This window comes from Mesonia oceanica, assembly GCF_902499555.1.
Classification (GTDB): domain Bacteria; phylum Bacteroidota; class Bacteroidia; order Flavobacteriales; family Flavobacteriaceae; genus Mesonia; species Mesonia oceanica.
Genome location: NZ_CABVMM010000006.1, coordinates 57,672 through 257,769, shown reverse-complemented (window position 1 = coordinate 257,769; position 200,098 = coordinate 57,672). Strand labels below are relative to the sequence as shown.

Here is a 200,098-nt window from a genome sequence, read left to right as displayed (position 1 = left end):
TACGGGATGGTTCTGCGGCACAAAATCATCATAACTAGGCGGAAGTAGGCTCAACTGAGACTGATGGTCGGTCTTCCAAACAGGTTTTGCTTTCATTCCATGAAATTAAAAAATATTCCAGAATAAATCCATGAAAAAAGGCTGCCTTTTTAGACGGCATCTTTTTATTTAAATATCATATTTGTTTTTATCCATTGCATACCGAAGCAATTCCCCTTTTCCGTGCAGGTTTAATTTTTTCATCATATTCTTTCGGTGGGTTTGTATGGTAGAATGACTACAGCCTCTAATTTCGGCTATTTCATAAGAATTTTTTCCTTCACCAATTAAATGAAGGATTTGCATCTCTGTATTCGTTAAGATATTTTTTTTATTCTTGGTTGAATTACCTTCCTCTAAAAATGAAATGTCTAAACTTTTATCAAAATAAGTTTCTCCCTTCATTACTATTTCGATAGCTTCTTTTACATCTACTAAACCTGAGTTTTTCAAAATATAGCCATTGGCACCAGCTTCCATCATTTGTTTGATAGATTCTTGCTCATCAAACATCGTAAAGGCAATTACTTTTAAGGTGGGATACATGCGTTTCATCATTTTGGTAACTACAATGCCATCAATTTTTGGCATTCTAATATCGGTAAGCACTACATCGGGTTGCCGCTTTTTGATGATATCAATTAGTCTTTGCCCATCATTGGCCTTTCCTATAATTTGAAAAGCCGGATCATTTTCAAATAAGAGGCTTAAACCGTCGATTAACGATTGATGATCTTCTGCAATAACAATGCTTGTCATAACGGTAAATTTATGATGATACTGCTTCCTATATTGGGTGAAGAGTCTATTTCTAAAGTTCCACCAAGGCTTTCTATTCTTTTTTCAATAGAGGCAATTCCTAAACCTTCAGAATTAGAAAATCCTTTTTTAAAACCTATACCATTATCCTCTACAATAATATTGAGAGTAGAATCGTGATTGGTAAGTGAAATATTCGCTTCCGTAGCATTAGCGTGCTTAATAATATTGGTAATTAATTCTTGAATAATCCTGAATATTCTTATTTCCAAAGAATTGTCCAATCTACTTTTCAGTCCAAAATGATCTACGTTGATCTCGAGTTTTTTTGAAGAAATATTATTGACGAATTTTTGAATGGCAGGGAGCAGTCCTTGACTGGCGACTACCCCATTACTTTTTTCGTGAGCCATATTTCTCACATTTTGGTAAGCATCATCAATGAGGTTTAAGCTATTGTTGATAGATTTTTCTAACACCGTTTCATTGTTCTTGTTTTGTTGAAGGTTTTGCATATTAAGTTTAATAGCTGCCAAAGTTCCTCCTAAGTTATCGTGTAGGTTTTCCGCTAAGCGTTGGCGTTCTTTTTCTTGTCCTTCAATTAAAATATCGATACTGCTAAGTTCTTGCTCTTTTAATTCTTTTTCAACTTCTTGAAGTTTAAGTTTTTCTTTTTGTTTGGCAAGCTCCTGCTTTCGTTTGGCATTTTTAGCAATTAAAACACTTATCCCTGTACCGATGATGATAGAAGCAATGACCACTATAATAAGAATAGTTTCTTTTTGTTCTTTTTTAGCAATATCACTTTTCAGCAATATATTTTCATTCTCTTTTTTTTCGGTTTCGTACTTGGTTTGGAGTTCGCTTATCGCAATATCTTGCAGAGCATATTCGATGCTATCTTTCATTTTAATGAAAACTTCTTTATACTCGAGGGCTTTTTTATAATCTCCTTTCCATTTATAATATTTTGACAGTTTTTCTGAAATGACTTCTTTATAAAATGCATTGAGTTTATTTGACGGAATAATTTCTGTTTTTTTTATATAAAATAGCGCTTTATCAATATCATTCTTCTTTTCGTAACTATTAGCAATGTTTACGTAAGTTGCAAGAAGTAAACGTGAGGAGTTTTCCTTTTTTTTGTAAAAATCTAGGACTCGTCGGTAGTACATTAATGCAGAATCTTGTTTTTTGTCATAACCAGCTAAAAGTAAAGCTAAATTATTTGTGGATTTTGCCCAAAGTAAACTGTCATTGGCAATCAAAGCATACTTGATTGCTTTTTCGAAATGTTTTCTGGATTTTTTATGATCAACATCAAAATAAACGATTCCATACTGTTTATGAGCTTGTGCAAGTTTGTTAGTATCTTTTTGTTGTTTAGCGTAATTGTAATAACGATCTAAGTATTTTTTAGCGGTTTCATCCTCCTTTTTTAATGTAGAATATACATAGATTTTCAAATTGCACTCTGCTATTTGCTCTTGATTTCCTATTTTTTCATATATAGCTAAGGCTTTAAATATTTCTTCGTACGCTTTGACAGATTGATCTTTAGAGTTGTAGAATTCTGAAAATGAAAGATGCATTTCGGCTTTTTTTTCTCCGAAAGCTAATTTGTTTAATTCTTTTTGATAATAGGATATGGAATCTTCTTTCTCAGTTTTTTGACAAAAAACTGAGAAAGAAGATAATAATAAGATGTATAGTATTAAGTATTTATTATGTAAGTATTCCTCCATGACCTTTTTTTTCCTTACTACTAAGATGTTTAAAAGCGATGTAGCTATATTTTCTGATTAATGCTGTAATGTCATTAATATCAGAAGCTGTCATTTCAGGAGAATTACATACCAATATTTGTAAACCTTCTGGGGGTAAACTATCTATTGCAAGCAGTACATCGTCAAATCCTATTTTATGGACTTTTTTAAAAGCTGCGATTTCTGAATATGTAGTAGATTTAGAGGAGGAGGAAGTATCAGAAACATGTACAAGTAAAGTATAACAATCTTTGGAAGATAAATTGTACGTAGAGACCACTTCAAATTGATCGTGAGGTAGTGGGATTTCTAATTGAATTGAGCTTTCGTCTTTAACAATATGACTTGGGCCTTCTAAAATCTGAAAATTACTGGTGTAGTTTTTCATGTTAATAAATTTGGGGTTATCAGAAGTTAACCTCTCTAGGATGGGTGATATCCCAGAGAGGTAATGTTTGATAAAATTAACATAAATTTTAGAAAAAGAACACGATCATTTATCTTTTTTTCAACCTAAAACTTTTTCCTCTTTGTGTTAATTGCATTGCATTTGCAGTAGGAATAAATTCTATTTGAAGGTTAACGGGAGTAAATTCAAAGTTTTTGTTGCTAGTGGCGGTTAAGGGGAAAGAGGGTTGCCCGGTTGCTTGCGCTTTTAAAACATCATCTTCTATGAAAATTTTAATATCTAATGGAAAATCTTCACTTTCATAAGTTCCTTCGTATTGCTTTAAGATGGCCAATTCTACTTGAATGGCTTTTTTGTAAACCGGTAATTCATATTCTTTTTCAAAATAAATATTTAAAGCACCTAGCATCACGTCATTTAATGAGATTGAACTTCCGTTGGAGTTAATACTTATCGCTAAATGCTCTTCAGGAAAATAACTTGCTACAGAGGAAAAACCATCAATACCACCAGTATGACCAAAAGAGTATTTTTCATAAAAAGGGAATTTAAACAAGCCCAATCCATAATGGTCTTCGATAGTTTTCATTTTTTTTAATGATTCTTCAGTTAAAATTTTGCCTTCAAAAAGAGCGGTGTAAAATGTATTTAAATCTGATGGGGTAGAAACAATTGCTCCTGCCCCAGTGGAATACTCATGTCGGTTTCAGTATCTTTAATCCAATCATTACCTAGCTTGTAAGAATAAGCTTCATTGTTTTTTACATTAATTTTTCCTTGGTATTTAGTGCGTTTTAAGTCTAAAGGTTGAATTATGTATTGTTGAAGTAATTCTGAAAATGACTTACCACTCGCATCTTCTGCAATCCAAGTTAAGATTACATAGTTGGTGTTGCTGTATTCTCCTTTTTCGTTTGGTTCAAATTCAGTACCATTCAATTTAATAATGCGGAGTAATTCTTCTTTAGATTTTTTCTTTTGCATCCAAGAAATGTAATCTTCATCATTCGTGAAATTAAAAAGACCGCTGTGATGATTCAGTAAATTCTTGATTGTAATTTGATCTGCATTGGGTAATTCAGGATAAAACTTAGAAAGTTTGGTATCTAACGAAAGCTTGCCTTCTTCTATAAGTTTTAAAATTAGTGTCGAAGTAAAGGATTTAGAAATAGAGCCGATCCGGTACATCGTGTTTGGATTGGCTTTCATTTCGCTTTCCACATCGGCATAACCAATAGCTCTGGTGTAAATTGGTTTTCCGTTTTCGTGAATCGCTAAACTAAACATGGCTTTGTCAGCCTCAGCGATTCTATCTAAAAGGGAATCTAATTTTTGACTGTTAAATTGTTGAGCCAATAATAAACTTGGCAATAGTGCAATAAAAAAGAACGTAATTTTTTTCATAATAGTTGTTTCGTTGAATTGATTGATGAATGCCAAACATATAAAATAATCAGCTACTATGCAATGCAAGGTAGTTAAATTACATACCGGTTCTAATTGCTTCAACGGGATCAAGACGGGAAGCAGAGATGGCTGGGATGATTCCAGAAATGAGTCCGATGAGTCCCGATACCGAAATTCCGATAATAATATTGGTAAACGAAAGTACAAATTGAAAATCGCCGGTAAACTGAGATGCAACTAGCGTAATTATCCAGACTAAGAAGATTCCCACAAGACCACCTATGATAGAGAGAATGACTGCTTCAAATAAAAATTGAAGTAAAATAAATTTATTTTTTGCTCCTAACGATTTCTGAATTCCGATGAGGTTGGTCCTTTCCTTGACGCTCACAAACATAATATTAGCAATCCCAAAACCCCCAACGAGTAGCGAAAAACCGCTAATAATAAGTCCGAAAAGGTTCATTTGTCCGGTAATGTTGTCTATAAAATCGGTAAAACCTTTTAATTGATTCACAAAAAACGTATTCACTTGGTCTGGTTTTAGACCGCGGTATAAACGTAAATTTTGTTCAACTTGTGCGATATAAGCGGCGTTGTCTACATCACTTTCTGGCTTTAAAATAATTTGTGGAAAGGTTTGTTTATTATTATCACCATAAATCCTGCGGGTCACATTGACCGGTATAAAAGCTGAACCATCTTTTGATGGACCAAACATACTGTTCCCTTCTTTTTCTAAAACGCCAATAACCGAAAATCTCCTTCCATATAAACGCACTTTTTTTCCTATAGCAGCTTCTGGCGTTCCGAAGAGATTTTCAGCAACCTCATTTCCTAACACGGTAACGGGAGCTCCACTATTTGATTCCGCTTCATTAAAAAATCTTCCTTCTTCCAGTTGTAAAGCTTCAATAAAATAATAATCGCTCGTTACCGCTCCAATTTCTACACCTTGTACCTGTTTTCCGCCATAAGTTATGGGTTCTGGTTTTACATTTAGCGTGTAGGTGGTAGCGACGGTGTTGGGCAAGGTTCGTTTAAGATGTTGGTATTCGTCATAACTTACATCGGGAAATTGTTCTCTCTTCCATTGCGGAATATCGCTAGGAGCAAAAGAAAACCGCATAATGATAATGGTACTCGTATCAAGCGAACTTAAACTTCCTTTAATTTCTTTTTCCAAAGAATCTACAGCGGCCAAAATGGCGATAATTGAGAAAATCCCAATCGTTACCCCTAGTAAAGATAAGAAGGTTCGCAACTTGTTGTTTCTTAATGCGTTTATCGCAAAAAACAAGCTTTCTTTAAGGATTCTCAGGTAAATTAACATAGGTGTTGGATCGTCAATTTGTAATGCCGTTTAAAGATAGGACGTTTTGTTGATTTTTTTGTTACAACTTTTACTGAAAAATGAGTATTTTGGCTAGCTTGTTTTGGCATAAAAATATTACTTTCGCAGTTTTAAACAACACAACAACATGAGCGATATTAAAACTGCAAAATCAGCATTAATTTCAGTATTTCATAAAGATGGTTTAGCGCCTATCGTAAAAAAGTTAGACGAGCTTGGCGTAACCATTTATTCTACCGGTGGAACCGAAACATTTATTAAGGATTTAGGGATAAACGTAGTTCCTGTAGAAGAGGTAACTTCGTATCCATCCATTTTAGGCGGAAGGGTAAAAACACTTCACCCAAAGGTTTTTGGTGGAATTTTAAATCGTCAGGATAATGAGAGTGATGTCGCAGAAATGGAACAATATGAAATTCCGCAGTTAGATATTGTGATTGTAGATTTATATCCGTTTGAAAAAACCGTAGCTTCCGGAGCCTCAGAACAAGATATAATAGAGAAAATAGATATTGGTGGTATTTCTTTAATTCGAGCTGCTGCAAAGAATTTTAAAGATGTTCTTTGTGTTTCTTCTATGACTGATTACGATGAATTTTTACAAGTAATTTCTGAGGGAGAAGGTAAAATAAGTTTAAAAGACAGAAAGCGTTTTGCTGCCAAAGCTTTTAATGTTTCTTCACACTACGATACGGCGATTTTTAATTACTTCAATGCAGAAAATGAAGAAGTAGTTTATAAAGCCAGCATCAACGAAGGAAAAAAATTACGTTACGGAGAAAACCCTCATCAAGAAGGTTATTTCTTTGGTGATTTTGATGCGATGTTCGATAAACTTCACGGAAAAGAACTTTCGTATAACAACCTGTTGGATGTAGATGCGGCTGTGAATTTAATGAACGAGTTTAAAGGAGAAGCACCTACATTTGCTATTCTAAAACATAATAACGCTTGTGGTTTAGCACAACGAGAAACACTTCATCAAGCTTATGTAGATGCTTTAGCGGGAGATCCCGTTTCTGCTTTTGGCGGAATTTTAATTAGCAATACGAACGTGGATGCGGCTACCGCAGAAGAAATTCATAAATTATTTTGTGAAGTTGTGATTGCTCCATCTTATGACGAAGCAGCGTTAGAAATTTTAAAAGGAAAGAAAAATAGAATTCTTTTAATTCAGAAAGAAACTGAGCAGCCTAATAAAACGGTAAGAACTTGCCTAAATGGGGTTTTAGTTCAAGATAAAGACGCAAAAACTGATGCCGTTGAAGATTTAAAAGAAGTAACTGAAGAAAAACCAACTTCAGCTCAGGTAGAAGATTTACTGTTTGCCTCTAAAATTTGTAAACACACTAAATCGAATACTATTGTTTTGGCCAAAGGAAAACAACTTTGTGCTAGCGGGGCAGGACAAACTTCTCGTGTAGATGCTTTACGCCACGCTATAGAAAAGGCAAATTCATTCAATTTTGAGTTAGAAGGAGCAGTGATGGCGAGTGATGCATTTTTCCCTTTCCCAGATTGTGTGGAAATTGCAGGCAATGCCGGAATTAAATCAGTGATTCAACCGGGAGGTTCTATAAAAGATGAATTAAGTATAGAATATTGCAATAAAAACAATATTTCTATGGTTATGACAGGAACACGTCATTTTAAGCATTAATTTTCATACTTTTACACTACACCTCACAAGCATAATAATTTATGGGATTTTTTGATTTTTTAACTGAAGAGATTGCGATAGATTTAGGTACTGCCAACACGTTAGTAATCCACAACGATAAAGTAGTAGTAGATAGTCCCTCTATTGTCGCAAGAGATAGAATTACAGGAAAAATTATTGCAGCCGGAAAAGAAGCGGCGATGATGCAAGGAAAAACCCATGAAAATATAAAAACCATACGACCACTCAAAGACGGAGTAATTGCAGACTTTGATGCTAGTGAGCAAATGCTTACCCGTTTTATAAAAGAAATACCGGCATTAAAAAAGAAAATTTTTACTCCGGCATTAAGAATGGTTATTTGTATTCCTTCAGGAATTACCGAAGTAGAAATGCGTGCGGTAAAAGAAAGTGCAGAACGTGTAAATGGGAAAGAAGTTTACCTAATTCACGAGCCGATGGCTGCAGCAATTGGTATTGGTGTAGATATTATGCAGCCTAAGGGGAATATGATTGTAGATATAGGAGGTGGTACTACCGAAATTGCCGTGATTGCTTTGGGTGGAATTGTTTGTGATAAATCGGTGAAAATTGCCGGAGACGTTTTTACCAACGATATTGTTTACTACATGCGTACACAGCATAACCTTTACGTAGGAGAGCGTACCGCAGAAAAAATAAAAATTCAAATAGGGGCAGCCACAGAAGACTTAGAAGTTCCACCGGAAGATATGAGTGTTCAAGGCCGGGATTTGTTGACAGGAAAGCCTAAGCAGGTAGAAATTTCTTACCGTGAAATTGCCAAAGCTTTGGATAAATCGATTCTTCGTATTGAAGATGCCGTGATGGAAACCCTTTCGCAAACTCCCCCAGAATTAGCTGCTGATATTTATAATACCGGAGTATATTTAGCAGGAGGTGGTTCAATGCTTCGTGGATTAGATAAGCGTCTCTCCCAAAAAACAGAATTACCGGTATATATCGCAGAAGACCCGTTAAGAGCTGTCGTTAGAGGAACAGGAATTACATTAAAGAATATTGGTAAGTTCAAAAGTGTACTTATTAAATAGAAGCAGGTTAGTTTATGCAGCAAATCTTCAACTTTCTTATACGGCATAAGAATACCCTATTATTTCTGCTATTACTTTTCTTGTCTGTTTTATTTACGGTTCAATCGCATTCATATCATAAAAGTAAATTTATTAATTCGGCTAATTTCCTTACCGGAGGCGTTTATAATTGGGTGAATGATATCGATGAATATTTCAATTTAAAAGAATACAATAACCGACTTGTAGAAGAAAATAAATATTTACGTTCCCGCCTAGGCGAATTAAATGCTGAAAGTTCAGATACCATTTATCAAGATACTTCCAGTTTTGATAATCCTTATAAGTTTATTTCAGCAAAAGTTATTCGGAATCAGTTTTCCAATATCGATAATTATATTTTAATTAATAAAGGAAAGAAAGATAGCGTTCATAATGATTTGGGAGTAATTACCAGTAGGGGCATCGTCGGGATTGTAGAGGAAAGCAGTAATAATTTTTCTCGGGTAATTTCTATCTTAAATACTAATTCTTCCATTTCAGTTCAGCTAAAAAATACCAACCATTTTGGAAGTTTAGTGTGGAACGGGAAAGATCCAAACATCGTTCAATTAGAAGAAGTTCCGCGCCTAGCTCCGGTTCATAAAGGAGATACCATTACTACCGATGGCCGTTCGTATATTTTTCCTAAGGGAATTCCTGTGGGAGTGGTTGATGATTTCGAACTCGATGTGAACCAAAGTTATTATAAAATAGATGTACGCTTATTTAATGATATGACTAATATTGGCTACGTCTATATTATCGATAACCAAAATTTGGAAGAATTAAAATCTTTAGAAAAAGAAGAAAATGAATAAGCTGGTGCTCTCAAATATTACTCGGTTTATTCTTTTGATCTTACTACAAGTAACCATCTTAAGTAATATTAATTTTTTAGGGTTTATTAATCCTTACCTATATGTACTTTTCATTTTACTCTTACCGCTAAATTTAGATCATTGGAAAGTTATAATCTATTCCTTTCTCATTGGTATTATTATTGATGTTTTTCAAGATAGCGGAGGTATAAATGCTGCAGCGAGTTTAGTGGCGGCTTATTTGAGGCCCAATGTACTTAAATTTGCGTTTGGAGTAAGTTACGAGTTTCAGACCATTAAGTTTTACCAAACGCCTTTTGCTCAACGGTTAACTTATATTCTGTTAATAGTTTTTATTCATCATTTCGTGCTTTTTTCATTCGCATACTTTAATTTTACCTATATCTTGGAAATTTTAGAGAACACGCTATTCTCCGGCATTTTTACTGTTCTGTTAGTGGTGATTTCAATGATTTTATTTAGAAAAAGACGTCGATGAGAAGGATACTGCCTTACATACTTATTTCACTTACCGGATTTATATTTTTAGGGCGATTATTTTACTTGCAAATTGTAGATGATTCACTTGCTGTTTTATCACAGAACAATGCGATTAAGGTAGAATACGATTACCCGCAGCGCGGCTATATTTTTGATAGAAATGGAGAGCTTCTGGTCTCCAATCAGCCTTCTTATGATGTGATGGCCATTCCGCGGGAAGTAGAACCTTTTGATACCTTAGAGCTTTCTACACTGTTAAATATTACTCCCAAGAGGTTAGGTGAAAAGTTAGATAAAGCAAAAATTTACTCACCTAGATTACCTTCTGTAATCGTCCCACAATTGACTAAAGAAGAATATGCTTACTTTCAGGAAAAACTAAGAAAGTATGAAGGTTTTTATATTCAGAAAAGGTCATCTAGGGATTATCAAATAGATTACGGAGCTAATTTTTTAGGTTATATTTCTGAAGCTAATAATGCCGAAATCAATGGTAATTCTTATTATCAAGCCGGAGACTTAATTGGTCGGCAAGGAGTAGAAAAACAATATGAAGATATTCTCCGTGGAACAAAAGGGGTGAAGTACATTCAGAAAGACCGTTTTAATCGAGAAATCGGTTCTTATAAAGACGGAATTTACGATACGTTACCCGTAAAAGGAAAAGATATTACGCTTACTATCGATGCCGAATTGCAGGCCTATGGAGAAAAACTCATGGAAAACAAACGCGGAGGTATTGTTGCGATCGAACCTAAAACCGGAGAAATTTTAACGTTGGTAAGTGCGCCGGGTTACGATCCTGATTTATTGGTGGGAAGAAAACGGAGCAAAAACTTTACTAGACTCTGGTATGATACTATTGCCAAACCTTTGTATGACCGTAGTTTACAAGCGATGTATCCTCCTGGATCGCCTTTTAAAACCATGACGGCTTTAATTGCACTTCAAGAAAATGTCATTAGCACCCAAGAACGTATCGAGTGTCATCACGGCTTTTCTTACGGTCGCGCTTCTAGAATGAAGTGCCACAGCCATGTTTCACCTTTAAGTATGTCGCCGGCAATTGCGCATTCATGTAACGCCTATTTTGGGAAAGTTTACCGACGGATTATTGAAAAGTATGATACTCCTCAAGCCGGAATGAACGCATGGCACGACCATTTAGCAAGTTTTGGATTAGGAAACTTTTTGGGAAATGACTTACCTGTTGGACAACCCGGAAGAATCCCCGATGCCGAATATTATAACAAATGGTATCCCGAAAATCGTTGGCAAGCCACCTATACTTTATCTAATGGGATCGGACAAGGTGAAGTCGCTACAACGCCAATTCAATTAGCAAATATGACGGCTGCCATCGCCAATAGAGGTTGGTATTATACACCACATATTCTAAAAGAAATTGATGATAATCCCATCAAAGATGAGAAATATACTACAAAAAATATAACTACCATTGATGCCAAAAACTTTGAGCCGATTATTGAAGGAATGTTTGGTGTTTACGAATATGGAACCGCTCAATTTCTACAAATACCCGGTGTTGAAATCTGCGGAAAAACAGGAACTGCTGAGAATTATACAAAAATTGATGGTGAACGCGTTCAACTCACAGACCATTCTATATTTGTAGCTTTTGCTCCTAAAGATGACCCTAAAATTGCTATTGCAGTTTTTGTAGAAAATGGTTATTGGGGTTCTCGTTATGGAGGGAGAATTGCCAGTTTAATGATTGAAAAATATTTAAAAGATGAAATTAGCCGAACCGATTTAGAATCTTGGGTAATGTCTCACAGCCTAGAAGATGAGTATGAAAAACCCTATAGTGGCGAACCTTTTAAAATCAATCAGTAAATGAATAAAAGCACTGGTTTCGATTGGATTACTATTTTACTGTTTTTATTGCTGGTCGCTTTTGGATGGGTAAATATTTATTCAGCCTCATTAAATGAAGGAGCTCAAGGTTTTTTCGATTTAAGTCAGACATACGGTCGGCAAGGTTTGTTTATTGGCTTGAGTGTAGTTCTTGTGATTTTTATTCTTTCTGTTGAAGCTAAGTTTTACGAACGTTTTTCGAGTATTATTTACCTAGCTTCATTACTTTCCCTTTTGGGACTGTTTGTTTTCGGAAAAACTATTTCCGGAGCAACCTCTTGGTATTCGTTTGGTAGTTTTAGTATTCAACCCTCAGAATTTGCTAAAGCCGCCACGGCTTTAGCCTTGGCAAAATATTTAAGTGATATTCAAACCAATATCAAATCCTTTAAACACCAACTCGGAGCATTTTTAATTATCATTTTACCGGCCTTAATTATAGTTCCACAGCCTGACCCGGGTAGTGCAATAGTATATGCCGCTTTCTTTTTTCCTTTATATCGAGAAGGCCTTTCAGTGGGGTATTTATTAGTCGGTTTATCCTTAATTTTGTTGTTCGTTTGTACCTTGCTTTTTGGGGCTGTTTGGGTGAGTTCTGGGGTTGTAGTATTGGCTTTAGCTATTTTGTTTTTTAATAGAAAAAAGAAGAAAAAACATATTGGGCGTTATGTGATGATCTCTTTAGTTTCGGTGGTATTTGCTTTTTCGGTGAATTATATTTTTCATAATGTTTTTGAACAACGCCACCGCGACCGTTTCAATATTGTTTTAGGTAAAGAAGTAGATAGTAAAGGTATAGGGTACAACACTAACCAAAGTGAAATAGCTATAGGTAGTGGAGGTTGGATCGGAAAAGGCTGGACGCAAGGAACCCAAACCAAAGGAAATTTTGTACCCGAACAACATACCGATTACATATTTAGTACCGTTGGTGAAGAGTGGGGTTTTGCAGGAAGTGCTGGGGTAGTCTTGTTATTTATAGCTTTATTAATGCGGTTGATTTTCTTAGCTGAACGTCAAAAATCTCAATTTAGTCGCGTTTATGGCTATAGCGTTGTAGGTATTTTATTTATTCACTTTTTAGTTAATATCGGGATGGTGATTGGTATTTTTCCAACCGTGGGAATTCCACTTCCTTTCTTTAGTTATGGAGGTTCCGGCCTTTGGGGATTCACCATTTTACTGTTTATTTTTGTCAAGCTAGACTCTAATAGAAAAGCCGCCTATTATTAATGGCTTTAACTTTTTTGTTGAATTTTTTCTGAAAGAAGTTCTTACCTTTAAGACTTCAGAAAAGCAACTATGAGTCACGTCGTTATTATCGGAAACGGAATTGCAGGCATTACTGCTGCTCGGCATATCCGTAAATTTTCTGATAAACAAATCACCGTTATTTCTGCAGAAACTGACTATTTTTTTTCTCGAACTGCTTTGATGTACGTTTATATGGGACATCTAAAGTTTGAGCACACGCAGCCTTATGAAAACAGGTTTTGGAAGAAAAATAGAATCGATTTAAAGCAAGCTTATATCGAGGAGGTTGACTTTAAAAATAAAAAGTTATTTTCAGCAGTAGGTGAAGAAATTGCTTACGATCAACTCATTTTAGCCACGGGTTCTGTGACTAATTTTAGAGGATGGAAAGGTCAAGAAATTGATGGAGTTCAAGGTCTGGTGAGCAAACAAGATTTAGAATTACTGGAAAAGAATTCAACCAACTTAACACATGCGGTGATTGTAGGCGGTGGTTTAATTGGTGTTGAGTTAGCCGAAATGCTCCACACCAGAAAAATAGAAGTTAGCATGCTAGTACGCGAACCTCATTTTTGGGGAAGTGTATTACCGAAAGAAGAAGGAAAATTAATTAGCAAGCATATTCAACAACACGGGATCAATTTATTGTTTGAAACTGAACTCGATGAAATCATCGCTGATGCCAACAATCAAGTAAAAGCTATTATCACAAAAAGCGGTCAGCAAATCGAGTGTCAATTGGTAGGGGTTGCTACCGGTGTAAAACCTAACATTTCATTTCTAAAAAACACAGAATTAGAAACCGATAAAGGGATTTTAGTCAATAGAAATCTCGAAACTAATATTTCTGATGTTTATGCCATTGGTGATTGTGCCCAACAGCGAGAAGCTATTGGAAATAGAAAACCGGTTGAAGCCGTTTGGTATACCGGAAGAATGATGGGCGAAGCGGTAGCACAAAGTATCTGTGGGAATCCTACGGCATACCATCCCGGGAATTGGTTCAATTCTGCTAAGTTTTTCGATATCGAGTACCAAACCTATGGTTGGGTATTTCCGAAACAGAAAGAAGGCTTTTCCGATTTTTACTGGGAAGATGAAAAAAATGAACGAGCACTTCATTTTCAATATAAAACCGATTCCAAAGAATTTGTAGGAGTTAATGCTTTCGGGATTCGTTTACGTCATGAAATTCTTGACGCTTGGTTAACCGAAAAATTATCCATAAAAGAAGTGATTCAGCAATTCTCAAAAGCCAATTTTGATAAAGAATTTTCGAAGAAATTTTCAAGACAACTGCAAAAAGCTTTTCAGCAATCACAATTACAAAATGCTTAATTTATGAGTAGAGTTCAATACAATATGGCTTTATCGGGGCAACCGCCACAAGAGTTAAGTGTTTGGCAAAAAGTGTTTGTGTTTATAGGAATGCTGGGACTTTTAGTATTGCTATTGGCTACATTCAATTACCAATTTCCGAATAAAACTTTATGGTTAAGCCTTTCCTTAGGGAGTATTTGTATAGGAGTAATTGGCTTTTCATGGTCGCTATATGGCGATAAACCTAGTGGAATTAAAAATGATGGCGTTTGGTTCAAACCCTTGACTTCTCGCGGACTTTGGGCTTGGCTTTTTGGTATTTTTATTACCCTTTTTTACGTCGTTCTTTATTTCTTTCCGCAGTATTTAGGACTAAATGCGGATGCAGAAAATACCGGACTAATCGTATTATTCGATCCGTTGAGTTATGCCTTAAGCGGAAACCCAGCCAGCCAGTGGTTTATGTACGGAACTTTATATACCCTTTCCATTTTAATTTTTGGAATCAAATTTATTTGGAAATACCGTCATAGTCAGTACGAAGTGATTCGAACCCTTTCGGTCATGTTTTTTCAAACCGCTTTCGCCTTTATTATCCCGGAATTGATGGCACGTTTGAACGGAGAAAGCTTGCAGCTTCCGTATTACGATTTAAAGAATATCTGGCCGCTTAATTATTATAATTTTGAACAGTATCGTATCGATGGATTTCTTAATTCAGGAACCATAGGTATGGCATTGCTCATTTTTGGTGTGATTTCCATTTTTGTGATTACGCCCATTCTTACTTATAAATATGGCAAACGTTGGTATTGCTCTTGGGTTTGCGGTTGCGGTGGTTTAGCGGAAACAGCCGGTGATCCTTTTCGGCAGTTAAGCGATAAACGACAAATTGCTTGGAAAGTGGAACGTTGGGTTGTGCATAGTGTGGTGGTTTTTGTCACTTTGATGACTACTGCCGTTATCTACTCCTACTTAGATTATGATGCTGCGAAATACTGGTTGAACAAAGATATATTTCTAGGCTTGGTAGCTTTGTTACTCACGCTTGTTTTTGCTTGGGCAATGCTTTTTAGAAGAGAAGAATTGCAAAAAGACGCTCAATACGGAGCGATAGGTTATTTCGTCATCATTATAGGTTTGCTCACTATTCACTTTTTCTGGGGAAGTCAATTATTTCTTTTTCAAGCAGAAACTTTGCGTACAACCTATGCATTTTTAATAGGTTCAGTGTTTAGTGGTGTTATTGGAGTTGGTTTTTATCCTATTTTTGGGAATCGGGTTTGGTGCCGTTTTGGTTGTCCGATGGCTGCTATTTTGGGCTTTCAGCAACGTTTATTTTCAAAATTTAGAATTACTACCAATGGCGGACAATGTATTTCCTGCGGAAATTGTTCTACCTATTGCGAAATGGGAATCGATGTTCGTGCCTATGCACAAAAAGGACAAAACATCGTGCGTTCTTCTTGCGTGGGCTGCGGAATTTGTGCTGAAGTTTGTCCGCGTGGCGTTTTAAAATTAGAAAACGATTCCCCTGAAGGAAGAATTAATCCGAAAGATGTACTTTTGGGCAACGATGTAGATTTGATGAACTACGTCAACCAAAAGTAATTCATGAAAAATCCCCGCATAAAAGTCATCATTCCTGCTTTTAACGAAGAAGATTCGATAGCCTTAGTCATTAAGGATATTCCTGAGGTAGTAGACGAAGTAATAGTGGTGAGCAATAATTCTACCGATAAAACCGAAGAAAATGCTCGCAAAGCCGGCGCTAAGGTGCTAACCGAAACTCGAAAAGGTTATGGTTATGCTTGTTTAAAAGGGATGGAGTATGTTGCCCATCAAGCTGAAAAACCGGATATAATTGTTTTTTTAGATGGGGATTATAGCGATTACCCGGAGCAACTCACAAAAATTATTCAACCTATCCTTCAGGAAGATATTGATTTTGTAATCGGAGCTAGAGTTGACCGACTTAGGGAAGAAGGTTCGATGACGTTTCCACAAATTTTTGGAAATTGGTTGGCCACTCGATTAATGCGTTTGTTTTTTGGAGCAAAGTCTACCGATTTGGGTCCGTTTCGAGCCATTAAATATGAAAAATTATTGGCGCTGAATATGGAAGATAAAACCTATGGTTGGACGGTAGAAATGCAATTAAAAGCCATTAAGCAAAAACTTTCGTATGTAGAAGTGCCCGTTAATTACAGAAATCGAATTGGAGTTTCTAAAGTTTCCGGTACGCTAAAAGGAGCCGTGATGGCCGGTGTTAAAATTTTAGGTTGGATTTTTAAATATAGTTTTAAATAATAATGATGGGGCTTTTGAAGTACTTAAGAAAAGTATCGTCACCCTGAACTTGATTCAGGGTCTCATCCACAATTTTTTGTTTTAAATGCTATATGAGGAGATTCCGGATAAAGCCCGCCTGCCGGACGGGCAGGTCCGGAATGACGAAAATAAAATATTAGAATAAAAAAAATCTCCTTTTAATACATTAAATAAAGAAAGCAAAAAGCTTTTATGATTATAAGTATTCTTACACTTTATACACTTGCATTACTAGTTGTGTTTCTTTATGCTATTGCGCAATTGCAGTTGGTTTTTAATTATCTCAAAGCGCAAAAAATAAAGGATACTGCCGAAAAGTTCAATTTTAAGAATGAAGAAGAAATTCCGTATGTGACGATTCAGCTTCCTTTGTATAATGAAAAATATGTAGTAGAGCGATTATTGAAAAATATTGTTCAACTCGATTATCCCAGAGAAAAGTTAGAGATACAGGTGTTGGACGATTCTACCGACGACTCTGTATTGCAAAGCCATCAATTAGTCGAACGATTTAAAGCTGAGGGGGTTGATATTCAACATATCATTAGAACACATCGAAAAGGTTTTAAAGCCGGTGCTTTAAAAGAAGGTTTACAGATTGCCAAAGGAGAATTTATCGCCATTTTTGATGCCGATTTTATGCCGAAAAAAGATTGGTTGCAGCAAACGATTCCTTATTTTAAAAATGAAAAAATAGGCGTAGTGCAAACCCGTTGGACGCATTTAAACCGGGATTATTCCTTAATCACAAAAGTACAGGCTTTTGCTTTAGACTTTCATTTTATTTTAGAACAGGTCGGGAGAAGCTTTGGTAAACATTTTATCAACTTTAATGGAACTGCCGGTGTCTGGCGGAAATCATGTATTCTCGATGCCGGAAATTGGCAAGGCGATACGCTTACTGAAGATTTAGATTTAAGTTACCGGGCGCAATTAAAAGGATGGCAATTTAAATATTTACAACACGTGGAAACGCCTGCGGAATTGCCCATGGTGATGAGTGCTGCGCGGTCCCAACAATTTCGATGGAATAAAGGCGCAGCAGAAAATTTTCAGAAAAATTATGGTCAATTGTTCCGAAGTAAAAAGCTTTCTTGGACGACTAAATTTCACGGTTTTTTTCATCTGCTGAATAGTTCTATGTTTTTTTTGGTCTTAATTATTGCGGTGTTAAGTGTTCCGTTGTTATACATCAAAAATCAGTTTCCAGAATATAACTTTTACTTTTATGTGATGGCATTTTTAGGAATAAGTACGTTAATTTTCTTTGTTGCTTACTTCATCACATTTTCTAAAATTCACGAGAAAGAAAAAATGAACTTCCTCAAATTTGTAAGGATGTTTTTTGCTTTCTTTTCTATAGCGATGGGATTATCGGTGCATAATACATGGGCCATTTTAGAAGGACATTTTGGTAAGAAATCTTCGTTTATAAGAACGCCAAAATTCAACATTACCCATTTAAACGATTCTTGGAGAGAGAATCAATACTTAAAAAAATCTTTCAGTTTCACGCAGTTGTTAGAATTAGGATTGTTTTTCTATTTTGCTTTTGCTATTTACAGTGCATTTAAAGTTAACGATTTTGGATTGTTGGTGTTTCATATCATGTTGTTCTTTGGTTTTGGGTTTGTCGCTTGGAAGTCATTTTTTCCTAACTTCCAGTTCCTGAAAAAGCGAAAGTAGGTTGCTGAAGAATAGTTTAAAATACCATAAATTTTCCGTTCTAATGATGTTGGCGGTTATCGCCATGTATTTCACTTTTGCTTATGATTTGGTGAGGAGTGATTTTATAAAGCTAATTAGTTTATACACCGCTTTATTTCTTCTCAGTTTTAAACTGATTCAGCTTCAAAAATTAAACTGGAAATTATTATTGGGATTAGGCATAGTGTGCCGATTGATTTTTCTGTTCGCAATTCCCAATTTGTCACAGGATTTTTACCGATTTATCTGGGACGGAAGATTAATTGCTCAAGGAATCAACCCTTATCTTTCGACGCCACAGCAATGGATGCAATCCGGAAATTTTGAAGTAATTGAACAATCCAGACAATTAGTAGAAGGAATGCAAGCTTTGAATGCAAGCCATTTTACCAATTATCCGCCGGTTTCACAGGGGGTATATGCCTTGGCAGGAATGTTATTTCCTAAAAGTATTTTGGGAAGTGTAATCGTGATGCGTTTGGTGTTAATTTTTGTAGATATCATTACCTTTATTTTTATATGTAAATTACTAAAACGCTTAGCGTTGCCTACTCACCAAGCCTTTTGGTATTTTTTAAATCCGTTGGTGATTATTGAACTTACCGGAAATTTACATTTTGAAGGTTTAATGGTCATGTTTCTCGTAATTTCTTTTTACTTCTTACTGAAGAAGAAATGGATTTGGGCAGCTGTTTTATTCGGGTTTTCTGTTTCGGTAAAGCTTTTGCCTTTGGTGTTGCTACCTTTATTTTTTCACTATTTTAGAAAACAAGAAAAACTCAATCTTTATAAACTAATTGGTTTCTATGGAGTTACATTTTTAACCGTTCTACTAACTTTCCTTCCTTTTCTTTCGGTAGAATTGATTCAGAATTTTGGAGATTCTGTGGCCTTATGGTTTACTAAGTTTGAATTCAATGCGAGTGTCTATTATCTAATTCGGTGGATTGGTTTTCAGACGATAGGTTGGAATGTAATCGGAATTGTCGGGAAGATTTTACCAATAGTGATTTTATTAGGAGTTTTAGTAGTGAGCTTTTTCAGGAAAAATAATTCAGAAAAAATACTTTTAATAAGTATGCTTTTTGCTTTTAGTATTTATTTTCTGCTTTCAACGACCGTTCACCCTTGGTATGTAGTTACACCGTTGGCCATTTCAATTTTTACACGCTATAAGTTTTTAGTAGTCTGGTCGTTTACTGTTATTTTTAGCTATAGTGCTTATGGGTTAACCAATTTCGATGAAAAGTTATGGCTAGTGGTTTTAGAGTATTTATTGGTAATTGGCTTTTTGATTTATGAATGGAAAAAAGAAAAATTGCGTTTTAGCTAATTACGATAAATCATTAATAATTTCTATAATTTGTTTTTCTAAAACAGGAATATCATTTACAGCTGTTTCCCAAATGGTATCTAGTTGAAGTCCAAAATATTCATGGGTCATGAAATTTCTCATAGCTTTCATTTCTTTCCAAACCACTTCAGGGTATTTTGTTTTTAAATTGTCTGAGATATGGCTTGAAGCTTCGCCTATAATTTCAAAATTTCGGATTAAAGCATCTTGTTCAATCCAATGACTTTCAAATCGTTCATAGTTGTTAAGAAGAGTTACCAACTTATTGATTTTTTCAATACAATCTTTGATATGAGTTAGCCTAAATAAATCTTTATCAATTCCCATAAATAATTTTTACCTCATTTAAAACATGAGATTTTAATTGAGGGTGAAGGTATTTTTCAGAAATAAGGTCAACTTTTCTATTTAATTTTTTTTGAAGATGTTCTTGAAGCTGAATTAATTTGAATAGTCCAATAGTCTCATTAAATTGATATAAAATATCGATATCACTCTCAGGAGATTCTTCATTTCGAGCTACAGAACCAAAAATTCCTATTTTAGAAGGCTTAAATGGTTTCATAGCTTCTACAATAATCTTTATTTGCTCTTTATTAATCATACTCAAAAATAATAAAATAAAGATATAATTGTGGCCTAATTATCCTTCGCTTTTACACCAATATAAATATTACGAATATAAATAATAGAACCTCCGGCGTGGGAAGCAAATAAAACCGGGTCTTCTCGCATCACTGCATAGTAAATAAGAATAGCGGAACCCACCAAGCTCATGACCCAAAAAGTAGTGGGTAAATTAGATTCATGTTCTTGTTCAGAATGATACCATTGGTAAAGAAACCTTCCTGTATAAATAATTTGACCAATCACACCAATCACCATTAGCCAGGTAGCAATACCTTCTTCGTTTTGCTGGGAAAAGAGCAACCCAAAATTAATATCTGCCCAAAAAATAGCATAGAACACAGCAAAAACGGGGAATCCAAGAATGAGTGCTTTAAATAAGAATGAGGTTGGTTTCCATTGATCTTGAAGTTGAAGATTACGAATAAACACGTAATAGATAATTACTTGTCCCAACATAATCGAAAAATCTTTTCGTAAGTAACCGTAAATAAAAAATAGAATAGCAGCAATTAAACTTAATTTCCAGAAAATAGTGGGGGTTTCAAGTTTTTTAGATTTCTCTGATTTAAACCACTGAATAATAATTCTGGAAGCAAAAATAAGTTGAGAAGTAAATCCTACCGCATAAATCATCCAATCACTCATAAACTAAAGTTTTCAGCAATAACGTAATTTGTCAATCAATTAAATAACTTTTAGTAAAAGCTTATTATTTATGAGGGCTAATTTTCCTTACTTCATATAGATCTTTTCTACGGTCTTTTAGGTTATGAACGCTACCAAAAGTATGTAATTCCCTGAGTAAATCGATATCTACGTCAGCGACGAGAATCATTTCTGCATTGGGTGTAGCTTCCGCTTTAATTCCGTTAGAAGGGAAAGCAAAATCACAAGGTGTAAATACAGCAGATTGCGCATATTGGATATCCATATTATGTACATTTGGTAAATTTCCCACGCTTCCTGCAATCGCTACATAGCATTCATTTTCTACCGCTCGGGCTTGTGCGCAAAGTTTTACACGGGAATACCCGTTTTGGGTATCGGTTAAAAACGGAACAAATAAAATGTCCATTCCTTCTTCCGCTAATAATCGGGATAGCTCTGGGAATTCAACATCATAGCAAATCAAAATTCCGATTTTACCACAATCGGTATCAAAAGTTTTGACAATATTCCCGGTTTGCATTCCCCAAACCTTAGCTTCATCTGGGGTTACGTGAATTTTTTCAAAACGTTCTACACTACCGTCACGTTTACAAAGATAACCTACATTATAAAGTTTGCCATCAATCATTTCCGGCATACTTCCCGAAATAATATTAATGTTATAAGAAACAGAAAGTTCAGAAAAACGTTCAATTATCGTATCGGTAAATCCAGCCAATTCTCGAATGGCTTCCGGTTCACTCATATGATTATAAGCTGCCATCAACGGAGCATTAAAAAACTCTGGGAACAAGGCGAAATCTGAGCGGTAACCGGCAACGGTATCAATAAAATATTCAGCTTGGTGCATTAAATCTTCTAAGCCTTCGTAAGTACGCATTTGCCATTGAATTAAACCTAAACGAACCACACTTTTATTGGCCGATGGTTTTTTGCTGGGTTTGGTATAATACACATTATCCCATTCCATTAAAACGGCATATTCCCCAGAATCGTCATCACCTTCTAAGTAGCCTTTTAGAATGCGGACTGGATGAAAGTCATTGGACAGCTGAAAATTCAGCACCGGGTCGTGAATTTCTTTGGAACGGACTTTTTCAATATACTGAAGCGGACTAATATCTTTGGAAAACTTATGATAATTAGGGATCCGACCGCCGAAAACAATTCCTTTTAAATTAAGGTTTTCACAAAGCTCTTTTCGGTAATCGTAAAGACGCCTACCTAAACGTAGGCCGCGATAATCGGGTTTAATGAAAACGTCAATTCCGTAAAGCGTATCGCCATCTTCGTCATGGATTTTAAAGGAAGTATCTCCTGCAATATCATCGTAGGTATGATTATCGTCAATTTCATTAAAATCAACAATTACAGAAAGCGCGCATCCGGCGATATCACCATTTACTTTAATCACAATTTGCCCTTCTGGGAAAAGCGAAATCAATTTCCCGATTTCATCTAATTTCCAATACGAATTGGGCATCGAGAGGTAAGCCGCTTCGGTAGCTTCTTTCAATTCTTCAAAATCCTCTAGTGTGAGGTATTTTAACTCTACATTTTCAATTTTTTCCATCTTCAATTATTTTGGGAGCTACCACAAGGGTCGGACTTTCGGCAGTCGCTTTTTTGTCTGTTAATACCTTTCGAGTGAAGTTTATCCTGAACGATAGTCGAAGAGTTCAAGGTGACATCATAAAAAGAGCTTCAACAAAGCCTTAATCCCTAGCGCGTTCTATATTAATAATATAAAAGCTTTTATTTAATAATAAGTGTTTATAAAAGCCTACTGGTTTTTCAACAAGCAGGCTTCAAGTTTTGATGAACTATTTTTCTTTCAATGAATTAGTTTAAAACAGTTCTTACATATCTAACAAATACGCAAAAATCAATGGCGCTACAATTGTAGCATCACTTTCAATAATAAATTTTGGCGTATCGATATCAAGTTTCCCCCAAGTAATTTTTTCATTAGGAACAGCTCCTGAATACGAACCATAACTCGTGGTAGAATCTGAAATCTGACAGAAATAACTCCAAAACGGAGTGTCTGTACGTTCCATATCCTGATATAACATTGGTACCACGCAAATTGGGAAATCTCCGGCTATACCACCACCAATTTGGAAGAAACCAATTCCGTTTTTAGAATTATCGGTATACCAATCGGCTAAGAATGTCATATATTCAATACCCGATTTCATCGTGCTGGCTTTTAATTCGCCTTTTAACACGTAGCTGGCAAAAATATTGCCCATCGTACTGTCTTCCCACCCGGGAACTACAATAGGTAAGTTTTTTTCTGCAGCGGCATACATCCAAGAATCTTTTAAATCGATCTCGTAATATTCTTCTAACACGCCACTTAATAACATTTTGTACATAAATTCGTGAGGAAAGTAACGCTCACCTTTTTCTTCGGCATCTTTCCAAATCTTGAAAATATGTTGTTGCAAACGTCTAAAGGCTTCTTCTTCCGGGATACAAGTATCGGTGACACGATTTAAGCCGTTTTCTAATAAATCCCATTCTTCTTTAGGGGTAAGGTCACGATAATTAGGAACGCGTTTGTAATGAGAATGCGCTACTAAATTCATAATATCTTCCTCTAAATTGGCTCCGGTACACGAAATGATATGTACTTTATCTTGGCGAATCATTTCTGCGAAAATTTTACCAAGTTCTGCCGTACTCATTGCACCTGCAAGCGAAACCAACATTTTTGCTCCGCCATTAAGTTGCTCTTCGTAAGCTTTTGCCGCATCTACTACCGACGCTGCATTAAAGTGTAAATAATATTTTTGTATAAATTCTGAAATTGCTCCTTTGCTCATTTTTTTATTTTTAAATGTCAATTCAATCCTTTGGCTAACGCTTAGAATAAATTTAAGTTCAGCATTTTTTTAAAGTCTGAATGTTAAACTTCCTGTTCTAGAATATGTTTGAACTGACAAAAATGGTTGATGTATTTTTAATCTGGTTTTAATGAAATGAATTTTTATTCATCATCATCTTCGCCATCATAATCTTCATATTTAAACTTATAGCTTAGCATTTTATAGTAAAGCTTAGCAGCAAGGAAATCTGAAGATTTTTCATTAGAATTAGGACATAGTTCAACAATGTCAAAACCTACCACGTTTTTCTTTTTAAAGATCATTCTTAAAAAATCTAAGGTTTCATACCAAAACAATCCACCTGGTTCTGGAGTTCCTGTAGAAGGAAGAATAGAAGGGTCGAACGCATCTAAATCGATGGTTAAAAAAACGTTTGGCGTCATTTGTCCGATGGCATCATCCATCCAATCTTCATATAAATCATGGGCAAAATAAACCTGATTTTCATCCATATAATCCAGTTCTTCCACATCCATCGAACGGATTCCTACTTGAATTAAGTTGGTGGTTTTACTAGCTTCATGAACGGCACAAGCATGATTACACGTAGAACCTTCATATTCTTTACGTAAATCGGCATGGGCATCAATTTGTACGACGGTTAAATCTTCAAAAGCTTCATTAAAAGCGCGAATAGTTCCGATAGAAATAGAGTGTTCCCCACCAAATAAGGTGACAAACTTTTCTTGCTGAATGTAGTTTTTAGTGGTTTTATAAACCGTATCTACCATTTTTTCAGGAGAAGAATTTTCAGTTACCGGCGGAGCTAGATATACGCCTTTTTTATACACCTCAGAACGGGTTTCAATGTCATAAAGCTCCATGTTTTCAGAAGCTTCTAAAAATGCCTGCGGACCTTTATCGGCGCCTTTTTGCCAAGTGCTCGTGCCATCATAAGGTACAGGGATTAATACTACTTTTGCTTCGTCTAAACGAGCATACTTGTCCGGGATTCCCGCGTAGTTTTTCTTAGTTGTCATGGTAACCTAAAATTTTAAGTAAGTCTTCACTTTTTTGTTGTTCACTAAATAATTTGGTGGAAATATTTCCATTTTCATCTTTATTGATCAAGATATGTTTGGGTGAGGGGATTAAACAGTGTTGTAATCCTCCAAAACCGCCGATAGTTTCTTGATAGGCTCCTGTATTGAAGAAACCGATATATAAAGGTTTTTCTTTTTTAAATTTTGGTAAATAAATAGCGTTCATGTTTTGTTCGCTATTGTAATAATCATCGCTATCACAAGTTAAACCGCCTAACAATACGCGCTCATATTCATCATTCCATCGGTTCACGGCCAGCATAATAAAACGCTTGTTAATGGCCCAAGTGTCTGGTAAAGTCGTAATGAAAGAGGAGTTAATCATATTCCATTTCTCACGGTCGTTTTGCTGTTTTTGGTACAATACTTCGTAAATCGCTCCACCGCTTTCCCCAACCGTAAAACTTCCAAATTCGGTAAAGATATGCGGTACGGGAACTTCTGCTTCTTGACAAGCTATATTAATTTGATTGATAATTTCATCTACCATATATTGGTAATCGTAATCAAATTGAAGCGAATTCTTAATCGGGAATCCTCCTCCTATATTCAAACTATCCAAGGTAGGACAAATGCGTTTTAGGCGAATATATACTTTTAAACATTTTAGCAATTCGTTCCAGTAATAAGCGGTGTCACGAATCCCTGTGTTGATGAAAAAGTGAAGCATTTTTAGTTCCACTTTGTCATTGTTTTTAATTTGTTCTTCGTAAAAAGGAACAATGTTTTTATAGCCAATTCCTAACCTAGAGGTATAAAACTCAAATTTAGGCTCTTCTTCTGATGCAATACGGATTCCTATTTTAAAATCATCTTCAATCTCTTCAGAAAGAAGGTCAATTTCTTCATAATTATCAATAATCGGAATACAATTTTTATGTCCGTTATTGATTAACCTTCCAATATTGGTAATGTATTGTTCACGTTTAAAACCATTGCAAATCACATAGGTGTCTTTATTGATTTTTCCTGATTTCTGAAGCTTCTCCACAATATTAATATCGAAAGCCGATGAAGTTTCAATATGAATATTGTTTTTTAAAGCTTCATCCAAAACATGTTGAAAATGGGAACTTTTAGTGCAATAGCAATAGTTGTAATTCCCATTATAATTATGTTTTTCAATAGCCTCAGCAAACCAATTTTTGGCTTTTTGTATATTCTCTGAAATTTTTGGGAGATAGGTGAACTTTAAAGGAGCACCATATTCTTTTATTAATTCCATGAGGTCAATTCCGTGAAATTGAAGCGAGTCTTCTTTTAAATCAAACTCTTCTTGTGGGAAATAATACGTTTGATCTATCAGATTGATGTATTTAGTATTCATTAATTTTGGTTGAAATAGATTCAGGTTTTGCTAAAATTACTTGAAATATATAAAAAGACGTGAAAATCAATCTTAAATTAAAGCAAAATTTGTTTTGAAGTAACCGGAATAAACGCCAGTTCTTGATAAAAAGAAGGTCTTAAAGCGGAAGCTAGCTTTAAAATTCGGGTATTTACCTGGTAAACTATTTTTGAAATTGACTTCCTCACGTTCAAAAATCCGAAACTATAAACAGTATTCAATATGTTCAGCTAAATGCGAAACAAATAAAATCTATTTTTTAATCTTGTGGAAGAGGTGAAATGTTAAAATTTTTCTTGTTCGTAAAATAATTTTAACATTCAAATACTTGTTAATTTTAAATAGCTACACTTATCTTTGTAAGAACAAGTTCATCTATAAATTGAAAATAAGTTATCAAGAAAGGCAGAGGGACTAGACCCAACGAAGCCTTAGCAACCCTTTTTCTATATCAAGTAGAAAAAGAAGGTGCTACATTCTACTGCAACAGCAGATAGATAACCAACTAAGAACTCTTTCCTTTTGTTCCTTTTTCTGATAGCTATTATATAAAATGCTATGAGTGAAATAAAGGAATTACTAACACAAAAAATATTAGTTCTCGATGGGGCGATGGGCACGATGTTGCAGCGCTACCAATTTTCTGAAGAAGATTTTCAGGGAGAACGTTTTAAAAATTGGCAGATTCCCGTAAAAGGGAATAATGATCTCTTATCGTTAACCCAGCCCAAAGCAATTGCAGAGATACATCAAAAGTATTTTGAAGCTGGGGCAGATATTGTAGAAACCAATACTTTCTCGAGTACCACCATTGCGATGGCCGATTATAAAATGGAACATCTGGTCGATGAACTCAATTATGAGTCGGCTAAGATAGCTAAAGAAGTAGCCCAAAAAATCACCGCACAGAATCCTGCAAAGCCTCGATTTGTCGCCGGGGCGATGGGACCTACCAATAAAACCGCCAGTATTTCGCCAGATGTAAATAACCCAGGTTTTAGGGCTATTTCTTTTGATGAATTACGCATCGCTTATAAGCAACAAGCATTAGCCTTACTCAAAGGTGGAGTTGATGTTTTGTTGGTTGAAACTGTTTTTGATACGCTCAATGCCAAAGCCGCACTTTTTGCTATTGAAGAAATCAAAGAAGAACAGCAAATCGAGATTCCCATCATGTTGAGTGGAACGATTACCGATGCTTCCGGAAGAACTTTATCGGGGCAAACGGCGGAAGCTTTTTTAATTTCTGTGTCACATATTCCTTTATTGAGCGTAGGGTTTAACTGTGCATTAGGCGCCAAACAGCTAACGCCACATTTAGAAATCTTGGCACATCGAACTTCTGTAGGCGTATCTGCTTATCCCAATGCCGGGTTGCCAAATGCTTTTGGAGAATACGATGAGTCGCCCGAAGAAATGGCCAGCCAGATTGAATTGTATCTTCAGAAAAACTTAGTAAATATTATTGGAGGTTGTTGTGGAACCACACCTGAGCATATCCATGCCATTGCTAGGGTGGCTGCCAAGTATTCTCCTCGAAAATTGGAAACTCCACGACTAATTTAAGGCAAAGCATGAACTTAACTACATCAACAGCATATAAAACTTATACAGAAATGAAGTCAAATTTTCGACCATTGAAACTTTCGGGCTTAGAACCTTTAGTGATTACTCCCGAAAGTAATTTTGTAAATGTTGGTGAACGCACCAATGTGGCAGGTTCTCGAAAGTTTTTACGTTTAATAAAAGAAGAAAAATTAGAGGAAGCTTTAGCTATAGCTCGTAATCAGGTTGAAGGAGGCGCGCAAATTATCGATATTAATATGGATGATGGTTTAGTCGATGGCAAAGAGGCGATGGTTAGGTTTTTAAACCTTATTGTTTCAGAACCTGATATTTCTCGAGTACCGATAATGATTGATAGCTCTAAATGGGAAATTATTGAAGCCGGATTGCAAGTGGTACAAGGCAAATGTGTGGTGAATTCTATTTCACTGAAAGAGGGCGAAGAAGAATTTTTAAACCACGCTAAAAAAATAAAACGCTACGGAGCCGCGGTAATCGTCATGGCTTTTGATGAAGTGGGGCAAGCCGATAATTATGAACGTCGTATTGAGATTGCTCAGCGATCTTACAATTTGTTAGTCCATAAAGTGAATTTTCCTCCGGAAGATATCATATTCGATTTAAACATTTTTCCGGTCGCCACAGGAATGGATGAACACCGAAAAAATGCCATTGACTTTATAGAAGCTACAAAGTGGGTTAAAGAAAACCTTCCTTATGTGAGTGTAAGCGGTGGGGTGAGTAATATCTCTTTTTCTTTCCGCGGAAATAATGCCGTTCGTGAAGCGATGCATTCGGTCTTTCTCTATCACGCTATTCAAGCCGGAATGAATATTGGCATTGTGAATCCAACCATGTTACAGGTGTATGATGATATACCCAAAGATTTATTGGCACACGTGGAAGACGTGATGCTCGACCGTAGGGAAGATGCTACCGAGCGTTTGCTGGAATTTGCAGAAACGGTGAAACACAATAAATCGGAAAAAAATAAAGTAGATTTATCATGGCGGGAAGAAGCCTTACAAGATAGAATTACACGGGCTTTGGTGAAAGGAATCGATACCTATATTGTAGAGGATGTAGAAGAAGCCCGGCAAAATTCCGAAAAGCCAATTCAAGTGATTGAAGGACATTTAATGACAGGAATGAATGTTGTTGGCGATTTCTTTGGAAGTGGGAAAATGTTTCTTCCGCAGGTCGTGAAATCTGCCAGAGTCATGAAGAAAGCAGTAGCTTACTTATTGCCATACATAGAAGAAGAAAAGTTGAAAAATCCTGCTTCCAAAGAAGAAAAAAGTGGGGCAGGTAAAATTTTAATGGCTACGGTAAAAGGTGATGTACACGATATAGGGAAGAACATAGTTAGCGTGGTGTTGGCTTGTAATAATTATGAAATTATTGATTTAGGAGTCATGGTTCCGCCTGAAAAAATTATTGCACAAGCCAAAGCGCAACAAGTAGATATTATTGGGCTAAGTGGTTTAATAACACCTTCGCTGGATGAGATGGTTTTTCTTGCTAAGGAAATGCAACGGCAAGATTTTGAAGTTCCATTGTTAATTGGTGGAGCTACTACTTCTAAGGCACATACGGCAGTAAAAATTGATGCAGAATATCAACATGCGGTGGTTCACGTAAACGATGCTTCTCGTGCGGTAACTTTAGTGGGGAATTTGCTGCAAAAGGAAACTGCTACTCAATATAAAACAGATTTAAAACTGAATTATGCTGAATTTAGAGAAAAATTTTTAAGCCGAACCAAAGAGAAAGAATACTTATCTATTGTTGAAGCAAGAAAAAATAAATTTCAGATAGATTGGAAGGAGGAAGATATTGTTCGACCGAATCAATTAGGAGTTCAGCTGATCGAAGATTTTGACTTAGAAAAACTGAAAACTTTTATCGATTGGACTCCCTTTTTTAGAAGTTGGGATTTACACGGGAAGTTTCCAGATATTTTGGAAGATGAGGTCGTTGGTCAACAAGCGACCAGTCTATTTGCTGATGCTAAAAAAATGCTTACCGAAATTATTCAGCAGAAACAATTAAAAGCCAAAGCCGTGTTTGGTTTATTTCCTGCCAATACCGTTGACGATGATGATATTTCAGTAAAAGATCCTGAAAATTCAGTAGAAATTATTCGGTTCAGAACGTTACGACAGCAACTCAAAAAATACAAAGGCAAACCCAATTTTGCATTGGCCGACTTTATAGCTTCACAGGACACTCAATTACAAGATTATATCGGTTGTTTTTGTGTGACCACCGGTTTTGGTACGCAAGAATTAGCCACAGCATTTGAAAAGAATTTAGACGATTATAATTCGATTATGATAAAAGCGCTTGCCGATCGTTTGGCAGAAGCTTTTGCTGAGTATTTACATTGGCAAGTCCGAACCAAAGATTGGGGATATGCTCGTGATGAGAATTTATCGAATGCTGAACTCATAAAAGAATCGTATAAAGGAATTCGACCCGCCCCGGGATATCCTGCTTGTCCTGATCATTTAGAAAAATTGAGTATTTGGAAGTTGTTGAAAGTGGAAGAAAATATTGGGGTGAAGCTTACTGAAAGTTTGGCCATGTGGCCGGCAGCAAGCGTGAGCGGTTATTATTTTGCACATCCTGAAGCACGCTATTTTGGATTAGGAAAAATAAAACCCGATCAGTTGGAAGATTTTGCCAATCGAACGGGAATTACCTATGAAAAAGCTGAAAAATGGTTAAGTCCTAATTTGGCTTAGAAAATATAAATAAAGACTAACGTCATACTGAACTTGTTTAACTACGTTGAATCTTCGATTTCAGCATCGCATCAAGATGAGATTTTCAAAGCGTTGATTAAAAGTAATTTAAAAAGTTTAGGGTGATAATTGTAAAAAAGTTAGAAAAATGAAAGTAGTAGATCATATTAAAAAAGCAAAAGGAAAGACTTTATTTTCTTTTGAAATTTTACCGCCTTTAAAAGGGCAGAATATTCAATCAATTTTTGATCATATCGATCCGTTAATGGAATTTCAACCTCCATTTATTGATGTAACCTATCATCGCGAAGAATATGTATATAAAGAACTTTCAGGAGGTTTGCTACAAAAGAAAGTAGTAAGAAAGCGTCCGGGAACAGTGGGGATTTGTGCGGCTATTCAAAACAAATATGAAGTAGATGCGGTTCCTCATATTTTGTGCGGCGGTTTCACCAAAGAAGATACCGAGAATTTTTTAATTGATCTCGATTTTTTGGGAATAGATAACGTCTTGGCTTTGCGTGGTGATGCAGTTAAAAACGAAACTTATTTTTCTGCTGAAAAAGAAGGGCACACCTTTGCAAAAGACTTGGTCAAACAGATTGTAGGTTTAAACAAAGGAGAATATTTAGATGAAGAATTGCTTAATAAGAGTAAGACCAATTTTTGTATTGGCGTTGCCGGATATCCGGAAAAACATATGGAAGCGCCAAGCTTAGATCAGGATGTATTGCGCTTAAAAGAAAAAGTAGCTGCTGGTGCTTGCTATATAGTTACACAAATGTTTTTTGATAATCAAAAGTATTTTGAGTTTGTAGATAAATGCAGAACAGCAGGAATTACGGTTCCTATTATTCCAGGATTAAAACCTTTGGCTACTAAACGACAACTTTCGATTTTGCCGCATCGTTTCCATGTAGATCTTCCTGATACCTTAACTTTAGAAGTGTTGAAATGTAAAACCAAAGATCAAGTCCGTCAAGTTGGAGTAGAGTGGTGTATCCAACAAAGTAGGGAATTGATTTCAGCAGGAGCTCCGGTACTACATTATTATTCTATGGGAAAAAGCAATAACATTCATAAAATAGCTAGCGAGTTGTTTTAATTATGCGGTGATTTTTACGGGTATAATAGATAAAACCATCCACCTAAATTTAAGTTAAAAAAAAATATACGTATCCGTTAACATGAATAAATCTTAATGAAATTATGAATGATATGTTTTTAAGAATATTTTATGTTAATTTATGATTTTCATGTATGAAATAGTTATATTGCTAGCAAACTATTGATAATGAAAAAACTTTACTTCTTTTTAAGCTTTTTATTGATTAGCTTTTTTGTTTCCGCTCAAAACGAACCTTTTATTACTACGTGGGAGGTTGAAGGTAATAACTTAAGTATAACCATTCCCACAGAAGGTGAAGGTTATAATTATACCGTAGATTTTGGTGATGGCACGGTTGTAAATAACCAGACAGGTGATGCTACCCATACTTATGATTCTGCAGGGGTTTATACAGTGAGTATTTATGGAGATTTTCCAAGGATACATTTTCCTAGTTCATTTTTAAGTAGTGAAAAATTAAAATTTGTAGAACAATGGGGAGATATAGAATGGACTTCAATGGAAAGAGCTTTTAAAGATTGTAAATATCTACAGATTAACGCTACTGATAGCCCTGATTTAACTCAAGTTACTAACTTGAGTAGTATGTTTGAACACTGTGAGAATTTAAATAGTAATATTAATGATTGGGATGTTTCAAATGTGACCAACTTTAATTCTATGTTTGAGCGTGCTTATAAATTTAATCAACCACTAGATAATTGGAATGTAAGTGATGCTGTTGCAATGGAGGAAATGTTTTTTGGCGCTCATAAATTTAATCAACCTCTAAACAGTTGGAATGTATCCAATGTAGAGAGTTTTAATTCTATGTTTGCGCATGCTTATAAATTTAATCAACCTCTGAATAATTGGGATATATCTAGTGTGACAAATTTGGATGATATGTTTCTGTTTGCCTATGAGTTTAATCAACCCCTAGACAATTGGGATGTATCTAATGTAATTTATATGTCGAGTATGTTCAATGGGGCAAGGAAATTTAATCAAGATATATCAAATTGGAACTTTAATAGTGAAATTTATGATTTTGGTTCTTTTCTTGGTGGGGCACTTATGTTTGATGTAAATAATTTTGAAGCTCTTTTACAAAGATTTATTGATTTAGATTTACAAAATTTTTCCCTATATGCGAATGGTGTATTTTATTGTGATGAAGTTGCTTATAATGTTTTGAACAATGATATGGGGTGGTACATAGAAGCAGAAACTATTACAAATTGTGGTAACTTTCCTGAAGCAGCATTTGTAACAAGGTGGAATATCGATATAGATGAAAATGATAATGTTACAATTAATTCATTAGGGGATGATTATAATTATAATATAGATTTTGGTGATGGTACTTCACAATCCGGTATTACAGGAGATATTACTCACACTTATACAGATAGTGGTTTCTATAGGATTATCATCACAGGTGAATTTCCAAGGTTTGAAATTTCAGATAGTAGGCTTATAGGTATAGATAACTGGGGAGCAATTGAGTGGCAATCTATGGAGAATGCTTTTTTGGGTAACGAAAGTAATATACTCATCTATGCTAACGATACGCCAGATTTAAGCCAAGTTACTAGTTTGAGTGGTATGTTTAAAGATTGCGAAAATTTCAATAGTAATATTAATGATTGGGATGTTTCTAATGTGAACAACTTTGATTATATGTTTAATGGTGCTAATTCATTTGATCAACCATTAAATAATTGGAATGTAAATAATGCTATTACAATGGAAGAAATGTTTTATGTAGCTTCTTCTTTTAATCAACCTTTAAGTGATTGGGATGTTAGTAATGTTTCTAATATGGATTCCATGTTTTATGTAGCTTCTTCTTTTAATCAATCCTTAAATGATTGGAATGTTAGTAATGTAGAAGACATGTCTCGTATGTTTAAAAGTGCTATGTCCTTTAATCAGCCTTTAGATCAATGGAATGTAAGTAATGTAGAAAATATGTCTAATATGTTTGATCGTGCTATGTCATTTAATCAACCTTTAAATGATTGGGATGTAAGTAATGTAACAAATATGAATTTTATGTTTATTGATGCTGTCTCCTTTAATCAGCCATTAAACAATTGGGATGTAAGTAGTGTTACTAGTATGAGAGAAATGTTTCGAGCAGGTCTTGATGGGAGTAACTTTAATCAGCCGTTGGAAGATTGGGATGTTAGTAATGTAATAGATATGAGTGGAATGTTTAATAGGGCTTTAGCTTTTAATCAGCCGTTGGAAGATTGGGATGTAAGTAACGTTACAGATATGAATTATATGTTTCGAGGTGCTATTTCCTTTAATCAACCTTTAAATCAATGGAATGTAAGTAACGTGCAAAATATGTTCAGTATGTTCAGTGGTGCTATTAGTTTCAATCAGCCATTAAATAATTGGGACGTTTCAAATGTAGTTGGTTTTAATAATGGTGATGGTTTTGGATCTATGTTTTATGAAGCTGAAAGCTTTAATCAATCATTGTATGAATGGGAATTTAATGTCTCAGATCTTTATGGTTTTTTAACAAGAACTAATCTAGATATTGTTAATTATGATTTGTTGCTTCAAAATTTAAGTAATTCAAATTTACAGAATGGTACTCTAGGGGCTGAAGATTTAAAATATTGTAATGAATCTGTACGTCAATATTTAATTGATGAAATGGGGTGGAACATTATTGGAGATATGTTTTCTGAAGAGTGTAACGCAATAACCGGTTATATCAAATATGATAGTGACGATAATGGTTGTGATGATAATGATTTTCCTTTTAATAATCAAATGATTTTTATTAGCAATGAAAATTATAATTTCATTACTTTTTCTAATGATGGGATATATAATATTGGTTTAGTAGATAATGAATTTGAAATATCATTAATTAATTTACCAGATTTTTTGGAAGCTTCACCGGAATCTAGTGAAATTATTTTCACAGAAGCTAATCAAACAATTCAACAAAACTTCTGCCTCACCGCAACACAAACCGTCGAAGATTTAAATATTACCTTATTGCCCGTTTCGCAAGCCCGTCCGGGTTTTGAAGGCGATTATCGATTAGTCATTGAAAATATGGGAACACAGACCGTTTCATTGGCAAACGTCAGTTTACTTTTTGATGATACCAAACAAAGTTTTGTGGTAGCAACTCCTGCTGAAAGTTCAAGTAGCACTAATGAATTGAATTTTGAGGTTAACGATTTATCTCCATTTAATCAGCAAGTATTTAATTTTACGATGCAGACCTTTCAACCGCCAACCGTAAATGGAGATGATATCTTAGCATTTACAGCCACGGTAACTCCTAATACCAACGACTATACCCCAGAAGATAATACGTTTGATTATGATCAAGTGGTAGTGAACTCTTACGACCCTAATGATAAGCAGATCTTGCAAGGAGATGAAGTTCATATCGATGATGCCGACCAATATTTAGATTATTTAATCCGTTTCCAAAATACCGGAACGGCAAGTGCCATTAATGTGCGTGTAGTAGATACGTTGCATCCCAACTTAGATTACAGTAGCATTAGACCTGTAAATGCAAGCGATGATTACCGGGTAGAAATTACGGATGGTAATCACGTAGAATTCATTTTTGAAGATATCAACCTTCCTGATGAAAACTCAGACGAACCGGGGAGTCACGGCTTTATCGCTTACAAAATCAAACCCAAAGAAAACGTAGCTGTTGGAGATTTTGTGACTGGTGATGCGCAAATCTATTTTGATTTTAATGAACCTATTATTACCAATATGGTTTCTACACAATTTGTTGAAGATTTAAGCGTAAATGAATATGATAAGAGTCGAACAATAAGCATTTATCCTAATCCTACTACTGGAATTTTAAATATTCAGAAAAACACAACTCTAGAATTGAATGAAATAAATATTTATAATCTTCAAGGGAAAAGGTTATTGAACTTTTCAGAAAATCTAGAAAAATTAACTATTGAAAATTTAAGCGCAGGAATCTATCTCCTTCAAATACAGACCAATCAAGGGGTAATTAATAAACAATTGATTAAAAATTAAATTGAAGATCTATAAACAACAATGCGAACCTAATTTAGGTTCGCATTGTTGTTTATAATTACTTTTTTAGAACTGTGAACTAAATTAAGAAAGAAATTTATTTATTCTACCTTTTGCTTCTGCGTTAAATCCCTAAACAAGTCTTCCAAATTTTTATGCTTTTGGTGAAGTTGAAGGATTTTAAGTCCGTTATCATGGGCAAAATCAAACACCACTGATCGCATATCTTTGGAAGTTTCAAAAGTGATTTCATACAAAAAACCAGCTGGGTTTTTTACCTCTTTAATTTGAGGTAAACGTTGTAAGGCGACCGTTTCTACACGATAATCAAATTCAACGACTACTGTTTGCTGATTATCTTCCGTGAGTTCTTTTAATTTTTTATCGGCTACAATTTCACCATTATTAATAATAATCACCCGATCGCAAACCGCTTCTACCTCTTGCATGATGTGCGTTGATAAGAAAATGGTTTTCTCTTTTCCTATTTTTTTGATGAGTTCTCGAATTTCTACTAACTGGTTCGGGTCTAACCCGGTGGTGGGTTCATCTAAAATGAGCACACTTGGGTTGTGCAATAAGGCATTGGCTAAACCTACACGCTGGCGATAACCTTTAGAAAGTTCGCCGATTTTTTTATTGGCTTCCGGAGTTAAACCAGTCAATTCGATTACCTTTTCAATCTCTTCTTTGAGCGTTTTGTAAACTTTTGCATTAAAAGCTAAATATTCACGTACATACATTTCTAAGTATAACGGGTTGTGTTCCGGTAAATACCCAATTTGCTGCTGAAGTTTTAACTTATCGGTAGTAATATCAAGACCATTAATTTTGGCAATTCCTTCTGAAGCCGGTAGATATCCGGTTAAAATTTTCATGGTCGTTGATTTTCCTGCACCATTTGGACCTAAAAAGCCTACAATCTCCCCGGTATTAATTTCAAAAGAAATTTCTTTTAGTGCTTGCTGCGTTCCGTAGAATTTAGAAATACCCTTTACTTCAATGCCCATAGTCATTTAATTTAATCTCAAAAATAAATAATTCTTAATGGGAAAAGTATTTTTCAGTTTAAAAGTTGAATTGTTTTCAATGAGAAAACATTTTCGATTCCGATCAGTGTGATAATTATAGTATTATGAAAAATCAGCTCTTAATGAGATTTGTTACCTTGAGCGGAGTAGAAAGGTGATTATATTTTAATTTTCAATAAAAACCTAAAAAACATTTTGTTTCTAAAAATTAAATTATAATTTAGTCTAATAGTTAAAAGCAAAATGAAAAACGTATTTACTTGGAACGCCTATTTTTATTTTTATTTCTTTATTAGAAATAGAATCGGGAGCCCTATGTAAATACTTCATCAATTATAAAAGTAATTCGTAAAATCCCGATAAATAGTTATCGGGATTTTTTTTTTGAATAAAAATGAAAAAAGAAGTGATTGCAATTCAAGGCATAGAAGGTTCTTTTCACCATCAGGTGGCACGGGAGTATTTCGGACAAGAAGTACAAGTATCGATGTGTGCTAGTTTTAAAGAATTGGCAGAACAAGTAGCGAATGATTTGGTAACAAAAGCCGTCATGGCTATCGAAAACTCTACCGCAGGAACTATTTTACCTAACTATGCTTATATAGATGAATATGGCTTAGAAGTGATAGGTGAACATTACATTCCTGTAAAAATGAATTTAATGGCCTTGCCCGGGGAAACCTTAGAAAGTATTACCGAAGTCTATTCTCATCCTATCGCGTTGTTGCAATGTAAAAATTTCTTTAAGCAATATCCGCAGATTAGATTAATAGAAGACAACGACACGGCAGAAGCTGCCAAGCGTATAGCCGAAAAAGGTTTGAAAAACACGGCGGCAATTGCAAGTACTACGGCAGCAGAAATTTTTAAGCTGAAGGTGTTAGCTAAAAATATTCATTCAGAACAGACCAACACCACACGCTTTTTAATCATTTCAGAAAAAAAAGAAAAGGTAGCACAAGCCGATAAAGCTTCTTTAAAATTAATTTTAAAACACGAACAGGGAAGTCTGCTGAAAGCTTTGCAAATCTTAGATCGTTACGAATTGGATATGACGAAAATTCAATCGCTTCCTATTGTTGATGAACCTTGGAAATATTCATTTTTTATCGATGTTATCTTTAAAGATATCACAAAGTTAAAAGAAGCGATAAAAGCTTTAGAAAAAGTTTCTGAAGCCCATAAAATTTTAGGAATCTACAAAAACAAAAACCATGAAGCCCGCCAATAGGTTAGCGTTTATTAAAGAGTACTACTTCAGTAAAAAGTTGCAAGAAATCAAAGAAATGCAACAACAAGGAGTAGACGTGATTAACTTAGGAATAGGAAGCCCAGATTTACCACCGCCTTACGATGCAGTGGCACAAATGCAATTGGCTGCCAAACAAGAAAAAGCGCATCAATACCAAAGCTATCGTGGCTTAGATGAATTGCGGGAAGCCTTTGCAGATTTCTACCAACGTAAATTTCAGGTAGAGGTAAATCTTCATACGGAGATTTTACCTTTAATGGGAAGTAAAGAAGGAGTCATGCAAATTTCCATGGCGTTTTTAAACGAAGGCGATGAGGTGTTGATTCCTAATCCGGGTTACCCTACCTATACCTCGGTAACCAAGTTGGTGGGAGCCAAGCCCGTTTTTTATGAGTTAAAAGAAGAACAAGGCTGGCAGCCTAATTTTTCTGACTTAGAAAAACAAGATTTAAGCAAAGTGAAAATCATGTGGCTCAATTATCCGCATATGCCAACGGGTGCAAAAGCTGGTCAGCACCTTTTTCACGATGCCATTGCATTTGCAAAAAAGCATGATATTTTGTTAGTAAATGACAATCCGTATAGTTTTATTTTAAACGATAATCCGGAAAGTTTATTAGCATATCCTGGATCTAAAGATGTTGGTGTAGAGTTAACATCAGTAAGTAAAACTTTTAATATGGCCGGTTGGCGTGTAGGTGCCGTTTTAGGAAATCAGGAAAACCTGCAACATATCTTAAAAGTAAAAAGCAATATGGATAGCGGGATGTTTTTGCCTATTCAATTGGGTGCCTCAGTAGCTTTAAAGGAAAATGAAGATTGGTTTAAAAATTTAGATTTTTTATACAAAAACCGAAGAATCAAAATTACGGAGTTGGCTGAAAAATTGGGTTGTCAATTAGAAAAACGCGATTTAGTCGGAATGTTTGTTTGGGCAAAAATTCCCAATAGGTATAAAACTTCAGAAGAATTTTCAGAACATATTTTACATAAGCACCATTTGTTCGCAGCACCGGGAACGGTTTTTGGCAGTGCTGGCGAAGGTTATATTCGATTTTCACTTTGTGTAGATGAGGCTACAATAGAAAAAGCCATTAAACGAGTAGAATCATGAAAGTAGCAGTAGTAGGAATAGGATTAATTGGTGGTTCGATGGCTTTAGATATAAAAGCTGTTTTTGAGAATGTTGAAATTATAGGGATAGATAAAAATGAAAAAAACGCTCAAAAAGCCAAAGATTTACAGCTGATTGATGCAATAGCTCAATTGGAAGATTTAAAACAAGCCGAAGTGGTTATTGTTTCGGTACCGGTAGATGTGAGTCTACAAGTGCTTGCTCAGGTGTTAGATCATGTGGGTGAAAATACCTTGGTCCTGGATACCGGTTCTACAAAAGAAAAGATATGTGAGTCTGTGAAGAATCATCCGAAACGAAGAAATTATTTAGCAGCACATCCCATTGCGGGAACGGAGTTTTCTGGACCCGAGGCGGCGATCCCAAATTTATACCGAAACAAAACCATGATTGTTTGCGAGGTAGAAAAAACAGCTTTTAAGTTGCAGGAAATTGCTTTCGAAATCTTTCAGCGTTTAGGAATGAGAATCCGTTATATGGATCCGCATTCGCACGACAAACACATTGCGTATGTATCTCATTTGTCGCATATCAGCTCTTTTATGTTAGGTAAAACCGTGTTGGAAAAAGAGAAAAATGAAAAAGATATTTTCGATTTGGCCGGTAGCGGATTTGCATCTACCGTGCGTTTGGCCAAAAGTTCGCCGGCGATGTGGGCGCCCATTTTTCAGCAGAATAAAGAAAACGTCTTGGAAACCTTGAAGGAATATATTCAGAATTTGAATGAATTTAAAAACCTGATGGAGCAAGATAATTTTGAACAAGTATATAAAGAAATGGCTAATACCAACCATATTAAAAATGTTTTAAACGGAATAAATTAACTAACGTGAGTTAGACGTAAAAAAACAATAGTTCTATTGAACTGGTCATTCCTGCAAGGTTTAACAAACCTTGTAGGTATTTTACAGCTAAAAATCATACCTGCGAGGTAGAAAAAAGACCTCGCAGGAGTTTTAAATATTAATAGATTGAAAAGCAACACTTAAATTTTATACTTATATGAATTCATGTAACTAGTGAAAATACATTGCGTTAGGGATAGAGGCATTGTTGAAGCTCTTTTTAATTTGTCACCTTGAGCCCTTCGACTATCGCTCAGGATAAACTTAACTCGAAAGGTTGAGACAAATTAAAAAAGCGACTGCCGAAAGCCCGACCCGATAGGGAAACGCCCAATATAACCACCCCTACTTAAAAAAGAGGGGAACAAAATGTTAAAAAATAAATTAGAACAAATAGAAAAAACGCTGTCTTAATTACAAAAAGTTTCTCTCCTTCAAAAGGGGAGATGCCGAAGGCAGAGGGGTAAAACACAGAAAACAAACACCTATGGAAAATAAAAAAGAATTAAGAACTTGGTTAGATCAGTTTAATTTAGATCACCCATTAGTGATTGCAGGGCCTTGTAGCGCTGAAACGGAAGAGCAAGTATTAAAAATTGCACATCAGTTAAAAGAAACAGACACGAGCGTATTGCGTGCGGGTATCTGGAAACCAAGAACGCGACCCGGAAATTTTGAGGGCGTTGGAGCTTTAGGGTTAAAGTGGTTGCAAAAAGCCAAAGAAGAAACTGGATTGTTAACCACGACAGAAGTGGCTAATCCAATTCATGTAGATTTAGCTTTGAAGCATGATGTTGATATTTTATGGATAGGCGCAAGAACTACGGTGTCTCCATTTAATATTCAGGAGATAGCAGAAGCGTTAAAGGGAACCGATAAAACGGTATTAATCAAAAATCCAGTGAATCCAGATTTATCCCTTTGGTTAGGTGCGGTAGAGCGTTTTTACAAGCAGGATGTGAAAAACTTGGGAGTAATTCACAGAGGCTTTTCTACTTACGAAAAATCAAAATACCGTAACAATCCGGAATGGCAAATTGCGATTGATTTACAAACGAAGTTTCCAGACTTGCCCTTAATTTTAGATCCATCACATATCGCTGGTAGAAGAGATATTATTACCGATTTATGTCAGACGGCATTGGATTTAAATTACGACGGAATTATGGTAGAAACGCATTATGATCCCGACCATGCGTGGAGTGATGCCCAACAGCAAATAACGCCAAAGGCATTAGACCAAATGACACGAGATTTAAAGATTAGAAAAGAAGTTTCACAGAGTCAGGATTTTCAGGAAAAGTTGGCTTCACTTCGTGCCAAAATTGATGTAATCGATAATCAGTTGTTAGACATTTTAGGAAAACGAATGAAAGTTGCTGATGATATTGGCGAAGTGAAAAAAGAAAAAAACGTGGCAATTTTACAATCAACACGATGGAATGAGATTTTGGGAAAAATGATTTTAGATGGGAAAGAGCATAATTTAAGTGAAGAGTTTATCTTAAAAATATTTAAAGCAATTCACCAAGAATCTATTAATCATCAAGAAAAAATCTTAAATGAATAATTTTTTTTGATTGTATTTATAAATGTTATAGGTTTGTTAAAATCAGATAATACTATCTGATTTTTTCATTTTTAACTTTATATCTAATGACAAAAAAATTACCTATTTTCCTGTTATTTATGATAATAGGATTATTTAAAACTCAAGCTCAAAACGCTACTCTTGGTAATGTAAGTATTACTCACGGAGCAGAAATTGAAGAAGACAAAGAAAAAATCGTAAAAATTGCTGCCGAATTAGATGGTATAATTTATACACTTGCTACCAAGGGTAAAAATTATTACATAAAAACATTTTCTTCCGGTAATATGGATCATCTTAAAACTACCGATATAGAACTACCTGAACACTTAAAAAAAGATATAGAGTTTGAAAGTATTGTAAATATTGGAGATAATATTTATGTGATTGGTAGTATGTATGATAATAAGGATGATGTTTATCATTTATTTGGATATGCTGTCGATAAACAAGGGAATATATCTAATGAACAAGTAAAACTTTTCAATACGCAAGTAACAAAAAAGCGTGAGCGTGGTTGCTTTTATTTTAAAAGCTCCCCCGATAAAGATATACTTTTAGTAATGCATGCTACTTTGTTTGAAAAAGAAGAACAAATACAATATGAAATAAAATTATTTGATAAGCAATTAAATGTTATAACAGAATATTTAGAGAAAGTTCCTTATGAAGATAAAAAGGAATTAGAGTTTGAAATTTCTGATTATGATGTGAATTTAAATGGAGATATTTTCTTAGCAATTAATGAAAGTTATAGAGACAAAAAGGCAAAGAAGCATATCGAAAATTTTCAATTGTATGCCTTTAAGAAAAATAATAATTATCAGAAGGAAGTGGTTAACATCAATTTTGAGGATAAAGAAGTTATCAATGGGCAAGTTTTCTCTACAGCAAATGGAAGCGTAAATATTGTCGGTTTTTACTCAAATGTCAGAAAAAATGGTAAAGCTTTAAAAAATCTTAGAGGAGTTTACTCTGTGGTTGTAAATTCTAAAAACAATGAAGTAGAGAATATAAGCTTTAATGATTTTGATTATGAAACAAAAGTGAAATTAATTGGGGAGCGAAGGGCTAAAAAGGATAAAGACATTAAACCCTTATATAGAACTCACTCTATTATTGAAAAAGAAGATGGAGGGGTTATTTTGCTTTCTGAATATCATACAGTAGTTGTAGGAGATAAAACTGGTTTTGGCCCGATGGCTGTTCATCCGGTAATATATACTCATAACGAAATTATTGTAACCTCTTTAAATCCAGATGGAAGTATTGCCTGGTCTAATGTGGTGCCTAAACAACAAACCGCAAGTTTTACAGTTTTATCAGTAGGTTTTTGGGGTGGTTATGGTAATGGTACATTCGCCGTTGGGGGAAGTATAACAATTCCTGTTGCTAATTTAGGTAAAGGCCCAGAATATTTAAGTGCAATACCTATTTATAGCGATCATAAGTTAACTGTATTATTTAACGATAATAAAAAAAATATTGGAGAAGTAGATATAGAGGAAATTAGATCTATGGGGAATTATAATAAAGCTATACCGTCTGCATTTGTTTTTAATGAAAATGGTGATGTTGAAAGAATAGACCAAGAAGACTTTCAGAAAAAGCAATTGGTATTAAGACCAGGAGTGTTTTTACGCAAAAATCCCAAAGAATATATTATTTATTCTTCAAGAAAATCTAAAGATAAATTGGGTAGAATGTATATTAAATAATAATAGCTTGAACTTTAATAAAAAAGACTGCCTAAAAAAGCAGTCTTTTTTTATGCTAAATAGGCAGGGATTGTTCATTTTTGTAATATGAAAGGAACCGTTTATAAATCAACTGGAAGCTGGTATACTGTTAAAGCGGAAGACGGACAGTTTTATCAGTGCCGTATCAAAGGTAAGTTCAGGATAAAAGGGATTAAAAATACCAATCCCGTAGCAGTAGGAGATCGTGTGCTGTTTGATTTAGACCATAATGTAGATGAGGTAGTAGGCGTTATTAAAGAGATTGAAGAACGAGAGAATTACATCATTAGAAAATCGGTGAACCTTTCTAAACAAACCCATATTATCGCGGCAAATATCGATATCGCTTTTTTAATTGTTACGCTCAATAATCCCCCTACATTTACCACCTTTATCGATCGTTTTTTAGTCACTGCTGAAGCATACGGGATTAAAGCCGTGTTGCTTTTCAATAAGGTAGATACCTATACGGAAGAAGAAAAAGACGAAATCAGGTATTTATTGGGAATGTATCGTGCTATTGGGTATGAAGCGATACCTATTTCAGCAAAAACAGGTAAAAATATAGAAAGGGTAAAAGAAATGATGCTAGGAAAAACCTCTTTGTTTTCCGGTCATAGTGGTGTAGGAAAAACCACTTTAATCAATCAATTGCAGCCTGGGCTAAGTTTAAAAACTTCAGAAATATCAGAACAACATTTACAAGGTCAACATACGACCACTTTTGCTGAAATGTTTGATCTTTCGTTTGATGCACAAATTATTGATACGCCTGGTATTAAAGGTTTTGGGATTGTAGAAATAGAGAAAGAAGAGCTAGGAGATTATTTTCCTGAATTTTTTAAGCTAAAAGAGCAATGTAAATTCAATAATTGCCTTCATTTAGAAGAACCTAAATGTGCGGTAAAGGAAGCTTTAGAGTTAGGGGAAATCGCTATGTCCAGATATAAGTCTTATTTGCAGATTATTGAAGGGGAAGACGAAAATTACCGAGTAGATATTTATAAAGAATAAAATGTATGAGAGTTGTATTGCAGCGCGTAAGTGAAGCAAGCGTAACCATAGAAAACAATGTAAAATCTTCCATAAAAAGTGGACTTTTATTATTGGTAGGAATTGAAGATGAAGACCATCAAGAAGAGATCGAGTGGCTTTGTCGAAAAATCATCAATATGCGAATTTTTAGCGATGAAGATGATAAGATGAATTTATCCTTAAAAGATATCGATGGAGAAGCACTAATTATAAGTCAGTTTACCCTTCACGCCAGTACCAAAAAGGGCAATCGTCCTAGTTTTATTAAAGCTGCAAAACCCGATGTAGCCATTCCGCTATATAAAGCATTTATCAAGGAATTTGAAAAACAATTAGACAAAAAAGTAGGAACCGGAGAATTTGGTGCCGATATGAAAGTATCTCTTTTAAATGATGGTCCGGTAACTATTATTATAGATTCTAAAGAAAAATATTAGCAGATTCTTTTAAAATTTATATTTTTAACGTCTCGTTAAGAAAATGCTTATATGAAAAAAATAGTATTGATGTCCATCTTTTGGATATCTACTCTGGCTATCTATGCTCAAAAAAATATAATACCTATTGATGCCAGTGAGTTTAGAAATTCTAATGCTGTAATTAGAAATTATACCACAGAAATTGAGTTAAATGGAAATTCTTCAATGACTGTAAAGCAGTATAGTTTGATAACCGTTTTAAATTCAAAGGGAGATGACTTTGCATTTTGTTATGCTTATTATGATGATGATATTAGCTTAAAGAATGTAGAAGTACTAATTTATAATGCTAGTGGTGACTTAATAAAAAAGATAAAAGAAAAAGATTTTACAGATAGAAGTGCTGTAAGCGGTTCAACATTGTATTCAGATTCCAGAGCCAAGTATTTAGATTATAAACCAACAGGCTACCCTTATTCAATAGCCTTTACTAAAGAATATAAAACAGATAATACTGCATTTGTACCTAGCCATAGTTTTATACAAGATTATGATACGTATGTTCAAAGTTCTAGTTATCAATTGCTTTTTGATAAGAATGAAACAAAGCTAACGATAAAAGAGAAGAATTTTGAAAACTTTGAAGTGAAGAAAGAAGAAAATCCTTCAGGAGTTATTTACAGTATTACAGATGTTAAACCAATTCCAAGAGAAGATTTTCATTTACCATTAAGTGGAGTTGTTCCTCAAGTATTGGTGATGCCTCAAAATTTCAATCTTTCAGGTTATAAAGCACAGAATGTAACTAATTGGCAAGAATTAGGGAAATGGTTTAGTAATAAGGTACTAGCTGACCGAACAGAGTTACCTTCTTCAACTATTGAGAAAGTAAAACAGTTAACAAACGGAGTAGAAGATCCTTTAGAAAAAGCTAAAATTATTTATGATTATGTTCAAAATAACACGAGGTATATTAGTGTGCAAGTAGGTATTGGAGGTTATCAACCCATAGTAGCCAGCGAAGTTGATGAGATGAAGTATGGAGATTGTAAAGGACTTTCTAATTATACAAAAGCTTTGTTAGAAGCAGTTGGAGTAGAAGCCTATTATACGCACGTAGAATCTGGAAAAACAAAAATAGATTTTGAAGACGATTTTGCAAGTTTAGCACAAGGTAATCATGCCATTTTAGCGATTCCCTATCAAGATAGCTATCAATGGATAGATTGTACTAGCCAAACAATTCCATTTGGTTTTTTAGGTGATTTTACAGACGACAGGAAAGTTTTGGTCATAAAACCCGAGGGCGGAGAAATTATTAAAACCCCTGCTTATTTAAATGAAGATAATTATCAATTTACCCAAGCTTTAGTAAAATTTGCTAATACCGGTGAAGTAAATGTTGAAGGAAAAATAATTACTAAAGGCATTCAATATGACGATAGACAATATTTAGAGCATTATTCTCCAGATGATCTTAAGAAAAGGGATTTCGAATATTGGTCTTCCATAGATAATCTTCAAGTGAAAGAGCATAAAATGAAGAATGATAAAGCAGAAGTCCAATTTACAGAGACCTTTCAGTTGAAGGGGAATAATTTCGGAACCCCTTCAGGAGAGAGGCTATTCATTCCTATTAATCCAATTAGTGCTATTACTTACATACCAAAACGCTATAGAAATAGAAAAACGGCTTTTCAAATAGCTAGAGGCTATTGGGATGAAGATGAAATAGAAATTTTAATTCCAAAAGGATATAGTGTTGAAGCAAAACCTGATAATGTTGAAATAAATACAGAATTTGGAGCTTATAAAATGTCTATAGAAATAAAAGACCATAAAATTATTTACAAAAAAGATATTTTGATAAAAGAAGGTACCTATCCAAAAGAAAAATATTCTGAATATCGGGATTTTAGAGAGAATATAGCCAAATCAGAAGAAAAGAAAATTTCATTAATAGCGAAAGAATAAAACTATGAAGAGAAAAATATTATTCACTATTTTATTTATAAATACCTATTTAAGTTTCAATTTATACAGTCAAGATTATAAGCTTAGAGAAGTCTCTAAAGCTGAATTGCAAAAAAGCTATAGTGCTATAGATAGTACCGCCGGTGCAGAAATCCTATATTATGATAAAGAAGTGTATTATGATGTAAGTTATAATTCTGTAGTATTGGTTACTGAAATAAGAAAAAGGATAAAATTTTATAACAACCGTCCAGAAGATTTAAAATATGCCACCGAAAAAATATATCTATATATAGATGGAGATCGTGAAAGCGTCTCTAAAATAAAAGCATATACGTATAATTTAGTAGCGGGTGAAATAGAGGAAACAAAACTTGATAAAGGTCAGATTTTTGAAAAAGAACTTTCTAAAAGATATAAAAAAGTAAGTTTTACAATGCCCAAAGTAAAAAAGGGTTCAGTAGTAGATATTTATTATAAAGAACGATCTCCCTATTTTTTTAGAATAGACGAATTTAATTTTCAATTTGATATCCCTGCAAAAAAGATTACAGCGAAAATATTTACACCAGATGGTTTTGTCTTCAATAGAATTCCCAAAGGATATATATATCCAAAATTTGAAATGGAAACTAAAATAGATCAGCGAATGGGAATGAAAGCAAATATCTATAAATATGATATAGAAAATGTACCTCCTTTAAAAGATGAAAAGTACGTAGATAATATAGAGAATTATAGAGGAGGTGTTTTATTTGAATTAATGTCAACAAAAAATAGTTATGGTATTATGAAGCACTATTCTAAAAGTTGGGAGGATGTAGCGAGAACCATAGCTTTTAGTAATGACTATGAGAATGAAATTAAAAGAACAAATATTTTTGAAGACGATATAGACGCTTTAATAGCAAGTGCAGAAGAAGAACAATCTTTAGAATTAGCAAAAGATATATTTAATCACGCTAAGAAAAATCTAAAATGGAATGATGAAAAGTCTAAGTACTTTGATAAAGGTATTAGAAAAGCTTATAAAGAAAAATCTGGTAATTCAGCAGACATTAATCTTTCCTTAGTGGCAATGTTACGCTACGCTGGTTTTGATGCCAGTCCAGTTGTAATAAGTACACGAGATAATCTAAAACCTTTTTTTCCTACCGTAGATCGATTAAACTATGTAATAGGGCGCGTTGCCATTGATGGGGAAGAATATTTTTTAGATGCTACCGATAAATACAGTGAATTCAATGTTCTACCAATTAGGGATTATAATTGGAATGGAGTCATGGTAGATACACCTAATGAATTATGGAAACTAATCAATCTAAAAAAACCTGATGCCAGTAAATTAATAAACGTTGTAACTGCCACTATTACTGAAGATGGAAAAATAAATGGGAAAGTAAGAACCAAAAAAAGTAATCACTACTCTTATTTATTTAAAAAGAAATATTTTTCGCAATCTGAGGAAGATTACCTTAGAGATAAAGAAACTTCTTTAGATAACATCTTGATAAATGAATATGAAACTGAAAATCTTGAAGAAGAAGGGGCTGTTTCAGAAATATTCTCTTATGAATATGAAAAAGCAACAGAAAAAGTAGGAGATAAAATATTTTTAAAACCACTTATGTTTTTTATGGAGGACGAAAATCCATTTAAATTAGAAGAACGTAAATTTCCGGTAGATTTTGTATATCCCTTTACAGATAAATACATTATTAACTTTAAAATCCCTGAAAATTATGAGGTCACTTCAATTCCTGAATCTATAAAGTTAACCTTTGGTGAAAACTCAGGATTGTATCAATATATTATTTCTAATAACGGAAAGTTCATTAGATTAGCAGTAGATTTAGAAATGCATGATAGTATGATTATGCCTAATAACTATTTATTTCTAAAACAATTTTTTAATGAAATACTTAAAAAAGACAACGAACAAATTGTGCTAACTAAAGTAAAGTAAATGAACATTCAAGACGCTCAAAAAGCCGTAGATGATTGGATAAAAGAACACGGTGTACGCTATTTTAACGAACTTACCAATATGGCACAACTCACCGAAGAAGTAGGGGAAGTGGCCAGAATAATTGCACGTCGTTATGGTGAGCAAAGTGAAAAAGAAAGCGATAAGCAAAAAGATTTAGGCGAAGAATTAGCAGACGTAATATTTGTAGTACTTTGCTTAGCCAATCAAACCGGAATTGATCTGCAAGATGCGTTCGATAAAAAACTCGATTTAAAAACCAAGCGTGATCATGACCGGCATCACCAAAATGAAAAACTAAAGTAATGAGTTTTAAAGAAGTCATTTCCGTAAAAGGTTTTTGGAAGTCTGTATTCTATTTAGCGATAGCTTTTATAGTGATTTATAATTTAATTAATATAGGTTTTAGCTATGGCTTTAATTTTGATGCTTTTGCAGAAGAAAAGTTCGCTGGAACTGGGCTTGTAAGGTTTATAGTAGCTAATCTTATAAGTGGATTTATTTATGGATTTATTGTAGTTTTTCTACAATTTCGTGGCAAACTAAAACGAGAACAAAAGGAAAAATGAATATTCGATTATCCGCTAAATCAAAAAATATTGCCGGAAAATGGCAGGTGACCGGTTCTAAAAGTGAAACCAATCGCTTGTTGATTTTACAGGCTTTATTTCCGCAGATAGAAATTGAAAATAGTTCCAATAGTGACGATTCACAAGTATTGCAAAAAGCTTTGTCTTCTCAAGAAGGATTAATCGATATTCATCATGCCGGAACAGCGATGCGTTTTTTAACCGCTTACTTTTCAGTTCAAGAAGGTCAAAACACCATTTTAACCGGGAGTAAACGCATGCAAGAACGTCCCATCAAACTATTAGTAGATGCGTTGAGAAATTTGGGTGCAGAAATTAAATATCAACAGGAAGAAGGCTATCCTCCCTTAGAAATTACCGGAAAAAAACTTATCAAAGACAAGGTGCGTTTAGCTGCTAACGTGAGTAGTCAGTACATTTCTGCCCTCATGCTAATTGCACCGTCTTTAGAAAAAGGACTGGAAATTCAGCTTCAAGGAAAAATTACTTCCACCCCCTATATTTTAATGACACTTTCTTTGCTAAAAGAGTTAGGGATTAATGCTTCGTTGGAAGAAAATATCATCAAAATAGCACCTTTTCAGCTTCAACAGCAAAAGAAATTTGTAGTCGAATCAGATTGGAGTTCAGCTTCTTATTTTTATAGTTTAGTAGCGTTAAGTGATTCAGCAAAAATTGAAATTAGTAGTTATAAAAAAGAAAGTCTTCAAGGCGATTCATCGTTGGTGAAATTGTATGAAAGTTTAGGCGTAAAAACCACTTTTTTAGAAAATTCCATTCAGTTAGAAAAAGATAATTCGGTAGAATTACCAAAAATATATCGCGCCGATTTAACTTCATCTCCAGATTTAGCACAAACGATTGTAGTTAGCTGTTTAGGCTTGGGGATTGGTTGTGAACTCATCGGTTTACATACCTTAAAAATAAAAGAAACCGATCGGTTAGTCGCCCTTTACGATGAACTTACTAAATTTGGTGCTCATGTTGATATTACTAATGATAGCTTAAAACTGTATCCATGTGTTAGGCTTACAGAAAATGTATTAGTGGCTACCTATAACGATCACCGGATGGCGATGGCTTTTGCCCCTTTAGCCTTAAAAACCAACCTTCAAATAGAAGATGCAGGAGTGGTTTCAAAATCTTTTCCAGATTTTTGGGAAGCGATAGAAAATTTTCAAATTCAAGTAGAAAAAGTGTAGTAGGTGAGGGCTAAGCTTCACTCCTAAAAATCAATTTTTTAAATAATTGCTCATTTACTTGACAACCCCTATGTTGAGGTTGTATATTTGCCGTTCTAAAAATTTTAGTATGGGAATGAAATTATCTCAGTTCGATTTCGAACTGCCAAAAGAGCTTTTAGCCGAATATCCTTCAGAAGATCGTGATGAAGCGCGTTTAATGGTTGTTAACCGCAAAGAAGATACGATTGAACATAAAACATTTAAAGACCTTATTGACTATTTCGATGCAGAAGATGTGATGGTATTAAACAATACCAAAGTATTTCCTGCACGTCTTTATGGAAATAAAGAAAAAACCGGTGCCCGCATCGAGGTTTTCTTGTTACGGGAGTTAAACCCGGAAACCCGTCTTTGGGATGTATTGGTAGATCCTGCTAGAAAAATACGAATTGGAAATAAACTTTATTTTGGTGAAGACGAAAGTTTAGTGGCCGAAGTGATCGATAACACTACCTCTCGAGGGAGAACCTTGCGTTTTCTTTACGATGGTTCTTACGAAGAATTTAGAAATAAATTAAATGAATTAGGCGAAACTCCGCTTCCAAAATATATTAAGAGAGAAGTAGAGCCGGAAGATGCCGATCGCTACCAAACCATTTACGCTAAAAAAGAAGGAGCTGTGGCAGCACCAACTGCAGGACTTCACTTTTCTAAACATTTATTGAAACGTTTAGAAATAAAAGGAGTGGATTTTGCAGAAGTAACTTTGCATGTAGGTTTAGGGACCTTTAACCCTGTAGAAGTAGAAGATCTTTCTAAACATAAAATGGATAGTGAAGAAGCTGAAATAGCGTTAGAATCTACCGAAACTATTAATAAAGCAATCACTGATAGACGTAGAATATGTGCGGTGGGTACAACAGTGATGAGAGCTTTGGAAAGTTCAGTTTCTTCTAATGGCAATTTAAATGAATTTAGAGGGTGGACTAACAAGTTTATTTTCCCTCCTTACGATTTTAGTATAGCTAATTGTATGATTACTAATTTTCATACGCCAAAATCTACTTTGTTAATGATGGTTTCTGCTTTTGCAGGTCACGATTTAATGAAGCGTGCTTATGACGAAGCGATCAAAGAAAAATATAAGTTTTACTCTTATGGTGATGCCATGCTTATTATTTAAGTATTGTTTCTAAAATAAATTCAAGGCTACGCAAATTTGTGTAGCCTTTTTTGTAAATAAAGTTTTTGGGCGTTTCCCTACGGGTCGGACTTTCAGCAGTCGCTTTTTTATTTTGTGAAACCTTTCGACTTAAGTTTATCCTGAGCGATAGTCGAAAGGCTCAAGGTAACAAAATAAAAAGAGCTCCAACAAAGCTTCAATCCCTAACGCATCTATCATTAGAATAAAAGAATTCAACTCAGTTTAGTTTTATACCTTTGCATTGTGAAAGAAAAGAAAAAAGACATACGCGCATTAAGTAAAGAGCAACTCCGGGAGTTTTTTGTTTCCGTTGGCGAAAAATCCTTTCGGGGTACACAAGTTTACGAATGGTTGTGGAGCAAAGGAGCTCATAGTTTTGAAGATATGACCAATATCTCCAAACAAACCCGTCAAATGTTGGATGAAAACTTTGTGATTAATCATATTGAAGTTGACAAAATGCAACGCAGTAACGACGGCACCATAAAAAATGCAGTAAAATTACACGATGGTTTTACAGTAGAGTCTGTTTTAATACCTACTTTTTCTAGAACTACAGCTTGCGTTTCTTCGCAAGTAGGTTGCAGTTTAGACTGTAAGTTTTGTGCTACCGCAAAACTTAAGCGGATGCGTAACCTAAATCCTGATGAAATTTATGATCAGGTAGTTGCTATCGATAATGAAAGTAGGCTCTACAATAATATGCCGCTGTCTAATATCGTTTTTATGGGCATGGGAGAGCCTCTGATGAACTATAAAAATGTATTGAAGTCTATAGAGATGATTACTTCACCCGAAGGCTTAGGGATGTCGCCTAAGCGTATTACAGTTTCTACTTCAGGAGTTCCTAAAATGATTAAAAAACTGGCTGATGATGAAGTGAAATTTAATTTAGCAGTTTCCTTGCATTCTGCTATCGATGAAGTACGTACGCAAATTATGCCTTTTAATGCGACTTTTCCGCTGAAGGATTTAAGAGAATCACTAGAATATTGGTTTGCTAAAACCAAAAAAAGAGTGACCTACGAATATTTAATTTGGGATGGCATTAATGATACCCAAAAAGATATTCAAGCATTAGTGAATTTTTGTAAAGTAATTCCTTGTAAAGTCAATATCATTGAATATAATCCTATCGATGATGGGGATTTCCAACAGGCTGGGAGTCATGTGACCGATGCCTATCAACATGCGTTAGAGAAAAACGGAATTACCGCTACCGTAAGAAGATCCCGTGGGAGGGATATTGATGCCGCCTGTGGACAGCTAGCCAATAAGTCTCAAGATGATTAAAGATCATCATTCTAACCTGAGTTCGATATAAATAAGTTTAAAATTTTGGTTTTTAGATAATTAACCATTTAAAACTCCTGCGAGGTCTTTTTTCGACCTCGTAGGTATGATTTTTTAATTGTAAAAAACCTTGCAGAAATGCGCCGTTCAATAGAACTACTGATTTTTCTTACATCGAAGTCAGGTTTCTAGGCCTGAACCCGGAATCTTACTAATTAAAACAAAAAAGCCGATTCATTTTACGTGAATCGGCTTTAGTGTACTTCTTACATATTTTAACCGACCATTCGAGTGAAAATCTGTTAAGGTTGCGTATTGAGAATAGGGATTAAAGCAAAAAAAACTGAGTTCGATCTAAGGAAATTTCGGAGACTGAGTGAAATCTTTGCAAAAAATTCTGTATAGAAGTTTCCATTTTGGTAGCATTTCAATACAAATTTTCCTTGAAAATTCACTTATTCACTCAATGATTCTAAATGCCTGCCTGCCGGCAGGCAGGCCCATAAAAAACTTTTATATCGAACTTAGATTAAAATCAAGTTCTGGATACAAAATTTTGCTTCGTTGCACTTCACAAAATCACTCGAACAGACTAATTTTTATTTCTTAATTTGGTATATGGTTTATTTATTATACGGATAGAATAGATAGAAAACAAAAAAAGCCGATTCAAACGAATCGGCTTTCTAATTTATGATAGAAATCTAAACTTATTTCTTTACAAACTTAAAAGTTTTAGTTTTTCCTTCCACTTGAACTTGTGCTAAATAAACACCAGCTTGTAAGTTAGAAATTTCAATAGTAGCATTGGTGTTATTTACCTCTTGTGAAGCAACTTGACTACCTAAGATGCTATATAGCGTAACTTTGTTAAGTTGCTGTTCAGCGTTAATGTTTAACAACCCATTACTTACATAGTGCGTTAGACTTTCATTTTTAAAATCATCAACACTCATTTCACCTTCTGTAGTAAAAGACCAAGTAGAAGATCCAGTCGCAGGTATAAGTATTGATACTCCTTCATATTGGTTAACAGATTCTATTTTCCAGTAGTATGTTGTTGAGTACTCCATACCTGTAATAGTAACTTGTGTATTTTGAGTTGTTCCAAGTACATTAAGATTATCAGGACTATTTCCTAAATAAACTCTATAACCAGAAGCCCCTGTGCTAGGTGCTTCCCAAGAAAATTCAACACCAGTTGTTGGATTATTTTGAGAATCAGTTGTTTCAATTACCTCTACATTCACTGCATTATCAGCTGGTGTTGGAGTAGTTGCAACTCCTGGACTTTCAGGAGCTAACTCTTCAGTTACCTCAAAATCAAATCCAGTACCTTCCCATTGATCATCCCAAATAATGTAATAAGTAACACCTGCTTCTGCAAAAAATTCAGTTGTAGAAGTTAAATTATTTGCTGGGTCATTTTCACCAACATAGTTTACATCATCATTAGCTGCATAGCAAGTTAGTTCAGTATCACAAGTACCTGTGAAAATTGATAATCTTGTGTCTGCACCTGAATTGGTTTCTAAATCTGAACTAATTGTAACAATCATATTTTCATTTCCAGTGGTATAGACGAACCATTCAGCATTTTCCGCTATAATTGGATCACCAGTATTTGGATTGGTATAACAAGTAGAAGTCGCTGCTTCTCCATTGATAGCATCTACAGTATAAGTGTTACCAGCAGTAACTTCAACAGCATCAGTACAGCTGTCTTGTGCATTCATCGTGAAAGCAGCAAATAAAGCCGCAATTCCTAACGTAATTTTTTTCATAAAAAGGGTTTATTAAAGGGTTTAAAATTTTTTTTGATGCTGTAAATTTAAAAAGAAAACTAGTATTACCAAGTCTTTTAACAGTTTTTCTGGTGACAATATCGAATCGAAAACATAAAAAAGCCTAATAACTAATTTATTAGGCTTTTTTGTGTTAATAATTTAAAGTTATTATTTTTTAAAGAATTTAAAAGTTTTGGTTTGACCTTTAATTTCTACTTGCGCTAAGTATATACCAGAATTTAATGTATCTAATAATATGCTTTCTTTCGAATAAGATAATTTTTTACTGATTATTTTTTGCCCTAGTAGATTAAAAATTTCTAATTTATCCATAGGTGCTTGTGCACTTAGATATAAAATATTGTTTGAATTAAAAGAATAATTAAAATTCAATAAATGATTATCATTTATTGAAAGGGTTTGCGCTGTAACTTTAAAATCATCTGTTTGTAAAACAAATATATCACTACTTATATAATGAAGGGCTATATATATTTGTTGTCCATCATATTCTGATAAATCGTAAGAGTATTGAGTATAATCGTCTGCAGGAACAGAAACTACTCCTGATAAATCTACAGTAAAGTCAGATTCTTCTGTACCGCTCGTAGAAAGTAATAATTCAAACTTTTCTAGCCCGTATTGATCCGTTAATGATTTAGCCCAGAATGATATTTCAGATCCAGTTGCTCCTGATAAATCAATTTGTGGAGTTATAAAATAATCATCATTTGTGTCAGTACCAGTTTCAGTATCAGGTATACCCGACATAAAGTATAATCCTTTATTTCCTGTTCTAGTTTGCCAAACACTTTCAGTGCTTGAAGGCTCTGTTTGAGAGGCATTAAAAATTATTCCTGTTCCAACATAACCTGAATTTGTAAAGCTATAGGTTGATGACCCATAAGTAGCAAGACCATCGTTATCAATTTGCGTCCAGCCACCAATGTTTTCAATAGCAAAGTCATCATAATTTTCAAAACTGTCTTCCCAAACAGTTTGCTGTGCATTCATTGTAGAAGCAGCAAATAAAGCTGCTACTATTCTTAATGTAATTTTTCTCATAAATTATTATTTAATGATTAATATTTAGTTAAATGAAATTAACTATTTTCAAATAATTATCAAAATTTTTAGGATTAATAATTTTAAGTTCTTGAGTTTTTACAAAATTAATTATAAAAAAATTTTAATTAATTTTAAGTTAAATTATTGTAAATTATGTAAAGTTATATACTATTTTATTTAAGTTTATAATATAATTTTAATTAAAAATAATAATTATGAAAAAAATTACTCTTCTTTTCAGTGTGTTGTTGATGGGGCTTTATGGGATAGCCCAAAACAATCAATCTAATGGGCCTGTTTCCACCTCTATTTCTAGTCCTCCTTCTACTACGGGGGAAGCTTTTCGCTTTCGTCCCGGGATTGTGACGCAATTAGATCAAGGTGGTTTTGGTTTTACTGCTAATGATCGTTGGTGGTCGTTAGGCCGTTTAAATACCGGCTCTCAAACCGTGTTTGGTTTACGCTTGCAAAACGGTGATAAAGCCTTTACCTTAGGCTATAACGATGTAAGTAACAACAACCCTCGTATTCAATGGATAAGAAATGGATCAAGTAATTTAGAGTTCCGTGTTGCGAATAGTTTTACCTCTACTGATTCTAATGTTATGGTTACCATGAAAAGTGATGGATCTACGGTTTTTAATAATACCCCTATTTCTTCAAGTTCTTTATTCCCTACTATTTTAAGTCCAGAAAAAGTTCTTGTTGAAAATGGTTCATCTAGTTCTGCTGGTGGTAGAACTTCAGGTTTGAGAGTTAATACTTATGGACAGTTATCAAATTCTAATTTCAGACGACGTATTTATTATGGTGGTAATTTTCAGGCTCAAGCAGGAGGCTTAAGTCAGGTAGGGTCGACTGCTAATTTTACAGGTGTTTTAGGAAGAGCTACTGGTGGAGGTGCTACGGCTATTGGTGTAAGTGGGTTTGCCGAAAATTCAACCACTAGTTACTCTATTTATGGACAATCCTCAGGCACAAGTGCCTCTAACGATTACGCTGGTTTTTTTGAAGGGGATGTAGAAGTTACCGGTAATTTATTTTACGGTTCTGACCGCAAATTAAAAGAAAATATAGAATCGGAAGAGGATTATGAAGTCTTGGAGAGCATGAGAAAGTTAAATCCTGTACGTTATACCTTTAAAGAAAATAAAAATGTGACGCTTCCTTCCGGTTTACAACATGGGTTATTAGCACAAGAACTGGAAGAAGTTTTCCCAGAATTGGTGAGAGACATTAAAAAACCAGTTTTTGATAAAGAAGGGAATATTACCGGAGAGTATGAATTTAAATCGGTACGTTACCAAGATTTAATCCCGTTGCTGGTACAATCGGTTAAAGAACTTTCTGAAGAAGTAGAGTTTTTAAAAGGAGAGTTAAACCAAAAAGGGCAAACCCTAGTGTTTAACGAAACCAGCAGTTTAAGTACCGAAGATAAAGCCTTGCTGATGAAAGAATCTTACTATTTAGCACAAAACTACCCTAATCCTTTTGAGGGAAGATCGGTGATCGAATATCGTTTACCCGAAGGCGCAAAATCAGCTTCTATTATGATTTTTGATATGACCGGGAATTTCTTAAAGGAATATCAATTAAGGGAACAAGAAGGTAAAATTGAAATCACTGCCGATGAATTTGGAGCAGGAATGTACCTATATAGTTTAGTAAGTGGTAATCAAGAAATCATCAGTAAAAAGATGATTGTAAAATAAGTTAAGTTTTTTGATAATTCTTGAAGCCTGTAGTGTCATTTTGTACTACAGGTTTTTTTATGGAATTTTAATTTTTGCAAAAAGTAAGAAGCTCCTTCCCTGGTAAGGGAAGGTGACTTATGTAGCAAAGTGAAATAAGTCGGAAGGGTGGAGACTGAGTGAAATCTTTGCAAAAGATTTTGTATCGAAGTTTCCATTTTGGTAGCATTTCGGTATGAATTTTCCTTGAAAATTCATACCATGATCCAAAATGACTGCCTGCCGGCAGGCAGGCCAGTAAAGAAAATATATCGAGAATAGACTTGAAGAAACATTAAGTTCTCGCTATAATTCTGCTTCGTTCCACTTCACAAAATCACCCGAACTGAAGAATCATTCATTTATAAGCGCAATTTCAGTTTTCAATTTTAATAATATACCACTCGAAATACTATATTTGCAACCTAAGTGAAACCCATAGCGCAAATAAAAGCCCCTATTAATTTCGAAATGGAACTTTTTGAAAAAAAGTTCCGGCTTTCGATGTCTTCCAAAGTAGCCTTACTTAATAGGATTACCCATTATGTAGTGAACCGCAAAGGAAAACAAATGCGGCCTATGTTTGTGTTTTTGGTTTCTAAAATGGTTTCCGGAGGAGAAGTGAACGATCGTACGTATCGTGGTGCTTCGGTGATCGAATTAATTCATACCGCGACGCTGGTTCATGACGATGTAGTAGACGATTCTAATCGTCGGCGTGGTTTTTTCTCGATTAATGCCCTGTGGAAAAATAAGATTGCTGTACTTGTAGGCGATTACCTACTTTCTAAAGGACTTTTGCTTTCCATCGATAATAATGATTTTGATTTGCTGAAAATCATTTCCGTAGCGGTACGTGAAATGAGTGAAGGCGAATTGCTTCAAATAGAAAAAGCCCGGAAACTGGATATTACCGAAGAAATCTATTACGATATTATCCGTCAAAAAACCGCTACCTTAATTGCCGCATGTTGTAGTTTAGGGGCAGCTTCCGTAAAACCGGACTCAAAACATGTGGAACGCATGCGAAAGTTTGGAGAGTTAATAGGAATGGCCTTTCAGATAAAAGATGATTTATTTGATTATGGCGAAGAAAAAATAGGAAAACCTACGGGAATAGACATTAAGGAACAGAAAATGACCCTTCCTTTAATTTATACACTTAATCATGCTTCCGAAAAAGACCGAAGATGGCTGATTAATTCGGTGAAAAATCACAATAAAGATAGCAAACGGGTAAAAGAAGTGATTCAGTTTGTGAAAAATAGTGGTGGACTGGAATATGCGGTAGCAAAAATGAAGGAGTTTCAACAAGAAGCTTTTCATAAATTAAAATCTTATCCCGATTCTCCCTACAAACAATCTTTAGAATTAATGATGAATTACGTGATCGACCGTAAAAAATAAGTTTTGTCTGTTCGAGCTTGCATAGCCGGTAGGCAGGCAGAGTCGAGAACTTGTTTTAGAAAATGTTTTTTTAATCTTCCAATTCATTTCAAGCTAACTTTTATTATTTCAGAATTTCTTTCTGCTAATATTTTCTAAACGTGTTCATCATAAATTGTATCGTCACCCTGAACCCGACCGTTCGGCAGGCGGGCTTGATTTAGGGGCGCATCTTCAAGATTTTGTTTTCTATGTAGTAAGATAATTGCGGGTGTGGTCCAGAATAAAAAAAATATAATGATCCCTATGATGAATATTTTTTGGTTTTATAAATATCTGTTTATCAGTATTTAGTGAGATTATTTCAAAAAAATATTTTCTTCAGGCAACCATTTTTAGTTTACCTTCGTCTATGTAAATAGAAGCTCTAAACAAAACGGGTGAAAGTAATTCAATTACATAACAACGAAAAAAGACTTATTAAGAAAGCGCTTAAAAAAGATAGGAAGGCGCAGCAAAGTCTTTATGAAACCTATTCACCTAAAATGTTGAGTGTTTGTAGGATGTACGTAAAAGATCTTCATTTTGCAGAAGATGTGATGCTGAAAGGATTTTTTAAAGTTTTTAATAACCTTTCTAATTTTCGAAGTGAAGGGAGTTTTGAAGGCTGGATAAGAAAAATTATGGTCAGGGAAGCAATCGATTTTTTAAGGGTTCAGAAACAAATGAACTTTTCTGAAGAAATAGAAAAAGAAATAAATGCTTCTAGCTCGAATACTTTTCAGTCTAACGAAGAAGTAGATTTTCTTCAGCAAAAAATAGATGAATTGCCCGAAGGTTATAAAGCAGTTTTTATGCTTTACGCAGTAGAAGGTTATAAGCATCAGGAAATTGCAAAAATGTTGAATATTTCTGAAGGCACTTCTAAATCGCAACTTTCAAAAGCTAGAAAGTTGTTACAGGAAAAAGTGAAACCTACTTTAAAAAATGGTTATGCAGGAGAATAATTTTGATAAAAAAATAAGAGAACAATTAGAGCGAAGAGAAATCAATCCCTCTTTAAATTCTTGGGATAAATTGAATGCTCAATTGGATGACAAAGAAACCAAATCTACCAAAAAATACTGGTGGCTTGGGATTGCCGCAAGTTTTTTAGCCGGTATCTTATTAACCTCCTTGGTGTTTAATGATTCATATGTAAAAGTAACACCAAAAGTGGTTAACGGTAATTCTTCAGAAGAAATAAAGAAGGTAGAGCAACATGATTCAAGAGGATCAAATACCATTATGAAAGATGAAAAAATGGAAGTCGAGTCTACTCAATTAACAGAAACTAAAGTTCAGCTTAAAGATAATTCCAGTGCAACCCAAGAGGAAAAAGAAAAGGAAAACTTGATCGCTGAAAATGTAAAAGCTTCTCCAGTAAAAATTACTGAAAAGAAAGAAAACGAGTTCCAAATTAAAAAAGAAGTATTGGTTTCTGAAGAACTTCAGCTAACAGAAGACATAGAAAAAACAGTTCCATTGGAAGTAGAAGATAGGCAATTGGCAACTTTAGAAACTCAAGCCCTTGATGCCGAAGTAGAACAATTACTTGAAAGAGCACAAGAAAAAGCCAAACTAAGGAATTTTGAAAATCCTTACAATCTCGTCAATGCTGAAGATTTACTGGAGCATATTGAGGTAGAAGATAAACAAAGCTTTAAAGAAAAGGTCTGGTTGGCGCTCGAAAATGGCTTCCATCAGGTGAAATCTACTGTTATCGAATAAATCAATCAATTTAAATAATCATTCATCAATCCACAACGTTTCTTCCCTTCCGATAGGGAAGGGTAGGAGCGAAGTGCTTAACATTAAAAAATTATGAAAACAATTATCATTAGTGTAAGTTTATTTTTAGTGACAGTCATGGGCTATCAACTTCAAGCTCAGGTTATTCAAATAACGTCAAAAAATAATATTGAATTAAAAATTGAAGAACTTCAAAAACAAAAAAATAAGATTGAAAAATTAGAGAAAGACAAACTCCGGGAAGAAGTTGAAGCTATTAACGAACGTTTAGAAGATAATGAAATTACGGCCACAGAAGCAGCAGTTTTAAAAAGGGAAGCAGCTGAAAAGCGAGCCCTTAATATTCAAAATCAAATGAATATTATTGATGAAAACATCGCACTATTACAACGAAATGCCAAAGATGTGGAAGGTGAAGATGGAGAAGAAACACAAGAAATAGACGAGTATTATACTTCTTTAGAGTTTTTAAGGTATGATAAGAAAAATGATGTGAGAAAAGATTATGATTCTATACCCGATAGAACTCGTAGTGAAGTTTTAGTTGCTTTTGGACTGAATCACTCGTTAATAGATGATGTTTCCTTAAGTGATTCGCCTTATGAATTGGGAGGTAGCCGTTTTTTTGAAATAGGATATGGTTGGCAAACGATATTGAATAAAGCGGGTTCTATTAGATTTAATTATGGTTTCAGTGTGCAAATGAATGGAATAAAAGCCAAAGACAATAGGTATTTTGTAGAAGATGAAGATCAAACCATTTTAGAAGAGTATCCCTATCAATTAGATAAAGCTAAACTAAATGTTTATAACCTTGTTTTACCTGTTCATTTTGAATTTGGAAAAGCTACGACGCAATACAATTCAGAATCGGCTTATTATAATCTAGATCATTTTAAAGTTGGTTTAGGAGCTTATGCAGGTTTAAATTTAGGAGCGAAGCAAAAATTAAAGTATGAAGAGAACGGAGAAAATAAAAAAGAGAAAATAAAAGAAGATTACAATGTAGAAAAGTTTATCTACGGACTTAGTGGATATATTGGTTACGGCGATTGGATGCTATATGCAAAATACGATTTAAACACTTTGTTTAAAGACAATCCAGTAGAGCAACATAATGTTTCATTGGGAGTTAGAGTTTCTCTGTAAAATTGTTCCTTTTAATGAGTTTATTTTAAATGTTGAAAAGGATATGAGCTAATTCATATCCTTTTTTATTTTAGTACTTTTGCAAATTGAAACTTTCCAAGAATTTAAGCTGAAATGATAAAAAAATCGACCATAGATCAAGTATTCGATGCCGCTCGTGTAGAAGAGGTTATTGGCGATTTTGTACAGTTAAAAAAATCAGGTACCAATTATAAAGGTTTAAGTCCGTTTACCGATGAACGTACCCCAAGTTTTATGGTTTCGCCCGTAAAACAAATCTGGAAGGACTTTAGTAGTGGTAAAGGCGGAAATGCGGTCGCATTTTTAATGGAACACGAACACTTTAATTATCCCGAAGCCATTAAATACCTGGCTAAAAAATATGGGATAGAAATTGAAGAAACCGAGCAAACTGATGAGCAAAAACAACAAGCCGATGAGCGTGAAAGTATGTTTCTGGTTTCAGAATTCGCAAATGAATTTTTTCACAAAAAACTTTTAAAAACTGAACAAGGAAAAGCCATAGGTTTAAGTTACTTTAAGGAGCGTGGCTTTAGCATGGAAACCATCGAGAAATTCGATTTGGGATATTCCCCAGACGTTTGGGATGCTTTTACCGAAGAGGCTTTAAAAAAAGGATATCAATTAGAGTTTTTAGAAAAAACCGGACTTACCATCGTTAAAGGTGACAAAGCAGCGGGTTCAGCAACCAAAAAATTTGACCGATTCAAAGGACGGGTGATGTTTCCTATTCATTCCATGTCGGGACGAACGCTTGGTTTTGGAGGCCGAATTCTGAATAATGACAAAAAAGCTGCGAAATATTTAAATTCTCCGGAAAGTGATATTTACCATAAAAGTAAAGTGCTTTACGGGATTTATTATGCTAAACAAAGTATTGCCAAAGAAGATAATTGTTATTTGGTAGAAGGTTATACCGATGTTATTCAAATGCATCAAGCGGGAATTGAAAATGTGGTGGCTTCTTCTGGTACGGCCTTAACTCCAGAACAAATTCGACTTATCAATCGACTCACCAAAAATATTACCGTACTTTTTGATGGAGATGCCGCCGGGCTTCGCGCTTCCTTACGAGGGGTAGATTTAATTTTGGAACAGGGCATGAACGTGAAAGTTTGTGCTTTCCCAGAAGGGGAAGATCCCGATAGTTTTGCCAAAGCAAATACCCAAGAAGATATCCAGGAGTTTCTTCAGCAAAATTCAAAAGATTTTATCAGCTTTAAAGCTTCCCTTTTGGTCAATCAAGCGCAAGGCGACCCAATTAAAAAAGCAGAAGTTATTCGGGATATGGTCAATAGTATTTCCAAGATACCGGACCGCATTCAGCAGGAAATTTACCTGAAAGAATGTACCCGCATCATGGATGTTTCAGAAGAAGTGTTGTACAGTTCCTTGGCGCAGTTAATGTCTAAAAAAGACCGGGAAAATTCCAGAGGTTCAGCTCCGCAACAAAAAACCATGCAAGCGGTGAAAAATGAACAAAAACCGGTGCCAAAAGTCAATCAAAAGTATGAAATTGAGCGCTATATTATTAGTTTGTTAATTCACTTTGGGAATGAAAAAGCCGGCTTTGAAGAATTTTACTTGGAAGAAAATGAAGAATCAGAACTAATTTTAAAATCGGAAACCAAAGAAAGAAAAGTCTATGAGAAGATTTATTTAGATCTTCAGGAAGATGAAATTTCTTTTACTGATACAGAATTTAAATACCTGTATAATGAATTAATCAATGAGCTGCTCAATAAAGATTCGTTGGAGGTGGATAAATTCATGAATAAGTTAGAAAAAGATATTGTGCCAAAGTTTGTCGATATCTTAATTGAATACGAAAAATACTCCCTTTCCCGTTGGTCTACACAAGATATTTTTGTGGCTAACTTAGATCAATTAAAACCAGAACAAGTAGATGATGCTATTTTACGATTGCGCCATTTGTTGATTTATGAAAAGATTGAAGAATTGTTGGGGGTAACCAAAGAAAATATAGGAGAACACCACCGTGAAATCATCGAAGAAATCATGCAATACAAAGATCTCTACAGAAGCATTGGCGATAAAATTAGAGCAGTACTTACGATTCGCTAGAAAATTTTTGCGTTGCGTCATTCCGGACCTGCCAGCCGGCGAGGCAGGCTTGACACAGAATCCCATACAGCTTTACAACTTATAATTTTAAAATAAATGCATTTTTGTTACACAGAGCGGAGTCGAAGTGTTAGAAACAGCATCAATTACTTCTTTAAATTTAGTGGAATCTCACAAACCGGTATCGGTTTCATTTTATGCTGATTCGCTTTATTGAAGCTTTTGTAAATATTAAAAACTTCTGCTTTTCTACCGGAAAAATTATCTGCTGTTTTTCCTAACTCGTCCATATGCATCGCCCATTCCAATTCTGGGTAAGAAGCCCCAATTTGGTCTTCATCCGTACGGTCGTCACCCCAAAGTCCATCGGTAGGCTGTGCGTCTAGAATTTCTTGATTTATCCCTAAATGTTCAGCAATTTCGTAAACTTCCGTTTTTAATAAATCAGCAATCGGACTCAAATCAACCCCGCCATCACCATATTTTGTATAAAAACCAACCCCGAAATCCTCTACTTTATTTCCGGTTCCTGCTACTAATAATTTTTCTAAAGCGGCAAAATAATAAAGCGAAGTCATTCGTAACCGCGCACGGGTATTTGCCAAAGACATAAACCTATCTTCTTCTTTTTCAACGCTGGGTAAGGAGTCGACTAAACTGTCAAAAACAGGAGTGAGGTTCACCTGTTGCAGTTCAATATTTTCGTAGTTTTTCTGTAGCCATTCAATATGTCTCACAGCACGATTTACTTGGTTTTCTGCTTGATGAATAGGCATTTCTAAACACATTACCCGCAAGCCTGTCTCTGTACAAAGCGTAGAAGTAACCGCAGAATCAATTCCGCCACTAACCCCAATCACAAAGCCATTCATGTTGCTTTGGGTTGCATAATCTTTTAGCCATTTTACAATGTGGTGGGTTACTTTTTGGGTTTGCATGGGTAAATGTTTTAAGTTTATAAATTACCTTTGCAACAAAAATAAGCTTTTCAGGATAATTATAAACTTTTAAGGGCGTTAAAGACATCATAAGAACAAATCGAAACCTATGCTTAAAAATTTTCTCTTTTTACTTTTTTCCATCATTGTTTTAACGAGTTGTGAAGATGAAAATAAAGTAGAACAAGAAATCTCAAAAATTCCTGTTGAAGTGAAAGTAGATCGTTTTGATCAGGTTTTTGCGGAAGCTTCTCCTGAAGATTTACCCACACTAAAGGAAAACTATCCATTGTTATTTCCTAAATCTTATCCTGATTCTATTTGGTTGAATATGATGAAAGATACCATTCAGCAAGAAATGGATCGGGAAGTAGCTAAAGCCTTTCTTGGTTTGGAGGAAGAGACTCAGGATATAGAACATTTATTTCAGCATTTAAAATATTATTTTCCTAACAAGTTTGAAACTCCAGAAGTTATTACGGTTACTTCAGAAGTAGATTATAAAAATAAAGTCATTGCTGCCGATAGTGTTCTCCTAATTTCATTAGATACTTATTTGGGAAAAGAGCATAAATTTTATGTAGGGCTTCAGCAATATTTGAAAAAGAATTTTAGGAAAGAGCAGCTAGTTCCGGATATTGCTTTTGCATATGGAGAGCAATACATTCCGCAGCCCAAATCAAGAACCTTGCTAGCTTCCATGATTTACTACGGAAAGATTTTATACTTTAAAGATAAATTGATTCCAGGATATAGCGATGCTGAAAAAATAGGCTATACAGCAGATGAGATGGAATGGGCAAGAACCAATGAAGAGCAGATTTGGCGATATTTTATAGAACATGAAATCTTGTTTGATACCGATGCTAACTTACAAAAGCGTTTTATTAATTTAGCACCGTTCACGAAGTTTAGATTGCAATTAGATAGTGAAAGTCCACCGCAATTGGGGCAATATATAGGATGGCAAATTGTAAGACAGTTTGCTGATAAACATCCTGATTTATCTTTGCAAGAAGTTTTGCAAAAAGACGACGAACAAATTTTTAAACAATCAAATTATAAACCGAGAAAACCCGAATAATGGCTAATAAAAAATCTGAGATAAAAATACAGGTAGAAGTAGATGAAAATAATGTGCCGGAAAATTTAAATTGGAGTGCGCAAGACGGTGGTGTTAATAATGAAGAAGCAAAAGCCATGTTATTATCGCTTTGGGATAGCAAAAATCAAGAAACGTTACGTATCGATTTGTGGACCAAAGATATGCCGTTAGATGAAATGAAGGTGTTTTTTCATCAAACCCTAGTGGCGATGAGCAATACGTTTTATCGCGCTACCGAAGATGAAAAAATGATGGAAACTATGAAAGATTTCTGTGATTACTTCGCAGATAAATTAGAGTTGAAAAAGGAAGATTGATTGTAGATTTCTCTCGTGAAGTCACCCTGAACTAGTTTCAGGGTCTCATCATCCTTAAATGGGGGAAATTAAAGTTTACTATTAACCTCTTCAATATAACCTAAAAGCTCTTCCCTTCCCACTTCTTTAGCAGATGAGGTAATAAAATGTGGAGGTAAAGCCTCCCAAGTTTCTAGTAACTTGTCTAAATATTGTTGAACGTTTCTTTCAATAGCGTTCGGTTTCAGTTTATCGGCTTTTGTAAATATAATTGAAAACGGGATCATATTTTCACCCAACCACTGCATAAATTCTAAATCTATTTTTTGCGGTTCGTGCCGAACGTCGATAAGCACGAAAGCAGAAATCAATTGCTTTCGGTGTTTAAAATAATCGGTAATAAACTTCTGAAAAGTCTTTTTTTCTTTTTTACTTACTCGGGCATAACCATACCCCGGTAAATCTACCAAATGCCATTCTTCATTAATTAAAAAATGATTGATGAGCTGGGTCTTTCCTGGTCTTCCCGAAGTTTTTGCCAAGCTTTTTCGCTTTGTAAGCATGTTGATAAGCGAAGATTTTCCAACATTACTTCTGCCTATAAAAGCATATTCCGGTAAGTGACTGTCCGGGCATTTTTTTGCGTCACTATTACTAACTATAAAATTGGCAGATTTGATGATCATCAGCTTAAAGTTCTTTTTCTTTTAGCCATTCGTGGAGTAACTTGTTAAACTCATCAGGATGTTCCATCATCGCTGCATGTCCACATTTATCAATCCAATATAAATCAGAATTAGGTAAAAGTTTATTGAAATCTTCCGCCACTTCAGGAGGAGTTACATTATCTTGTTTTCCCCAAATAATGCAGGTCGGGGTTTGCATTTTTGGTAAATCTTTCGCCATATTGTGCCTGATTGCACTTTTAGCAATAGCTAAGGTTTTTACCAATTTATTCCGGTTATTAACCGTAGCGTAAACATCATCTACAATTTCTTTCGTAGCTACTGCAGGATCATAAAAAACATTTTCTGCTTTTTGTTTGATGTAATCGTAATCGCCACGCTTAGGGTAGCTTTCCCCCATCGCACTTTCGTAAAGACCGGAACTTCCGGTAATTACCAATCCTTTCATTTTCTTAGGGTAGAGTTTGGTGGTGAGCAAGGCAATATGGCCTCCTAAAGAGTTGCCCAGTAAAATTACTTCTTTGTAATTTTTAAACTCTATAAACTCTCCTATGTATTTAGCAAAATTAGAAACACTGGTTTTTAATAAAGGCATGGTATATAGTGGCAATTCTGGGATTACCACTTTGTATCCATTTTCAGGAAAAAAGTTAGCAACACCATCAAAATTACTTAAACCTCCCATTAAACCATGCAGGATAATTATTGGAGTACCTTCTCCTTTTTCTACATAACTAAATTTTCCTTCAGATTTAATTTCTTCTTTCATCAATAAGAATTGCGTTTAGCAAAAGCAAATATATAGATTATTGTTTAAGTATGAGTCATTAATCTTTATTTGAGTTTCAACTTCATTTTAGTTAGGTGATTTTCAGTTTATTCAGTAGCTGATCTTTGGTAAATTCCCCACTTTTTGTAAAAGCTTAATTATCAGTAGTAATAAGGCTTTGGGCTTTGTAGGGATGAATGGAAGCCTAAAACTTATTAACAATGTGGTAAATTGTGGTAAAAAGTGGTAAAAATTTCAATATATTTGAACTAAGAATTCTTGAGGTGGTAAATTTAATAGGATCATACGAATGTAAAATCGATGCGAAAGGTCGATTAATGGTGCCTTCAAAACTCAAATCGCAACTTCTGCCTATGTTAGAAGAGGGTTTTGTGTTGAAGCGTGCTGTTTTTCAGCCATGTATCGAAATGTATCCGATGAGTGAGTGGAATGCTTTAATGCAGAAAGTGAACTCGCTTAACCGCTTTAAAAAGAAAAACAACGACTTTATCAGAAGGTTTACCGCTGGAGTAAAAATGGTAGAAGTTGATGCTAATGGAAGGCTTTTGGTGCCGAAAGATCTACTCAATTTTGCCGGACTTCAAAAAGAGATAGTGCTTTCTTCTGCAATCAATATTGTAGAAATATGGGATAAAACAAAATACGAAGCAGCTATTGAAGATGCAACCGATGATTTTGCAGATTTAGCTGAAGAAGTAATGGGAGATAGCGATGACGAACTTGGAATATCATAACCCGGTCTTATTAAAAGAAACAGTTGATGGCTTAAATATTAAGCCTGATGGCGTTTATGTGGATGTCACCTTTGGCGGTGGCGGTCATTCCCGTGAAATTTTGAGCCGGTTGGGAGAAAGTGGGAAATTGTTGGCTTTTGATCAGGATCCTGATGCCAAGCAAAACGTAATTGATGATAAGCGCTTTACGCTTATTCCTGAAAACTTCCGTTACCTAAAGCAATTTCTAAGGTTTTACGGTTGCAAAAAAGTAGATGGGGTTTTAGGGGATTTTGGAGTTTCTTCCCATCAATTTGATGTTGCTGAACGTGGTTTTTCCACAAGATTTGATTCTAGGTTAGATATGCGGATGAATCAGCGGGATAAAATCAGTGCTTATGAAGTGGTTAATGAATATGCCGAAGCCGATTTGCGCTCGGTTTTTTGTCAATATGGGGAATTGAAAAATGCGCCTAAACTGGCAAGGTTAATTGTTCAGGAACGTGCTGAAAATCCTATTGAAACCGGAGATCATTTAAAAGAATTATTGACCCCGTTTCTTTTTAAAGGAAAGGAGTTTAAAATTTTAGCGCAGATCTATCAAGCGATTCGAATTGAAGTAAATCAAGAAATTCAGGTGCTGAAAGAATTTTTGCAGCAAACCGAGGAAGTCTTGGAGCCCGGTGGGCGAATCAGTTTAATTTCTTACCATTCACTAGAAGATCGTTTGGTGAAAAGATATATAAGAAATGGGCTTTTTGAAGGCGAACCTGAAAAAGATGTTTTTGGCAGAGTAGAGGTTCCGTTTAAAAAAGTTGGAAAATTAATTACTCCTTCAAAAAAAGAAATTGAAGAGAATAATAGAGCGAGAAGTGCAAAATTAAGAATAGGAGAACGTATTTAAGATGAAAGGAAGAATCTACGATTTTCTTAAAGGAAAATTTTTAATAAGTGACGATGCGCTTAAAAATTGGAGCTTCATTTTGTTTTGTACCGCTTTGGCCATCGTGATGATTGCCTGTTCGCACAGTGCTGAACGAAAAGTGCATGAGATTGCAAGATTGAATAAGGAGGTAAGGGAGTTGCGAAGTGAACATGTAGACCTTGAAAAAAGTTTGATGCAATTAAAAATGGAATCGACCATTTTGAAGAAAGTAGAAGGTTTAGGCTTGGGGACCTCTAAAAACCCACCACAAAAAATTGTAGTTGTAAACAGTAAAAAGAAATAATTTTTGACAACCGAGAAGAACATATTATACAGACTTTATGCGATTGCCGGAGCAACCTTTTTGTTTGCTTTCGTTATTGCGTTTAAGTTGGTGAATATTCAGGTTGCCGAAGGAGAAAAATACAAAGAGCTTTCAGAGAAAAGAGTTTTTAAAAATTTCACCATTCCAGCTAATCGCGGAAATTTATACGATACCAATGGAAGTCTGTTGGCAACTTCAGTTCCTGAATACGATATCCGTTTGGATGCTTTAACCGTTTCTCAAGAAAATTTCGACAAAAACTTAAAGCCTTTGGCAACTGAACTTTCTAAAATGTTTGGGAAGCCGGAATCGTATTACATCAATACCATCAGAAGAGCACGGGCTAATAAAAACCGATATTTTTTAATTGCGCGTGGAGTTAGCTATACGCAATATGTAAAAATTAAAAACTTCCCTATGTTCCGTTTAGGAGCTTACAAAGGTGGGTTTATTGCAGAACAGCGGACCGTTCGCGAAAGACCACTTGGTAAAATAGGTGAACGTACGGTAGGTCATGGTCAAGCCGGATTGGAAGGAGCTTATAATGAATACCTTCAAGGGAAAGACGGACATCGATTAAAGCAAAAAATTGCACAAGGGCAATGGAAACCCATCAATGACGCCAATGAAAAAGAACCTCAAGATGGTTTAGATGTCGTTTCTACCATTGATATTAATATTCAAGATATCGCTCATCATGCCTTGCTTTCTCAATTAGAACGTTTTCAAGCCGATCACGGAACTGTAGTGGTAATGGAAACCAAAACCGGGGAGATTAAAGCCATGGCTAATTTAGGCCGCACCGACGAAGGGAAATATTACGAAAAAAGAAATTATGCCGTTTGGGAATCCCATGAGCCTGGAAGTACTTTCAAGCTAATGGCGATGGTCGCCGCTTTAGAAGATAAAGTGGTTGATACGACCGACTTGGTCGATACGGAAGACGGAACAGTGAAATATTACGACCGTATTGTTCGTGATTCTCATAGAGGTGGATTTGGTGAAATTTCTGTCGCTCGCGCTTTTGAAGTTTCTTCAAACACAGCCTTTTCAAAATTTATTTATCAAGGCTATAAAGACAATCCGGAAGCTTTTGTAGATCGCTTGGATTATATGGGATTGAATAAAAAAATAGGCTTAGCCATAAAAGGAGAAGGAACACCTAAAATTCCACATCCCGATGATAGCAATTGGTACGGAACCACGTTGCCATGGATGTCATTTGGCTATGGAGTAGCCATCACGCCTTTACAAACCTTGGCATTTTACAATGCCATTGCTAATGACGGGTTGATGATTAAACCACGTTTAATTAAAGAAGTACGAAACCGAGATCGGATTATTCATGACTATAACGAGCCTGTGGTGCAAAATTCAGTTTGTTCCAAAGAAACAGCGGCCAAAGTAAGGGAAATGATGAAAAACACGGTAAAGCGTGGAACAGCTACTAATATTTATACAGAAAATTTTTCTATGGCGGGTAAAACAGGAACATGTTTAACCGGTTATGGTAGTGGGAAAAGCGGTTCAGAATACATCGCTTCTTTTGCAGGATATTTTCCGGCAGATAATCCTAAATATTCGTGTATAGTAGTGATTAGCCGGCCTGATCGAAGCATCGGTTACTACGGGAATATTGTAGCCGCTCCGGTTTTTAAAACCATTGCCAGAAAAATTTATACCGATACTCCAAAAGTAGATGAAGTAAAAGATTTGGAAAACACCAACCCTGAAGTTGATCAGGATTTTGAAAAATATTTTGCCGTCGCTCAAAAGTATAAAACCATAATGCCTGATGTAAAAGGATTACCGGCAATGGATGCTGTGGCTTTATTGGAAAACTTAGGCCTGCACGTAGAATTAAACGGCGCTGGGAAAATAAAAAAACAAAGCATTCAGAAAGGACAAAAAATTAAACAAAATCAAACCATCTTAATTTCTTCCATTTGATACAGTTAAAAGACATACTCTACAAAGTGGCTATTGAAACAGTGATAGGAGGGACTTCCGTAGCTGTAGGAGAACTTCATTTCGATTCCCGAAAGGTAACTTTGAATGATGTTTTTATTGCTATTCGCGGAGCAGTTTCAGATGGTCATGAATATATTCAGCAAGCTGAAAAGCAAGGAGCTTTGGTAATTGTTTGTGAAGAATTGCCAGAAAATAAAATAGGCGGCATCACTTACGTAAAAGTAAAAGATACCAAAATGGCGCTGGCTTTAATGGCTAGTAATTACTACGGGAATCCTTCAGGAAACTTAAAATTGGTCGGTGTCACCGGAACCAACGGAAAGACCACCGTTAGCACTTTATTGCATCAATTATTTAGTAAAGCCGGTTACCAAGTTGGGTTAATTTCAACCGTGGTTATTAAAGTTGGCGAAAAAGATTACGAAACAAAACTTACCACACCCGATTCGATTACCATCAATAAATATTTGGCTGAAATGAGTGAGGCCGGAGTGGAATTTTGTTTTATGGAAGTAAGTTCTCACGGAATCGATCAGCATCGCACTAGCGGATTAACGTTCACCGGAGGAATATTCACCAATCTCTCACACGATCATTTAGATTACCACAAGACCTTTGCCGAATACAGAGATGTGAAAAAACGCTTTTTTGATGAACTGCCGAAAAGTGCATTCGCTTTGACCAATGCCGATGATAAAAACGGAGCGATCATGCTTCAAAATACCAAAGCGAAAAAATATACTTATGGTTTAAAAACCATGGCCGATTATAAAGCCCAGATTCTTGAGAATAGTTTTGGCGGTTTATTGCTGAAATTAAATGGAAATGAAATTTGGAGCAAACTCGTAGGGAACTTTAATGCCTATAATTTGGCGGCCATCTATGGAACTGCAGATTTATTGGGACTTAATGAATTGGAAAACCTGCAGTTGATTAGTAGCCTAACTGCTGTAAGCGGAAGGTTTCAATACTATATTTCTGATGGCAAAATAACGGCTATTGTTGATTATGCGCATACACCAGATGCTTTAAAAAATGTTCTGGAAACCATCAATTCCATTAGAACTAAAAACGAAGATTTGATTACCGTTGTTGGGTGTGGCGGAGATCGTGATACTACCAAGCGTCCTAAAATGGGAAAAATCGCTTCAGAGTTAAGTACCAAAGTGGTGTTTACCAGTGATAACCCAAGAACTGAAGATCCCGATAAAATTATAGAGGATGTTGAGGCTGGGGTAGAACCACAAAATGTAAAAAAGGTAATTGCCGTAACCAATCGTAAGCAAGCTATTAAAACTGCTTGTGTAATGGCGAAAGCTAGTGATATTGTTTTGATTGCCGGAAAAGGACATGAAACTTATCAGGAAATCAATGGAGTAAGATCAGATTTTGATGACATGAAAATCGTCAAAGAATTTTTAATTCAATTAGAAAAGTAATCGTAAAAAGTAAGTAATGCTGTACTATTTATTTCAGTTTTTAGAAGAACAATACGAGATGCCGGGAGCACAGATATTCCAGTTTATCTCGTTTCGTGCGGCCTTGGCGATTATTTTTTCGTTACTCATTTCTACGATTTTCGGGAAAAGGATTATCAATTATTTACAAAGAAAACAAGTAGGTGAAAGCGTTCGTGATTTGGGACTTCAAGGACAATCAGAAAAAGCCGGAACCCCGACTATGGGAGGGGTCATTATTATTTTGGCTACGTTAATTCCAGTGTTGCTTTTCGCGAAACTCGATAATGTATATGTCTGGTTGCTCATCGTTACCACTATTTGGATGGGAATTATAGGTTTTATTGACGATTATATTAAAACCTTTAAAAAAAATAAAGAAGGTTTAGAAGGCAAATTTAAAATTATTGGTCAAGTTGGACTTGGCCTTATCGTGGGAGCAACCATGTATTTTCATCCTGATATCACGGTGAAAGAGCAAGTGCGGACAGATGTGGTGAAAGAAGAAATTACCGATGCAAAGCCTAACAATTTTGAAAGTGAAAAGAAATCAACTAAGACAACTATTCCTTTTGTAAAGAATAATGAATTTGATTATTCCAGTTTAATTACTTGGATTGATGCTGATTATGCGAAATACGCGTGGATAATTTTCATTCCGATTGTGATTTTTATCGTTGCAGCAGTATCTAACGGAGCGAATTTAACCGATGGAATCGATGGTCTTGCCGCAGGTTCTTCCGCGATTGTTGTCCTCACCTTAGGGCTTTTTGCTTGGGTTTCGGGAAACATTGTTTTTTCCGATTATCTCAATGTGATGAATATTCCAAATTCAGGGGAAATGACGGTGTATATCGCTGCTTTTGCCGGAGCCTTGGTAGGTTTTTTATGGTATAACACGTTCCCGGCGCAAGTATTTATGGGGGATACCGGAAGTTTAACCATTGGCGGAATCATTGCCGTTTTGGCTATTGCCACTAGAAAAGAGTTGTTGATTCCTATTCTCTGCGGAATTTTCTTAATCGAAAATTTATCGGTAGTGCTACAGGTAAGTTGGTTTAAATACACGCGAAAAAAGTTTGGCGAAGGAAGAAGGATTTTCTTGATGTCGCCTTTGCATCATCACTATCAAAAGAAAGGTCAGCACGAAAGTAAGATTGTTGTGCGGTTTTGGATTGTTGGGATTTTTCTTGCGGTACTCACCATCATCACCTTAAAACTAAGGTAAAATGAAAAGGTTAGTAGTGCTTGGAGGTGGAGAAAGTGGTATAGGAACCGCTTTACTGGGAAAAGCAAAAGGCTATGAAGTCTTTGTTTCAGACAAAGGAATAATAGTTGAAAAATATAAAGAAGTTCTTGTAAATAACGAAATAGATTGGGAAGATGAAAAGCATACAGAAGCTTTAATTCTTAATGCTGATCTGGTAATGAAAAGCCCTGGGATTCCTGAGAAAGTTGAAATGGTGCAAAAACTATTTCAAAAAGGAATTCCGGTCATTTCTGAAATCGAATTTGCTTCCGCATTTACCCAAGCTAATATTATTGGTATTACGGGAAGTAATGGAAAGACCACCACTGCAACATGGACAGATTATGTGCTGAAAAATGGAGGTTTAAATGTAGCTCTAGCAGGTAATATTGGAGACAGTTTCGCAAAAGCTGTGTGGAAAGATAAAGTAGAGCATTATGTGTTAGAGCTGAGTAGTTTTCAGTTAGATGGTATTGAGAAGTTTAGACCGCATATTGCTGTGTTAACCAATATCACACCCGATCATTTAGATCGATATGAGTATAAATATGAAAACTATATCGCTTCTAAATTCAGTATAACCAAGAACCAAACCGAGGAGGATTATTTCATTTATGATGCCGATAATCCTACCATCGCAGAGTGGATAGAAAAAATTGAAATAAAAGCAAAAAAGCTACCGCTAACTTTTCAGAAAAAAGTAAAAGAAGGCGCGTACGCAGATGAACAAAATATTATAGTAAGAATAGAAGATAACGAGTTTATTATGGCAAGAGAAGATCTAGCGTTGAAAGGTGAGCATAACACGAAAAATGCCATGGCAGCATCAACTGTAGCACAATTATTAAGAATTAGAAAGCAAACCATTCGTGAAAGTATGGGAAGTTTTCAAGGCGTTGAGCATCGTTTAGAAAAAGTATTGAAAATTAATAATGTTCAATACATTAACGATTCAAAAGCGACCAATATCAATGCAACTTATTACGCCTTAGAAAGTGTTCCTTCAGAAACCATTTGGATTGTTGGCGGTGTTGATAAAGGAAACAAATATGAAGAATTACTTTCATTGGTAAATGAAAAAGTAAAAGCCATTATTTGTTTAGGTGTTGATAATGCCAGAATCAAAGAAGTATTTAGCAATTGTGTGGAAAATCTAGTGGAAACGCAATCGATGAAGGAAGCAGTGCAATTAGCTTATCATTTAGGGAAGTCTGGCGATACAGTCTTGCTTTCCCCAGCTTGTGCGAGTTTTGATTTATTTCAGAATTATGAAGACCGCGGAAGACAATTTAAAGATAACGTAAGAAACCTATAAGTAATTAGTGGCAGGAAACGATAACATATCATCAAAAAATGTTTTTTCCTATTTAAAAGGAGATAAAGCCATTTGGGCCGCAGCTGCCCTTTTGGCCATATTTTCGTTTATTCCGGTATACAGTGCGAGTAGTAATTTAGCCTATTTGTATGGAGATGGAGGTACTTTTAAATACCTAATTACCCATTTTGTACATCTGTTTTTAGGATTCGTGATCATTTATGCAATTCATCGAATTCCCTATCATTATTTTAAAGGCTTATCTATTTTAATGATTCCGGTAATCGTTGGCTTGCTCATTTATACCTTGGCACAGGGAACCACCATTGGAGGAGCAAATGCCAGCCGATGGATTACTATTCCCATCATTAACAAGACGTTCCAAACTTCAACCTTGGCATCTGTCATCTTAATGATTTATGTAGCTCGCTATCTATCGAAGATACACGAGAAAAAAGTTACGTTTAAAGAAACAATTTTACCACTTTGGGTGCCGGTAGCTGTAATTTTAATGCTAATTTTGCCGGCCAATTTTTCGACAACGGCCATTATGTTTTTAATGGTGATGACGCTGGTTTTTCTGGGAGGTTATCCGTTAAAATACATCGGGATCATTTTAGGTTCTGGCGCATTGGTTTTATTGCTGTTTGTATTATCGGCAAAAGCTTTTCCCGGAGTTTTCCCAAATAGGGTAGATACGTGGATAAGTCGGGTGGAGAATTTTACGAATGATGAAGATACGGAAGCCGATTATCAAATTGAAAAAGCAAAAATAGCAATAGCAAGAGGTGGTTTGGCAGGAGCAGGGATAGGAAAAAGTATTCAGCGTAATTTTTTGCCACAATCTTCTTCCGATTTCATTTATGCCATTATTGTTGAAGAAATGGGATTGTTGGGAGCTTTTGGCGTGATGCTGGCTTACCTGTTTATCTTATTCAGGTTAGTCGTAATTTCCACGAAAGCACCCACTATTTTTGGGAAATTGGTTGTGGTGGCTGTGGGATTGCCAATTATTTTTCAGGCATTGATTAATATGGCAGTAGCTGTTGAATTATTTCCGGTAACCGGGCAAACGCTTCCGCTAATTAGTAGTGGGGGATCATCGATTTGGATGACGTGTTTAGCCTTGGGAATAGTGCAAAGTGTAGCAGCGAAACGGGAAGAAATTAAAAAACAAGAAGAAGAATTAAACTCGATAGAAGACGATAACGATAATCCGTTAGAAATTTTGAGTGAAGCGATATGAGCAAATTAAAATTCATACTCTCTGGAGGCGGAACCGGTGGTCACATTTACCCGGCGGTTGCTATTGCCGATGAGCTGAAGCGTCGTCACCCCGATGCTGAATTTTTATTTGTCGGCGCTCAAGACCGGATGGAAATGCAAAAAGTGCCTAAAGCCGGTTACCAGATTGAAGGTTTATGGATTAGCGGAATTCAACGAAAGTTAACGCTGCAAAACTTAGCTTTCCCTTTTAAATTGTTAAGTAGTTTGCGTAAATCGAGAACGATTATTAAAAAGTTTCAGCCTGATGTAGTGATTGGTACCGGTGGTTTTGCTAGCGGACCTTTACTCAAAGTGGCGAATCAAAAAAATATCCCAACCGTTTTACAAGAGCAAAATTCCTTCGCAGGAATTACCAATAAATGGTTAGCGAATGAAGCCGATAAAATTTGTGTAGCCTATGCGGGAATGGAGAAATTTTTCCCCAAAGAAAAAATAAGATTCACCGGAAATCCCGTAAGGCAAGATCTTATTGAGATTCAACATAAAGAAAACGAAGCGCAAGCTTATTTTAAACTCATACCCAATAAAAAAAAGGTTTTAGTGATTGGTGGTAGTTTGGGGGCTAAGCGTATTAACGAATTAATAGAAGCCAACTTAAGCTATTTTGAAGCCAATAACTTACAAGTGATTTGGCAAACCGGGAAGTTATACTTCGAAAAATACAAGAAATACCAATCGGCCAGCGTGCAAGTTCATGAATTTTTAGACCGAATGGATTTAGCCTATAGTGCAGCAGATTATATCATATCAAGAGCAGGAGCAGGCTCGGTAAGTGAGTTGTGTATGGTGGCGAAACCGGTGTTGTTTATTCCATCACCAAACGTAGCAGAAGATCATCAAACCAAAAATGCGATGAGTTTGGTAAAAGAAGAGGCTGCTTTAATGTTGAAGGAAACGGACTTGGAAGAAAAATTTCAACAAGAATTTTTAGCATTGATAAGTTCAGAAGCGCTTCAGCAAAAATTAGGAGCAAATATTTTAAAGTTGGCCAAACCAAATGCCACGAAGGATATTGCAGATGAAATTGAAAAATTAATTAAAAAAAAGTAAAAGCGTAACCGTGAATGGTCACATGGAGCGGAGTCGAAATGTTGTTTCAGGGTTACCTCAAGATTATAAAATTTAATGAGCTTGTTTAAAAACATACAAAATATCTATTTTATTGGCGTTGGCGGCATTGGTATGAGCGCCTTGGCTCGATATTTTGTACAGCAAGACAAGCAGGTAGGTGGGTATGATCGTACACCAAGTAAACTCACAAAAAAGTTAGAAGAAGAGGGAGTTCAAATTACATTTAGTGATAGTGTAAAAGAACTTTCAGCTTCATTTACCGATAAAGAAAACACTTTGGTGGTTTACACTCCGGCTGTTTCAGCGGAAAATCAATTATTTCAATATTTCAAGGACAGCGGTTTTGAAGTTAAGAAAAGAGCAGAGGTTCTTGGGATGATTACAAAAGATTTTCCCACACTCGCAGTAGCTGGCACTCACGGTAAAACTACCACTACTGCTATCTTAGCACATATTTTGAAGCAATCTGGAGTTAAGCTCACCGCTTTTTTAGGTGGAATTAGTGAAAATTACCACACCAATTTTATTAGCGATGGTCACGAAGCTGTTGTGGTGGAAGCCGATGAATTTGACCGTTCTTTTTTGCATTTACATCCTAGCATTGCAGCTATAACTTCTATGGATGCCGACCATTTAGATATTTATGGAGAAGCGGAAGAATTAAGAAAAACCTTTTTAAGTTTTGCAGAAAAGGTAAGTGACAAGTCTAATTTTTTCTTTAAAAAAGGATTAGCCTTAGAAGGAAATTCAATAGCCATTGAAGAGCAAGCCGATTATCAGGTAGAAAATGTAAAAGTAGAAAATGGCTCCTATTTTTTTGATTTTGTGAGTCCGAAAGAGATGGTTAAGCAAATCGAATTTAGTTTACCGGGCAAGCATAATTTAATGAATGCGGCCATGGCACTTGCTATGGGAGTAAAATTTGGGGTGAAAGGAGAAAAATTAGGAAAAGCTCTAGCGAGTTTTAAAGGCGTGGAACGAAGGTTTACTTATCATTTAAAAACCGAGGAAAAAGTTCTCATCGAAGATTACGCACATCATCCCGAAGAGATTTTGGCAGTTCATCAAGCCGTGCGGGAAATGCATGCCGGTAAAAAAGTCTTGGCAGTGTTTCAGCCTCATTTATTCAGCAGAACCAAAGATTTTGCCGATGAATTTGGGGAAAGCCTTTCGAAGTTTGATGAAGTCATTTTGATGGAGATTTATCCCGCTCGTGAAAAACCGATGGAAGGGGTGAATTCTGAAATGCTTTTGAGTAAAGTTTCAAATGATAAAAAACAACTCGTAGCAAGGGAAAATTTAAGTGAAAAAATAACGGCATCTTCAGCTGAAGTTATTGTGATGATGGGCGCCGGAGATATAGGAAATGAAGTAGAAACCATTAAAGTTGCGTTAAACCGTGAAAGTTAATTGGAATTACATAAAAGCTTTTGCATTATTGGCCTTGGTCATCTTTTTGTATAGTTTTTCTTCCCGAAGGAATGCTGTACGAAAAGTGGAAGAGGTGAAGATCCAATTTACCAATGGAGAAAACCTCTATGTTACTGAAAATGCAGTTAATAAGTTGTTGATAGTAAATACAGACACTACTGCCAACCAATCAAAAGAAATCATAGATTTGAATAAGTTAGAGTCGGTTCTAGACACTCATGAGATGATAAAAAATGCCGATGTGTATTTAACTGTAGATAAAAAACTAATAGCAACGATTACGCAACGTAAACCTTTGGCTCGCGTTTATGGAAAAGAATCTTTTTACATAGATGCATCTGGTAAAAAAATGCCTTTGTCAAAAGTTTACTCAGCAAGAGTTCCTTTGGTGACCGGCGTTAACGATAAAGATCTTCCTCAAGTTTATCCATTAATCCATAAAATTGAAAACGATAAATTTTTAAAAGAGCACATTACTACCATTACTAAAGATAAAGCCGGCAATTATATGCTGGGTTTACGCGTTTTAGATTTTGAAGTACTGTTGGGAGATACCAATAAATTAGAGAATAAGTTTAAGAATTTTAAAGCCTTTTATAAAAAGGCCATGAAAGATAAAAAACTGGATGTTTACAAAACCGTAAGCCTTCAGTTTGATAATCAGGTTGTTTGTACCACAAAGTGACATTGTTTGACTATGAAAGATAAAGATATTGCAGTAGGACTTGATATTGGAACTACCAAAATTGTAGCCATGGTTGGCCGTAATAACGAATACGGTAAAATGGAAATTCTCGGCATAGGAAAATCTAAAAGTTTAGGTGTTCATCGAGGGGTAGTCAATAATATCACGCAAACCATTCAATCTATTCAGCAGGCGGTGCAAGAAGCGGAAGCCAACTCAGGAATGGATATAACTGAAGTAGTTGTAGGTATTGCCGGACAACACATTAGAAGTTTACAACATAGCGATTACATTACCAGAGCAAATTCAGACGAAGTGATATCAGAAAAAGATATCGATATGCTTTGCAATCAGGTGCATAAGCTGGTGATGCTTCCGGGAGAAGAAATCATTCACGTACTTCCGCAAGAATACAAAGTAGATGGTCAAGCAGAAATCACGGAGCCTATCGGAATGTATGGAGGACGTTTAGAAGCTAATTTTCATGTAGTAGTTGGTCAAATTTCATCTATTAGAAATATTGGACGTTGTGTGAAAAGTGCAGGCTTAGATCTTTCTGGTGTTACTTTAGAACCTTTAGCTTCGGCCAATGCAGTCTTAAGTCAAGAAGAGAAAGAAGCAGGTGTTGCATTGATTGATATAGGAGGGGGAACTACTGATTTAGCCATTTTTAAAGATGGAATTATTAGGCATACCGCCGTGATTCCTTTTGGTGGAAATGTAATTACAGAAGATATCAAGGAAGGCTGCTCTATTATTGAAAAGCAGGCTGAATTATTAAAAGTGAAATTTGGTTCCGCTTGGCCCGGAGAAAATAAAGATAATGAGATTGTCTCCATTCCGGGATTACGAGGAAGGGAACCCAAAGAAATTACCCTAAAAAACCTTTCTAAAATCATTCACTTTAGAGTGGTTGAAATCATTGAACAGGTTTTCTTGGAAATAAAAAATTACGGTCACGAAGAGCAAAAGAAAAAACTAATTGCCGGGATTGTTATTACCGGTGGAGGCGCTCAATTAAAGCACCTCAAGCAATTGGTAGAATACATTACAGGAATGGATACCCGTATTGGTTATCCTAATGAGCATCTAGCAGGTGATAGCGACCCAGAGACTACAAGTCCTATGTATGCCACTGCCGTTGGATTGGTGTTGAACAGTTTAGAGAAAAATCAAAAAAGAGCTGAAGAAGTATTAATTGAAGAAGAGGAAGAAGTGCCAACTCGGGAGCAAGCTTTAACAGAAGAACCTTTAGGGGCGCCACAACAAGAAGTTAATCAAGAATTAACTGAAGATGAACAAGAAGAAGAAATTGAACAAGAACAAACAAAAAAGCCAAAAAGGCATCGAAAAAACATCTTTGAAAAGTGGTTTGATGATTTCAAAGATTTTTTAGATAACGCAGAATAAAAAAATTGCATAAAAAGAAAAATACTTAATACTGAAAATTTTAGAATTATGAGCAGCACAGAATTCGACATTTCTTTTGATTTACCTAAAAATCAATCTAACGTCATTAAAGTGATTGGCGTTGGTGGAGGTGGATCTAACGCTATCAATCATATGTTTCAACAAGGCATCAACGGAGTAGATTTCGTGGTTTGTAACACCGATGCACAAGCCTTGGAAAATAGTACGGTGCCTATTAAAATCCAGTTAGGAGTTAATCTAACCGAAGGATTAGGAGCAGGTGCCAACCCTGAAATCGGGGAAAAAGCTGCTTTAGAAAGTTTTGACGATTTAAAAAACATGCTCGATAGAAATACCAAAATGGTATTTATTACTGCCGGAATGGGAGGGGGTACTGGTACCGGGGCAGCCCCAATTATCGCCAAGCAAGCTAAAGATATGGGTATTTTAACCGTGGGAATTGTTACTATTCCTTTTCAGTTTGAAGGAAAAACCCGTAACGATCAAGCTCAACTTGGCGTAGAAAAACTAAGAAGCAATGTAGATTCGCTAATCGTTATTAATAATAACAAATTACGGGAAGTTTACGGTAATTTAGGATTTAAAGCAGGTTTCTCTAAAGCTGATGAAGTGCTGGCAACAGCTTCCAGGGGGATTGCAGAAGTAATCACCCATCACTACACGCAAAACATTGACTTGCGTGATGCTAAAACAGTGTTAAGTAACAGTGGAACCGCTATCATGGGATCTGCTATAGCATCCGGAAGTAACCGTGCGCAAGAGGCAATTATGAAAGCCTTGGATTCTCCATTATTAAATGATAATAAAATTAGTGGAGCACAAAATGTATTATTGCTCATTGTTTCTGGTTCAGAGGAAATTACCATTGATGAAATTGGGGAGATCAACGATCATATTCAAGGCGAAGCCGGACATAGTGCGAATATCATTATGGGGGTTGGTGACGATGAGAATTTAGAAGAATCTATCTCCGTTACTATTATTGCTACGGGTTTTAACGTAGATCAGCAGGATGTGATCACCAATACAGAAACAAAAAAAATCATCCATACCTTGGAAGATGAGCAAAAAGCGGAACATGATTTGTCTCCTAAAAAAAGTTCTGCTTCATCATTTAATCTTCCGGAAGAAAAAAGTCAACCATCAGGTTCAGCTAAAATTGTTCATAGTTTAGAAGAGGAAACAGAAGAACCTGCTCCTCAAAAAAACGAGCCTAAAAATGAAGTTGATTTGAAAGGTTCTTCAGAAGAAAAGAATATTAAAGAAAATGATCACGAAGTAAACTTTACCGAAGAAGAATTTGTGATTGTAGAAGCAGAAGAAGAGAAATATGAGACTCCAATTTTTGAAGAAACGCAAGTAGAAGAGGAAGAAGAGCAAACGATGTTTACTTTTGATTTCCCTTTACAAGAAAAGCAAGAAGAAAAAGCGCCTGTAACAGAAAATAAAGAACAGAAAGAAGAAGATAAAGTTTATTTCAGTTTAGATGCAGAGGAAGAAGAGGAAGATCATGTAAAAGCTTCCAGTGAAATTGAGGTAATTTCTTCAGAGAAAAATTCAAAAGGAGAAAAAAGATATTCCTTAGAAGATTATATGGAATTGGAAGAGCGAATGGAAAGTGCAAAGCCACAACCAAAGCCTTCTCCTAAACCTCAAGTTCAGCAAAATAGTCAAGCTCAGCAGGAAAGTTTTAAAATTGAAAAGAAAGAAGTGAAAAAGGAAGCGCCTCAACAAGCTGAAATTTCAGAAGAAGCAGACCCTTTTGATAATCCAATTTCTGAAGATTTGATTGCACGTGCTGCAGAGCGTAGAGCCCGAATGAAAAATTTCAACTATAAATTTAGAAATAACAATAATATAGATGAAATCGAAAAACAGCCGGCCTACAAGAGAGCAGGGATAGATATTAATGGTAATCAATCACCTACCAGCGATAAAATTTCCAGAACGAGTTTAGGTACAGATAGTAATGATGAAATTACACTACGCAAAAACAATTCGTTTCTTCATGACAATGTAGATTAAACGAATAAATAAGGCAGATAAAACCCGAAGTTTTACCTATTAAATTTCGGGTTTTTTTAAATTAGATTAGTATCTTCGCAGCTGTAAAATTTTCTACTTATGAGTTTAGAAAAAGATGTAATGACGCAGATGAAAGTCGCTATGAAAGCTAAAGATAGCGAAACTTTAGAAGCGCTCAGAGCTGTTAAAGGAGCTATTATTTTAGCTAAAACAGATAACGGTCAACAAGAAATAACAGAAGAGCAGGAGGTTAAACTTGTGCAGAAGTTAGTGAAGCAACGTAAAGATAGTGCTCAACTTTACCGAGAGCAAAACCGTGAAGATTTGGCAGAGCCGGAAGAAAAGCAAGCTGAAGTAATATCTCAGTTTTTGCCGGAACAATTAAGCGAAGCCGAAATTGAAGCAAAAGTAGAAGATATTATTGCACAAACCGGTGCAGAAGGCATGAAAGATATGGGTAAAGTGATGGGGATTGCCTCTCAACAACTTGCAGGTAAAGCAGATGGAAAAACAATTTCTATTATTGTAAAGAAAAAACTAGCATAAAATAAGGTTTTCAGTCCTTACTTAAACTGGAATGGCCCCGTGGCGCAACTGAATAGCGCATCAGACCTGCCTGCCGGCAGGCAGGTTTCGGTAGGACAAGTTATAAGTTCATAAATAAATGTATTATGTTTATGTTTTGCGTAGTTTAAAAGATGGCCGTCTTTATAAAGGGCTGACTCAAAATGTAGAAAAAAGATTAAAACAGCATAACCAAGGGGAGAATAGATCGACAAAAGGGTTTACACCTTGGGAATTAGTATTAACTAAAAGTTTTGATTCTCGAGAAAAAGCTAGAGATTATGAGAAATATCTAAAGTCTGGTTCTGGAAGAGAGTTTTTAAAAGAAATATTGTAAAATGGCCCCGTGGCGCAACTGAATAGCGCATTAGACCTGCCTGCCGGCAGGCAGGTTTCGGCAGGACAAGTTATAAGTTCATTAATAAATGTATTATGTTTATGTTTTGCGTAGTTTAAAAGATGGCCGTCTTTATAAAGGGCTGACTCAAAATGTAGAAAAAAGATTAAACCAGCATAACCAAGGGGAGAATAGATCGACAAAAGGATTTACACCTTGGGAATTAGTATTAACTAAAAGTTTTGATTCTCGTGAAAAAGCTAGATATTATGAGAAATATCTAAAGTCTGGTTCTGGAAGAGAGTTTTTAAAAGAAATATTGTAAAATGGCCCCGTGGCGCAACTGAATAGCGCATCAGATTTCGGCTCTGAGGGTTGCAGGTTTGAATCCTGCCGGGGTCACTAAAGAAGTATTTCTAAACGATATAAAACCCTGCAAAATATATGATTTTCAGGGTTTTATGGTTTTTAGAGGTTGATTTACTTTGATTTGATTTGTTTTCAAATGATAACAGACCGGTTCACAAAAAGTTAACGCGGTCAACAGTGTTGACCTAGACTAAAAACCACTCCTGCATAGTTGATTTGATTTTCATCAATTGTTTAACCAAAAGATGACAACTATGAAGACATCGCACACATTCTCAATCCTATTTTGGATTAATTCATCACGATCTACAAACAATAAAGCAGATCTATTTTTAAGAATTACTGTTAACGGTAGAAGAGCAAACATTGGCTTAAAACGTAAAGTTTTAATTGATCAATGGGATAAAAAAGCAAAAAAAGTAAAAGGAACTAATGCTCAGGCTAAGGCGATCAACAATTTAATAAATGAAAGTCAGGCAAAAGTCTATTCCATTTATCAAGAATTAAAATATAAAGAAGAACTCATTACTGCTCAGTTAATCAAAGCTAAGTTTTTTGGTGAAGATGAAGGAGCTAAATCGCTTCAGGAAATACTAACTTATCATAATGAAAAAATAGAAAAAACTTTATCAGCAGGAACTAATAGGAACTTTGGGGTAACTCAGAAATATATTGACAGGTTTCTCAAAAAGAAATTAAAAACTAATGATATTTATTTAAAGCAACTCAACTTTAAATTTATTTCTGACTTCGAAACCTTTCTAACAAGTTACTATCCTAAAGGACACTTTAAGGCTATGTCTCATAATACCGTAATGAAGCATATTCAAAGATTAAGAAAAATTATTACTCTGGCTTATCATTTAGAATGGATTGATAAAGATCCATTTGTTAGATGGAAACCTACATTTGAAGTAAAACAAAGAGAATTTTTGAACTCTCACGAACTAGATTTGCTTGAGAGGTATAAGTTTCCGATTGAACGATTAGATAGAGTTCGAGACTTATTTATATTTAGTTGCTACACCGGAATTAGTTATGCCGATATCATCGCATTAACTAAAAATAATTTGATGATTGGAGAAGATAAAAATCTTTGGATTATTACTAAAAGACAAAAAACCGGATCTCCGGTGAAAGTCCCATTACTAGAGAAGGCTGAAGAAATTCTAAATAAATATGAAAATCACCCGGTAACTGAAGTCACTCAGTCACTTCTTCCTGTAATTTCAAATGAAAAAGTCAATCTTTATCTCAAAGAAATTGCCGATGCAGCTCAAATTAAAAAAAATCTAACATTTCATATGGCTAGACATACTTTTGCTACGACCATAACCCTATCAAATGGAGTTCCTATTGAAACCGTCTCTAAGCTTCTAGGGCATAATAAAATTGCTACTACTCAAATATATGCCCGAGTGATTGATTCTAAAATTTCAACCGATATGGAACAACTTAAAAATAAACTTAAGAATTAAGTTTAATTCAGAGAATTCTAAAAAAATATAGGTTTTAAAATGATGTAGAATTTCAATGTATAGCGGCAAAATATTTTTGCTATATACTGTTTCTAATTCAATACTAATCATGATAAAGATTTATATAAATTGAAGTCTTGTTTTGAAACGGGTTAAGAGAGATGTTATGATTTATTTTAATATTCCTGAACACGGTAAAATGACGAACGTATTTCTCTTTAAATGTTAACATCCCTATTTTTTTTGAAGAGAATTGGCGGCTGGCGCTCTTTTTTTTTCTTCATTAGCAATCTAATCGATAGCAATCGAATATAAACTAAACGATCCTTAATAACTTGAAGTTAAATGACTTGCTTTTTTAAACTTGAAAAATTATTTTTAAAAACATGTTTTTTATAGTTTGTTTATGTTTGCCTTTTAAAACGAAAAACATACCTGTCGTTCACTGCTTGTCCATAGCTTGTTCCAAAAATGGCACACTCTGTTCCAAATAGAGACAACCTGGTGTACCAGTAAAAAAATGCTTTTTTTCTAAAATTTTATAATGAATATTTTGCTCTTATTTGAGCTTTAAATCTCTTCGGCTGAAGAGTTTCTTGAACAAAATAATTCGCCGTTAGAATTGTGTCAATATTGTATTCATTTTTAAATGTTTTTATCGGCATTATTTCAAATAATTGAAAAATTGCTTTTTAAGCGTACTGTTTTTTGATTTTTCCAAGAGATTTATTGTTGATAACTCTATTGATGATATTTTTTGAAATTTTATTTCTACTCAAGCCTTAGACTTTGCTATTCTTCTACGAATTAATTCATAGCGATTGATTGGAAATCATTTGATTTACCTTGACATCCATTAGAGGTGATCATTGTGTATAATTACTATTCTTTGAGCTAAACTATTTCTTTCTTTCAACATAACTTTAAAAGGATTGTATTGTCTTGAATCATCAGCAAGACATTGAATATAGAGCTTATGAAAAAAGAAATCGTAAGCTGTGAACGTGCCCGCACTATTTCCATCCCGGAGGTGCTGGAAAAATTGGGACACCTTCCCACTAGAGAAACGGGAAAAGAAGCTTGGTACCTGAGTCCCTTACGGTCAGAAACGCAAGCCTCTTTTAAAGTAAATTTAAAGTTGAACCGATGGTATGACTTCGGCTTGGGTAAAGGTGGTAATCTTATCGATCTATTGATCATCTATTTACATACGGATGTGAGCGGAGTTCTTCTCTATCTTCAGAATTTTAAGGGCACAATCTGTCAACCTCAAGTAAGCCAGCATCGTCAAAAGTCTTCTTCTTCTCCTTTTACGATCACCCGGATCAAATCGGTTACTCATCCGGCTTTATTATCTTATGCGCAGCGTCGAGGCATTTCTGGCACACTTCTGAAAGCCTATGCTTATGAAGTTCATTTTAAACTGAAGAAAAGGAATCAGTTTGCCTTGGGCTTTAAAAATAAAAAAGGAGGTTATGAATTACGGAGTAAGTATCTCAAATTAAGTACTAGCCCAAAAGCTTCCAGTTGGGTTCTTCACGGAAAACAACAATTAATTATCTGCGAAGGCTGGTTCGATTATCTTTCACTGGTAGCTTTTCAAAAGGATAAAATAAAACAATCCGATATATTGATTTTAAACTCTACTGCGCTTATTGAAAAGATTGCTCCGAAGCTAAAAGACTATCAGGAATTACATCTTTATCTAGATCGTGATTCCGCAGGAAACAAAGCGCTTGGTTTTATCAAGTCCTTACATTCCAATACCATAGATTGTTCTTCCCTGTATCGAGACCATAATGATCTGAATGAGTGGTGGCAAAAAAAGTTTCATCTAATAAATTAAGAGCTGCTATTCCAATTAAAGTTCTAAAAAAAGATAGGTAGGGATACTCGTGATCCCTGTCCATTCCATTTACTTCACTTCCGGTTGTTTTTCAATTTCAATGGTTTTTGTTGACTTCCCGGTTGCTCACTGTCCCTCCCTTTTTTACTATGCAAAATACCAGGAATTGGAAGTTAGTCCAGATGGCATAAGCCAGTCATTCTTCCTTTTTATACATCTTCCCTAATTCCAATTCCTGAAAACGTATCAGCATCAAAAAAGGGAACAGCTCACAGCTCTATGGGAAGTAAATCAAAAAAATATCATTATGAAATCATTTCAAAACAACATCATCGGAAGCGAAGTAAAAATCAAAAAGGAAAACGCTTCAGATATAATAAGTAAATCAATGTTTAACCTTTCTACCCTAATGGTAGAATCTAAATTTTAATGTTATGAGTACGATCAAAAATCAAGTTCAATTAATCGGAAATGTGGGGAACACCCCGGAAACCATCACTTTTGACAGTGGTAAAAAAGCGGTTCGTCTATCGATGGCAACCAATGAGTATTACCAAAAGGATGGTGAGAAAGTGCAGGATACCCAATGGCACAACCTGATCGCCTGGGGTAATCAGGCGGATCTTATCGAAAAATATGTCGGTAAAGGAAAAGAAATTGCCATTCAGGGAAAATTGACCTCCAGATCTTATGAAACCCAAACGGGTGAAAAAAGATATGTAACCGAAGTGGTGGTACAGGAAATTTTATTTCTTGGAAATCAAGCTGCGGAATAAGTAAAAAATAAAGAGGGCATCCCTCACCAAAGTTGTGCCCTCTTTTTCATTATTAACTCCCTTAAAATAAGTCAATATGAAAACCAAAGTTAATGAAATTCAAATCAGCTACCACGGAAATCAAACGATAAATACCACTTTTAAAATTGGATGTTCACAAGATGCTGCACAACTGGCTTTTGAACATTGGGATCAAAACCATATCGAAATGCAGGAGCATTTTAAAATTCTATTGCTCAATAATTCAAATATTGTGAAAGGTATTTACGAGGTTTCAAAAGGTGGGATTACCGGAACTTTAGTAGATCTTAGAATCTTATTTGCCGTTGTTTTAAAAAGTTTATCTACAGCGATCATACTTTTGCATAACCATCCTAGTGGCACTTTAAAACCAAGTGAAGCTGATCGACAGCTTACGCAAAAGATTATCAAAGCAGGAGAATTATTGGATGTCAAAGTTCTTGATCATCTTATCATTACTCCGAATAAAGAGTATTACAGTTTTGCCGATCAGGGAGTTTTGTAACCCGCTAAAATCAAAAATTTTAATTAGAATGATAGAAAAGCCCTCATAGATTGAGGGTTTTTTATCAGCTTATTTCTTTAGTTATTTATAAAGCCGTTAGTCTGCTCAAAGGTTTTCATTTTTCAATGCATCGCAGTGGAAAAGGAAAAGCAAGAGGGTAACACGCAGAGCGGTGTTACTTTTCCTGATTCCCTTTATTTATGAGGCTTTCGAATTTTCCGATTTTGAAATTTCCTGAAAATTTGCTGCAAATAGTCTCGACCGCCCCAAAAGCAGGTTGGTATTTGCAGCAAATAAATAATTGAAAGTGTTTATTAGGGTGATAAATAGATATCGAAATTTTACTTTTATTTTATTAAGGAAAATTTTAATCTATTTAATTATAGTACATTAGTAAAAGATAGTATGGGGAAAGAGTATTATTTATACTATATTTTATTCAATGGTTAATACTTCCATTATTCAACTTATTTTTCACAAAATTCTCCAATTCATTTTGTTTAAAATCAAACCAAGTCTTTCGATAGTCAGAGTTGTCAATTCTATTTTTAAAATTCTGAAATGGCTTTTTATTCGTTAATACACTTTCTAATTCCGCTTGAAGTTTTTTATCATGCAGCTGCCTAATAAAAAGCTCCATTATTTTAAAACTCTCAAAACTTTGTAGAACTTCAATTTTAATAAAATCCGCTTGATGGTTCTTTATTTTTTCTAAATCCTCTCTAAAAGCTTCTTTAAAATCATCTTCGTCTTCAATGTGCGAAAAGTTTGGTATTGTTATAATTTCATTCGTTTTAGAATTGTAATAGCAATCAAATCCGCAATCCAGTTCCTGCGCAATTTTTTTAATTATATTTTGTTTAGAATTATCCAAAAAAACAAGCGTGTTTATCTTCTTTTATAATTTCTATAATTTTATCTAAATAAGTAGATTTGGGAAAGGGCTCGTAAATTTCCCATTTTCCACTCGCTCTCATCCAATACAAATTCCATTCTTTTCTTGATTTGTAATATCGGATTTTGGCAAAATCAAATTGTTGTTTCTTTTTTACATCTTGCCAATCAGGTCTAATTTCAAACAGGATTATAACTTTTCCGTCATACGAATATCCAATATCAACTTGTTCTCTAATTTCTGGATTTTCGGAACGTAATGATTTTACGTATTCTTTAATTGTAGATTCATTTATGTCAATAGTTGTGTTTTTCATTTAGTTTCGAATTTTTGTATTATACTGATATAGGTTGACTCTTTTTTGATAGTTATATTTTAAAATTTAGATGTGGAGTTGATGTAAATTTACATTATTTTTTCGATAGGATCTGTATTTGATGTTCGGATTAAGATGTACTTCAGCCGGTTTTCTCAAGTTAAGGCTAAAATGTGTTCTAAGATTATTATAAATATAGACTGCTTGTTGTGTTAACTTTTGAGCTAGTTCTTTGTTTTTAATGGTTTGTTTTAAACCGTACTCGTGTTTTAGTGTTCTGTTGATTCTTTCTGCAACTGCATTTTCGTAAGGATCGTACTGTTCTGTCATACTCATCGTGATATTATTATCTTCAGCAAACTGCGTGTATTTAGGGTTGCAGTACTGGAACCCTCTATCAGAGTGGTGAATGAGTTTTAGGTTAGGGTATTTTCTGTTTTTAATGGCCATATCGAGCGCTTTTTTACAAAGTGATGTTCTCATATGGTTATCGAGATTATATCCCATAATTTGCTTGGAATAGGCGTCTGTAACTAAAGCTAGATAGTTATGTCCGTTTTCAGTTTTAATATAGGTGATGTCACTTACCCAGAGTTGTTCAGGACGGGTGGGGACGTGGTCTTTTACAAGGTTCTTATATTTTTTGTACATATGGTTAGAGTTTGTAGTAGTGATGTAATTTTTAGTTTTGGGAACGAGAAGATTGTTAATTCTAAGGAACCTATAGAATTTATCTCTACCGATCTTGATATCAGCGTCTATGAAGTCTTGTTTTAGTTCTGCATAGAGTTTAATACCACCGGTTTTCGATCCTACTTTTTTCCGGTAGTCCTTGACCATTTTGATCATTTTAAGATGATCTATTTCTTTTTTCTGTTGTGCTTTGAGCCTTTTGTAGAAGGCTTGTTTAGATATCCCAAAACATCCATAGAGCCACTTTCTTTTATAATCGCTTTTTTCTTTTGCTCTATCTCTTTTGCTAATGTTTTGGGCAATGACTTTTTTGACATATCGACCCCTGTAATAAGTTCCATATCGGCGATAATGTCTTGTTGAAAGTCTTTTTGGAACTCCAGTTCTTCGATCTTTTCCTTTAACCTTTTGATTTCATCGTTCTTACTCATACCATTGTTTTGTTGTACTAAGGTACTGTATTTTCTTAACCAATAGGTAATAGTTGTTCTTGGGACATCATATTTTTTGGAAGCCTGATTGTTAGAAATATGTCCGGTAAGGATTTGGTCAACGACCAAAAGTTTAGTTTCTAATGTTACTTTCTGATAGCTTTTTTTTCGCCAATGTTCATTTTGTGTTTTCATAAGTGACTATAATTAATGGATTAATTTTTAGTCAACCTATTTCAGGAAAGTTCATTTAGTAAATTGTGGGCAACGGTTTTGTATATGAAAAGTAGCGGATTTTTATACACAAATTTTTTGGATTATAACTGACCTTAAATTTATAAAAATCATTTTCGTATAAGCGCCAAAACCGCTATTTTTTATGTACGTTGTTGTGTTTTCGTACTTTTTCTCCGCAAACTTGCTAGCGTTGGCAAAGACATACTCTTTCGCAATTTTTGGATAGTGTGTTGGCTCAAGCGAATTGCAAATGTGTATGGCTTGTAGCGTTGGCGATTCTATTTAGTTCAATTCGATAAAATTTGAGCCACTTCATAAAGAAGCGGCTCAAATAAATGTTTAGTCCTTCTTTTTTGTGACTAATTGATACACACAAGGAATTACTACCAAGTTTAATATAGTTGCAGAAAGCAATCCGCCAAGAATAACTACAGCCATTGGGCTTTGTATTTCACTACCTGGTTCTCCACCTTTTAAAGCCAAGGGAATTAACGCCAACCCTGTTGTAAAAGCTGTCATTAAAATTGGGTTTAAACGGTCTAAAGCTCCTGTTTTAATTAATTGGAAACCTTGCATTCCTTCTTGGCGCAAATCTTCATAACGTGATACTAATAGGATACCGTTACGAGTAGCGATACCGAAAAGACTAATAAATCCAATTGTGGCTGCAATACTGATGATTCCTGATGTGAAATACACAATCAAAATACCACCTATTAAAGCTAACGGTAAATTAATCAATACTACAAATGCCAATTTTACATCTTTAAATTCATAATAGAGTAAAAGGAAAATAATGACTATCGCAACGATTGCTGTTATCATAAGCAATTGTGATGCTTTCGATTCGCTTTCAAATTGCCCGCCATATTGCACACGGTAACCTTCTGGCATATTCACGTTGTTTGCAACCACTTCTTGTATTTCGTTTACTGCACCACGTAAATCCCTGCCTTGTACATTGGCAGCCACTACAATTTTCCGTTGTACATCTTCACGATTAATGGTATTTGGACTACTTACCGATTGAACAGTTGCCAATTCTCCTAATATGGTTTGTCCACCATTTGGCAAAGAAATTAAGGCGTTTTTGATATTTTCAATATCATCACGAAACGGTTTTTCGTAGCGAACTATCAAATCAAAATATTGCTGACCTTCATAAATTTCTCCTGCTTCTTCTCCTGCAAATGCAATATCTACTTGTTCCATTACATCGCCAACGGTCATTCCATAAGCCGAGAGAATCTGACGTTTGGGTTTGATACGTATTTGTGGCACTTCAATTTGTTGGTCAACCGCAACATCTGCCAATCCATCAATTTCTTTAATGTTTTGTTCTACGCTTTTGCCAACCTCGAACAACCGTTGTAAATCTGAACCAAATATCTTAATAGCAATATTGGCACGTGTACCAGAAAGCATATGGTCAATTCGGTGTGCAATGGGTTGTCCCAAGGTAATATTAACACCTGGTGCTACGCTCAATTTATTTCGGACTTCTTCAAAGAATTCTTCTTTGGTTTTATCCTCTAGTACAAAAGGCACGTCAATTTCTGAAGCATTTACACCTTGTGCGTGTTCATCTAATTCTGCTCTTCCTTGTCGTCTTGTAACAACGTCCACTTCTGGTAAATCCAATAAAATTGATTCTATCAATTTTCCTGTTTTATTGCTTTCTTCTAACGACATACCTGGTGGTCCAACCACACTAATTACCAAAGAGCCTTCATTAAATTCGGGTAAAAAACTTCTTCCTAATTGTGTGAGTACTAAAAGACTTATGGTAAATGCAATTACCGTCGTTGCAATAATGGTTTTTGGAATAGTAGTGGCACGCTTCAAAAGATTACCATAATGTTTCTGTAACCAACGTTCCACACGTGTTCCTTCTGCTTGCTTATTGAGTAGTTTTTCATTTTTCAATAAATAAGAACACAAAATAGGTGTTACGGTTACTGCAACTATCAAGGATGTTAATACAGAGGTTACAAAAGCAATACCCAATGGTTGCAATAATCGACCTTCCATTCCGCTTAAAAAGAATAAGGGTACGAACGACACAATGATAATTAAAGTGGCGATGATAATAGAACTCCTGATTTCTACAGAAGCATCACGCACAACCGTAATTGTAGATTGTCGTTCTGCTTTTGGTTTTTTGATGTTCTCTCGTAAGCGTTTATACACATTTTCCACATCAATAATGGCATCATCAACCAACGCACCAATAGCAATTGCCATACCACCTAAACTCATTGTATTGATGGTATATCCCAACCATTTTAAAATGATAATTGAGACCAACAATGAAATAGGAATTGCCAATAAAGATATTAAGGTTGTTCTCCAGTTCATTAAAAAGATGAACAGGATAATCATTACAAAAAACGCTCCTTCTAAAAGGGTCATATTAAGATTGCTAATAGACGCATCAATAAAATCGGATTGTCTAAAGATTTGGCTTTTAATGTTTACACCTTTTGGTAAGGTTTTTTGTAAATCGGCAATCGCTTCATCCAAGCGGTCTGTCAATTCCAACGTATTAACATCAGGTTGTTTTGAAATGGTTAAAATCACCGCAGGATTTGCGTTTAAAGAACCATCACCAATTTTATCAGCAGCTCCAATTTTAACAGTCGCCACGTCTTTAATTTTGATGGTTTGTCCGTTGACTTGTTTTAAAACAGCTTCCTGCAAATCTTCTAACGCATACGCTCTACCGCTTCCTTTAATGATGTATTGGTTTCCGTATTGGTTTACTACACCGCCAGGTGCATTTGTATTTGCCTCCTTAACGTGTTCTACCAATTCGGTTAGACTTACATTGTAATGTTTCATCTTTTCAGGATTGGCAAATACTTGGTATTGTTTGTATTCACCACCAATCACCACTACATTGGCAATACCACCTATGGACTTAATGCGTGGTCTGATTGTCCAATCGGAAAGTGTGCGTAATTCCATTGGCGACAAACTATCTGACGTTACACCCAATAGCATTATCTCGCCCATAATCGATGAAATAGGTGCCATTGTTGGTGCTCCAATGCCTTCTGGTAAATTCTCACGTACCATTGGGATCCGTTCACTCACAATTTGACGTGCACGATAAATATCGGTTCCCCATTCAAATTCTATCCAAACAATGGAAATTCCCGCTGCCGATGACGAACGGATTCGTCTTACATTTGGCGAACCGTTTAAGGCAGTTTCTAATTGATAGGTGACTAATTTCTCTACTTCTTCAGATTCCATTCCGTGGGCTTCGGTAAGAATAGTTACCGTTGGCGCTGTTAAGTCTGGGAATACATCCACATTCATAGTCTTTGCATAATACACGCCCAACACGCTTAACACTACAGCTCCTAACAGGATAAGCAATCTGTTATGAAGTGATATATTTAATATTTTATTCAACATACCTTTTGCTTTTAGTGTTCGTGTCCGTGTGCAGGTGTAGAACCTGACATTGATGCCATTTTTACTTGGTAGGCTCCTGTAGTTACCACCACATCACCAACCTGTAACCCTTTGAGCACCTCTACGTTTTTACCGTTTCGTTGCCCTATGGAAATAGGGCGTCTTTCAAAACTTTCTCCAGAAAGTTGTACCATAACCGAGTAATTGCCGTAATCTTCCAATAAAGCCGATTCTGGTACAAGTGTTCCTTGTTCACCGTTACCCATCGCAATTTGTACTTGGGTTAAGCTTCCATCAGGTAAAGTAATTGCATCGTTTACTTTGGCATAAACCGTAATTAACGGACTCTCACGCTCAACATCTTTTGATATAGACAGAATTTCACCTTCAGTATCTAAAATACTTTTCCAATTTCCCATTTCGGTTTGATACCAAACATTTTTAATGTTTTGCATCGTCAACCCATACGTAGGTGCTATTTGCGATTTTAATACTTTGGATTGTTCGGTCGCAACACTTATTAATACGGTTCCTTGTTCTGCATAATCGCCATTACCAATATTGACACTTCTTATAAACCCATTAAAAGGTGCCCGTATTTGCTTACTGCCACCAGAAACTCCTGAAGCAAGCGATTGATATTGCGACTTTGCAATTGTATAGTTACTCTCTACTTTTTCAAATTCTGATTTTGGGATAATCTTGCTTTCGTAGAGTTCCTTTTTTCGGTTGTACTCTGATTGGGCCTGGTCAAATTTCGCTTTCGCGGAAGCGATATCTGCACTCAAATTATTGTTTGCCAATCCCTGACTGCTCACGTTCATAAGCAACTGCCCTTGTTTAACTTCTGTTCCTTCCGTTAGGTTAGTTGTGGCAAAATTTACAGTTCCATTAGCTGTAGCGACCAATGCTTTTACAGAACCCTGCGCAGGTTGCCAAACTCCCGATGTCTTAATCACATTGTAAATATCACCTTTAACGACTGGTGCGGTTTGAAAATCTATTTTCCAAGCCTGTTCTTTTAAAAAGGAAATAGAACCATCTTCACCTGCATCACCTACTGCTTTATTGGCTTCATCTAAATTTGAATAGACCATTATATCCTTAATCACAATTTTATCTTTGTATTGTGGTGTAGATAGGTCGAATACCAATTGATGTACTCCCGCTTCCTTTGGCTGAATGATGGGTGAAAATATTCCTGGTGATGACGGACTTTCTGCTGTAGCACGAATGCCTTTGTCACCTTTAATTAAACTTACTGTAACCGAACCTTCACGCACAGGTTGGTGTTTGTCCATTACCGTAAAATGCGCTGCAAATTTGCTGGGTTGCCCAACAATAAGTACAGGAAATTCAACGAACAATTCGGTTTTATCTGTCCAAATGGTATAATCTAATCGAGGTATTTCTTCGCCTACGTGACTTCCATCAGGGTTATGGGCGTGGTTATCTTCATTATTTTGCTTACAAGCTATTGCCATAAAGGCAAGCACAATTATTACATACTTTTTCATTTGTTTTGTTTTTAGTGGTCGTGGTGTTCTTCTCCGTTATCGTGAGTATGTGTTTTCTCTTCGGATTTAATAGAATCCTTGCCCACGGTAAACTCTTCTTGTTTTACGTCTTCTTGTTCAGTCTTATGACTACCATCAGCATTATGCTCGTGACCGTGGTCATCATTTGTTTCTTCTTTTTTAGTGTCTCGGCAACTTGTAATACTTATTGCAAGGATTACGGTTAATGCCATTAAAAATTTTGATACTGTTTTCATTGTTTTAGAGTTTTAAATTGTTAAAGTTTATGTATTAATAATTGTGCTTGTAAAAGCTGTAATTCTTTTTCCATTTGCAGCATTTTGTCGGTGGCATCCCGATAAAACTGCACTTCCATATAATATTCCAAAAAGGAATATTCCCCTAAATTGTAGGCTTTAAAGAGTAAATCTTCGCTATTTAGGGTTTCTATGGTGTTTTGGTATTCGGTATACTTATCGAACAATAATTGGTACTGATTATACTCCTGTTGCAATTCGGCATACAGTAGTTCTTTGATTACTTGCGAACTGGAGTGTTGGTACTCATAATTTGCCTGTGCCGCTTTAACTTTATTCTGGCTGTTCCATAAGGGAATGGACAAACCGCCGTAAACACCAGAATAATTATTGCCATTTACTCCTTGGTAGTTATAACCTAAAGCAAGGTTGGGCAGAATTTTATTCTTTTCGAGTTTTACATTTTGAAATGCTGACGCTTCTTTAGCCCGTAACTCCAATAGTTTGGGGTCACTTGCCAATTTCTCGCTCCAGAGTGTTTCCATAGTTTGCAATTCAAAAGGAATTTCCAATTGCAGATTATCCAACTCAAGCGACTGCTCACCATTTAAGGTTTGCAACACCGTAATTTGGTTTTGGATTTCAGTTTCTAATTGTTCTACTACAAATTGCTCTTGAATCCAAGCTACTTTGGCTTTATTGAGGTCTAAAATGCCAACTTGTTCTTTATTGAACAATTCTTGCATTTGCTCATAAACCTGCTTGCTTTGTTGCCTTCTATTGATTTCAATAGTTTTTTGCTTTTGAAGTATATAGAGGCTAATTAACCCTTGTTTTGCTTTTAAGAGTACTTCCTGTCGTTTTTTAGTAAATAGAGCTTGTAGCTGTTCTTCTTTCAAATTATTCCATTTACTACGCGCTGCATACACCGTTGGAAATTCAAATGATTGTGAAATTTCAAACTCTGTATAATCGTTACTTTGGTGTTCACCAAAAGGCAAATAATAACCCGAAAGTTGAGGGTCTGGTAAATTATTACCGCTTTTATTTTGTAAGTTTTGCCCATCGATATACGATTGATAGGCTTTTAACTCGGTATTGTTTTGTTCTATTTGGTTAAGTAATTCATCTACTGTTTTTGTTTGAGAATAAATGTTACCAACCAATAGGCATACACCAATGGTGCATACTATTTTTATGTTCATAATGATGTTATTTTAGGTTTATCAAAATAGAATTACAGGGTGTTTTTTGTTTATACTAACAAAACCCTGTATAACTGATTAACCTAAACTTGGTGGTCCCCGAAGTGAGCAATTGGGGAAATATGTGTTTTGAAGTTTATCTGGCGGATGATACCATCTTTCTTTTGCGGTATCAACATCTATAAGAGCAAGATTTACGGTTTGAACAAGTAGTGTTTTTACCGATTCTTTTTCTACGGTGATTTTCTTTAGTGTTGATTCCTTCAACACCAACACATCTGTTGTTGTATTGGTATGCACGTGCATTTCTACAAACCAATCGAAAAAGCCTTTTTTAGAATTATCTTGTTTAGGGGTTTCGTGATGATGCTCGTGTTTGTGCGAATGCGCTACTTCACTATGTTGATGTTCTTCTTGATGCTGATGATGCCAATGTGGCACAACTTGGTGCATCAGTAACATACTGAAAATGCCCAAGAAAAATAGTGCCTTTATGTTTTGGTGTTTTTGCATCACATACAAAAGTAAAGATTTTAAATTAAGTTTTTAACATTGATGTCGTTTATCATTCAAAAGCGTTGGCAAGAAACAGCTCTTTTGGTTTTTTTAGCGTTGGATTTCGAGTCGGAAAAAAACCAAATGTGCTGTTTGTGCGGCTGGATGTATTATACTGATATAGGTTGACTCTTTTTTGATAGTTATATTTTAAAATTTAGATGTGGAGTTGATGTAAATTTACATTATTTTTTCGATAGGATCTGTATTTGATGTTCGGATTAAGATGTACTTCAGCCGGTTTTCTCAAGTTAAGGCTAAAATGTGTTCTAAGATTATTATAAATATAGACTGCTTGTTGTGTTAACTTTTGAGCTAGTTCTTTGTTTTTAATGGTTTGTTTTAAACCGTACTCGTGTTTTAGTGTTCTGTTGATTCTTTCTGCAACTGCATTTTCGTAAGGATCGTACTGTTCTGTCATACTCATCGTGATATTATTATCTTCAGCAAACTGCGTGTATTTAGGGTTGCAGTACTGGAACCCTCTATCAGAGTGGTGAATGAGTTTTAGGTTAGGGTATTTTCTGTTTTTAATGGCCATATCGAGCGCTTTTTTACAAAGTGATGTTCTCATATGGTTATCGAGATTATATCCCATAATTTGCTTGGAATAGGCGTCTGTAACTAAAGCTAGATAGTTATGTCCGTTTTCAGTTTTAATATAGGTGATGTCACTTACCCAGAGTTGTTCAGGACGGGTGGGGACGTGGTCTTTTACAAGGTTCTTATATTTTTTGTACATATGGTTAGAGTTTGTAGTAGTGATGTAATTTTTAGTTTTGGGAACGAGAAGATTGTTAATTCTAAGGAACCTATAGAATTTATCTCTACCGATCTTGATATCAGCGTCTATGAAGTCTTGTTTTAGTTCTGCATAGAGTTTAATACCACCGGTTTTCGATCCTACTTTTTTCCGGTAGTCCTTGACCATTTTGATCATTTTAAGATGATCTATTTCTTTTTTCTGTTGTGCTTTGAGCCTTTTGTAGAAGGCTTGTTTAGATATCCCAAAACATCCATAGAGCCACTTTCTTTTATAATCGCTTTTTTCTTTTGCTCTATCTCTTTTGCTAATGTTTTGGGCAATGACTTTTTTGACATATCGACCCCTGTAATAAGTTCCATATCGGCGATAATGTCTTGTTGAAAGTCTTTTTGGAACTCCAGTTCTTCGATCTTTTCCTTTAACCTTTTGATTTCATCGTTCTTACTCATACCATTGTTTTGTTGTACTAAGGTACTGTATTTTCTTAACCAATAGGTAATAGTTGTTCTTGGGACATCATATTTTTTGGAAGCCTGATTGTTAGAAATATGTCCGGTAAGGATTTGGTCAACGACCAAAAGTTTAGTTTCTAATGTTACTTTCTGATAGCTTTTTTTTCGCCAATGTTCATTTTGTGTTTTCATAAGTGACTATAATTAATGGATTAATTTTTAGTCAACCTATTTCAGGAAAGTTCATTTCTCAAATGTGTGGTAACGTGTTTGTATATGATAAGTAGCGTGCAAGTTAGCGAGTATTTTTCCGCCATAAAACAAGCCAAATCTTTTGTATTTTGCTTTTATTTTTTCTTTTCAAAATGCCAAAGCAAAAGATTTTGCGACTTCCCAAATATACCGAAATTTTCGGTTTAGAAAGAACGCAGCTATTTATTGTATACGGTGTTAGCATACGTTTTTATTCAATCCTTTGACTTGAATTGTAATCAAATAATTCTCTAGCTTGTTGATTAATTATTGATTTAACTTCATCTTTATATTTCGTTTGATTTGCAAAAATTAAAATAGAATCAGTAGAAATTTTATTAAGAAATAAGAAGTTGTCGTAAATATTTAATATAGAATAATGTTCTATTATACCATTTTTACTAATTAATATACTATTATTATCAATAATAATTTCATATTTAGCCTTTTCTACAATTCCATTTGTAGTAATTAAAAGTTCTCCATTATTTCTAAATGTATATAAAATATTTTTTGAAAGCTCATTTGATAAAATCCAAGTACAACCCGTTAAGTATGATTTACTAATGTTTCTTTGTGCGTATTTTTTTACTTTATTATACTGAGAATTTACCATAGATTCTGAGTTTCTGATAAAACTCCCCATTTGACTATTTGATGTTTTGGCTGTATCATAACTTTTCTTTGCAGTTTTGGATACATTTAAAATTGCCCATCTAATAAATAGTATTATTGCAATAACAAAAACAGCAGTAATTATAAATTCCATAAATTTTTAAATTTTAAATTCTTCGATCTGACAAAAATGAATTAGAAATTTGGTAAGATAAAAATATCGTAAAAAATTGTAATAATAATAGCCAAGACATAAATACTTGTAAAATTGTGAAGATAGAAATAAGAATAACAGCTGTATTTCTAGTTTTTCTGCCAAATTTTGCTGCTATGATAATTGCTAAAAAAATTCCTAATTGATAAAGAAAAACTGCCATTTTATTTTTTTTTAATGTATGCTAACGTGTTTGTATATGACAAGTAGCTTGTAAATAGGAGAGAACCTTTCCGCCAAACTACAAGCCAAAACTTTTGTATTTTGTTTTTATCTTTTCTTTTCAAAAAGCCAAATCAAAAGATTTGGCGACTAACCAAATATACCAAAATTTCCTGTTTATAAAAGACGAAGCTATTTGTTATATACGTTGTGCTTGTTGCACAATTTACTAAAAAAGATTAATTTCATGGTATGCAAGGAAAAAAAGTATATCAAGAGCAGTTATTCAACAGTTTTCAGTTGAGTGAACGGGTACCGGCCACTAATTTCTACCGCCGATTGAAAGAAGCCTTAAACTTAGATTTTCTCTATGATCTTACTCGAGGTTTTTACGGCAGCAGCGGTCAAAAGAGTATAGATCCTGTAGTGTTCTTTAAACTCTGTCTGGTGGGCTATTTAGAGAATATCATCAGCGACCGCAAGCTTATCGAACATTGCAGTATGCGATTGGATATTCTCTATTTCATTGGTTATGATATTGATGAGGAGCTACCTTGGCACTCCACTATCAGTCGAACACGACAATTATTTCCGGAAGATGTGTTTGAGTCTGTATTTACAAAGGTATTCAGCCTTTGCGTAGAAGCCGGGATGGTGAGTGGTCATACTCAAGCTATTGATAGTGCCCCGGTAAAGGCCAACGCTTCGATGGACACTCTGGAACTAAAAGTACCTGAAGAGGAGTTAGAATCTCATTTGCGCAGAGTTCGTCATATTAGTGCGATGGATAAAGATCAGCCATTTCGTAAGAGTAAGGGTGATAAATCAGACAAGGGTCAACGCAGCATAACGGCTAATGAACAGGAACTACAGGCGATCTCTAGTCGCAACAAGCGTTGGAGCAAAGATCAGGATCAGCGACCGGGGTCAGGAAATAAAGGCAGTAAATATACCAGTAATAAAACGCATTACAGTCCTACCGATCCTGATGCCCGTATCAGTGTCAAGCCCGGTAAGGCCAGAAAGCTCAATTACCTGAGTCAGCTAAGTGTAGATACCGGTCATCACGTGATTACCGACATTAGGGCTTACCACGCTGATGGTAAAGACAATCAGCAATTGCCTGATATAGTTAAGCGCGTAAAGCGCCGCCTGTGGCAGCAGGGATTAGTTTGGGAGAATTGTGTAGCCGACACCGGATATAGCTCAGGAGAGAACTACGCATTTTTAGAGGCACAGGGTCTTAAAAGTTTTATACCTGCTCACGGTACTTTTAAAGGCGGTCCTGATGGATTTAGATATGTTGAAGACCAAGATCATTACCTGTGCCCACAAGGTAAGATCATCCCCTTCACCAAGGAGTTTAACGATTACAGAACCGGAACTCGAAAGAAGGAATACCGCTGTCGCAAGCACGTGTGTATCGATTGTCCTATACGCAGCAGCTGTCTGGGAAAAAGCGCACAGGAAAAGAAGTTCAGTGTTACCTATTACCGAGCAGAATATCAGCGCAACATCGCCCGGGTAGAAAGCCCACAGGGCAGATATATGAAAGGCAAACGGCAAAGCACGGTAGAACCTGTTTTTGGCACACTCACTCAGTTTGTTGGACTGCGTAAAGTAAACACCATAGGTTTAAGGCAAGCTAACAAGTGTATGCAGCTCTCAGCTATAGCCTACAACCTCAAAAAATACCTCAAATTCACTCAAAACCGGGTGAAAAGTGGAGCAGGAATGTTCGCCTTGTTTTTAAATTTCACAATGACCTTAAATCAGGGGTATACGTCCATTTTAAAAACAGTTCATTTTGCTAATTTGCAAAGGGTATAAAACCAAAGAACCTCTTAAAAGCGATTTAAATAAGTGAGATTTTCTAAGAATTAAAGGCTTGTGCAACGGTTACCATTGTTGGCATTTCGTTATTTTTTATTTTTCTTAATCGACTGTTTAATTAGACTTAAAATATATTCTAAATCCTCGTCCGAATTTATTTGTAATTCATAATCTCCATTTCCCCAGTGTCCTGTTGAAGAAACGTCTCTTGTAATTCCTTTCGGGTCGTCAAGTTCTCCAATTGTCATATTAATCCACATTTTCAATGCTTTCCTTTGTGGATGAATATCTACTACGTTTCTACCTGAAACAAAAGCGATATATTTCTTTTTTGGTTTAATCTCAATATTGTCAAAATTCAGAATTGCGTTTTTCATTTTCTCGTACAATTCCTTAATTTCCTCACTTGCGTTTTCTAAATGTTCTTGCTCCGAGTAAACTTTTATTTCTTTTGCAACATTGTCAATTGTTTGGTCAGTTTTAGAAATTGTTTTTATACTCTCTTGAGCTCCTGACTTTTGTATTTGCTCAAACGAAACTGTATTATTTTCAAATCTTTTTACTTCCCATAATTCGATTGGCAAATCTTTAAAGTTAATTGCCTCACGTTGGTAGTTCGTAAATGCTGGTGAAACGAACAAAACCCTTGATTGAGACCAATCTACGTCATTCCGTTTGAGTGTTTTGTCAAGATTTTCATTGAATTCTAAAATGAAGTCGGCTTTGTTGTTTAGCATTAAAGACAAGTAGGCATATCCTTGGTCAATTACGCTGAAATTTTTATCTCGTTTGTACTCAATTATCACAAAAGCGTTTGCTTCTTTGTCGAATGCAAGAGTGTCAATTCGGAAGTTGTTTAGAGAAAATTCAGATTTAACAAAGTCAAGTCCGAGAATTGTCTTTAGATTACTTTCGGTCAATTCTTGAATCTCTTTTTCAAGTCGGAAAGGTTTTTCCTTTATATATTCTAAAGACTTTTCAATTTTAAATAATGCCATTTATTTTCTTGATTTTCGTTTTTTCATAATGAATGCCAACGTTTAGTATAACCGCAGTTACGGGTTGATGAGCGTTAATTTTCGGTTTATCAATGACTTTAGCAATTACGCGTGGATTCGGACGTAGTCGAATCCGCCGTAATTGCGGTTATACATTGTTGTAGCACGTTTTTTATTCATTTATTAGTTCAGTCGTAACTCTCTTTAATAGTTCTAAATATTCATTGAAATCACTTTCTTGTATTAAAGATGGTCTATATTGTTCAGGCGGAAAATGAGAAAGAGCATTTCGTAACTTTCCCCATTCAAGTAATTCATTATAATCCTCTTGATTTATCTTATTTGAAACTTTTCTGGTATAATCTATTTTTGATTTTAATCCAAGCATATTCTTTTCAGGAAAATATTCCTGTTTTAAAATCCCCTCAAATATTCCTTGTAAGCGCCAAATTCCAAAATGCCAGATAAATAAATTGTCGATATAAGCGTAATAATTTAAGTCCGAAATTGCTTCAGAGTCAATTTTTTGCGCTTCTAATTCTTTTCCTTTGATTACAATCTGCTTATTCCTATCCTCAATTAATTCATTGATTAATCTTTTCGTATAGTCGTAGTCAGAAATTGATAATCCGTATGTATGCCAATCTGTATTTTTAAGTTCTTCTCTCACTAAATATGTCGGTTTCTCAAATGTGCTACAACGTTTATGTATAAGGAAAGTTGCGTGTTTGTGTGCGAGGATTTTCCGAAGGAAAATCAGAAGCTAGCAAACGAGCAACTAACTTTGGTTTAGCTAAAAATAGCAATTTTTTTTATACGGTGTTAGGCAAAGTTTTTTTCTAAAATTTCTAATCGGTGTTTTAAATTTTCTTTTATTTCTTTCAAATTAATGTTAGAGTTTTTAAGTCCGTGAATATCTTTATTACAGCCTCTGCAAATTTCTCGTTCTAAACTGTTTTCTTTTCCACATTCGCATTTCCAAACCTCAATGTCTTTTCTTGTCAAATTGTCTAAAGTTTGGTAAAACTCAACTTTAACAGGAAACTTATTTTCCAATTTATCAATAGTTTCTTTAATTGTTTTTATGTCCGATTTGAAATAAGTCCTTTTATGAACTCCAGATATTAAAGCTCCAATATTATTAAGATTTTCATTGTCGCTCGATAGTAACGAAAGGTTTTTGTCAAAGTCAACCAAGTTTAATTCTTTGATAATGCTCAAAACTGGTTTGAAATCTTTTTCTCCATTATTTTCTATAAATGTAAATATTTCTTTAGTTGCTAATTCTCTATCTATATTTTCAAAAAATGCGTTTAAATTATCTTTAAACTCGATTGAGTTTGGGTTTTCGGTCAGTTTGTTTAAGAGAAAAGGGCTTAATTCTGAAATTTGATTTTCTATTATTAATTTCCAATTGTTTTCGCTTAAATTTAGATTGTCGTTTTCTGCACTTTTTAGAAGTTTAGTTTTCAGTTCAAGTTGTTCAAAAGCTTCTAAATCTATTGACGTTGAGTTATTTATTATTTCTTTATTTTTTCCGGCAACTCGAACAGCAGTTCCCATTGCTGTAACCATTAACATTGATTTTCCTTGAGCAGCAATTTCGTCGTTTTCAATGGTCAGTCCGATAACGTAGTTTGCTTTTAAATAATGAGCACGTTTTTTTAATTCGTAAATGGCTTGTTGATTTATTTTTTCTAATGACTTTGTGTAAGTATTTGATTTTCCGCCAAAAATATCTCGAAAACCCGATAAAAAATCTTTAAAAAAATTCATACCGATGACAATACTGACCGAAATCGGTTCAATATATTCTTCAATTTCAACATTTTGAAGTGAAGAAGTTGTCGTTACTTTTATGTGTTTAAAGTGTTCCATTTAAATTTTGCCTAACGTGTTTGTATAAGATTAGTTGCGTTGTTTAAGCAACTAATTTAGCAAATACAAACCGAATAGAAAATCCGCGAGGATTTTCGTAAGTATGCTTGTAGTAGCAATTAATTTTATACGTTGTTGGCAACTGGTTTTTTTTCATAGATTAATCTTTTTCCACAAGATTCGATTGAGCCAATTCCTCTTTGGAAACATTCTGACAGTAATTCAAGGTCATTCGTATATTCCATTGCTTTTTCGAGTAATTCTTTTTCTTTATCTGTCCAACTTTCGTAGGCTCTAAAGTGTCTTACTCTTGCATTAACAATATATTCCGATAAATCCTCTGTTTTTAAAATTCCGATTTCGTTTATTTTGTTTTTTAATTGTTCAATCGCTTTTTCTGTCAGATTGTTAAATTTATCTTTTTGGAAAAAGTCAATATCTTTCCAAGGTTGCGGTTTTCTTTCTTTTTTTACTTTTCCGTGAAGTGAATAACCGTTTTCAATTAAATAATGCTTAAAAAATTTATGTAAATCTTGTTTCGTGTAGTAGCCAAAATATTTTCCGTACAATTCATTTGAGTTCAAAATCGGAAATTCAAACTCTTTAGATTTCAAGAAGAAATGAGTTAAACGACTATAAGTTGGATTATATTCAACACTTTGAAATAGTTTAATCGTTTTGTCAATTTCCTCTTTAGTTATATTTAATTCAGTTTTTTGAGGTTGGTTTTCAGTCGAGCGATTAATTCTTTCCAATTCGGAAATTGCTTTTTCCAATGCTCGTATTACATCTCTTTCATTTAAGACACTATCATTTTCAATCAATTCGCCTGTTTGCGGTGAACATCCTGAAGCCAATGCTTCTAAAATTTCTATTGCTCTGTCAATTTTCATAATGTTGCTCTAAACTTGTTGCCAACGGTCTCGTATAACCGTCAGTTACGGGTTAATATGCGTTAATTTTCGGTTTGGCACTGACGTTAGCAATTCTGAGTGGATTCGGACGTAGTCGAATCCGCCGTAATTGCGGTTATACATTGTTGTAAAACGTTTTTTTAACTCCATTCTACATTCAGTTTTTCCAATTCCGCATTTAATTCAGCGAGTGAATTCGGGTCAATTATTTGCGTATTGATAGTTAATTCTTTTTTGTCAGTTTTTAGGATATAGTCTCCTGCAAACTTTTTAATCCGTTTTATTTCAGTCAGATTTAGTTTTTTTCCAAATGGGCTATTAATTTTTATAATTCCATTTTCGATGGTGAGATATTTATTCTGTCGCTGATAAAAGTATCCAATCAAATACATTGCAGAAATTACAATCCAACCATAGTCAGTCCAGTTTGGTTCATCTTTTGTTAGAATTCCGATAAAAAACCAAACGAGCCAAATCAGTCCGAAAATCAGATTGATATTCATATGCTTTTTTTTATATCCTATTCTCATTTTTGGTCAAAATGTTTTACAACGTTTGCGGTAAGTGTAGTAGCACTAATTAAAGCGCAAAAGCCTACCTGTTTCCAATTAATTTTAATGAATATAACAATATTTCATGAAACCCATACAGCTATTACATTTACCGCTTGTTATACACTGGCATTTGTTACCTTCTGTTATAAAACTTTTAGTCTATGCACTTTCTCTGCTCTTTTATGATTTTTCATTTTTTTTAGATAAAAACTAATAAATTAAAAAGTTTTTATATATTTGCATCGCTTTCTATATGCGCATTAACGCATATGTTTATTGTATTGAAAAGATGGATGAATGCATTAAAGTATTTAAAGCCTTATCGGATACCAAAAGATTAAAAATCATTTGGTTGCTTACAAATATTGATGAAAAAGTTTGTGTTTCAGAAATTGTTGAGGTACTGGATGAGTACCAGTATAATGTATCTCGACATTTAAGGATATTAAAGGAGGCGAATTTAATTTCGGATGTGGGAGATGGTAAATGGGTTTATTATAATTTAACTCCAATTACCAGTGAATTTAGGCACTTGGTTCAAGAAGCTATAAAAGCAATGCCTACCGCACAAATGAAAAAGGAAATAAATAAATGTAAATCACTACTGGCTAAGCGTGATAATTAAAGAGAATAATCAACATATTTCTTAGCCATTGGGAAAAATATGTAATTGAATTTTACGAACATAACATATGTGGATAAATGCATATGTATTACTAATATTTGGAATGAATATTATGAATGAAAAAAAATATAATGGATTTTGGTAATTGTTTTAAGAGGTTGTACGAGTAATAAGGATAGAACACATAAAAAACCAAAATTAAATTGTTACTAACTAAGCATATGAATTCAAGAATGAACGAACTAATCATTTTTATAGGGATGGGAAAATAAGCAAAAGGTTTTTTTTTACCACAACATATGTAGATAAGCGCATGTGTATTACTAATATTTAAAATAAATATCATGACAAAAAAATAAGAAAATGGATTAAATTAATTTTTTCAAAAAAACTTGAAAGAAGGATTTAAAGTGTAAATGAATAAGTAGATGATTATCAGATAGACGTGATAATTATAAATAGAATTAGTTGATTAAAAAATAAATAGGAATAGTTTTTTTACAAATTTAAGAATAAATATCATGAACGAAAAATTAAGTTTAGCATTAGATGAGTTTTTACATGTAGGTGTAGGTTTAGTAATTATTATTGCATTGGTATCGGTTGTTACTGGTTTAATAAGAGCCTTTGTTCCACTAGAGAAACTTCAGAAGAGATTATCAAAAACAGGTAAGTTTGGTGGCTTAATGGGGGCATTGCTAGGTCTTCCCACACCATTTTGTAGTGCCTCTATGGTTCCAGTATCAATGGGGATGGTAGAGATGGGAGCACCATTTGCTATGGTTTTTTCTTTTTTACTTTCAGCGCCATTGGCAAATTTTGTTGTGGTAGGTTTTATTTTTGGTGTTTTTGGGTGGAAAGTTGCATTGGTTTACTTTCTCATTGTTTTTATCGGTTCGGTTTTATTCGGAACTCTTTTTGGAAAAACATCGATTAAGAATGAAGTTAAAAGAATCAACCTAGATTCCAAAGACACTAATGTTGAAGATTCATCTCAACAGGTTGTAAGTTGTGGAACTTCATCAAATAATAATTCATCTCAACAAGTTGCAAGTTGCGGTACTTCATCAAATAATAATTCATCTCAACAAGTTGCAAGTTGCGGTACTTCATCAAATAATAATTCATCTCAACAAGTTGCAAGTTGCGGTACTTCATCAAATAATAATTCATCTCAACAAGTTGCAAGTTGCGGTACTTCATCAAATAGCGTATGTGGTGAATCTAATCCGAAATTGAATGAGGCATTTTCGTTTGGTTGGGCATTGTTCAAACGTATACTTCCATATGTTTTAATTGGGGCGGTTATAAGTGCTGCTTTAGTAGCATTTGTGCCAGATACTTGGATTCAAAAATATCTAGGAAATGATAGTCCACTTGCTATCCCTATTGCGGCAGGAATTGGTGTTCCTCTATATCTGCGAATTGAGATGGCTATTCCTATATTAAAAGCACTTATTGTGAAAGGTATGAGTATGGGCGCGGCAATTGCTTTAATAATTGGCGGAACGGGTGCTAGTTTACCTGAAATAGCACTCATCTCTTCAATGTTAAAACCAAAAGCAATAATGGCATTTATTCTTTCGGTTATGACAATGGCGATTGTTGGAGGTTTTATCTTTTACTTTTTCTTTTAAAGTGAAATTTATGAGATCTTTTAAAAATATTATTAACTTCCTTTTCAAAGCTTGTCCTTATTCTTTTATAGGAAGAAAATGTTTTGACGCAGTTAAGGGAAAGACTAGATCACATACCAATAAAAACTTGAATGACAGAATTCTGTCATTCAAGTTAGGTATAAAAACAGGACGTAATATTATATTGATTGGAGTATTTTGCCCTATTCTTTGGTATTCAATTTTATCAGGAGCAAATAAAAAGTTTATAGAACTTAATTTAATACACTCTGCAATTATTGTAGGTTTAGGTCTTTTAGTTATGCTTGTTAATTATATCGCATTATTCAATTATCGAAGAACAATCTAAAAGTGTTCGTTTTGCTTGTGTATAACGGTCTTGTATATGAAAAGTAGCGGATTTTACGCACGAACTTTTCGGTTAGACGCAGACCTTAAATTTATAAAATTCATTTCGATTTAGCATCTAAACCGCTATTTTTTATATACGTTGTTACCCACTGGCTTTATTCCGTTTAGCTTGGTTTTCAGCGTTGGCAAAGACATACTCTTTTGCAATTTTTGGTTTATGTGTCGGCTGGCGTGAATTGCAAATGTGTATGGCTTTTAGCGTTGGCTTTTTAGCAACAACTGTTATTTTCTTGAATTGGCGGACAAGGTACAGTTCCGTATGAACAATAAACACAACAATCTCCTTCGATTGGTTTTAGAACCGTTTTACAATTCTCACACTCGTAAAAGAATTGACAAGCGTTTGTTGGCATATCTTCTACTTTTTTATGTCCGCAGTCTGGACAGGTAATTTCTGATTTTAATATAGTTTCCATTGAATTTTTTATTAAAGCATATGTGGTATGTCCGAAGCCAATGTTGGATATGAGAAAATCATTGTTCTAATATCATTAACCCTCATCTTTGTTTTTATGGCCATTGCAAAGAGATTTATTGTTTCCTCTGTATGTGGTCCTATTAAATGAGCTCCCAAAATAGTTTGGGTTTCTTTGTCAATTATCGTTTTGAACGCATATTCTTTTACATTCAAGCGTTTTGCATTGAACCAATTGCCAACCTCCGTACAATTAATACTAATATTGTAATTCATCTCTTTCGCTTTCCTTTCAGTATATCCAACGGAAGCCATAGTAGGTAAAGTAAAAACCACCGTTGGCATTGGTGGATAACTTATTTCTTTAGAATTGCCTTTTATTATATTTGAAGCAACCGTATGACCTTCCAAAACTGCAACTGGTGTTAATGGCAAGCCTTCTGAATCTGCGGCATCGCCCGCTGAATAAATATATGGGTTTGAAGTACTTTGAAGGTATTTGTCTACCGTAATACCATTTTTAGTAAATGCTATTTTGGCTTTGTCCAAATCCAAATCAAATATTGCAGGCGGACGTCCTGCAGAATTAAAAACAGCTTCTGCTTCAAAATATTCCGTTTTCTCTGCGGATTTACCCTTCACTCGATACTGGCTATCCACTTTCTCAATTGCTGTAACATCTGTATTAAGAATGAGTTTTATCCCTAACTCTTTTGTGGCAGAAACAAGATGTTTTACAATATCCTGTTCAAAATTTTCCAAGGGGTTTTCTCCACGATGTACAATAGTAACTTCTGCTCCACATCGAGCTGCTATATGTGCAAACTCAAAAGCAATATATCCACCACCAATAAATAATAATGATTTCGGCAATCTTTCTAAATTCAAGAAATCGGTACTGGATTTGGCATAATGACCACCTTCAAATTCTAAAACTCTTGGCTTGGCACCCGATGCGATTACAATTTTGTCTGCCTTTATTCTGTCGTTTCCAACTTCTAATGTGTTTTCTGATAGAAACTTTGTTGAACTATGAAAGGTATCTATGCCGTTCTTTTTATATCCTTTTTCAATTTTTGGTGGCATTTCATCCACAAAAGATTGTTTAAAGTCCATTATGTCCTTCCAATTTACTATAGGTATGGTGTCAATGCCGATACCTTTAAGTCTTTTGGCAAAGTCTCGTACTTCCGTAGCGCCTATAATTACTTTTTTTGGGTCACAACCTCTCAATGCACAAGTGCCACCGTAAGGTAATTCATCCGTTATCCCGACTTTCAGGCCTTTTGAGGCACATTTATTGGCGATGGTCATTCCTGCCATTCCCGAACCAATTATAAATACATCATATTCTTTCATACTAATTGATTTCTTTTTTGTCGGTTACTTTATAACCTGTTGATTTAATTGCTTTTTCGATTTCCTTTTCGTTGGTTTTAGTTTTGTCAAATTCAATGATTGCATTTCCATTTTCGTAGGACGGTTTTGAGTTTACAATTCCGTTGAGTTTATTTACTTCGTGATTTACGTGTTCTTCGCAACTCGCACAGGTCATTCCGCTGATTTTAAATTCAGTTGTTTTAATGTCCGATTTGTCAAATACAATGATTTGCTTTTCTGTGTTTGGGTAAAAAATTCCTGAATAATATGGGAAAGACAACATTACAATCGCAAATACGGTCACAATTCCTAAAAACTTTTTCGATTGAATAAATTTTGGTTTTTCGTCCGTCTCACAATCACAGTCGATTTCTTTTTGAGGTTTAAGTTTTTGATACCAAGCAAAGCCAAGAACTAAAATTGTCAGACCAATTAAATAAGGTCTAAAAGGTTCAATCCAAGAAAATGTTGAAGCAATTCCGCTTGTTCCTGCGATTAGAGCCAAAACTGGCGTAATACAACATAATGAAGCTGTAATAGCAGTTAACAAACCTGCACCAATTAATTTGTTTTCGCTTTTCATATTGTTTCTAAAATTTTGTTTTTGTCAAGTATCTCAAAAAATGGGTTCAATAATTTTTCGTATTCAGCCGTAAGTGAGTAAAAAATCGTTTGGGCTTCTCTATCGGTTTCCAATAGATTTCGGTCTTTCATTTTTCTCAAATGTTGAGAGATTGCTGAAATGTTCATTCCGAGAATATCGCTTAAATCACAAACACAAAGTCTTTTTTCCTCAAAGAGTAGATAAAGTATTTTCAGTCGAACGCTGTTTCCGACTAATGAAAGTCCGTTAGCCAAATAGTCGAACGATTCGTTTAAGTCCGAAACTGTGTCTTTGCAACGATTTATTTGTTCAATATCGGCTTGTTGTCTTATGCAAGAATTATTTTCCATAAAACAAAGTTACGATTATTTCTTATTTAAGCAAATACTTAAATATAATATTTGAAGCTTTGGCAAAAAAAAGCTCTTTTATTTTTTTTGAGCGTTGGCTTTTTTGCGGTGGGAAAAAATAAATGTGCTGTTTGTGCGGCTGGTTTTCAGCTTGTGGGTAACGGCTCCGGCTATGAGTAGTTGCGTGGTTTAGCACTTAACTTTGCAAGTACACACCAAACTGAAAATCCGTGAGGATTTTCAGAAGTAGGCGAGAACAAGCAATTACTTATAGCCATTGTTGGCAGTAGTGTTTATTTTGTCAGTCGTTTTGCTGTCATAAATCGGTCAGCTACATTGTCCCAATTGATAATTTCAAGAACTGTATCAACAAAATCGGCTCTTTTATTTTTGTATTTCAAATAATAGGCGTGTTCCCAAACATCAATCACCAAAATCGGAACAACTCCCCATTGTGTTAATTTTTGATGATTTTCGCATTGTAACAATGTCAAGCTATCCGAATAAGGTTGGTAACCCAAAATACCCCAACCGCTTCCTTCTACAGTTTTTGATATTTTCCCGATATAGCTTTTCAGTTTGTCAAATGAACCGAAATCCTTTTCTATCTGTTTTAAGAGTTCAGTTTTGGGTTCAGTTTTTTTATTCGTTAAGTTCGTCCAAAAGATGGAATGAAGCACGTGGCTTGAAAAGTGGTAAGCTAACTTTCGGGTCCACAAATCCACTTGGTCTAAATCGCCCGATTTTAGATGTTCCTTAATTTTAATCAAATCTGTGTTTGCCCCTTTTACTGCTCCACCGTGATGAAATTCAAAGTGCAGATGTAAGGTTTCTTCATCCATATGTGGCTCCAAAAAAGTTTTATTGTATGGAAGTGATTTTTGAATGAAATTTCCATTACTGTCCACTAATCTGTCAATTCCGTTTTCCGTTACATTTTGTGAAAAAACGTTGTTCATTGGTAGGATTGTCGCTCCACCTAAAATTGCCGTGTTTCTTAAAAATTCTTTTCTGTCCATATTTATACTTTTTTCAATTTATCTCGTTTTTCCACATTACTGCCAACGTGATTGTGTATTGCTCGTTGCGGAAAATCATAGCTGATTTTCCGCCGTAACGGAAAGATAGCAAATTGCAATGAATTCCGATTAGGAATTCAGCCGCAATGAGCTATACACGTTGTTGTACAACGTTATTTATAATATTCGATTTTTCTTTCCCATACAAAACCTAACTCTCCATTCGAATACCTTTTTTTAGTTATCCAATTTCCTTGTTTGTCATAATTGTATTCCCAATTATTCCAATGTTTTTGTGTTCCATCTTTATCGTACCAATATTGTGTTAAGATATTGTTTCGCTCATCATATGTAGAAATAAATTTTGTGTAATCACCATTAGATTTAAACAATTCAGATTCTATTTCATTTCCATTTGAATCATATTTGTAAGTTCGAGTGTCTTTTACAGTTCCATCGGAATTATATTTTATTTTTTTTATCATCTCATTTTTAGAATTATATTCTAATTCTGTTTTAAAGACTTTATCTGATTTAGGGTTACTTCCAATTCTTGATGTTACATTTCCGTTTATATCATATTCGTTTTTTTGTAAATAAACCAATTCATTTTCGGTGTTATAATTTTTAAACTCTGTAACATTTCCATTATCGTCAATTGTTGTCGTATAATATTTTTTCACGTTTCCTTTTGAATCGTAGATTGTTCCTTTTAATGGATTTCCACTTTCGTCTTTTTGAATTTTGGTAACTTCATAAATATTGCCTTCGCCATCGTATTGACCATATTCAATTATCTTTTCATTATCATCATACACGTCATATCTTTCGAGATGGTCATCTTTAAACACAGAATCTCGTGGCATTTCTGCAGTCCTTTTTGCGTTGTATGATGCCTGAATAGTTTTCTTGATTTTTTGACTCTTTTCCGCACTTTGAGCACGAATAATAGAAGTTGAGCAAATTAATGCTAATGTGAATAAAAGTATGTTTTTCGTTTTCATTTTTTAATGTTGTACAACGGTCTCGGCTATGAGTAGTTGCGTGGGTTAGCACTTAACTTTGCAAGTACACACCAAGCTGAAAATCCGCGAGGATTTTCAGAAGTAGGCGAGAACAAGCAATTACTTATAGCCATTGTTGTACACAGTTATTTTTTAGTTAATAATGATTTCATCTTGTCAATCAAATTGAGAGATAAATGCTTTGGCTCTCCGAACTTGAGTTTTATTCCAAATGTGTTTTCTAAATCTCTCATTCTTTGTTCAGAACACTTAATTTCTCCTTCAAACCAATTGTCCCAAGCAAAAAGAATTTTCTCTCCTTTTTGAGCTAATTCGTAAAGGTCAAAATCGATTCCTTTATCAAATTGATTGTATTCGGTAGCTACTTCCCATCCATCTTTTTTTAGAGTTTCTATTATGGAATACCAAATTTTAGTTTCAACGCTTGTCGCAATTAGTTTTTTCATTTAAATTCCATTTTCTTTAAAAGACTTATTGAAATCCCGAACTCTTTTATTGTTATCCATAGATTCTCGATTTTCATATTCCGCCCACCACATTACGTCTCTTGGGTCACCTTTTGCAGATTCTAAAAATGATTTAAAACTTTCAATTCCATTGTCAGCTAAAAAAATCACACAGCGAATAATTCTGTCCGAATTCAAATAGTCATATTTCGTCAGATATTCTGTCAAAACTTTATTCGCAGTATCGTACTCCGAGGTAAATCGGATTTTCATTTCTTCGACTATATCTTTTGAGAGTTCTTTCAATTTTTCTATTCAGCGAAATGCTCGTCTTTAATTGTGTACAACGTATTTGTATATGACAAGTAGCGTGCAAGTTAGCGATTATTTTTCGGCTAAAAACAAGCCAAATTTTTTGTATTTTGCTTTTACCTTTTTTGTTCAAATGCCAAATCAAAAGATTTGGCGACTTTGTAAAGATACCAAAATTTTCGATTTAGAAACAACGCAGCTATTTGTTATATACGGTGTTATGCACTGGTTTTTTATCCTAAAGTAATTTTCATAAATGTATGAATATAATTACAAATCAAATGAACAATTATTGGAAGTATAATTCCTTTATTTTTATCTTTTAAATATCCAAGTACAATTGATGAAATAGCTACTAAAATTAATGACATTATTGCGAATGAGGGTTGCATTATAGTAAAAAACCCTAAATGGGTAATCCAAAATAATATAGATGCAAAAATATTTCCACGACTTATTATTCTATTATCTTTAAAAAACTGATTTATATAGGTTTGTATGAAGCCTCTGTAAATAATTTCTTCTCCAATCGATGAGATAGTTATTATCAAAATAAACGAATTAAGATTTTCTCTTATATAATTAGCATAATCTTCTTGGTTAGAAAAAGTTATGGAAATATAGTTAGTTATGACGAATAGAGAGAATAAGAATAGTATAATTAATAATTGTCGTTTTGAAATTTTATTTATCTTAAAAATATTCCATTTTTCGTTTTTATAACGTGAAATTAGTGTGAGAAATGATAATAAAGTAAAAGATTTGAAAATTAGGTTTGGGAAAGGTTTTTCGAGATATACTTTAGAAAAAATTTGCAGAATGGCTCCAATCGAAAATATGAGAATAAAATAAACCAATGGCACTAAATATGGTTTTATTTTATTGTTTATTTTCAAATTCACTTTTTTTATTTAATCGTTTTGCTTTTAACTTGTGCATAACATGTGCATAAACGCTATTGCGTTTATTTACAATTTATCGATTATCCAAATATAGTGAATCTAATGGATTTTTTATTTTTTTTAATTGATGATTAGCGACATGGGTATAAATTTCAGTTGTTTTTGTGGTCTTATGTCCTAAAAGTTGTTGAATATATCTTAAATCTACCCCGTCTTCCAATAAATGTGTTGCAAAACTATGCCTAAGCATATGCGGACTTACTTTTTGCGAAATTCCGGCACGTGATGCTGAACGTTTAACAATGGCAGCCACGCTTGTAGCACTATATTGATTGCCCGGCTTACCTTCAAAAAGAAATTTTTTTGGTTTCCACTCGCGATAGTATGATCTCAGATTAATAAGCGTCTTTTCTGATAAAAGTGTGAATCTTTCAGTATTCCCCTTCGTATCTCTTATGTTAATTAAAAAGCGTTTACTTTGAATATCATTTAATTCAAGGTTTAAGAGCTCAGATCTTCTTAAGCCGCCGCTGTACAATAATTCAATTATACATAGATGCTTAATATTATTGGTGTGAGCAAGCATCAATTTTATATCATTTTTACTAAGTACTTTAGGTAACTTTTTCTGTTTTCTAGGCCTTTCCAATTCATAAAATCGATGAGGCATTCCTAGTACGATTTCATAGTAAAATTTAATAGCATTGATATTCTGGTTAAGATAGGAAGATGACTTTCCTGCTCGTATTAGTTTTTGTAGGTAACGTCTTATATCTTGTTCATCCAAATGATCTACATTACTAGAGGAGTAATAAGACATAAACTTTTCAAAACAACTAATATAAGACTTGGCAGTATTATGCGAATATCCTTTAAGTTCAAGTTTGTGCAAAAATGAAGGCGGACAGCGATCCTTAGAGTTAGAGTTAGAATTAAGGTAAGCCTGATAACTAAACTTTCGGGAGGAAGAGGAGATAGGGCTGCTCTTGAAAAACTTCGAAGTATCTACCCAGGCTTTGCCTTTAAAAACTTTAAAAATTAGTTTTAAATTCTCTTTGGAATTGAAGACATATCCCATCCCAAATTCACTAGACCATTTATAAAATGGAATATTTCTGCATAATTTTTCAATCCTTTTATCGTGTTGATGCCTTATCCCTATACAGGCACGTCCTTCTATGAGAAGATGAGAAATAATAATTATCTTATTCGAATTCTTGATCATATGGTAAATTTCCTCATTTAATACTATATAGTAGTCTATTAAACGTTTATTATACGTATATTAAACACAAAATAAATAAGATGATAAAGAATTGTCCTGTGTGTGGCGAGAGTATAAAAGGAAGATCTGATAAAAAATTTTGTAGCCCCACCTGTAAAAGTAGTTTCCATTACGACCAAAGACTGCAATCAGAAAAATTTTATCACCAGATAGATCGCCAATTGAAACTTAACAGAAAAATTTTAAAATCGATAAACCGTAAAGGCTATAGTACTATTAATAAAAAAGATTTAAAAGAAGAAGGTTTCAATCCCAACTTTTTCACCCATTATTGGAAAAACAAACAGGAGGATGTCTATTTATTTGTTTATGAATACGGATTTTTAGATTTATCAAAAAAATCTAAAAAAGCCAAATATCTAATAGTCAAATGGCAGGAATATATGGATAAGTAAAATAAAAAAAAAAGTAAATTTAATTGGTTAGCCGGCTAAAGTGTATTATGTGAATATTTCTATGAAGAATAAATATATTACGAGTTTATATTTAAAAGTTCTCGGGCTTATAATTCTCCTAGACATATACACTTTTTTTAATATATGTACGTACCTAAAAGTTAAAACTTTAATATTTTATAATTCCAACAATTTGATTGTGTCCAACTAACTCATTTTATTTAAGAGAATAAATTAGATAGATAAAATGTATTTCAGAATTATATATACTAAATTATTGATTAACTTAAAAATCTTTTAAATCCCTATCCGATATTGAATTGTAAGCTTTTGCAAAGTCAATTAAATTATATCCCATTGCTTCAATTATTCTAATAAGTGTAACGGTGTTGGGTGACGAATGTGCGTTAAATGAATTAGAAACGGTAGCTTTTCTCATATTTGTACTCAAAGCAATATCATTATAGCTTCTTGTAGTTTTATTCTCTGATTTATTTTGTTCGAGAAGTGATTTTAAAACTATAGCAATCTTTAACTTAATAATGTTATCCGATTCATCCTTCATAACTGCAATTAAACACTAATAAAATAATTTATCGGTACGCTTTGAAGTACCGGTAAATTATTTTATATTTGATGAGTATTTTATTTTAAATACGATTGTTTACATTTGCGATACTTCTTTAAGTAAAAATATTAGAAGCATTCGCTTTGAATCTCGTATCGGAAAACTGGTAATTTTTAGCACGCGAGATGATAAGTTAGGATGCCTACGACCCGGGCGTAGGCTCTCGCTTATTTGTGTGCTTGGTATACCAGTACCGCCGATACAATAAGATGAGACCTGCGCCTTTTCATTATCAAATAGGCTGCACATTTCTTGTTATCAAAGCCTTTCTTCTTCAGCTATCGAAGTTTTCGTTCGCCTTGATCTATTAATCTAACAAGGAGCTTGCTCCTTCAAATGCGAATGCCTATGCAAACCTATTTCCATACCCAGTTACAACTCGGTAATACCGAGGCGCTCAAGTTTTGGTACCAACGTTATGCTCGTCTGCTCTTTTATGTAGGCTGGCAATGGTTAAAAGATGATTTTGTGGTTGAAAATCTCGTACAGGAGTGTTTTTTAAAATTATGGCAAAACCGAGAGAAGCTTGAAAACCCTAAGCATATATTATTCTTCCTAAAATTAGTGATGAAACGGGAGTGTATTTCCTATTTCAATAAACCCAAGAATCAGTTTCAACGCAGTGTTAATCGATTGGAATATTATGAAAATTACAATGACTACCTACTAAAAGAGGATACCGCTTTAGACGAAGCGCACCTTCAGCAGCAGGCGCAAGACCAGCAAACTTTTGAAAGTGTAAAAGAAGTATTGTCTTTACTGCCGGGCAAGCAACAGGATCTTATTGAATTATGTTTAGCACACGGCTTTCAATACAAAGCCATTGCCCAAGTAATGGGCAGTAGCACGATTGAAGTCTACAACGAAGTCCAGCGCACCATTACTCAACTTAAAAATTTCCTTCGGCAAGATATAGAACTGGAAGATCAAATAGCGAATAAAGAGACTAAACAAGTCGAGCAAAAACTTACCGAGACTCAGGTACAGGTATTTCAGCTGCGTTGTGAAGAAGAACTCTCCTTTGCAGAGATTGCTGAGCAATTAGGCATTTCAGCCAAGGAAGTACATCAGCAGTTTGGCATCGCTTATCAGTATGCACAACAACATCCTCAGCACACCTTAACCGCTACGTTATGAAAAAGAACACCATCAAACTTACCCGTAAGATTCAGGTGAATGTAGACCTGCCTAAAGGCGAAGAACGTCAGGCGGCTATCAAAAAGCTCTACCAATACCAGAACCGTTGCTATCGGGCAGCCAATATGATTGTATCGCATCTCTATGTACAGGAAATGCTCTCGGACTTCTTTTACCTAACCGATGGAATAAGAGCTAAGCTAGCTGATCATAAAAAAACAGAAAACGGAATTTTAAATCGTTCCCGAAAAAACACTACCTACCGAGTGGTGGTCGATGCTTTTAAAGGAGAAGTCCCCACAGATATTCTGGCGTGTTTAAATCAAAATCTATCCAATAGTTTCCATCACTATAAAGATGAATATTGGCGAGGGCAACGCTCCGTACCGAATTTTAGAAATGATATGCCTTTTCCCTTTAGTATGGATGTGTTTAAAGACTTTGTCTATGATGCCTACAATGAACGCTTTAGTTTTAAATTATTTCATATTCCCTTTTACACTTACCTAGGGAGTGATTATACCGATAAAAGTCAGTTGCTTTATCGAGTATTGCACGGAAAGCTCAAGCTTTGTTCTTCTCATTTGCAGTTAAAAAATGGAAAAAATTTTTGGCTGGCTGTTTTTGAAATGGAAAAAGAGAACCATCCGTTAAAACCGGCAAAGGTGGCAGAAGCATCGTTATCGCTTGCGCATCCGATTGTGGTGAAAGTAGGAAACAGTAAACTCCACATCGGGAATAAGGAAGAGTTTTTACACCGACGCCTAGCCATACAGGCAGCAGCGCAGCGGGCAAAAAGTGCGGTTACCTATACCAAATCCGGCAAAGGGAGAAAGCGCAAATTAAAAGCGATGAATCGTTTTAGAGAAAAAGAACTCCGATATGTACGTTCTCGGTTACACCTTTATAGCCGTCAGCTGATTGATTTTTGTGTGCAGCACCAAGCAGGAACATTAATGCTGATGAATCAGGAAAGCAAAATTAAACTAGCCAAAGAAGAGGAATTCGTATTGCGCAATTGGAGTTATTACGATTTGATTACTAAAATAAAATACAAAGCACAAAAAGCCGGCATCGAATTGATCGTAGGCTAACAGAATTTTTGAGGGTGCTTGCACACCCGCAAGGTGAGGTTTTAAATACACTCACTAAGTGAGCTATGCTCATCTGCAACGGCGTGGGCTGAATATTTTTGAAAAGACTAAGTAGTTTTAAAAAAAATCTTAATAAAATTTAATTCAAAACCACTGAAAATAAGAATAAAAAAAAGCACTAACTGGAAACATTTTAGTAACTTTAACAAGAAGATGAAATCTTAATAAATTCAAACTTTTTTTACGGTTAACAATTCGGTTAACCGACTTTGCAGAAAAGTTAAAGTACTGAATTTTAGTGAGTTTGCAAGTGTAGGTTTGAATCCTGCCGGGGTCACTTAAAGGATACTAGAAATAGTATCCTTTTTTTATTTAATCTTATTCCTTTTTATTGCTAAACTATTGATAAGCAGTTCAGTTTTATTAGTGGGTAATTTGCTCAATTCTTTCAGGTTAACCAACTTCACTTTTAAACACAATTACTAAGAATGGTCAATTTGATTAAGTTTTGGTCATTTCAGTCTTCTTTTTGATCGTCATCTCTTCCTAGAGGGCAAATACCTTTGCAGGGTAATTTAAAATTAAGGAAGAATGAAAACTACCTTTCAATATCTTGTGAAAATTTTGGTGATTCTTTTCGTGGTATTCTTTGTTGATTTTGTGCAGGCAAAATTTGTCAAATCAGATCAAGTAATTCTAGAACTGGATGATATAATCGTAAATTCAACGCATCAGGCTTTTAAGAATAGGGTTGAAAAAATTGCTTCTAATAGAAACTTCAATTATCGGAAGGCCCTTAAATACGCGAAATCAATCAACAAGTACTATTGTTTTAATGGCTTTGAGATTAGTGAAGTTGAACTTTTAAAATATTTTAAAAGAGCCGCTCGCAGGTCGAGATCGGTTGAAGAATTTGTCAATTACTTTCGGGAAAGAGATCTCCGCTTTCTTGAATTGCTGGATGATCAAGTAGTCACCGGTCTGTATAATAACGTTCGCAAAACAACTTTAAATGGTCTTTTAGATGCTTTGTCAGCCTATTATTAAGCATGGTATAACTTAGATGCCAATCAAAAATATACAATGACATATATCAAAATATTAGATTTTGGTCATTTATGTAGTCATATTGGTTACCAGTAGCCTTGCCAATCAAAATACCTTTGTCCTTTCAAAAATAACCAGTCAAATAGTAACAGAAGATGAAAACAATTGATTTAAATACCAGAAAAATAGCCTTAAGAATACTTAGCGTTGCCGGTGTGTTATTAGCTATAATGTTAGTGTTGGCATTCAGCAGCAGCAACAAAGATGACCAAGAACAACCAGTAGCAGCACAGTCAATGCCGGTGGAAGTAGCTTATCCTGTTTATGAAAAAATAACCGAATGGGATGAATACACCGGCCGTTTTGAAGCCAGTAACCGGGTAGAAGTGCGTGCACGCGTAGGAGGGTTTTTAGAAAGTGTGAATTTTCAAGACGGACAAATGGTTGAAAAAGGAGATGTTCTTTTCACTATTGATGACAGACCGTTTCAGATTGCTTTAGATCAGGCCAATGCAGATTATGGCCAAGCGATGGCCTCTCTTAAAACGGCACAGGATAATTATGATCGCGTAGAAACTTTAAGAGAATCTGGTGCGATGTCTACAGAAGAATACGACCGTAGAAAGCAGGCACTGGCCTTTGCAAAATCCAGTGTTCAGTCTGCTCAAGCCCGTGTAGATAATGCCAAATTAAACCTAGAATTTACTAGAGTTACAGCGCCTATTTCCGGATTGGTAAGTCGTGATAAAGTAAATGAAGGGAACCTGATTGATGGTGGTTCATCAACATCAACATTACTTACCACAATTGTAGCAACAAGTCCTATACACTTTTATTTTACAGGCAGTGAGTCAGATTATTTACGGTATGTGCGTTTGGCCAGGAATGGAGAGCGTGGTGAGTTACGGTCGGAAGGAATTCCTGTATTTATAAAATTACAAGATGAAAATGATTTTGTTCATGAAGCTAAAATGGATTTTGTAGATAATGAAATAGACAATAGCACAGGAACTATAGAAAGTAGGGCAGTGCTTGAAAATAAAGATCATCTGCTGGAGCCAGGTATGTTTGGTGAAGCCAGACTCATGGGCAGTGCAGCACATAATTCACTCATGATCCCGGATAATATTATAGGTACCAATCAATCGTTGCGATTTGTGTATGTGTTGGGAACTGACAATGTTGTAACCACAAAAAATATAAGTTTAGGTCCGCTTCATTCTAATGGCTTACGTGTCGTGCGTGACGGTATTACTAAAGACGACAAACTTATTGTTAATAATATTCAGAAAATAAGACCAGGAATGCCGGTTTCTCCAGTAGAAATTTCGCTTCTGCAAAATACGCAAACAGAAGTAAGCGTAAAATAGACCGGATTACTTCTTTATTCAGTAATCACAAAATTTAAGCAAACCTTTTAATTGCTCTCAGTTTCATTTTTTTGAGTATTGAGAAGCGGTAAGGGAATGTTATATCCTAATTGTAAATAATACTATGAAATTTAGTCACATTTTTATAAAGAGACCCATATTTGCTGCAGTACTGAGTGTGCTCATTCTTATTGTAGGAGGACTTGCTTACGTATCCTTACCCATATCTCAGTTTCCGGATGTAGCACCACCTACGGTAGAAGTAGTAGCACTTTACCCTGGTGCAAATGCTAAAACACTTTCGGAAACGGTGGCTGCACCCCTTGAAAAAGAGATTAATGGGGTAGAGGGAATGCTCTATATGACCTCACAATCATCTGCAGATGGAAGGGTAATCGTTCAAATTGCTTTTGAACTGGGAACAGATCTTGACAAGGCGCAGGTGCAGGTGCAAAACCGTGTGGCTATTGCACAACCACGCTTACCGGAAGCTTCGCGGAGACTGGGAATTACGACTAAAAAAATATCCCCAGACATATTGATGGTGGTAAATATGTATTCTCCTAATAAAACCTATGACCAGACCTATATGGGGAATTACGCCACGCTACAGTTAAAGGATGAACTGGCACGTATTAAGGGAATTGGAGACATACAGATTTTTGGAGCTGCAGAATATGCCATGCGTATTTGGCTGGATCCCTCTAAAATAGCAAGTTTAGATATGACCGCAGGAGAAGTGGTTGCAGCGCTTCGAGCTCAGAATGTACAAATCGCAAGTGGAACACTAAATACGTTACCTTCCAGAAGCCAGTCAGCTTTTGAAATTAACATACAAACTCAAGGTAAACTGGTAAGCATTGAGCAATTTGAGAATGTGATTGTAAAGGCTGAGGAAGGTGGTAGAATTGTACAGGTTAAAGATGTTGGCCGTGTAGAATTGGGAGCTCAAAATTATGCTACTAAAGGATATTTAGGAAAAGATCCTGCTATTGCTATGCCTGTTTTTCAGCAACCTGGAGGAAATGCGTTAGAAACTGCCGCTGAAATTAAGTCAAGAATGCAAGAACTTTCAAAAAGTTTTCCGGAGGATCTTGAATATAAAATTGCTTATAACCCCACCGAGTTTATACAGAAATCTGTTGATGAAGTGTATCACACCATCTTTGAAGCCATTCTACTGGTGGTACTGGTTATTTTATTGTTTTTACAATCCTGGAGAGCAGCTATTATTCCCATTTTAGCCATTCCCGTATCTCTTATAGGAACATTTGCGGTTATGGATGCCATAGGGTTTTCCCTCAATAACCTTACACTTTTTGGTCTAGTGCTCGCCATTGGTATTGTGGTAGATGATGCCATTGTGGTAGTGGAAAATATGGAGCGTTATTTGGCCAAAGGACTTTCGCCCAAAGAAGCAGCCGTAAAAACAATGGATGAAGTAGGAGGAGCATTAGTAGCAATAGGATTGGTATTGATTGCAGTTTTTATTCCCACGGCTTTTTTAGAAGGCATTTCGGGGCAGTTTTACAAACAATTTGGAATGACGATTGCCGTAGCAACAGCAATTTCTGTATTTGTCTCCTTAACCTTAAGTCCAGCGATGGCCGCGCTGTTAATGCGTCATGAAGTAAAAGATCCCAATAAAAAGACACTATTAGTGCTCAGGCCTTTTTCATACGTAGGGAATGGTTTTAATAATTTTATTGAAAAACTTTCAGCTAATTATGGTAAGAGCGTTCAGAAACTGTTGAGAACGTCTATACTCGTTTTGGTGGTTTATGGTGGATTGATAGTAATTACCGGATTTGAATTTGGAAGAGTTCCAAAAGGATTTATACCTGCTATGGATCAGCAATATTTTATTACACTGGTACAATTACCACCAGGATCCTCGTTGTCCCGAACAGATAAAGTTATAAAAGAAGTTCTGGATATAGGGTTAGCTATTGACGGCGTTGAAAGTGCTGTGGCTTTTACGGGATTTGATGCCGCTTCAAATACAAATTCTTCCAATGCAGCAGCAGTATTCTTAACACTTGAAGATTTTCATATCCGTAAAGATAAAGAGCTGGGTTATGAAGACTTGTTAGGAACCGTAAATGCCAAATTAGCCCAAATTGATGATGCTATTGTTTTTGTGATTCCACCGCCATCGGTACGGGGAATAGGAAATGCAGGCGGTTTTAAAATGATGGTTCAGGATAGGTCAAATTTAGGAACAGATGAGCTGGTAAAAGCAACGAATGCGTTGGCCGCTGCGGCAAATGCAGATCCTATATTAAATAACGTTTTTACATTTTTTAATGATCAAACACCGCAATTGTATTTGGATATTGACCGCGTAAAGGCCGAAAAATTGGGAGTAAATGTGAGTGATGTTTTTCAATCGCTGGAAATTTATATGGGTTCTGCTTTTGTAAATGAATTTAATTATTTGGGAAGAACTTATCAGGTTACAGCCCAAGCCGATGCACCTAACCGATTAACCCCGGACGACATCTCACGGATCAAAGTTCGTAATAATAAAGCTCAAATGGTTCCTGTGGGAACGTTTACGCGCCAGCAAAATATTTCCGGAGCTTCTCGCATACCCAGGTATAATTTGTATCCTGCGGCAGCATTAAATGGTAATATTTCGCCGGGATACAGCTCTGGAGAAGCACTAGACCGTATGGAACAACTTGCCGATGAAATTTTACCACAGGGAATTTCTTATGAGTGGACAGAACTGGCCTATCAGGAAAAGCAAACAGGAAGTACTGCGGGCATAGCGTTTTTACTTGCCGTCGTTTTTGTATTTCTACTATTAGCTGCTCAATTTGAAAGTCTTATACTTCCCTTGGCGGTTATTTTTATTGTACCCATGGTTTTGTTATCGGCAATTATAGGTATTGATCTGGCAGGATTAGATAATAATATAATGGTGCAGATAGGTTTAATTGTATTGGTAGGGCTTGCGAGTAAGAATGCTATTCTAATTGTAGAGTTTGCCAAGCAACTAGAAGACCAGGGGAAGGATTTAAAAACAGCTGTCATAGAAGCATCAAAATTGCGTTTGCGTCCTATTTTAATGACAGCAATGGCTTTTATATTAGGTGTTGTGCCGCTTGCAATCGCTACCGGCGCAGGTGCAGAATTGCGTGTCTCTTTAGGTATTGCTGTATTTAGCGGAATGTTGGGTGTTACGCTATTTGGAATTTTTCTTACTCCTGTATTTTATTACCTAGGACGGAAATGGACAACCAGATCAAAAAAACAGAAAAATTAAAAAGCTCAACAATAATTCAAATATAAATTATGAAAAATCTGATTTTAATAACCTTATTTTCGTTTTTACTGTTGTCTTGTGGGATGACAAAACGGGATTTTAATATTCAGTCCAAAACAGAATTGCAGAATGATTTTTTACGCAAAGAACTTGCTGATTCAATATTTACAACTTCAAAAATAATAGAGCATTGGTGGTCAAAATTTAATGATCCTGTTTTAGATACCTTAATATCAAGAGCGAGAAAAAACAATTTAGATATTAATTCGGCCGTGGCAAATTTCTATGCTTCGCGCGCTTTTTTAAAAGAAACAAAATTTGATCGTTTACCTACCGTAACTGCTAATGGCGATTATACAAGAATACGCCTGGGAGAAAATGTGTTTGTGGCGGGAAGTAACCCTACCTACAGTAGTTATAATAGCAGTTTTGATGCTTTTTGGGAAGCAGATTTGTTTGGACGGGTTTCTAACCGAATTAAAGGAGCATATGCTAACAGTCAGTTAGCTCTCGCAGATATGTACGGTATTTATGTGAGTATTTTTGCTGAAGTAGCTAATAATTATATGGAATTACGAGGTACACAGTATCTTTTGGACATAGCCAATCGCAATGTAAAAGGACAACAAGACACTTATGATCTCACAGTTCAATTATCTGAAGCCGGTACTAGCAACAGTCTGGATGTTTTACGGGCGAGCGCACAATTAGAAAATACGAGAGCTACCATTCCGCCTTTAAAAGCACGCCTAGAAGCTTTAAAAAACAGTTTAAGTGTTTTGATAGGTGAGAAACCTGGCAACCTAGAGACAGAAGTAGTCAACCAGCAACCCTTACCTAGTCTTCCAAACTCGGTAGCGCTGGGAGATCTTAATGAATTGTTACGTCGCAGACCGGATGTTAGGAGGGCAGAAGCTAGGTTGCAAATACAGATTTCCCAGTATAATCTTTCTGTTGCAGAGCTTTATCCTAAAATTCAGTTTGGAGGTTCTATAGGGTTTTCGGCGGTTGATTTTGCCAATTTTGGAAGCAGGGAATCTTTTACGTGGAGCGTTATGCCTACAATAAGTTGGGCAGCATTCAACCTAAGAAGGGTAAAGCAGCAAATCAAACAAAATGATGCCTTAACTTTAGCAGCAATCAATCAATACGAAAAAGCAGTATTAGAAGGTCTGGAAGAAATTAAAACTGCACTGGCCAATTATTCAAATGAATTGCAGCGAAGGGAAATATTAAAAGTTTCTTCTGAGGCAAGTGCGAGCGCAGCACAATTTGCCAGGCAGCGTTACAATGCAGGTTTAGACAGTTTTATTGATTATCTAAGTGCAGACAATACTTTACTTCAGTCTGAAAATTCTTTGGCGGAGAGTGAAATTTCTTCAGCAACTTCCCTCATTGCTATTTATAAAGCTTTAGGTGGGGGATGGGAAGTTGTTTCTGCAGATGAGGTAAATACGAAGTTTGAAAAGATGAAAAAAGAAGATACAAGTTCCAGGTAAGCCGATAATTATATTCAAAAATCGGTTCAAAAAAAGAACGATTTAATAAGCTATAAATTATTGGTGTAAAGTTAAATATCAATCCGTTAAATAAGTTTTTTTTGTATAGAGAAGATAATTTAGATTTAAAAAAAATATCATTTAGGTCATTATTTAATACTTTTATACGATGACCCCAACTGTAATTCCGGTTTATGAAACCAGCAATGATCTTAATGAGGCAATGGGCTTTCCTCACAGAAGCCATATTCCTAATTTTGATGTCTATTCTTTAGAGCGGTTAGAGCCATCTTCACGGCGATGTATGCCTCCTTACAGGCAAGGATTTTACCAAATTGGGCTGTTAAGCTATGTGGGTGAAAGTAAGTTAAATCTAAATACAGACTGGCTAACGCTAGAGGATTATCCGCTGTGGTTTGTGGTACCGGGACAGGTTTTTTCCTGGGTTCGCGATGAAAAAATGGCTGGCTTTAATATCATGTTCAGAAAAGAATTTTTAATGAATGTGGTTGATAATGTGATCGAAGATTTTCCGTTTTTAAAAATGTCTGAAAGAAGCTTGTTGATGCTTACCAAAGAAGAACATGATACGCTCTATTTTGATGCCCAGAGAATACTTTCGGTTTTTCAAAATCCGCATCCTTATCAGGAAAAAATGCTTGAAGGAATGTTGGTGTCGTTTTTGTATTACTGTAAAGCGGTTTATGAGCGTTATAAATCAACCGAAAATCATCTGACTAGAGCACAGGTGATTACTCAGAAATTTGAAATATTGGTAGATAAAATGTATGTAGATACCAAAAATGTAAGTGATTATGCTGAAAAATTGAATATTACGCCAAATTACCTTACAACTACCGTAAAGAAATTAACCGGAAAAAGCGCAAAAGATATTATTCAGGAAAGACTTCTTTTAGAAAGTAAAAGTTTATTGAAGTTTTCAGGTCTGGATGTGGGCGAGATAGCATACCGTCTTAATTTTCAGGAACCTACTCATTTTACACGTTTTTTTAAAAAGTGGAGTGGTACAACCCCCAATAAATTTCGCCAATCTGAATAAAATAGTGGAACATATATTGCGGTTAAATAGTAAAAATTTTTAAGTCATTCATTAAAGTAGAATCATTCTTTTTTGAAAAGTATATACTTAAATTTGCACATTATAATTATGAAAAGTCATGAAATCTAAAAGGGTAGCAGTTGTCACGGAAGCAGGAAATGGGTTAGGAAAAACTTTTGCCAATATTTTGTTGAATCATGACTATGAGGTAATTCTTGCGGCGAGCAAAAAAAGCTATGAAATTCTTTCTGAAGAAGGAGGAGCACTCAACGACTATAAACTTGTTAAAACAGATTTTACCGCTCTAGAATGTTTAACCGAACTTAAAGCACAGATTTATTCAAAATTTGGAAAATTGGATTTGCTGATTAATAATGCAGAAATTGCAAATGGTTTCGGTCAAAAAATTGAACAGATCACTATCGATGAAGTAAAACAAGTTTATGAGACTAATCTCTTTGCGGTTATAAGAATAATTCAACTGTTCAAACCCCTGCTTGAGAAAAGTGATGATCCGAGTATTATTAATATCACGAGTGCTCTGGGAGATATTGATAAGATGAAGGATGAAGATTTCTGCTACGCAAATTATTGTATGACCGCTTATGCTACTTCAAAAGCAGCGTTAAATATGTTTACCCAGTTGCAGTGTAAAGAATTTAAACCTTCAAAAATAAAAATTACCGCTTTTGATCCAGTTGTTTTAAAAAATTGTACCCATAATTCGGTTTCTATTTGTGATGGTATAAAAGAAGAATTTATCAATCTCATTAAAAAGAAGAGTTTATAAGCAAAGTCGAATATATTGAAATTTCAATTTTGCTATTCACATTTGCTGATTTTGGAATAGTCACTACCTCTCTTTGAATTAAATATAAAATAACTAATTAATAAACAGTATTTTGTAGTTGATTGAAAGCGTGCTATTAAAAGATATTATTTTTAATATCTTTTTTTTGTTTAAAAACCAATTTCACTAGATTTACTACTTTTTAAATTCTATATGGTACTAGCATTATCTCTCGCATTCCTATTAATTTTGTTTGGCATCTATGCTTTTAGGAAAACAAGCTCTAGAAAAAAGGAACAATTTCCAAAAGATTGGCATACGCTCTTAACAACTCATGTTCATTTCTATAAAGAGCTTTCCGCCGCAGAGCAAAATCGATTTCAACAACGTATGATGACTTTCTTAAGTGAAACCTATATTGAGGGAGTAGGTTTTAAAATAGACGATCTAGATACTGTGTTGGTTGCTGCAAGTGCGGTAATTCCGGTATTTGCTTTTAGTGAATGGCACTATAGTAATTTAAGTACGGTTTTAATTTATCCAGACCACTTTAATGAAGATTTGAATTTTGATGCTGCTAATAAAGAACGTTTTATTGCAGGAATGGTAGGAAACGGACAATTTGAGCACCAAATGATTTTATCCCGAACAGCATTGCATGAAGGTTTTGATAGAACTAAAGACTTGCATAATACAGGCATCCATGAGTTTGTTCATCTTATAGATAAAGTGGATGGCGTTACAGACGGAGTCCCCGAACGTTTGATTGAACACCGTTATGTCATGCCTTGGCTAAAGCGCATTCATAAAGAGATGGAAGCAATCAACATCGATCAATCTGATATAAGACGTTATGGAGGGACCAACGAGGCCGAATTTTTTGCCGTCGCCTCTGAATATTTTTTCGAAAACCCTGAACGAATGAAAAAGAAGCACCCAGAATTGTACCGAATGCTTCAACAGTGTTTTCATACCAAACAAAAAGCTTCTTAGCTACACCTTAAAATTAGCTCTATAGTTTCTTAAGCTGTTTTTAAACTCTTTAAATAACTCCTAATGTTAGGAGGTTTTTAGCATATAGCTAATGAAAATTCTATGATAGTTGATAAGGACTATCGATAGCTTACTTTCAGAAATATTCCTTTTTAGAATAACTAGCTTGCCCATCATCGTTCATCTGGTTATTCTACCAGTTTTTTCTTTATTAAATAGGGGGAATGAGTTCTTTAAGTTTTAAAAAGGAGTTAAATAATTGTAACCGCCTAAAATCCATAAAAAATTATGCTATTTTTAATGGTTTAAGTATTACGATAAAATTATTTTAAAAATTAAGGTTTATGTCTAAAAATGTTGCAGATATTTTAGTGGAAATGCTGGTAAACGCCGGTGTCAAAAGAGTTTATGCCGTAACCGGTGATAGCCTGAATCCTGTGAACGACGCCGTTCGTAGGGACGGGCGTTTGCAATGGATACACGTAAGGCACGAAGAGGCGGGAGCCTATGCGGCTTCTATGGATGCTGAACTTGACGGAATTGGTTGCTGTATGGGAAGTAGCGGCCCCGGACACGTTCATCTGGTAAATGGCCTTTACGATGCCAACCGCGCGGGAAATCCTGTAATTGCCATTGCTTCAACCGTAACTACCGATAAACTCGGTCTGGACAATTTTCAGGAAACCAATGTTACCAAGCTTTTCGACGACTGTAGCAAATATTGTTTTATGGCCAATACCCCCGTTCAGGCGGTTCACGGATTCCAGTCGGCCATTCAACACGCCATTCAACAAAAAGGAGTAGGAGTAGTTGGTTTACCGGGCGATATCGCTTCCGCAGATGCTAAAGAAGTAACAACCGCTGAACAAAACTATTTCACCGATTCCAGAGTTATTCCTTCTGAAGAAAAAATAAAAGAACTCGCTGAAGTAATTAATAGTCATAAAAAAATAATGCTCTACGCCGGTCACGGCTGTCGTGATGCTCAGCAAGAAGTGATGCACTTGGCAGAAAAACTAAATGCTCCATTGGGCTTTAGCTTTCGCGGAAAAATTTTCTTTGATAAAGAAGATAATGATTATGCAGTAGGCCTTAACGGATTATTGGGTAACAAATCTGGCTTTAAGTCGATGCACGAAGCTGAGGTATTGTTGTTATTGGGAACCGATTTTCCTTATACTGAATTTCTTCCGGAAAAAAATATCATCATACAAATAGATACGAAGCCTGAACGTATAGGAAGAAGGGCGAAAGTAGATTATGGGTATCACGGAAGCATCAAAGACACGCTAACCACATTATTGCCGCAAATAACTGCTAAGACAGATGATAGCTACTTAAAAGAAATGCGGGAGTTACATAAAGATTTAGAGGAAAAATATGCTAGTTATGTAGATGCAAAAAGTGAACAGGAAAAAATACATCCTGAATATGTCGCTTCGCTTATCGATAAATTGGCCACAGACGATGCTATTTTTACCGTAGATACAGGAATGTCTGCTGTATGGGCGGCACGTTATTTAAAAGGAAGAAAAAACAGATACCTAACAGGCTCATTTAATCACGGTTCGATGGCAAATGCAATGCCTATGGCTATGGGCGCCGGCTTAGGTCATCCCGACCGACAAGTTGTAGCGCTTTGTGGTGACGGCGGACTTACCATGCTTTTAGGTGATTTAATGACCATTAGCCAGTATAAAATTCCTGTAAAAATTATCGTTTTTAATAACCGTTGTTTAGGAATGGTGAAATTGGAAATGGAAGTTGAAGGTTATCCAGATTGGCAAACGGATATGGATAACCCGGATTTTGCAAAATTAGCAGCGGCCATGAACATTAAAGCTTGGGAAGCTAAAAAATCGACCGATGTAGCGCTTGCCATTGAGGAAGCTTTTGCCCATAAAGGTCCTGCACTCGTCAATATTTATACCGATCCTGCTGCACTGGCAATGCCTCCTGAAATTAAATTTGAACAAATGAAAGGCTTTGCTAAAAGTATGAGTAAATTAATGTTGAATGGAAGAACTGCCGAGGTTATTGACAATGCTAAATCTAACTTTAAATATCTAAAAGAGCTTTTTTAAAAAGAGTAAATCAGAATAATTTCTATTCACCTCTGGAACTTTATCTTGAGGTACATTAAAAAATAAACCGATCATCTCCCGCTTATCAAAAAGTATGGAGTTGATCGGTTTACTATATTTTAGAACTTAGATCGTTTCGTTATTGTAGATTAAGGTTCAGTACAATAATGTCTATCTTCTGTATTCCAGATTCTAATTTCATTAAAATCTATTTTTCAGTTACTTATCGATAAAATTTTATCTCCGCTGTCGCCATAATAAAATTACTAGAAGCGACATTTGAGGTTAAGAGTTGAAAGGTTTAAAGTTTTCAAATCAATCCATTATATCGTCTTGTTTCCTGATTCTAGATTCTACTCCACTCTGGCTTCGGTATTATTGCTCCTTCTTCGCAATCACTCAGACGCCGTTAGATTGAAAGCTTAAAAGTTTAGAGTTAGAAAGTTCAAGGTTTAAATTTTGATTATATCATTATCAAATTTTCAAATCAATCCGTTCTCTCCTCTTGTTTCTTGCTTCTAAAACCTAGCTAGTGGTGTCTTTGTCTATATTCTAACAGTTTCAGGATAGATGCTATCGTAACTTACGATTTCTTCTCCTACTTTTTTATGAATTAGGCTACGATTTAATTCTTCAAGATTGGAACAACCGGCAGCTGCAAAAAGCTCTAGGAAATCTTTTAGGATTTCTTCGTGGTAGTTTCTTACACGTTTCCACTTATCTTCTACCACAAGCCCTCTCATAAATTTAGGATCGTTAGAAGTTACTCCCGTAGGACATTGATTGGTGTTGCATTTTAAAGCTTGAATACATCCCAATGCTAACATCATTCCACGAGCTGAATTACAAAGGTCTGCGCCTAAGCATAAAGCACGGAAAATATCGAAAGCGGTAAAGATTTTTGTAGCGGTAATAATCTTTATATCCTTTTTTAAATCATATTTTCTTAGCGTATCTACTACAAAAACAAGTGCTTTTTCCCACGGCATTCCCACATAATTTGAGAAATCAATGGGGGCAGCTCCCGTACCACCTTCAGCACCATCTACGGTAATAAAGTCAGGTTTTATTCCGGTGGCTTTCATTGCTTCGCAGATATCAATAAATTCTTTTTTGTTACCAATACATAGTTTAAACCCAATAGGTTTTCCATTGGATAAATCACGGAGTTGTTGGATCCATTTCAGTAAACCTTCAGGGGAATCAAATGCAGAGTGTCCCGGAGGTGATAATACATCTGTATGTGGTTTTACTCCTCGTATTTCTGCAATCTCTTCGGTGTTTTTAGCCGCCGGTAATACGCCTCCGTGACCGGGTTTAGCACCTTGGGAGATTTTAATTTCAATCATTTTTACTTCCGGATAGGCGGCAACTTTTTCATATTTTTCAGCTGAAAAATTTCCATCTTCTGTTCGACAACCAAAATAACCGGTTCCTATTTCGTATACCAAATCGCCTCCTTTTCTGTGGTAATCTGAAATACCACCTTCTCCGGTATCGTGGAAAAAGTTTCCAGCTTTTGCTCCTTTGTTAAGTGCCATTACCGCATTACTACTCAACGCACCATAACTCATTGCCGAAATGTTGAATAAGCTGGCAGAATAGGGGTGTTTACAATCCGGTCCGCCTATGGTCACTCGGGGAGCTTGATCTAGTTTTTTGGTAGGATAAATGCTGTGTTCCATCCAGGCATAGCCTTGCTGGGTAACGTCTAATTCGGTACCAAAAGGATGATTTTCTTTTTCTTTTTTGGCTCGCTCGTAGATATAACTGCGATGATTCTTGTCAATAGGTTTGCCATCGGTATCACTTTCTACAAAATATTGGTGCAATTCTGGACCAATGAGTTCCAGTAGAAAACGCATATGACCAAGGACAGGGAAATTTCGGGTGATGGAATGCTTTTTTTGAACGATATCATAAATACCCAAGATAATGATAGCGGCTGCCATTATTGAAAATCCCCAGGCAGGCCAGATTGCCGTGCAAACGATGAGGGCGACAATAATTAATGCTATTGTTGTAAACCGTATAGCTTCTTTCATATTAAAATAGTGTTTGTATAGTATTATTAGTTATTTGGGTTGGACCCTTTTTTATCCTTCAGCAGGAAGTCCACCACATCTTCAAGTTCTTCTTTGGAAAGCGAACCTCCGTAAGCCGGCATATTTTCTGCCCCGTTTACGATTCTTATAATTATTTGTTCTTTAGTGAGCCTGTTTTGAACATTGGTTAAATTTGGACCCCGAATTCCACCTTGATCATTAATCTTATGACAGTACAGACAACCTGCTGTATTGAATACATTGATACCTCGTTGCACTGAAGGTTTTGCTTCGGGTACGGTGGTATATTCTGAAAGTGGTTCGGCATCGAATTTTGGATGCCAAGGTTCTACATCTCCTATGTACCAAAGTCCGCAAATCGTAATAATTAAAAAAGCGACCGCACCTATGGCCCAAGGTCTTTTTAGTGGACTACGTTCGCCGCCTTTGGATAAAAACGGAACGGCTAAAAGAACCGTGATGGTTAATACGGGTCCGAGCATAATGACATAAGAACCAATATCTCTGGGCATTAAGGCGAAAATGGCGAATATCCAGGTGAAATACCAATCGGGTTTAGGATCTACTTTTACATTCGTTAAATCTGGTGCGCCTACCAATTCTGGTGCGCCCACAAACCAAGCTATAAAAACTAAAACGATAAGTACTAGCGCGCTAAAAACCGCATCTCTCCAAATAGCATTTGGGAAAAAGGGAACTCCTTTTTCCTTTAGCATATTTTCGTACCAATTTCTATAGGTTTTCGGATTTAAATAACGTCCTACTTTAGGTGGTTCAGAAATTCCGTTTCTAAACACCAAAAATAAGTGGTAGGCCACAAAGCTGAAAAGCAACGCGGGAATCACAAATACGTGAAGAGAGAAAAAACGATTTAATGTTTCGCCATTAATATTTTCACCTCCCATTAAAAAGTGGGCTATACTGTCACCTATCAATGGAATTCTTCCCATTTGTTCAGCGGCGACTACACTAGACCAAACCCCGTTATCATCCCAACGCAGTAATTGTCCCGTGAAGGCCATTACAATAGTGAGTGCCATTAGTACCACTCCGGTGATCCAACTCATTTCGCGTGGATATTTGTACGCAGCAAAAAGATACACACGAATCATATGCATCCCCATTAGCAATACCATTCCTGAAGCTCCCCAATTATGCAAGCCTCTTATAAAACTCCCTAAAAAAGCTTGATTTTCTATGTATTGAAGTGATTGGTAGGCAACGTCTGCTGAGGGCTGATAGAGAAATGCTAAAGCAATCCCTGTAACTACCTGAATAATAAGACAGGATAGGGTGGCACTTCCCCAAACGTAATTCCATTTAGATTCCGGTGGCACCAAATGAGTGGTGAGTGGTTTCACTAATTCGCTTAGTCCTCCACGGTCATCTACCCAATTCCATATGTTTTTTAAAGCCTTTTTCACGATGTTAGGTTGGTTATGGGGATGTTTTGTGTTTTAATCTGTACGTTATTGTTGTGTACTCTTACTTCATAGTCAAACATTCCGCGGGGTGGTGGACCTGCGGCCCAGGATCCATCTTTATGGTAAACTCCGCCGTGACAGGGACAAAGAAAGATTTCTGATTTTTCTACCCATCGTACGGGGCAACCTAAATGCGCACAATTTACCGATAAGGCTAAAAAGCTATCATCTTCTTTGCGTCTTACATAGGCTGCAGAACGTGCAATGCCACCACTCCATTCATAGGTCGAGGCATTTTCAAAAGTAACCATTTTTGTTTCGCCTATTTTGAAATCGGTTAATTTTCCTACGGAACGCCAGACTTCAGTTTTTTTCCTGATGATAGGATCTAGCATTGCAGCGACTAAAGGAAAAGACAGTACCGCGGCAAAAAAAGCTCCTACGCCCAAGGTGATCCTTGTCATAAAACTTCTTCTGTCGAGTGACTCCTTGTTGTTATTTGGTGGATTTTGATTTTCGCAATTACAAGCCATTATTCTTCATCGTGTTTAATTTCTTTATTGATTTCTACAATCCAGCCGATAAGTGCTACCACAAAAACGATAGCGCCCATTCCCGATAAAAACCAGTTGGTTAAGATTCCCCAAAAGATAAATACTATTCCAAAAGCCAGAAAGAATGGCCAATAGGTAGGTTTGGGAAGTTCTTCGGGTTTTGCTTTATATTTTTCTTCTTGGTTCATCATCTTCTTATTTCGCTGTATGGATTGCTGTTTCAGACTTTTCTACCGGATTTTCTTCATACCAGCTCAGTAAAATGGACACCGAAGCCAATACATAAAGAATACATCCGGGCACCCACATTAACATTCCTGCTAATTCCTGATCTGCTCTTAAAGTTAAAGGAACCGGACTTCTTAATGTGGTAAATGCTGTTAATGAACTGTTTAAGGTATCTGTGCTTGCCGAAAAAGCTACATATAATCCCAATAATGAGCAACTTACACAGGCTGTAAAAAGATAAATCACACTTTTTAAAGGAGCTAGGCGTTTGCTTTTAACAGGATTAAAAACCGGCAATGCAAATAATATTCCCGCAATAAACAATAAGCTTAAAATAAGACTTTCTGGTATAGCTGTGATCCAACTATCTTTAGTGGCGGTAATACCGCAAATGGACGTTCCGGTTTCTGCGGAAAGAATGCCCGCGCTCAAAAAATGTCCGCCCCACATCATCACTGCACTTAACCACCAAAACATTAGGTAATAGTTTTTCGGTTGCTGTAGGATATTCAGCTTAAATTTTTCTGAAAATAAAATTGTATTTGATGGAATGGATTTTAAGAATAGGATAGGGGCAATCATCAACAAAACGATATGCTGAAGCATTGTAAGACTATGCAAACCATAGTCTCGGAGCAAGGCTATAGGAGAACCAAAACTTACATATAACAAGATTACCGTTACTATAAAATAAGCCTTTTGTGAAGTTTTTGTCTTTAAAAACAACAGGTATGCTGCAATGACCAAAACAGAAAGTATTATTCCTGCAAATGACCAGTTATCCGGAGTTATGAAAAAATCTGTATTTATCATAATAAAGGAGTTATGTACACAAAGTAAAAAACAAATAACCAGACAACATCCACAAAATGCCAGTAAACTTCAACACCGCCAAATCCGGCTATGGATACTCTTCTTAATTTTCCCAAACTCATTATTAATAAAATGAGCAGGGCCAAAATACCTAAAATTACGTGAAAGCCGTGAAAGCCGGTTAGGGTAAAGAAACTGGAACCAAATACATCTTTACTTAAGGTGATTTGTTTTTGATAAAGTCCTATATATTCGGTGACCTGTCCAGTTATAAAAACAATTCCCAATACGATAGAAAGCAATAAGAAGATATTGAATCCTTTAAAATTTTCTTTATTCAGGGCTCTTTTACTTATCATCAGGGTGCCACTGCTGGCAATTAAAAATAGTGTAAAAATCCCCGCCCTTACGGCATCGAGGTGTTGAGCAACCGTATCGGTAGCTTCCGTAAAATTTCGATAATATACATAACCAATGATAAGGGCAATGAAAAAGAACGTTTCAGAGCCTATCATTAGAAGCATTAATAATTTTCCTTTATCCTTCATCAATTAAGTCGCTTATCAGGATTATCGGGATTGGCCAAATCCCACAAAGGCCGTCTGCTGTGTACTCGCGGTACTTCTTCAAAATTCTTTAAGTCTGGTGGGGAGTTGGTCGCCCATTCTAAGGTCCAGGCCTCCCAAGGGTTTTTGGGAGCAGTACGTGGCTTTTTCAGGGTAATGAATAAATTCCACAGAAAAACAGCAATGGCCACAAACATCATTACCGCTCCCAAGGTAGAGATCATATTGAAAATTTCCCAAGATCCAAATCTTGATGGATAGGTATAAATTCTACGGGGCATTCCTAAAATCCCGAGTACGTGCTGAACAAGGAAGGTGAAATTAAAACCTATCACAAATAACCATAAATGCCATTTGCCTAATTTTTCTGAAAGAAAACGACCGCTAATTTTAGGAAACCAATAGTAAATACCTGCAAAGATCCCAAAGGCAGTTCCTCCTAAAAATACGTAATGAATATGCGCTACTACGTAATAGGTATCGGTTAATTGCCAATCGATGGGAACGATTGCAAAAGAAGCGCCGCTTAACCCACCAATAGTAAAATCGATTAAAAAAGCTACGGCAAACATCATTGAGACCGTCATTCTAATACTTCCTTTATATAAAGTACCTATCCAGTTAATGACTTTTACTCCTGTTGGAATCCCGATCAGCATAGAACTTGCCGCAAAAAAACCGTTTACGGTATTGGTCATTCCCACCGCAAACATATGGTGAACCCACACGCCAAAGGCGAGTAGTGCAATGGCTACGGTAGAGGCAGCTACGAATTTATATCCAAAAATCTTATTTCTTGAAAAAACCGGGATCACTTCAGAAATAATTCCGAATGCCGGCAATGCTAAAATATACACTTCAGGATGTCCAAACGACCAAAAGAAATGTTGCCATAATATGGCCGAACCTCCTGAAGAAGGAATAAAGAAGTGCGCATCAAATTGCCTATCGATAAGCATCATAAAAAGGCCTGCATTCAATAGGGGAAAGGCTGCCAATATTAAAAATCCATTGATAAATATCATCCAGGCAAATAGCGGAAGCATATTTAGTTTGATATCTGGGGAGCGTAGGGTTAAAATAGTGGTCACAAAATTAAGACCGGCACCTATACTTCCCATTCCGGTAAGAATAAGTCCTACCAAATAATAATCGACACCCTGAGTTGAAGAGTAGTTGCTTTCACTCAACGGCGCGTAATTGAACCATCCTGCATCTGGTGCGCCACCGGCAAAAAAACTAAAGTACATTAAGAAACCACCTAAACACGTCATCCAAAAACTAAAGGCGTTCAATCTGGGAAAAGCCATTTCGTTCGCTCCAATCATTAACGGGATCAGGTAGGTAGCAAGTCCAATGAGAGCGGGCATCAATACCAAAAAGATCATCGTGGTACCGTGCATCGTAAAAAGCTGGTTGTAAAATTCTGGTGAAATCAGATCGTTATCACCAACCGCTAATTGTGCTCTAATGAGCATAGCTTCCAGCCCGCCGATAATAAAAAAGAAAAGGGCGAGCCATAAATACATAATGCCTAATTGCTTATGGTCTACTGAGCTTATCCAGAGTAACCTTCCTTTATCTGAGGTGACTTCCGGAAGTTGATCTTCGCCTTCTTGTATGTTTATAAATAGACTCATTTAAGGTGTATAATATATTCTACGAGTGCATTGAGTTCTTGGTCAGAAAGGATAAAGTTTGGCATTTTTGCGCCTTCTTTTACCTTTTGTGGGTCATGAAGCCAAGCTCTTAAATTGGTAGCATTTACTTCTTTAAAATCTCCCAAAAACCGCTTTCTGCTTGCAAAATGGGTGAGATTTGGACCAATATTTTCGTTATAACTGGTTCCGTTGATTGCGTGGCAGTTGGTACAGGTTTTTTGCTCAAAGAGGTTTCTCCCTTTTTCAAAAAGTGCACTGCCTTCAGTAATCACGGGTTCCAGTTGTTCTTCCTGCCATTTTTTAAAATTCGCTTCATCATCGGCAATAACCCGTATACGCATTCGTGCGTGTTGCATTCCGCAGAACTCACTACAAGTCCCTAAATATTCTCCGGGTTTTTCGGCATACATCCACATATAATTGGTCATTCCGGGAATCATATCTATTTTCCGACCTAATTCTGGTACCCACCAGCTGTGGATGACATCTGCGGAATTAAGCGCTAATAATACTTTTTTTCCTGCCGGAATATGAACTTCGTTAGACGTAATTACTTTACTATTTGGATATTCTGCTTCCCACCACCATTGATGCCCGGTGATGATAATATCCGGCTTAGGATCATCAGGTATGGTTTGTATCTCCTTCATCGATTGAACGGTAAAAAACATAAAAAATACAGTGATGAGAAAAGAAGTGATAAGGGCGAAAGCCTCAAACTTATGGTTTAAGGATCCATTTTGTGGTTTGTCTTTTGGACTTTTCGCTTTGTATTTGGTGGTGTACCTATAGGTGAAAAAAGTAACAAGCCCCAGAATTATAGCGGCTACTATAACAAAAGACCAATATAGAAAATTAGTGTACTCCAGTACTTGGATATTGTAAAAAGGTAAAACTGCTATCATCTACTCAATAAACTGTGAACAAATATAGTATTTATATCTTATGGAAGAAGTTTGAATGTTAAATTAAGAGAAAAATATAATATTATAATTACAAACAAGGAATAATCTTACATTTTTTTTAATATGTAGGCATTTTTTCAGATAAAAGGATATTTATAGAGGTTAAAATGCATCAGCAAAAAAAGAGGTTTTTGTAAGATTAGAATTTACAAAGTAAGAGAAGAGAATATAGACGAAAGAAAAATATAATTAGCCAATGTGTTGATGTGAAAATGAAGAAATATAGCTTAAAATTTAATGCTGGCTGAATGATTGCGATATACAAAAAATGGAATCAAAGCCAGAGTGTAAAATAGGGGTAGGGACCTAGAATCATGAGTTTAGGTTTTGATTTAATTTTTTACTTCATTATGAGTAATTTTTAAGGAGTTAAAAAATATACTTATTTTAAACATCTTTTATTTTGTATGAAACATAAAAAATCCCATCAGCTTAAATAATATTAGGATGTGTTATTTAATCGATTAATTTTGCATTTATTCTTATATGGAAGTGCGTTTTTCTTTCGTAAAAAAACAAATTAGGTGAGATGTTTTAATATTCGTTTAGGTATATTTAATAAAATCACCAAATAGATGTTTTTTGTTAATTTTAAATAGTTTTTTTTACTAGTGAATTCATGATTTAACTCCAAACTTAATTCTGACTTTTATCTTTAAAATATTACTTTTATCGTATTGAGCATAAATCTTTAAGCCCTAATGAAGTTTCGACTTACCATACTAATGTTTTTGATATTTACAGCTTTCCTGTATGCTCAAAATAGTGAGGAAGAAATTACTATTTCTCCCGATTCTACAAAGGAGGAAATCATTGCTTTTATAAAAAGTAATATGGCAAAATCTGGTATCGAATTTGATAAAGGGAACTACTTGGCTTCAATACTCTATAACCATAAGAATTTAGAACTGGCAAAGAAGATTGGGGATTCTTTGCTACTAGCGATGTCCAGAAGTTACATTGCCAATGACTATTTAAAACTAGATAATACAGAGCAGGCCCGCAATTATATTGATAAAAATATAATTATGGCTGAAAGAATGAAGGATACCGTCCTCATCAATGCTGCAAAAATTGATCTTGCTAATATATATCTGGAAGAAAAGAGGTATGAAGATTTCATACGATTAAATAAGGAAGTAATTGCCATAGCTAAACATGCAAAAGATAACTTTCGGTTAATCACCAGCACCCTTAATATTGCAGATGCCTATTTGTTTAAAATTGAAGAGCCAGATCTGGCTAGGCCATATATAGACTCTTTACGTGTTTATAATGCTTACGAGACCAGGGCAGACATTAAAATACCAGAAGAAGATTTTCATTATCTGGAGGGAAAATATGCCTTTCTAAAAAAGGATTTTATTGGCGCAAAGGAAAATTTTGGATTTGTTTTGAAAAACTATAAGGATTACCATAAGCTGGATTATCTGTTAGATTCCTATTCGGGATACATTCATAGCCTAGCGCAATTGGGCGAGTATGAAGAAGCATATAAAAGCTTTAGAGTAATAGATAGCCTGTTTGAAAATAAACTGAAAAGCGTTCTAGAAGAATCTAATACAATTTTAAAGCATCGTATCAAGATCGAAAATATCGAACAACAGGTTAGAAATAAAGAACTTCAAAATAAAATTATTTCAGCAAAAGCAGAAAAAAACAGAATATTACTCATCGGCTCTGTAACTTTATTGGTGTTTCTATTATTGGTATTGCTGTTTTTTGTTTTTGAAAGGACAAAAAGAACAGCTCTTATGCAAAAGCTTCAAAGAAAAAATGAGGAATATCTTGATGCCAAAGAAAAATCTGAAGAGATGGCAAGGGTTAAAACCAAATTCCTTTCTACCGTTAGTCACGAACTTAGAACACCATTATATGGTATCATTGGTTTGTCTAACGATTTATTCTTGGATCCGGAACTCTCTTCCCATAAAAAAGAACTTCAGTCTTTAAAATTCTCAGCTAATTATCTGCTTAATCTAGTTAATGATGTACTTACGTTAAATAAAATAGAATCACAAAGTTCTATTAAACTGGAAAATAAACCATTTGAATTACAGGAGCTTATAGGGGATATTAATATTTCGTTGAAATTTATGAGGAAACGGAATAACAATCAATTAAAAGTTAAAATCGATAAAGAAATCCCCCAAATTTTAATAGGCGATAAAATAAAGCTATCTCAAATATTAATTAACCTTATCGGAAATGCCTTAAAGTTTACTAATGATGGCGAAGTTCAGATATTGATTGATCTTATTCAAAAGAAAGAAAAAAGAGTAAAGCTTAAATTTCAGGTAAAAGATAATGGTATTGGCATCTCTAAAGAAGAGCAAAAAGAAATTTTTAAAGAATTTGGGAGCTCTATAAAAACAACCAAATTCGCAGGTACCGGACTTGGTTTAAACATTGTTACCAAGTTGCTGAAAGAAATGAATTCAGAAATTCAATTAATAAGTCAAACTGGAAAGGGATCTAATTTTTACTTTGAATTGGAGCTTGACACCACAGATCAAATGGAAGAAGTTTCCCAACCCACTTCTTTAAATCCCGGAAAACCTGAGTTTGCCGGAAAAAAAATACTGATTATTGATGATAATCATATCAATCAGTTGGTGACCAAAAAATATATTGAAAGGTACGGGATGGTAGCAAAATCTGCAGATAGTGCTCTAGAAGGTATCGAAATGCTAAAAATAGAATCTTTTGATCTTGTATTTATGGATCTCAATATGCCCACACTTAACGGTCTGGAAGCAACTTCCATGATTAGGGAGTTTAATAAAGAAATTAAGATTGTTATTTTATCTGCAACAGAGGTGCAGGAGTTAGAAGATAAGATAAAAGGCTATGCAATTAATGATTTTCTATCTAAACCTTATAAGACTAAAGATTTATACAGTTTATTAGAAAAATACCTAAAATAATATAGAAAATATTATTTTTTGGTCTTCCTAAGTATTTTAATCTAAAATTGAATCTTTAAAGTATTTATTCTTTTTTTTAATGTTCTCTATAAATCAAATGTATCTTCTAGTTCTTGGATTGGGGTTTTTCTCTTTTCTGCCAAGGAAACTTTCCTTCTAATTCAACTTGTAGCGATAAGCTTAAAAAGGTTCTAATCAAGACAATTAAACCTAAAATGGTAACAGATTTTAAAGTTGGTTCTGTCACTACAGTAGCCATGATATCTGCTGCAATCAGAATTTCTAAGCCTAAGAGTATGGCCTTGCCAACAGACTGTCGAAGTGTGATGTAATTATTAGAGACATTTTTCTTTTGATGTAAAACAAATTTAATAAGTGCGATAACTGTCCCAAGAAATATGGTTAAGACTCCAATAGCTTCTACTATGGTTGCAACATAGTTGATGTATAATTTGATACTTTCCATTTTTGGACGTATAGGTTTATAGGTAAGTTAGTCGTGAAATGATTCAAAGCTAAAATAGCTAAAATTCTTTATTATTTTCTTCTCATTATGTTTTATCGTCAGGATGAATTTTTAAAAATTATATTGAATACTTGTGTTCACAAAAAATGTTGTCCCAGAATGAGGTGTATTTCTTCTACGAATTCAGTTTCATTTTATATTTGATAGATTTTGTATTTGAATTTCAAAGTTTACAGGGGGGATTTGTGGAAGTGAATCATAGGCTAATTAAGAAGGAAAGAAAGTTTAAAGCAAACAGGTGCAAATCATAAATATCCAGTTTGGTTAATTTATATTACTAACATTCAATCCAATTAGTTATCCTTGTAATTAACAATAGCAACTTTCCATGAATTGCTAATAGAATTCATGGAAAGTTGCTAACTTTCTGCCATTATGGGAAAAATGTGTTTCTATTTGTGCATTTTTCTTATTTTGGTTTTATTGAGGATTTTTCCATTGGCGTCGGTGTAAACGTGCATTTTTTCATTGTCTTTGGTCAACTCCATTCTGTAACGTTGACGTTCTTTACCATCTTCATAACTACTCATATTATAAACGTCTTTTTTTATAATCCATCCGGGATAGGCTTTGGCAATAGCAGATCTAACAGCAGCTGGAGGGGCAATATTTTTCATGTGTTCATATGTACTTATTAAATTTCCATACTTATCATAGGTAGCTGTAAATTCTTTTCCTTTTCCTTCAAGAGTAATATCAAAAGTGTCATAATCATCAATAGAGTTTATATCTCTGTTAATGTATACATCATTTTCAACATACTCAACTGGTATAGCGGCCATTTCCTCTATGGTGAAACCTGGGTAATCTTCTTCAACTGCTTCAATAATAGCTGCAGGTACATCTTCCTTTTTGATTTTTTCGGAATAGAGGATGTCCTGTGCGAAAGCTTGGGCACCGAGCCCTAAAAGAACTAAACTGAATACTACTACTTTTTTCATGTTTTTTAATTTTAAGTTAGTGTTTGAGTATTTATTTTTAGAAATTAATCTTAAACAAATTTAAACTCCTTATGCAACCGATTCTGCTACTTTTGTAGCAGAACCTATTCATTTAAAGTTTGTTTTTTTGAAATTGTTGAATTCTTAACCTATCATGCTATGTGTTTCGTTAGGTGTGTATTAAGTGATATTTGATGGGGCTTTAGGTGTTTTGCGAAGCGTATAGTGAAGTAGAAAAGAGTGAAGGATTCCAGTAACATACTATCTATAAGATGCCCTGTTTTACTCTAAAATAAAAAAGCTGATTTTCGTTTGTCGCCGAGTTAAAAAAATGCTTTTCAATAGCTTTATACACTAACCTTTAAAGTTGTTGTACTACCGTCTATTAAGATATTAGCGGTGTGCCGCCCAGCATTATCAATAAAATAATTTTATAGAGGAGGTTTTTTAGACTCTTAAAAGCAGTAATTAGTGAATAGAGATTGATAGAGCTGCAATACGGGATTGGAATAGAATACTAAACGTAAGGGGCTAAATTTTATAAAGGAACGTTTTGAAGATAAAGACTGAGAGTTACATAAAAAAACCGTTCACTCCATATAGGTTGCGAACGGTTTGTACTTTTTAAAAAGATACAGCTATCTATCTTCCGTGTAATTTATTTTGCAGTAGTTCTAATTCCTTAGCTGTTTCTTTCATTTCTTGGTGTGCCTTGATCATCTCATCTTCTTCATTTGCGTTTAAATGGTCATAAACCATTAGCGAAAGTCTTTTGTGGCGATCATGTAAACGAGCCAGTTGATCTCTGTGATCAATATCATGTTCTTTCATAATTGTTTTATTTTTAATTATTATTTGCTTAAACTATTTTTCGTGTGTATTGAACATTTTGATTCCCAATGTTAACCGAAACAATCCCATAAATAAAAATGCAAAACTGATGGTGTATACCAAAGTTAATTGCCCCAGTAAAGGTTTTGCCAAAATTGCCAAGGCAAAAAGTAAAGTGAAAATCGCTGCGACCAAGAACCAGCCGGAATTTTTAATGGTATTTCTAAGTTTACCATAGGTTATAAAAAATACCAATGATCGAATAATAAACCATATGCCTAAAAGAATAGGAAGTATTTCCATAGTAAGGTTTTCATTGGTAATTAATAGATAACCCAGTACCAAATCTATGATACCTCCAATAAGAAATATTACCCATTGTTTTGATGTCTTTATTAAGCTAATAGCGTTAATAATCTCAAAAATTCCGGAAATAAACATGACGTAGCTAAAAAATACCGCTAAAGAGATATAGGTTTCTACAGGAGTAGCAAAGAACCAAAAAGATAAGGCTATAAATCCTATTCCCAATAAAATTTCTACCCACCAAAATTTAGTGTTTAGATCTGGATATTTGTTTGTTGAGGATATTTGTGTTGTCATTATTAAAAAGTTTATGAATTGTTTTTAGTATTTCTACAAGCTAAATTAGCGTAATTGGTAAAAGGCTTTTGCTACTAAAGTAGCAGTTAACCCAGATTAAGTTTTCCACAGCAGGCAATTTTTTAATACCCAAAGAAAAAGGATTAAACCCTTGTAGTGCTTTCCTAAGCAAAGGCAATTTAGACTCCCTAAGTAAGGGGGAAGATTAGTTTAAACTGTACTTGGAATTTATTTGAAAATGGAAGACTTTTTGTAAATAAGAAGACAAAATATATATATTTGGTTTTTGGTTATTCCAATGGGTTATTTTTAAATATTACGGAGGTATATTTATTATTAATCGATCTTTTGTTCTAATTTTTAGGAAAGTGATACTATTAGTTTGCCAATCTGATTTTTTTATTGACGATGGACATAACATATAACTTTATCAGTTTTATAGAATCTTTGGGAGTTGTTCAAGGATTGCTCTTGGGGTTGATGCTGATACTTGTGAGAACCAAGAGAAAACGAGCTACACACTACTTAGGGCTTTTTATCGTACTGTTTTCTTTGGAACCGGTGACTAATATTTTGGGCGACCTTAATATTCTAAAAACCTACCCTCAATTACAGCTGCTTCCTTTTGGATTTCATTTTTTAGCCTACCCCTTATTCTACATTTATATTCAAAAAGTTTCCATTTTAGAACATAGAAAGACCAGTTATTGGACCTTGATCCCTGGCGTACTGGAGGTATTAATAGGCTTAATTGTTTTCTTTATGCCGATACAGACCAAAATGCTACTGGTCAATTCAATTTGGGAAAAGATTTACTTTTCAGCAGGCATAGGCTACACCTTTTTTATATGTATGTTGACCTTAAATTGGGTGAGAATGCACCGTAGGGAACTAGAAAATCAATACAGCTTGTTGACGCATAGGAATTTGGACTGGGTAATTTGGTTTGTCTGCGGAAGTATCTTTTTTCACTTGTTCTTGTTGGAATATTATTTTTTTGGGAATAATATCCTGTATCTCTTTACTGCAATTGCCAATGTTGTGCTTATCTATTGGATATCCTACCAAGGCTTGATGCAACAGAACATAACTAGTTTACAGGAAGAAATGAGCAGTTTAGTCACTGACTCAAAAAAAGAGGATGTCCTAGAGAAACCAGAGATGACAATTGAATCTGGAACCCAGGTGGAACTTAAGAAAAAGCAGGATTTTGTTTCTGAGGAAGAAGTTGAGAATATGTTAAGTGTGATTCAGGAATATATAGAGGCCTCTAAATGTTTTACAAAACAAGATCTTACCATTATAGATTTGGCAGACGCTGTGAACATACACCCAAAGAGAATTTCGTATGCCATTAATAAGGCTTTGAATTTAAATTTTAACTCGTATATCAATAATTTTAGAGTGGAATACGCCAAAGAACTCTTCCAAAGTGATAAGGCCAAGAATTTGTCCATTGAAGGTATTGGAATGGAAGCAGGCTTTCACTCAAAATCTACCTTTTATAGCTCCTTTAATAAGTTAGAGGGGACCACTCCGGCAAAGTTTAGAAGCTTTGGTTCCTCTTATCAAGTTTAAATTTCCGATATCTGTACTTCTTTTTCGAGTTTTCAACATCCTTTCACTACTATCATCTCGAAATTTGTAGCCTAATTTAAAATGGTGTTTGATAGCTTGTTTTTCCATTCAGGACAATTCTTAAAAACGTTATTGCAAGTAAAGAATAAGGTGCATAAGGGCTGAATGCTCCAAGCTAAGAACTTCGCAAAAAATAGGTTAAAGTAAACGCAGTACTAGTTACCCTTAAAGATAATATCGATGTTAGAACTTCATGACTTAGAACATATAGTAATACTAAAAGTGGCCTCTATAAAAAGATCAAGGGAGTTCTATGTCAAAAAAATGGGACTCAAGGTTATTGTAAGTGGTGATAAGGATCATCGTAGTGTTAAAAGCAGACCGCAAATTTGTTTAGATCAGTTAGGTTCTCCATCAAAATACACCCCTCGTCATGTATGTCCGGGAAGCTCAGAAATTCATTTGTTCTCCAAGAAGACCATAGAAGAGCTTGAGCATTTTTTTTGGGGACAACAGATCCCTATTATTTCAAGGGATACATGCTACACAGAAGAAAGAGAAGAACAAGAATGTATTTATTTACATGATCCTGATGGCAATTTATTGCGAATAACCGGCGGTTCTTATCTGCGCATTTGACTTCTGTTTTCAGCTTGCTTTTAATTGAATATCCCTTTTAAAGGCAATCCCATATATTACTTCCACTTAAGCCTTAAAAGAATCCAATAAGCTGATTCATTTGGGTTTGGAGCGTTCAAATTATGCATGACCGGTTTAATTTTCCGAATTCCGAACCTCCCGTACTTCATTTTACTAGTTATTTTCTCTGAATCCTTAAATCTTTGTGGAGAACATTTTAACAGGTTCATCACTTTACTAGAAATCAACTAAAACAACTAACCATGCAAACTGAAAACATTCAATACCTAAGAAGTATAGAAACGCTTAAAGACTCTACATTTTTTAAAGCCACCCCAAAAGATGCACTAGCAGAATTGATGGAAAAATTGGTGTATAGAAAATGGGATAAGGGAACCTATTTAAGTGGTGCTTACAAACCACTTCCTTTTTTTTATATCGTAGTTACGGGAAAAATTAAGGAATATCAAGTTGATGAGATCAGTGAAAAGGAACGTACCAATTTTATTTTGTCTAGTGGAGACGTTTTTGATGTTCTCAATTTATTAGATGACCGGCCTCATAAAATTCATTGGGAAACCCTTGAAGAAACAGAAGTTTTAATGATAACAAAAGAAGAAATGCTGCTCTGGATGGATAAATATCCACAAGCTCAAAAACATTTATATAAATACATGGCTTCTCATGTAAGAATGTTAGAGGATATGGCAGCAGATCTCACCATGCGTCCTACATTAGTACGCTTGTCTAAGCTATTGATTCAAAGTTTTGATATAGATAAAGGCTGTTTAAGTAGGATTGATAACCTCCCTAACAGTGAACTGGCAAAATTAGTTGGAACTACAAGGGCGGTTTTAAATAGACACATTCAGGAATTAAAAGGTTGCGGCGCCATATCTGTTGAACGCAAAAAAATAAATATTGAAAATACGGACAGACTACTGATGATTGTGCAAAATAGTCATATGCCTTTAGCCGCCCAATGTTAAAGAGTCTTTCCAAAAATCCATTGATAACCCATATAAAAAGAAGATGCATTTCTGGCATCGCTAACTTGTGTTGTCGCTATCTATCAGAATAAGTTTATCTAATGTAGGGCTAGATATTGGTCGTTGTCCATTTCTAAATGGTGTTGTGAACATACTATGTGAGCATAGCATTTGCTGACAATCGGCATATAGTCCCTGTTTGCCCTACAGATTTGCTTTTTTGCATTAATTGGAGTAGCAAATTACAATCAACCAGTACAACATCTCTATCTAAAAACTTCTAGACAAGGGCTGCAAAATCCTTCAGAATCGTACTAAAACCGGTGATATGCAGATATCTAGGAGTCTCTTATTTAAAGCCGCCTGAAATGTATATTGTATAGTAGCTGCTACCGTCGTAAAATCGGAAAATCCTATTTTCATCCATCAAATAAGCTTTAAATTCTTTTCGGAGATCGAAGTTTCGATGATTCGTTTGGATGATATATCTGTTGAGAAATTGGAAGGAATAAATGATGAAATAGTGGCGGTAATAGCCACATCTACCGGTCTCAATCGAAAATCAACACTATCATTTTTTAAGCAGGCTACGGCAGAAATCACACAAGAAACTCCTTCATACGCATTTTGGAAAGTTAGGGAATTATTCATTTAAAATTGTAGACAGTCAATATTATTTACTGGACAATCTTCTTCTTATCGCTGAAATCTAGAATGATTACTTTTACTAGAAGTACTTCAGTTATTTTACTGCCAATTAAATTTTTTTATTTACCCCAAAATAAATTCCTTCCCAACAGCAAGAGTCTTTATCAATTTTATAGTTTTCTTTTATTTTTTTGAGAAAACTTCTTGTGATATTGATTTAATTTTAAATTAACGGTTTATGAAGTTTGTTTTTTGTGAATTTATTAATAGTAGATTGTTTTAGTAAATAAAATAGCAGAGCTTAAATTTTTGTTTATCAGTGTTTTGTATGAGTTAAAAGCGTTGTTTTAGGCTGAATTTAATTTCTAGCAGTATAGTACAGGATACTGAAAAACTTATATCAAAATATATTTGAGTGTTAAATAATTGTGAATTTTATAATTAAACAATAATATGAAACACATCTTACAAAAAATGATTGCGTTGAGTGTGATATTTTTAATATCCATCTCTATGTATGCGCAAGAACAAACAGTAACAGGAACAGTAAAGGATGCCAATGATGTTCCATTACCGGGAGTGAATATTTTAATTAAAGGAACCAATCAAGGAACACAAACTGATTTTGATGGAAACTTTTCTATAAAAGCTTCCAAAGGTGATGTGATTGTTTTTACGTATGTAGGAACGAAAACGATTGAGAAAACAGTGGGTGTAGACGATTTTAGTTCCATCACTATGGAGTCTGATAGTTCTGAACTTGATGAGGTTGTTTTGGTGGGATATGGTAATCAAAAACGTTCAGATATTACCACGGCTATTGCTACGATGAGTACCGAGAATTTAGATGAACGGCCAATTACCAAAGTAGACCAAGCTTTAATAGGCCAAATGGCCGGAGTACGGGTAAAGCAAACCAGTGGTTTACCGGGAGCAGGATTTGATATTCAAATTAGAGGGGTAGGATCTATTTCAGCAGGGAATCAACCATTGTACGTAATTGATGGTTTTCCTTTAGAACCTTCCGGTCAAAGTAGAGGTGGTGGATTTTCTACGGGAAACCCATTAGCAAATCTAAACCCAAATGATATTGAATCTATTCAAGTTTTAAAAGATGCAGCGGCAGCGGCTATCTATGGTTCCAGGGCTTCTAATGGAGTGGTAATTATCAAAACAAAATCTGGAAGTACGGGCAAACCGCAAATTAATTTAAATACCTATTTCGGAATCAATAAAACGGTGAAAAAACTAGATGTTCTGAGTACGGAAGAATGGATAGAACGTGCGACAGAAATGATTGATTACAACTGGGATAATTCAGGAATTCCGGGAGCTTCTTCAAGTCAATCGATCAATGAAAGAAGAAATATTTATAACGATTACCAGATAGCTCAAGGTAATAACAGTGCTGTTTTAGGTGCTAATGAATTTAATAAAAATTTCATGCAAGATCCTAGGTGGTCCGAACCCGGTTACGGGAATTTAGAGGCCATCGATTGGCAAGATGAACTTTTTAGGACTGGAATTGTAAAAAGTTATCAGCTTTCAGCAAGAGGAGGTACAGATGCTGTAAATTATTATATTTCCGGTGAGCATTTAGATCAAGAAGGTGTGGCGATAGGTCTAGATTATAAAAGATATTCGGCAAGAGCGAATGTAGAAGTAACCGCCAGTGATAAAGTTTCATTTGGGGTGAATATAGCTCCTTCTTATACCATTTCAAATAACCCAGGGGTTGAAGGAAAAGACCAAGAATTGCACCGTGCAGTATCAACAGCACCAATTTCTGAAGATGGTATTTACCTAAACGTAGGTGATAATGAGCCCTATACTTGGGGTGGGAGTAATGTAAGCCCTATATCTGCAGTGCGAAATACTACAGGGGAAGAAAAAATTTATAGAACTTTAACCACAGTGTATGGAAGCTATAATATTTTAGAAAACCTTACGCTAAAATCTTCACTTAACTTAGATAATGCAGAGTCAAAATATAAATATTTTAAATCTTCTGAAGTTAGTAGAAGTAGACAGGCTTCCGGTTATTTTTCATCTTATCAACGTCAAAATTTCGCTAATGAAAACACACTTAATTATGATGCAACTTTTAAAGGTAAACATCACTTAAATCTTTTAGGAGGGATTTCCTACAGTACATTTAAATTTGATAACCAGAGAATTTCAGCAGCAGATGGTTTTGGTTCAGATCTTATACAAACCTTAAACGGTGCTAATAATATAAGTGCCAGTGGTACCTATACTCAAGAAACAAAATTGGTATTACTTTCTTATTTTGGAAGAGCACAATATGATTTTGATGGTAAATATTTATTAACAGCCAGTATTCGTCGTGATGGATCTTCCAACTTCGGTAAAAATACCAAATGGGGGGTATTCCCATCAGCTTCAGTAGGATGGAATATAGCAAAAGAAAACTTTATGAGCGATGTAGACTTCTTTAAAGCGTTGAAAATTAGAGCAAGTTGGGGGATTGCGGGTAACAGAGGTTTCTCAGATAACTATCCGGCTATTCCAAGAATTGGCTTTTCAAATTATTCCTATAATGGGAACTTCGCCACCGGTCAAGTACCCATCAATGCAGCCAATCCGGAGTTAAGTTGGGAAGAGTCAGAAACCTATAACTTTGGTACAGACATAGGTGTTTTAAACAATAGGATTTTTACTTCGTTTGATTATTACATTAAAACAAATTCAGATTTATTATTGAATGTTCCTGTTCCTACTGCTTCTGGTTTTTCAACCGCGGCAACAAATATAGGAGAAGTTCAAAATAGAGGATGGGAATTAGAACTTACTACCAGAAATTTGACGGGTGATTTTAAATGGACAACGAATCTTAACTTGAGTCACAATGAGAATGAAGTTAAAAAATTAGGCCCAGATAATTCACCCATCCTTGGAGGATCTTTTGATATTCAACATAATATTTTGCAAGTTGGGCAACCTATGTATACCCTTTATTTAGTTCAGCAAGATGGAATTCTATCTCAAGAAGATATAGACAATGGAGCGGCTTTATATGGTAATCAAACCGTAGGTGATCCCAAATATGTAGATGCCAATGGAGACGGGGTCATTAGTCCTGATGATAGAGTGCTTTCAGGTCAACCCAATCCAAAATATGTATGGGGTATCACCAATACTTTTGAATACAAGAATTTTGATCTGTCTGTATTACTTCAAGGTCAGTGGGGAGGTCATATCTATTCTACCTTTGGTCGTGCCATTGATAGAACAGGGATGGGCTTTAATGAAAATGTACTTGGCTCTCATAGAGACCGATGGAGATCTCCTGAAAATCCTGGAAATGGGGAAGATGGGAAAGCCAATTCTAATTTCGGAAGAATTAAAAATACCAATTGGAGGTACCCTAATGATTACTGGAGAATTAGAAATATAACACTAGGTTATAACGTGACTTCTGATGCCTTAAATAGCAACATTTTTAAGAAAATTAGAATATACGTAACCTTAGAAAATTGGTTTGGTGGTGATAAATATGATGGAGGATTTAACCCGGAAGCAGTAAACAGTAATGGAGATGATTACGGAGCCTTCCCACTTTCAAAATCAATTGTAACCGGACTTAACTTTACATTTTAAAAAATAAAAGCAATGAAAAAAATATTATATATAGCTATATTTTCTTTCTTATTCATCTCTTGTGAAGATGATCTAGATCAGAAACCCATATCAGATATCGGAGCTAATAATTTCTATTCCAATACAGATGATTTTGAAAATGCAATTAATGGTACCTATAGTTCTTTAAGTATTTATCCCAATATGCAATTCTACCTTTCAGAAATGCGTTCAGATAATATGTATGGAGTAACAGCTACCGGAGTGAGGCCTTATGAGCAAATCAATAATTTCGATTTAAATTTAGCTACTAACGAACAAGTTAGTGATAATTGGGATAATGACTACAAGGGAATATTTAGAGCTAATACGGTATTAGAACGCTTGAATGCAGAAGCTGTTCCTGAAGAAGCAACTCGGAATAGAATGGAAGGAGAGGCTAAATTTTTAAGAGCATTTTTCTTTTTCGATTTAGTAAGATTTTATGGTAAAGTTCCTTTAATAGATCGTGCCTATACTCCAGAAGAAACCTTAGAAATAGGGAGGAGTCCGGTACCAGAGATTTACGATTTAATACTTGCCGATCTTCAGGACGCTATAGATTTACTTCCGGAAAATTATGATAATAATTTTAAAGGAAAAGCAACCTCTTGGTCTGCTAAAGCACTTTTAGGATTGGTTTATTTAACAAGATCAGGTCCAACTTATGGCATAGAAGGCCCTGGATTAGATAGTGGCGAATATGCAGAAGCACTTAGTTTGTTTAATGATATTATCAATAACGGTCCATTTGGTTTTGTAGATGATTACAGTGAAATTTTTTCTTACACTAATGAAGGTAATCCAGAAATAGTTTTTGACGTACAATACATGTCGGGCGGCCTAGGAGTAGGAGGAGAATATCAATCGCTTACTGTTCCCAATGGTTATTTAACAGTAAATAATGTAGGCTTTCCAAATGGAGAAGACCGTAAACAAGTTTCTACAGATCTTATAGAAGAATATCCCACAGAAGATGTTCGGGATGAGTTTAATATTTTAGAAGGTTACGAGGATGCAAATGGGAATTTCAATCCATCACCATTTTATGTAAAGTATATCGATTTAAATTATGCAGGTCAAGATCGTTTTGACTGGGGATTAAATTACCCGGTAATTCGTTACACCGATATTTTAATGATGAAAGCAGAAGCTATTTTAATGGGAGGAAGTGGTAGCCAAGCAGATGTAGTAACTTATGTAAATATGGTTCGTGACAGAGCTGGGCTAGCTCCGGTCTCATCGGTAGATATAGATGTACTGTTAGAAGAAAAAAGAAGAGAGTTTGCTTGTGAAAGTAAACGTTGGTTCGATTTAATTAGAACAGGAAAAGTAGTAGAAACCATTAATGATTGGATACCCGTAGAAGATATACAAGATCGAATGAATTTGATGGATGAAAATCAAATCATTTATCCCATACCATCCAATCAAATGACCGTGAAAGAAGGTTTATATCAACAAAATCCAGGGTATAACTAAAATAAGATTCCACTTTTAATTTTTTGAATTGTCCTATATCCTGTTTTCATAGAAGGCAGGATATTTTTTTAATGTATACCTCCCTAAGCCTTGAAAATAAATTCAAAAAATAGCAGGTGTTATAACATCGAAATTTATTTTAATTCAGTTGGCCAATATAAAGCAATACAACTTATAATTTATAAAAAGGAGTAAGGCAGTATGGTACAGGATAATAGAAAGTCCTTTTTAAAATAATTTTAGGAAAACCATAAAACTTTTTATATGAAAAATTTAGTGAACTTATTTTTATTGGCTTTACTTCTAAACTTAACAAGTTGCGCTATAGGCGACGATAATTACTCAGAGGGAGACTTCGATTGTGATCAAGCTCAAACCTTAGCGTTTCTCGGAGCAGAAGGCTTTGGTAAATATGCAAAAGGAGCTCGAAGTGCTGAAAACCCTGAAGTGTACATAGTCACCAATTTGAACGATAATGGCCCAGGCTCTTTTCGGGATGCAGTGAGTGAACCGGGTAGATTTGTGACTTTTGCGGTAACAGGGGTTATTCAACTTCAATCCCCGGTAGGAATATCAGAAAACCTTACCATTGCAGGGCAAACTGCTCCCGGAAAAGGGGTAGTGCTTTACGGTCAGAAAGTTTCTTTTACAGGAGCTAATAATAGCATTGCTAGGTATTTAAGAATTAGATTGGGAAGTAAAGGCGGATTGTCTAAAAACACCGATGCCTCTGGAATTGCAAGCGGAAAAAATATAATTTTAGATCATATGTCCATTTCTTGGGGATTAGATGAAGTATTTTCTATTAATTGGGATAAAAAAGGCTTTGAACCTGATAGCATTACCATTCAAAATTCAATTATTGCTCAAGGACTTCACCGTCACAACCATTCTGCAGGAGGTCTGATTCAATCAGAAAATGGACATATTAGTATCCTAAAATCAATCTATGCCAGCAATAAAACCAGAAACCCTAAAGTAAAAGGTAAAAACGAATATGTAAACAATGTCATTTATAATTATGGGAACAAAGATAACCCCAAAGGACATAGCGTTTCAGGAGCAGCCTATATTATGGGAGGATCAGCAATGATTTCAGAAGCAAACATTATTAATAATTATTTTATAGGTGGACCCCTAACATTAGATAGTGATACTACCCCGTTTTCGAGAGGTACCGATACTTTTTCATTATATGCGTCAGGAAATTATTTTGATAATAATAAAAATGGAATATTAGATGGTAACTTGGTAGAAAGTGATACGCTAGGTTATCCTGGAATTACAGATTTTAGAAGTGAACCATTCCCTTATCCAAGTTCATCCCCCAACTTCACCGCACAAGAATCTTACGAGTATGTTATAAGTCGGGCGGGAGCCAATTTTCCTGCTCAGGATGACGTTGATGAATTGATAATTACAGAATTAGAATCGAAAGGTACGCAAGGTTTATACGTATATACCGAAGACGATCTACCTTTTTCTAATAACGGACTGGGAAATTATGCTAATGCTGTTGCACCAAACGATACCGATAGTGATGGAATACCAGATCAATGGGAGATCAATCACGGTTTAAATAAGAATGATCCTACGGATGCTTTGGAGCAAAGTAGCATATGTAAAGATTATTTGAATATAGAAATTTATATAAATAGTATTGTTCATGAATAATATTTATATGGAATTAGCTCTGTACGCCTACCAGTTTTGGTAGGCTTTTTCTTTTTAAACAGTATAGAGCAGGATACATTCAGCACTTACAAAACCTATATTTACGAACACTAAAATTTTAAAATAATTAAGTTTGAAAAAATTAGGACTCACACTTTTTAGCTTACTCATTTCTTGTAGCTTTTTTGCCCAACAACTAGGGGATTTTCAAAAGTTGGAAAAGGAAAATAAGAATACATTTCAACTGAAAACTTCAGGAGCCGATGTAAAAGTTGAATTCTGTACGCCTTCCATCGTTCGTTTTAGAACTTCTTGGGATGGTGAGTTTAAGGAGAATGAACCCTATATGGTTGTTCATTACGATTGGGATCAAGTGCAAGTTCAGCAAAAAGAAACTCCCAATAAGCTAACTTTTCAAACCCATCAATTAAACGTTGAAATTCAAAAAAGCCCATTTCAAATTCTGATTTACGATAAGCAAGGAAATTTATTAACTGCCGATGCTGTTTCCGCTCAAGAAACTGTAGCAGCAACTTATGGAGCTACTAAAAAACTACAAGCCGATGAACACTTCTTTGGATTTGGAGAACGGATGGATGTACTCGATCGCCGTGGCAAAGAAGTGACTTTAAATGTAGGTCGTGGACTGGGAAAACCTCATATTATCGGTGCTTACAACGTGTTAGAAGCCAATTATGCCCCGGTTCCTTTTTTTATGAGTACCAAAGGCTACGGAATTTTTTACCATACCGCTTATCCTTCCACTTGGGATATGGGAAAATCAAATCCAGAAACCTATAGCTTTTCTTCAGAAGATAGCGAATTAGATTATTATTTTATCTACGGTCCAAACCTGCCAAAAATATTAGATGGCTATACTTCCATTACCGGTAAATCGCCCATGCTCCCTAAATTTGCCATGGGATTGCATGTAGGGACTTATAGCGGTGGAACTTGGGGGCACGAAGAAGAAACTTCAGCCAATTACCCCGTTGCTTTAGTTGAAAAATTCAGAAAATATCAAATCCCTGTCGATGTACTGCATTTAGATTCTACCTGGAGAATGTTTGGGGAAAATGGAGGAAGTGGGGCTACCACGTTCGAGTGGCGGGAAACTTTTCAGAATACCGAAAAAATGTTTGATAGTTTATATGCACTTAATTTAAATGCCGTTGGTTTACATGTGCGTCCGCGTTTTGATAATGGAAAAAAACTACGCTTGTTAGATGAGGCTAGAGAAGCTGGTTACGTATATCCCGAGCCAAATAATTCAGGTGAATTTGTCAACTTTTTTGATGAAGATGCTGTAGATTGGTGGTGGGAAAACGGAGCCATGCGCGTAGCAGAACAAGGAGCCATGTTCTTTAAAACCGATGAAGGAAGTGCGTTTGGTAGAAAAGCCAACGAAAGCAACAAAACCGGGCCACAAGGTCAAGAAATTAAATCCTTGCATAATTTATTCCCGGTAGCTTATGCCAAAGCACCTTATGAAAAATACCAAGCCTATAATAAAATGCGTGGGATGAACCACACACGGGAAGGCTATGCCGGTATTCAGCGCTATCCCTTTATTTGGGCAGGAGACTGGCCAAGCGAATGGCAGTATTTTGAACCGGTTATTAAAGCCGGACTAAATATAGGAATGTCCGGAGTAGGCTATTGGAGTCACAACATGGGAGGTTTCGAGCACGTAGCAGACCCGGAATTGTATATTAGATGGTGCCAATTTGGATTTTTTAGTCCAATTGCTCACTTGTTCGGGATGGAGCATCCCAACTATAAAGAACCGTGGAATTACGGAGAAGAAGCCCAACGTATTTTTAAACAATACGACGATTTACGCTACAGTTTAATCCCCTACATATATAGCACCGCTTATGAAAACCACACCACAGGAATGCCATTAATGCGTGCCTTGGTCATAGCATATCAAGACGATCCGAATGTTTATGAAATTACCGACCAATATCTATTTGGGGATAGTATGTTGATTTGTCCCGTAATCACCAAAGGAGCCAAAACCCGAACTGTTTATTTACCCGAAGGGAATTGGACCAATTACTGGACAGGTGAACAATTTGAAGGCAAACAATATTTAAATGTGCTCTGCCCGATTGAAGAAATGCCAATTTTTATAAAAGGAGGCGCTATCATTCCTACGCAGGAAGTAGTTCAATACGTAGGCGAAAAAGATATAGAAACGATTACGTTAGATATTTATCCCGATGGGAAATCTTCCTTTACGATGTACGATGACGATGGAAAGAGTCTTGATTATCAAAAAGGAAAATATGCGTTAACGACGATTGAAGTTAATGATGAAAATGATAAGGTTGAAGTAACAATTCAACCTGCTGAGGGGAATTATAAATTAGGCGATAGAACTTATCAAATTCGTTTACACGGAAGTTATTCTACAGCTAAATCAAATGGTAAATCTTTAGAAATTCAGCAAAAAGAAAATGTTTCGACGGTAAGTATTTTAAGCAATTCTAAAAAGAAGAATAGCATTAGTTTTTCTAAATAATCTTGAAGGTTACATCGAGTGATTGTAACGAAATGCTAGCGGAAACAAAACTCTTTGAGAACTCTAGATTGAACAACTTAGAAGATCAAAGAAGAGCGTCGCTGAACTTGATTCGGCATCTCTTCCTAGCTATCAAAGATAATGTGATCCCTAACCAAGTTCGGGATGAGGCAATCAGCGGAAATATTACTAATAACAGATTTTTAAAAATTAAATCATAAACTTAAAGATGATCTACCAAAGAAAAGATCTTCAGCTTAGTGTTTTACTTTTAAGTAGTTTAATAATTACCTGCTTTTCCTGTAAAAATGAAAAGAAAACTTCCGAAGTGAATCAAGAGGCTTCAAAAGCTTCATTCACCGAAAAGCCTAATTTTCTAATCATCATTGCCGATGATGCCGGGTGGAACGATATGAGTTTCCATGGTTCTGAAATACAAACGCCTCACCTAGATCAATTAGCGCAAAACGGAATACAATTAGAACGTTTTTACGTGAATCCCACCTGTTCCCCTTCTCGTGCGAGTTTACTCACAGGAATGCCCGCCAGTAGAATAGGAATTGTCGCGCCCATCAGTGGACGAAGTGAAAAGACCTTGCCCGATACTATCGTAACCCTGCCACAGGCTTTAAAAAAAGCCAATTATCAAACCGCTTTGATGGGAAAATGGCATTTGGGGTTAAGCACGGAGAGTGGTCCTGAAGCCTATGGGTTCGATTATTCTTACGGATTTTTACACGGACAAATCGATCAATACTCACATCATTATAAAAACGGTGATCCCAGTTGGCACCGACAAGGAAAATTAATTGAGGAAGAAGGTCATGCCACCGATTTAATTACCCAAGAAGCCATAAAATGGTTAGAAAAACAAAAAGGCACCCATCCGTTCTTTTTACAATTGGCGTATAGTGCCCCTCATGTTCCGTTGCAAGAACCGGAGAAGTGGAAAGAGAAATACAATTTTATTAAAAACAAATCTAGGCGTGATTATGCTGCGGCTATGGCACATCTGGACGATGCGATTGGTCAAGTGCTCAATCGTTTAGACAGTTTAGGATTACGAAAAAACACCATCGTGTTATTTATGAGCGACAATGGTGCGCAAGAAAATTGGAATCCCACAACGCAATATGAAGGTAAATATGGCCCAAACGATCAGTTGGGAAGCAATCAACCCTTACGGGATTATAAAACCAGTAACTATGAAGGCGCTATTCGGGTACCGGCAATTCTCTCGTGGAATGGTATTGCTGAAGCGGAGAAAGATAAAAATTATTTAAGTGTAATAGATGTCATGCCTACATTCTTGGAATTGGCTAAAGTTCAAGTCCCTGAACAAGTGGAAGGCAACAGCTTTACTTCTGTAGTAAAAGAAAAAAGCAGTGAGCATCATGAGATTTACGTTCGTGGTCATAAACAGGAAAGTTTCATTCAAAAACCTTGGAAATTGGTAAGGACACGTCATCTCAATAGTGCTACCGAATTTGAATTATATAATATAGAACAAGACCCTTCCGAAGAAAAGGAAGTTATTGATAAATATCCGGTAATTGCCAAAAAAATGAAGCAAGCACTCGAAGAACAATTCAGCAAAGATGCGAACGAAGTAAATGTACCCTTGCAATAAAATTCTATTTCTCCAGCAAGGTTTTCAAAACCTTGTAGGTATTCTAATTACCAGTAAATTGTTACACTGAGCTTATCCAAGTGTTAGTTTAATAGCTTTCCATTAATCAAATATCAAAATGAAAACAGTAGCCTTTAAAATGAAACTAAAACCCGGAACGGAAGCTGAATATAAAAAGCGTCATGATGAAATCTGGCCTGAATTAAAAAGCTTGCTAAAAGAAAGTGGCATTTCTAATTATCATATTTTTTTAGAGGAAGAAAGTCTAAGTCTTTTTGCCGTTCAACAACTAAATTCCAATTCTACAGAAGCTACCTTACCCCAACATCCCCTTATGAAAAAATGGTGGACGTATATGGCCGATTTAATGGAAACGAATGAAGATCATTCTCCTGTCGTTATTCCATTAAAAGAAGTCTTTTACATGGAATAGAACTGCCATATTCCAGACCTGCCTGCCGGCAAAGCAAGCTTGATCTGAAATCTACTCCAGTAAATATTGACTAGATATCTATTTCGCTGTAGCGCAAAAAAAGGATAAAGTTCCTTTTTATCTTTGCATTGTTATTTTCAACTCTATGAGTTTATTTTTTCTCCTCTTCCGGCAGGTAAATATAATCGCGGATGTAAGTATTTCTTAGCTGTTCAAGACTTTCCGCTACGGTTAAAGCGTTGATTTCAGCTCCTTCTTTATTGGTGTGTGTATGATCTTTAGGGAAGAGGTTTTTCACTTTCTCTTTGCCTAGTTCTTCATACTTCACCGCAATAGAATCGTTTAAATCCACAAAAATAGCATCGGTTTCTTTTGCTGCTTGCTTGGCTAATCCGGCGTAATCCTTATCGTTGCGTTCCACCTTATTCCCGTGCCAGATGTTTCTGGGAACCATACTCAACACGATAGGAGTAGCGCCTTTTTCACGGGTTTCCTCGATGTATTTTTTCATATACCAACCATAAGTATGCACCACTTCGGTGCTATCGTTTCCAAAATCGACCACCTGAGTTTCATCACCCATTCCGCGAATAGAACCCCGATATTTAGGCTGGTCGATATGTCCGCCGTCATTATGGCCGAATTGCATGATTACAAAATCACCTTCGCTGAGTGAGTCTTTCACTGCATCCCATAAACCTTCAGCTCGAAAAGTACGGCTGCTTCGGCCACCTCTAGCTTTATTATGAATCCGAACCCGTGTTGTGTCAAAATATTTTTCAAAAACTACGCCCCAGCCCGTAATACTATCGTTGCCATTGTTGGCTACCGTAGAATCACCAATTAAAAAAATATCTTTTTTCTCCGGTAAATGCGTTGTTGGCTCGTCAAGTAAATAGTTTTTTAAATCATTGTCACTTTCTGCTAAACCTTCAGCGATTAAGCTTGCCGAAAGCACAGCACCACGCGCAGAAGTATGCGTATGATCGCGTTTGTAAAAATACGTTCCGGTTACTTTTTCTTCTCCTATAGGATTCAAAGCATTCACCATTTTTTCATTCAGATCGATGAAAGTAACTCCTTCTTCTTCGGCTACCTGTTTTGCCCAGCCGCCATAGGAATCATCGTTTCTGGAGAGTTTTCCATCCGTCCAATCGTTACGTGGAATAGGCGACATCACTATCGGGATAGCGCCTTTTTCTTTCGTATCTTTAATTACTTTTCGTAAATACCAACCATATGAGTGTACAATTTCGTGCTCGCCTGTAAGCATATTATCAATCTCTTCGCTTTCGTTGCCAATCCCTTTAATTGTACCGCGTGCCCGAAAATCATCATTAATAGGCCCATTATCATTATGCCCAAATTGTAGTAACACAAAATCACCTTTTTTCAAGCTATCTTTTACCGGTTCCCACAAACCTTTGCTTTGGAAAGTTCGGCTACTCGTACCCCCCAGTGCGTGATTCTGGATATGGACTTTGGTCGTGTCCAGCAACTGATCCATATAATCGCCCCAGCCCCAAAGTCCGCCATCACCTTTGCCGCTGCCATTTTTCACGGTAGAATCACCGATAATGTACACCGTAGGCTTTTCAGTTGGTTGTTGATCACAGCTAATGAGGCTGATAAAGAGTACTAAGGCTGTAAATAATTTGATCGTTTTCATTTTTTTAGTTACTGTTTTTTGGGCGCATCCTTTTTGGGTCGGGCTTTCTGTTTCAATTCCGTTTGCTTCCTACAGTCGCAATCTGTCCCTGCCTGCCGACAGGCAGGATTTCCACTTCAATCCCTTGCGCGGTTATTTTTTAGAATTTAGATTGCTTCGCTTTAGAGCTTAGAATCTAAATCCATTTATTTTTTCGTCATTCCGTTTATGTCTTCTTGTTTCCAGAATAAAGACTCCCTCGTCTATTGTCTATTTTCTCAATTCTTGTCAGGTCGAGTGAATTTCAATCACTATTGAAATTTGTATCGAGACCTCGTTTCCAATTACTTCTCGATACAATTTTATTTTCGCTATCGCTGCAATAAAATCACTCGAAGTGACGCTTCTTGTTTCTTGTTCATTCTCTATTTTCTAACTTCCCTACTTTTTTTCATTCCACTCTGGCTTCGATACGATTGCTCCTTAGTCGCAATCACTCAGCTGCCGCTAACTTCTCATCATATTCTCAAGATGATGAGATCCCGGATCAAGCCCGCCTGCCGAAAGGGCTGGCCCGGAATGACGCTTGTCTTGGCTATTGTTTCCTGTTTCTTGTTTCTATAATCTTTAGTCTATATTCTAAAATCTCATTCCGCACTACTTCTCGATACAATTTTATTTCCGCTATCGCTGCAATAAAATCATTCGAAGTGACCGTTGTTTTTGAGATTTATATTCTATTTTCTAAATTCAACCTTCAATTACCGCTTTGGCTTCGATACGATTGCTTCTTTGTCGCAATCACTCAGCCGCCGCTAACTTCTCAATTCTTCCCAAAATCCCTAAAATCAAACCACAACTTCATCGAAATTCCATCATCACCATTTTTAATTCTTATGTTGGTGGGCTGACTACTGGGGCCTTGTTGTGATAATGGTTTAAAAGAGTGCATTGCTGGGATTTCATACATAAACGAAATATTTCCTTCCGGAAAATCGGGATGTGCTTTGGCGTTAGAAATTGTGTTTTTAGGCTCATCAGGAGTAAATAAGCGTAAGAATAACTCATCAGATTCGCTAAAAACCCGAAAGCTTTTATCTTTCGCCTTTAGTTTTCCGGCGATGAAATTTGCGTGATAACCTTTAAATTCAGGATAAATTAAATTTTCAAAGCTTTCCCCAGTAATGGTATTGTTATAGTCTTTATCCCAAACATTGTATTCTACGCCGTCCAGTCGGTTTTTCCAAACCCGGTACGGACCTTTTCCAAACCATTTAAAACCTTCTACGATCTCTTCAGGAAAATCAAAGGTGAGTCCGAATTTATCAATTTCTCCCTGATAAAACGCACCGTCAAAACCACTATTGCGTCCTGAATTTTTTAGCATAATCGCTTCTAGATGTATTCTTCCGTCGTTAGTAATGGTCCATTTGATGGTATGTATTCCTCCATTATAGAATACGACTGCTTCCGCATTTTCTTTGTTAATTTCCACTTTTTTTACTTCAGCCTTCATTCCGATAGGGCGAGGGCCATTTATAAAAGGAAGTTCAGCTTTCGCATTGCTAATCTTGGTGATTTCCCCGGTAGTTTTATCTAGCGTGAGACTAACTTCACCACCTTTTAAAATTACCGAATTTCCATTTTCGGTAACGCTGGCTTTAGTTCCTTTTTCTTTCAGCATCAATTTGTCAGTAAGTGCATCGGCATGATGAATTTTCCAAGTCCATGTATAAATTTCCCTTCCGTGTTTATCGGTAGCGGTAATTTCAACCCAATCGCCTTTAAAGAAATTCTCTTTTACCGGCATTTTTAATTGACGTGTTTCTCCCGGTTGAATGTCGGGAACTTCAAAATCACCTTCATAAACCGTTTCTACTTCCGGATTAGCATACAAGAAATTTTTAGGAGCTTGTTGCACTTTATAGGAGATTTGGCATTCATTTAGATTGGTAAATAAATAAGTGTTTTCTACGAAGAAAGTGCCATCAAAAGTTTCTGTAATTTGTAGAGGTTGAAACTGTAGTGGTGCCCAAACTTCTTTTAGGGTATAGAAACTTCCTTCTTTTTCTCGATGAGGTCCTAAAGCGCCATCGGGCGCTAAATTTCCTTTGGAATCATATTTTTGTTCACCGGTCCAATCGGTTCTTAATACAGCTTCGTCGCTAAATACCCAAAGAAAGCTTCCGGCAAAAAGCGGACTTTCGCTGTAGTGTTCCCAAAAATCCCGTAATCCGGCTCCAATTCCATTATCATAAGTTCCGTGCATTGTTTCCGTAGGGAAAAATACATTTTCTCCGCTGCCAAAACGATGAACTCCGGTTTGAAAAGTAGGGTAGTGGTGTGTATCCCAACCGTTGAAATCGGCCCAAGGATGAATGACGATTCGGTTTTGAGGATCGTATTTTGCAAAATCATCATCCAGTTCATCATTCCATCCGCCTTCGTTACCTTGATCCCAGATAATGACGGAAGGATGATTCACATCACGCTCTACCATTCCTTTAATCAGTTTTCTTCCGGTTTCGGTGTCGTAGCCATTTTGCCAGCCCGCTAATTCATCCAGTACAAAAAGTCCCAGTGAATCACAGGCTTCCAAAAAATGAGTATCTGGTGGATAATGAACACGCACGGCATTCATATTCATATCTTTGATGAGGTTGGCGTCCATCACGCTAATGCGTTTACTGGTGCTTCGCCCAGATTCCGGCCAAAAGGTATGGCGGTTGATGCCTTTCATTTTAATTTTAGTGCCGTTCACGTAAATTCCGTCCCGCTTCCTGAAATCTAAGCTTCTAAATCCGATTCGTTTGTTTACGGAATGCAGCACTTTTCCATTTTTCTTTAGATCGAATTGCACCCAATACAAGTTGGGATCTTCGGGGCTCCAAGGTTTGATATTTTTAAATTGAACCGAAACTCGTTGTTTTTCAGCTTTGTGATCGAGTTTTTCGGTGAAGCTTTTGAACCTGGAAGTTGATTGACCATCGGGAGTCAAAGTAATTTCAACTTCTGTGTTTTTAGGAAGGTTTTCCAGTTCTAGATCGGCATTTAAGCTTCCGTCAGCTTTGGCATCGATAGCTACGTGTTGGATGTGGGTTTCCGGTAAAATATCCAACCAAACGGGGCGATAAATTCCACCAAACAACCACCAATCGGTATAACGTTCGGCGCGATTGACGTTATGGTTTTCAGAATGCTTCCATACGTGTACTTCGAGCAGATTTTTTTTATCGTAGTTGATTAAATCTGAAATATCATAACTGAATTCATAAAAGCCACCCTGATGTTTTTCGCCGGCCAGTTTCCCATTGATTTTTACTTCAGTATCCGTCATCGCACCCCCGAAATTGATGATGACCTGCTGATGTTCATATTCCTGAGGAACTTCAAATTCATACTTGTAAAAACCTTCTTCTTTGCTGGGTTCTTCCTGATTCAATTCTTTGTACCAACGCCCGTAGGTGTAGGTTCCAAAACCTTCGGTTTCCCATTGTGAGGGAACACCGATCTTAGCCCATTCGTCGGCATTTTGACCGTCGGTTACTTTAAAATCCCATTCTTTTTGATGTTCAAAATCGGGACCGGAGAGCATTATTTTTTGTGTTTCCTGAGCGGATAAATTCCGAAGAAAAAAGGCACAGAAGAGAAAGGGTATAAGTTTTAGTTTGATCATTGTTGTTTAATTTCCGTAAGGTTTTATACTTTCAAAACGCGGACTTATTGGGATTGTCCAATTTGAAATGGAGTTAGGTTTTGTGGGGTTGTAGGTGGGAATATTCGGTTTAAAATAGTGTTGTAGTGATACACCTTTATCTTTAATTTCTTGAACAAATGCCAGGCAAATCTCATTAGCGCCAAAGCTGTTAAAATGCGTATTGTCTTCCAGTTTTTCGGTTTGTCCCGGGAAGGTATTGGCAGGATATTGTACCAATGCTTTTCGGGAAATTTCTTCGCCCCAACTTTCGTACATTTTAGTGGTGATTTTGGTGATATCGATTAGTGGAACTTCCATTTTATCTGCAACTTTTCGCATTGCATCGGGAAAATCACCGTGCGTTGGCTGTAGTTTTCCATCTTTAAATGCTCTTCGTTGGGTAGGCGTTGCCAAAATAGGAATCGCTCCTTTGGCTCGTGCCGCTTCAATATATTGGGTTAAGAGGTCGGTGTAAAGTCCGTAAGCACCATTACCTTCACCTTTAATCTTTTCATCATTATGCCCAAATTCAATAATGAGGTAATCGTCTTTTTTCAGCAAAGACAAGATCTTGTCTAAGCGTTTTCGAGCTTTAAACGAAGACAAGGAAGCTCCGGAAGCTGCATAATTAGCGACTACGGAATTTTGATTTACATACAGCGGTAAAAATTGTCCCCAGGAAGCCCAAGGTTCTAAATCCTGATTGGTGACCGTGGAATCTCCTGCTAAAAATAGGGTCGTAAGATCATCAACCGGAGTAATCGTTATTTTCTGAACAGCGGGATGCCCCAAAAATTCTAAGGTCAATTTGTAATCCCAATCCAGATCATCTAATTCTCGCGGTTTTAGATTGACTTTTGCTGAAGTATTTCCAATTTCTTGATGATGTAAATGCACGTTAAAGCGGAAGGTTTTTGCTTGATACGCTCCAACTTTTTCCTGTGCCAGCATTAATCTTCTAGATTCTGCTTTGATGGTGGTTTCTGATGGATTTTTGTCACCTAAAACGACATTGATTTTATAATTTCCTTCGGGAAGTTTTACCGAGAAATAGACGGAAGTGTCGGCTACAAAACCTTGCTTTTCAAAGTGAAGCTGAGAACCTGAATTAAAATCGAAACCATAGCCGGAATTTTCAGAAAATTCAATTGGTGTTGAAATTTTTTCGCTTTTCCCGAATTCGAATACCTTCTTTTGAGAAAAAGAGAGTACCGAAAATAAGAATATAGGTAAAAGAAAAAACTTCATATCATTTAATAGCTAGCTATTTTTAAGCTACTAAAATTATAAAGTAGGTACTTAATAAGTATCCTGTACTGTGATGATTCTTCTAAAGTGAATTACGTTCAATATACTTAAAAACGTTCTTGACCTTTTCTTTCTTATTTTTTAAAACCATATACGCAGCAGATTCTCCCATGGCTTTAAAGTCGGTACTGATAACGGTGATTCCCAAAAGTTCTTTCAGTGGGGTTTCGTTATAAGAAATAATACCGATGTCTTTTCCTAATGCTAATTTTTTAGCGCGTACTTGCCGTACTAAATTGACCAGGTCCCGTTCCTGAATAGTCACATACACATCTTTGCTTTGCAGTTCCATATCATCATAGATCTCATCTAGCACTTCAAAATCAAAGTCATTCTCTATACAAAATTGCTTGAACCCGTGGAGGATTCGACGTGGATAAGGATTCACCGATTTTCTAGGATAGACTAAAATAATCTTATCGTATTTTCTTATTTTTTCGAGACCTTCTTTTAAGGCATTGTAAATATCTTTTTGAAAATCTTGATATATAGAGCCATAATCCCCTTTAATATTGGGTTTGGTATTATCCAGAATAATGAGTTGGTCTTTCGGGATTTGCTCAAGTAGTGATAGTACCTCGTCGGTAAAACTCACGTGGTTGGAGTTTTCATCCCGAAAATGAGGCATAATCACATAATAATCATAAGCTCCTAAATTTCTTTCTAACGAACGTTTAAATAGGGTTTGGTCACAGTGATAAATAAATAAATTCACGTGCCCATTGACGCCCATCGTATTTACAAAAGAATTATAAATCATCATTTTATAAGTACTGGGTTTATTCACCAAGAAGAAAACATTCACTTTAGAAATTAAATCGGTTTTGGCGGTGTAGTAGCCTTTGCCTTTTACCGAAATAATGATTTTTCTCTCTTTTAAAAGTTTATAAGCTTTTTCAACCGTATCCCTGGAAAGCAATAGAAATTCACTTAATTCATTAATCGAAGGTATTTTTTCACCTACCTGAATTTTCCCCTTAGAAATATCGGCAATTATAGAGTCAACAATCTGTTTATACTTAGGAACACGGGATTGCTCGTTAATTTGGATATTTAGGGTTTGTAGCATTTCTAGGGGTATTTTTATAAAATTAATAAATCATTTACATGATTCGCAGTAAAAGTACTTAAATAATATAATTTAGTGGAGAGTAGTTTTACAAAATCTTTAACAAGCTCTATGGAAGTTGAACTCGAACTTGAAAATACTATCTATTGTATACTGAATAATGTATAATGTATACTGAACGCTGAACGCTGAATTGTATACTGAATATTGAATAATGTATATTGTCAACTGAACTCGATAAAATTTTTCCTCGCTATTGCTTTTGTAAAATCACTCCAAATGACATTTTCAACAATCTGCTTCTTGTTTTCTTTGTCTAGCTTACAGAATACAGAATACAGAATACTTAATGCTGAACGCTGAACGCTGAATGATGAATGCTAAATGCTGAATTGTATACTGAATATTGAATAATGTATATTGTCAACTGAACTCGATAAAATTTTTCCTCGCTATTGCTTTTGTAAAATCACTCCAAATGACATTTTCAACAATCTGCTTCTTGTTTTCTTTGTCTAGCTTACAGAATACAGAATACAGAATACAGAATACAGAATACAGAATACTTAATGCTGAATGCTGAATTGTATACTGAATATTGAATAATGTATATTGTCAACTGAACTTGATAAAATTTTTCCTCGCTATTGCTTTTGTAAAATCACTCGAAATGACATTTTCAACAATCTGCTTCTTGTTTTCTTTGTCTAGCTTACAGAATACTGAATACTGAATACAGAATACTTAATGCTTAATGCTGAATGCTAACTGAACTTGATACAATTTTACCCTCGCTATCGCTTTTATAAAATTACTTCCTGTTTCTTTTTAATTATCATTTCAATCGGTTCAAGGGGAGTTATAAATTTTATGTTCTGTTTAACCCGCTTAGTCTTAGAAAATTAAAGAATCAGCTTTCCGATTGTGGATATCTATTGCTTTTGCGCTCTTGTGGGGAAGGATTGAAACTTTATTTTTGGCGCTTTAAAAAATAAAAGATATGAGTGCTACTTGGTATGAATGTAAAGTAAAATATAGAAAAACCGATGAGGCTTCCGGAGCCCGAAAAGTAAAGACCGAACCTTTTTTGGTTGATGCGATTTCCTACACCGAAGCCGAAAAACGTATTACCGAAGAAATGTCGGTTTACCTCAGTGAAGGAGAAGAGCTTTTGATTACCAATATCAAGGTGGCCAATTATGCCGAGATTCATCCTTTTGAATTGGCCGACCGATGGTTCAAAGCAAAAGTGTCGCTTATTGCCTATGATCAAGAAAGCGGTAAAGAGCGGAAAACCAATCAATACCTATTGGTACAGGCCAATGACGTTAAAGAAGCTTTTGAAAATACCACCCATGTGATGCGGGATACGATGGGCGAATATAGTATTCCGGCTATTTCCGAATCTCCGATTATGGATGTATTTCCATATTTCACCGGCGAAGAAGAAGATATGGAGCGAGCAGAAGAATTTATTCGTTTAAAAGATTCTGTTCCTTTTCAGCAGAAGGAAGACGAAGCCTTGGCTAATGAAGATGCTTTGGTAGCTAATGAGACAGCATAGATGTTTTTATAATTTAGCAATGTTTCATAACACAAAAGCTAAGTTTGTTAATGTTGAGGTAACTTCTAAATAGAGCTAGATGTTAATTTCGTGGGTTGATGAAAACCCCACCAAAACATACTAGTGTTCTTTTCATTTTGTTGTTGGGTCAATTGGTTTTGGCTCAACAATTAAAGTTTAAATCTTTTACTACAAAAGAAGGACTTTCCAATAACTCTGTAAAAGATATGGTAAGCGACAAATACGGTCGCTTATGGATCGCCACTTGGGATGGTCTTAATGTTTATGACGGGAATACCATTAAAGTTTATAAGCATGAAGTGCAAGACTCTACCAGTCTTTCCGGAAATATAATTTCTGCTCTTATAAAAGATCACCACAATACCATTTGGGTACTTACCGATAATAAAAGTATAGCTCGTTATTTAGGAGATGATAAATTTCAGCAATTTCATTTTCAGCAGCAACCCCAAGCCCTAGCTTTAACGAATACAGGAGAGATAGCTGTAAGCATAGCTCAAAAATGGTTTAGCTTTAACGAAGGTGAGTTTTTAGCAATCGACAAAGAACGTGTTGTAATTACTAATGAGTTAGAGGTATTAAAAAGCTTTTTGCTACAAAATTATCCACAGCTTATTATCAATGATGTTTTAAAGGATAATGCAGGTAATATTTGGTATGCTACCCGCCGCAACGGTTTATACATTATTCCTAATACGCCGCAAAATGTTCATAATGAAATTATTGAGCATTATACCCATGATGTCTATTCACCTTATAGTTTTACCAGTAATGAAATCGAAAAAATTTACCAAGACGAGTTTGGCAATATTTGGTTAGCGCACAAAGATGGCGGTATAAGTATGGCCTATACAGGTTCAGAGCAGATTACTACCATTATTCCGCACCCGGTAAAATTCCCCCATTTACCTAACGAAACCATTCGGGCGATCACCAAAGACAATAAAAGCAATATTTGGTTAGGCTACTATACCAAAGGAATTTTTTACTATAGCGAAGCAACGCAATGTTTTTTACCTTTTGAGATTGAAGAGGCCAATGAATACCCCGATTGGAATCGTATTAGAAGCATGTATACCGATAGTAAGGGAACCCTTTGGGTAGGAACTTATAATGGACTTATAAAAATTACCGGGAACGATTACCAACTTATTAATGCCGAAAAAACTCCTAATTTTCCTAATAATAGAAATTATGCCTTTGCCGAAGATCATTCAACCTTATGGATTGCGTGCTGGGGAGGTCTTGGCAAGTTAAATTTAACTTCGAATGCCTTTGAGCGTTTTGAGCACCAAGACAAATTGAACAATTATCATATTAGGCACGTAATTAAGCATAAAGATACGCTGGTTTTAGCTACTGAAGAACAAGGCGTTCTTTTTTTTACAGAAAAGCAAGGGATTTTAAAACAACTTACCCTCGCAAACGGTATTTCAGGAAACAGTATCTATAAACTTTATTTTGATAAACAAACCGGTAATTATTGGATTGCCACTTTAGGAGGGGTTAGTGTGTATCATCCTCAAAAAGGAGTGATAAAAAACCTAACCGAAGAAGATGGTTTGCCCAGTCATATGGTGTATGGGCTTCTAGAAAACAACAAAAAAATTTGGATAAGTACCACCAAAGGGATTGCCACCGTCAATAAAGAAAATTACTTGGTAAACAAGTTGCCTAAAGATCAAGGTTGGCAAGGAGAAGAATTCTCTGAAGGTGCTGTTTACCAAGATGTAAAAGGGATGTTGTTTTTTGGAGGGATTAGCGGACTTAGTTACTTACAGCCCGATGCGTATCAATATAAAATGCAAAAACCTAAATTGCATGTTACCGTAGACGGTAAAGAATCTTTCTCTAAACACATCTCAAAATCTTTTCAAGATAACACCTTTACCGTGTCGATTACGCCAGTTCATTTTTCAGGAGTAACCCCTAAAATAGAATACCGCTTAAAAGGTTTGGAAGATCACTGGTCAGCCTATCAAGGTCAGAAAATCATGTATAAAAATTTAGCTGCCGGAAATTATACACTTCTTACCAAGATGGGTAGTGAAAATGGAGAGGTTAATGAGCTATTACAGGTAGAAATTAAAGCTCCATTTTACAAAACCACGGTGTTTTATTTTATCGCTATTGTTTTAGTTTTTTCAATTATTGCAATGCTGATGATCCGTAAACAGATAAGGTCAAAACAAATTCAAGCGCAGATGGAAGCAAAAATAAAGGAGCGTACTGCGGTGATTGAGACTCAAAAATTAGCTTTACTTGAAGCCAATCAAGCTATGGAAGAGCGAAACCAACAATTAAATGCCCAAAAAGAAGAGGTCTTAGCCTTGCATCATCAATTAAAAAATAGTGACTTTGAGGTCGATAAGTTTAAAACCTTTGTACTAAATAGTTTTAAGCCAAAACTATCGGGCTTGTTAACCCATGTAGGTGAATTGCCACCATCTTCCCAAAAACAACTTATTAATGAAGCCTTGATCAAATTAGTAAATAAAATCTCAGAATGGGATTACCTAGATCAGGTTTCAGAATTGGGAGAAGTAATCTCTTCCCAAATTCATTTTAAAACGCTTATCACAAAAATATATGAGCAATTACAAAATCAAAGTATCGTTTGTCAATTAACCTTAAGTTTCGATATTCTTACCGAATCAGATTTAATTGCGGTGGATGTTCTTCGAATAAAGTTGCTTTTTCAATATTTAAGCAACGAATTAATAAAATATGTAGAGGCAAATGCTTCCTTAACGATTTCTGCCTGTTTAGAAACTCAAGAAATTAAACTTAGTGTGAGTAGTTCTTCTTCATTATTAAAAAATCAATGGGAAAATATTACTCAATACAGTCCTTATTATAAGGCTGCACATACGTTAATGAAAGACTTAGGAGGAAAAATCGTTAATAATGAATCTGCATTTCAATTCACGATTCATCTTCCAGTGGTGAATGTAAAAGAAGTAGCAAAGCGTTCTGGGGTAGTACAATTGAAGCATTTAGAAAATAAAGAAGTAAAACACCAAGCTTCTATCTTGGTATTTTGTGAAGAAGAAGAAATGCAACCTGTAAATTACCTGTTACAAGGAATGCCGGAACAGCTTGTCTTTGAACACGAGGTGAAAGCCTTAGCTTCGGCCGTACAACAAATAAACGTAAAGGCGCTGGTGATTTACAATGCCAGACTAAGTTCAGAATTTGTGCAAGTCATTACTCAGACGGGTATAAAACATTTGCCTAGCGTTTATATTGCAGAACAAATAGACCTTCATATTGAAGAACTAGTTTTAGATTATGGAGTAAATAGTGTGATTTATTTGCCTATTCATAAAAATTTTCTGCAGAAAAAAATCTCCTTTCTTATTTCGCAGCAACCTCAAAAAGCCTCAAATGAGGTGATAGATTTTTTAGCTTCTGCCACACAATCGAAGAGTTTAATTAATCCTCATCAAAAGTTAGTAAAACAAGCCTTAGAAATCATAAGACAAGAAATAAGTAACCCTGATTTTAATGTAGATAAGCTTATTTCTACTTTAGAAATTTCACGTACTAAATGTTACCGCGTTTTTAAAGAGGTGCTCCAACAATCCCCTTCAGATGTCATTATTAATTTACGGCTCCAAAAGGCGAAAGAATTATTAGTTCAAGGCAGTTTAAATATTTCTGAAATTAGTTTTGAATGTGGTTTTAAAGATCCTAAATACTTCTCTAGAATGTTTAAAAAGCATTATGGGTCTAGTCCTAAAAGCTACAAAATGAAGCAAAATAAATAGGCATCATGTTAACACGGGAATAGCTTAGTGTTATCCCAATGTTACTGAAACTAAAATGCAAGTATTACGTTAAAAAAGAGGCGTATTTTGCATCAATACTACACTTTTTTGAAACAAAAATCTACCCTATAACCTGCCATTCAATCTAGTTTAGCAGCAAAACAAAACCTTTTAATTAAATGAAAAAAATTTATCTATTTATGCTGATATGCATGATAAGTATATCAGGAGTGATGGCTCAAACCATCGTAGATGGTACAGTTGTTTCTAAATCTGATGGGTTGCCCATACCCGGAGTGACTGTTATACCTAACGAACAACAGCAGCAAGGAGTACTTACCGATTTTGACGGTAATTTTACGCTTAGTTTAGAAGAAAATGTAGGAACTATAAAGGTAAGTTATATGGGGTTTGCTACACAGGAAGTAGCTTATGAAGGCAATACACAACTTAGGGTAGAATTGGTAGAACAAGTTAACTCATTAAACGAGATTGTATTAATAGGCTACGGTACTTCAGAGAAAAAAGATTTAACCTCTGCGGTAGCTACGGTAAAAAATATTGAAAATATTCAAAGTAGGCCGGTGTCTAATTTTTCAGAATTTTTACAAGGAAATTTACCGGGGGTCACCGTAACCCAAGACGGGGGAGACCCTTCTTCATCTCCAAAAATTACGATTAGAGGTTTAGGAACTTTAAACGGTCAAGAGCCTTTAAGGGTAGTTGATGGTGTGCCTTATTACGGTCCACCCATTAACCCGAATGATATTGAATCGGTAAGTGTATTAAAAGATGCAGCTTCTGCAGCTATTTATGGAGCACAAGCATCTTCCGGAGTTATTGTAATCGAAACGAAAAAAGGAAAATCAGGTAAGATGCGTGTCAACATTGATACTTATACCGGTTTTCAGTCAGCAAACAATTTACCAACGCCGTTAAACGCTGAAGAAAATAACTTTGTATATAATACTGCTGCTGGTAATGCAGGAGCTTCTCCGTTATCTGCTCACGATCCGGAACAAAACCCATGGGGTACAGTTACCAGAACAGACTGGATGGATGAGATTTTTAGAGATGCAGCTTTGTATAATGTAAATGCGAGTATTAGCGGAGCTTCAGAAAAAGCAAATTACATGACTTCATTTGGTTACAATAAAGTAAATGGAGTTTTAATTGGTACCGGTAAAGACCGTTATTCTTTTCGTGTAAAGTCTGATTATAATTTGACTGATAAGATTAGTATTGGAGAAAATATTTACTTTTCTAAAACAGAAGCCGTAGGGACCAATACCAACAGCGGATATTCCGGAGCCATTATTAATGCGATTTATATGCCTGCAGCAGCTTCTGTATATAATGAAGATGGAAGTTATCAAGGAGTAGTTCCAGAACGTTTATCAGATTTTGGAGGAGCTTATGGGGATGTCTACAACCCGGTAGCTTTATTAAAGCGACCAACAACTACTAGTCCGGTTAATTATTTAAATCCAAATGTGTATTTGAATTATGATATCATCGATGGGTTAAAATTTAAAACCAATTATTCTTATGCATTAACCGATAGTAAATACAAGCAATTTAAGCCTAGAATTCCAGAAATAGGGAGGTCTAATGCTCAAAATTACTTGTATCAAAGTTATGAAGATACCAATCGTTGGATTTGGGATAACCAATTATCTTATAAAAATTCTTTTGGAAATCATAATATCAATCTTACAGCAATCTATTCTGCTCAACATACCGATTATGAGTATTATTATCAAGAAGGTAGAGGCTTTGCTAATGAACAAAGTTATAATCAATATATGGGTAATGCTTCAGAATTACGGCCTACACAAACCAATGTATGGGAAGATGCGTTAACCTCGGCCATCGGTAGAGCTATGTATAATTACGATCAAACGTATTACCTATCGGCAAGTATTCGTAGGGATGAAACTTCTAGGCTTTCTACAGAAAATCAATCAGATTATTTCCCTTCAGTTTCAGGAGCGGTACGTTTATCTAATTTACCGGGTATAGAAAACATCTATACAATTAACGATTTAAAGTTAAGGGCTTCCTGGGGTGAAATAGGCAATATTCAAACCGTAGGTTATTATTCTTTCGATGTTCCCTTAGCCAATAGCATAGCGGTTCTTGGAGAAGAAGGGACCAACGATGCCAATGGCTTGTACGTAGAAAGACAGTCAAACCCTAATCTAAAATGGGAAACTTCAGAATCGTTCGATTTAGGTTTAGATGCCAGTTTATTTAATAATAAACTTAGCTTAACAGCAGATTATTTCTCTAAAACTACGAAGGGGATGATTATTCCGGGACTTGCAGATTTACACCAAGGTACAGCAGCAGCTGATGTAAATGGAGGAGAAGTGAAAAATACCGGTTGGGAATTAGCGCTTTCTTATGCGGGATCTGTAGAAGATTTTAGTTACAATATCTTTGGAAATGTAAGTCATATCGATAATGAATTAGTTAACCTAGACGGCTATAATAGTGCCGGGATTGATTATATTCAACACAGCGATCAGGTGAGAGGGGTTTTAAGACCTTTTCGTTCTGCCGTAGGAGAAAATTTATACTCTTATTACTTAGTGCCTGCACAAGGGATTTTTCAATCTCAAGAAGAGGTCGAAGCTTATACACATAACGGGAATTTAATTCAACCCAATGCACAAGCGGGAGATTTAAAATTCGAAGATGTAAATAACGATGGGAAAATTAACAGTGAAGACCGTAAATTTTCAGGAAGTTATTTACCGGACTTCACGTATAGTTTCGGTTTTAATTTTAACTACAAAAACTGGGATTTAAATACGTTATTTCAAGGAGTAGCTGGAGTAAAAGCTTTTAATGCTTATAAATATTCTACTTACAATGCTTCATTACAAGGCTACAATTTGGATAACCGCGTTTTAGGCGCTTGGAGTCCTGAAAACACAGGTTCAGCTATTCCAAGATTAGCAACTAGTGATGATAACTCTAATTTTGGGACAAACTCTACTTGGTACCTAGAAAATGCCTCTTACTTACGTTTAAAAAACGTGACCTTAGGTTATACACTTCCTAAAACAGCAATGAACCGTATTTTTGAAGGCTCTTCCTTGCGTATCTACGTATCTGCCGATAATATTTTTACCATTACCGATTATGAAGGGATGGATCCTGAAGTAGGAAACAACGGTTTAGATATAGGAAAATACCCACTTTCTTCTAAGTATGTAGTCGGTTTATCCTTATCCTTTTAATGTCAACAAAATAAAAAAAGAAAATTATGATTAAACATATAAAACTTAAAGCAATAACGCTTTCGACCATTTCTGTGTTCATGTTTACTTCTTGCTCAGACGATTTTACAGAAGTAGAGCCTAAAGGAAGTGTATCTTATGAGAATTTCTGGAACACCGAAGACGATGCCAAATTAGCTGTAAACAGTTTATATAACGAAATGAAAGCATCAGAAATGTTTTCTCGTGGATTCTTTTGGTACATCAATGCTTCAGACGATATGATTACCGGTCGTATTAAAGCAGATGCCGATAATATTAAAAATTTTGTGTGTACCGGAGACGAAGGCTATACCAAATATATGTATGAAGCCGCTTTTAAAGTTATTCGTCGCGCCAACGATATTTTAAAAAATGTCCCGGAAATGAATATTGATGAAAACTTAAAAAATAGAATGCTGGGAGAAGCTTATTTTATGAGAGGTTTTCATTATTTCTGGTTGGCACATACCTATGGAGACGATGGTCAAAACGGCGGGATCCCAATTGTTACCGTAGATAATATGGAAGCTCCTGCAGGAAGTTACGAGCGTCCTTCAAGTGTGGAAGAAAACTATGAGCAAATTGTACAAGACCTTAACGCAGCAGCAGAATTATTACCACTTTTTACAGAAATGTCTGGGGCAGATTATGGTCGGGCTCACAAAGATGCAGCTTATGCATACATTGCTAAAACGTATTTATACTGGGCGCAATACGACAGCAGTAAATATGCAGAGGTAGTTACTTATTGCGATCGAGTAACCAATTCTGGTTCTGGAAGGGCTTTAATAGATACCGATACACCCGAAGAAGATTTTCGGTTACTGCACAGTCATTTAAACAACTGGACCAGTGAGTACATCTGGTCGGTAAACTCTGGGGTTAATGGAGGAAGTATTTTACCCGGTGTGATGTTAGAGAACAAAGGATGGAGCTCGTATAATGGATGGGGGTATTACCAACCCACCTTAGAATTATATGAAGCTTTTGAAGAAGAAGATGTACGTAGAGAAGTTACTATTTTAAAATATGGAGATGAATTTCCTTACTTTGGGCAAACCAGAGCCTATTACTCAGAAAACTCACTTTCCGGTTTTCAGTTTAATAAATACATGTACGAATTTGGATTGGAATCTCCTATTGGTACCTATATCAATAGTAATGGAGATGATCCTTCAACCATCTATAATGTCCCTTTAATGCGCTATGCAGAAATTTTGTTAATGAAGGCTGAAGCCTTAATTATGCAAGGGCAAAATGGTGATGCTTCTTTAAATTTAGTACGTGATCGAGCAGGTCTAGCTCCTGTTTCCGGAGCAACGTTAGAAGATTTAAAACACGAACGTAGAGTAGAGTTAGCCGGTGAATTTGCCAACCGTCATTTTGATTTGATTCGTTGGGGTGATGCGGAAGAAACCTATTCAAAAGCATTACACGGTAGAATTTACACCGACCGTACCGATCCTACTTCAGATTATACCGTAGAAGAAGTTTGGGGTGCTAGGGATTTTGATAGCTCTTTTATGCACGTTTGGCCATTACCAACAACAGTCATAGAAAGTTCCGGAATACCACAGAACCAAGGTTGGTAAATTTTAATTGTTTGTTTTTTTTGTTTCATGTAATAAAGATGCTGCGCTATCATTCGTAGCATCTTTTACTTATCTATTCTATATGAAAGTATATTTTATTCTATTCTATATCGTTTTATTGAGCGTTTATCATAGTTATGCTCAACAACTACCCATTATTCATTCTCATAATGACTATGAGCAACAAGTTCCGTTATGGCAGGCCTATGCCGCAGGAGCAAGATCAATAGAAATTGATCTCTTTTATAAAAATAAAGAATTGTATGTGGCTCATACCCAAGAAGAAATAGTACCGGAGCGTACGCTTGAGAATTTATATTTAAAGCCTTTAGAAGAAGCTGCAGAAATGAAGGTTTTAAAAAAGGAGCCACTTCAGTTAGTACTCGATTTGAAAACTACAGCAAAGCCTACGCTTAAGGCATTAATGAAACAATTAAAAAAGTATAATAAGTTAATCGAAGGGCAAGACATTCAAATTATCATTTCAGGTAACCAACCCCAACCTGAAGATTTTAAAAAATACCCTTCCTTTATTCAATTTGATTACCAATCCTTAGAGAATTTAAGTCCAAGTGAGTGGGAACGCGTAGGGATGATCAGTTTAGATTATTCAGCCTATTCGGTTTGGAATGGTAAAGGAAGATTTACGCACGAAGACCTTCAACGCGTAAAACAAGTAATAGAGAAGGCTCATCGCTATCAAAAGCCCTTTCGGTTTTGGGCAACACCAGATTCTAAAAGTGCTTGGAAGGCCTTTTATAATTTAGGTGTAGATTTTATCAATACCAACAAGCCGTTTGCATGTGTCAACTACTTAAGTTCTTTGCCAAATCGGGTATATGAGAACCAAGTGTTTTCTAAGGTATACCGTCCTACTTTTAAAAACGATGGAGCAGCAACACCGGTGAAAAATGTTATTTTACTTATTGGAGATGGCAATGGCCTCTCACAAATTTCCTCTTCAACCTTAGCTAATGGAGGAGAACTTACGTTAACGCAATTAAAAAACATAGGTTTTATAAAAACATCTTCAGCAGATGATTTTACCACAGATTCTGCGGCTGCAGGAACTGCCATCGCCATCGGAAAAAAGACTTATAATCGTGCCATTGGAGTAGATCATTTAGGAGCGGAAAGCATTAATATTTGCGAAGTTTTGCAAGAAAAAAACTTTAATACCGCCGTAATTACCACAGATGAAATTACCGGTGCCACCCCGGCAGCTTTTTATGCCCATCAAAAAGATCGCGGAATGACTCAACAAATCGCTGCAGATTTGTACAAAAGTGATCTTACTTTATTTGCCGGTGGCGGAGCTAAATATTTTAAAAAACAATTGCCATTTAATTTAGTAAACACTCCAGAAGCTATTGCCAACGCAAAAGCAGCACGTATTGGTTATTTTATGGCCGACGGTGGCGTGCCTTCTACTTTAAATGGTCGAGGTGAAGAGCTTCCTAAGGTAGTAGCTCATAGTCTTGAGTTTTTAAAACAAAAAGAAACACCATTTTTTGCGATGATTGAAGCCGCGCAAATCGATAGTTACGGTCATTTTAATGATGTCGCAGGTATTGTAAGTGAAGGGATAGATTTTGATAAAGCAATTACCGAAGCTGTAAAATTTGCCGATGAAAATCCCGGAACATTGGTGATTGTAACCGCCGATCATGAAACTTCAGGCTTTAGCATCCCACAGGGAAATTTAGAACATCATACCATCGAAGGAGATTTTACCACACACGATCATACCGCGACGATGGTTCCTGTTTTTGCTTATGGGCCACAAGCACAAGGTTTTACCGGCGTTTATGAGAATAATGAAATTTACCATAAAATTTTAGCCTTATTGCGTTAAAATAATTTTACCCCACGTATATTGCCAAAAGCCCGTTTTCTTTATAAAAAGTTAGCGGGTTTTTTTATGGAAGCGCGCGGATGCCATCAGATATGCAAGAAAGCTTCTTTAACCTCTTTGATATGGAAAATAGCTTAGCAGTTGACTTATTAAAAAACGGTTTCAATTTAATTACCAATCCGCTACTACCTTAAAGATCTTAAAAACGCTAAACTTATAGGGGAAAGCGGAACAAAGCAAAAGGTATTTCGACTAAGCTCAATACAGGCTTCGGTTTTTTGCCTAAGCAACAAATAGGGTTGAGGTGGAATTTGATGGATTTAATTTTTAGAACTTATAAGATTTTGCACTTGTTCCTCTATATCTAATTTGATAAGTTCCCAAACTTTGCCTTTATAACAATTGGGTGTGAAATCATCTTCAGCTAAAGAAAAGTCTTTACATTGTTCTAAAAGCTCTTCTCTTGTTGCGCCATAAGGATTTCGTTGTTCATAGAAGTCTAACATTTGCGCTAAGGTAAATACATCTAAAAGCTCGTGGATGTCCCAAAAATCCTTTTTACGTCCACCATTAGCAATCACTTCAAACTTCATTGCTGCTATTTCTTCATGAGATGCAAAACGTATATGATCTTCTTGTATTAAAGGAAAAACAAAAGGGTCTGTATAATACATATCCAATTTAATTGCATGATGTTCATCTTCACCAACAAAATAAGACCTTCCCAATACAACTTCACCAACAGCTGGGGTGTCTACATAAGCAAATACATTATTTAAAATTTCTTCTAAACGATCAAAATCAATACTGCCATATGCTGCATCTGTAAATAAATCTATATCTATAGATTCTCTGTGCCCTAGTAGTAAACTTAATGATGTACCACCAACTAACCTAAAACTATTAAATTCTTCAATAGTCATTAACGTATTTAAAGATTCCCAAAGTAAATCGGAAACGGTATGAAGGTGTAAAGGCATTTAAAACTTAAATAAGTTGAAAGTCTTCTGCATTTTTTTGAAATGAAGATAAACGGGATGGTTCAATAGACTTTACGATTCTTGAAACTGTTCTTTTTCCGTAGAATTTTATGATTTCATTGATTTCTTTATCATTACCACGTTCTAAAACTCTTTTGATAATGGCACGTTTGTTTTTGTTCCAATCTATTTGATCAAATGAGGTATCCCAAAATAGTACTTTTCTAATATGGTTTAAATTTGGTATTCTTTTATTTTTTTCAGTCAATTTACTTTTTACTTCATACCCTGCTTGTAACATCATAAAATAGTCTTCTTCGATATGAAAGAACTCTCCCAACTTAATGGATAACGCTGGATTAATACCTCTTTTTTGATGTATAATAGCACTAATGGTTTGCTTATGCTCACCTATAGATGTAGCTAATTGAGCGCTTTTAATATTATTGCGCTTGATTTCACGGTGTAATATTAACCCGGGATGTATGCCTTTTATTTTAGCTATTTTAGGGAACATAGTTTCTTTTGTTATACAAATGTAGGTATAAAAAGATTAGTAAACAAAATTGTTTACTTTTTGTAAATAGTAATCTAATACTATAAACCCTTATATATTATATAAATACATAATCTCTATACCATTAGATGGCACTGGAAATTGCCAGAGAAAAACAAATTAACGTACAACGTCCCAACCGCGATTTTCTCTTGGAAATTAAAAGTGGAAAATTTGCTTACGATACGCTTTTGGCACAAGCAAATTTCATTGATGTGGGATCAATGCAATTCTTTAATGCTTTTTAATTTTAAATCCTCATCCCAAATCGTAAGCACTTTTAGGTGAAAAACCCTAAAATCTTCAGCTTTCTTTCCTTTCACCTGATAGTTTAACTTATAGGTGGCATAAAAATCACCAGTTGGTTTTTCGGTAATGTCAAAACTATCCCAATCGATCTCGCTCTTAGAATACGGATTTTTTTCTCGGTATTCACGAATATTTTCTAATACTTCGTTGATAGAAGGCTTCTTTATCCCATACCAATAGGTGAGCTCTGGCGATATATAATTAGAAAGCTCTTGTAAATTATTGGCATCACTTAATTGGTAATAGGTAGTGATCCGCTCTTTTAAAATGTCTTCCTGGTCATTTTTAAAATAGGTGATGGAGGCAATGCTTAAAGAAATGATAAACATACTTACCACTAATAAGAGTTTACTTTTTTGCTTGCGTTTAGTGATCGAATCCTTAGGTGGATGAGGTGCTTGCTTATTTAAATGAGCCGCTTCTTTTGAGTTGTCCTGATGAATTAATGAACTGGAGACGGATTTTTTGGGGATACGATACTCCTGCGCTTTGGCAACACTTATTTTCTCTTCTTGGTGTTCAGCAAACGGAATTAGACTTACATATTCAGGATTTTCTGCTTGATCTCCGTAGCCTAATACGATATAAATAGGAACTTCCGTTGAGTGTAGTTCAGGAAAACTGTTGACTTGCGCCTTACTTAAAGTATCATACTGATTTTTATAAGGTTTCGATCTGTACTTGGCTTCTACGTGAAATTCTTGTCCAGTGAGCTTACACCGAAACTTAAAATCGGGGTTTTTAGAATTTTCTACAAAGCGTTGACTATTTTGCTGATAGCTGTTGGTTTTATGGAGTAAATCATATCCCTCCTTCGGGAATAAAACCTCTTCTACATAATCTTCAAAGGCTTGTCCTTTGTTAAAGGATTCTTTGTTGTAGTTGTAACCCATTGGGCTGATTGTTTTGACTGTAAGTTTAATAAAATATAAGAAACTATACAAAAAATGATAAACCACTTAAAATACGGGTTTCCTCATCTAAAAGCTATTTTTTATAATTATTTTTAAAATTCTATACTAACAAAATAAATAATAAAATAGTTTATGAATTACTGGGCAGTAGGTTCAAGTTTTGGGGGCACTGATGATCGTACTCAAGAGTTTATCAAAAATGAAAATTGGTTTGATGGAAAATATGATCAAGGAGATCATATAAATGAAAATTATCTCAAAGATATCAGGGTAGGGGACATCTTAGTAATGAAATCTAGTGCCACTAAAGGAAAAGGTCACAGTATTACTTTTACTAAGGTTAAAGCTATTGGTATAGTAAATGAGTTGTTAAATACTCACTATTATAAAGTTATGTGGCTTTCTAATTTGAATGAGCTTCCTCTTGATTTTGATGGTATATCGTACAGGAAAATCATTGAGCCTTTAAGAAATGATAAAATTAAAGAATATGTAGATAAAGCTTTAGAACGTATGCAAATGATTAAAACGGTGGAACTTTTAAATTACAAAAAACAAATTATCCTTCAAGGGCCTCCCGGTACCGGAAAGACCTATCTAGCAAAGAAAATTGCTAATGAGCTGACAAAGGATACCATAAAATTTAATGCACTACATAAGATTGAAGTTTTCTTTGAAAATTACAAAGTTAATGATGATATCCTTGAACATCGTGAGTTTGTTAATGGCCTTAATAAGGCATTTTTAAACAAATTTGAGAAGCAAGAATTATCAAATTTGAAACTAGATGATTACGTATTGGGAATTGAAAGCAATGATACTTTTTGTTATTGGCTTGAATATAAATTAGTACACACTGGAAAGTATGCTGGTAGAGCTACTAAAGGTAAAATTTATTGGGATGCTAAAAATGAAGAATATAAAAAGAATGGCTTTATACGTGATATTGAAGACAATTCAGAGGCTATGAAAAAAGTAGCAAAATTGTTAGAGGATATTGTTTATGAAAACGTCTATGACTATCCCATTGGTAAAGGCTTTGTACTAAAAGTTCTTTATCAATATCATCCAGATAAGTATTTTCCTATTAATAGTGAATTTTGTTTAAATAACGTTTTAAGGTTAATTAAACAAGAATACAAGAATCTTAACTATATAGAAAAAAATAAAAAAGTCCAGCAATTCTTTTTAGACTTAAAACATAAATATAATTCCGATATTACGAATTATGAGTTGATGTATTTTTTGTTTGAAAATTTTGATTTAAAGGGAAAGTTAATATTAGAGAATGATGAAGTTGTTACTAAAGGTGATAAGAAAATAATTCAATTTCATCCTTCTTATACCTACGAAGATTTTGTAAGAGGTATAACAATTAATACCAATGAAAGTGGACGTCTCGAATATGAACCTGAAAATAAATCGCTAGCTAAATTTGCAGAAGATGCGTTGAATAATAAGACAGCAAATTATGTTCTCATCATCGACGAGATCAACCGAGCAAATTTACCAAGTGTCTTGGGTGAATTGATTTATGCGTTAGAATACCGAGGCGATGCTGTGGAAAGTATGTATGCGATTGAGGAAGATAATAAAATTACGATCCCACCTAACCTCTATATCATTGGCACCATGAATACCGCTGACCGTAGTGTGGGACATATCGATTATGCCATACGTAGGCGTTTTGCTTTTGTAGATGTATTACCCGATGAAGGTGTTATTGCTAATGCTAAGGCAAAAAAATTATTCGAAGAAGTATCTAAACTTTTTGTAGAATCAGTTGATGGAAAGAAAAAAAACTCAAAATACCTTACCGCAGACTTTGATTACAAAGATATTCAGTTAGGACACAGTTACTTTTTATTGAAAGAATATAAAGAGGATGACAACAAAGATGAAAAACAACTCAATGAATTGAAAATGCGTCTAAAGTATGAAATTAAACCAATACTGCTAGAGTATGTAAAGGACGGTATTCTGCAAGAAGATGCCAAGGAAAATATTAATGATCTCAAAGTAGTATAATGCTTCAATTTTCAGAACATGAAGGTTTTAAGGAAATCACTCCCGTTACTCACGAATTCCTTAAAGTTGAAGAAGGGGAGTTCTTTTCGAAAACCTTTAAGAAAACACACCGAAACAGAGAGCAGTTAGAGCATTGCTATGAAATTAATTGTATTGATCAAGAGCTTGGAGAGTATGCCGTTAAAACCAATTATTACATCGGTGTGGATTGGGTAATACCAAATAAATTACCGATACAAGTAATTCCGAAGATTGATGATACAGAAAGGCAGACCGATTACTTGAAGATGTTGCTGCATTGTATGAAGCACCCTGAGGTTACTCAGGAGATAGAGGAGCTTGTTGAGGTAAAGTGGGAAGAGCCTAAAATTGAAATAGAACAGCATCAGGATTTTTTGACTCCGTTTTTAATAATTGAATTTTTAGGTGTTTTAAGAAGTATTGTAAAAAAAGGACTTAAAAAGTCATATTATAAGGTTGAACATAATTTACAAAGCCGAGTAAAAGGAAAAGTGCTGATATCAAAGACCATCAAGCATAACCTAGCCCAAAATAAAAACTTACATACCTATTGTCAATTTGAAGAATTTGGTGTTAATACTCCAGAAAATAAGCTTTTAAATAAGGCATTTGAATTATCGAAAGCTTATTTGCCGAGTTTTAATAAACTTACCGAGGCCAAGGGGCTGAAGGATTTGTATAATTATATTAACCCTGCTTTTAATCAGGTTTCTACACAAGTAAGCCTTAATGAGGTGCCTCAACGAAAATCTGGAAGTTTATTTAAAGAATATGATGAGGCTTTAACATTAGCCAGATATATCATCAAACGCTATGGCTATAACATTAAATCGCAAACTAAAGAGAAAGTAGAAATCCCACCTTTTTGGATAGATATGAGTAAGCTTTTCGAATTCTATACCCTTAGTTTGCTCAAAGATCATTTTGGAGCAGCTGTTTCTTTTCAATTTAAAAACAGGGGCAGTGAGCTTGATTATTTACTAAATACGGAGACGTATAAAATGGTGATTGATGCAAAGTATAAACCTAGCTATTTAAATGGCAGAAATAATCAAGATATGCGCCAAGTGAGTGGTTATGCACGTCTTAAAAAGGTTTATGAAACTCTTTATGGTGATAAAGACTATAATAAGCTCATAGACTGTTTAATTATTTACCCTGATCAGGAAACAGGTTTAGAAAAAATAACCGGTAATGATTTAAAACAAAACCCTATACCCGATTATATGAATATTTATAAATTGGGTGTTGTTCTGCCGATTGTTTAAGATTTTTAATTTAACATGAATTAGATCTTTGGGAATTATCAATATTTTTTTAAGTAAATGTTAATCTTTGTATTTGACTTCTAATGATATTGATGGTAAAAAATCCAAATTTCACACTTTACCGGAAACCATATCTTCAGAATCAATTTTATTATCTAAAATATGTGACATGGTTTGTAGTCCTTAGTTCTATTCTCCCATCTAATTCCACGTGAATTAATCATATTATAGTAGCTAGATAGTAATTTGAAAAAATCAATTTTATCTGTTTAAGTGTTTCTTTCATTGCTTGTAATTCAGCAACATTTAAAATAATCAATAGTTTATTGTAAGTTTTTGATTTTAAAAAAAAATATAATTGATTTTAATAAACTTTTAAAACCCTATCCCTCCCCCAAAAACACCTGTTCCCGATGCCATGCAAGCCCTTCTGGCGATGGGTAATGGCGCTTCTTTTCTGGAAGGCGTATTGCCACCCCATCAAACTGACGAAGGCCGTAAACCGACTCACTTTCTGTAAGGTCGGGGCTTACCTCTACCCGATAGTCCTTATTTATGCAAATTAAGCCCCGATCAAATGCCCGGTGCAGGTTGGGCGAGAGGCTAATCCCGTTGGGGATGGTATCGTCGTTAGAAAGGCTAAACGGACGAATATGGCAAGCATCTACCATTTGAATGTTAGCATGGGTGTTAATTTTCATGCCAGAGATGCAACACGTATACTCATAAATTCTAGGTACTGTCTTTTTAAATAGACTTCCCCGTACAAACACCTCTTCTAAAAACTCGTTCTCTTTTAAGGTGGCTTTTAATTGCTTAAGGTGTTCCCGGTAAATTTCCCCCGGTTCGTTTAGTAGTTCGTATTCTAGTTGTTGCTGGGTGGCGTTCACTCCCATTAAAGAAAAATTCCCTTTAGTTTCGGGGAAATAAGTATCCAACAAGACTTCGGTCAAGATTTGGCGGTAGAGGGGGGTGAGGAGCAAGGCAAACAAACCTTCCTCTAAGCAAGCAAAAGCTACAGTTTCTTTTAGTTTGGGGAAGCTTTTAATACTTCTGGATTTAGTAATGGGCAACTCCATTCCCGGGCGGGTCTCCAACTCCCAAAAAGGTTCATTTTTTAAATGAAAAAAAGGTAACGAAAAGTTGGGCGTATGTCCCGTGGTTACCAATTTTTGCCAGTTGTTTTTAAAAGCTAGCACCAGTTCTCCAGTAATAAAAATCTTATTGATGCTAATCTCTCCTTTAGCCATTAACTCCATTACCGATAGCAACAAGATAGGTTTATGTGGGGCTTTCCCTAAACCTTTACTATAACCCCGGTTAAGTTTTTTAAAGTAATTTGTGTATTTTGTAAGGAGTTCTTCCATGTATTAGACGCTTCTAGTATGCTTGGCATCATAGTCAATAAGGTAACACCTTACCTTAAATAGATCAGAATTCATATCATCTAACAAATCATCTAGCACTACCGCTATGATGATGGAATTGCAAACTTTGTGTAGTGGCTTAAACCGAAGCATGTGTATATAGTGATCCTGTTGCCCAATAAACTTAGCTAATCTCGCTATAGCATTCCAAATCGCTTTTTCTTCCTCGGTCTGGGGTGTTTTTCTAAAGCCTAAATACTTACTTAGTTGGTAAGAAACCCCTTGTGTTGTTTGTATGCAATTGTTCATTTTAGGATTAATAATTTTTTGAAATTTTAGAATAAACTCTATGCCTTAATATTTCTTCTACATGCTTACTATAAAAATGAGATGTTGAGATTTGATCGCTAGTGCAAAACTTTTTCCATTCTGCGTCTGTTATAGCTTTATAGAAAGGATTTGCCAAGGCATCTTCATACATATAATTTTCATCTGATAACCAAGCGGTAGGGTAAAACATTCTTGACTTAAACTTGTCAGTTAAGTAATCAAAAGATCTTATTTCTGCACCGAGCTCATCAGCAATTTGATTTCTCTTTTCTATTTCATAAGGATTGCCAAGACGACGCCCAATAATAATTCTAAACTTTATATGACTGTTTGAAATAACACGGGTAGTTGTAGTTGGCAGGTATTTTTTAAACCACGCTTTATTATCTATTAGCCATCTTTTCCAATCTCGTATTTGCTGAATAGTTTTGTTAAAATCTGCACTAATCAATCCTTGTCTAGTGAATAAAGTAGCATTAGGTTGTTTTATTTCAATGAGATCAAACAGGTTCCCGTTGCTAAAGCCGTCAGTTAAGGTGACAAAGTCTGTTTCTAACTCGCTTCCTAGTTTTAACTTTGCAATAACCAAATGACAATTTTCATTGGCAAGAAACAAGCCCGCATGATTGGTTAAAAAAGTTTGATAAAACCGTTCATTCAAATTTTTGTCTAATAAAGTAATCCACTTTTCTAAAATAGATACCTTTACTTCGGGAGTAAATTTTTCATACCAATTCATTTGAATACATCAATAAATAATTCATAACATTCTTTCTTTATTGTTTCATCAATATCTGATTCGGGATGAATTACGAATATTATATTACTAGAGTTGTTTATCATTCCATAATAATTATGTAATCTATCATGCTCATCATAATCAATTTTTGAGTTTCTAGATTTAAAATATGAAATATGCTTTTTTTCAATATCTAATAAGCCTTGTTTCAATAGGTTCAATTTGGTGCCGGCTTCTTCACCATAAAGGGTTTTATGTAAATCTTTCATTTTATTTCATTTATTTGTAGCTTTTCCTATAGTTGAAAGAATTAAGCAGATTTGCTAACTTAGACTGTTGTGTTGGTCAAGTTAATTATTTTCTTTTTAACGTTAACGGCTATTGGTGATTAACCGTTGTTAGACTTAGTTTTTTTACCCATAAGGTTAAGAATTCCTTTTTCCACATCCTGCCAAGAATTAATCCAACCAGGTTTTGTTCCAAGATGAATTAATGAGTTTTCTAAAAACTTTTGTGTGCTCTCATTTATGGGTTTAGGTTGTATCCAAATATGTTTTATAATTTTATTGTTATCGTCGCCTTTAAAACTATCCAATTGATTATTAATATTTTCCGTACTCCAATTCAACCATTTTCTAATATTAGGATCTGACATTGATAATCCTAAAAATATCATTTTACTATTAGTGGCTGTATAAGAGAAAACATTCTGTGCCCAACCACTCATCGTAGCTGCAGCTTTTGAATATGAACTTTCTGCAAAAATTAAATTATCTCTAGAATCATTTTTAATTTTCCTATCAACTGGAATTTGTGGATATATAGCCCCATGTAAATGAAGAATTGGTATTTTCTTTTCCCTTCCTGTTTCGAAAGGTCTTGTGACTCTAACATAATCTTCTTGAGGATAATTATATTCTCCAGTTTTTTTATAATGATTATATACCCCGAAAATAACCACTAGACTATGTAATAATGGATCGGCATTAAAAGTTATTATAGATTCTGGTCTAGTTAATTTATCATCAGAATCAAGTAAAATATTTTTTAATTGAATTAAAGTTGAATTGGAATATTCTTTTTCGAAAAATTCTACGATTCCTATTGATTCTTTTTTCTTAATCCAATGTGGATTGTGAATCATTACTGCTAGGGCTTCACCAAGGCGATAATCTTCTGCTTTTCTAATAATATTTTGGTATAAATTTTTTTCTAGGATAAAATTGAAATCATCGATCGTATTACCATCTTTTAAATTTTTGTTGAGTGCTGCTTGGAGCCAACTATCTAAGCTAAAGCCTATTTTATCTATATTTTCTTTGAAATCATTTTCTGACCAATTAAAATTGAAAATCTCATTAACTACATTTCTTGTGAGATCAAACCAATCTGGTAAAATACCTTTACATATTCCTGCTCCTAAACATAATGTCCAGTTAGTATTATCTAAATAACTATATGCTTTTTCGGATGTGGTTAAAATACTACTATTCATCTTAAAAATTAAGCCTAACATGCGAATAAACGCATGGCGTTTATATACACAATATCACTTCTCCAAATATAACTAAATTAGTTATTGTCTAAAATAGCGCAATAACAAAGAGCAGGGAAGGCATCAACAAAACTAAAAGCACTTTTCTTCCACGGTGAAACTTACATGCGGACTTGTCGAATTAATCATTTTCTTTCTTTGTTTCTGTAATTATACTTTTATAGTTTTTTGATATCTTCAATAGTAGAAAAAATTAATGATGGAATTTTACCATTGGATAAATCAGAATATGTGATCGTTTGAGAAAGGAAAGTATCTATAGCAATGCAATAATCTTCTGCAATTTGATAATTTTCTGAAAAGTTTGACATTAAAAACATAGAAAGCATTTCACAAAACATTCCTAATTGAGATTTTTTATAACCATCCAATTGGGATATTAGAATAATACCACCTATTTCTATTTTTCCATTTCTTTCGAAAGTGAATATCAAATTTGGATTAAGATATATTGGAAAATTATTTATGGGTATAATTTTTTGATCTTTATGAATAGATTCAAAATTTTGAATATTATTGGGTCTTAAATTTAAGATATCAAATTCCTTAAAGTTATTTAAGATATCGATATTTCTTTGATACATTATTTTATATCGCTGTCTTTCTTCATTTTCTTTCTTCTGAATTACTTTCTCAATTTTAGAATCATAATAGTCTTCATTTTTATCCTTAAAAACGTTTTGAATACAGCTATTGCTTATTGACCAATAATTGCCACCTCCATCTTTTTTACCATCTACTTTTTCTTTTGGCTTTCGTAATTTTAATTTCTGGGCAAAGTTCCTTTTTGATTTGTCAGAAGTTTTTTCTCTGAATTCCACTAATTCTTTTACTGTAATCTTTTCCATAAAATTTATTTGTATTGATTATTAGATAGTTGAGTGGAGATGAATTAAGTTAATTCGTTTCTTAAACGAATATTTTATAAAATTGTAGCCAACTAACTCATTGTATTTAAATATTTATTAGTATTATCCTGTTTTCAGTATTAGTGTATCCTAAATTTAACAAAAAACTTTAAACTTACTTTACGGTTAACCGTAAAATGTATAATTATTAATAGTTATTAAGTGCATTCGTACTGTTATGCGTAAAACTATCTTTTATTTATTCGTATTTTTTAGCCTATCTATTTTTTCACAGCAAGTAATCGGGAGATAGACCAAGTTCAAGTTTCAGAGGGACAACAAGGTTATTAGGAATTTATTGGAGTTGAGAAGTAAGAAGTGGGTGAGAATAAGTAGTGGGGAAGTGTTCAGTAGGTAGGTAGTTAGCTTGGTATATTTTTTAATAGTGAGCTTTGGTACATACTACATTCAGAATATATACACTCCCTTTTCGCTCTTTATAAAGTAATTTGTAATCCCTAACAATTATTCTACGATAGTTTGGGAAGATTTCATCTTGCTGGTACTGGTCAGTAAATACAATTTTTTTGGAAGCTTGAATGATATCTTTTCTCACGATTTTTCTTGCAGCGGGAAGATCTTTATACCTGTAATCTAAAATGCTTGTAAGCGATTCTCTAGCTTGTCTTGTCCAAACTATTTGAATAATTTTGCTTGGCATTAATTCTCCTCTTTTTCAAATTCTTCCGCAGTCATAAAATCTCCCTTTTCTATTTGACTTTCGGCAATGTCTAAAGCGGTTTTATACTCTTGACGGGTCATAGGTGTTCCATCTGGATGGTAGGCCACCACCTCATTTTTAAAATAACCTTCATATAAGGCATCTACCATTTGTAGAAAACGTACATCTACTGTCTTAATAGATTTTTTCCATTTCTCTCTTAATTCTATCGCTTCCATAATCTTAACTTTTATTACAAATATAACAAATCTCTTGAATCCTTTATTCAATGTATACTATGCAACATATTTTATATAAAAACAAGAAACTAAAGATGGAAACTTGGAAAGGTAATGAGAGTGATCATATACAAGCTTTCGCTTGGTTAAGCTACTCAAATTATTTACTTTTATTCGGTATTTACTCAAAGAGAAATAGATATTAGAAATTATTACGCTACACGAATTTGAACTTTTTGATATAGAAAAACAATTTAAAGATACTTTTAAAGAAGATAATTGTATTTCTCAATATTCTGCCAAAAAGTTTTTCTTAGTAAGTTGTCATTAATTTTATTTGAGGATATATCAAGTAATAAATTCAATGGTATTTCAGTATAAAATGAGATACTTAATAAATAAATATTGATAAAAGTATTAACAGTAAGGTTGGTTAGATTGATAAATTGATAAGGGTCTAGGTCTAAATCTATTGAATTAAGAAATTTTTCGAATAAACACGGGTACAATTCCATAGAGCATATCTGTAACGCTTGAGACTAAGAAGCCCTATAAAGATTACGAACAATCACCACAAAAAACTAAGATCAAGATCTTATGCACTTAAGCGTAAGCAAACCTTTTAATATTTCCTTCTATTTTTACTTATAGCTGCGATTCACTTCAGCTTACCCATAAAAATAAAACAAGCTTTCTAAAGCAATATCCATAAATTTCGTAAATTCCCTATTCCTTTTTTAAGAAAAATAAAATAAACTTATTTTACCTTTTGCAACTATAATTTTATAGCCCTTGCAGTACACTACAGGATGGTAGCTTTTGAGTTAACAATTACATTTGAGAAGCTTAAATTGAAACAATAAAATTAAAATGAAAAAAACTTTTCAGTACGTAGACTATCTCTGGGATGAAGCTAAAGCTGCCGAATTGGGTGACGATCAGGTAGCTTTGTTTTTATACCGATCCAATATATTAGGTGCCGATCTAAGAATCACCAATTATGGAGGCGGAAATACCAGTTGTAAAACCATCGAAAAAGATCCGCTTACCAATGAAGAAGTAGAAGTGATGTGGGTAAAAGGTTCCGGTGGGGATATTGGCACACTTACCCGAAAAGGAATAGCCGGTTTATATACAGAGCGCTTAAGAAATCTTAAAAACGTGTACGGTGGACTAGAAGACGAAGACCGAATGGTGGGACTTTTTAATCATTGTATTTACGATTTAGACAGTAAAGCACCTTCCATCGATACGCCACTACACGGTTTATTGCCGTTTAAACATATCGATCACTTACATCCTGATGCCCTGATCGCCGTGGCGGCAGCAAAAGATAGCGAGCAAGTCACCAAAGAGATTTGGGGAGATACGATGGGGTGGGTACCTTGGCAGCGACCCGGTTTCGATTTAGGACTTCAACTGGAAAAATGTTTGAACGAAAATCCCGGTATTCGTGGAATTGTGTTAGGCAGCCACGGTTTATTTACCTGGGGCGATACCTCTTACGAGTGCTACGTCAATAGCTTGGAAGTAATTGAAATGGCTTCCGAATATATTGAAAAGAAAATTAAAGAAAACGGAGAAGTTTTTGGCGGACAAAAAATCGAAGCTTTGCCTGCGGAAGAACGTAAAGAAAAAGCTGCTGAGTTGATGCCACTATTACGCGGATTGGCTTCTTCAGAAAATCAAATGATCGGTCATTTTACCGATAGTGATACCGTTTTACAATACATCAACAGTAATGATCTGGAACGTTTGGCACCTATGGGAACGTCTTGTCCCGATCATTTTCTGCGGACGAAAATTCAGCCGCTCATCTTGACCTTAGACCCGTCAGATGAGGTGATCGATACCGAAGCGACGCTGAAAAAATTAGAGCCTTCCTTTGAACAATACCGCGAAGAATACCTTCAATATTACGAAAATCATAAACACGCCAATAGTCCCGCTATGCGTGATCCTAATCCGGTGATTATTATTTACCCGGGAGTGGGGATGTTTAGCTTTGCCAAAAACAAGCAAACCACGCGTGTTGCAAGTGAATTCTACGTAAATGCGATCAACGTAATGCGAGGAGCAGAAGCAATTAGTGAATATACCTCCTTACCCAGACAAGAAGCCTTTGACATCGAATATTGGTTGTTAGAAGAAGCAAAATTACAACGAATGCCTGCAGAAAAACCACTTTCCCGTAAAGTGGCCATCGTCACCGGTGCAGCCGGCGGAATAGGAAAAGCCATTGCCGATAAATTAGTTGCCGAAGGCGCCAATGTCGTGCTTACTGATATTAGTCAGGAGAATTTAGAAGAAGCTTTAGCGACTTACAAACGTGACGAAGCAGCCATTGCGCTTTGCGATGTCACCAAAGAAGAGTCCATCGAAAAAGCCTACAAAGAAGCAAATTTAGCTTTTGGAGGGGTCGATATCGTAGTCCATTCAGCAGGATTGGCGATTTCTAAATCCTTACCCGATACGACTTTGAAAGATTGGGAGTTATTACAAAATGTATTGGTGAAAGGACAATTCTTGATGGCTCAAAAAGGCGTTGAAATTATGCGTAAACAAGGTTTGGGCGGTGATATTGTAAATATTGCCAGTAAAAACGGACTCGTTTCCGGACCGAACAATGTAGGCTATGGAACGGCAAAAGCTGCGCAACAACATATGACGCGTTTATTAGCTGCAGAATTAGGTGGTGATCATATTCGTGTGAATACCGTAAATCCTGACGGAGTTATTGTGGGAAGTAAAATATGGGAAGGTGATTGGGCGGAAGGCCGTGCCAAAGCACACGGAATTAAAGTCGAAGACCTGCCTGCACATTACGCCAAGAGAAACCTATTAAATGAAATTATCCTACCGGAAGACATCGCCAACGGTGTATTTGCCTGCGTAGGAATCCTCGAAAAAAGCACCGGAAATACCATTAATGTAGATGGTGGTATGGCCAATGCTTTTGTGAGATAGAGTTTTTAATGATGATGAGAGATTAGAGGTGAGACGTAAGGACTCTAGAAGCAAGAACCAAGAAACAAGACAAGCGTCAAAGCGGCGGCTGAGTGATTGCGACGTAGGAGCAATCGTATCGAAGCCAGAGTGTCGCTGAATAAAATAGAAGTTAGAAACTAGAATAGAGGTGATATATTTTAGAGGTTTGATCCTAGAAGTAAGAACCAGGAGCCAAGAGCCAAGAAGTGTCACTTCGAGTGATCCTGACGATAGAAAGGATTGTATCGAGAAGTAGCAACAAAACCTTACAGTTTTCTGAAACCTGTGAGGTTTAATTAAAAAAGTCAAAACTCTAAGTTCTAAAGGCGAAATGCTCTAAAATTTTAAAATAAAACAAGTGCGTCACCCTGAACTTGATTCAGGGTCTCATCAGGAGCCAAAAATACTTGATGAGATAGCCTCGCCGGCAGTCAGGTCCGGGATGACCATAAAAATACTGTCACTTCGATTGATTTTATTGAAGCGATAGCGAAAATAAAATAGTATCGAGAAGTAATGAGAAACGAGGTCTTGATGCTGGACAAGAACTAAGACAAACGTCAAAGCGGCGGCTGAGTGATTGCAACTAAGGAGCAATCGTATCGAAGCCAGAGTGTCTATACGCTAAACAAAAAATAAATCTTTAAAAAGATGAAAATAAATACTGATCAACTATCAGAATTCAATAAAAAGCAAAACGATTCGTTCGAAAATGAAATCGATTACCTAAAAAATAAGTTTGCTAAAAAAGGAATTTCGGTAGCTAACATTATACAAAAATTAGCCGATTTTCAGGTAGCGATTCCCAGTTGGGCTTTAGGTGCCGGCGGTACACGTTTTGGTCGGTTTTCTTATGGCGGCGAACCCGCTTCATTAGAGCAGAAATTAGACGATATCGGAATTTTACATGCGCTTACCAAAACAGCGGGAGCCGTTTCCTTACATATTCCGTGGGATATTCCGGAAGATGTCAATGCGATTAAAGATATTGCTAAAAGTCATCATATCGTTTTTGATGCGATGAATTCCAATACCTTTCAAGATCAACCCGATGCCAAAGAAAGCTATAAGTTCGGTTCGCTGAATAGCATGAATGAAGCTTCCCGCGAATATGCGGTAGCGCATAACAAGGAAGTAATTCGAATCGGAGAGGAATTAGGATCTAAAAGCCTGACCGTTTGGTTAGCCGACGGAGCTAGTTTCCCGGGACAGTTGAATTTTCAAAACGCCTTACAAAACACCGAAAAAAGCCTAAAAGAAATCTACGGCTCTATGCCCGAAGACTGGAAGCTTTTTATTGAATATAAACCTTACGAACCTAATTTTTATAGCACCACCATTCAAGATTGGGGAACCTCCTTCATGTTGGCCAATGCTTGTGGCGATCGTGCGTTTACGTTGGTCGATTTAGGGCATCATTTACCCAATACCAATATCGAGCAAATTGTAGCTACCTTAATGTACAAAGGCAAATTAGGTGGATTCCATTTTAACGATAGCAAATACGGCGATGACGATTTAACCGTAGGTTCCATAAAACCTTATGCGCTATTCTTGATTTTTAATGAATTGGTGTACGGAATGGAAAACAATCCACACAACCCGTATCCCGCTTGGATGATTGATGCAAGTCATAACATTAAAGATCCGCTGGAAGATTTATTACAATCCTTAGAAGCGATTTTAATCGCTTACGCTCAGGCCTTGCTAGTCGATCAAAAAGCCTTAAAACAAGCCCAACTCAATAACGATGTTACCCAATGTCAGGAGATTTTACAAGATGCCTATCGAACCGATGTGCGTTCGTTGGTAAAAGCAGCAAGAGCTAAAAGCGGTGCCGCGGTGAATCCCATGGAAGCCTATCGTGCTTTTGATGTACGTAAAACCCTTATCGAAGCTCGTGGATTAAAAACCGTAGCAACCGGACTTTAGTAAAAGTTAGAAAAGAAAAAACGGCGGCTGAGTGATTGCGATAAAGGAGCAATGTTATCGAAGCCAAAGTGGAATGAAAAAGTAGGGAAGTTAGAATTGAGAAGTTAGAAAATGGAGAATGAACAAGAGCCAAGAAGTGTCACTTCGAGTGATTTTATTGAAGCGATAGCGGAAATAAAATAGTATCGAGAAGTAATGAGAATGAGTTTTTAGAGTCTAGAAACTATAGAATATAGAGAATAAACTCTAGAATCAGGAAACAAGAAACAGTATAAAAGATAATGTTTAAGTGGCCTACCGAAAGCTTATCGTAAAATTTGAAGTGAAGATGCCGTAAAATTTTAGGCTGTTTGAGCGATAGCGAGTTCCTAAAATTTAGGCATCGAACGATAAATTTAGATAAGTGTTCGTAAGCCTTGATTTCCTGCCTGCCGGCAGGCAGGTTTGGTTCGTTTTGTATCAAGACAAAATGAACAGATAGTTTAATTTAGGATGTGATGAGATTCCGTGTCAAGCACGGAATGACGTTAAAAATACTGTCACTTCGAGTGATTTTATTGAAGCGATAGCGGAAATAAAATAGTATCTAGAAGTAATGAGAATAAGTTTTTAGAGTCTA

168 protein-coding genes, 1 tRNA gene and 1 riboswitch are annotated in these 200,098 nt (G+C 35.3%); of the genes, 94 read left to right on the top strand and 75 right to left on the bottom strand.

Annotated elements, in window-relative coordinates; all coding sequences use genetic code 11:
• Nucleotides 1-168: 168 nt before the first annotated feature.
• The 6 genes from FVB9532_RS09280 to FVB9532_RS09255 all read right to left on the bottom strand — a co-directional run bounded on the left by FVB9532_RS09280 (nucleotide 169) and on the right by FVB9532_RS09255 (nucleotide 5,713).
• On the bottom strand, nucleotides 169-798 hold the full coding sequence (locus tag FVB9532_RS09280) for a response regulator (RefSeq protein WP_150544931.1): 630 nt from the start codon (nucleotides 796-798) through the stop codon (nucleotides 169-171).
• Nucleotides 795-2,543: a tetratricopeptide repeat-containing sensor histidine kinase gene (locus FVB9532_RS09275; RefSeq protein WP_150544930.1), complete on the bottom strand. Its 1,749-nt coding sequence runs from the start codon at nucleotides 2,541-2,543 to the stop codon at nucleotides 795-797. Before FVB9532_RS09275 ends, FVB9532_RS09280 begins: the two co-directional genes overlap by 4 nt.
• Nucleotides 2,524-2,952, bottom strand: coding sequence for a hypothetical protein (locus FVB9532_RS09270; RefSeq protein WP_150544929.1), 429 nt, complete (start codon nucleotides 2,950-2,952; stop codon nucleotides 2,524-2,526). Before FVB9532_RS09270 ends, FVB9532_RS09275 begins: the two co-directional genes overlap by 20 nt.
• Nucleotides 2,953-3,061: 109 nt before the next feature.
• Nucleotides 3,062-3,646, bottom strand: coding sequence for a serine hydrolase domain-containing protein (locus FVB9532_RS19900; protein WP_150544928.1), 585 nt, complete (start codon nucleotides 3,644-3,646; stop codon nucleotides 3,062-3,064).
• Complete coding sequence (locus FVB9532_RS19895; RefSeq protein ID WP_150544927.1) at nucleotides 3,622-4,377, bottom strand: serine hydrolase domain-containing protein; 756 nt, start codon at nucleotides 4,375-4,377, stop codon at nucleotides 3,622-3,624. The genes FVB9532_RS19900 and FVB9532_RS19895 overlap by 25 nt, the downstream gene beginning before the upstream one ends.
• 79 nt (nucleotides 4,378-4,456) lie before the next feature.
• On the bottom strand, nucleotides 4,457-5,713 hold the full coding sequence (locus tag FVB9532_RS09255) for an ABC transporter permease (RefSeq protein ID WP_150544926.1): 1,257 nt from the start codon (nucleotides 5,711-5,713) through the stop codon (nucleotides 4,457-4,459).
• 148 nt (nucleotides 5,714-5,861) lie between these two features.
• On the opposite strand from FVB9532_RS09255, the gene purH reads away from it, so the two are divergent.
• The 11 genes from purH to mptB all read left to right on the top strand — a co-directional run bounded on the left by purH (nucleotide 5,862) and on the right by mptB (nucleotide 19,627).
• Complete coding sequence (gene purH, locus FVB9532_RS09250; RefSeq protein WP_150544925.1) at nucleotides 5,862-7,394, top strand: bifunctional phosphoribosylaminoimidazolecarboxamide formyltransferase/IMP cyclohydrolase; 1,533 nt, start codon at nucleotides 5,862-5,864, stop codon at nucleotides 7,392-7,394.
• Nucleotides 7,395-7,435: 41 nt separating this feature from the next.
• Nucleotides 7,436-8,464 (top strand): rod shape-determining protein, encoded by a 1,029-nt coding sequence (locus FVB9532_RS09245; RefSeq protein WP_150544924.1) that lies wholly within the window; start codon nucleotides 7,436-7,438, stop codon nucleotides 8,462-8,464.
• Nucleotides 8,465-8,478: 14 nt separating this feature from the next.
• The gene (mreC, locus tag FVB9532_RS09240; protein ID WP_150544923.1) at nucleotides 8,479-9,303 is read left to right on the top strand and encodes a rod shape-determining protein MreC; all 825 of its coding nucleotides are present in this window, start codon (nucleotides 8,479-8,481) and stop codon (nucleotides 9,301-9,303) included.
• Nucleotides 9,296-9,802, top strand: coding sequence for a rod shape-determining protein MreD (locus tag FVB9532_RS09235; RefSeq protein ID WP_150544922.1), 507 nt, complete (start codon nucleotides 9,296-9,298; stop codon nucleotides 9,800-9,802). Before mreC ends, FVB9532_RS09235 begins: the two co-directional genes overlap by 8 nt.
• Nucleotides 9,799-11,661, top strand: coding sequence for a penicillin-binding protein 2 (gene mrdA, locus FVB9532_RS09230; RefSeq protein ID WP_150544921.1), 1,863 nt, complete (start codon nucleotides 9,799-9,801; stop codon nucleotides 11,659-11,661). The genes FVB9532_RS09235 and mrdA overlap by 4 nt, the downstream gene beginning before the upstream one ends.
• On the top strand, nucleotides 11,662-12,915 hold the full coding sequence (rodA, locus tag FVB9532_RS09225; protein ID WP_150544920.1) for a rod shape-determining protein RodA: 1,254 nt from the start codon (nucleotides 11,662-11,664) through the stop codon (nucleotides 12,913-12,915).
• A 69-nt stretch (nucleotides 12,916-12,984) separates the two neighbouring features.
• Nucleotides 12,985-14,274 (top strand): NAD(P)/FAD-dependent oxidoreductase, encoded by a 1,290-nt coding sequence (locus FVB9532_RS09220; RefSeq protein WP_150544919.1) that lies wholly within the window; start codon nucleotides 12,985-12,987, stop codon nucleotides 14,272-14,274.
• Nucleotides 14,275-14,277: 3 nt separating this feature from the next.
• Nucleotides 14,278-15,867, top strand: coding sequence for a 4Fe-4S binding protein (locus FVB9532_RS09215; RefSeq protein ID WP_150544918.1), 1,590 nt, complete (start codon nucleotides 14,278-14,280; stop codon nucleotides 15,865-15,867).
• Nucleotides 15,868-15,870: 3 nt separating this feature from the next.
• The gene (locus tag FVB9532_RS09210; RefSeq protein WP_150544917.1) at nucleotides 15,871-16,566 is read left to right on the top strand and encodes a glycosyltransferase family 2 protein; all 696 of its coding nucleotides are present in this window, start codon (nucleotides 15,871-15,873) and stop codon (nucleotides 16,564-16,566) included.
• 213 nt (nucleotides 16,567-16,779) lie between these two features.
• Nucleotides 16,780-18,273 (top strand): cellulose synthase family protein, encoded by a 1,494-nt coding sequence (locus tag FVB9532_RS09205; RefSeq protein ID WP_150544916.1) that lies wholly within the window; start codon nucleotides 16,780-16,782, stop codon nucleotides 18,271-18,273.
• 43 nt (nucleotides 18,274-18,316) lie between these two features.
• A complete protein-coding gene (mptB, locus tag FVB9532_RS09200) occupies nucleotides 18,317-19,627 on the top strand; it encodes a polyprenol phosphomannose-dependent alpha 1,6 mannosyltransferase MptB (protein ID WP_150544915.1) in 1,311 nt (436 codons plus the stop codon).
• Here mptB and FVB9532_RS09195 read toward each other — a convergent pair whose 3' ends face one another.
• The 7 genes from FVB9532_RS09195 to FVB9532_RS09165 all read right to left on the bottom strand — a co-directional run bounded on the left by FVB9532_RS09195 (nucleotide 19,628) and on the right by FVB9532_RS09165 (nucleotide 26,211).
• Entirely contained in the window at nucleotides 19,628-19,975 is a 348-nt protein-coding gene (locus tag FVB9532_RS09195) for a HepT-like ribonuclease domain-containing protein (RefSeq protein WP_150544914.1), read from the bottom strand.
• The gene (locus tag FVB9532_RS09190; protein ID WP_150544913.1) at nucleotides 19,965-20,252 is read right to left on the bottom strand and encodes a nucleotidyltransferase family protein; all 288 of its coding nucleotides are present in this window, start codon (nucleotides 20,250-20,252) and stop codon (nucleotides 19,965-19,967) included. The genes FVB9532_RS09195 and FVB9532_RS09190 overlap by 11 nt, the downstream gene beginning before the upstream one ends.
• Before the next feature lie 35 nt (nucleotides 20,253-20,287).
• The gene (locus FVB9532_RS09185; protein WP_150544912.1) at nucleotides 20,288-20,923 is read right to left on the bottom strand and encodes a lipid-A-disaccharide synthase N-terminal domain-containing protein; all 636 of its coding nucleotides are present in this window, start codon (nucleotides 20,921-20,923) and stop codon (nucleotides 20,288-20,290) included.
• 64 nt (nucleotides 20,924-20,987) lie between these two features.
• The gene (locus tag FVB9532_RS09180) at nucleotides 20,988-22,520 is read right to left on the bottom strand and encodes a carbon-nitrogen hydrolase family protein (RefSeq protein WP_394349650.1); all 1,533 of its coding nucleotides are present in this window, start codon (nucleotides 22,518-22,520) and stop codon (nucleotides 20,988-20,990) included.
• A gap of 286 nt (nucleotides 22,521-22,806) precedes the next feature.
• Nucleotides 22,807-23,778 carry a deoxyhypusine synthase family protein gene (locus tag FVB9532_RS09175; protein WP_150544910.1) on the bottom strand — a complete coding sequence of 324 codons (972 nt, stop codon included), beginning with the start codon at nucleotides 23,776-23,778 and terminating at the stop codon, nucleotides 22,807-22,809.
• Between the two features lie 164 nt (nucleotides 23,779-23,942).
• The gene (gene speB / locus FVB9532_RS09170) at nucleotides 23,943-24,821 is read right to left on the bottom strand and encodes an agmatinase (protein ID WP_150544909.1); all 879 of its coding nucleotides are present in this window, start codon (nucleotides 24,819-24,821) and stop codon (nucleotides 23,943-23,945) included.
• Entirely contained in the window at nucleotides 24,811-26,211 is a 1,401-nt protein-coding gene (locus tag FVB9532_RS09165; protein WP_150544908.1) for a type III PLP-dependent enzyme domain-containing protein, read from the bottom strand. Before FVB9532_RS09165 ends, speB begins: the two co-directional genes overlap by 11 nt.
• Nucleotides 26,212-26,622: 411 nt before the next feature.
• Nucleotides 26,623-26,736: riboswitch (SAM riboswitch) on the top strand.
• 54 nt (nucleotides 26,737-26,790) lie between these two features.
• Here FVB9532_RS09165 and FVB9532_RS09160 point away from each other — a divergent pair.
• The 4 genes from FVB9532_RS09160 (at nucleotide 26,791) to FVB9532_RS09145 (ending at nucleotide 35,709) form a co-directional block, all read left to right on the top strand.
• The gene (locus FVB9532_RS09160; protein WP_150544907.1) at nucleotides 26,791-27,798 is read left to right on the top strand and encodes a homocysteine S-methyltransferase family protein; all 1,008 of its coding nucleotides are present in this window, start codon (nucleotides 26,791-26,793) and stop codon (nucleotides 27,796-27,798) included.
• A 50-nt stretch (nucleotides 27,799-27,848) separates the two neighbouring features.
• The gene (metH, locus tag FVB9532_RS09155; RefSeq protein WP_150544906.1) at nucleotides 27,849-30,545 is read left to right on the top strand and encodes a methionine synthase; all 2,697 of its coding nucleotides are present in this window, start codon (nucleotides 27,849-27,851) and stop codon (nucleotides 30,543-30,545) included.
• 148 nt (nucleotides 30,546-30,693) lie between these two features.
• Complete coding sequence (metF, locus tag FVB9532_RS09150) at nucleotides 30,694-31,650, top strand: methylenetetrahydrofolate reductase [NAD(P)H] (RefSeq protein ID WP_150544905.1); 957 nt, start codon at nucleotides 30,694-30,696, stop codon at nucleotides 31,648-31,650.
• Between the two features lie 189 nt (nucleotides 31,651-31,839).
• Nucleotides 31,840-35,709 (top strand): BspA family leucine-rich repeat surface protein, encoded by a 3,870-nt coding sequence (locus FVB9532_RS09145; protein ID WP_150544904.1) that lies wholly within the window; start codon nucleotides 31,840-31,842, stop codon nucleotides 35,707-35,709.
• A gap of 101 nt (nucleotides 35,710-35,810) precedes the next feature.
• Here the strand turns inward: FVB9532_RS09145 and gldA are convergent, their stop codons facing one another.
• Nucleotides 35,811-36,719 carry a gliding motility-associated ABC transporter ATP-binding subunit GldA gene (gldA, locus tag FVB9532_RS09140; protein WP_150544903.1) on the bottom strand — a complete coding sequence of 303 codons (909 nt, stop codon included), beginning with the start codon at nucleotides 36,717-36,719 and terminating at the stop codon, nucleotides 35,811-35,813.
• A gap of 415 nt (nucleotides 36,720-37,134) precedes the next feature.
• On the opposite strand from gldA, the gene FVB9532_RS09135 reads away from it, so the two are divergent.
• From FVB9532_RS09135 to rlmN, 14 genes are all read left to right on the top strand, one after another.
• A complete protein-coding gene (locus FVB9532_RS09135) occupies nucleotides 37,135-37,971 on the top strand; it encodes a prephenate dehydratase (protein ID WP_150544902.1) in 837 nt (278 codons plus the stop codon).
• Nucleotides 37,955-39,106, top strand: coding sequence for a pyridoxal phosphate-dependent aminotransferase (locus tag FVB9532_RS09130; protein WP_150544901.1), 1,152 nt, complete (start codon nucleotides 37,955-37,957; stop codon nucleotides 39,104-39,106). Before FVB9532_RS09135 ends, FVB9532_RS09130 begins: the two co-directional genes overlap by 17 nt.
• Nucleotides 39,103-39,951 carry a prephenate dehydrogenase gene (locus tag FVB9532_RS09125; RefSeq protein WP_150544900.1) on the top strand — a complete coding sequence of 283 codons (849 nt, stop codon included), beginning with the start codon at nucleotides 39,103-39,105 and terminating at the stop codon, nucleotides 39,949-39,951. The genes FVB9532_RS09130 and FVB9532_RS09125 overlap by 4 nt, the downstream gene beginning before the upstream one ends.
• A gap of 508 nt (nucleotides 39,952-40,459) precedes the next feature.
• Nucleotides 40,460-41,542, top strand: coding sequence for a bifunctional 3-deoxy-7-phosphoheptulonate synthase/chorismate mutase type II (locus FVB9532_RS09120; protein ID WP_150544899.1), 1,083 nt, complete (start codon nucleotides 40,460-40,462; stop codon nucleotides 41,540-41,542).
• An 86-nt stretch (nucleotides 41,543-41,628) separates the two neighbouring features.
• Complete coding sequence (locus FVB9532_RS09115) at nucleotides 41,629-43,281, top strand: hypothetical protein (RefSeq protein ID WP_150544898.1); 1,653 nt, start codon at nucleotides 41,629-41,631, stop codon at nucleotides 43,279-43,281.
• A gap of 87 nt (nucleotides 43,282-43,368) precedes the next feature.
• A complete protein-coding gene (gene rsgA / locus FVB9532_RS09110; RefSeq protein ID WP_150544897.1) occupies nucleotides 43,369-44,316 on the top strand; it encodes a ribosome small subunit-dependent GTPase A in 948 nt (315 codons plus the stop codon).
• A 5-nt stretch (nucleotides 44,317-44,321) separates the two neighbouring features.
• A complete protein-coding gene (gene dtd, locus FVB9532_RS09105) occupies nucleotides 44,322-44,774 on the top strand; it encodes a D-aminoacyl-tRNA deacylase (RefSeq protein ID WP_150544896.1) in 453 nt (150 codons plus the stop codon).
• A 51-nt stretch (nucleotides 44,775-44,825) separates the two neighbouring features.
• Nucleotides 44,826-46,730, top strand: coding sequence for a DUF3858 domain-containing protein (locus tag FVB9532_RS09100; protein ID WP_150544895.1), 1,905 nt, complete (start codon nucleotides 44,826-44,828; stop codon nucleotides 46,728-46,730).
• A 4-nt stretch (nucleotides 46,731-46,734) separates the two neighbouring features.
• A complete protein-coding gene (locus FVB9532_RS09095) occupies nucleotides 46,735-48,696 on the top strand; it encodes a DUF3858 domain-containing protein (protein ID WP_150544894.1) in 1,962 nt (653 codons plus the stop codon).
• Nucleotides 48,697-49,023: a nucleotide pyrophosphohydrolase gene (locus FVB9532_RS09090; RefSeq protein ID WP_150544893.1), complete on the top strand. Its 327-nt coding sequence runs from the start codon at nucleotides 48,697-48,699 to the stop codon at nucleotides 49,021-49,023.
• Nucleotides 49,023-49,286, top strand: a complete 264-nt coding sequence (locus FVB9532_RS09085) for a hypothetical protein (RefSeq protein WP_150544892.1) — start codon at nucleotides 49,023-49,025, stop codon at nucleotides 49,284-49,286. Before FVB9532_RS09090 ends, FVB9532_RS09085 begins: the two co-directional genes overlap by 1 nt.
• Nucleotides 49,283-50,509 carry a 3-phosphoshikimate 1-carboxyvinyltransferase gene (locus FVB9532_RS09080; RefSeq protein ID WP_150544891.1) on the top strand — a complete coding sequence of 409 codons (1,227 nt, stop codon included), beginning with the start codon at nucleotides 49,283-49,285 and terminating at the stop codon, nucleotides 50,507-50,509. The genes FVB9532_RS09085 and FVB9532_RS09080 overlap by 4 nt, the downstream gene beginning before the upstream one ends.
• Before the next feature lie 115 nt (nucleotides 50,510-50,624).
• Nucleotides 50,625-51,674 carry a tRNA preQ1(34) S-adenosylmethionine ribosyltransferase-isomerase QueA gene (gene queA / locus FVB9532_RS09075; protein ID WP_150544890.1) on the top strand — a complete coding sequence of 350 codons (1,050 nt, stop codon included), beginning with the start codon at nucleotides 50,625-50,627 and terminating at the stop codon, nucleotides 51,672-51,674.
• 264 nt (nucleotides 51,675-51,938) lie between these two features.
• Nucleotides 51,939-52,988 (top strand): dual-specificity RNA methyltransferase RlmN, encoded by a 1,050-nt coding sequence (rlmN, locus tag FVB9532_RS09070; RefSeq protein WP_150544889.1) that lies wholly within the window; start codon nucleotides 51,939-51,941, stop codon nucleotides 52,986-52,988.
• Nucleotides 52,989-53,698: 710 nt separating this feature from the next.
• Here the strand turns inward: rlmN and FVB9532_RS09065 are convergent.
• Together FVB9532_RS09065 and FVB9532_RS09060 are read right to left on the bottom strand one after the other, a co-directional pair.
• A complete protein-coding gene (locus FVB9532_RS09065) occupies nucleotides 53,699-54,772 on the bottom strand; it encodes a T9SS type A sorting domain-containing protein (protein WP_150544888.1) in 1,074 nt (357 codons plus the stop codon).
• Nucleotides 54,773-54,943: 171 nt separating this feature from the next.
• Nucleotides 54,944-55,840 (bottom strand): T9SS-dependent choice-of-anchor J family protein, encoded by an 897-nt coding sequence (locus tag FVB9532_RS09060; protein ID WP_150544887.1) that lies wholly within the window; start codon nucleotides 55,838-55,840, stop codon nucleotides 54,944-54,946.
• A 218-nt stretch (nucleotides 55,841-56,058) separates the two neighbouring features.
• Here FVB9532_RS09060 and FVB9532_RS09055 point away from each other — a divergent pair, with 218 nt between their 5' ends.
• From FVB9532_RS09055 to dnaG, 6 genes are all read left to right on the top strand, one after another.
• Complete coding sequence (locus FVB9532_RS09055) at nucleotides 56,059-57,555, top strand: tail fiber domain-containing protein (RefSeq protein WP_150544886.1); 1,497 nt, start codon at nucleotides 56,059-56,061, stop codon at nucleotides 57,553-57,555.
• 447 nt (nucleotides 57,556-58,002) lie between these two features.
• Complete coding sequence (locus FVB9532_RS09050) at nucleotides 58,003-58,980, top strand: polyprenyl synthetase family protein (protein ID WP_150544885.1); 978 nt, start codon at nucleotides 58,003-58,005, stop codon at nucleotides 58,978-58,980.
• A gap of 419 nt (nucleotides 58,981-59,399) precedes the next feature.
• Nucleotides 59,400-59,966: an RNA polymerase sigma factor gene (locus tag FVB9532_RS09045; protein ID WP_150544884.1), complete on the top strand. Its 567-nt coding sequence runs from the start codon at nucleotides 59,400-59,402 to the stop codon at nucleotides 59,964-59,966.
• Nucleotides 59,953-60,729, top strand: a complete 777-nt coding sequence (locus FVB9532_RS09040) for a hypothetical protein (protein ID WP_150544883.1) — start codon at nucleotides 59,953-59,955, stop codon at nucleotides 60,727-60,729. Before FVB9532_RS09045 ends, FVB9532_RS09040 begins: the two co-directional genes overlap by 14 nt.
• Nucleotides 60,730-60,822: 93 nt before the next feature.
• Entirely contained in the window at nucleotides 60,823-61,899 is a 1,077-nt protein-coding gene (locus FVB9532_RS09035; RefSeq protein WP_150544882.1) for a hypothetical protein, read from the top strand.
• A 114-nt stretch (nucleotides 61,900-62,013) separates the two neighbouring features.
• Nucleotides 62,014-64,005 (top strand): DNA primase, encoded by a 1,992-nt coding sequence (dnaG, locus tag FVB9532_RS09030; protein WP_150544881.1) that lies wholly within the window; start codon nucleotides 62,014-62,016, stop codon nucleotides 64,003-64,005.
• A gap of 146 nt (nucleotides 64,006-64,151) precedes the next feature.
• Here dnaG and nadE read toward each other — a convergent pair whose 3' ends face one another.
• Nucleotides 64,152-64,943, bottom strand: a complete 792-nt coding sequence (gene nadE / locus FVB9532_RS09025) for an NAD(+) synthase (protein ID WP_150544880.1) — start codon at nucleotides 64,941-64,943, stop codon at nucleotides 64,152-64,154.
• A gap of 109 nt (nucleotides 64,944-65,052) precedes the next feature.
• Here nadE and gldB point away from each other — a divergent pair, with 109 nt between their 5' ends.
• Both gldB and gldC read left to right on the top strand, forming a co-directional pair.
• Nucleotides 65,053-66,027: a gliding motility lipoprotein GldB gene (gldB, locus tag FVB9532_RS09020; RefSeq protein WP_150544879.1), complete on the top strand. Its 975-nt coding sequence runs from the start codon at nucleotides 65,053-65,055 to the stop codon at nucleotides 66,025-66,027.
• A complete protein-coding gene (gldC, locus tag FVB9532_RS09015) occupies nucleotides 66,027-66,365 on the top strand; it encodes a gliding motility protein GldC (RefSeq protein ID WP_150544878.1) in 339 nt (112 codons plus the stop codon). The genes gldB and gldC overlap by 1 nt, the downstream gene beginning before the upstream one ends.
• 68 nt (nucleotides 66,366-66,433) lie before the next feature.
• Here gldC and yihA read toward each other — a convergent pair whose 3' ends face one another.
• The gene (gene yihA, locus FVB9532_RS09010) at nucleotides 66,434-67,030 is read right to left on the bottom strand and encodes a ribosome biogenesis GTP-binding protein YihA/YsxC (RefSeq protein WP_150544877.1); all 597 of its coding nucleotides are present in this window, start codon (nucleotides 67,028-67,030) and stop codon (nucleotides 66,434-66,436) included.
• Nucleotides 67,031-67,034: 4 nt separating this feature from the next.
• On the bottom strand, nucleotides 67,035-67,799 hold the full coding sequence (locus tag FVB9532_RS09005; protein ID WP_150544876.1) for an alpha/beta fold hydrolase: 765 nt from the start codon (nucleotides 67,797-67,799) through the stop codon (nucleotides 67,035-67,037).
• Nucleotides 67,800-68,083: 284 nt separating this feature from the next.
• Here FVB9532_RS09005 and mraZ point away from each other — a divergent pair, with 284 nt between their 5' ends.
• The 22 genes from mraZ (at nucleotide 68,084) to FVB9532_RS08900 (ending at nucleotide 89,601) form a co-directional block, all read left to right on the top strand.
• Nucleotides 68,084-68,554, top strand: coding sequence for a division/cell wall cluster transcriptional repressor MraZ (gene mraZ / locus FVB9532_RS09000; protein WP_150544875.1), 471 nt, complete (start codon nucleotides 68,084-68,086; stop codon nucleotides 68,552-68,554).
• A complete protein-coding gene (gene rsmH / locus FVB9532_RS08995; RefSeq protein ID WP_150544936.1) occupies nucleotides 68,541-69,437 on the top strand; it encodes a 16S rRNA (cytosine(1402)-N(4))-methyltransferase RsmH in 897 nt (298 codons plus the stop codon). Before mraZ ends, rsmH begins: the two co-directional genes overlap by 14 nt.
• Before the next feature lies 1 nt (nucleotide 69,438).
• Complete coding sequence (locus FVB9532_RS08990) at nucleotides 69,439-69,762, top strand: FtsL-like putative cell division protein (protein WP_150544874.1); 324 nt, start codon at nucleotides 69,439-69,441, stop codon at nucleotides 69,760-69,762.
• Between the two features lie 3 nt (nucleotides 69,763-69,765).
• Nucleotides 69,766-71,733, top strand: coding sequence for a PASTA domain-containing penicillin-binding protein (locus FVB9532_RS08985; RefSeq protein ID WP_150544873.1), 1,968 nt, complete (start codon nucleotides 69,766-69,768; stop codon nucleotides 71,731-71,733).
• Nucleotides 71,730-73,193, top strand: a complete 1,464-nt coding sequence (locus tag FVB9532_RS08980; RefSeq protein WP_150544872.1) for a UDP-N-acetylmuramoyl-L-alanyl-D-glutamate--2,6-diaminopimelate ligase — start codon at nucleotides 71,730-71,732, stop codon at nucleotides 73,191-73,193. Before FVB9532_RS08985 ends, FVB9532_RS08980 begins: the two co-directional genes overlap by 4 nt.
• A 16-nt stretch (nucleotides 73,194-73,209) precedes the next feature.
• Nucleotides 73,210-74,439, top strand: coding sequence for a phospho-N-acetylmuramoyl-pentapeptide-transferase (mraY, locus tag FVB9532_RS08975; protein ID WP_150544871.1), 1,230 nt, complete (start codon nucleotides 73,210-73,212; stop codon nucleotides 74,437-74,439).
• 1 nt (nucleotide 74,440) lies between these two features.
• Entirely contained in the window at nucleotides 74,441-75,775 is a 1,335-nt protein-coding gene (gene murD, locus FVB9532_RS08970) for a UDP-N-acetylmuramoyl-L-alanine--D-glutamate ligase (RefSeq protein WP_150544870.1), read from the top strand.
• A 7-nt stretch (nucleotides 75,776-75,782) separates the two neighbouring features.
• Nucleotides 75,783-77,021 carry an FtsW/RodA/SpoVE family cell cycle protein gene (locus tag FVB9532_RS08965; protein WP_228482281.1) on the top strand — a complete coding sequence of 413 codons (1,239 nt, stop codon included), beginning with the start codon at nucleotides 75,783-75,785 and terminating at the stop codon, nucleotides 77,019-77,021.
• Nucleotides 77,018-78,112 (top strand): undecaprenyldiphospho-muramoylpentapeptide beta-N-acetylglucosaminyltransferase, encoded by a 1,095-nt coding sequence (murG, locus tag FVB9532_RS08960; RefSeq protein ID WP_150544869.1) that lies wholly within the window; start codon nucleotides 77,018-77,020, stop codon nucleotides 78,110-78,112. Before FVB9532_RS08965 ends, murG begins: the two co-directional genes overlap by 4 nt.
• 75 nt (nucleotides 78,113-78,187) lie before the next feature.
• Nucleotides 78,188-79,543 carry a UDP-N-acetylmuramate--L-alanine ligase gene (murC, locus tag FVB9532_RS08955; RefSeq protein ID WP_150544868.1) on the top strand — a complete coding sequence of 452 codons (1,356 nt, stop codon included), beginning with the start codon at nucleotides 78,188-78,190 and terminating at the stop codon, nucleotides 79,541-79,543.
• On the top strand, nucleotides 79,533-80,249 hold the full coding sequence (locus tag FVB9532_RS08950) for a cell division protein FtsQ/DivIB (RefSeq protein WP_150544867.1): 717 nt from the start codon (nucleotides 79,533-79,535) through the stop codon (nucleotides 80,247-80,249). Before murC ends, FVB9532_RS08950 begins: the two co-directional genes overlap by 11 nt.
• 12 nt (nucleotides 80,250-80,261) lie before the next feature.
• A complete protein-coding gene (gene ftsA / locus FVB9532_RS08945; protein WP_150544866.1) occupies nucleotides 80,262-81,659 on the top strand; it encodes a cell division protein FtsA in 1,398 nt (465 codons plus the stop codon).
• A gap of 48 nt (nucleotides 81,660-81,707) precedes the next feature.
• Nucleotides 81,708-83,705 carry a cell division protein FtsZ gene (gene ftsZ / locus FVB9532_RS08940; protein WP_150544865.1) on the top strand — a complete coding sequence of 666 codons (1,998 nt, stop codon included), beginning with the start codon at nucleotides 81,708-81,710 and terminating at the stop codon, nucleotides 83,703-83,705.
• Nucleotides 83,706-83,804: 99 nt separating this feature from the next.
• Complete coding sequence (locus tag FVB9532_RS08935) at nucleotides 83,805-84,251, top strand: GatB/YqeY domain-containing protein (RefSeq protein ID WP_150544864.1); 447 nt, start codon at nucleotides 83,805-83,807, stop codon at nucleotides 84,249-84,251.
• A 118-nt stretch (nucleotides 84,252-84,369) separates the two neighbouring features.
• Nucleotides 84,370-84,606: a GIY-YIG nuclease family protein gene (locus FVB9532_RS08930; RefSeq protein WP_150544863.1), complete on the top strand. Its 237-nt coding sequence runs from the start codon at nucleotides 84,370-84,372 to the stop codon at nucleotides 84,604-84,606.
• A gap of 88 nt (nucleotides 84,607-84,694) precedes the next feature.
• Nucleotides 84,695-84,931, top strand: a complete 237-nt coding sequence (locus FVB9532_RS08925) for a GIY-YIG nuclease family protein (RefSeq protein ID WP_150544862.1) — start codon at nucleotides 84,695-84,697, stop codon at nucleotides 84,929-84,931.
• A gap of 3 nt (nucleotides 84,932-84,934) precedes the next feature.
• Nucleotides 84,935-85,008, top strand: a tRNA-Arg gene (locus FVB9532_RS08920).
• A gap of 221 nt (nucleotides 85,009-85,229) precedes the next feature.
• Nucleotides 85,230-86,453 (top strand): site-specific integrase, encoded by a 1,224-nt coding sequence (locus FVB9532_RS08915; RefSeq protein ID WP_150544861.1) that lies wholly within the window; start codon nucleotides 85,230-85,232, stop codon nucleotides 86,451-86,453.
• A gap of 976 nt (nucleotides 86,454-87,429) precedes the next feature.
• Nucleotides 87,430-88,299: a DUF8464 domain-containing protein gene (locus FVB9532_RS08910; RefSeq protein ID WP_150544860.1), complete on the top strand. Its 870-nt coding sequence runs from the start codon at nucleotides 87,430-87,432 to the stop codon at nucleotides 88,297-88,299.
• A 307-nt stretch (nucleotides 88,300-88,606) separates the two neighbouring features.
• Entirely contained in the window at nucleotides 88,607-88,729 is a 123-nt protein-coding gene (locus FVB9532_RS19890; protein ID WP_262714388.1) for a hypothetical protein, read from the top strand.
• A 4-nt stretch (nucleotides 88,730-88,733) separates the two neighbouring features.
• Nucleotides 88,734-89,075, top strand: coding sequence for a single-stranded DNA-binding protein (locus FVB9532_RS08905; protein ID WP_027884033.1), 342 nt, complete (start codon nucleotides 88,734-88,736; stop codon nucleotides 89,073-89,075).
• 76 nt (nucleotides 89,076-89,151) lie between these two features.
• Entirely contained in the window at nucleotides 89,152-89,601 is a 450-nt protein-coding gene (locus FVB9532_RS08900; protein ID WP_150544859.1) for a JAB domain-containing protein, read from the top strand.
• Nucleotides 89,602-90,040: 439 nt separating this feature from the next.
• Here FVB9532_RS08900 and FVB9532_RS08895 read toward each other — a convergent pair whose 3' ends face one another.
• The 12 genes from FVB9532_RS08895 to FVB9532_RS08840 form a co-directional block, all read right to left on the bottom strand.
• Nucleotides 90,041-90,475 carry a UPF0158 family protein gene (locus FVB9532_RS08895; protein ID WP_150544858.1) on the bottom strand — a complete coding sequence of 145 codons (435 nt, stop codon included), beginning with the start codon at nucleotides 90,473-90,475 and terminating at the stop codon, nucleotides 90,041-90,043.
• A complete protein-coding gene (locus FVB9532_RS08890; protein ID WP_150544857.1) occupies nucleotides 90,468-90,812 on the bottom strand; it encodes a DUF3024 domain-containing protein in 345 nt (114 codons plus the stop codon). Before FVB9532_RS08890 ends, FVB9532_RS08895 begins: the two co-directional genes overlap by 8 nt.
• A gap of 66 nt (nucleotides 90,813-90,878) precedes the next feature.
• The gene (locus FVB9532_RS08885; RefSeq protein ID WP_228482286.1) at nucleotides 90,879-91,727 is read right to left on the bottom strand and encodes an IS3 family transposase; all 849 of its coding nucleotides are present in this window, start codon (nucleotides 91,725-91,727) and stop codon (nucleotides 90,879-90,881) included.
• Nucleotides 91,673-92,131, bottom strand: a complete 459-nt coding sequence (locus tag FVB9532_RS08880) for a helix-turn-helix domain-containing protein (protein ID WP_228482279.1) — start codon at nucleotides 92,129-92,131, stop codon at nucleotides 91,673-91,675. Before FVB9532_RS08880 ends, FVB9532_RS08885 begins: the two co-directional genes overlap by 55 nt.
• A 381-nt stretch (nucleotides 92,132-92,512) precedes the next feature.
• Entirely contained in the window at nucleotides 92,513-95,596 is a 3,084-nt protein-coding gene (locus tag FVB9532_RS08875; RefSeq protein WP_150544856.1) for an efflux RND transporter permease subunit, read from the bottom strand.
• Between the two features lie 11 nt (nucleotides 95,597-95,607).
• Nucleotides 95,608-97,113: an efflux RND transporter periplasmic adaptor subunit gene (locus tag FVB9532_RS08870; protein ID WP_150544855.1), complete on the bottom strand. Its 1,506-nt coding sequence runs from the start codon at nucleotides 97,111-97,113 to the stop codon at nucleotides 95,608-95,610.
• An 11-nt stretch (nucleotides 97,114-97,124) separates the two neighbouring features.
• Nucleotides 97,125-97,370, bottom strand: a complete 246-nt coding sequence (locus FVB9532_RS08865) for a hypothetical protein (protein ID WP_150544854.1) — start codon at nucleotides 97,368-97,370, stop codon at nucleotides 97,125-97,127.
• Between the two features lie 20 nt (nucleotides 97,371-97,390).
• Nucleotides 97,391-98,575 (bottom strand): TolC family protein, encoded by a 1,185-nt coding sequence (locus tag FVB9532_RS08860; RefSeq protein ID WP_150544853.1) that lies wholly within the window; start codon nucleotides 98,573-98,575, stop codon nucleotides 97,391-97,393.
• Between the two features lie 78 nt (nucleotides 98,576-98,653).
• Nucleotides 98,654-99,088, bottom strand: a complete 435-nt coding sequence (locus FVB9532_RS08855) for a DUF6769 family protein (protein ID WP_194716519.1) — start codon at nucleotides 99,086-99,088, stop codon at nucleotides 98,654-98,656.
• Nucleotides 99,089-99,287: 199 nt separating this feature from the next.
• Nucleotides 99,288-100,136, bottom strand: a complete 849-nt coding sequence (locus tag FVB9532_RS08850; protein WP_228482286.1) for an IS3 family transposase — start codon at nucleotides 100,134-100,136, stop codon at nucleotides 99,288-99,290.
• Entirely contained in the window at nucleotides 100,082-100,540 is a 459-nt protein-coding gene (locus FVB9532_RS08845) for a helix-turn-helix domain-containing protein (protein ID WP_228482279.1), read from the bottom strand. The genes FVB9532_RS08850 and FVB9532_RS08845 overlap by 55 nt, the downstream gene beginning before the upstream one ends.
• A 271-nt stretch (nucleotides 100,541-100,811) precedes the next feature.
• Nucleotides 100,812-101,369: a hypothetical protein gene (locus FVB9532_RS08840; protein WP_150544850.1), complete on the bottom strand. Its 558-nt coding sequence runs from the start codon at nucleotides 101,367-101,369 to the stop codon at nucleotides 100,812-100,814.
• A 474-nt stretch (nucleotides 101,370-101,843) separates the two neighbouring features.
• Here FVB9532_RS08840 and FVB9532_RS08835 point away from each other — a divergent pair, with 474 nt between their 5' ends.
• Entirely contained in the window at nucleotides 101,844-103,421 is a 1,578-nt protein-coding gene (locus FVB9532_RS08835; RefSeq protein WP_228482278.1) for an IS1182 family transposase, read from the top strand.
• A gap of 89 nt (nucleotides 103,422-103,510) precedes the next feature.
• Here FVB9532_RS08835 and FVB9532_RS08830 read toward each other — a convergent pair whose 3' ends face one another.
• The 5 genes from FVB9532_RS08830 to FVB9532_RS08810 form a co-directional block, all read right to left on the bottom strand.
• A complete protein-coding gene (locus FVB9532_RS08830) occupies nucleotides 103,511-104,422 on the bottom strand; it encodes a DUF5655 domain-containing protein (RefSeq protein WP_150544849.1) in 912 nt (303 codons plus the stop codon).
• Between the two features lie 172 nt (nucleotides 104,423-104,594).
• Nucleotides 104,595-105,092, bottom strand: a complete 498-nt coding sequence (locus FVB9532_RS08825; protein WP_150544848.1) for a hypothetical protein — start codon at nucleotides 105,090-105,092, stop codon at nucleotides 104,595-104,597.
• A gap of 152 nt (nucleotides 105,093-105,244) precedes the next feature.
• Nucleotides 105,245-106,300 (bottom strand): YbjQ family protein, encoded by a 1,056-nt coding sequence (locus FVB9532_RS08820; RefSeq protein ID WP_094998220.1) that lies wholly within the window; start codon nucleotides 106,298-106,300, stop codon nucleotides 105,245-105,247.
• Between the two features lie 125 nt (nucleotides 106,301-106,425).
• Entirely contained in the window at nucleotides 106,426-107,193 is a 768-nt protein-coding gene (locus FVB9532_RS08815) for a hypothetical protein (RefSeq protein ID WP_150544847.1), read from the bottom strand.
• 161 nt (nucleotides 107,194-107,354) lie between these two features.
• Nucleotides 107,355-107,744 carry a hypothetical protein gene (locus tag FVB9532_RS08810; protein WP_150544846.1) on the bottom strand — a complete coding sequence of 130 codons (390 nt, stop codon included), beginning with the start codon at nucleotides 107,742-107,744 and terminating at the stop codon, nucleotides 107,355-107,357.
• Nucleotides 107,745-108,057: 313 nt separating this feature from the next.
• On the opposite strand from FVB9532_RS08810, the gene FVB9532_RS08805 reads away from it, so the two are divergent.
• The 3 genes from FVB9532_RS08805 (at nucleotide 108,058) to FVB9532_RS08795 (ending at nucleotide 110,379) form a co-directional block, all read left to right on the top strand.
• Nucleotides 108,058-108,393, top strand: coding sequence for an ArsR/SmtB family transcription factor (locus tag FVB9532_RS08805; protein ID WP_150544845.1), 336 nt, complete (start codon nucleotides 108,058-108,060; stop codon nucleotides 108,391-108,393).
• A gap of 521 nt (nucleotides 108,394-108,914) precedes the next feature.
• Nucleotides 108,915-110,030, top strand: a complete 1,116-nt coding sequence (locus FVB9532_RS08800; RefSeq protein WP_150544844.1) for a permease — start codon at nucleotides 108,915-108,917, stop codon at nucleotides 110,028-110,030.
• Nucleotides 110,031-110,040: 10 nt separating this feature from the next.
• Entirely contained in the window at nucleotides 110,041-110,379 is a 339-nt protein-coding gene (locus FVB9532_RS08795; RefSeq protein ID WP_150544843.1) for a hypothetical protein, read from the top strand.
• 271 nt (nucleotides 110,380-110,650) lie between these two features.
• Here the strand turns inward: FVB9532_RS08795 and FVB9532_RS19725 are convergent, their stop codons facing one another.
• The 10 genes from FVB9532_RS19725 to xerA all read right to left on the bottom strand — a co-directional run bounded on the left by FVB9532_RS19725 (nucleotide 110,651) and on the right by xerA (nucleotide 118,119).
• Entirely contained in the window at nucleotides 110,651-110,857 is a 207-nt protein-coding gene (locus tag FVB9532_RS19725; protein ID WP_150544842.1) for a GDCCVxC domain-containing (seleno)protein, read from the bottom strand.
• Nucleotides 110,858-110,868: 11 nt separating this feature from the next.
• Complete coding sequence (locus FVB9532_RS08785; RefSeq protein WP_150544841.1) at nucleotides 110,869-112,215, bottom strand: dihydrolipoyl dehydrogenase family protein; 1,347 nt, start codon at nucleotides 112,213-112,215, stop codon at nucleotides 110,869-110,871.
• 1 nt (nucleotide 112,216) lies between these two features.
• Nucleotides 112,217-112,819 (bottom strand): mercuric transport protein MerTP, encoded by a 603-nt coding sequence (gene merTP, locus FVB9532_RS08780; RefSeq protein ID WP_150544840.1) that lies wholly within the window; start codon nucleotides 112,817-112,819, stop codon nucleotides 112,217-112,219.
• Nucleotides 112,816-113,190 carry an ArsR/SmtB family transcription factor gene (locus FVB9532_RS08775; protein WP_009781465.1) on the bottom strand — a complete coding sequence of 125 codons (375 nt, stop codon included), beginning with the start codon at nucleotides 113,188-113,190 and terminating at the stop codon, nucleotides 112,816-112,818. Before FVB9532_RS08775 ends, merTP begins: the two co-directional genes overlap by 4 nt.
• 293 nt (nucleotides 113,191-113,483) lie before the next feature.
• Nucleotides 113,484-114,209: a superoxide dismutase gene (locus FVB9532_RS08770; protein ID WP_009780324.1), complete on the bottom strand. Its 726-nt coding sequence runs from the start codon at nucleotides 114,207-114,209 to the stop codon at nucleotides 113,484-113,486.
• A gap of 173 nt (nucleotides 114,210-114,382) precedes the next feature.
• On the bottom strand, nucleotides 114,383-115,213 hold the full coding sequence (locus tag FVB9532_RS08765) for a hypothetical protein (protein WP_150544839.1): 831 nt from the start codon (nucleotides 115,211-115,213) through the stop codon (nucleotides 114,383-114,385).
• A gap of 146 nt (nucleotides 115,214-115,359) precedes the next feature.
• Nucleotides 115,360-115,680, bottom strand: a complete 321-nt coding sequence (locus tag FVB9532_RS19465) for a hypothetical protein (RefSeq protein WP_194716518.1) — start codon at nucleotides 115,678-115,680, stop codon at nucleotides 115,360-115,362.
• Nucleotides 115,681-115,986 carry a hypothetical protein gene (locus FVB9532_RS08750; protein ID WP_150544837.1) on the bottom strand — a complete coding sequence of 102 codons (306 nt, stop codon included), beginning with the start codon at nucleotides 115,984-115,986 and terminating at the stop codon, nucleotides 115,681-115,683.
• A gap of 239 nt (nucleotides 115,987-116,225) precedes the next feature.
• Entirely contained in the window at nucleotides 116,226-116,888 is a 663-nt protein-coding gene (locus FVB9532_RS08745; protein WP_194716517.1) for a CPBP family intramembrane glutamic endopeptidase, read from the bottom strand.
• A 79-nt stretch (nucleotides 116,889-116,967) separates the two neighbouring features.
• The gene (gene xerA / locus FVB9532_RS08740) at nucleotides 116,968-118,119 is read right to left on the bottom strand and encodes a site-specific tyrosine recombinase/integron integrase (protein ID WP_150544835.1); all 1,152 of its coding nucleotides are present in this window, start codon (nucleotides 118,117-118,119) and stop codon (nucleotides 116,968-116,970) included.
• A gap of 80 nt (nucleotides 118,120-118,199) precedes the next feature.
• Between xerA and FVB9532_RS08735 the strand changes: the two genes are divergently transcribed.
• Complete coding sequence (locus FVB9532_RS08735; protein WP_150544834.1) at nucleotides 118,200-118,574, top strand: DUF2116 family Zn-ribbon domain-containing protein; 375 nt, start codon at nucleotides 118,200-118,202, stop codon at nucleotides 118,572-118,574.
• A 286-nt stretch (nucleotides 118,575-118,860) separates the two neighbouring features.
• On the opposite strand, the gene FVB9532_RS08730 is transcribed toward FVB9532_RS08735, so the two are convergent.
• A complete protein-coding gene (locus FVB9532_RS08730; protein WP_150544833.1) occupies nucleotides 118,861-119,139 on the bottom strand; it encodes a hypothetical protein in 279 nt (92 codons plus the stop codon).
• A 411-nt stretch (nucleotides 119,140-119,550) separates the two neighbouring features.
• On the opposite strand from FVB9532_RS08730, the gene FVB9532_RS08725 reads away from it, so the two are divergent.
• From FVB9532_RS08725 to FVB9532_RS08680, 10 genes are all read left to right on the top strand, one after another.
• The gene (locus FVB9532_RS08725; protein ID WP_194716516.1) at nucleotides 119,551-120,339 is read left to right on the top strand and encodes a sigma-70 family RNA polymerase sigma factor; all 789 of its coding nucleotides are present in this window, start codon (nucleotides 119,551-119,553) and stop codon (nucleotides 120,337-120,339) included.
• A complete protein-coding gene (locus FVB9532_RS08720) occupies nucleotides 120,336-121,433 on the top strand; it encodes a hypothetical protein (protein WP_150544831.1) in 1,098 nt (365 codons plus the stop codon). Before FVB9532_RS08725 ends, FVB9532_RS08720 begins: the two co-directional genes overlap by 4 nt.
• A 591-nt stretch (nucleotides 121,434-122,024) precedes the next feature.
• Nucleotides 122,025-122,480: a hypothetical protein gene (locus FVB9532_RS08715; RefSeq protein WP_150544830.1), complete on the top strand. Its 456-nt coding sequence runs from the start codon at nucleotides 122,025-122,027 to the stop codon at nucleotides 122,478-122,480.
• Between the two features lie 155 nt (nucleotides 122,481-122,635).
• On the top strand, nucleotides 122,636-123,850 hold the full coding sequence (locus FVB9532_RS08710; protein WP_150544829.1) for an efflux RND transporter periplasmic adaptor subunit: 1,215 nt from the start codon (nucleotides 122,636-122,638) through the stop codon (nucleotides 123,848-123,850).
• A 124-nt stretch (nucleotides 123,851-123,974) separates the two neighbouring features.
• Entirely contained in the window at nucleotides 123,975-127,121 is a 3,147-nt protein-coding gene (locus FVB9532_RS08705) for an efflux RND transporter permease subunit (RefSeq protein ID WP_150544828.1), read from the top strand.
• A 29-nt stretch (nucleotides 127,122-127,150) separates the two neighbouring features.
• A complete protein-coding gene (locus FVB9532_RS08700) occupies nucleotides 127,151-128,620 on the top strand; it encodes a TolC family protein (protein ID WP_150544827.1) in 1,470 nt (489 codons plus the stop codon).
• 169 nt (nucleotides 128,621-128,789) lie between these two features.
• Nucleotides 128,790-129,680 carry a helix-turn-helix domain-containing protein gene (locus FVB9532_RS08695; protein WP_150544826.1) on the top strand — a complete coding sequence of 297 codons (891 nt, stop codon included), beginning with the start codon at nucleotides 128,790-128,792 and terminating at the stop codon, nucleotides 129,678-129,680.
• Between the two features lie 118 nt (nucleotides 129,681-129,798).
• The gene (locus FVB9532_RS08690) at nucleotides 129,799-130,470 is read left to right on the top strand and encodes an SDR family NAD(P)-dependent oxidoreductase (RefSeq protein WP_150544825.1); all 672 of its coding nucleotides are present in this window, start codon (nucleotides 129,799-129,801) and stop codon (nucleotides 130,468-130,470) included.
• A 213-nt stretch (nucleotides 130,471-130,683) separates the two neighbouring features.
• Nucleotides 130,684-131,463: a M90 family metallopeptidase gene (locus tag FVB9532_RS08685; protein ID WP_150544824.1), complete on the top strand. Its 780-nt coding sequence runs from the start codon at nucleotides 130,684-130,686 to the stop codon at nucleotides 131,461-131,463.
• A gap of 344 nt (nucleotides 131,464-131,807) precedes the next feature.
• Complete coding sequence (locus FVB9532_RS08680; RefSeq protein WP_150544823.1) at nucleotides 131,808-133,547, top strand: thiamine pyrophosphate-dependent enzyme; 1,740 nt, start codon at nucleotides 131,808-131,810, stop codon at nucleotides 133,545-133,547.
• 545 nt (nucleotides 133,548-134,092) lie between these two features.
• On the opposite strand, the gene FVB9532_RS08675 is transcribed toward FVB9532_RS08680, so the two are convergent.
• From FVB9532_RS08675 to coxB, 8 genes are read right to left on the bottom strand one after another with little or no spacing between them, the layout of a single operon-like run.
• Nucleotides 134,093-135,592: an FMN-binding glutamate synthase family protein gene (locus FVB9532_RS08675; protein WP_150544822.1), complete on the bottom strand. Its 1,500-nt coding sequence runs from the start codon at nucleotides 135,590-135,592 to the stop codon at nucleotides 134,093-134,095.
• Nucleotides 135,593-135,618: 26 nt separating this feature from the next.
• Nucleotides 135,619-137,037, bottom strand: a complete 1,419-nt coding sequence (locus FVB9532_RS08670) for a cytochrome b N-terminal domain-containing protein (RefSeq protein ID WP_150544821.1) — start codon at nucleotides 137,035-137,037, stop codon at nucleotides 135,619-135,621.
• A complete protein-coding gene (locus tag FVB9532_RS08665; protein ID WP_150544820.1) occupies nucleotides 137,034-137,570 on the bottom strand; it encodes a QcrA and Rieske domain-containing protein in 537 nt (178 codons plus the stop codon). The genes FVB9532_RS08670 and FVB9532_RS08665 overlap by 4 nt, the downstream gene beginning before the upstream one ends.
• A complete protein-coding gene (ctaF, locus tag FVB9532_RS08660) occupies nucleotides 137,570-137,779 on the bottom strand; it encodes an aa3-type cytochrome oxidase subunit IV (protein WP_150544934.1) in 210 nt (69 codons plus the stop codon). The genes FVB9532_RS08665 and ctaF overlap by 1 nt, the downstream gene beginning before the upstream one ends.
• Before the next feature lie 7 nt (nucleotides 137,780-137,786).
• Nucleotides 137,787-138,632 (bottom strand): cytochrome c oxidase assembly protein, encoded by an 846-nt coding sequence (locus tag FVB9532_RS08655; RefSeq protein WP_150544819.1) that lies wholly within the window; start codon nucleotides 138,630-138,632, stop codon nucleotides 137,787-137,789.
• On the bottom strand, nucleotides 138,629-139,180 hold the full coding sequence (locus tag FVB9532_RS08650; RefSeq protein ID WP_150544818.1) for a cytochrome c oxidase subunit 3: 552 nt from the start codon (nucleotides 139,178-139,180) through the stop codon (nucleotides 138,629-138,631). The genes FVB9532_RS08655 and FVB9532_RS08650 overlap by 4 nt, the downstream gene beginning before the upstream one ends.
• Nucleotides 139,180-140,838 (bottom strand): cytochrome c oxidase subunit I, encoded by a 1,659-nt coding sequence (gene ctaD, locus FVB9532_RS08645; protein WP_013070890.1) that lies wholly within the window; start codon nucleotides 140,836-140,838, stop codon nucleotides 139,180-139,182. Before ctaD ends, FVB9532_RS08650 begins: the two co-directional genes overlap by 1 nt.
• Complete coding sequence (gene coxB / locus FVB9532_RS08640; RefSeq protein WP_150544817.1) at nucleotides 140,835-141,764, bottom strand: cytochrome c oxidase subunit II; 930 nt, start codon at nucleotides 141,762-141,764, stop codon at nucleotides 140,835-140,837. Before coxB ends, ctaD begins: the two co-directional genes overlap by 4 nt.
• Nucleotides 141,765-142,525: 761 nt before the next feature.
• On the opposite strand from coxB, the gene FVB9532_RS08635 reads away from it, so the two are divergent.
• Nucleotides 142,526-144,751 carry an ATP-binding protein gene (locus FVB9532_RS08635; protein WP_150544816.1) on the top strand — a complete coding sequence of 742 codons (2,226 nt, stop codon included), beginning with the start codon at nucleotides 142,526-142,528 and terminating at the stop codon, nucleotides 144,749-144,751.
• 106 nt (nucleotides 144,752-144,857) lie between these two features.
• On the opposite strand, the gene FVB9532_RS08630 is transcribed toward FVB9532_RS08635, so the two are convergent.
• From FVB9532_RS08630 to FVB9532_RS08615, 4 genes are all read right to left on the bottom strand, one after another.
• Entirely contained in the window at nucleotides 144,858-145,217 is a 360-nt protein-coding gene (locus FVB9532_RS08630; protein ID WP_150544815.1) for a DUF1622 domain-containing protein, read from the bottom strand.
• A gap of 452 nt (nucleotides 145,218-145,669) precedes the next feature.
• On the bottom strand, nucleotides 145,670-146,218 hold the full coding sequence (locus tag FVB9532_RS08625; RefSeq protein WP_150544814.1) for a hypothetical protein: 549 nt from the start codon (nucleotides 146,216-146,218) through the stop codon (nucleotides 145,670-145,672).
• A gap of 642 nt (nucleotides 146,219-146,860) precedes the next feature.
• A complete protein-coding gene (locus tag FVB9532_RS08620) occupies nucleotides 146,861-147,049 on the bottom strand; it encodes a hypothetical protein (protein WP_150544813.1) in 189 nt (62 codons plus the stop codon).
• 33 nt (nucleotides 147,050-147,082) lie between these two features.
• Nucleotides 147,083-147,652 (bottom strand): HdeD family acid-resistance protein, encoded by a 570-nt coding sequence (locus FVB9532_RS08615; RefSeq protein ID WP_150544812.1) that lies wholly within the window; start codon nucleotides 147,650-147,652, stop codon nucleotides 147,083-147,085.
• A gap of 408 nt (nucleotides 147,653-148,060) precedes the next feature.
• Here FVB9532_RS08615 and FVB9532_RS08610 point away from each other — a divergent pair, with 408 nt between their 5' ends.
• The 3 genes from FVB9532_RS08610 (at nucleotide 148,061) to FVB9532_RS08600 (ending at nucleotide 150,858) form a co-directional block, all read left to right on the top strand.
• Nucleotides 148,061-149,230 (top strand): helix-turn-helix domain-containing protein, encoded by a 1,170-nt coding sequence (locus tag FVB9532_RS08610; RefSeq protein WP_150544811.1) that lies wholly within the window; start codon nucleotides 148,061-148,063, stop codon nucleotides 149,228-149,230.
• Between the two features lie 240 nt (nucleotides 149,231-149,470).
• Complete coding sequence (locus tag FVB9532_RS08605) at nucleotides 149,471-149,869, top strand: VOC family protein (protein ID WP_150544810.1); 399 nt, start codon at nucleotides 149,471-149,473, stop codon at nucleotides 149,867-149,869.
• Between the two features lie 263 nt (nucleotides 149,870-150,132).
• Nucleotides 150,133-150,858 carry a Crp/Fnr family transcriptional regulator gene (locus tag FVB9532_RS08600; RefSeq protein WP_150544809.1) on the top strand — a complete coding sequence of 242 codons (726 nt, stop codon included), beginning with the start codon at nucleotides 150,133-150,135 and terminating at the stop codon, nucleotides 150,856-150,858.
• A gap of 426 nt (nucleotides 150,859-151,284) precedes the next feature.
• Here the strand turns inward: FVB9532_RS08600 and FVB9532_RS08595 are convergent, their stop codons facing one another.
• Nucleotides 151,285-151,509, bottom strand: coding sequence for a hypothetical protein (locus tag FVB9532_RS08595; protein ID WP_150544808.1), 225 nt, complete (start codon nucleotides 151,507-151,509; stop codon nucleotides 151,285-151,287).
• A gap of 450 nt (nucleotides 151,510-151,959) precedes the next feature.
• Between FVB9532_RS08595 and FVB9532_RS08590 the strand changes: the two genes are divergently transcribed.
• From FVB9532_RS08590 to rhaM, 6 genes are all read left to right on the top strand, one after another.
• Nucleotides 151,960-155,127, top strand: a complete 3,168-nt coding sequence (locus tag FVB9532_RS08590) for a SusC/RagA family TonB-linked outer membrane protein (RefSeq protein WP_150544807.1) — start codon at nucleotides 151,960-151,962, stop codon at nucleotides 155,125-155,127.
• Between the two features lie 12 nt (nucleotides 155,128-155,139).
• Nucleotides 155,140-156,627 (top strand): RagB/SusD family nutrient uptake outer membrane protein, encoded by a 1,488-nt coding sequence (locus FVB9532_RS08585; protein WP_150544806.1) that lies wholly within the window; start codon nucleotides 155,140-155,142, stop codon nucleotides 156,625-156,627.
• Between the two features lie 264 nt (nucleotides 156,628-156,891).
• Nucleotides 156,892-158,301, top strand: a complete 1,410-nt coding sequence (locus tag FVB9532_RS08580) for a pectate lyase family protein (RefSeq protein WP_150544805.1) — start codon at nucleotides 156,892-156,894, stop codon at nucleotides 158,299-158,301.
• Between the two features lie 133 nt (nucleotides 158,302-158,434).
• Nucleotides 158,435-160,828, top strand: coding sequence for a glycoside hydrolase family 31 protein (locus FVB9532_RS08575; protein WP_150544804.1), 2,394 nt, complete (start codon nucleotides 158,435-158,437; stop codon nucleotides 160,826-160,828).
• A 229-nt stretch (nucleotides 160,829-161,057) separates the two neighbouring features.
• Nucleotides 161,058-162,458, top strand: a complete 1,401-nt coding sequence (locus FVB9532_RS08570) for a sulfatase-like hydrolase/transferase (RefSeq protein WP_150544803.1) — start codon at nucleotides 161,058-161,060, stop codon at nucleotides 162,456-162,458.
• Nucleotides 162,459-162,576: 118 nt separating this feature from the next.
• A complete protein-coding gene (gene rhaM / locus FVB9532_RS08565; RefSeq protein WP_194716515.1) occupies nucleotides 162,577-162,891 on the top strand; it encodes an L-rhamnose mutarotase in 315 nt (104 codons plus the stop codon).
• A 151-nt stretch (nucleotides 162,892-163,042) separates the two neighbouring features.
• Here rhaM and FVB9532_RS08560 read toward each other — a convergent pair whose 3' ends face one another.
• From FVB9532_RS08560 to FVB9532_RS08545, 4 genes are all read right to left on the bottom strand, one after another.
• Nucleotides 163,043-164,560, bottom strand: a complete 1,518-nt coding sequence (locus FVB9532_RS08560) for a rhamnogalacturonan acetylesterase (RefSeq protein WP_150544801.1) — start codon at nucleotides 164,558-164,560, stop codon at nucleotides 163,043-163,045.
• 802 nt (nucleotides 164,561-165,362) lie between these two features.
• Entirely contained in the window at nucleotides 165,363-168,134 is a 2,772-nt protein-coding gene (locus FVB9532_RS08555) for a glycoside hydrolase family 2 TIM barrel-domain containing protein (protein WP_228482277.1), read from the bottom strand.
• An 87-nt stretch (nucleotides 168,135-168,221) separates the two neighbouring features.
• Nucleotides 168,222-169,484: a rhamnogalacturonan acetylesterase gene (locus FVB9532_RS08550; RefSeq protein WP_150544799.1), complete on the bottom strand. Its 1,263-nt coding sequence runs from the start codon at nucleotides 169,482-169,484 to the stop codon at nucleotides 168,222-168,224.
• A gap of 82 nt (nucleotides 169,485-169,566) precedes the next feature.
• The gene (locus tag FVB9532_RS08545) at nucleotides 169,567-170,613 is read right to left on the bottom strand and encodes a GntR family transcriptional regulator (protein ID WP_150544798.1); all 1,047 of its coding nucleotides are present in this window, start codon (nucleotides 170,611-170,613) and stop codon (nucleotides 169,567-169,569) included.
• 1,000 nt (nucleotides 170,614-171,613) lie between these two features.
• Here FVB9532_RS08545 and FVB9532_RS08540 point away from each other — a divergent pair.
• The 5 genes from FVB9532_RS08540 to FVB9532_RS08520 all read left to right on the top strand — a co-directional run bounded on the left by FVB9532_RS08540 (nucleotide 171,614) and on the right by FVB9532_RS08520 (nucleotide 182,684).
• Entirely contained in the window at nucleotides 171,614-172,177 is a 564-nt protein-coding gene (locus FVB9532_RS08540; protein WP_150544797.1) for a DUF4494 domain-containing protein, read from the top strand.
• A 98-nt stretch (nucleotides 172,178-172,275) separates the two neighbouring features.
• Nucleotides 172,276-175,968, top strand: coding sequence for a two-component regulator propeller domain-containing protein (locus tag FVB9532_RS08535; RefSeq protein WP_150544796.1), 3,693 nt, complete (start codon nucleotides 172,276-172,278; stop codon nucleotides 175,966-175,968).
• A 179-nt stretch (nucleotides 175,969-176,147) separates the two neighbouring features.
• Nucleotides 176,148-179,216, top strand: a complete 3,069-nt coding sequence (locus tag FVB9532_RS08530) for a SusC/RagA family TonB-linked outer membrane protein (RefSeq protein ID WP_150544795.1) — start codon at nucleotides 176,148-176,150, stop codon at nucleotides 179,214-179,216.
• A 26-nt stretch (nucleotides 179,217-179,242) separates the two neighbouring features.
• Nucleotides 179,243-180,829, top strand: coding sequence for a RagB/SusD family nutrient uptake outer membrane protein (locus tag FVB9532_RS08525; RefSeq protein ID WP_150544794.1), 1,587 nt, complete (start codon nucleotides 179,243-179,245; stop codon nucleotides 180,827-180,829).
• 82 nt (nucleotides 180,830-180,911) lie between these two features.
• Nucleotides 180,912-182,684, top strand: coding sequence for an alkaline phosphatase (locus FVB9532_RS08520; RefSeq protein ID WP_150544793.1), 1,773 nt, complete (start codon nucleotides 180,912-180,914; stop codon nucleotides 182,682-182,684).
• A gap of 320 nt (nucleotides 182,685-183,004) precedes the next feature.
• On the opposite strand, the gene FVB9532_RS08515 is transcribed toward FVB9532_RS08520, so the two are convergent.
• Both FVB9532_RS08515 and FVB9532_RS08510 read right to left on the bottom strand, forming a co-directional pair.
• Nucleotides 183,005-183,664: a nucleotidyl transferase AbiEii/AbiGii toxin family protein gene (locus FVB9532_RS08515; protein ID WP_150544792.1), complete on the bottom strand. Its 660-nt coding sequence runs from the start codon at nucleotides 183,662-183,664 to the stop codon at nucleotides 183,005-183,007.
• A gap of 7 nt (nucleotides 183,665-183,671) precedes the next feature.
• Nucleotides 183,672-184,181 carry a helix-turn-helix transcriptional regulator gene (locus FVB9532_RS08510; protein WP_150544791.1) on the bottom strand — a complete coding sequence of 170 codons (510 nt, stop codon included), beginning with the start codon at nucleotides 184,179-184,181 and terminating at the stop codon, nucleotides 183,672-183,674.
• A 128-nt stretch (nucleotides 184,182-184,309) separates the two neighbouring features.
• Between FVB9532_RS08510 and FVB9532_RS08505 the strand changes: the two genes are divergently transcribed.
• On the top strand, nucleotides 184,310-184,468 hold the full coding sequence (locus FVB9532_RS08505) for a hypothetical protein (RefSeq protein ID WP_194716514.1): 159 nt from the start codon (nucleotides 184,310-184,312) through the stop codon (nucleotides 184,466-184,468).
• On the opposite strand, the gene FVB9532_RS08500 is transcribed toward FVB9532_RS08505, so the two are convergent.
• Complete coding sequence (locus FVB9532_RS08500; RefSeq protein WP_150544790.1) at nucleotides 184,442-185,422, bottom strand: hypothetical protein; 981 nt, start codon at nucleotides 185,420-185,422, stop codon at nucleotides 184,442-184,444. The genes FVB9532_RS08505 and FVB9532_RS08500 overlap by 27 nt on opposite strands.
• Before the next feature lie 153 nt (nucleotides 185,423-185,575).
• Between FVB9532_RS08500 and FVB9532_RS08495 the strand changes: the two genes are divergently transcribed.
• Entirely contained in the window at nucleotides 185,576-187,471 is a 1,896-nt protein-coding gene (locus FVB9532_RS08495) for an AAA family ATPase (protein WP_228482275.1), read from the top strand.
• Nucleotides 187,471-188,760 (top strand): 5-methylcytosine restriction system specificity protein McrC, encoded by a 1,290-nt coding sequence (locus FVB9532_RS08490; protein WP_150544789.1) that lies wholly within the window; start codon nucleotides 187,471-187,473, stop codon nucleotides 188,758-188,760. Before FVB9532_RS08495 ends, FVB9532_RS08490 begins: the two co-directional genes overlap by 1 nt.
• A 383-nt stretch (nucleotides 188,761-189,143) precedes the next feature.
• Here the strand turns inward: FVB9532_RS08490 and FVB9532_RS08485 are convergent, their stop codons facing one another.
• The 8 genes from FVB9532_RS08485 to FVB9532_RS08450 all read right to left on the bottom strand — a co-directional run bounded on the left by FVB9532_RS08485 (nucleotide 189,144) and on the right by FVB9532_RS08450 (nucleotide 194,559).
• Complete coding sequence (locus FVB9532_RS08485) at nucleotides 189,144-190,127, bottom strand: HNH endonuclease (protein ID WP_150544788.1); 984 nt, start codon at nucleotides 190,125-190,127, stop codon at nucleotides 189,144-189,146.
• 3 nt (nucleotides 190,128-190,130) lie between these two features.
• Nucleotides 190,131-190,436, bottom strand: coding sequence for a hypothetical protein (locus tag FVB9532_RS08480; protein WP_150544787.1), 306 nt, complete (start codon nucleotides 190,434-190,436; stop codon nucleotides 190,131-190,133).
• Nucleotides 190,437-190,443: 7 nt separating this feature from the next.
• Nucleotides 190,444-191,196, bottom strand: a complete 753-nt coding sequence (locus FVB9532_RS08475; RefSeq protein ID WP_150544786.1) for a Shedu anti-phage system protein SduA domain-containing protein — start codon at nucleotides 191,194-191,196, stop codon at nucleotides 190,444-190,446.
• Complete coding sequence (locus tag FVB9532_RS08470; protein ID WP_150544785.1) at nucleotides 191,193-191,465, bottom strand: hypothetical protein; 273 nt, start codon at nucleotides 191,463-191,465, stop codon at nucleotides 191,193-191,195. Before FVB9532_RS08470 ends, FVB9532_RS08475 begins: the two co-directional genes overlap by 4 nt.
• A gap of 119 nt (nucleotides 191,466-191,584) precedes the next feature.
• Nucleotides 191,585-192,691 (bottom strand): SIR2 family protein, encoded by a 1,107-nt coding sequence (locus FVB9532_RS08465; protein WP_194716513.1) that lies wholly within the window; start codon nucleotides 192,689-192,691, stop codon nucleotides 191,585-191,587.
• Nucleotides 192,692-192,909: 218 nt separating this feature from the next.
• Nucleotides 192,910-193,599, bottom strand: coding sequence for a hypothetical protein (locus tag FVB9532_RS08460; RefSeq protein ID WP_150544783.1), 690 nt, complete (start codon nucleotides 193,597-193,599; stop codon nucleotides 192,910-192,912).
• A 439-nt stretch (nucleotides 193,600-194,038) separates the two neighbouring features.
• Nucleotides 194,039-194,320: a type II toxin-antitoxin system RelE/ParE family toxin gene (locus tag FVB9532_RS08455; protein ID WP_150544782.1), complete on the bottom strand. Its 282-nt coding sequence runs from the start codon at nucleotides 194,318-194,320 to the stop codon at nucleotides 194,039-194,041.
• Nucleotides 194,320-194,559, bottom strand: coding sequence for a hypothetical protein (locus FVB9532_RS08450; protein ID WP_150544781.1), 240 nt, complete (start codon nucleotides 194,557-194,559; stop codon nucleotides 194,320-194,322). Before FVB9532_RS08450 ends, FVB9532_RS08455 begins: the two co-directional genes overlap by 1 nt.
• An 870-nt stretch (nucleotides 194,560-195,429) precedes the next feature.
• Between FVB9532_RS08450 and FVB9532_RS08445 the strand changes: the two genes are divergently transcribed.
• Both FVB9532_RS08445 and FVB9532_RS08440 read left to right on the top strand, forming a co-directional pair.
• The gene (locus tag FVB9532_RS08445; protein ID WP_150544780.1) at nucleotides 195,430-197,526 is read left to right on the top strand and encodes a bifunctional aldolase/short-chain dehydrogenase; all 2,097 of its coding nucleotides are present in this window, start codon (nucleotides 195,430-195,432) and stop codon (nucleotides 197,524-197,526) included.
• 672 nt (nucleotides 197,527-198,198) lie between these two features.
• Nucleotides 198,199-199,479, top strand: a complete 1,281-nt coding sequence (locus tag FVB9532_RS08440; RefSeq protein WP_150544779.1) for a sugar isomerase — start codon at nucleotides 198,199-198,201, stop codon at nucleotides 199,477-199,479.
• Nucleotides 199,480-200,098: the final 619 nt, after the last annotated feature.

Bases quoted from the DNA above. Each gene is read 5' to 3' on its own strand.
- FVB9532_RS08465 (WP_194716513.1), bottom strand. From the start codon at position 192,691: ATGAATAGTAGTATTTTAACCACATCCGAAAAAGCATATAGTTATTTA.
- FVB9532_RS08535 (WP_150544796.1), top strand. From the start codon at position 172,276: ATGAAAACCCCACCAAAACATACTAGTGTTCTTTTCATTTTGTTGTTG.
- FVB9532_RS08855 (WP_194716519.1), bottom strand. From the start codon at position 99,088: ATGCAAAAACACCAAAACATAAAGGCACTATTTTTCTTGGGCATTTTC.
- FVB9532_RS08570 (WP_150544803.1), top strand. From the start codon at position 161,058: ATGATCTACCAAAGAAAAGATCTTCAGCTTAGTGTTTTACTTTTAAGT.
- FVB9532_RS08770 (WP_009780324.1), bottom strand. From the start codon at position 114,209: ATGGACAGAAAAGAATTTTTAAGAAACACGGCAATTTTAGGTGGAGCG.
- merTP (WP_150544840.1), bottom strand. From the start codon at position 112,819: ATGAAAAGCGAAAACAAATTAATTGGTGCAGGTTTGTTAACTGCTATT.
- queA (WP_150544890.1), top strand. From the start codon at position 50,625: ATGAAATTATCTCAGTTCGATTTCGAACTGCCAAAAGAGCTTTTAGCC.
- FVB9532_RS08710 (WP_150544829.1), top strand. From the start codon at position 122,636: ATGAAAACAATTGATTTAAATACCAGAAAAATAGCCTTAAGAATACTT.
- FVB9532_RS08595 (WP_150544808.1), bottom strand. From the start codon at position 151,509: ATGAATAATTCCCTAACTTTCCAAAATGCGTATGAAGGAGTTTCTTGT.
- FVB9532_RS08440 (WP_150544779.1), top strand. From the start codon at position 198,199: ATGAAAATAAATACTGATCAACTATCAGAATTCAATAAAAAGCAAAAC.
- FVB9532_RS08505 (WP_194716514.1), top strand. From the start codon at position 184,310: ATGGCACTGGAAATTGCCAGAGAAAAACAAATTAACGTACAACGTCCC.
- ctaD (WP_013070890.1), bottom strand. From the start codon at position 140,838: ATGAGTCTATTTATAAACATACAAGAAGGCGAAGATCAACTTCCGGAA.
- FVB9532_RS09210 (WP_150544917.1), top strand. From the start codon at position 15,871: ATGAAAAATCCCCGCATAAAAGTCATCATTCCTGCTTTTAACGAAGAA.
- FVB9532_RS08715 (WP_150544830.1), top strand. From the start codon at position 122,025: ATGAAAACTACCTTTCAATATCTTGTGAAAATTTTGGTGATTCTTTTC.
- FVB9532_RS08915 (WP_150544861.1), top strand. From the start codon at position 85,230: ATGAAGACATCGCACACATTCTCAATCCTATTTTGGATTAATTCATCA.
- FVB9532_RS09180 (WP_394349650.1), bottom strand. From the start codon at position 22,520: ATGGAAAAAATTGAAAATGTAGAGTTAAAATACCTCACACTAGAGGAT.
- FVB9532_RS19725 (WP_150544842.1), bottom strand. From the start codon at position 110,857: ATGGAAACTATATTAAAATCAGAAATTACCTGTCCAGACTGCGGACAT.
- FVB9532_RS08705 (WP_150544828.1), top strand. From the start codon at position 123,975: ATGAAATTTAGTCACATTTTTATAAAGAGACCCATATTTGCTGCAGTA.
- FVB9532_RS08530 (WP_150544795.1), top strand. From the start codon at position 176,148: ATGAAAAAAATTTATCTATTTATGCTGATATGCATGATAAGTATATCA.
- FVB9532_RS09100 (WP_150544895.1), top strand. From the start codon at position 44,826: ATGAAAAAAATAGTATTGATGTCCATCTTTTGGATATCTACTCTGGCT.
- FVB9532_RS08560 (WP_150544801.1), bottom strand. From the start codon at position 164,560: ATGAAAACGATCAAATTATTTACAGCCTTAGTACTCTTTATCAGCCTC.
- ftsA (WP_150544866.1), top strand. From the start codon at position 80,262: ATGAAAGATAAAGATATTGCAGTAGGACTTGATATTGGAACTACCAAA.
- FVB9532_RS09190 (WP_150544913.1), bottom strand. From the start codon at position 20,252: ATGATTAATAAAGAGCAAATAAAGATTATTGTAGAAGCTATGAAACCA.
- FVB9532_RS09035 (WP_150544882.1), top strand. From the start codon at position 60,823: ATGAAAACAATTATCATTAGTGTAAGTTTATTTTTAGTGACAGTCATG.
- metF (WP_150544905.1), top strand. From the start codon at position 30,694: ATGAAAGTAGTAGATCATATTAAAAAAGCAAAAGGAAAGACTTTATTT.
- FVB9532_RS09085 (WP_150544892.1), top strand. From the start codon at position 49,023: ATGAGTTTTAAAGAAGTCATTTCCGTAAAAGGTTTTTGGAAGTCTGTA.
- FVB9532_RS08600 (WP_150544809.1), top strand. From the start codon at position 150,133: ATGCAAACTGAAAACATTCAATACCTAAGAAGTATAGAAACGCTTAAA.
- FVB9532_RS09080 (WP_150544891.1), top strand. From the start codon at position 49,283: ATGAATATTCGATTATCCGCTAAATCAAAAAATATTGCCGGAAAATGG.
- nadE (WP_150544880.1), bottom strand. From the start codon at position 64,943: ATGCAAACCCAAAAAGTAACCCACCACATTGTAAAATGGCTAAAAGAT.
- FVB9532_RS08540 (WP_150544797.1), top strand. From the start codon at position 171,614: ATGAGTGCTACTTGGTATGAATGTAAAGTAAAATATAGAAAAACCGAT.
- rodA (WP_150544920.1), top strand. From the start codon at position 11,662: ATGAATAAAAGCACTGGTTTCGATTGGATTACTATTTTACTGTTTTTA.
- FVB9532_RS09065 (WP_150544888.1), bottom strand. From the start codon at position 54,772: ATGAAAAAAATTACGTTAGGAATTGCGGCTTTATTTGCTGCTTTCACG.
- FVB9532_RS08890 (WP_150544857.1), bottom strand. From the start codon at position 90,812: ATGAAAAACACAACTATTGACATAAATGAATCTACAATTAAAGAATAC.
- FVB9532_RS09125 (WP_150544900.1), top strand. From the start codon at position 39,103: ATGAAAGTAGCAGTAGTAGGAATAGGATTAATTGGTGGTTCGATGGCT.
- FVB9532_RS08470 (WP_150544785.1), bottom strand. From the start codon at position 191,465: ATGAAAGATTTACATAAAACCCTTTATGGTGAAGAAGCCGGCACCAAA.
- yihA (WP_150544877.1), bottom strand. From the start codon at position 67,030: ATGATCATCAAATCTGCCAATTTTATAGTTAGTAATAGTGACGCAAAA.
- FVB9532_RS08685 (WP_150544824.1), top strand. From the start codon at position 130,684: ATGGTACTAGCATTATCTCTCGCATTCCTATTAATTTTGTTTGGCATC.
- FVB9532_RS09090 (WP_150544893.1), top strand. From the start codon at position 48,697: ATGAACATTCAAGACGCTCAAAAAGCCGTAGATGATTGGATAAAAGAA.
- speB (WP_150544909.1), bottom strand. From the start codon at position 24,821: ATGACAACTAAGAAAAACTACGCGGGAATCCCGGACAAGTATGCTCGT.
- FVB9532_RS08795 (WP_150544843.1), top strand. From the start codon at position 110,041: ATGAGATCTTTTAAAAATATTATTAACTTCCTTTTCAAAGCTTGTCCT.
- FVB9532_RS08700 (WP_150544827.1), top strand. From the start codon at position 127,151: ATGAAAAATCTGATTTTAATAACCTTATTTTCGTTTTTACTGTTGTCT.
- FVB9532_RS08815 (WP_150544847.1), bottom strand. From the start codon at position 107,193: ATGAAAATTGACAGAGCAATAGAAATTTTAGAAGCATTGGCTTCAGGA.
- FVB9532_RS08990 (WP_150544874.1), top strand. From the start codon at position 69,439: ATGAAAGGAAGAATCTACGATTTTCTTAAAGGAAAATTTTTAATAAGT.
- coxB (WP_150544817.1), bottom strand. From the start codon at position 141,764: ATGATAGCAGTTTTACCTTTTTACAATATCCAAGTACTGGAGTACACT.
- ftsZ (WP_150544865.1), top strand. From the start codon at position 81,708: ATGAGCAGCACAGAATTCGACATTTCTTTTGATTTACCTAAAAATCAA.
- rsgA (WP_150544897.1), top strand. From the start codon at position 43,369: ATGAAAGGAACCGTTTATAAATCAACTGGAAGCTGGTATACTGTTAAA.
- FVB9532_RS08500 (WP_150544790.1), bottom strand. From the start codon at position 185,422: ATGGGTTACAACTACAACAAAGAATCCTTTAACAAAGGACAAGCCTTT.
- FVB9532_RS08735 (WP_150544834.1), top strand. From the start codon at position 118,200: ATGATAAAGAATTGTCCTGTGTGTGGCGAGAGTATAAAAGGAAGATCT.
- FVB9532_RS08605 (WP_150544810.1), top strand. From the start codon at position 149,471: ATGTTAGAACTTCATGACTTAGAACATATAGTAATACTAAAAGTGGCC.
- FVB9532_RS09235 (WP_150544922.1), top strand. From the start codon at position 9,296: ATGAATAAGCTGGTGCTCTCAAATATTACTCGGTTTATTCTTTTGATC.
- FVB9532_RS08620 (WP_150544813.1), bottom strand. From the start codon at position 147,049: ATGAAAGAACATGATATTGATCACAGAGATCAACTGGCTCGTTTACAT.
- FVB9532_RS09220 (WP_150544919.1), top strand. From the start codon at position 12,985: ATGAGTCACGTCGTTATTATCGGAAACGGAATTGCAGGCATTACTGCT.
- gldA (WP_150544903.1), bottom strand. From the start codon at position 36,719: ATGGGCATTGAAGTAAAGGGTATTTCTAAATTCTACGGAACGCAGCAA.
- FVB9532_RS09060 (WP_150544887.1), bottom strand. From the start codon at position 55,840: ATGAGAAAAATTACATTAAGAATAGTAGCAGCTTTATTTGCTGCTTCT.
- FVB9532_RS09055 (WP_150544886.1), top strand. From the start codon at position 56,059: ATGAAAAAAATTACTCTTCTTTTCAGTGTGTTGTTGATGGGGCTTTAT.
- FVB9532_RS08615 (WP_150544812.1), bottom strand. From the start codon at position 147,652: ATGACAACACAAATATCCTCAACAAACAAATATCCAGATCTAAACACT.
- FVB9532_RS09195 (WP_150544914.1), bottom strand. From the start codon at position 19,975: ATGGGAATTGATAAAGATTTATTTAGGCTAACTCATATCAAAGATTGT.
- FVB9532_RS08880 (WP_228482279.1), bottom strand. From the start codon at position 92,131: ATGAAAACACAAAATGAACATTGGCGAAAAAAAAGCTATCAGAAAGTA.
- FVB9532_RS08820 (WP_094998220.1), bottom strand. From the start codon at position 106,300: ATGGAACACTTTAAACACATAAAAGTAACGACAACTTCTTCACTTCAA.
- mptB (WP_150544915.1), top strand. From the start codon at position 18,317: ATGATGTTGGCGGTTATCGCCATGTATTTCACTTTTGCTTATGATTTG.
- murG (WP_150544869.1), top strand. From the start codon at position 77,018: ATGAGCAAATTAAAATTCATACTCTCTGGAGGCGGAACCGGTGGTCAC.
- FVB9532_RS09280 (WP_150544931.1), bottom strand. From the start codon at position 798: ATGACAAGCATTGTTATTGCAGAAGATCATCAATCGTTAATCGACGGT.
- FVB9532_RS08690 (WP_150544825.1), top strand. From the start codon at position 129,799: ATGAAATCTAAAAGGGTAGCAGTTGTCACGGAAGCAGGAAATGGGTTA.
- FVB9532_RS09245 (WP_150544924.1), top strand. From the start codon at position 7,436: ATGGGATTTTTTGATTTTTTAACTGAAGAGATTGCGATAGATTTAGGT.
- FVB9532_RS08935 (WP_150544864.1), top strand. From the start codon at position 83,805: ATGAGTTTAGAAAAAGATGTAATGACGCAGATGAAAGTCGCTATGAAA.
- purH (WP_150544925.1), top strand. From the start codon at position 5,862: ATGAGCGATATTAAAACTGCAAAATCAGCATTAATTTCAGTATTTCAT.
- xerA (WP_150544835.1), bottom strand. From the start codon at position 118,119: ATGATCAAGAATTCGAATAAGATAATTATTATTTCTCATCTTCTCATA.
- FVB9532_RS08875 (WP_150544856.1), bottom strand. From the start codon at position 95,596: ATGTTGAATAAAATATTAAATATATCACTTCATAACAGATTGCTTATC.
- dtd (WP_150544896.1), top strand. From the start codon at position 44,322: ATGAGAGTTGTATTGCAGCGCGTAAGTGAAGCAAGCGTAACCATAGAA.
- mraY (WP_150544871.1), top strand. From the start codon at position 73,210: ATGCTGTACTATTTATTTCAGTTTTTAGAAGAACAATACGAGATGCCG.
- FVB9532_RS09135 (WP_150544902.1), top strand. From the start codon at position 37,135: ATGAAAAAAGAAGTGATTGCAATTCAAGGCATAGAAGGTTCTTTTCAC.
- FVB9532_RS09005 (WP_150544876.1), bottom strand. From the start codon at position 67,799: ATGAAAGAAGAAATTAAATCTGAAGGAAAATTTAGTTATGTAGAAAAA.
- FVB9532_RS08490 (WP_150544789.1), top strand. From the start codon at position 187,471: ATGCTTCAATTTTCAGAACATGAAGGTTTTAAGGAAATCACTCCCGTT.
- FVB9532_RS08680 (WP_150544823.1), top strand. From the start codon at position 131,808: ATGTCTAAAAATGTTGCAGATATTTTAGTGGAAATGCTGGTAAACGCC.
- FVB9532_RS08775 (WP_009781465.1), bottom strand. From the start codon at position 113,190: ATGGAAAATAATTCTTGCATAAGACAACAAGCCGATATTGAACAAATA.
- FVB9532_RS09165 (WP_150544908.1), bottom strand. From the start codon at position 26,211: ATGAATACTAAATACATCAATCTGATAGATCAAACGTATTATTTCCCA.
- mrdA (WP_150544921.1), top strand. From the start codon at position 9,799: ATGAGAAGGATACTGCCTTACATACTTATTTCACTTACCGGATTTATA.
- FVB9532_RS19465 (WP_194716518.1), bottom strand. From the start codon at position 115,680: ATGAAAAAACTAATTGCGACAAGCGTTGAAACTAAAATTTGGTATTCC.
- FVB9532_RS08475 (WP_150544786.1), bottom strand. From the start codon at position 191,196: ATGAATTGGTATGAAAAATTTACTCCCGAAGTAAAGGTATCTATTTTA.
- FVB9532_RS08630 (WP_150544815.1), bottom strand. From the start codon at position 145,217: ATGGAAAGTATCAAATTATACATCAACTATGTTGCAACCATAGTAGAA.
- FVB9532_RS09205 (WP_150544916.1), top strand. From the start codon at position 16,780: ATGATTATAAGTATTCTTACACTTTATACACTTGCATTACTAGTTGTG.
- FVB9532_RS08840 (WP_150544850.1), bottom strand. From the start codon at position 101,369: ATGGAATTTATAATTACTGCTGTTTTTGTTATTGCAATAATACTATTT.
- FVB9532_RS08480 (WP_150544787.1), bottom strand. From the start codon at position 190,436: ATGAACAATTGCATACAAACAACACAAGGGGTTTCTTACCAACTAAGT.
- FVB9532_RS08525 (WP_150544794.1), top strand. From the start codon at position 179,243: ATGATTAAACATATAAAACTTAAAGCAATAACGCTTTCGACCATTTCT.
- FVB9532_RS08675 (WP_150544822.1), bottom strand. From the start codon at position 135,592: ATGAAAGAAGCTATACGGTTTACAACAATAGCATTAATTATTGTCGCC.
- FVB9532_RS08865 (WP_150544854.1), bottom strand. From the start codon at position 97,370: ATGAAAACAGTATCAAAATTTTTAATGGCATTAACCGTAATCCTTGCA.
- FVB9532_RS09120 (WP_150544899.1), top strand. From the start codon at position 40,460: ATGGAAAATAAAAAAGAATTAAGAACTTGGTTAGATCAGTTTAATTTA.
- gldC (WP_150544878.1), top strand. From the start codon at position 66,027: ATGGCTAATAAAAAATCTGAGATAAAAATACAGGTAGAAGTAGATGAA.
- FVB9532_RS08905 (WP_027884033.1), top strand. From the start codon at position 88,734: ATGAGTACGATCAAAAATCAAGTTCAATTAATCGGAAATGTGGGGAAC.
- ctaF (WP_150544934.1), bottom strand. From the start codon at position 137,779: ATGAACCAAGAAGAAAAATATAAAGCAAAACCCGAAGAACTTCCCAAA.
- FVB9532_RS08455 (WP_150544782.1), bottom strand. From the start codon at position 194,320: ATGCCAAGCAAAATTATTCAAATAGTTTGGACAAGACAAGCTAGAGAA.
- mreC (WP_150544923.1), top strand. From the start codon at position 8,479: ATGCAGCAAATCTTCAACTTTCTTATACGGCATAAGAATACCCTATTA.
- FVB9532_RS09130 (WP_150544901.1), top strand. From the start codon at position 37,955: ATGAAGCCCGCCAATAGGTTAGCGTTTATTAAAGAGTACTACTTCAGT.
- FVB9532_RS08495 (WP_228482275.1), top strand. From the start codon at position 185,576: ATGAATTACTGGGCAGTAGGTTCAAGTTTTGGGGGCACTGATGATCGT.
- FVB9532_RS08555 (WP_228482277.1), bottom strand. From the start codon at position 168,134: ATGCTCTCCGGTCCCGATTTTGAACATCAAAAAGAATGGGATTTTAAA.
- FVB9532_RS08580 (WP_150544805.1), top strand. From the start codon at position 156,892: ATGAAAAATTTAGTGAACTTATTTTTATTGGCTTTACTTCTAAACTTA.
- FVB9532_RS08655 (WP_150544819.1), bottom strand. From the start codon at position 138,632: ATGATAAATACAGATTTTTTCATAACTCCGGATAACTGGTCATTTGCA.
- FVB9532_RS08730 (WP_150544833.1), bottom strand. From the start codon at position 119,139: ATGAAGGATGAATCGGATAACATTATTAAGTTAAAGATTGCTATAGTT.
- FVB9532_RS08485 (WP_150544788.1), bottom strand. From the start codon at position 190,127: ATGGAAGAACTCCTTACAAAATACACAAATTACTTTAAAAAACTTAAC.
- FVB9532_RS08665 (WP_150544820.1), bottom strand. From the start codon at position 137,570: ATGGCTTGTAATTGCGAAAATCAAAATCCACCAAATAACAACAAGGAG.
- FVB9532_RS08460 (WP_150544783.1), bottom strand. From the start codon at position 193,599: ATGGAAAAGATTACAGTAAAAGAATTAGTGGAATTCAGAGAAAAAACT.
- FVB9532_RS08450 (WP_150544781.1), bottom strand. From the start codon at position 194,559: ATGGAAGCGATAGAATTAAGAGAGAAATGGAAAAAATCTATTAAGACA.
- FVB9532_RS08870 (WP_150544855.1), bottom strand. From the start codon at position 97,113: ATGAAAAAGTATGTAATAATTGTGCTTGCCTTTATGGCAATAGCTTGT.
- rhaM (WP_194716515.1), top strand. From the start codon at position 162,577: ATGAAAACAGTAGCCTTTAAAATGAAACTAAAACCCGGAACGGAAGCT.
- FVB9532_RS08590 (WP_150544807.1), top strand. From the start codon at position 151,960: ATGAAACACATCTTACAAAAAATGATTGCGTTGAGTGTGATATTTTTA.
- FVB9532_RS08860 (WP_150544853.1), bottom strand. From the start codon at position 98,575: ATGAACATAAAAATAGTATGCACCATTGGTGTATGCCTATTGGTTGGT.
- murD (WP_150544870.1), top strand. From the start codon at position 74,441: ATGAAAAGGTTAGTAGTGCTTGGAGGTGGAGAAAGTGGTATAGGAACC.
- FVB9532_RS08845 (WP_228482279.1), bottom strand. From the start codon at position 100,540: ATGAAAACACAAAATGAACATTGGCGAAAAAAAAGCTATCAGAAAGTA.
- FVB9532_RS08930 (WP_150544863.1), top strand. From the start codon at position 84,370: ATGTATTATGTTTATGTTTTGCGTAGTTTAAAAGATGGCCGTCTTTAT.
- FVB9532_RS08650 (WP_150544818.1), bottom strand. From the start codon at position 139,180: ATGAAGGATAAAGGAAAATTATTAATGCTTCTAATGATAGGCTCTGAA.
- FVB9532_RS08835 (WP_228482278.1), top strand. From the start codon at position 101,844: ATGCAAGGAAAAAAAGTATATCAAGAGCAGTTATTCAACAGTTTTCAG.
- FVB9532_RS09160 (WP_150544907.1), top strand. From the start codon at position 26,791: ATGAGTGAAATAAAGGAATTACTAACACAAAAAATATTAGTTCTCGAT.
- FVB9532_RS08810 (WP_150544846.1), bottom strand. From the start codon at position 107,744: ATGAGAATAGGATATAAAAAAAAGCATATGAATATCAATCTGATTTTC.
- FVB9532_RS08635 (WP_150544816.1), top strand. From the start codon at position 142,526: ATGAAGTTTCGACTTACCATACTAATGTTTTTGATATTTACAGCTTTC.
- metH (WP_150544906.1), top strand. From the start codon at position 27,849: ATGAAGTCAAATTTTCGACCATTGAAACTTTCGGGCTTAGAACCTTTA.
- gldB (WP_150544879.1), top strand. From the start codon at position 65,053: ATGCTTAAAAATTTTCTCTTTTTACTTTTTTCCATCATTGTTTTAACG.
- FVB9532_RS09270 (WP_150544929.1), bottom strand. From the start codon at position 2,952: ATGAAAAACTACACCAGTAATTTTCAGATTTTAGAAGGCCCAAGTCAT.
- FVB9532_RS08545 (WP_150544798.1), bottom strand. From the start codon at position 170,613: ATGCTACAAACCCTAAATATCCAAATTAACGAGCAATCCCGTGTTCCT.
- FVB9532_RS09255 (WP_150544926.1), bottom strand. From the start codon at position 5,713: ATGTTAATTTACCTGAGAATCCTTAAAGAAAGCTTGTTTTTTGCGATA.
- FVB9532_RS08720 (WP_150544831.1), top strand. From the start codon at position 120,336: ATGAAAAAGAACACCATCAAACTTACCCGTAAGATTCAGGTGAATGTA.
- FVB9532_RS08765 (WP_150544839.1), bottom strand. From the start codon at position 115,213: ATGAAAACGAAAAACATACTTTTATTCACATTAGCATTAATTTGCTCA.
- FVB9532_RS08900 (WP_150544859.1), top strand. From the start codon at position 89,152: ATGAAAACCAAAGTTAATGAAATTCAAATCAGCTACCACGGAAATCAA.
- murC (WP_150544868.1), top strand. From the start codon at position 78,188: ATGAGCTTGTTTAAAAACATACAAAATATCTATTTTATTGGCGTTGGC.
- FVB9532_RS08610 (WP_150544811.1), top strand. From the start codon at position 148,061: ATGGACATAACATATAACTTTATCAGTTTTATAGAATCTTTGGGAGTT.
- FVB9532_RS08585 (WP_150544806.1), top strand. From the start codon at position 155,140: ATGAAAAAAATATTATATATAGCTATATTTTCTTTCTTATTCATCTCT.
- FVB9532_RS08550 (WP_150544799.1), bottom strand. From the start codon at position 169,484: ATGAAGTTTTTTCTTTTACCTATATTCTTATTTTCGGTACTCTCTTTT.
- FVB9532_RS08910 (WP_150544860.1), top strand. From the start codon at position 87,430: ATGAAAAAAGAAATCGTAAGCTGTGAACGTGCCCGCACTATTTCCATC.
- FVB9532_RS09215 (WP_150544918.1), top strand. From the start codon at position 14,278: ATGAGTAGAGTTCAATACAATATGGCTTTATCGGGGCAACCGCCACAA.
- FVB9532_RS08785 (WP_150544841.1), bottom strand. From the start codon at position 112,215: ATGAAAGAATATGATGTATTTATAATTGGTTCGGGAATGGCAGGAATG.
- FVB9532_RS08625 (WP_150544814.1), bottom strand. From the start codon at position 146,218: ATGAAAAAAGTAGTAGTATTCAGTTTAGTTCTTTTAGGGCTCGGTGCC.
- FVB9532_RS09040 (WP_150544883.1), top strand. From the start codon at position 59,953: ATGCAGGAGAATAATTTTGATAAAAAAATAAGAGAACAATTAGAGCGA.
- FVB9532_RS09185 (WP_150544912.1), bottom strand. From the start codon at position 20,923: ATGAGTGATTGGATGATTTATGCGGTAGGATTTACTTCTCAACTTATT.
- FVB9532_RS09145 (WP_150544904.1), top strand. From the start codon at position 31,840: ATGAAAAAACTTTACTTCTTTTTAAGCTTTTTATTGATTAGCTTTTTT.
- FVB9532_RS08520 (WP_150544793.1), top strand. From the start codon at position 180,912: ATGAAAGTATATTTTATTCTATTCTATATCGTTTTATTGAGCGTTTAT.
- FVB9532_RS19890 (WP_262714388.1), top strand. From the start codon at position 88,607: ATGAAATCATTTCAAAACAACATCATCGGAAGCGAAGTAAAAATCAAA.
- dnaG (WP_150544881.1), top strand. From the start codon at position 62,014: ATGATAAAAAAATCGACCATAGATCAAGTATTCGATGCCGCTCGTGTA.
- FVB9532_RS09115 (WP_150544898.1), top strand. From the start codon at position 41,629: ATGACAAAAAAATTACCTATTTTCCTGTTATTTATGATAATAGGATTA.
- FVB9532_RS08510 (WP_150544791.1), bottom strand. From the start codon at position 184,181: ATGTTCCCTAAAATAGCTAAAATAAAAGGCATACATCCCGGGTTAATA.
- FVB9532_RS19895 (WP_150544927.1), bottom strand. From the start codon at position 4,377: ATGAAAAAAATTACGTTCTTTTTTATTGCACTATTGCCAAGTTTATTA.
- FVB9532_RS08515 (WP_150544792.1), bottom strand. From the start codon at position 183,664: ATGCCTTTACACCTTCATACCGTTTCCGATTTACTTTGGGAATCTTTA.
- FVB9532_RS08830 (WP_150544849.1), bottom strand. From the start codon at position 104,422: ATGGCATTATTTAAAATTGAAAAGTCTTTAGAATATATAAAGGAAAAA.
- FVB9532_RS08925 (WP_150544862.1), top strand. From the start codon at position 84,695: ATGTATTATGTTTATGTTTTGCGTAGTTTAAAAGATGGCCGTCTTTAT.
- FVB9532_RS08805 (WP_150544845.1), top strand. From the start codon at position 108,058: ATGGATGAATGCATTAAAGTATTTAAAGCCTTATCGGATACCAAAAGA.
- FVB9532_RS09275 (WP_150544930.1), bottom strand. From the start codon at position 2,543: ATGGAGGAATACTTACATAATAAATACTTAATACTATACATCTTATTA.
- FVB9532_RS09095 (WP_150544894.1), top strand. From the start codon at position 46,735: ATGAAGAGAAAAATATTATTCACTATTTTATTTATAAATACCTATTTA.
- FVB9532_RS08800 (WP_150544844.1), top strand. From the start codon at position 108,915: ATGAACGAAAAATTAAGTTTAGCATTAGATGAGTTTTTACATGTAGGT.
- FVB9532_RS09175 (WP_150544910.1), bottom strand. From the start codon at position 23,778: ATGAGCAAAGGAGCAATTTCAGAATTTATACAAAAATATTATTTACAC.
- FVB9532_RS08725 (WP_194716516.1), top strand. From the start codon at position 119,551: ATGCAAACCTATTTCCATACCCAGTTACAACTCGGTAATACCGAGGCG.
- FVB9532_RS08445 (WP_150544780.1), top strand. From the start codon at position 195,430: ATGAAAAAAACTTTTCAGTACGTAGACTATCTCTGGGATGAAGCTAAA.
- FVB9532_RS08695 (WP_150544826.1), top strand. From the start codon at position 128,790: ATGACCCCAACTGTAATTCCGGTTTATGAAACCAGCAATGATCTTAAT.